A 230,686-nucleotide genomic window follows, 5' to 3' on the forward strand; every position below is an offset into this window, starting at 1 on the left:
GCGCTGGATGGACCGCACAATTTTCTTTTGTGAAAATCGCTTTAATATCATTTCTGCTACTATCGCCTTCGGTCATCTGATTGTTGGTCAAGGCTTGTGCCTGAACGGGAATTGAAAAATGACTATAACCCTTTTGGATGAATTTGGGAAGTAATGGGGCCGGCAACGGCATGTTTGGCTGACAGCCGAAGTTCTGTTAGAGTCCCTTTATGAAAATATTGCAGCTTCGCCGTAATTTATCTTTGGTCCTGCTACTAGCGATCGTTTTCACGTCGTTTGTCGGTACAAACAGCGTTTCGGCAGCGTGGACTGAGCCGGTTCGCGGGCGGCACGCAATGGTCGCATCTCAACACGAATTAGCGTCAAAGATCGGTGCGGATATTATGAGGAAAGGTGGAAACGCCGTTGATGCAGCGATCGCAGTCGGACTAGCACTTGCCGTTGTATATCCCGAAGCAGGCAATATCGGTGGCGGCGGATTTATGCTGATTCGGAGAGCTGATGGCGGAGCATTTGCCTTGGATTATCGCGAAATGGCACCGGCGGCGGCTAATCGTGATGTCTTTGTTGATAAAGAAGGCAAGGTGATTGACGGCGAAGGCTCATCCACCATCGGCTATCGGGCATCCGGCATCCCTGGAACTCTGGCCGGATTCGAATTGGCATTCAATAAGTACGGTTCCGGCAAGGTCCGTTGGCGAGACCTCGTTGAGCCTGCAAGGGCGCTTGCCCAAAACGGTTACGTTCTGTCCTATCGGCTGGCGGCCCTATTTAAGTCCTATAAGGGTAACTTGGGTAAGTATGCCGACAGCAATCGAATATTCTTGCGAAACGGTGATTTTTATAAAGAGGGCGACGTTTTCCGACAGCCCGAACTGGCAGCGACTCTGGCACGAGTTCAAACGCTGGGAGCTCGGGAGTTCTATACCGGAAAGACCGCCCAACTGATCGCTGCGGATATGAAAGCTCACAACGGCCTCATCACGCTCGAAGACCTCAAGAACTACAAGGCAATAGAGCGGAAGCCTCTAACCGGAAATTATCGCGGGTATCCGATCATCACAATGCCCCCGCCGAGTTCGGGCGGTATCGTTATGTTACAAGTCCTGAATATGCTTGAGGGCTACGATATTCGTTCTATGAAATACAATTCTGCGGCCCGATATCACCTCGTGGCGGAAGCAATGAGGCGTGCATTCGCGGATCGAGCGGAATTTATGGGTGATCCGGATTTTGCGAATGTCCCGACGGCCTCGCTGATCGACAAGGACTACGGCAAACGCAGAGCAGCCACGATCGATGCAAAGCGGGCTTCCAACAGCCAGGACATAGGCCACGGTGACGTTGTCGGCGGCGAACCGACCGAAACGACACACTTCACTGTAGTTGATCCGCAGGGAACCGTCGTCACAAATACATATACGATCAATGACCTGTACGGCTCGGCCGTCACTGCAAAGGGTACCGGCGTACTTCTAAACGATGAAATGGATGATTTTGCCGCTCGTCCGGGCAAGGCAAATATGTTTGGTCTAATTCAGGGTGAACGAAATTCAGTGCAGCCCGGAAAGCGTCCGCTTTCTTCGATGACACCAACAATTGTGCTTAAGAAGGATGGTTCGCTTTGGTTCGCTCTCGGTGCCCGCGGTGGTCCACGGATCATATCGGCAGTGTTGCAGAGCGTTATAAATGTAATCGATCACGATATGAACATACAGGCGGCGATCGACGCCCCTCGCATCCATCATCAATGGTTTCCCGACGAACTCATGTACGAGCCCTTTGGAATGTCGCCGGATACGCTTTCGATATTGACGGCATACGGTCATAAATTTTCGGCTCGGCCCGGATATATCGCCAGTGCCACGGGTATTATGATCGATTCCGAAGGAACCCGATTGGGGGCTATAGATTCGCGGAGTGACGGTATGGCCGTAGGCTATTGATCGTTATTTAAGAGTTGGGTCGTGTTTTCTGTGACGCTGACTTGATCGAGCTCGCTCGTCTCTCGCCACATACCGGTGCGCGGAGCACCGTACATATTTGCGGGTATCGATTGTTGAGCAGGTAATGAGGGCATTTGCTGATGACCGGTAAGTGGTAAATTGGCAGCCCCCGGTATTCCGGCACGGGTGTCGCCAAAATACTTCGCCGGTTTGGGCAAAAACATCGCGGCCGAAACAAGGATCAGCAGTCCACCAAATATACCGATAATGGCTGATGCACTCGCGAGCTCGTCAATATTGATGATGGACCAGAGAGGTGTCATTATCAGCAAAAAGAAGACACACCATATCAGGCTGAAGGCCATCCCATTGCGGCGAGTGAAAACTTTGCGATCCTTATACAATTCGGCAAGCTGGGGCAGAAAGCCGCCGTGGGCCAAGACCTCAGATATGACACCTAACGGAAATCCGCAGCGTGAGCAAAATTTTGTATCCAAGGAAACCTGTTGTTGGCCGCAACTGGGGCAGTGCATTGTTTGACTCCAAAAATAATGTTCGAACCAGGACTAAGAAACAAACGAATTTTGCCACGGAAAAGTTCTGAAATCAACACATTTATCGCCGCGAGGGCTTCCCGTCGTTTATAACTTGCAAGTACGCAAATGCTCGGCCCTGAAAATGCTCGGCCCTGGCGACAGTCTCCAATAGGATCGATCCGAGTGTTTTTAGTTCACTAGGTGCCGGAATTGAACGGCTAAGGTCGGAATCATCCGTAAAGAACTGAAAGCCGGAAATTCGCAAAACCTCGACTTCGCCAAGGTATTCGACTATCTTTTGGGTAGAACTCAGAGCCTCGGGCAGGGTCCATTCAAATGGGTCATCCCACAGACGTCGCGTGATGCCGCCAAAGGTCATTTCGACCATTCCCGCAGATCGGATTATATTTTCGCCGACAGTTAGGCCACCGATATTTCCGTCAGTATGCGAAATACGTCGGAACAGCATTTCTTCGGGAAGTGAAGAGACAAATCGGAGCGTCCTGTCGTGCAGCATCACAAATTGCTCTTCAAAAGCGTTGATGAGTGTTTTCATATACAGAAAATGCGGCCCACGAGGACCGCATTCAGTCTAACATTTACCGACAAAATCAATGCTAACGCCGCTTTATACGTCTATCCTTTTCATACATTCCGAGGCCGTAATTTCTGCCATTCCAACTTACGCCCGTGCCGATCTTACCCTTGACCCCGATCTGTGAGCCCTTTGTGGGTACCGAATCATTTGTGATAACCCAAATCGAACCGGTTCCGTCATCGATCTTATATGCACCACCGGCGTACTTCGTTCCGGGTATCGACAAACCGTAACTGTCACGGACGGTGCCCGCTATGACAACTTCTTTATTTTGATACCGTGACGGATTCGCCTCAATGTCGGCGATGGTGGTTCGTTCGGGACAGCCTGCAGTGTAAAGTGCGGCCGTCAATACAATAACGGCAAGTGTGATCTTTCCAAGATGTTTCATCGTCTCTCCTCGTTCAGACTCGAATTTCAGATGGGAGAAATTCTATAACTATAGATTCGGAACTGAGCCGGGAGTTTGCCACGAATCTGCAGTTAGGATGACTACGTTGGAAATGATGGCAACTTCACGGCGCTGATCAGGAGAGTTTGACTGCGGTGCCGTAAGCAAGAACCTCGGTTGAGGCTTGGCCAAATTCAGTCGCGTCGTATCTCATCCCAATTACAGCATCTGCACCTATCTCGTGGGCGTGTTTCACCATACGGTTAAATGCTTCCATTCTGGCGGCCTCACAAACCACGGACCACTCCTCGATATTGCCGCCTGCGAGTGCTTTGATCCCGCCGACAATGCCGCGGCCTAGGCCGGTGGCACGCACAACAATGCCCCGAACTACGCCGAGATATTGCGAGACCTGCTTTCCTTGAATATCAAAACCGGTTGTAACGATCATTGAGCCTCCAAATTGGCATCGAGTTTTAGCCAACGAAGGTGAGGTGACGCGTTGACGAATAGCCGCGATACGTGTTGATAAGAATGGTAGCGCCTAGGGGAATCGAACCCCTCTTTCAAGAATGAGAATCTTGCGTCCTAACCGATAGACGAAGGCGCCACAGGCGAATGAAAAGAGATTGTATAACAATATTCTCAGTTTCGGCAAAGGCCGACCCCTGAATCAGGAGGTATTTGACCTTTGTGTTTCGCTAGAGCGGGCAATGCATTTGGGAAATTGGGGTTGAGCCTTTTATAATAGACTTTTGGCCTTTGAGCCCCGAGCAACACTATGACACACGATCTCTTTAATTCGCGACAGACATTCAAAACCGGTAATGGTTCCGAGGGCACCTTCTACTCGCTTCCGCAACTCGAAAAGGAGGGGATCGGGCACATTTCCAGACTGCCGATCTCGATCCGGATCGTTTTAGAATCGGTGCTCCGCAATTTTGACGGGGGCAAACGCGTCAGCGAATCAAATATCCGAGAATTGGCCGGATGGGTGGCAAACCGCGAGAGAACGCAAGAAATACCGTTCGTGGTGGCACGTGTCATACTGCAGGATTTCACCGGTGTGCCGCTGCTCGTCGATCTGGCCGCGATGCGCTCGGCCGTCACGGCGCTCGGCAAGGATGCCGGTATGATCGAACCGCTTGTCCCGGTTGATCTGGTCATTGATCACTCCGTTCAAGTGGACTATGCCGGCAGTGAACAGGCATATCAGCAGAATATGGCGAAGGAGTTTGAGCGTAATGACCAACGATATCGATTCTTAAAGTGGGGAACACAGGCCTTTAACGGCTTTAGCGTCATCCCGCCGGGGATCGGCATCGTCCATCAGGTCAATCTGGAATATCTCGCAAAGGGCGTATTTGAGCGTGAAGGCGTTTATTTCCCGGATTCTCTTGTCGGCACCGATTCGCACACTACGATGATCAACGGCCTCGGCATTGTCGGATGGGGCGTCGGCGGAATCGAGGCCGAGGCGGGAATGTTGGGTCAACCGGTTTATTTCCTTACCCCGGACGTTGTCGGCGTAAACTTAAAGGGCGAATTGCCGCAAGGCTCTACGGCGACCGATCTTGTGCTGCGCATTACCGAAGTACTTCGAAAAATGAATGTCGTCGGAAAATTTGTCGAGTTCTTTGGCGACGGAGCGTCTGCTCTAAATGCCACTGACCGAGCCACGATCGCCAATATGGCGCCTGAATACGGTGCAACTATGGGATTTTTTGGTGTTGACGAAAAGACCCTCGAATACTTCCGCAACACTGGCCGTACAGCAGAACAGATCGATACGATCCGAAACTACTATTTGGCTCAAGGGATGTTTGGCATCCCGTCTGAAGGTGCGATCGATTATACATCGGTCGTACACCTCGACCTTGCGGAAACCGGCCCAGCGGTTGCTGGCCCGAAGCGTCCGCAAGACCGTATCGAACTCGGCGAACTCGACGAAAAGTTTTTAGAGCTTTTTACAATGCCGGTTTCAGACGGGGGTTATGGCAAATCGGATTCGGATCTGCTGAAAAGGTTTGATGTCAGTATCGGTAGTACGGAAACAAAGACCGCGATCGGTAATGGTGACGTGCTGATCGCTGCGATAACCTCGTGCACCAACACATCGAATCCGTCGGTGATGATCGCTGCGGGAATTGTCGCCAAAAAGGCTGCGGAACGTGGTATGAAGGTGCCGTCTTATGTAAAGACGTCGCTGGCGCCGGGTTCGCGCGTGGTGACGGAATATCTTGAAAAGACCGGCTTGCAGAAGTATCTTGACGAGGTCGGATTCAATCTCGTCGGCTATGGCTGTACGACCTGCATAGGTAACTCCGGCCCTCTTGACCCGTCGATCGAAAAGCAGGTTGTCGATAATGACCTGATCGCGGCATCAGTACTATCGGGCAACCGCAATTTCGAGGCTCGAGTTCATCAAAACATTAAGGCGAATTTTCTAATGTCGCCGCCACTCGTAGTTGCATTTGCACTTGCCGGAACAGTACTGAGCGACATTAACACCGAGCCGATCGGCAAGGATCGTGATGGTAACGACGTGTATTTGAGAGAGCTCTGGGCTTCGCTTGACGAGGTTAAGGAAATGCTTTCGACGGCATATGACCCCGCGGTATATAAAGCCCTGTATTCGCAGTTTGCCGAGCAAAACCCATTGTGGAACAACATCGAATCCAGCGTTGGGCAGATATATGAGTGGGACCGCGAATCAACCTATATTCAAGAGCCGCCTTTCTTTAACAATTTTTCAATGGAAACCGGCAGTTTCTCAGATATTCACGATGCGAGGGCATTGGCCATATTTGGCGACTCGGTGACGACCGACCACATTTCGCCCGCCGGTGCTATCAAGGCAAACTCGCCGGCCGGACTCTATTTGCAGGAGAGAGGCGTAGCACCGGAGGATTTTAATTCCTACGGTTCGCGTCGCGGCAACGATAAGGTTATGGTGCGCGGGACGTTTGCAAATGTTCGTATCAAAAATCTAATGGCGGCCCCGACCGAGGGCGGATTCACCCGTCATCAACCGGACGGTACCGAAATGACTATTTACGATGCAGCGATGTTGTACGAGATTGAACGCGTGCCGCTTGTCATTTTCGCAGGTAAGGAATACGGTACCGGCAGTTCACGCGACTGGGCCGCGAAGGGAACTTCGTTGATGGGCGTAAAAGCGGTTATCACCGAATCCTTCGAGCGTATTCACCGGTCGAATCTTGTTGGAATGGGCGTTTTGCCGCTACAGTTTAAGGATGGGCAAACCGCAGGCTCGCTGGGACTGGATGGGACCGAGACCTTTGCACTGATCGGCCTCGAGTCCGGCGACGTCCGGCCGCGACAGGATGTTACGCTACGAATAACCAAAGCCGATGGCAATCAGACGGATGTCACGCTAAAATTAAGGATCGACACGCCTATCGAAATTGAGTATTATAAGAACGGCGGAATTCTTCCATACGTCCTTCGCCAGCTAATTGGTTAGTCAGTATTAACGGCTCGGATCACCTTCGGACAACCTTGTTGCGTGAACGCCCGCGTTCACGGACAATATTTTCTTTGCTTTTTTTCTGGAAAGTCGTACAGTTTAACAATACTTCAGTATACGGGCGAAGCGTTTTCCGAATCCTTTTGGGATTATGTTTCGAAATGTAGATTTATGAAAAAGTTTTTTTCGGTATTTTCGATCATCGTGCTTTGCGGATATTGTTATATTCCGATCGCAGCTCAACGCGTCGGACAGTTCGGTAAAAGCCAGCCCGTCAAGGCGGAAGCCGCCAAAAGCAAAGGCATCAGGGTTCAAGTATTTACAGATGAACAGAATACGGTGATCCAATGGAAGGATGATTCTTCGGATCCAGCAGTCGGATTTGACGTGTACCGTCTATCGGCAAGTGGATTCGAACGGATCACGACCGCTTCCATACTCGGTTCAATGCCCGGCAGCCGCGCGGAGGTCGAACCGGTGATCGAAAGGTCATTCAGCATCCGAGGCGGAGCTCCGGGCGAAGTTTTCGTCGTCGAAGGCTTTGATCAAACAGGAACTCGACGGCAGAGTGAACCGTCGGCCTCGCAATTTACCGGCGACCTCGCATCGATCTCAGGAAGCGATTCTTTGACCGACCAGAGTCAAACGGGACAGAAGGTCCGGGTGCTCGAACGATCGGCCCTAGACCTACCCCGCGAACTCAAAAACGAGACGATGAAATCGGTTCAGATGCCCGATAGCGTCAATCAATTGGCAGTCGCCGCACAGGGCGGAGCCAAGATCGGGATCAAGGTCAACGGGTTTTACCGGGTCACTAAGGCCGAATTAGCAGCCGCACAATTTGACGTCAATACTGATCCTGATAAATGGCAACTCTACGCCAATGGGGTCGAGCAATCGATCCTCGTCGAACCAAATGGCGACTATATCGAGTTTTTTGGTAAAGTGGTCGAGACAAACGAGTCGGATGTTAACTCCTATTTTCTGATTGCGGCCGCAAGTGCCGGAAAGCGAATTGCGACGGCCGTCTCAAGACCCGGCGGTGTTTCGATTTCATCCACAAACTACCGGGCAGTCTATGACAAAAAGCAAAGGACCAATTACCTTTGGGATATTCTAAACGGTGACGCGGAAAACTATTGGGGCGATCTGATCAGCACGAACCCGTTAAATTTCTCATTTTCACTGACGGGTATCGACACTACTGCTTCGGACGCATCAGTTCAGATCAAATTTCAGGGGTTTTCCTTGGCGTCGCATTCGATGAGCATTTCGATCAACGGCAATAACATAGGGACTCAGACCGGCAGCGGCCAGACACCGATGACCGGAACATTCATTGTTCCCGTCAGTGCACTGATCGAGGGGACGAATACGCTTCAGATGACGTCTGCCGTGGCGGGCGATTATACGCTCTTCGACCGCATCACGGTAAGCTATTCACGTAAATTCGTCGCTGACCAAAATCGTCTGGATTTCTATACGAACAACTACAAATCTACCCTGCTCACTGGATTTACAACCGCAGATATTCGGGCATTTGATACTACGCAAGATGGAGCTCCGGTTCAGATCACAGATTTTCCGATCGTCCCCAATGGACCGACATTTGACGCAAAGCTTGCGGCCACCCGTGGCCGTGCAATGTATGCGGTTGCATCAAATGGAATTCGGCAGGCCGCGTTTGTGCGGCAGAATAAGCCATCGGAACTCGCCGCAAATTACCGAGCAGGCAAGCTTTTGATCATCACATACGGCGACTTCTATCAACAGGCGATCACTTGGGCTCAGTATCGATCCACCCGTGATTTTCCGGTTGCCGTGGTGGATGTTGACGACATTTTTGATGAATTCAACTACGGCAAATCCAGTGCAAACTCGATCACGGCATTTCTTGCGTTTGCAAAGGCTAACTGGCAGGTTGCACCTGATTATGTCTTGATCCTCGGCGACGCCTCCTACGACCCGAAAGGCTATACGGGACAGGGCTATTCGAATCTGGTGCCGGCCAAAATGGTTGACACACTGTATGAGGAAACCGGAAGTGACGAAGCACTAGCCGATATAGATCACGATGGACTCTCCGATATGGCGATCGGGCGTGTGCCGGCTAAGGTTCCCCAGGATGTCACAAATGCCCTCGCTAAAGTGATGGCCTTTGAAACACCCTTGATGCAAGATATCAACCGTGGGGTAGTCTTCGCATACGACCTTCCGGTCGGTTGGGATTTTGAAGCTAGTAGTCACGCACTGGGCGATCAATTGCCTCCATCGGTCTCGAAAGCTTTTGTGGGTCGTGGTGACGTAAATTCAGCAGCAACGCTTCTCGGTGAGATCAATCAGGGACGATATATCGTTAACTATTCCGGCCACGGCTCCACGGGCGTGTGGGCGAGTACGGGATTCTTTGGTGTAAACAGTGTGCCGCAGTTGACCAATAGTAATAGCCTTTCATTATTTACTATGTTGACGTGTCTGAACGGGTATTTTATCAATCCGACAGCTGACAGTCTTGCGGAAAAACTCTTTAACGCTCAAAATGGCGGTTCTGTAATGAGTTGGGCTTCAAACGGTAAAACGACGCCGGATATCCAGATGATAATGGCGACACGGTTTTACCAGCAACTGAGCTTAGGTAATATAAAACGGATGGGCGATCTCGTCCGTGACGCCAAGGCTCAGGTGCCGGGCGGGAGCGATGTGCGGTACTCGTGGGTTTTGATTGGTGATCCGATGTTAAAAGTCACCCAGTAGTCGTGGTAGTAACAAAGCGAAAGGGCGTGCCGTCGGCACGCCCTTTCGCTTGTTTGATTTGAATACTCGCGGCGGGATTCGAACCTGCGACTTCTTCCTTCGGAGGGAAGCACTCTATCCACTGAGCTACGCGAGCAAAAGCGCAAAAGTTATGATATCAGATGCGTTTACCGCGGAACAATAGTCACACTCTTGATAAGTACGGGCTCAATTGGCCTTTCACCCTCTTTGGGTTGGACGCCTGAGATCGTACGTACATTTTGCATGCCGTCAATGACCTTGCCAAAGATCGTATAGCGGTTATCGAAGCCCGACTCGCGTTTCAGCGTAATAAAAAATTGGGAATTGGCCGAGTCAAAATCCTGGCCGCGCGCCGCACCAACTATTCCGGTGTCGTATTTCAGATCCGAAAACTCGGCCGGAACGTTCGGTTTGGCGGATTTACCCGTTCCGTCATTGCTCGGGTCCGCGTCCTTTGAAAGCGGGTCGCCGCCTTGGATCACGGACTGATTGATGCGGTGGAATGTGGTGCCATTAAAAACACCTTCCTTCGCGAGTTCCTTAAAGCGAGCCACCATCTTCGGCGCGATGTTTGAATATAATTCGATCTTTATGGTCCCGTAGGCAGCCGAATTTTCCATCTCGATCACGGCGATCTCAGGATCAGCGATGGGTGCGACTCCTTTCGTGACATTTGGTGCAGCATTGGTTGCGGGTTTTTTGTCGCCACATCCGGCAATACCGACCACAATCACGAGGAGCAATAGTAATAGATAATTTCTCATATTGTTGTTCAAAACGATTTTTCGCTATCGAGCATTATCGTCACCGGGCCATCGTTTACCAGTTCGACGTCCATCATCGCACCAAATTGACCGGTTTCCACCAAATTTATGGTCTCACGGGCCTTGTCAACGAAATAATCGTAAAGAGCTTCGGAGGCCGCTCCCGGTGCCGCGTTTATAAACGACGGCCGCCGACCACGCCGGGTGTCGCCATAGAGTGTGAACTGCGACACTATAAGCAGGCCGCCGCCGATATCAACCAGTGAAAGATTCATCTTACCCTCGCTATCGTCGAAGACGCGAAGATTGACCACCTTGTCCACCAGATAATCGGCGTCGGACTTGCCGTCATTATGCGTTACTCCGAGCAACACGACCAATCCACGGGGAATCTGGCCTGTGACGGTTTCACCAACCGTTACCTTTGCACGAGAAACCCTCTGAACGATCGCTCGCACTACGCCGATGATTCCTCGATATAGACCTTGTTCATAACTATCGGTTCGTCCGGCTTATCGTTATGATTTCTGGAGACACCGGCGATCTCATTGACTACCTCCTGACCCTCGATGACCTTCCCGAATTTGGAATAGCTTGGCGGCAGCGGATAGTCTATGTGCATTATGAAAAACTGCGATCCGTTGGTGTTTGGGCCGGAGTTGGCCATTGCTACAGTACCCTTCTCGTAGGAACCGGCATAGAGCGGCGACGAACGATCTATCTCGTCATTGAATTTGCCGCCCCAGGCGGACTCGCCGCCATATCCCTCGCCAAGCGGATCACCGCCCTGGATCATAAAGTTGGGGATGACGCGGTGAAATATTACACCGTCATAGTAATTCTTATCGGCTAAGAGCCGAAAATTCTCGGTTGTTTTCGGCGCGTCAGATTCGAGAAGTTCAAATTTGATCGTTCCTTTGTTTGTTTCCAAAACTGCAATTCGATTATTCACTAATTATTCTCCTGATTAAAGATAAAACGTTCGATAGCCGCGGCGACGCCGCTCTCATCATTACTTAATGTTGTATAAAATTCCCCCATCGTGTGCAACTTCGGGTCGGCATTTCCCATCACCACCGGTGTCCCGGCGTAATTGAGCATATGGAGGTCGTTAAAATTGTCGCCGATCGCCATTATATTTTCGGGTAGAAATCCGTGTATCTCGGCCAAACGCGATACACCGTGTCCCTTAGACGCGTCTGGCGGCAGAATGTCGAGAAGCGTGAAATCAAGCTGCTCGTAAACGGTCGCCAAGATCATAATGCTTTCGCCAAATTCTTCATTTAGATCACGTTCGAGCAAGGACATTGCTGAGCATTCGCCGGAAAACGATATATGCACCACGTCGTGGTCGTGTATGACATCCTCGAGCAGCGGAACGTGGATGATCGACAGATCCGCCGCGTCACCGTGAAGTGATTGCGACCAGGCGATGTATTTCATCAATGGCCGATTGTGCTCGGAGACGCGGTCGTACAACATTGTGCCCATCCCGTGCGGATCCGCACTGACCATTGCGTCGCCGCCCAGACGTTTTCCGACGGATACGATCTCCACGCTTGTCGCATCAGACAGAAGCGAGTACTCGACCGTTTTTCCCGAGTCGGCATATTTGACCAATGCACCGTTGTGCGTGATCATCGGCGCATTAAGTCCGAGATCTATCCCGACCGGTTGAGCGTCTCGAAATCGACGACCGGTGGCGATCGTTACCAAGACTCCCGCGTCCTCGGCAGCGGCGATCGCCTTTCGGTTTGCCTCAGACACCTTGCCCTTTGAATTTAGTGTTGTGCCATCGAGGTCGAGGGCGAGTAACTTGATCATTGATTTTCGCCCGATCGCTTTTCCTGTCGTTCCTTTTCGAGCCATTGTTGATATTTGGCCTTGCCCTTTTCAAACTCCGCCGCCGAACTGTAGAACCAATGCGAACCGTCATTCAACTCTACATTACGTACATAGAATATATAATCGTTCGGCTTTGGCTCGAGAGCCGCCCTGATCGAGCTTTCCGTGACGGACGAGATCGGACCTGGCGGGATTCCGGTCTTTATCCGCGTGTTGTACGGCGAATCGACCTCAAGGTCGCTTTTGTGGATCGTCCCGTCCCATTTGCCGAGCATTTTGGCGATATATACATTTGTTTGGTCGATCCCGAGCGGAATGTTTTTGGCCAGGCGGTTGTTAATAATGCCCGCGACTATCGGGCGTTCAGCCTCGACGCTGGTTTCGGTCTCGATCAGCGAAGCGATCGTGACTATCTCGTGCGGCGTGCGGCCGATCCTGCGGGCCGCATCTGACCACTCTGGCTTCCAAAATTTGCGAAACTGCTCGACCATCAGCTTGATAATGTCAGCCGCCCTGGCGTCACGCGGGACGTTGTAGGTCGTTGGGTACATATAGCCTTCGAGATTGGGGGCGCTCGGCGAAATATCTCTGATCAATGAGATGTCGTCCATCAAAGCAAGTACTGCCTTGTCGTCGTATCCGAGCGAGTCCGGAGCTCCGACTGTCTGAGGTTGGGCCTTACCGAATTTCTCAGCGATCCGTTTTGCGATATCGAAACGTGTAAATCCCTCCGGGATGGTCAACTTGACGGTGCGGTCCTCGCCCTTCTCAAGCTGCTTCAGCACTTGGATCGTCGAGATCGGGGACGGGAACTGGTATTCGCCGGCTTGCAATTTGCTGCCGTCGCCCAGGAACCGAAGATAGATCATCGTCGCCGTTTCGCTCGGCACAATACCTTCTGCCGAGAGTTTTGCAATTATATCTCGCGGAGTCGAACCCTTTTCGATCTTGATGTATTGATCTGCCTTGTCGTGCGTTCGTGTTTGGCTGACCGAACTATAGACCCAATAGCTAAAACCGCAAAGCGTAATAACCGCGATCGCCAAAAGCCCGAAAACAAAACTTAAGATTTTCATATTCAAGAACAAAACGTCCACGAATCTCACCAGCGGCAAAATTCGTGGATCGCATCACAATTTCGGACCTTATCGCCCGTCATTTATCATTTATCCGCCAGATACTTTGCAACTGCGGATGTTATGGCCTCACCGTCCGGCGTGTCCTTTGAGCCAAATCGGGCGACTACTTTACCGTGCCGATCTATTAGAAACTTGTTGAAATTCCAAGATATGTCACCCGCAAATTCTGGATCCGATATTTTATTTGTCAGATAAGTATATAACGGATGCTGATCCTCACCCTTGACCGAGATCTTTGCGAACATCGGAAATGTGACCTTGTATTTCGTAGAGCAAAACTCCTTGATCTCCGCCTCGGTTCCGGGTTCCTGGCTCAAGAAGTTGTTGGCCGGAAAACCAAGTATGACGAGTCCGCTACCTTTGTTCTTTTCATACAATGCCTGCAGTCCCTCGTATTGAGGGGTGTAACCGCACTTGCTGGCGACATTGACGATCATCACGACCTTTCCCTTGTAAATACCGAGGTTGACATTTTCGCCGTCTATATCGCGCATCGTAAAGTCGTACACTGAGGATTCCGGCGGTGGTGCGGTCGGTGACGGGTTTAGGATAAACCCGTACTTGTATGCCGCACCGACGCCGGCACCGACTATTAGGATCAAAAGAACTCCAACGATCTTCAACATAGACTATTTCTCCAATTCACGTGGGCCGCGCGGTGCTTTGGGCAATTCCGGAGTCTCACCGGTCGCGGCAAATATTTCCTTAAAGGCACCGACACTCGCAAGCACGCCTGAAGTTTCCATCGGCATAAAGATCACTTTCGAGTTTTGTGTTCGAGCCATGTCGCGCATTGAATCGACATATCGCGAAGTGATCAGGTATTGAGCCGTCTGGCGTCGGTCACCGATCGCTCCTGCGATCTGTGCGATCGCCTGAGCTTCTGCGGTCGACGAAACAAGCCTTGCCTGTGCGGCGCCCTCGGCGTCCAGGATCGCGGACTGCTTGTTGCCTTCCGAGCGAGTTACCGCTGCTTGCTTTTCGCCCTCGGCACGAGTGATAGCGGCCTGCTTGTCGCCCTCGGCTTGTAGGATCAATGCACGACGATTTCTCTCGGCGGTCATCTGCTTTTCCATCGTGATCCGAACGTCTTCCGGTGGATTAATATTCTTGACGTCGACTCGCGTGACTTTGACGCCCCATTTATCTGTCGCTTCATCCAAAATCAGTCTGAGTTTGCCGTTGATCTGGTCGCGGTTTGAGAGAGTGTGGTCGAGGTCCATATCGCCCATCACTGAACGCATTCCGGTAATTGTCAGCTGGACGATCGCACCAACGAGATCAGCGACCTCGTAAACCGATTTCATCGGTTCGGTGATCTGCCAATAAACGACCGAATCCACATTGATCGTCACGTTGTCACGCGTGATGACGGGTTGCGGCGGCATATCGATAAACTGTTCGCGGAGGTCGATGAACGTCGTGCCGGGCCGTGTGCCCGACCAATAGACCGCTCGCGGTGCTTCGAAAAATGGAACTATGATATTCAGTCCACTGTTAGCGACCCGATGAAATCGGCCGAGACGCTCGATGAGCAATACACTTGACTGTGGGACGATCTTTATCGTTTTCCACGCAACTGTCAGAAGGGCAATGCCTAAAAATACAAGAAATACCGCACCTAAACCAAATAGTTCCATAATTTCCTCCGCACTTTTGTGATAGTCCAAATATACTCTATTTCAAACTTGTTTGCTATAATTCTCGACAGTTATGACGGTCAAACTAAGCGATATTGAAGCCGCCCGAGCAACGCTCAACGGCATTATTAATTCCACACCGATCCTTGCCGATGAACAACTTTCGGCAGAGATCGGTGCAACCGCATCTCTCAAGGCCGAATGTTTGCAGCGGGCAGGTTCATTCAAGATCCGCGGGGCGTATAATCGCATGTCGAGCCTTACCGATGAAGAGAAGAAGCGCGGCGTCATCGCTGCATCGGCGGGCAATCACGCTCAGGGCGTCGCGCTTGCAGCTAAGCTCCTCGGCATCTCGGCGACGATCGTCGTGCCCGAGTTTGCCCCTCTGACCAAGATTCTCGCAACGCGATCATACGGGGCCGAAGTTCTGCTGATGGGTTCGAGCTTTGACGAGGCTGTCGCAAATTCACGCCGTCTGCAGGAAGAGCACGGCTATATTTATGTCCACGCGTTCGATGATGAAAAGGTCATAGCGGGGCAGGGAACTATCGGACTCGAGATCGCCGAAGGTGCTCCGGAAACGACGGTTGTTGTAGTGCCGATCGGCGGCGGCGGCATAATTTCCGGGATCGCTATCGCAGTCAAGGCTCTTCTGCCTAATGTGCGTGTCATCGGCGTCCAGGCAGAAAATGTAGGAGCGGTTCGGCAATCGCTTCAGGCGGGCAAACCGGTCACCTTTGATGCTCGGCCCACGATAGCGGACGGAATTGCAGTTAAACGTCCGGGTGAATTGACCTTGCCGCTGATCAAGGAATACGTTGATGACGTGGTCGAAGTCACCGAAGAGGAGATCGCACGCGGCATTTATCATTGCGTGTCGAATAGTCGGCTCGTCGTCGAAGGTGCCGGCGCCGCCGGAGTCGCCGCTCTGCTCGCCGGAAAGATAAAAGTTACAGCTGACGATCACGTTTGCGCCGTTCTCTGCGGCGGAAATATCGACGGTAATCTGCTCGCGCGCATTCTGGAGCAGGTCCTTGTTCGAAAAGGCCGATATGTCATTTTCCGCGTGTTGGTCATCGACCGCCCGGGAATGCTTGCCGCCCTACTCAATAATGTTGCGGAGACCGGTGCGAATGTTGTGGAGGTCTATCATCAGAGGGCGATATGGCTCGCTCCGCTTGGTACGGTCGGTATCGAGATGATCCTCGAAGTTCGAGATGAGAGCCACGCTCGCGACGTGCAGGAATCACTTTGTAAAAAGGGCTACCAACTTGACCGCCAAGGTCAGGGAGATTGGGCCGAACAATAAGTAGCTACGAAATGAGCATTATGCGTTTATTCAATTTGATCTTGGTCGGAATATTATTTACAGCGAGCGGATTTACAGCGTGCGGCGGAAACACCGCCCCCAATGACCCGCCGAAACCAAACAGCACGACAACTGCAAATTCCGGCAATTCGTCACAGGCATCGCCTGCGGCATCTCCCGGCAGGGGAGTTCCGGACAGTTCGCTACCGGATTCCGCACCGAGCGGCGGTATTTACGACCGGCCGGAAAAGGTGGTCGAGGATATTTTTTACGCTGCGAAAGCGGGGCGTATGTCCAATCTTCCAGGTCTCTGCAATCCGGACGGTTCGGCAGATAAAGACTCAAAAACAATTTGTGGAATTGGGAGCGCGGACGACAAACAATTAGGGGAATTTCGTAAGGATTTCCGAACCGGGAAGATTGTTGGTGCACCTGAAATTAACGGCGACTTAGCAAAAGTGAAAATAAACTTTGGTGACGACGGCAAAAAGGAAGAGGAGTTTCAGTTAAAACTCGTAAAAGGCAGATGGTATCTGCAGAGTTTCTAAGAACGACCGAAATCACGGAGGCTCGTCAGTCGGATCAGCGACTGACGAGCCTTTTAATTTTGAGCCGGATATGCGTCTGGCTTAAGCATTAATTCCGTCTCACAAGGTTCTCGTCATAGAGGGCTTTATAAACGCGATAGTTTGTCATCACCTTGAAAACATAGTTCTTGGTTTCGGCAAATCCGATCTCGGAGGTGAAAACGCCGGCCTCTTTAGGGTTAGTCCGGCTTAGCCAGCGAGCAGCATTGTCCTCTCCGCCGTTGTAACTCGCGGCAATGGCCTCGTACATTCCGCCAAACATCTCATTTAATTCGACGACGTACTCGGTGCCGATCGCTATGTTTACCGATGGGCGGTAGAGATCGTCGGGCGTAATAACCGGAATGCCCGCCCGCTCATTATATTTTTTGGCAGTGTCAAATACTAGTTGGAGCAACCCTAGTGCCGCCGCAGGTGATTTTGCATTTGGGCGGAAACTGCTTTCTTGTTTCATTATCGCCAACAGAAAACGCGGATCGATACCCTTCGGCTTGGAGTACTGCATTAGCTCACTACGAAACATCACCGGAAAGTCTTTGGACGCGGTCGATGACACCTGTGATATCCGCTTGACCCGGTTTCCTGTGTTCAATTTATCTGAAGCCAGTCCGCCGAAATATGAGCCGTTAACGTCCGGTATCGACGCATATACCGTCATTGCCTCCGAGCGCTTGCCGGAGCTTTCGAGAGCGAGGGCTTTCAGATACTTGATCTCACCATCGGTTGCCATCGAACCGCTGAAAGACTTTACTTTCAATAGTTCGTCGGCGGCGACAATGGCATCCATCCAGTTTTTGCGAGAGATCTCCATTCTCACTCGTGCCTGCATTGCGTTGATAGCGGTCGGCGTATTTTCGAAGCGCATCTTTGCTTTTTCGACCCATTCGTTCGCATCCGTATATTTTCCGGCCTCGCGCAGGGCGTCTATGATGTTCAAATACGCCGAATCAATCCGTTCACCGGTCGGATACATAGACGTATATCGATCGTAGATCTTTGCTGCTTCTTCGTTTTTCCCGAGACGAACGTGGCAGGCTCCCATAAATGCGAGCGATTCGCGGCCGTCCTTCGTAGCGGGAAATTCGGCAGACACGCGGCCGAAAAACGGTATTGCACTGATATATTTACGTTCCCACATCAGAGATCTGCCCATACCGAACAATGCACGGGGTAATAGAGCATCATTCGGGTAAACGTCCAGAAAACGCTGAAAGTGAGCCTGAGCTTCAGGGAAGTGCCGATTGTCGAGGTAAACGAATCCACGTGTGATGTGTTCGGCCGCCGGCAGCGTCATCAGCTTGCCGTTTTCGTCGCGATCCTTTTCATCCAGGGCTGTAATACCCCTCAGTGATGAGTCAGTGGAAGTTTGAGTCGAAACTGAAAAGCAAAGACATATTGCAAATATGAACGCGGCAAAGAGTTTTTTCATTATTCTTTCGCGGAGAACGCTTAGATCTACCATCTCTCCGTACTCCTGTTATGACGGCCTGCCGACCAAGAAAGTTGCAACACAAACTTTTACAACATAGGGCGGTAAAGAATCGAGCCCGTGAACCTACATATTACCAAATATTCGTGATAAAATTCGTTTTAATTTGCCGAATTCGGCACCCCAGAAAGATGAAAATTGCACTTAACGGCGCGACCACGATGCACGCCGACCTGGTAACTGACATTAAAGCCGCACACGCAGCGGGATTCGATCTGATCGAATTGTGGAAATCGAAATTGCTTGATTACCTTCAGGACAATTCCGTTCACGACCTGATCCGTCTGCTTGAAGAATCCTCGCTTGAGCCGTGGTCGATCAATTCGATCGAGCACATTACATTCCGGACGCCGGAAGATTATTCAGCGATAAAGGATGAGTGCGAGAAGCTCGCCGCGATCGCCGGTGAGTTAAATTGCCCTTACATCGTCGTAGTCCCGGGCAAACTCCCGGACGGTGCCACCAAACAGGGTATAATCGACGAATCGGTGAAAGTACTCAATGAACTTGGAGACATTGCACAGCACCACGGGGTTGGCCTCGCCTTTGAGTTTCTGGGGCAAACCGATTGCAGCGTCCAGACGCTGGACCTTGCAAAGGAAATAATCGAGATCATTGACCGACCGAATATCGGCGTAGTGATCGACACCTTTCACTTCTACGTGGGGAATTCCACGTTCGAGGCGATCGACACTTTAGACCCCGAGAATCTATTTATATTCCATATAAATGACGCCGAGGATCTGCCGAAGGAGCAACTCACGGACGCTCAAAGACTCTATCCCGGGATGGGGATACTGCCGATCGCTGAGATCAAGGAGCGGTTTGATCGGATCGGGTATAACCGAATGGTCAGCATCGAGATCTTTCGGCCGGAATACTGGGCACAAGATCCGTTCGATGTCGCTCGACGAGCAAAAGCCGCGACTGAGGAAGTATTGGGACTCGGCCAGTATGCGGCCGGCGGAAGTTGGTAGTACCGGCACTGACCGTCGAATTTAATTATGGACAAGGTAAGGATCGGAATAATCGGTACGGGATTTATCGGCAACGTTCACGGGCGGATATTTGCACGGGAGGAGCAGGCTGTAATATCAGCGTTGTACGACATTGTGCCCGAACGATCAGATAAAACGGCCCGCTCGATCGGCGGTAAGGTCTGTACATCGCAAGACGAGCTTTTGGACAACTGCGATGCAGTGCTGGTGTGTACGCCTAACCGCACGCATATCGATATCGCGTCGGCCGCGGTCGCCGCCGGGAAACACGTATTTTGTGAAAAGCCCTTCTCGATCGGAATCCCGGATGCACGCAAATTGCTTGAGATCGCCGACGGCGGTCGCGGCGTATTTCAGGTTGGGCATAATCGCAGATATGCTCCGGTGTACGCCAAGCTAAAAGAATTTATCGGACAGGATAAGGCTCATTCGGCCCACATCAAAATGAACCGCGGCGAGCTCAAGAATCCGGTGTGGACCGGCGACGTTAACGTGACCGGCGGATTTTTGTACGAAACGACCATTCACCTGTTCGATATGATGAGGTTTCAGTTTGGTGAGATCGATGAACTGATCGCCTACGGGTCGCAGCACGAATACCCGGAACTCGATGAATTCTCGATCATTTTTAAGTTCAAGAGCGGATTTCACTGTACCTTCGCATCGTCATCGGATGCGAGTTGGCACTTTCCATTTGAGCGGATCGAGGTATTTTGTCATCATCGGACTATAATGACCGAGGAAATGGAACGGATACTCGATTCACGCGGAATGGATGCTAATTTTGAGACGATCACGTTTCATATGACCGAGAAAGAAGAGCGGTGGGGCTACGTCCAGGAAGATCGGGCGTTTATCGACGCTATTATTAATGGCACGCCGCCGCCGGTTACGGCGTTCGACGGGTTTAAGTCAGTCGAACTTGTCGAGTCTGTTTATGCATCCATTCGGTCCGGTGAACGTGTCCGATTTTAGCCTGTTTGGCATATTTTTATGATCAAGTGCGGAAATTGTGGAAATCTGAATAGCCCGGAAAGTTACTTTTGTCGGTTTTGCGGTTCTAAATTTGGTGTCCAACCGCCGATTCCACAGCAGAAGGCAACGCAATCCGAACCCTTCGACTACGCCGCACCCCGGCCTTACGCGTGGAAGACAGACGAGTTTAGCACCTCGAACGAAGCTCGAAAAACGATCGATAGCACCGCGCCGATCGCTCCACTTGGAGCTACAGCTCCGATGGGTGGCTATCGACCGCAGACACTTATGCATCAGGGTGGCCAGCAGTTTGGCCAACCATACCGCTGCCCGCACTGTATGAGTCAATTTGTGCCAAGGGTCGAGCGCCGCATTTCCACCGCCGGATGGATCACGTTTGCCGTCTTACTTGTATTCTTTTTTCCGCTTTTTTGGATCGGTCTGTTGATCAAGGAAGATGTCAGGATCTGTCCGGGCTGCAATATGAAGATCGGCTAATCAGCATCTATCTGTAAAAATAACCTTTCGGATGCTCGATTTTAACTTCGGGATTGGTGCTTATTATCTCAAGCTTGTGATATCCCTTTTTCATATGGGTCGAGAGGTACGTGAGGGCAAATTGGCGGCTCAAGAGCAGCGACATATCCTTAAAATAAGGTTCAAAGCTCACCGGACCGAGACTGCCCGAAAAAAAGGCACGGCCGCCCGTCTCGTCGGATAATTTACTGAGTGCGGCTTGTGCCGAGGCCACAGTGCCGGCATTGCCTGACTCTGTCAGTAACGTCGGCGAATAGATGGAGTAGATTGCAATGCCTCGACGCTGCGATCTCGTGATCGCCTGGTCGAGTTCGATCGACTGCAGCGACGCAAAAGCCGTCAAGCCTTGTGAAGCGTCCAGGCCGTCCGAAACCAGAAATATCGCCCTCCGTCCTGACGGAAGCCCATCGAAGCGACCCACAGCGTCCGAAACGCCGCCGTAGGGCCCATTACCGGAAGGCGTTGAGCCAGTCGCGATGATGCGGAGGGATCTTGCGGCTTTCTCGAGATCTTCGGTGAATTTGGTTCGAACGAGCAGAGTTCCACCGTGTATATACGCGACCATTACCCGCGAACCTCGAGGCAGGCTCCGAATAAATGTGGCAATCTCAGATAGCTGTAGATTGATGTTGCCGGAAAGGTCGTCCTGTATCAATACCTGCAGGGCAAGCGGGGTATTGGTGATGCTACGGATCGACAATATTGTTTGCTCTTCTTTGTCTTCCCTAACGATCAGACGGTCGGCCTGGATAAATTCTTCGGTCTGATCGGTTTTAAGTTCTTTCTTGGTAAAGATCGAGATCGGGACAGTGACCGTACGCACTTTCTGCTTGTCAATCGGTTTGGTTTCCTGGCCAACGATCGACGACACCATCGCCACCATTACGATCACGATCGAAATTAGATGCTTTTCCACTTGTGGTGTCATAATTCGGAGAAAGTCTAAAAGTGATGAAATGATAATACATTTTGATCGTATTAATAAACTTTGTGATGACGTAAATTTGAACTGCGTTGACAGTGTTTGTAAAGTACAACCATAAGATGAACGATATTTCGCTCAGATATGACGTAACACGCCGCGATCTGGCAAAGGGCCGCAACCTTTTGGTCGGAGCTGTCGCGGCGCCGATTGTGCTTGGCGGACTGCCGCTGATCGTCTTTTTCACGCTGATGTTTATATTCGGCGCGACGCCGCCGGCGGCAGCGGCGTTTCTGTTTTTTGGGCTTATAGCCGGAGCGATAGGTTTTTTGATCGGTTTGGGTATTTCCGGTTACCTTGGCTATCGGCGAGCGAACTGGACAACCGAAATGCGCGAAAGGATCGCTGCCGACGGCATCCGGGCAGAGGAAGTCGACTGGTTCAAAAATGAACTAAGGTCAAATGAACGGCGATCCTTGAAGGAGATCTCAGCTCGTGACGAAGTGTTGGCCGACGCATATCGCGATACGCTGGCGACAAGGCTTACCGCGAGCCGCATCATACGGTCTTCAAAGAGGGAACTTCAGTTGATGCAGCGTCGTCAGCAGAAACTCAAGCAGTTGGCCATACAAAGCTCAAAGGATTTTCAAGCGACCCTCGCCGGTGACATCACAAAGATCGATTCGATCAACAAGGAAGCAAAAGTGATGCTAGCCGAAGCGGAAACACGTATGCAGATGATCGAAGCCGCATCAGTACGCGGATCCGCCGTCGCCGATTCTGAATTAATATTAAAGAAACTATCGGCGCGGGTGTCAGATCTGCCCCTGGCGCTAGAAGAGGCGAAAATGGCACAGGAGATACGTGCCGAACTTGAATCCGAAGACGAATTATCCAAGAACTGATCAAAATCTTAATATGTTCGATCTTGGTAATCGTTCCAATCGTATTTGCCATCGCCATTTCGGTCGGCGTGGCCGCCATTTTGGCTTTGCATATACGCGATCTCCGATTGAGGGGCCCCAAGCAGTCGCAGAACGCCGAGTTGGTATCGATTTGCTTCCGTCTCGGCGACGCTTCCCGCCTCGTACTTACCGAATCGATATTGCCAGAAGTGAATTGTTTCGTGGATTATGACGCTTGCCAACCAAGTGTCCGAGGCGTCAAACGTCGGTTTTGCGATATCGATGGCTTTATCCGCAAAATTAGCACCGCTCGTCCTAGCGGCCCTTATTTTAAGTGCGTACGAATCGAACCAGACGCAATACGCACCGGCTTTGGTTTTTAATAGATTCAGACATCGCTCCACTTTCGGAACAAAATCTGCAGCTGGGATGTAGGCGGCGTTGCCTTCTATCTGTGCGATTTTCTTTTACCTCCGTAAACTCACTTACTAAATGACGGATGTCCGAACCCTTTTTGCGTAGACCGATCCACAAAAAAAACACCGATGATCTTGGTAATAGATATTAGATATTGCGGCGAGCGGAAACCACGTTGCCGTTCGGACGTATGAATTGAACCTGATTGGTCAGGTGGGTGGCCTTTTGCACTTGCGTGCATCAGAGCCGTTGGCTATGGCGTTTCCCCCTTGAGGGATCGCACTGACAGCGGCATTAGCCTCCCGGCATTCATATGTTGGCTCAATTGTATGTGCGTCCGTGGACGAACAACGCAGAAAACTTCCTTCGCCTAAGAGAACTATATCACAACGGTATTAGCGATTAGCAAGAGGCGAGCGATCATTGTTGCTGAGGCTCGAAATCTAGCGGGATCGGTTCGCGGTGTTTGAGGATACGGTCAAGCATCTCGCTGCATTCCGAGCTCCGGATACCCAACTGTGAGTCCATCTGCGACTGTGCACCGAGCAGTTGATGGTACTCGTCGGCAATATGCAATGCGGCCAGGATCGCGACCTTTAATGAGTCAACAGTCAGCGTGCCCGACGAAATATCGCGCATCTTGGTATCCACATAATCAGCTAGATTATGGATATATTGGTTGTCGCCGTCGGAGCGAATACTATAAGTCTGGTTATAGATCTCGACCCGAAGCGATTTTTCTTCGCTCATAACTAATTACCTCCCGATCGCCCTCGCCACTTCAGGGTCAATTACGGTCATAGCCTCGAGCATCGCCTCTACTTTCAACTGAATAGCGTCACGTTCTGAAAGCATTACTTGAAGCTGGGCCTCGAGTTGCTGATTTCGATCGACCGCCAGGGCAAGCTCCGCCCGCAGGTCGTCAAATTTGCCAGCCACGCCTTCCTTCTCTTCACGAAGCTTTTTGACGAATTCGATCGTCAAATAGATCTTGTCCTCTAGGTGCGAGAACTTTTCCATTCCCGTTAGGCCGTTCATTTATTGCTCTCCAAGTTTGGGTAGTAACTGTTTAGACTGTGATTATGTGGACTTTTCCTCAAAACTTCAAGTAAAAGATTAAGTTGAAGCCTAAAACCGGGGTCTTGCACCGGTTTTTCGTTCGAGTTCGGATAAAACCTGCAAATGCAGGCCGTCGATCTCGGAATCTACCAGCGTCCGGTCGTCGCTTCGATATTCGATGCGGATAGTCACCGAACGCTCGTTTTCAGCCATCCCTTTACCTTCGTAAACATCGACAAAATCTACAGACCTAATAAGCTCCGCATTCTGCCCGGCTATCGCATCTCGCATCGACGCATACTCGATATCGCGATCGGCGATCAATGAAACGTCACGCGTTATACCCGGAAATTTGGGTAGCGGACGATATATCGGATTTTTTACAGATCGATCCAAAACCATCTGCAAGTTGATCTCTGCGACATATATGGGCTGCTTGAACTTATATCCCGCCGCGATGTCATCGCTCAATCGTCCAACTGAACCGACGATCTGACCGCACACTGCAATCGACGCCGACTGTCCGCGCCGAAGATGTTTCAGATCCGCCGAGGTAAAGGTCAAGCCATTAACGCCAACAGCGTCCATTGCGGCCTCGACCGCACCTTTGGCGTCGTAAAAGTCTAGTTCGCGGATCGTCATTGCTCGGTCTTGCATAACGTCTCCGCCGGTAACAACCAACGCGAATAGTTCCTGCTCGTTGGGCGGCTCGCCATCTCTGCCCGCCGCAAACGCTTTACCGATCTCAAAAAGTCTGATGTCGCGGCGTTGGTAATTGATATTTAGGCGTACTGCATCCAAAAGGCCCGGCAAGATCGAATGCCGCATTCTGACAGAGCCCTCGATGACAGAGTCATTAAGAGTGACAAATCGCGTATCGGCATCCTGCACCATAAGTCCCGGAACGGTTTCGATCATCTCGTCAAAACGCGTATCGATAAAGCTATACGAGATCGCCTCGTCAAATCCGCGGTCGACAAGCGTTTGACGCAACCGCTTCTCACGCGGTTCGTTGCGTTGATACTCGCCGGCACCGTATGCGGGTGGCAATTCCGCACCGATATTTTCGTAACCGACGTGCCGTGCGACTTCCTCGACAAGGTCTTCTTCGATCACGACGTCGTGCCGCCACGATGGTGAAAGGTACGACTTCACGCCCTCATCGGAAACTTCGACGCTGATGCCGAGCGAGCCGAGGATCCGGTCAGATTCATCCGCGTCCACGTCCAGACCTGTTAGTCGGCGTACCTTAGCCGCAATATCCTTTGCGATCACGCGTACGGAACGGTGAACTGTCGGGTAGATGTCGATCAGGTCATCAGCGGTACCTCCGGCCAATTCACAAATAAATTGGGTAGCCCGATCGGATGCACAAATTAGATTTTCGATATCGACACCACGCTCGAACCTGTAACTTGCTTCGGTTGCCAGGTTTAGCTTACGTGACGTCGAGCGGATATTCTCGCGTTTGAAGAACGCGACCTCAAGCAAAACATTAACAGTAGCGTCGGTGATGCTCGAACCAAGTCCGCCCATAATGCCGCCGATCGCCGCCGGTTTTTCCGCGTCGCAGATCATAAGCATTGAATCGTCCAGCTTTCGCTCAACTTCATCAAGGGTCGTGATCGTCTCGCTCAATGCCGCATTGCGCACCACGATCCGTCCACCGCTCAACTTATCGAGGTCGAAGGAATGCATTGGCTGCCCCATCTCGTGCATAACATAATTGGTGATGTCAGCAACATTATTGATCGAACGCTCGTCGATCGCCTCAAGGCGGTCGACTAACCATTGCGGCGACGGGCCGATCTTTACGTTTCGGATGATTCTGGCCGTAAAGCGATGACAAAGTTCCGGGGCTTCGATTCGGACAATGTCGCCTGCAAGCACCGCGGGCATCGGAACGTCGTATCTAACATCCCCGCGGCCGATCTTGACCGGCTTTCCGGTGTAAACGGATAATTCGCGGGCAACGCCGAGATGTGAGAGGCAATCAGGGCGATTTGATGTCAGATCTATGTCTAACACAAAATCGTCACCGAAAGGATGAATGCCTTCAACGGCTAGACCAACGCGCGTCAATTGCTCCGCAACTTCCGCCGCCGGCAATTCTATATCTATAAGATCTTTTAACCAGTTATAGCTGATGTTCATCTAAATTGCTCCAAGAATCTCACATCGTTGTCGAACATCAGTCGTATGTCGTCTAGCGAGTACATCATTGAGCACATCCGCTCGAGGCCGAAACCGAATGCGAAACCCGAATACACTTCAGGGTCTACGCCGACGGCTTTGAGGACGTTCGGATGGACCATCCCGGAGCCGCCGAGTTCGATCCAGCCCGAACCTTTGCACGGACGGCAGCGGTCATTTCCAAATTTGCCGGTGCCGTGACACTTAAAACACGAAAAATCGAATTCTGCCGACGGTTCGGTGAAGGGGAAGTACGACGGCCGAAATCGTGTGACGGTATCGTCACCAAAGAGGCGTTGGAGCCATTCGGTAACGGTGCCTTTCAAATGTGCCATCGTGATGCCTTTGTCGACGCAGAGGCCTTCGATCTGATGAAACATCGGCACGTGCGTCATATCCGGCGTGTCGCGGCGAAAGACCTTACCCGGTGCAATGATGCGGATCGGTACGCCGCGGCGTTCCATTGCCCGGATCTGAACCGTCGATGTTTGCGACCGTAGAGCAAAGCCCTGCGTCGTGTAGAACGTATCCTGTGATTCCCGTGCCGGATGGCCTTCGGGTATATTCAAGGCGTCGAAATTGTAATAGTCGGTCTCGATCTCGCGATCATCTTCGATCGCATAGCCCATCGAAACAAAAATATCTTCGATCTTTTCTCTCAGGATCGTTATCAGGTGCAAATGCCCGGTGCGTGGCCGACGGCCGGGTAGCGTTACGTCCAGTCGCTCACGCTCGATCCGTGCGTTAACGATGAATTCGTTTAGTGTGGTTTCGGCCGCTTCGATCGACGAAACAATTTCCTTTTCGACCGACTGCACCATTTGACCGAACGCTCCGCGTTCTTCAGGTGCAACCTGACCGATCAATTTCATTGTGCCGGCGATCGCCGATTTCTTTCCGGTATGGCGAATCTTTAATTCCGCCAGATCGCGTGAAAGCTCCTCGCCCGAAGCCAATGACGCGCTGCTCAGATCCAGTTCGCGAAAGCGTTCAAATTCATCGAAGAAGGCATTTTTGACCTCATCGACCTTTTCTCTTACTTCAGACATATTCTATTGCTTTAACAAAAAAATGTTCCTCCTAGGCAGAAACAATAAACCTTGATTTTATCAGGCTTAGACGTTCAGGTAAAACATTATCTGTATTTGCCGCAAATAGGTTCTCAGTCGTGCCCGAACTGGTAAAGCCGGGCTTTGTGTACGCATTGCAAAGGCGGTATTATCATTGCATTAGCAATAGTCAAAAAATTCGTTTGGGAGTTTAAGATCATGAAAGCGATCGTTAAGAGTAAGGCGGAGGTCGGGCTTTGGCTGGAGGATGTTCCGGAACCAACGTTCGGCATAAATGATGTATTGATCAAGATGAAACGCACGGGCATTTGCGGCACCGATGTCCATATTTGGAATTGGGACGCGTGGGCTCAGAGCACGATCAAAGTCCCGACGATACTCGGACACGAACTTGTCGGCGAGATCGTCGAGGTTGGTTCAAATGTAAATGATTTCTACGTCGGCGACATCGTCAGCGTCGAAGGCCACCTTGTCTGCGGACGCTGCCGCAACTGTCTTGCAGGCCGTCGCTATAAGTGTGCAAATACGCTCGGATACGGTGTCAATACTGACGGCGGATTTGCTGAGTATATGGCCGTTCCGTACACCAATATCTGGAAACACAGCAAGGACATTGACCTTGATGTCGCAGCGATATTCGATCCATTTGGAAACGCGGTACATACTGCACTTGCATTTGAGGTCTTTGGCGAAGACGTACTTATTACAGGTGCGGGACCGATCGGCATTATGGCGGCGGCGGTCGCGAAGCACGCCGGTGCACGCCACGTGGTGATAACGGACGTGAATCCGAAACGCCTCGAACTCGCCAAGAAGTTTGACGTGACACTCGCTGTTGACGTCCGGGAAACTTCGATCGCTGACGTTCAGAAGGAACTCGGAATGAAAGAGGGTTTTGACGTCGGGATGGAGATGTCCGGTAATCCGCAAGCGTTTCGCGATATGCTCGCAAATATGACGCACGGCGGTAATATCGCTTTCCTCGGTATCCCATCCGAAGAGTTTTCGATCAACTGGAAGACCGTCATCTTTAATATGCTTACGGTCAAAGGCATATATGGCCGCGAGATGTACGAGACGTGGTATCAAATGAGCGTACTGCTGGAGTCAGGCCTCGATATCAAACCCGTGATCACGCATCGTTTCGACTATAGCGAATTTGAAAAGGGTTTTGAGGTAATGCGTGAGGGAAATAGCGGTAAGGTAATTCTCGACTGGAGCAAGATTTAAGTATGTACGGCAATATCAAAGAGCAACTGACCAATACACTTAATGAGATCAGGGAAGCCGGCCTTTACAAGTCGGAGCGAGTGATCGAGAGCCCACAGGACGCGAGGATCGAGGTTGGCGGCAACACCGTGTTGAATATGTGCGCGAATAACTATCTCGGACTGAGCGATCATCCTGATATCGTCGCCGCTGCACGACAAGGCCTCGATGACTGGGGTTTTGGACTCTCGTCCGTACGGTTTATCTGCGGTACGCAGACGATCCATAAAGTGCTTGAACGCAAGATAAGCGAGTTTCTCGGCACCGATGACACGATCCTATACACGTCGTGCTTTGACGCGAATGGCGGCCTTTTTGAAACCATTTTGAGCGAAGAAGACGCGATCATCTCTGACGAACTTAACCACGCAAGTGTGATCGACGGTATCAGGCTGAGCAAGGCGCAGCGCTTTCGTTACAAGAATAACGATATGGCTGACCTTGAGGCGAAACTGCAGGAAGCTTCTACGGCACGCTTTAAGATGATCGCGACCGACGGTGTTTTCTCAATGGACGGCTACATCGCCAACCTCGCCGCAGTTTGCGACCTGGCTGATAAATACAATGCATTGGTGATGGTCGATGACTCGCACGCTGTTGGGTTTATCGGCAAAACCGGCCGCGGCACTCCGGAGCATTGCGGCGTAATGGGTCGCGTTGATATCATCACCGGCACGCTTGGCAAAGCCCTCGGCGGAGCGTCGGGCGGCTATACAAGCGGAAAAAAGGAGATCATCGACCTGCTCCGGCAGCGTTCGCGTCCCTATCTTTTCTCAAACTCCGTCGCACCGCCGATAGTTACAGCCGCCATTGCGGCCATAGATATGCTGTCCGCCTCGACTGAACTTCGCGATAAGCTTGCAGACAATACTCGATATTTCCGTGAGAATATCGCCTCGATCGGTCTTAATGTTCTGCCCGGCGAACACGCGATCGTACCTGTGATGTTCGGTGAGGCTTTGCCTGCCGTTAAGATGGCCGAGTCTCTATTGGCGAAGGGCATTTACGTGATTCCGTTCTCATTCCCGGTAGTCCCGAAAGGGAAGGCTCGTATCCGGACTCAGGTCTCGGCCGCGCATTCAAAGCAGGATCTCGACCTAGCTATCGAAAAGTTTGCAGAAGCCAAGGCTGAAGTCGGAATATAAAAATGGCGTGGTGCCGACATCATCGGTTCCACGCCAGAATTTTGTTATTTCTCCGGCGATCTGCCGGAAAGCTCAATAACTAAGCTGCAACTGCCTTTTTACCCAATGCATCTTTTGCCTGTGTGGCAATCGCTGCAAAAGCTTCTGGCTGTTTGACGGCGAGATCGGCTAGAACCTTGCGATCAAGTTCAACACCGGCGAGGCTCAGGCCGTGAATAAATTGCGAATACTTGATCTCATTCAGGCGGCAGGCCGCATTGATACGAACGATCCACAGCTTGCGAAAGTCTCGCTTTTTCAGCTTTCGGCCCGTGTATGCAAAATTCAACGCACGCTCGACCGATTCCTTAGCCGAACGATAAAGTTTCGACTTTGTCCCACGATAGCCTTTGGCTAAGGCTAATATTTTTTTGCGTTTCTCTAGACGCTTATTCCCACGTTTTGCTCTTGGCATTTTTTAACTCCTTTCAGTAGTTGATAATGAATCGAATTCGACGAGCAGTGAATCCACCGCAATTCATCGTTCGCTATTCATCATTCGTAATTTCGTTAGTTGCGTCCGTAAGGCAGCATCTTCTCAACGCGCTTCTGATCACCTTCCGACACCAAAACGTCAATATCAAGATTGCGTTTACGCTTTGAAGTCTTTTTGGTCAAAATATGGCGAGCGTGCGAGTGTCCGCGTTTGAACTTGCCGCTGGCAGTAGAGCGAAAACGCTTTGCCGCGCCTTTGTGTGTTTTTAATTTAGGCATAACCTCTCTCCTTTGTATAACTTAGCTCGAGTAGCTTAATGTGCTCTCTAAAATATTTCGTCGTCGTCCTTTTCGGCCGGTGCAGGCTTGGCAACCGCCTTCTTGGGTGCTTTTTCAACCTTTTCGGCCTTTTCGGGCTTTTTATCGTCGACTGCCGTTGCCGCCTTTTTCTCGGCTACTTTCGTCTTTTTCGGAACGAAGATGGTAAACATCTGATAGCCTTCCATCTTCGGGTAAACCTCGACATCGGCAATGTCCACCAGATCTGCGGTCAATTTCTTAAGGATCTTGGCACCGAGTTCACGGTGCGTCATTTCACGACCGCGAAATGCGATCGCCGCTCGAACCTTATCGCCGTCATTAAGCCATTTCCGGGCGTTTTCTTTACGATAATCATAATCGTGATCATCGGTACCCGGGCGAAACTTGATCTCCTTGACTTGCACTGTGACCTGTTTCTTTTTCGCCTCGTGAGCCTTTTTCTTTTGCTCGTAAAGGAATTTACCGTAATCGATGATCTTGCAAACCGGCGGTTTCGCATTCGGCGCGATCTCGACCAGGTCAATACCCCGATTCCGTGCTTCCTGGATCGCGTCCCGTGCATCCATCACGCCGAGCGTTTCGCCGTCTTCGGTTACAACGCGGACTGACGGGGAGCGAATTCTTTCATTCGTGCGGTGAAGCGGTTCCCGAAACCGCGGCTTAAATCTATTTCCACCAAATCTTCTAGCGATAAGTGCCTCCTTTGTTAATGGGCGATCTTAGAGACTACGCTTTTCTTTCTGAAGCGTGATCATCTCCTTGAACTCATTTAGAGACATCGCACCGATGTCCCCCTGTTTACGTTCGCGAACCGCGACTTGCTTGTTTTCTAATTCTTGGTCGCCAAGGACTAGCATATACGGGATCTTCTGCATTTGTGCGTCCCGTATCTTGGCACCGATCTTGTCTGAACGGGTGTTTGCCTCGACGCGAAATCCCGCATCTCGAAGTTCTGCGGCGACCTGCTCGGCATAATCGTTGATCCGGTCAGTGATCGGCAATACCGTAACCTGCACCGGCGCGAGCCAGAGCGGAAAGGCTCCGGCATAATGCTCGATAAGGACACCGAAGAATCTCTCGATCGACCCGAACAATGCTCGGTGGATCATATACGGGCGATGCTTTTGGTTGTCATCGCCGGTGTATTCCAGATCGAATCGTTCCGGTAGGTTGAAATCCAGCTGGATAGTTCCGAGTTGCCAGACACGGCCGATAGCGTCCTCGATCTTAATATCGATCTTCGGGCCGTAGAATGCCGCTTCGCCTTCGATACGGTCGTATGAAATGCCGCGTTCCTTTAGGGCACTCGCGAGTTGTTCCTCAGCGGCGGCCCAATCTTCATCTGAGCCGAGATAGCCCTTATTTTCTGCTCCGCCCCGAACCGATAGTTCAAATTTGACCTTGTCGAAGCCGTAGGTTTCAAATACCTTGATCGCGAAATCGAGGCAGTCTGCCACCTCCGCGTGGACCTGGTCTGGGCGGACAAAGAGATGGGCATCATCCACCGAGAATCCGCGTACACGCATAAGACCGTGCAGCGTACCCGAAAGCTCAGCACGATATACGGTACCCATTTCAGAGTAACGCTGCGGCAAATCGCGGTACGAACGCGGGCTTGATTTGTAAATGCCGATGTGAAAAGGGCAATTCATCGGCTTAAGGCGATATTCTTCGTCTTCAATGCTCGTCGGAGCGTACATCGAGTCGGAATAGTTGCCCTCGTGGCCGCTCGTTACCCAAAGAGCGCGTTTGGCGATGTGCGGAGTGAAAACGAAACTGTAACCTCGCTTTTCTAGTTCTTCCTTGAGAAGACGTTCCATCTCCATACGAACGATGCCGCCTTTCGGGTGCCAAAGGATCAAACCCTGGCCATAATCGTCGGAGATCGAAAACAGGTCGAGTTCGCGCCCGAGCTTACGGTGATCTCGTTTTTCGGCCTCTTCACGCTGCTTGAGCCACGCGTCGAGTTCCTCTTGTTTGGCGAACGCTGTGCCGTAGATGCGCTGCATCTGTTCACGCTCAGCATCACCTTTCCAATACGCTCCCGAAAGTGCAAGCAGCTTGAAAGCGCCGAGTTTGCCGGTATGCGGAACGTGCGGCCCGAGACAGAAATCAATAAATGGCGAATTGTCGATGTAATAGATGCTCGCTGTGTCGGTGACCTTATCTGCGATCAATTCGCATTTGAGCGGTTCTTCGCGGCCCGTAAAGATATCCAAGATCTTCGCCTTTTCGACGATCTCTCGCCGGTAGGGCAGATTCTGTTTGGCCATCGACTTCATCTTCTTTTCGATGACGGGCAGATCGGCCTCGGTTAACTGTCGCGGGGCGATAATGTCGTAGTAATAGCCATAACGCGGGTCTTCCATCAACGCGGGCCCGACACCTAGCTTTGTCCCCGGAAACAGGTCGAGGATCGCTGCGGCAAGCAGATGGGCGGTTGAATGGCGGATCAATTCCAGACCGTCGGTCGAATCCGATGTGATCGGCTCGATCGATACAGTTTCACCGGTCTCCGGCAGTTGGCTGCCCAAGTCAACCTCGGAACCGTTGACCTTTGCGGCAAGCGTGCGCTTTAGTACGTCGCGGTCGAGTGCCTTAAAAGCATCTAAAACCGTCAAAGGCGCAGGGAAAGACCGCTGGTTGTCACCGTATTTTACGTTAATTTCACTCATATTCTTGTCAATCGATAAAAATCACCTGTCGATAGATCGGCATTTGGCCATAAAACCCGACATTGCGTCCGGCTTGGATCGATCGACGCTAGATAATTAGCGATCAACAACCTACTACTAAACAAGATTTGATCCGATAAAAGCGACTTTGCAAACAGTCCGACAAACTTCAGTTTGTCGAGCCTTTTCACGCTATTAGAAGCGTGTCGTAGTAGTTATAAAAACCGCAAAGTTCTTTGTAAGCATCTTATCGAAAAATATAAGTGGTAGTCTCTAGCAGACTCGAACTGCTGACCCCTACCTTGTCAAGGTAATGCTCTACCAACTGAGCTAAGAGACTACACCTCGCGTATTCCTTACGAAAAGCGAACCTTAAGGATGCCAAACACTGATAAAACTGTCAAGTTACAAAGCCTTTAGAACAAGAAAATCAAGTGTTTTGGGTTTTGCATAGTCCGGGCCGGCGGAAGATCAGGTTGTGCCAACGTATAGATGGGGTATAATCGAGTAATTAAGGAGGAAAGTATAATATATGATTTCACTATTAGTTTGGTTGATTCTGGGTTTTCTCGCCGGCTTTATCGCAAAGGCTATTTTGCCGGGACCCGATAGTGGGGGCTTCATCTTGACCACGATCCTCGGTATCGTCGGTGCAGTGGTCGGCGGGTTTATTGGCACATTTGTCGGATACCCGATGGTCAGTAATTTCGATAACATCGGCGGTTCGCTGCCGAGTTTCATCTCGTCGATCATCGGAGCGATCGTGGTGTTGGTGATTTACCGACTCGCGACCGGCAAGCGGGTTTAACTGATCTGATCGCCGGTGCGCTTAAGCCGTACCGCCTTCGACGATACTCCAAATTTGAGATTCCGGGACGAACATTGGTTTGTCCCGGATCTCGAGAGTCAGAGTTTCGGCGGCCTCATCATATTTGGCGTGCATTTTTACTCCGAAAGGCGCCTTGATCTCCACGTCGTCGCCCTCCGGCACCTCAACACCGAATTTCTTCATCTTGCCGCGAAACGCGTTTAGCTTTTCGCGAGTGATCCCGGTCAATTCTTTTGTATTTGCCATTATATTTTGTCTAGAACGTGCCCGTGCAGATCCGATGTATCCCGATCGCAACTAGACGCGTCGTGCGGTTGTCCACATCGTATTTGGGATTGACCTCAGTAAATTCGATGATACGCGTATTGGCCAGCGATGCTGCGTACTTGACCAGCGTGATAAATTCGCCGGCTCGGAGTCCGAGAGGAGATGGTGCTGAGGTCCCGGGGGCGTCCGCCGCACGCACAACGTCCATATCAAATCCGAAAAATGTATTTAGGCTCGAGCTATGTCCGATGAATTTTTCACGGATCATATCCTTCAGTTCCACATCGGCATCCGCACGCGAACGCAGAAGTTCGAGGCTGATCCGATGGATATGGCGATCGCGAATGTACTCGTAATAGACCGGTGAGCAAAAGTGAGACTGAAAGCCGACCTCGTAAAAATATGTCGGCAGCAAATGGCCTTCGTCGAGCAGTTGCCGGTATTGGGTTCCGCTGTTTCGCTGTTCGGCGAGGCGGACGTCGAGGTGCGAATCGACATTAACGCCGATCCACCATTCAGGCCCGAAGACCTCAGCCATTGCCAAACCGTCGGGATATGATATGTCGTTTCCACCCCCAAGCACGATAAGGCGCTTACCGTCTCGGAGCACTTGCTTTACGATCTCGGCGTGGTTATCGTGCGTCTCCTCGAGCGTCGATCCGATGACGGTGTTGCCAAGATCAAAGATGCGTTTTTTTATATTGAAGGTCGTCAGACGATAAAACTGGTCACGGATCGCAGCCGGAGCTTCGGAGGTGCCCTTGCGGCCGCGATTGCGTATCACGCCCTCATCCTCCGGACAACCGAGAATGACAATTTCAGACGACTGATAGTGTTCGGGATCAAAACGAACGATCTCGCCCATCCTCGGGTCATTTGTGTCGCCTTGAGAAAAGAACAGTTTCTCATCAGGACGCGTGGTAAGTTCAAAAATATTTGTCATAATCGTTAATTGAAGTATTTTCTAATCTGCGGACTAAGTCAATCTTCACCGGTGCCTTCCGGGCAATTCTTACGGGCGTGAGCGGTTACGAATTGGACGTAAACGATCTCTTTGCTTTTTTCCGTTAAGTGCTCAATTTATGGATCTACATCGAACGGGCGTTCCGAATAGGGAGATTGTCAGGCGGACGTTAACGCTGGCTTTGTTGGTGATCGTGATGCTGTTTTTTGGCGAAGCGATCCGTGCGCAAGCCGACGATATGTGCCGCGAATTTGGCGAAACTCCGTCGCGCGAATCGGGACGCGATAACCGCTTGGTGCCTTTCGTTTTTGGACGCGTGACCCAAAAGGGCACGCCAATAGTCGGCAAACAGCCGAGGATCACGGCGATCTACTCCGACAGCGTCCAACCGGCAACCAGACAGATCATTGGCCGGTCCGGCAATTATTGCTTTCAAAAGCTCGGGTCCGGCGGAACGTTGGTGATCGAGGTCGACGGGGTCGAGGTCGCCCGCAAATCCGTCTTTGACTCAACGAATACAAAGCAACGCGAGGACTTTGATATCTATCCGCCGGGCTCACCTGAGATTGTTAAACCCGGCGTTCTTAATGCGAACTTTGCTCGTCCCTCGAATCCAAAGACGGCTGAACTTTACCAAAAGGCCGGCGAGGCCGAAAAGGCCAAAGACACGCCGAAAGCGATCGAAATCGTCCGGGCGATAGTCGCGGCTGATCCTGAGGACTTTATCGCTTGGGCCAAACTTGGGTCGCTCTACATTGGCGAGCAGAACCTCGCTGATGCTGAGACGGCGTTTAAGCGTTCATTTGTGATTCGTCCGGACTACGCGCCGGCGATCTTGAATCTGGGTATCATCAGCGGCATCAAAGGCCTTGTGCCGGCTGCGATCGATTATTTTGAGAGAGCCGTTGTTGCTGATCCGGGATCCGCAAGTGCCTATCGTTTGCTAGGTGAGGCGTACCTGCAGGCTCGCCGCGGTAATGACGGCCTGGCTGCGCTTGACGAGGCTCTGCGTATCGACCCAAAGGGAATGGCAGAGTGCCATCTAATGAAAGCACGTCTGTATGATCTCGCCGGAGCCAAGAATCTCGCCGCCGCTGAATACAAGGCGTTTCTTGCAAAGGTCAAGGATCACCCGGACAGGAAAAAGTTCGAAAAATACGTCAAGGAAAACTCTGAAAAGTGATCTTTACGGCTTGGCCCCACCTTGCCTAGATCGCAGGCCGCCTTGTGACGATATCGTCGCGAACGACGTACATGTTGTTCGCCGCATCTAATGTAAACGCAGCAATGTGAGAGTCAAGCCCGAGAGAATTGATCAATTCACCGTTGCTCGTGTATATGTTGATCGTGGAACCGTTAGAAACGTAGATCCGGCTTTGATTATCAACCTCGATCCCGCACGAATCTTTACTCTGAACGAACTTATTGACGTATTTACCGTCCGCCGAAAATCGGGCGATCTGCAACTCCTCAGAGTTATAGTTGATCGAGTAGCTTCCGAGAGCACCGAGAGCGTAAACCGAGAAGATATTTCCGGCACCATCCGTTGCGACGCGGATCGACCATACGGCGGTTTGCCGCGGCGAGATCGCGGCGTCAAGGGCGTCTGTGTGAAAGCCGCGTAATCGCCTGGTCACCTTGCCGGCTTTATTAATGAAACTCAGCGTTTCGATCTGGTCATTTGTCGATACGGCCAGCATCCCGCCGTCGCTGCGCAGAGCAAAATCCTGTATGTTATCGGGAGCGAAATGGATCGTGCGTGTCGGTTCCGTAGCACCTTCTTTGTAAGCAAGTATTACACCGCCGAGCGCAACGTATAGATTGCCATCACTGCCCACGGCGATCTTATCTATGGTTCGGGCCTTTTGATAAACTTGACCGTTCGCTGGAATCTGCCAGAGCTTGAGAAATTGACCGTTTTCATCGAATTGCTGTACTCGGAGACTGTCGTCTGAGACGTAAATGCGTCCTTTCGTGTCAACGGCGATCGACCCTGCATCCTGGAATAAGCCATTGCCCGTGCCTTTTCCGCCGAATTCGAGATAGTTGGGCAGTTCCTTGGCCGGTTTGGCCGGTTCGGCCTTCGCGAGTACCGGCGACGGCGTGGCTTTTGGCGGAGTGCTAGGTGGCGTAGTCCTATTATTTTTTGATGCGAATGTAGCGAATATGATCACGCCCGCAAGCAAGCCGATACCCGCAATAATGCCGATGACCATATTTAGGTTCGGCAACTGCGTTGTGGTCGGATAATCATAGGCTGGCGGGATCGGGTCCTTTTCCTTGTTGTCTGCGATGACGAACTTCGTTGCACAGTAACTGCAAGTGGTAAACTTCGCGTCCGGCCTGTATTCGGTGATCTGTCCTCCGCATTGCGGGCAAATTAAGGCTTCCATAGTTTTCCGGTCATACTCATTGACGACCTCACGCCGCTATTTTGCGTTCATTTGCGTCTTTTCGCAACGCGGCCGATGTTTAGCACCATCCTTCGGAAATATTTGTTGGTCGTATCTAACTTGAGACTAAAAGCATAAGCCGAACTTGGTGGCGGATAGAGCACTGCGACGCACCTTATAAACACGTTTTCGATGTCGTTTGGCGTGGCGATGGCAGAATGGTTGATGATGGCAGCGATCTTGGCTCCGTCAGTGATCGAACTTTGCCATCCGTTGGCATTGTAGATCTGTCGTACGGTGGCGATATCGAGGGGGTCGGGATATTCCAGGATGGCACGTACATAGTTGATCACGTCGGCTTGTCCGGCCTCCTTGCCTCTGTTTCGCTTCGCAAGAGCGGCCGTGTCTCCGGCAAGGTCTATAAATTTATAAATATCGTATTTGATCATCACGTCACGAAAAACACGATGCTCGATAATACTTCGAAGATCATTGATGTTGCTCTGTTCCACATCGATCGCAAGGCCCTTGGCGGTGCGGACGATTGGAGACCAGATAAAGCCCGGATAGCCGTTGACGGTGAGACGTAGATGGAGCAGTTCGTGCGTGAAAACTGCTTCGAGCTTATTGCGGTCTTCCTCAAGCGCAGGATCGAGCGAGACAATGGCCTGACCGTTCTGTTCGTCGATAAAACTAACACCAAGCTGGAATTTCGGTTGCTTGTTGAATTCCGCAACGATCGGCTTTCGCGTCTTAGCCTCAATTTCCTTTACGATCGCGAGGGTCTCGGGCCGTAGTTTCAAGCCAAGCAACTCACGATCGTTCCGGGCGATAGGGTAGGGCGTCGACGAGGTAATAACGTCCTGTGCTAAACACACAGTTGCGACGTTCAAAAAGCCCACAGCGACCGCCAGAATCAAGATTTCACGAAGCATCCCGTCTTACCTCACACCTTACTTACCCATCACTCATCACTTTTTACTCGCCGCAGCCGTGATCTCATCGAACCGTGCATCGATCTCAGTCCGGATCGGCTCACGATCGTTCGAATCGAAATACTCGTTGATCGCCTCGACGATCGAGAGTTTCTCAAGATTCGGCAGATTCAGAAAACCGTGAAAGACGACGACTGCATTATCGCTTAATTTCATAGAATTATTTTAGCTCCGACACATTTGGCAATGTTATCAGGTTTTTCACCACCCCGAGAGACCGCGGAGTTTTGATCGAGTTCAAAGTGTGTATCTTCTGCGACGAATCGGTAGTGTCAGCATAGGCATCTGCCTCGATCAAGCACATCAAGGCACAGCACGGCAAAGACTCAAACTTGCTCCAATCCGTCGGCCTCAAAAAGAAAGGAGAATACAAATCAAGGGCAAGCAAAAAAACAAAGACGCCGGAACCACGGGAATAACCGCGAGCGATAGCGACCGGGTTTCCTAACCTGGAAACAACAAAAGGGACGGCCTCGTGCCGTCCTTTCTTTTTGTTGATTACTGTGATGAAGTCGGATTGATCGATTTTTGGTCGCGGACTATAACGAAAATACTCCTTTCCCCGTTTGGTCTCCCAACACCATTCGTCTCAGCTAATTCTTTTGCTTCGTCATAACCAGCATCAAACTACTTTTGAATCAACTCCCAGGCATCTAAGGGCAATCCGTACTCTTGGTTGGCAAATTTCATACAAATCTCTGAAGTGTCCTGCAAATAATCGAAAATATCTGCCCCAGCTTGGTAGCCACGAAGATAGAATCCGACGTCCGGTAAGTCTTCTTCAATTCTGTACAGCCAGTCGTCTTTTCGTGCTTCCCAAACTCTCATATCGACCTCATCGGAATCTTAACATCATTCTTATCCGCAAATTCTTTTGCTTCTTCATAACCTGCATCAACGTGCCTGATCACGCCCATTCCCGGGTCTGTAGTTAAAACTCTCTCGATGCGTTTAGCAGCTTCGGGAGTGCCGTCGGCGACGATGACTTGTCCGGCGTGAAGGGAATAGCCGATACCGACGCCGCCGCCGTGGTGGAGCGAAACCCACGTCGCACCGCCGGCGACGTTGATCATCGCGTTGAGATAAACCCAATCTGCGATGGCGTCTGAGCCGTCTTTCATTGATTCGGTCTCGCGGTTGGGCGAAGCGACGCTGCCGCAATCGAGATGATCGCGGCCGATCACGATCGGAGCTTTTAATTCACCGGATGCGACCATTTCGTTAAGTTTTAAGCCGGCCTTCGCTCGATCACCATAACCGAGCCAGCAAATTCGTGCGGGCAAGCCTTGGAACTCGACCTGCTCTTGAGCCATCGTCAGCCATTTGATGAGGTGATCGTTGTCAGGGAAGAGCTCCATCATCGCCGCGTCGGTCTTGTAGATGTCCTCTTTGTCACCCGAGAGAGCGACCCAGCGAAACGGACCTTTGCCTTCGCAAAACAAAGGACGAATATACGCAGGCACGAAACCCGGATAATCGAATGCGTTGGCGACGCCATTATCCTTTGCACGCTGTCTGAGATTATTGCCGTAATCAAACACAATTGAACCGCGTCGCTGAAATTCGAGCATTGCTTCGACGTGCGTTGCCATTGAGTCCATCGCGGCCTTCTCGTACGCCGTCTGATCACTTTTGCGAAACTCCGCCGCTTCGTCAACGCTGTAACCGACGGGAATATAACCCATCATTACGTCGTGAGCAGACGTTTGATCAGTAACAACATCAGGAATGATGCCGCGTTCGAGCAATTCCCAGTGAACCTCAGCGGCGTTGCCGCACAGAGCGATCGACGTGGCTTCTTTCGCGGCGACGGCGTTTTTCGCTAAAGCGATCGCATCGTCAAGGTCTTTCGCCGCGACATCGACTTGCTTTAACTGCAAACGCCGCTCGATCCGCCACGGATCTACATCCACTAGCAACCCAACTCCACCATTAAACGTGATCGCCTGAGCCTGTGCGCCGCCCATTTCGCCCAAGCCCGCGGTGAGCACAAGTTTTCCGGCTAGCGTTCCCCAACCTTGTTGGCGTGCAAGGGAACCGAACGTCTCGTACGTTCCTTGCAAAATTCCTTGAGTACCGATGTATATCCAACTTCCGGCGGTCATCTGTCCATACATCATCAGGCCGTCGCGCTCGTATTGGTCAAACTGTTCCTGAGTCGCCCAGTGCGGCACGATATTCGAGTTTGCGATCAATACGCGCGGAGCATCAGCGTGGCTTTTGAATACACCCACGGGCTTTCCGGATTGCACGAGCAGTGTCTCATCCTCATTCAACTCACGGAGGCTCTTGAGGATCGCGTCGTACGATGCCCAATTTCGAGCGGCCTTGCCGCGTCCGCCGTAAACGATGAGATTGTCGGGGTCAAATGCGACATCCGGATCCAGATTGTTCTGGATCATTCGGTAAGCGGCCTCGATCAGCCAATTTTTACAGGAAAGTTCCGTGCCGGTAGGTGCGTGAATAGTTCTGCTCATAGATTAGGATATCTTGACGGTTTTCGATCCGGGCATCTGTTACAATCGAACGAAGTTGTCCTCCAATTAATAAATGGTCGATATTAGGTTTGTATTGCCCCCGAATCATTGGGGGTTCAACCCCTTAAAGTTTCAATATGGATAAGGAAATTCTATTAGACCTTCGGGGAGAAAACAACGAAGCGTATGGAAAACTTTATCGCCAGTATTTTGGGTTGGTAAATAGCTTTATCACCCGAAACAGCGGGACAACCGCTGATGCCGAGGATGTCTTTCAGGACACATTGGTAGTGTTGTTTGACAAATTGAAGGGTGACAACTTTGAACTGACGGCATCATTAAAAACCTACGTCTTTGCAATTGCCAAAAATCTTTGGCTAAAACGCCTGCGGACCGCCTCGCGTGAAATTGAGCTGACGGATTTGCATTCTGAGAAGCTTGTTCAGGACGTAAATTCAGCGATCGACAGAGAGCAAAACCTAACGGAAAAATTGAGGTTCTATCTGCTCAAGATCACAAAACACTGCGGACGTCTAATACGGGCCATTTATTACGAAGAAAAGACCCTCGACGACATACAAACCGAATACGGTTACTCCACCAAACATAACGCAATAAACCAAAAACATAAGTGCATCAACCAGATTAAAAAGGTAAAAGAACTAGAGCGACTAAAATAATTTTACTGATCTGGGTGATTTTTCCGCGCCTTCGGGTATTAAGTGATAAGTTTGCGATTTTTTCTTAACGGAATGAATGCAGACCGAAACGAAAAATACGGAGGAATGGACATCTAGATGTCTCAAATTAAAATTATGGATTCAAGAAGCGTTAAATCGATTATAGCCGGCGTTGTAGGGACTTTGGTGATGACCGCGGTAATGGTTGTTGCTCCGATGATGGGAATGCCGAAAATGTCGCCGCCGGCGATGTTGTCAGGAATGATGGGAATGCCGATAATTGTCGGCTGGATGATGCACTTTATGATCGGGATCGCATTCGCATTGGCTTACGCGTTCGTTTTTGCTCCTATTGTAAAAATCGGTTCTCTAGCCCTTAAAGGTGCGATCTACGGGGTTGCCGCTTTCATCTTCGCTCAAATAATGATGGCGGTAATGGGAACGATGTTTCCCATGCCGATGATGGAAGGCTCAATGATGATGATCGCAGTCGGTAGCTTGATGGGCCACGTAATTTTTGGCGTCGTCGTCGCTTTATTAGTTGGGAAGCCGCAACTTATGGATGATTTGGTAAAATCTGAAAATTGATCTCTAGTAAACAAGATATTCGCAACGGGACGTTAGATAATATCTTTCGTCCCATTTTTTACTTACCTTTTCAATAGACATAATCCTCCCGCCAGGCTGGATTTTCAACGATCAGGTTGTCCAAACCCTTTTGTACAGAGAAAAAAGAATCAATATCAACGCCCATCGGTGAAAACGCGGCAATATTTTCTCGTATTGAGATATACCAAATATATTCAGTTTACCGCGCTATTGTGCCTGCGTACGATATCTGCTCTTCGCCCTGACGACTATCCCGGGACGATCCACTTGCACCTTGATCTTATGTTCGGTTCCCGCCGGCGAGTCGCTCAAGGGATAGAAGCCAAGTACGTATTGCCGTTTCATTTCATCGACGATCTGCTGAAATGCATCACCAAGATCGGCCTTTTGTTCTCTGAAAAATCGTCCGCCCGTCTTTTCGGATAGTTCTTCGAGGAAAGCTATCGAAAGCTGTTGTTGAATTTCGGAATTGGGGCGATTGACGCCGGCGCCGGGAAGGTTTCGACGGTTTTGTCGATTTGGGTTGCGGCCCGGAAAATTATCGCTTGGAAACCGCCTCTGGCGTCCGCCGATGCCTCCGCGACGACCGAGACGGCCCATTCCCGCTTGGTCGGGAAACGGACGCGGAAATGAATCGCGAACTCGCATCGCACTTTCGTAAAATATCGGGTAAACAACGGTGTCTGATTCTGTGAGCAGATCGAAAAGCTGAGATCTGGACACGCTACTACCAAAATCGGCGCCGTCCGTCAGCAATATCAAAGCTTTTCGGCCCTTTTCACCGCGGAGTTGGCGTTGGACTGCATCGTACACGGCGTCGCGCAGAACTGTGCCGAATTGTGCTCCGATAGTGGCGTTTTTGATCGCGGACTCGAGATCTTTCTTATTCGATGTTAATCCGCTCAGTATTTCTATATCGTTGTCGAAGGTAACGATCATACAGCGATCTTCCGGCCCTAGGTCCTTGATGAATTTTCTCGCAGCCTTTTTTATCTTGCCGAGCACGCCGGCAGTGCTTCTGCTTGTGTCGAGTGCGAGTATCACGTTCATCGGGGCGGAGTCGTTGTTAAAGATCTCAACTGACTGTTCGACGCCGTCCTGAAAAACACGGAAGTTGCTTTTCGTCAGACCGGGCACGTATCGGTTGTCCCGATCACTGACGATAACAGGGATATTTATGAGCGACGTGTTGATCCTGATGGTCTCGTTCGTGTCGACCTGAGATCGAACGGACGAGCCTGCCGCCACAAGTAGGATCAAGACAAACCAACCACAAATTTTACGCATACGTGTCTCCCGACTGCCAATAGCTTGATTGTTTGACGTTGCGGGTCGCCATTTGGTCGCAAAAACTTGAGCCGACGCCAAGTTTTCTTTATGCTTGTTCCACAGAACTACTTTCCTGGAGAAATTTATCTATGTTACTGAGAACGTTCGTGATCGCGCTTTGCATATTGGGGGCGGCCGTTTTCGCGTCGGCACAGAACACTGCGAGCCTGACCGCTGACGAAAAGCCGACGTATGACGAGACACTTGCCAAAAGGTTCGGTGGCAATGACAACGGAATGAAGAATTACGTTCTGGTGATCCTGAAAACCGGCCCGAAGGATGCGTCCATAAAGGGAACGGTTCGTGACGAGATATTCAAAGGACATATGGCAAACATCAGCCGGCTTGGCGATGAGGGCAAATTGGCCCTTGCCGGCCCGTTTGGTGACAATGACCGAACGTATCGCGGACTATATATTTTTAACGTCTCGACCGTCGCAGAAGCGTTGAAACTTGCTGAAACTGACCCTGCGATCAAGGCGGGCATCTTTATCATTGAGGCAACGCCGTGGTTTGGCTCAGCGGCACTGATGGGCGTCGGTGAGACCCATAAACGTATCATGAAGACAAAGCCGTAAATGCAAGATTGCGAGCTAATTGTTATTCACGCTGCCGAATTGGTAACGTGCCGGTCGGCAGGAAAGCCGAAACGCGGTGCTACTCTACGTGTCGTCGGAATTATCAGCGACGGCGCTGTGGCGGTGGCAGACGGCAGGATCGTGGGCATCGGCACTACGGCAGAGATCTTGCCCAACTTTGAGGCGGATACTGTCATAAACGCGGATGGCCGCGTGGTGGTGCCCGGTTTTGTCGATCCGCACACTCATATAGTTTACGCCGGCGACCGTTTGAATGAATTTGAACTGAAGATACAAGGTGCTGAGTATCTCCAGATCTTGGCAAATGGCGGCGGGATCATTTCGACGGTGCGGCAGACACGGCAAGCAACAATAGAGCAACTCATTCAAGAAAGCCGCAGGCGTCTCGACAAAATGCTGGCCTGCGGCACGACGACCTGCGAGATCAAAACCGGATACGGGCTCGACACGGAAACCGAGATGAAGATGCTCGCGGCGATCGAGGCCCTCGATAGGTCTCACGCGATCGACATCGTACCGACATTCCTCGCGGCTCACGCAGTTCCGCCCGAATTCAAAGGCAATGCAGACGCTTATGTCGATCTGATCTGCACGGAAATGCTGCCGCTTGCGTGGCAATGGTATGAGCGTTCGCATTTTGCCGCGAAAGGCACGCGATTCTTTTGCGACGTTTTTACTGAGCAAAATGCATACGATCTCGGGCAATCAGGTCGTGTACTGGAAATGGCAAAGGCGTTGGGTTTCGGGATTAAGGCGCACGTTGATCAGTTTACAAACCTCGGCGGAACGCACCTCGCGATCGATCTCGAGGCGATCTCGGTCGATCATCTAGACGCGATCTCGGACGAGGAGATCAGCCAATTGTCCGCATCAGAGACTATCGGAATCGTGATCCCGACAGAGAATTTCAATTCCGGCAAAATGAAATATGCAGACGCACGGAAAATGATCGATGCAGATTGCGCGATCGCCCTCTCGACGGATTACAATCCGGGCTCGGCCCCGTGTCCGTCGCAGCCGATGGCGATGGCGATCGCTTGCCGATATCAAAAGTTATTGCCGGCCGAAGTTTTGAATGCGGCGACGATAAATGCTGCATATTCGATTGGAATGGGTGACCGCGTCGGTTCGATCGAATTGGGAAAGCGTGCCGATCTTGCGCTATTTGACTGCAGCGATCATCGGCAGATCGCAAATGAATTTGGCGGAAATCTCGTCCGAACGGTTATCAAAGGCGGTAAGGTCGTCTATGATACACGCTCAGCCTGAAATTGTTGGGCGAAGCCGCTTTGAGAACCGGCAGTGATAAACCACATTGGAAAGTTAATGAGTGAAATATTACTTGACGGCGAAAGCCTAACATTTGAACAGGTAGTCGCGGTCGCCTACGGCAAGCCCGGCGAACCTCGGGTCGTATTGTCCGACGGTGCGAAGGCAAACGTCGCTCGGAGTGCGGCGGCAGTTCAGACGCTTCTCGATCGCGGCGAGATCGCTTACGGCATCACAACCGGCTTTGGAGCCTTTAAGGACAAACTGATCAGCCGCGAAGATGTCGAGACGCTCCAGCGAAATATTGTCGTAAGTCACGCGGTCGGCGTCGGTGACCCATTTGACGCGGCGACCACCAGAGCGATAATGCTGATCCGTGCTAATACGCTCGCCCGCGGTTTCTCCGGCATTCGCCCCGCAACGCTCGAACTAATTCTGGAATGCCTGAATTGCGGCGTTCACCCGCAGATCCCGGAAAAGGGAAGCCTCGGAGCGAGCGGCGACCTTGCTCCGCTGGCACACTTTGCTTGCGTGCTGATCGGCGAGGGCGAGGCGGAGATCGGCGGCGAAATAGTAACAGGCAAGGAAGCTTTGGAACGCGCCGGACTTTCGCCGATCGTCCTTGCAGCAAAAGAGGGATTGGCGTTGACCAATGGGACGACGGTGATGACGGCAGTCGGACTGCTTGAGACGCAAAAGGCCAAACACCTTGCCGAAATGGCGGATGTTGCCGGCAGTTTGAGTCTCGAGGCACTTAACGGTACGCTTTCTGCGTTCGACGAACGCATTCACGCCCTGCGTCCGCACCCGCGACAGATCCAGTGTGCCGCGAATCTTCGTGAGATCCTTGCGGAAAGCGAGTTTGTACGCGATTTTGACCCCGCCAATGTGCAGGACGCTTATACGCTTCGCTGTATGCCACAGGTTCACGGTGCGTGCCGCGATGCCGTCGCATATGCTGGATGGCTGATCCAGATCGAGCTCAATTCGGTCACGGACAACCCTCTGATATTCATCGACGACGAAAGCAGTAAGATCGACGTCATTAGTGGCGGGAATTTTCACGGCGAACCATTGGCGCTCGCGTTCGATTATCTTACGATCGCCCTGACCGAATTGGGCAATATTTCGGAACGGCGAATAATGCGCCTGACGGACGAGTCATCTAATGCCCATATTTTACCGGCATTTCTGACTGAGCACGGCGGGCTGAATTCCGGATTTATGATCGTTCAGTACACAGCGGCGGCATTGTGTACGGAAAACAAGGTGCTCGCTCATCCGGCGAGTGTCGACACCATCCCCAGTTCGGCAAATGTCGAGGATCACGTATCAATGGGGGCAACGTCAGCACTAAAGCTTCGCGTCGTAGCTAAGAACCTCGAGACGATACTCGGGCTCGAGGCGTTCTGTGCCGCTCAAGGGATCGATTTTCGCAAGAAGTTACTTGGTTCGGATGGTAAGCTTGGAAAGGGAACTCGGACGCTTTACGAGGAAATGCGAAAGCGGATACCCTTTATCGAGAAAGACGAATATATGAAGCGACACATAGATGCCGCTTGTGAGGTTCTGCGGTGCCATCGCACGGCTAAATAGAAAAATATGCGAGCAATTAGATATTTTGCGTTTCTAACGATCCTGGTATTTGCGGGCTGTTGGTCGATCGACTCAAAGGCCGGGAATAGCCGGGATGATACGCCGGTCGAACGGGCTTCGGCAACGCCGACTCCGCGCGTTTCGCCGACGCCAAAGGTAACCCCGACTATGTCAAAAGAAAAACCGAGCGGCGGCTTTATGGCTAACTTGCCGTCCGATTTCGAACAACCGACCGATGACGCCGGACGCCTTTTGCTAAAAGAGTATGGCTCTCTTTTTGCAACCGGCAATGGGGCCATCGCCCCCAAAAAGGTCGTGTTCAAGGACGACGCAGATGTTAAGGCATTTCAGGCATCAGCCCCGCAATCAACCGAAACCATTGGCGGAATGACCGTAACCTTGCAGACACCCGCGATGACGGCACTAAAGGCCGCAATTGCTGAAGCTCGTGCGGCAGGACTATCGATCGGCCCGCGAGGTGGTGATTCGTCCAAGCGTGGTTATCAGCAGACGGTCACGCTCTGGGCAAGCCGCGTAAATCCGGGTTTTGTTTATTGGGTCGGTAAAGGACGTGTGACACAGGCAGAGGCGTCGCGGATCAAGGCATTGACGCCATTTCAACAGGTTCCAGAGATCCTGCGGCTCGAGCAAGACGGCATCTTTTTTGCAAAGGATCTCTCCAAATCGATCATCTATTCCGTCGCACCGCCCGGAACTTCCCAACACCTTGCGATGCTCGCACTCGACGTAAAGGAAAATGAAAACCCTCGTGTTCGGCAGATACTTGCCAAAAACGGGTGGTTTCAGACTGTTAGCTCCGACTTGCCGCATTTCACATATCTTGGCGTGAGTGAAAGCGACCTGCCGGGACTAGGCCTCAAGCAGATCACTAATAGCGGTCGTACTTTCTGGGTGCCGGATATTTAAGGTTAGCGTACGGATCCCATTCCGCCGTCGACGTGTAAGATCTGACCGGTTATCCAAGCACTCTTTTCTGATAGCAGAAAAGCTGCCATTTCCGCGATGTCCGCTGCTGTTCCAACCTTCTTTAGCGGATGCCGAGCGGCTGACGCGTCTCTTTTTTCCGGCGTATTTAGAAGCTTTTCGGCAAGCGGCGTGTCGGTAAGTGACGGAGCGATACAGTTGACTCTGATCTTCGGCGCAAATTCGGCGGCGAGGGCTCGGGTCAAGCCCTCAACTGCACCTTTCGCTGCCGAGACCGAGGCGTGAAACCCCATTCCCGTCTGCACCGCCACGGTGCTAAAGAGCACAATCGATCCATTCTCCGATATTTTCAGATTTGGGAGGTAGTGTTGGATTACGCGGACGGCCCCAAGAAGGTTGATTTGCATATCGGAAACGAAATCAGTTTCCGTGAGCCGATTGAAAGGCCGAAGATTAATACTCCCCGGGCAGTACACGACACCGTCAATGATTCCCTCGATCGTCGGAAGAGGCTCGTCGGATGCCACGTCATACGTCTGAAAGTCAACACCTTCCATTCCCGCCAGTTCGCCTTCGGTGCGGCTGATCGCAATTACAGTGTTGCCATCCGCCGTCAGCATTTTTGCAAGCGAATTACCGATCCCTTTACTGGCACCAACTACCAAGTATCTTTTTTGCATAGTATTTTAGCGACCTTCCTGATCTAAGTAGATCGACTGAACATAATAATGACCCAAGCAAATCATTTCGGCGGTAGATTGGAAATGGATTCAGTTTCGATCCGTATGTAAAAACGAACTAAAAAATGGGCATCACGAGGATGCCCAAAAGTGAATAAAGTCGAAAGTATATGTCGTATCACTATTTGATGATGAATGGTTCGAGGAGACGCATCCACGCTTTGTCAGCACGTTCGTATTCGATTGTGCAGCGTCCGGCACGCTCCGCGGGCAATCCGTCAGGGCCGACTATAGATTTCATACTGACGGGGTCGCTACCGTAAACCAGGCAGAGCATATCGTAAAATCGTGTCTTGCTAAACGAGTGTTCGTCCCAAAATGCCATATCACCGGGATCGGTGTCGCGACTGGCAACATCAAACTCAAGTGCGGCGTTAATAGCACTATTCCGACCTTCGGGCGAACCGTCAAGTATCAGGATCGTTGCAAGTTGATCGACCGCGTCCTCTTCTCGGCCGGTTGCCGGCAGGTCAAGGACATCGATCAAGCAGTGGCCAAGTTCGTGGAAAAAAGCTTGCATTATCGTGTCGCCGACCATATCTTCGACCTCGTTCGGATCCTTCGAAATAGTCTTAAACTCTTCCTCGAATTGGTCAGCGAGTTCGTAGCAGATAGTAACCTCTGTACTTTCTGAATTGTAGTACGCGTTTGCCTCGCCGCACTTGTCAAAGTTCAGATAGACGTCACGCGGCAATGCAATAAGTTGATTGAGCTCGGTCGCGATTTCCTGAAGCATTGCCACCTCGTCCTTCGGCATCGCCTTTTTAGGCTGTTTGGCCTTAGTCACAGGTGAGAACCCGACCTTGAAGTCGCCCTTGTCAAGAGGGTGTTTGGCGGGCTTAACGGGTGTGGCTGCTGGTTTTGCATTCGCCGATCGGTTTACGTTTGTACTCTGGGCTTGTGACGGACCCATTAGCGTCGTGGTGCCCAAAATAACAAGCAGAAATGCCATTGAAAAAATTCCGATCGCTATGGTTTTCATATATTTTATTTCTTCTTTTTGAGTTTGAGCCCTACGGTTTTTGTATCAAATCAGATCGAGATTCTGATAGATGTCGGAGCGCACACGATTTATTAAAGTTGACGCGAAATCATAATGCAAACTTCGCAGAAAGTCTATTGTCAAAGCGTACAGAAAAAAAGCCGGACAAATGTCCGGCCTGTGTAGAGGAAACAGTAATTGTGGTACACCCGGCAAGATTCGAACTTGCGACCCTCTGATTCGAAGTCAGATACTCTATCCAGCTGAGCTACGGGTGCTCGAAGTAAAGATTTTAGATATGCGGACCGTGTTTTGCAAACCGCGTTTATAAACTACTGTTGCAGACTACGAACGTGCTTGATGATCGATCTGATCTCTGCCTCAGTCAATTTATCCTTGAATGCAGGCATTCCGTCATCGGGAAATCCCTCGGAAATGTAGCCAAATATCTTTTCGTCAGGCTTGGCTTTCTGTTTGGCGGTGGTGATATCGTCCGGGTCGATCATTTTGCCGTCGACAGTTGTTTTGCCGCCCTTTCCGCTGTCCCTGTGGCACGTCATACAGTTGGTTGTATAAAGGTTTCGTGCCAAAACTGTCTCGTCGACCGGTGTCGGCGCCGTTGCCGTTGGCGTTGCCGCGGCATTCGGCTTATTGTCGTTTGTGCCGGTTACCGAGTTCGGCGGCGGTGCCTGGCCACAGGCGGCCAAAAAGATCGCAAATGTTGTGGCTATAATGGTTATTTTCAACTTATTCATAAATTAGAGATCTATTTCGTTTGATTACGATTGTGAAAAAGTTTAACTTAAGGTGACAATTTACACCAATTCGACCTTTCAACAATATGAAAATTCGCACCCCGTGGATCATCGTCATTGCCGCAATGTCTTTCATTTCGGCCATTGCTCAACCCGCAACTCCGACCAAAGGCATCGCGGGGCTTAAGGCCGAGGTGACTATTCGGCGTGATGCCCGCAGCATTCCCTATATCTCGGCGACAAATGATAACGACCTGTATTTTGCGCAGGGTTACACCACTGCAAGTGATCGTCTATTTCAAATGGATCTGATGCGGCGTGTGGCACGGGGCGAAACGGCCGAGATATTCGGTAAGACGGTTCTCGACGAAGATAAGCGTTGGCGACGGTTTAATTTCTCGGCCATCGCCGAGCAAAACCTGACGTTTCTCAGCCCGGCACTTCAGTCCGCCCTTACGAGCTATGCGAGCGGCGTGAATGCGTATATTGCGACACTGGATGAAAAGACGTTACCGGTGGAGTTCCGATTCCTGCAGTATCGACCTCGAGAATGGCGGCCCTCTGATACGATCGTGATCGGCAAGATACTCTCGGACGCCCTTAGCACGACGTGGCGGTACGACCTGATTCGAGCGTCGATGCAGAATATTTCCAAAGACAAACTGGCGGATCTGAATGATCCGGTGACACCGTATGACGTGATCCTCTTTGGCAAAGACACGCCTGCCAAAAAGGAGGCAGTTGCGAGCAAACCCGTCGAAGTTTCCAATGGATTGCTGGCTCTTGCCGATGCTGATGATAGACTGCGCTCGAGTTCGCTTGAGCGTGTCGGGCTATACGCAGAGGACCTTGCGGCGAGCAATAATTGGGTCATTTCAGGAAAGCGGACGGCGGACGGCAAGCCGATCCTCGCCAATGACCCGCATCTTGCCGCGACCGCACCCGGCATTTGGTATCTGACACATCTTTCGACACCCACGATGCGAGTCTCGGGCGTGACCTTCCCGGGCGTTCCCGGGATCATACTTGGCCATAATGATTCGATCGCGTGGGGAGCGACAAATGTCGGCCCTGACGTTCAGGATCTGTACGTCGAGACATTCAACGACAAGGGCGAGTACAAGACGCCCACCGGATGGCAGGCAGCAACGGTGAGAAAGGAGATCATCAACGTTCGGTCAAACCCGTTAAAGCCGGAGACCGATCCGGTCGAGTTTGACGTCATCGTCACCCGCAACGGCCCGATCATCACCGAGGATGGCGGTAAGAAATATTCGCTGAAATGGACCGCATTTGATCCGCACAATTCGGAGTTTGAGGCGTTTTACGAGTGGAATCGGGCTAAGAACTGGACCGGTTTTCGCAATGCGTTGCAAAAGTATGGCGGTGCGGCACAGAATTTTATCTATGCCGACACAAAAGGGAATATCGGATGGAACGCCGCAAGCAAGATCCCGATTCGCAGAACCGGTGACGGTGCGTTGCCGTATGACGGATCGACGGGTGACGGCGATTGGGTCGGGACGATCCCGTTTGCCGAATTGCCGGTGCTATTTAATCCGCCGAGCGGACTGATCGTCACCGCCAACCAACGGATCGTCGGAACATCGTACAAGTACACTCAATTGTCCCGCGACACGGCGGCGCCCTGGCGGGCACGGCGTTTGTTCGACATACTCAACTCCAAGACTAAAGTGACCTTTGATGACGTGCGAGACGCCCAGTACGACACTTTCAACATCCCATTGGATCTGCTTGCGAAAGAGATCGTCAAAGTGGGCGGCCCTTCGCCCGAAACCCTGTCCGTGCTCAAGACTTGGGATGGGCGAATGGAACCGGATTCGCGGGGTGCAGTGCTCGCCAACGAAATGCGAAATTGTCTTGCGAATAAGGTTGCCGATGATAATCGCCCGGTGCCGTCGTTCATAATTCGCGACCGGATACTTGAGAGAGCCATTCGGGAAAAGCTCAAGCGGTGGCTGCCCAATGGGTATCAGAGGGATGCTGACCTTTATCGCGATTGCGATACATCGGCTCGAGCGTCGCTCTCAGACGCTAAACGCTTGGGGCCTGACGATAGCAAATGGGTTTGGGGAGCGACTTGGGTTTCAAGATTTCCGCATCCGCTGGCCGCGGTTCCGCTCATCGGCGGCCAATTTAAGACACCGTCCGTTCCGATCAACGGTAGCGGTCAGACGCCAAATGTCGGCTCAAGCGTATCGATGCGCCACATCACTAGCCCCGGCAACTGGGACGCAACCCGCCACGTCATCCCACTCGGCCAAAGCGGCGATCCCGCGTCAAAGTATTTCAAAGACCAATTTGAACTGTGGCGAACCGGGGAACCGGCGATATTTCCATTCTCGAAAGCGGCGGTCGAACGATCCGCGACCGTGACCTTGGTAATGACGCCAAAATAGACAAGATCAAAAAATAATTTCCGCGCCAGCTGTCTAAAATACGGTTGTGTTTGTGTGATAAAATATTCAATCAAACACAACAGGGCGTTTTAACATCCTTTGGTAGTCGCTCTCGCAATTAATCTGACAGCGGTTGCTCCGAAATCAATTGTAATAGTAACTGGCAAACGAAAATGAGTACCGACCTAACGTTTCTCACAAACGAAGCTGACCGAAAGTTTGCGGTAAGATTGCACAATCTTTTGCCGAGGTGCGACAGCTTCGATTGCTTGGTTGGATATTTTTACCTGAGCGGTTTTCACCTTATTCAGGAATCACTCGAACCGTGTGGAAAGATCCGAATTTTGATCGGCCTTGAAACCGAACAACAGGTCCACGACGCCTTATTGCAAGCCCAACAAACGCTCAATCTTCGCTCGACCTCAGATACGACCAATCACTTTAACAACGTGATGCTTCATCAACTCGAAACTGCAGAAGAGAGTCAGGCAGTCGAGTCGGGGATCGAGAAGCTAGTCCGTTGGTGTAGCGAAGGAAAAGTTGAGATTCGTGCTTACGACAAATCCAAGATACATGCGAAGCTCTATATCTTCTCCTTTGCGCAGGAGCAATTGGACAAAGGTCGCGTGATCACTGGATCAAGTAACCTTTCGCAATCCGGGCTCCAGGATAATCTAGAGTTTAACGTCGAGCTTAAGAATCGCTCCGATTATGATTTTGCTCTTCAGAAATTCGAAGAGCTATGGAAAGACTCGGTAGAGGTTTCACAGGACTTTGTTAGTGCCGTTGAAGAAAAGTCACATCTGGCTCAATTTTCACCGCGAGAACTTTATCTTAAGCTTTTATACGAATATTTCCAAAACGAACTGACTCAGATCCGCGAACTCGACGAGCTATATTACCCTGAAGAGTTCCTTCGGCTTCAATATCAGCACGACGCGGTTTTAACAGCGAAAAGAATCCTCGAAGAGCTCAACGGCGTCTTCATTGCCGATGTTGTCGGTCTGGGTAAAACCTACATGGCCGCGATGCTCGCGCGTGAGCTCGACGGAGGTATATTGGTTATTGCGCCGCCTGCCCTGATAGACGAAAAAAATCCCGGAGCATGGGGAAATGTTTTTCGCGATTTCGGAGTCAGGCGATTCAAAACATTTTCGGTTGGACGATTGGACGAGATCCTTAAACTTGACCTTCGAAAATTCCAGTATGTTTTTATAGATGAGGCACATCGGTTCCGGAACGAATTTAATGAAACCTACGCAAAGCTTCATCGGATCTGCCGGAATAAAAAGATCGTGCTCGTTACCGCGACGCCATTTAACAACCATCCGTCCGATCTGTTGAGCCAGTTGAAGCTTTTTCAAAATTCGAGGAACAGTACAATTCCTAATCTGCCGAACCTTGATAATTTTTTCCGGCGGCTCAATTCAAATATCAGCGGACTGCATCGGGTCACAAATCGCGAGGATTATCGGCGAGCGATGCGCGAAAATGCTCACGAAGTTCGTGAGCGAGTCTTGAAACACCTGATGGTTAGGCGCACCCGGACGGAGATATCTGCTTATTATGGGGATGACCTAGCAAAACAGGGATTAAAATTTCCCGAAGTCGAAACGCCGACGCCAGTTTTTTACGGCTTGTCGCCGATAGAAGACAGAATTTTTACTCAAACAATTCGCCGCGTTAGTAAAGAAATCAAATATGCCCGCTATCGCCCACTCGTCGATATCTATTTCAAAGGGCAGTTAGACGACGATACGACCACGGCTCAAAACAACCTTGCCGCCTTCATGAAGATTCTGCTCGTGAAGCGGCTTGAGAGCAGCTTTGCGGCATTTCGAAAGACGCTCGATCGATTTATCGATGTTTATGAAAGGTATATCCAGGCGTATGAATCTGGATACGTTTATGTCAGCAAGAAAAAAACAAACCTAATCTTCGAGCTGATCGACGCAGGAGATTTTGACGCGATCGAGAAACTGATCGCGGACGATGCGGCAACCCGTTACGAAGCCGAAGATTTCGAACCGGCTTTTCTCAGCGATCTGCAAGACGATCTCGCGGTGCTAAAAGAGATTCACAAAGACTGGCAGCAAATAGACCGCGACCCCAAGTGGGATGAATTTAAGGCGTTATTACAATCGGACCCGATCCTGAAAGAATCGAAGATACTACTTTTCACCGAGGCAAAAGACACGGCAGAATATCTTAGCGACCTGATCGAATCGAAACTGAATGAAAAGGTGATCTGTTATTCCGGCAGCTCTAAAAAAAGTACCCGCGAAGAAGTGATTCAAAACTTCGACGCGCGAGTTCGCAAGCCAAAAGATACTTATCGCATTCTCATCACAACCGATGCTCTTGCCGAAGGCGTTTCTCTTCATCGGTCAAATGTAGTTCTCAATTACGATATCCCATGGAACCCGACGCGGATGATGCAGCGTGTCGGGCGGGTCAATCGTGTCGATACCAAGTTTGAAAAGGTTTACACATATAATTTCTTCCCATCGACACAAGGCGAAGATGCTATTGGCCTCCAAGCTGCCGCCGAAGCGAAGATCGAGGCGTTTATCGAGATGCTAGGCAGCGATGCCGCACTTCTAACAGAAAATGAAGAGATCAAATCATTTAATCTCTTCGAACGTCTGACTTCCAAAGCAACGATCACGGGCGAGGACGAAGAGGAAACCGAGAGCGAACTTAAATACCTAACGCAAATTCGTCAGATTCAGGAAAACGATAAGGCACTCTTCGCTCATATCAAGGCTTTGCCTAAGAAAGCGCGTTCGGCGCAAAAAATCGAGGGATACAAAGACGCATTACTCACCTATTTCCGGATCGGTAAACTCGATAAGTTTTACCTTTCGTCTCGCGATAAGTCTCACTCCGCTGAGCTCAACTTTCTACAGACCGCAAAACTTCTCGAAAGCGAAAGCGATGAAAAGTGTCGTGTCGGTTCCGCCTTCTATGATCTGTTGCGCAAGAATCAAGTTGCTCTGGCGGACGCATTGAGAACGGACGAAGAGACAAAATATTCACCGGCTGCGAGCAGCGATGTTTATACAAAGCTCCGTCGCCGTCTCTTAGCGTTTAAGCCAGATCAGCGACAAGATTTTACTGATGCCGACGATGGATTGTGGCAGGATGCTCTTCTTGCGCTCGAACATGGTTCCATTGCCAAAAAAACAGTAAATCGCGTTTGGAAACTGGTCGAAAAGTCAGACGAGGCTAAGGTTGTGTTAGATATCCTTTGGAAAAGTTTTGACCGCGACACTTTGGCGGTTGATGCCGAAACCGAAGCCCGACTTCCCGCAAAACCGCGAGAGGTTATTTTGTCGGAGTATTTTCTTTAACCATTCCCGTCTGGACCTATGAATGAAGAACAAGCCCGTAGCCTTATAAAAGATGTCTTTCAAAGCAGGTTTGCGAAACCCGCTTTTGAGGAATTTCTAAGTGAGTTCTTGCCTAGCTTCGATCTAACGAAGGCCTTTGGCCCACTCAGCGGGAATGTAATTCGCGCCGCCTTTCGGGATCGAATAGCTAGTTATGAAAGGGTTGGTCAATATGCCGACCCGGATCAAAGGAAGATCGATGTTCTAATTATCAATCTCAATCGAGAGACAACACTACAGCACGGAAGAACTGGCCTTAGAAATTTTGCTGCGGACTATCTGCAGAGTGACCGAGGTCTTGGGAAGACAGCTGTCCTTCTCGCGTACGTCCCTAGCGACGGCGGCGACTGGCGGTTTTCCTTTGTAACCCTGGAAACAAGTCTAGCGGAGAACGAGAAAGGAAGATTCAAGGAGGTAGTCGATAAGATCACGCCAGCCCGCCGGAAGTCCTTTTTGGTAGGGGAATCCGAAAAGTCCCATACTGCACAATCTAGGTTTGTTAAATGGATAGGCAGCCGAAACGCTCCCACAGTTCAGGAGATCGAAGACTGCTTTGATGTCGAGGCCGTAACAAAGGAGTTTTTCAACAAATATAAAGTCCTTTTTGAACGAACGAGAGCTGCGATTCTCGATGTGTGTGAAAAAAACTCGCGGGTAAAGCAGGAGTTTCTTGATATTGGACTTTCCAAAAAAGCTGTCGATGGTTCCGACAATGAGACCCTTGTTCCTAATGCAGACGATTTTGCTAAAAAGCTACTTGGTCAGGTCGTTTTCCTTTACTTCCTCCAGAGGAAAGGTTGGTTCGGCGTACAGACGGAATGGGGCGATGGTGATAAGAAATTTTTGCGACATCTTTTCGAGAACAGGGAAGATTATTTAACCGGCGCCCGAACAGGAAAAAAGTGTAACTACTTCAATGATATTCTTGAACCTCTTTTCTATGAGGCGTTAGCTTATCCCCGCGACAGGGACTATTCGAAGCAATTTGACTGCAAGATTCCTTTTTTAAATGGCGGACTTTTTGAACCAATCTACGGTTACAATTGGCAGCAGTTCGACCTTTTACTTCCTGATGATCTTTTCTCCAACAATGAGAAAACCAAAGATGGCGACATCGGCGACGGTATTCTCGATATTTTTGACCGCTATAACTTTACAGTCAATGAATCTGAACCACTGGAAACAGAGGTTGCTGTTGATCCGGAAATGTTGGGTAAGGTCTTCGAGAATTTGCTCCCCGAACATGAGAAAAAAGGGAAGGGCGCGTATTACACCCCAAGACCGATCGTCGCGTATATGTGTCAGCAGAGCCTGATCAATTATTTGGACACACATTTCGCAAATATTGCACGGGACGACTTAGAAACATTCATTATTTATGGCGAACGTCACGCCGACTTCGAGGCAAGATCAAACAAAGCGAACGAGGATAAACTCCTGCCTGATGGTATTCGAGCAAATGCCCGAAAAATCGATAAAAGGCTTGCCAATATAAAGGTTTGTGATCCAGCAATAGGCTCAGGTGCATTTCCGGTTGGAATGATGCACGAAATTGTTCGTGCGAGGCAGACGCTGGCTTCGATCGGGTCAATGCCTGAAAAGTCCGCTTACGAATTGAAGCGCCATGCTATCGAGAATTCGCTATATGGTGTCGATATTGATTCGGGCGCTGTCGAGATCGCTAAACTCCGGCTTTGGCTTTCGCTCGTAGTAGATGAAGAGGATCGCAAAACGGTTCAACCCCTTCCAAACCTAGATTTCAAGATCATGCAGGGAGACTCATTGATAGACGAGTTTCGTGGCATCAGGCTTTTCGACGATGCCATGTTGGATCAAAAAGCCGCTCTGACTCACGATTCCGAACAGTTAATCAGTGATCTGAAAGAAAAGATCGCTAAAAAGACGCAAGAATTTTTCTTACTTCATCAAAAAGGCGATGCGGCGGCGATAAAGCTCCACGCCGTTGAGAAAGATATAGTGGCTCTTAAGGTCCAACTTGATGGGGCAACCGGTAAAGGGAAAGACCGAAAAGCTGCCGGAGAATCTCTGTACAACGGTAGCGAAGAACCAAGTAAGGTAAGTATTAGATTCGCGGAATTGCAGAAGATACACCAGGCAATCATTAAAGAGACGAACGGAGAGCGTAAACGCGACCTCAGAGCGGCGGCGGACCGTCTTGAACACGAATTCGTCAGTGAGAATCTTCGCGAGGTTGAGAAAGCCGTTAATCAGCAACTGAAAAAGCTTCGGCAGGATTTGGACGGTGAAGTGGCGAATGTTAAAGCGACCATGAAGTCTGAGATTGAGACTCCGAAAATCCAAAAGCTAAAAAAACAGATAGTCCAAAAGCAAAAAGAGCTTTCGGACCTCGGCGAAACACAAGAGCAGCTTGCCATGATGGATTTTTCGAAATTCAAACCGTTTTTCCTTTGGCATCTTCATTTTTTTGAGATCTTTCAAACGCAAGGCGGTTTTGATGTCGTTTTAGGAAATCCGCCTTACCTGAAAATTCAGAATATTAGCGACGAAATTGCGAAGATTCTAAAGTCGAAATATGTTACGGCGACTGGCAAATTTGATATTTACGTTACGTTTATAGAGAAATCATTTGCCTTGCTAAACCATTCTGGGGTTGTGTTATTTATCCATCCACACAGATTCTTAACGGCGGACTACGGCAATGGGCTAAAAAAGCTATTAGACGACATTCGGGGGCTAAGGTCAGCAATTCTTTTTGGCATTCAACAGATTTTTGAAACGGCCACAACATATACGGGAATCTTTGAGTATTCAAATAACAACGTTTCGATCCAGGTAAAGGAAGTTGGTTCTAAAGTTTTCCAGCATATTCCGTTCAGCACCAAGCAATACTCTAACGATGCAAGTCATTGGCGAACTCTAACGAGTAACGAAGAATCATCTAGTCTGGTTGGAAGACTTTCGTCCTTTCCAAATAGATTGACTGAAGTGTTTGAGGGCATATACCAGGGAATTGTGACGGTCGGAGATGAGATCTTTACTATGAGGGGTGAAATGTCAAAAAACACTACAAAGTGTTACTCGGAAGCTATTGGCGCTCAAATTGAAATTGAATCTTCGATGATGCGACATCTGTTGAAGGGCGAAGACATTCGAAGGTATGAGAAACCTGTCAGTGATCTGCTACTTTTCTACCCTCATTATATAGACTCCAGAGGCAAAACCGTGCCGCTTGAAGAATCGAAATTGAGGGCCGAATTTCCTCTTGCTTATCGGTACATTGCCCAATTTAAGAAGCAACTCATTGAGAAGAAAATCAAATATAAGACGAACCCAAAGTATTGGTATTCGCTTCACCGTTCGCGCGATCTCAAAATATTCGAGGGCGATAAAATAATCACACCTTATTTGCAGAATTCTCCAAATTTCGCGTTTGATCGCGCGGGTTGGCTTACAAATACGAAAGGCTATGTACTCGTCGTGAGCAACGAAATGGAATTCAATTATAAATACCTTCTCGGGGTTCTCAATAGCCCAGTACTCTGGTATTTCATCAAACAGACGAGCAGTCCCTTCAGCGGGGCTTTCTATGAATTTACGACCAATAACTTGGGTAGATTTACTGTGCCGAATTGCGAGATGGAAGCCCAAAAATTGATTGCGACAATAGTTGATTACGTTCTTTATCTTAAAGGCATCATGCTTGATGAAACTGACTCTGCCCGATCTTTAATGATCGCGTACTTTGAACAAGTCATCAATGGTCTCGTTTACGAGCTATATCTGGCAAAAGAAATACAGGAAGCGCAGAAATACTTTTTCAAACCTCTGAAAGACGAAAAGTTGCCGGCGGTGGATAAAATCCACGGGGATAAGCTCGCGGAGATTCGTCGAATATTCGAATGTCTTTTTGATCGCAATCACGTTATCAGGAAGAACATTTTTTTTCTCGACACACTAGAAATTGTTCGGATAATCGAGGGCAAAGCGTAATGTCTATTCGGATCATCAAGATCGAAGCGAAGAACTTCCGCGTATTCGGCAGCCGGCCGTTGAAGATCGATTTGACGGCAACAGGAAAGAATCTGCTCGTATATGGAGAAAATGGGAGCGGTAAGTCATCCGTGTTTCTCGCTCTCAAGGATTTTCTCGAATGCGCGGAACGTGATGCATCCAAACGGAACGTAACCGTATTCCCGTACAGAAATATCTTCGCGACAACAGATGACGGATTTGTAAAAATTGAACTCACCGGCTTACCGCGGCCCGCACAGCAATCAAAATCCCAAAAGAAACGTCCGATGACGCAGGCCTATGAGTGGTCAAATGCAACAGACAATACGAACGACCAACTCATTCTTGAGATTAACAAAACAAAGGGATTTATTGACTACAAAGCCCTTCTCGCGACGTATTTTCTCCATCAGGATCAGGACACAGTCAACATTTTCAAACTCCTGATGGGTAGCGTCCTTGAAAATGTTGAAAACGATATCACTAACCGAAAATTCGGCGAAGAATGGAACCGAGCCCTGTACGCCTTTGAAAACCTTAACTACCGAAGCAAAACGGCAAAAGACGGTTTAACGGGACTGCTCAAAGAATATAGTGACGGACTGATTGAAAAGCTGAAAGAACTCCAAGCTAAAGCCAAGGAAATACTCGACACTTTCGGCTATAATCTCGATCTTGAAATTGGGTGCGCGGGGATTTCGTTTGATGAAAAAGCGAAGGAGATAAGAAATCAGAAGGTCATCCTGAAAGTTAAGTCCTTCGGCCAGGACAGGGACGGACATCATCTATTCCTCAACGAGGCAAAACTCTCTGCCATTGCTATTTCCATCTTTTTTGCAGCCCTACTACTTCAGCCTGAAAGCCGATTGCGGATCTTAGCTCTGGATGACGTTCTAATCGGCTTAGACATGTCTAACAGACTTCCAGTTCTGGACATCCTGAAGCAGCACTTTAGCGAGTATCAAATCTTCTTTTTTACCTATGATCGGGCTTGGTATGAAATTGTAAAACTTCGCTTTACGGATTGGGCAACCGCAGAGTTTTTTGCAGGTAAAACTGATGAGCGTGATTTCTCGATCTATAACCACGTCAAATCGTATTTGGAGGTTTCGAAGCAGTATCTAGCCGATCATGACTATAAAGCCGCGATGGTGTATTTGAGGACGCATTTCGAGATGATCCTTAAGAAGTTCTGTGACAAGAAGAAATTGGCCGTTACGTATCACATTCTAGACCGCCGATATACTTCAGAGAACTTTTGGGAAGCTGCAAAACTTGCGAAGAAGACTGATAGTACCAACGTAATTAGTGCCCTAGTTGTCGCCGAAATTGAACTTTATCGGACGATCACGATAAACGAGCTTTGCCACGCAAGTTTCGTAGGAACGAACCAAGCTGAAGTGGCTGGAGCAATTGCGGCCGTGGAGGCGTTAGAAGTGGAATTGGTATCATTTTTATGACGAGGACTTCAGCGGGAACAATGGCGATATGAGCCAACCAACCTTCGCATTCATGGGGAACGTGGATATTGCAGATATTATTCTCGACGCCAGCGATTGAGTCATCTATGCTGCCCCGTGCTTTTCCGAGAGCATTGCCGACTTTGAATAAGAACCGCAGGCGGAAACGCTCACTGCTGAATGGGTTAGTCAAGCGTCAAAGCGTCGATATGCGGTTCTGCAAGATCGTGGCGGAACGATGAAATACAATTTAAAAAACCGTGGGACAGTGGGACAAGACGGCTAAGAGCATTATTTGGCGAGTTTAACTTGTCCCAGCTAAGGTAACGCGCGTGGAACAAATACGTAAGTTATTGACGGTGAAGACGTTATCGGTGTTTGAAAGGCTAATTCTTGTCCCAACGCGAGTAATTTGTACTACTTTGTACTAGAAATTGGCTCGTTGCTCGGCCTTGGCGGTAGTCGGTCGATCAGATCAGCGAGGATTATCGCGGCGGCGGCGGAATCGACCTTGGCGCGGGTGTCGGCGGCGGCGCCTTCGGACCAGAGGCGTGATTTGGCTTCGTATGAGGTGTTTCGTTCGTCCTGTAGCACGACCGGAATATCGAGCGAGAGGGCGAACTTGCGGGCTAAATCGCGGGCGTAGGTGCTCATTTCGCTTTCCGTGCCGTCGGATTCGAGCGGCAAACCAATTGCCAGTGCTTTAGCATCAAATTCCGCGATAATGGTTTTGACGGATAAAAGTAAACTTTTCCAATTGGTTCGCGTTATAACGTCGAGCGGCCGAGTCGTGACGCGGAGTTCGTCGCATATGGCAACTCCGATGCGTTTGGTGCCGGGATCGAGCGAGAGCAGGCGGCCGGCGGGCGGAACTTGGGAAATGTCTGCAATCGGGACGTTATTAACTGTATCTAATTCTTGCACGAATAATTTTGATGTCGGATAATTCCTAAACGACGCGGTTTTAGTTTTTGGTCAGAGGTATTATATGTCATTTCGCGGAAAGATCTGGGTTTTGGTGCTCTCGGGAGCGATCGCAATCTACGCGGTCATCGGTGGCTTGCCGCTCGTCGGCAGCCTTCTGACGACCCAGGCCCAACAACCGGTGAACGATCCCGGAGCCCAGTTACGGATCGTTGAGTCGGTGCTCCAGCATATTCAGAACGATTATGTGGACGAGCCGAATATGGAAAAGGTTCGTGTCGGAGCCCTTCGCGGGCTCGCCTCGGGACTCGATCCGTACTCGTCATATCTGACGCCAGAGCAGGTCAAGGAATATCAGGCCGGAACATTTGCCTCAAAGGCCGGGATCGGAGCCGAATTGTCTCAGGTCGCAGGTTTTGTTTATATCATCTCCGCACCAACCGGTTCGCCGGCAGAAAAAGCGGGTATTAAGTCGGGCGATGTGGTCGAGTATATCGACAGCAAGGCAACTCGCGACATATCACTATATGACGCACGGCAATTATTGTCGGGCGACGCAGGCTCAGTCGTCGGCCTCCGAGTGCTTCGCTCCGGCGAAAAGCCGCAGACGATCAAGGTCACTCGCGGAAGCTTCAAGGCTCCGACTGCCGAATCGCGTATCGAAAGCGGCAAGATCGGCATCATAAAGGTCAACAGCCTGGATACCGGCGAGGCCGCGGACATCCGCTCACAACTCGGTTCACTCACTAAGCAGGGTGCTCAAAAGATAATATTAGACCTTCGCGGCGTCGCGGGCGGCACACTTGAAGAAGGGGCGGCGGTCGCCAATCTCTTTATCAAAGACGGTGATCTGGCAAAGGTCGTTGGCCGCGAGGGCAAGGTCACACGGACAATTACCGCTGATCCGGCAAAAGCAGCGTTCGCAGGCGAAATGGCTGTTTTGACAAGTGTTGGGACTGCCGGAGCAGCGGAGGTTGTGGCCGCCGCAGTGGCCGAGCGTAAGCGCGGCGAGGTGATCGGCGAGCGTACTTTCGGGTCGGGCACCGACCAGCAGCTGTTTACGATGTCGAGCGGCGGTGGATACCTTCTGACCGTAGCAAAATGGGCATCGCCGGGCGGAACACCTTTCTTCGGTGACGATCGAAATTCGATGGGCGTTAAACCGTCGATCGAGGTCAAGCGTCCTGACACGCCGGAACCGCTGGATGTCGAAGATATGGTCGATAAGCAAAAGACTGACGGGCAGAACCCGCAAGCGACGCCGACTCCGGCCCCGAAGGTGAAACCTGCGGTGACCGAGGACATTCAACTCAAGAAGGCTCTAGAGGTATTGGGCGTTAAATCGCAGTCCGCAAAGTCGGTCGGCTAACACGAATACTGGAAAGTAATTAAGTTCCAAAAGGCCGAAATTTCGATTTCGGCCTTTTTACTTGTTGTCGTAAATTGGCATCACTGATAAAATCGTCACCAAATGAACGAAACAATGATCAGCATTCGTCCGTTTTGCGAAGAGGACCTCGGGGAGTGGTTTCGGCTGCGCCAATTGCTGTGGGACGAAACCGATCAGGAAGATCATCAGCGTGAAATGATGGATATCCTCGATCACAGGGATACGCAGTTTGTCGTCGTTGCCGATAATGGGCACGGTCAACTCGCCGGATTCCTCGAGGCGAGTATTCGTCCGTTTGTCGAAGATTGTGAGAGCGAAAACGTCGGATACCTCGAGGGATGGTACGTTGATAAAGCGTATCGCCGACTCGGTGTTGGTTCACGCCTCGTCGAACTTGCCGAAAAATGGGCTCGTCAAAGGGGCTGCACTGAAATGGCATCCGACGCCGAAATTGATAACGGCCCGAGCCTCGCTGCCCACGATCGCCTCGGCTACAAGGAAACATCGCGGCTTGTGCACCTCCGCAAAAATCTGGATTGATCTGTGAGACGTTTTTGGATTACATTGTTGCCGCTGATCGTGTTGTGGTCGTTCATCGCCGTATCGGCGGTCGCGGGCCAGTCGATCGACCAATCGTTCCCGACCGCGGTCCGCTCAAATGAGATCGTAGGCAGTATCAAAGCCAGGGACATCGGCGACGCCCGTCTGACGACTTACTATTTTGCGTTTAACGGCGATCAAGGCGATATCTTCGTCAACGTCGTTACTAAGAATTTTGACGGCGATATCGACATTTTTATCGCTGACGGTTTGCGTCCGCTGACCAAGATCGTCATATTTGCCGACGCATCGTCAAATGAGACCGGCCGTATCGTGTATCTTCGAAAATCTGAAAAGCTATTGCTCCGGATCCAGGGCCGTACGCCGAACGACGACCCCGCGGCGTTTCGAGTCAAGTTCGCCGGTAGCTTTGTGGCGATCAAGGACGCCGTTGATGACGATGTCGCAGCACCTAAGGTAACAGAGTCCGGCAGCGGTAGCGTGCGGGTTAATTCGGTAGGTACGATCATCGAAATGCCTGCGAAGCCCGTACCGCCCGTCACCAAGACGAATACCACCGCGATCGCCACGGTCGAGAAACCCGCAAAGGAAAAGACAGCCAAGGCAATAAAGCCGGAACGGTCGGCCGATGGCGAGTCAAAATCGGTATCCGGGAAGAAAAGTGCTGTACCGGACAAGCCCAAATCGTCCAAGAGGCGCAGGTAGAAAAAACGAAGTCAGCCGAAACCACGGCGGCGGGCGACCCGATGGCGGCATTTCGATTGGTTGTCGTCTTTAAGGACGGCAAAAAGATCGAGCGGCAGATGACCGACGTTATTCGCTTTACGGTTGATAACGGTACGCTGACCGTAATATTTAAGGATGGCTACATCGGCCGCTATCCGATGATCGGCGTATTGCGTGTCGATATCGAATAGTTACGCGTAACTGTGTAATCCCTTGAGCAAATAGCTCACTCCCAGATAGGTAAAGATCACTAACAAAAACCCGATTATTGCAAAATATGCTGAGCTCCGTCCTTTCCACCCTCGGGATATCCGTGTGTGTAGAAATGCAGCGTATGTGAGCCATGCGACCAAGGCTCCGGTTTCTTTCGAGTCAAATCCCCAAGGCCGTCCCCACGATTCATTTGCCCAGATCGCGCCGGTTATCAACAACATCGCGAGCCCGGCAAACGCCAGACAGGCCGTCTTGTACATCAAGTTGTCCAGCGAATCGAGACTAGGCAGACGCGTTATCAACGCTTCGGTGCGGTAGCCGAACAAGATTACAAAAATAGTACCGACCAACGCCGTCAGGAGAGCGGCGATCTCCACGGGGTTTGTGTTGAGGCTCAAAAACATCTTATCGCCGGCATTCTGAACGTAGTTTTGTGCCATCTGTTCGTACTGCATCGGCCGCATTTGGATCAGTTCCTGGGCACTCAATTGCTGGGTTTCCGCGATCGCCATACCGGCGACGAGGTATTGACCCGGTTGTGACGCGAGTTGGGCTTTTAGCTTTGGTAAGACGTCGGTCGTGGTCTTGATGCCGTTAACCAGCAACCCGATCGAAATGATCTGTGCAACGAGGGCGAGCTTTAAGAAAATATGACCAAACTTACGGGCGGATTCATTGCTCTTATAGACATACACCACAAAGGCGACAATGGCCGAAACAAGTAGTAATCCGGCGATCGCCAAAGCGGGGCCCGCAAACGGGATCTCGAGCCGAAAGGGAGCTGAGAAAGGCTTTTTCCCGGGACCATTCTCTACAAACAGGCCAGCCCGATAGACAAACTCTGAAAACACCGAAAACTTGCTAACCGAGCCGATGACAGCAACGGCGAAAATACTCGACCATATTGCCATCGCCTCGACCTTGACTCGATCTTTTAGCAAATATATGACCGCGACCGCAAAGCACACCAGTGCGATGCCGTAACTTAGCGAGGCAACTCCGACGTGTATCGGCCGCCAATACGAATCAAGTACCGGCGGTAGATCGATAAATTCGCCGCCGATAAACCGTGCAAGCACCAGGATCAGGGCCGCAAGCGGAAGCGTGAAGGCCGTCAGAACTCGGAAATTATTTCGCCGGGCAAATACCAACGTCGTGATGCCGGCACCGAACGCGAAAGCCAGACTCAGGTCGTACAAGTTGGCGAAGGGTATATAGCGAAACAGCCAAGGCGTCGCCATATTGCCGCTCTCGCGCATCATTGCGAGTTCGCGGTCATATGCCGCGACCCAACGGATCAGCCAGCTCGAAAGATTAAAAAATACGCCGAGAGCTGCACCGTAAAGGCCGATCTTTTCGGCCATCGCCGACGGAGCATATAGATTTGTTAATTGAAACAATGCCGCGAGTATGTAGCACGCAAGCGCGATCATCATCAGGGCGGAGTCCGAGATAAAGGACGTCCCGACCTGGATCCGGACCGCAAGCATCACGAATGCTCCGATAATGACCATCACGGCCGGAAGGTAACTTAGTAATCCGTTTTGTATTTCGAGTCTGTCGAGTTCTTTCATTGTTTTACTGCTCGATCGCCCTGTCGCCGATAGCGGCAGCGATCTTTTTGAATTTGTCTTCAAAACCGAACTGATTCCGATTAGCTTCGCCGGCCAGCACGACCTCATACTTGCCGTCTTCGGTCGGCGTGATCGCCGCCCAGACGCGCTTATGCGCGAAAAAGAATACGAACATCAATGCGAATATCAGCCCAAATCCGCCAAAATACCACGCGATAAATGCCCCGTGAAACGGATCGTATTTTATCGATAGAATATGGGCCAATGGAGACTTCTCATAACCGCTCATTCGCCATTTATAACCCGCTTTGGCGGCGTTGATCGGGGCATTGTCCGGCAGCTTCTCCGAGAACGCAAAGACCCTGACCGATTCCGCTCCCGGAGGTGTGACGGTCAAAACGGCTGCGGGATTGTTGTATTCGCCGCTCTTTGTGTCAGGCTTGCCGCCCGGCCCAATTGTAAAATCCGCCAAAAACTGATCGAATTTGACCGTAGTTCCGTCGGCGAGTTGCGTGGTTCCGTTGCGGTCGATTTCGATCGTCGTCGCAGCACCGCCGCCCGCCGGCGTCAGATCGACCTTGATCTTTCGGGCACTGCCGACCGGGATCGTCTGTGCCTGAAAAAATCGATAGCCGCGATAATTGAGAGGTGCGTTCAGGGCGACGTCGGCCGTCATTCTGCCATATTGCGGATCGTCGATCAGCAACTGCGTGCGCCAGTCCATCGTATTGTTGACGTCGATCGACCCTTTAGCGTCGATCAGCGTCTGTTGGATGTCGGTACATTCCATCGTGAAGGGAAGTTTGACGTTAAACTTCTCTTTTTTGTCGAGATCAAATTGGATCATTTGGATCTCGTCCGTGCGTTCGCCGGGCGTCATTCTGACATCTGCGTCAAAGCCGGTTTGAAGTGCGACAAAATGTCCTAGAAAGAGCGTGAGCAGGGCGACGTGGACGATATACGCTCCAATTCGATTCCACTTGCCACTTTCGCCGAACACCGTTGTTATTCCGCCCTTTACGGTAGTGGTAGCTTTTAGACCGTTTTCCTTAAGTATTTCGGCGATCTTTGTTGCGGCGTCGGCCTCAGACGCAGCCTCGATCTTGATCTCTTCGTGGACGTTCCGAGCCAGGAGCCACGGCTTTGTGGCAGTCGTTTTGGGCCTTACTATGTAGCTCCAAGCAGCGGGGAAGTGGTCAATAGATGCCAGAACGATATTTAGCGAAAGTACCAACAGTAGAACGTTGAAATACCAAGTGTGATAAATATCGAAAATCCCCAGAGCGCCGAAAACATTTCTCTCGGCCGGCGTAAGCGATACATAGTACGAGTCGAAACCTTGGACATTCTGTTGCAGGACTACCATACCGATGATCGACAGGACCACCATTACGCAGAGTAGAACCACGCCAAAACGTACCGAGCTCAGAAAATCGAGAATTCGGTTTACGATCGGTGCAGATTTGGGCTTAAAGGCCGGTTTGGGCTCTATGGCGTCTTCGACAACTGACATAAGTTAATAAAAAGCATAGCCGAGCGAAAAGGGTTTGTCACACGGTTATTAATTAGTTCGGCTTTTCCATGCAAAAATGGAGCTTTGTTAAGCGTAGTTTGGAGAATTATTTTGAAAACGCTATTCTTGAAGTTCACGTTGCGAGTAGATTTTATTATTGATGGATACTTTAACCGCCCAAATTGAGGATATTAGGACTTTTTCGCTGAAGGAAAAAGCGGCCGCGTACTTTGAATTGACCAAGCCGCGAATCGCGTTTTTGCTTGTACTCACGTCGGCCGCCGGATTCTACATCGGCACGCAAGGCGAGTTTCCGATCGGTCTTTTCATTCACTCGATGATAGCGATCACGATCCTTGCCTCCGGCGTCGCTACGCTTAATCAGTGGTTCGAACGCTCGCTCGACCCGAAGATGGAAAGGACCGCGAAGCGCCCTTTGCCCAGTAATCGTGTGACACCGAATGCAGCACTTACTTTTGGAGTGCTCAATTGCGCGGTAGCTGAGGCGTATCTCTTCTTTTTCGTAAACGGACTGACCGCGTTTCTGGGTCTTTTGGTGATCATCGGCTACGTGCTGCTCTACACGCCGCTCAAGACCAGAACGACCGCGTGTACTGCCATTGGGGCATTTCCGGGGGCATTGCCACCTTTAATGGGCTTTACGGCTGCGACAGGCGAGATCACAATGATCGCCTGGGCACTATTTGCCATTCAATTCTTTTGGCAATTTCCACACTTTTTTGCGATCGCCTGGATGTATCGCGTTCAATATCGCCGTGCCGGAATTAAAATGCTTCCGGCGGTCGAACCTGACGGGCGTATCACATTTCGTCAGATCGTAATGTTTACGGTGCTGCTCGTTCCCGTGAGTCTCGCCCCGTTCTTCCTCGGTATCGACGGCATCGTTTACCTCGTCGGAGCAGTTATCCTCGGCGGTTGGTTTCTGTGGGCGAGTATCCGCTCTGCACTTTCAAAGTCGAACCAATCCGCAAAGGCTCTATTACTTGTTTCGGTGATTTACCTTCCGCTACTATTCATCCTTATGGTTGCGGACAAACGATAGAGATAGAATATGAAACTCGGAACTGCAGACCTCATTGCAAGTGCCGACGAAATCGTCGGGAAACCGGTATTGACTCTTGGCGGCGGATCAACTTCGTCGGGCAACGGCCCTAGCAACAGAGGCGGCGGCGGTGGCGATGGGCCGCGTCCATCAAGTGACGACTTGGCCGAGAACGAAACTCCGGATCCGACCAATAAGTTCCGCATCCTTACGTGGTTTCTACTCCTGATCGTTTTGATGACCTTTGGCGGGTTGATCGGTGCTTACGTCGTGATCGCGACCAATAACGTCGCCGAATGGGCTCCATTCACCTTACCGATCCAGGTTTGGGTTAGTACGGCGTTGATCTTGGCCAGCAGCGGCACGTATTATATCGCCGAAAAGGCCATAAAGGCCAACATTCAGGAACGCGGAAAAAGATTTCTACTCGCAACTACGGTCTTAGGCGGTGTATTTATCGCTTCACAACTCTTGGCTTGGGTAGCACTCTCCAATCGCGGCCTGTATATGCAGGGGAATCCATATGTCGGGTTCTTTTACCTTCTGACGGCGGTACACGCTGTTCACGTGCTTGGCGGCATTACCGCCCTATCAGCGATTCTTTTGCGTTCGTGGTATCCGACCTCAAACGAGGTTGCTATCCGGCGGCGGATCGGGTTAGCTCAAGTTGTGGGATGGTATTGGCATTTTATGGGCCTGTTGTGGATCGTGCTTTTTGTTCTGCTCGGATTTTGGAAGTAGATAAATGGAATTGTTGGGAGTATTTCCGCACCTTAACGCCTCACTTAACGCACTGTCGGGAGTTTGTCTGGTATTTGGCCTGTATTTCATCCGGTCGAAACAGATCAAACAGCATCGCTTTTGTATGCTCGCAGCGTGTACAGTCTCGGCAGTATTCCTGGCCTCGTACCTGACACATCACGCTCTGCGGACTTACTATTTTGGCCTCGGCCCGACAAAATTTACCGGCGAGGGGCTGATCAGACCCATATATTTTACAATACTGACTTCCCACACGATCTTGGCAACATTGGTTACGCCGTTTGTGCTGTGGACGCTACGACGTGCTCTGCAGGGTAAATTCGACCTGCACAAGCGGATCGCACGTCTCGTGTACCCGGTTTGGCTGTACGTTTCAGTGACCGGTGTCGCGGTTTACCTGCTGCTCTATCAATTTTATCCCGATCGTTAATTTTTCGTCTGTTTTTTCTTGTCAACGGTCGGAGGTTGATGCTAATATCTAATTGTTGAAAAGTTGATCACCGAGGCCGTCTTTGGTAAGACGACGCGGGGGAACCAATGGTTGAGCGACTAGTCGCAAAACCGGGGGCGAAGCATCTCGATAAAGAGATACGGGGATACTCTTTCGTTCCTAGCCCGACAGCTAACCTCGTAGGTGTGGCAAAGAAGTAACAGCAACAGATTAAGCCGGTATGGCAAGGTTCTGATGTGCTTCGCGTCCGCTATTCAACACGGAAGCAGACATCCGGTCTTCTCAAAGGGAAAAAGTCCCGTCAAGCGATTGACGGGACTTTTTTTGTTGAAATTCGAATGACTATCTGACGATCAGAATGGGCAGGATCTTCACGTTCATTGCCAGTACTTTGCCGTCCGGATCAAACTCGATCGATTGCGGCTTTGCCCGCATCTTTACAGAAAACTTCTCGATCCGCTGATGGATATCGATCGACTTTTTCTCATAACCCGCGGTCATTTTGACCGAGACGTCGAGCGGCAATCTAAAGACCGCCGGCACGATCGCATCCGGCTTTTGTGTTTGCGTAACCGTCAACGCCAGCGTTTTGGCTTTCGTGCTGTAAACGGGGCGGACCGAAAGGCTTGGGGCTCCCGAGCTATAGACCCATTGATCGAAAAACCAAGTCAGATCTTGCCCCGACGCCTGTTCCATCGCCGCCTTTAGATCCGTCGAGATGACCGAACCGAATTTGTGCCGGTTGAGGTAATTATTTACCGCTTTCCAGAAGACCTCGGTGCCGACCTGTTCGCGAAGCATATGCAGTACAACGCCGCCCTTATTGTATGTGACGGATGCGTTGTCAAAGAGCTTTGCGGGGTCGGCGGCTCTCAAATTATAGAGTCCGTGACGCCTCTTCGTGATCGAGTCGTCAGCCAGGAAGGTTGCTGCGTCAAAGCGGACCTTGCGCATATAGTCTTCGCGGCCGTTGGTCTTCTCGCGATAGACGGCCTCCATATATGTAGCAAAACCCTCGTTTAGCCACAATTCCGCCCAACTGCGGCACGTGACAAGGTCGCCGAACCAAGAATGTGCCAATTCGTGCGAAACGAGGTCAGTGACGACGTCCTTGCCAAACTCAAAATCGCCGAAGAATATCTCGGTGTCGGCCATTGTCGTCGCCGTTATATTCTCCATTCCGCCAAATTGGAACGAGGCAACGATCGTCTGATCGTACTTGTTGTACGGAAACTTGACGCCCGTTACGCCCTCAAAGACCGGGATCATTTTCGACGTTTGCGAGAATGCACGGCGACCGGTGTCCTCCTTGCCGGGATAGACGTAATAGGCGAGCGGAACGGTTCCGGCGGTGTCGTCGATCCTTACATATTTTCCAACGACAAACGATACTAAGTACGTCGAGTGCGGGACCGGCATTTTGAAGTGCCAGGTGGATTTGCCCTCTGCCGTGTCGGTCTTGCCGAGAAATTCGCCGTTGCCGATCACTGTTTCATCGCGTTCGACCGTGATATATTCCTCGGTCGTGGCCTTATCGCTCGGAAAATCGAACGAGGGGAACCAATGCCGCGCCTCGTCGGCCTCGCCCTGAGTCCATATCTGGTCTGAATGCACGACTCTCCGCGGGTCAGTTTCGGCATTTACAAAATATATGCCCTTTTGCGGTTTCGCGGTGTATTTTAGTCGAACGCTGATCGTGTCAGCGGGGCCATAATTCCGGTCCATCGTTATCTTAATGAGGTTGTTAATGTTCGAATACTTAAGGTCGGTTCCGGACTGCTCGATCTTTACGGATTGAAAGGTCATCCCCACGGCGTCCAATTCGAACGACGTAAAGCCCTCGTTGAGCGGTTTCAGTACGACGGTCGTGTCGCCGGCGATCGACCGCGCGTCACGGTCAAAGGAAACCCGTAAAACGTAATGCTGCATGTCAAAGTTTGACTTGCGATCAAAACTTGGAAGGCCGGCAGGCTGCGAAAAAGCGGTTGCGGCCGCGATCATTGTAAAGGCGGCCGCAAGGATAAGTGAGCGAAGAGACTTCATATTTATTTCTATTCGAGGTTATTTCAAGTGCGTGTTAAACCAATCGATGACGTGGCCATACCAAAATTCGGAATTCTGGGGCTTTAAAATCCAATGTCCTTCGTCAGGAAACACGATCAATTTCGACGGTACATTCTTAAGCTGCAGCGTCGTAAATAGCTGCAGGCTCTGATCGACCGGTACCCGATAGTCGAGTTCGCCGGCGGTCACGAGCGTCGGTGTCGCAAAATTCTTAGCAAACTTATGCGGCGACCATCGGTTGTAGTTCACCGCGTTTTCCCACGGCATACCCTTAAATTCCCAATTGACGAACCACAATTCCTCGGTTGCCGTCGCCATACTTTCGAGATTGTAAACTCCCGCGTGTGAGACAAAGGTTTTGTACTTAAATCGCGGATCATTATTATGCCCAAGGAGCCAATCGACCATATATCCGCCATAGCTCGCACCAGCAGCTCCGATATTATTCTTATCGACAAATGGACGTTTGCTGATGTCCGCGACGCCGTTCTGGATATCGACGAACGCCTTTCCACCCCAGTCGCCCGAGATGTCATCAACAAACTTCTGCCCGTAGCCCGTCGAACCGCGGGGGTTCGGCATAAATACGACATATCCGGCGTTGGCAAATATCTGCGGATTCCATCTATAGCCCCAATTGTCGCTCCAGGCACCTTGCGGGCCACCGTGGATCAGCACGATCAGGGGGTACTTTTTGGATGCGTCGAACTTGGCCGGCTTGAGTAAAAATCCGTGGATGTTCTGGTTTAACGCACCCTTCCATTCAACGTCTTCCGGCTTTTGGAGGCCGAAGGCATTCATAGCCTCATCATTATCGCTCGCCATCGCCCGCAGTGCCGTGCCGTCGGTGCCGATGCTCATAATGTTGCTCGGAGCACTCATCGAACTCCACGCAAAGACGAGCGTCCTTCCGTCGGGTGAGATATTAAGTCCGCTTGCAAAACCGACGTCAGCGACCTTTTTGACGTGCGTCGCGATCCTTAAACGAAAATCCGGTTCGACCGGTACGCTAAAGATAGGTGCTCGACCGCGTTCGCCCGCAGTGAAATATACGGTTTTGCTGTCGGCAGAAACGGTGAATTCATCCACTTGTTGGCCGAATCCGCCTGTCAGTTCGACGATTTCGCCGGTTTGCGGATGAAATCGCATTATCCGCCACCGATCAGCTTCGAATGTCGGTGTCTTTTGTGAACGGAATAACAGATATTTGCCATCGGGCGTATAGGTCGGCGATGCATCGTAGCCGTTCATTCCGGCGGTGATATTTTTTGCCGTACCGTCACCGTTTATCTTGGCGATAAAAATATCGCTGTTGGTGGACATCGCTTCAACGCGGTCAGGGTTGCGTATGTAAACAATGCTCGAACCATCAGGCGAAAAGGTGTAGTCGACTCCGCTAGCGGCGGCATACGGCGGCGAATCAAAATCGCCCTTGGTCAGATCACGTGCCGATCCGCCCTTGGCTGATACGACAAATACGTGATTTCGCTTTCGGTTACGCCATTCGACCCAATGCTTAAACAAGAGCCGGTCAGTGACCTTGGCCTGAACCTTACTCTTTTCGGCCTTTTCATCCTCGGTCTTATTACAATCATCAGAACTGCACTCCGGATAGACCTCCGAGCCGAACGCGATCCACTGGCCGTCGGGCGACCATACCGGTCCACCGGCACCGGTCGATATGTTGGTCACCTTTTCCTTGTCGCCGCCATCGGCCTTCATCGTCCAGATCTGACCGCCGGTCGTGAATGCGATCCGCTTGCCGTCCGGCGACCAACGTGGGCCGCTACTCGACGCCGATCCGTTGGTCAATTGCTTTCGTCCGCTGCCATCAGCAGACATTGTATAGATCTGGCTGAGCGTGCGGTTAGCGTCCTTATTGACGACTCCGATGGTGAATGCGACGGTTTGGCCATTTGGCGAGAGCTGTGGATCTGCAACACGTTTGAGGTTGATCAGATCGTTGACCGAAAACGTCCGTTGGGCGTTCGCCGCAAGAGCGACCGCGAAAACTATAGCGACCGATAGGAATATGCGTTTCATATATTTATCCAGTTTGAAATTGTGTTGAACAACGCCATTATCGCATAGAATTTTGTAAGACTGAACACTTCGGATAATATCGTTCTATGAAAATTCTAGTTTTGCTTCTTGCGGCGATATTCCCGTCCGCCGCCGTCATCGCTCAAGTTGCCGAGGCCAAGCCAACGCCGCAGCTTTATTCTGAACAAACGGTGCGAAATATGCGTGAGATCCAGCGAGCTTCGGGCCTTAGCAGCTATGCCTACGATCAAACGAGATATCTTTCATACAATATAGGACCTAGGCTTTCCGGTTCGTCGCAGGCCGCCAAAGCGGTTGAATATGTCGCAAATGAGATGCGAAAACTTGGACTCGACGTTCGCCTACAAAAGTGCCTTGTGCCGCATTGGGTTCGGGGCGAAGAACGTGGCGAACTTGTGGAATTTTCGGGTATGGCTCCGGGGACTGTCCAAAGAGTCGTTTTGACTGCTCTCGGCGGCAGCGTGGCGACGCCGGCCGAAGGTATTACCGCCGAGGTGGTCGTGGTCAGTAGCTTTGAGGAATTGGCAGAGCTTGGCCGTGAAAAGATCCAAGGCAAGATCGTACTATTCAATTTCAAATTTGATTCCGAAATGCAGTCGTCGGGATTCGGCGGGGCAGCGTATGGCCAGGCCGTACAGTTTCGGTTTGGCGGTGCCATCGCGGCGGCACGATTCGGTGCGGTCGCTTCACTCAATCGTTCGGCGGGCGGTTCTCAAAATCGGCTCGCACACACCGGTTCGATGGGATATGTCGAAGGCGTGACTAAGATCCCGGGAGCGGCGGTTTCGTACGAGGATGCCGAGACGATCGCGAGTTTGGCGACGGCCGGCAAAGTTAAAATTCATCTTACGCTCACGCCGCAAACACTGCCTGACGTCGAGAGCTATAACGTCATCGGCGATTTGAAGGGAACTGAGCGTCCGAATGAGATCGTGATCGTTTCCGGCCATCTTGATTCGTGGGACCTCGGTCAGGGCGCGATCGATGACGCATCGGGCGTCGCCGTTTCGATGTCGGTAGCCAAAATGTTAAAGGACCTGAAAATCAAGCCCAAGCGGACGATCCGAGTTATCGCGTGGATGAATGAAGAGAACGGAGGACGCGGTTCGGCGGCATACGAGAAGGAAGAATCGGCGAATATCGCAAATCATTTCGCCGCCATCGAGGCTGATCTCGGGGCATCGCATCCACTAGGTATACTTTTTACCGGTAAGCCCGAGATACAAGCTTTTCTTGCACCGATCTCGCAGGCACTGCTGCCGCAAGGCGCGTGGCAGACTCAATTGCAGGCGGGCGGGGTGGGTGCTGATACTGCCCCATTGACGCGTGCCGGTGTGCCGACCTTTGCACCGTGGTTTAACCAGCAGACTTACTTTAATTATCACCACACTGCGGCCGACACCTTTGACAAGATCGACCCGCGTCAAATGCGTGAGCTAGGCGGCGTTGTGGCGGTACTCGCATATGGACTTGCCAATTTGGAGCAACCGTTGCCGCGATAGTGAAATGACAAGGCCGACTTCGACGGTTTTGAACTTACGGGTTGAACTGATAAGCTGATTATTCGACCTTTAATTAAGGAATTATAGAATTTTATGAATAGGCCGCCTCCGTACTTTCCGCAAAGCCAGTTGTCACCGCCTGACGAGAATCGTTATCGCAAATTCAAATTTGTGATCGTGGGCCTGGTTCTACTTTTGATCGCTCTGCTTGCGGGGATCGGCGTTGGCATCTTCTATTTGGTTCGTTGGCTGTTTTAGTAAGCCGCCTGGGTAATTTGTAAAAAGGACGATCTGACGCGAATGTCAGATCGTCCTTTTTGTTTCGGTTTTCTTACAGATTTATGGATTGGTGGGACTCTGCTGCTTGGCAGTGCTTTTCGAACTATCGACCGTCAGTTGCTTGGCTTGCGGCATTAATCCGATCGCCTTTAAGAGTTGGTCGTCGTATTCGTTAAAGACCTGACCCGATGTCTGTGAACCATAAGCAGCAGTCACTAGTTCTGTTCTAAGCGTTCGTTCGATAAACTCGCGTTCACGGTCAAGTTGTGCCGGCAAAACCTTATACTTGGTCTCCGCGAAAGATTTGAAGGTGTCGAACAATGCCGGTGTCACCGGAAAGTCGGTCTTAGTAATGTCGTAGTCAAATAGGATCGGCTTGAGAACCTTGTAGCTCTCAAAGCCTTTGACTCGGCCAACCACCAGATCCAGAGCAAACGCGAATATCGGGCTAACTAGTTTCTGCTGGGCACGAGCACGTTCGATCTCGATCGTATCAGGTTTGATCGGCACGTCCGGATTGATACCACCGCCGCTATAGACGACTCGGCCTGCGTCGGTTCGGCTTTCCACACCGGTCGGTTTGACCGGATCAGCCGTGATGTCGCGGAAACTACCGCCCTCTGTGTAATAGTCGTAAAGATTGCCGTTGGAATAATCTCGCTGGATCAACCGCCCGGCCGGTGTTTCGTACTTAGCGATCGTAAGCAACAGCATCGATCCATAATCCAATTGAAAGGGATTTTGAACCAAGCCTTTGCCAAACGTATTTTCGCCGACGATCAACGCCCGGTCGTGATCCTGCAAAGCACCGGCCAGGATCTCGGACGCCGAGGCCGTATTGCGATTGACAAGCACTACTACCGGCGATCTGTCGGGAGTAGGATTATCTGCCCGGTATTGATCAGAAACGCCCTCGATACGGCCCTTTTGAGTAAATACTGTCTGGTCACGCTTCAGAAAGCTGTTTGCCACACGGTACGCCTGACTAACGAGGCCGCCGCCATTGTCACGCAGGTCGATGACGATCTGCTGCATTCCCTTGGCACGCAATTCTCGAGTCGCGGCAACAAATTCGGCATATGTGGTCTGGTTAAATCCGCCCCGCATCGCCAGATAGCCGACACCCGGCCGGATCATATAATACTCACCGATAGAAGGTTGCGATACCGCATCGCGAACTATATCGACAGTCTCAAGTTTGCCGGTCGCAAGACGCTCAACCACAAGTTTGGCAGGAGTGCCCCGCGGGCCGCGAAGAAAATTGCGAACGTCCGCAAAGGGCTTGCCGAGCATCGAAGTGCCGTTTACCTCAACTATCTTGTCACCGTAGCGAAGCCCTGCACGATTGGCCGGGGCACCGTCAAAAGTCGCCTTGATATACGTCGCAATTACTTTGCCGTCAACGTCGCTCAGATCTCCGATCGTGGCTCCGATACCGTAGTAACGCGAACTCTGATCCGTCCGAAACTCCTCATACTCTTTAGCGTCAAAGTAATTAGAGTGGGGATCGAGGGTATGCAGCATCGAATCGATCGATGACTTCATCACGTCATTGTAATTAAGTGCTTTTGCTCCACCGTAGTTTCGTTCGATAAGGGAGAGCGCCTCGGCGATATCCTTTTCGATATCTTCGACCTTAACCACCTTTTTCGGTGTATCTGTGCTCTTTTGCTCAGCGGACCTTATGTTTCCGGAGCGAGAGGATGCCGACGGTGCCTGCCCGAATCCGGTCAGGACAAATGTAAAAATCAGCGTGAATGCGAATATGCTGTTAAATCTTTGTTGCACTAACAAATCCCCCGATCGTTGCATCGCTTTAGAGCGGTTTTTAGCTATCGATAAGAATATCATCCATTTGAGTTCAATGCGATGAGTTTCGTTGCCTGACTTTAGCTTTGAACTATTGAAACTTACGTTCTTTTTGATCGTAATGTTTTGAGTTAAACTTTCAACAGTCAAAAAGGATCCGTAAACAAAGGACATTATTATGCTGAACCGTCTTATTTTCACGCTCGTCTTATGCCTGTTTATCACTGCGGCGGTCTTTTCGCAGACAAAACTGCTTAGGTATCCCGACATACAGGGCGACAAGGTCGTATTTACATACGGCGGCGATCTGTGGACTGCGTCGACGTCCGGCGGAACGGCTATTCGGCTTACATCCCATCCCGGTGTCGAGACCTACGCTAAGTTTTCGCCGGACGGCAAGTGGATCGCCTTTACGGCCCAGTACGACGGTGACGAACAGGTTTATGTAGTGTCAGCACAGGGCGGCGAGCCAAAGCAGTTGACATTTTACCCGTCGCGCGGACCGCTTGCTCCGCGTTGGGGGTTCGACAACCAGGTTCACGGTTGGACCAAGGACGGCCGCATCGTGTTTCGAAGCCTGCGGGACTCTTGGGCGACGCCGATCGCGAGGCTTTATACCGTATCGACCGAGGGCGGTGCGGCCACCGCATTGCCGATGCCTGAGGCGGGATCCGGTGACACGTCACCCGACGGAACTAAGATGGTCTACTCGCCGAGGTTTCGCGATTTCCGTCCGGAAAAGCGTTATTCCGGCGGCCAGGCAAATACGCTTTATATCTACGACCTCTCGACCAACGATGCTAAAAAGATCTCCGACAACCCACGAGCAAGTCGCGATGCGATGTGGATCGGCGGCACGATCTATTACAACTCAGACAAAGACGGCAAGTTTAATCTTTACGCATACGACACCGCCGGCGGTAAGACGTCTCAGGTCACGCGAAATCGCGATTGGGACATTCGTTGGCCGAGCTCGGACAATCTGAGCCGGATCGTTTACGAACGCGATGGCGAACTAGAGATCTTTGACGTAAATTCGAAAAAGGCCACGCATTTGAGCATCAGCGTGCCCGATGACGGTGTGAACCGACGAAAGCGAGTCGTAAACGCCGCGAGCAATATCAGTTCGTATTCACTCAGCCCTAAAGGGGAAAGGGCACTTTTCTCGGCTCGAGGCGACATCTTTTCGACTCCGATCGAGAAGGGCGGCGTTCGAAATCTGACGAGTTCGTCCGACGCTAACGACCGCTCGCCGGCGTGGTCACCCGACGGCAGGCAGATCGCCTTTATCTCTGACAAGTCCGGCGAGGAAGAGATATGGCTCGTCGCCCAGGACGGTTCCTCCAGGCCCGTCCAGATCACCACCGGTGGCAATGCTCAGCGGTATACACCGACTTGGTCGCCCGACGGTAAGAAGATCGCGTTTAGCGACAAAGACGGCAAATTGTATGTGTTAACGCTTGCGTCGAAGCAGATCCAAATGGTCGTCGATGCACCGATCGGCCTTATACAAAGTTACGAGTGGTCGCCAAAGGGCACGTTTATCGCTTATTCGATGCAGCCGCGAAGTGGAATGTCGTCGGTGTACGTTTGGAGTTCGGACGAGAATAAGAGCTATCGCGTAACGCCCACGATGTTCAGTTCGACGAGTCCGACGTGGGACCCGTCGGGAAGCTACCTCTATTTTCTCAGTAATCGGGAATACGCCCCCCAGATCTCCAGTTCGGAGTTTAACTATGCAACAAACCGGATGACCCAGATCTACGCTCTGGCTTTGAAAAAGGATACTAAGAATCCTTTTCCGATAGAGAGTGACGAAGTTGCGGTCACCGAAGAAAAACCAGCCGTCACGCCGACGCCGATTGCTACGCCGGCGGCGGAAAAGATTGATTTCGACGGCATCGAGTCACGTGCCGCCAAGGCTCCGGTGGCGGCCGATAACTACAGCGGCCTCTCGGCGAATAAGGGCAACCTGATCTATAACGTCCAGCCGCCATTCTATTACGGCCGAGCGGCCGAAACATCACCGTCGCTGCGTATATTTTCGCTAAAAGACCGTAAGGAAAGCGTTCTGGTGAGTCCGTCGGGCGGTTTTACGCTGTCTAATGACGGCAACAAGATAATGACCGCTACATCCGGCGGATTTGCGATACTTGACGCGTCACCGGGCGGCGAGCGTTCGAGGAAGCCGGTGTCGGTGGGCGGGCTTTCGGTTGAGATCGATCCCGTCGCGGAATGGAATCAGATATTTAATGAGGTCTGGCGGCGATATCGCGATTGGTTCTACGCCGGCAATATGCACGGATTTGACTGGGTCAAGATACGCGAAGACTACAAGAAATGGTTACCCTATGTCGCTCATCGCTCTGACCTGAATTACATAATCTCCGAGATGTGTGCGGAACTTACCGTCCAACACGCCTATATCGACGGCGGCGACTATAACACGCCGCCGAGAGTGCGAGTGGCATTACCCGGAGCTAGATTTGAAGTAGATAAGGCATCGGGACGTTACAAGATAAGCAAGATATTCGGCGGGCAGAACGAAGAGGATATCTATCGTTCACCTTTGACCGAGGTCGGTAGCGACGCCAAGGTCGGCGACTATGTGATCGCGATAAATGGCGAAAATGTCACCGCGGACCGCGATATCTACTCGTATCTTCGCGGTAAGGCTGACTCGGCCGTCTCTATCACGCTTAACAGTTCGCCGACGGCCCAAGGCTCGCGTACCATTACTTTTAAGCCGGTAACCAATGAGAGCGACCTTATCTACCTCGACTGGATCGAGGCGAACCGCCGCCGCGTCGATCAGATGTCGGGCGGACGCCTCGGATATATCCACGTTCCCGATATGGGAGCACCGGGACTACGCGAGTTTATAAAGTGGTACTATCCGCAACTTAATAAAGAGGGAATGGTGATCGACGTTCGGGCAAACGGCGGCGGTAACGTGTCGCGAATGCTGATCGAACGTCTTCGCCGAAAGGTGCTCGGCGTGAATTACCGCAGAGCGGACGAAGAAGGCGGCACATATCCTGACGGTGCATTCCTCGGCCCGATGGTCGCGATCCTGAACGAAAATTCGGCGTCCGACGGTGATATATTCCCGTATATGTTCCGCGAGGCCGGGCTCGGCCCGCTTATCGGCAAACGCAGTTGGGGCGGTGTCGTTGGCATCACGAATCGGGGCAATCTGATCGACGGTGGCGTCGTCAATGTGCCTGAATCTGCCCTCGCCAACGCCCGCGGCGAATACATCATCGAAGGGTATGGCGTGGATCCCGACATCGAGGTCGAAAACGACCCGCGTTCGGTCATCGCCGGCGGCGATCCGCAACTCGAGCGGGCGGTCAACGAATTGATGAAAAAGATCGTCACACCGGTTAAGCTGCCAAAGCGACCGGCCGATCCGGTGAAGGTGCCGAAGAATTAGGAGAATCGTCGGAAGCGTCTGGAGATAGCGGGTAAGGAGGTATCCTTGATGAAAATTCGAATCGTTGCAGCGATAGCGATCCAACTGCTGCTCACTTTGACGGGAATTGGGCAGAGCGGAAAGATAGGCTCGCCCGTCAAATGGGAGAGATATGGCGTTCCACGAACGGATGTTTCGGTTCTTTTGCCGAAACTCCCGATTCGAATCGATTCGTACAACCCTTGCAATCAATTGGCGTATTCGGAATATTGGGCATACGCCGACAATGCTGCATATGGCATAAGGATCTTCGCGAAATACAAGACTGATCGTAGTTATTGCAAAACTACTGAGGACTTTGGCAAACGCAGTTTTGATGCCAGGATATCAAAATGGTCATCAGAAAAGGATACGGTAGCGTCGGAAACTGAAGTTTTGGGGAGTACCCGCAAGGCTCGGGTATTTTCGTCGAAAGTGCGTCGAGTGTTTATCGTAGACGACCTAAGTAATAATAGATGGATCGAGCTCGAGATCGTTCGGCGAAATGAGAATACTGATCTCGAAGCGAAGTTTGTATCCTCGTTGACGTTTAAGCGGCCGATCTCCGGTATCGACATCGGAGACGGTTCGGCTATTACGCTGGGTGACGAATATACTATTCCGGCCCCCTCTATACCGCCTCCGGTTACTCCGCCGTCAACGCAGATGACCCATCAAGGGAGCGGTAGCGGTTCAGTCACCGGCGACACGGCCGCGGCGTTGCCGTCGGCTAATAGCATTGGATTAATGATCGTCGCCAAACCTCGTCCGAGCTATACCGACTCGGCTCGACAGGTTAATATTCAGGGAACAGTGATCCTGAGAACGACCTTTTTGGCAAACGGCAGTATTGGAGCGGTAAGTGTCGTGAAATCACTACCTTACGGCCTGACGGAGCAGGCGATCGCGGCCGCACGTAGAATAGTCTTTTTGCCCGCGCAGCCAGATGGCGTAAACTTCGCGGTTACTAAGCAGGTGGAATACACCTTTAGCATCTATTAGAATTCATGTCCCAATTACTCGAAGTACGCGATCTTCAGACGCATTTTCCGACGAAAGGCGGCCTCGTCCGCTCGGTTGATGGCGTGAGCTTTGAGATCGGCGAGGGCGAATTGCTCGGCCTGGTCGGCGAATCTGGTTGCGGTAAATCGATCACCGCTTTGTCGATAATGCGTCTGATCTCGTCACCGGGCAAGATCGTTGGCGGCTCGATCAAATTCAAGGGCGAAGAACTGACGACAGCCAGTGAGGAACGCCTGCGAGCGATCCGCGGCAACGATATCGCGATGATCTTTCAAGATCCGATGACGTCGCTTAATCCGGTCTTTACCGTCGGTGAGCAGATCGCTGAGGCGTTGCGGTTGCATCGCAAACTCGACAAAAAAACGGCGTGGCAGGCGTCGATCGACGCGATGAAGGAGGTGGCGATACCGTCGCCGGAGCGCCGTGCAAACGACTATCCGCATCAACTGTCCGGCGGTATGCGCCAGCGTGTGATGATAGCTATGGCTCTCGCGTGTAACCCCGAGTTGCTGATCGCCGACGAACCGACGACCGCTCTCGACGTTACGATCCAGGCCCAGATTCTCGAACTGCTCGACGGCCTGCGCGTTACGCGCAAACTCGCGGTTCTCCTCATCACACACGATCTGGGTGTCGTTGCCGAGGTCGCCGATCGGGTTTGTGTGATGTACACCGGTAAGATCGTTGAGGAATCTGGCGTAGATGAGCTTTTTGCTGACCCGAAACACCCGTACACTCGAGGCCTTCTGCGTTCGGTCCCTAAATTATCTGAGGCCGGATCGGCCAAAACGGAGCGGCTCAAAACTATCGACGGAACGGTGCCTTCACCGACCGAATTGCCAAAAGGTTGCCACTTTGCTCCTCGATGCGACGATAGGTTCGATGCGTGTGTCATCGCACCCGTACCGCTGATCGATATCGCGTCCGGCCGCAAGGTGCGATGCCTTTTGTACGATGAAGCTCATAAATTCAACGCGGCCCGGCAACGCGTTTTGGCCGAATCGGCCTGATCGATAATGGAAACTGCGACACCGAAGGCAAAAGTTACACGATTGGTCGATGTTCGAAAGCTCGTCAAGCACTTTCCGGTGGAAAATAGTGACGATGTCGTACAGGCCGTAGATGACGTTTCGTTCGATATCATCGCCGGAGAGACTCTGGGGTTGGTGGGCGAGTCCGGATGCGGCAAATCGACGGTCGGGAGGTGCATTCTCCGCCTTCACGAACCGACCAGCGGTGAGGTTCGATTTGAGGGAAATAACATCATTGGCCTGCCAAATTCGGAAATGCAGGCACTGCGGCGTGAGATGCAGATCATTTTTCAGGATCCATACGCCAGCCTGAATCCACGCCTAAGCATCCGATCGATAATTTCCGAACCGCTCAAGATACACAAGATCGGTTCTCGCTCAGAGCAGAACGAGCGTGTCGCTGACCTTCTCAGAAAGGTGGGCCTCGACCCGAAGTATGCCGATCGATACCCGCACGAGTTCTCCGGCGGTCAACGCCAGCGTATCGGCATCGCTCGTGCACTTGCCTTAAATCCCAAGCTTATAATTTGTGACGAACCGGTCTCGGCACTCGACGTTTCGGTCCAGGCTCAGGTGGTCAATCTACTGCAGGATCTGCAGGACGAATTTGGACTGACATATTTGTTCATTTCGCACGGACTTGCGGTGGTCGAGCATATTTCGGATCGCGTTGCGGTAATGTACCTCGGCAAGATAGTTGAGATCTGCGAGGCGAGAGAGTTGTATGAGATGCCGCTGCACCCGTATACCAGGGCTCTACTCTCCGCGATACCGTTCCCTGATCCAAGGCATAAACGCGATCGTATCGTGTTGACAGGTGACGTGCCGACGCCGATCAACCCTCCGTCGGGCTGCCGCTTTCGCACGCGTTGCCCGCTGGCGATCGACGAATGTGCATCAGTATCACCGGAACTGAAGGAGATCACGCCGGGACATTTTGCCGCGTGTATTCGCATTGACGGCTACGACAACGCCGAGCGGACGGCTTGAAAAAACGGAACTTCGATCATCCGGTGAACGTATCTGATGGTGTCGTAACCAAAATCAACCTTTATTGAGGAAAATATGAATCGAATAGCTGGAATTATCATTGCGGCCCTTGGTCTCGTAGTCGCCGTATTGGGCGCAACCAAGATCGTGCCTGGCCTGACCTCGCCCGGCGTATTTATGATCGTGCTCGGTGGGCTAGTCATCGGACTTAGCTTCATAAACAAGCCGGCGGTCGAGGGTGATGTTGAGAGGATGTCAACGGCAAGTAGCATAGTCAATATCTTTTTTGCCCCAAGCGAAGTCTTTCGTAATCTCCGTTGGCACCCGCGATGGCTTGTGCCCATCTTGCTGATGGTCGTTATGTCGGTCGCATACAGCAATCTATTTTCGGCACGCATCGGCATCGATCGGATCACCAACTTCTCCATCGATAAAACGCTCGAGATGCCTATGATCGCCGGTAGCGAAGACGCCAGAAAGAGTGTTGAAGCCGGACGTGTGCAAGCTTTGGAGGATGCCAAAAATCCCGTGGCCCGCGTAGGCCAAGTTGCTGCGTCGTTTGCCGGTTTCACAATCCTCTACGCGATCCTTGCCCTAATATACTTTGTTTTTGCATTGGCGATGGGCGGCAAGCTTAACTTTTGGCAGGCGTTTTCGGCTGCAGTTTACGCGGCATTGCCGATCAATATTATTAAGTTTGTACTCAACACCACGCTTCTATACCTAAAGGATCCGACCGATATTCACCCCATCCTCGGTCAGCAATCGTTGATCCAGGACAATCTTAGCTTCCTTGTTACTTCAGCTGAGCATCCGGTAATTTTTACGCTGCTTGCGTCGTTAAGCGTCCTTGGTTTTTACTGGCTGTTTATGAATGCGATCGGCCTCAAGAACGCCGGCGAGAGGGTTAGCGGAACCATCGCTTGGTCGGCGTCGATCTCAGTCTTTTTGTTCGTTCTACTTTTCGGTATGGCGATGGCGGTGCTGTTCCCGAGTTTTATCAGCTAGCTTTTGGAGCTACTGCAAAATACGACCGCCCGCAGATCTATTCAAGATTGCGGGCGGTTACTTTTTGTGCGAATTGGCATCGGCCACGATCCGGAAGTTTACTATTCGTATCGTAGCGATTCGATCGGATCGAGTCGGGCCGCTTTCCAGGCCGGAAACAGTCCGAAGGCGAGTCCGATACCGACGCTTGCGACAAAGCCCGCGATCGGTGCCCAAAGCGGTACATACGAGGGCAAAAACAGACGGACAAGGAGCGTCAAAAGCCACCCAATGAGTAAGCCGACGATACCGCCGAAACCGGTAAGAGTGGCAGCCTCGACCAAAAACTGTAGCAAAATGTCATTTTGACGGGCACCGATAGCCTTGCGGATGCCGATCTCTCTGGTACGTTCGGTCACGGAGACGAGCATAATATTCATCACGCCGATACCGCCGATCATCAGGCCCACCGAAGATATGACCACCATCGCGATGAAAACACCGTTCGTAATGGCCGCAAATTGATCGATGATGCTTGCCGCGGTTTCCATTGCAAAGTTGTTCTTATCGCCAAATTTTACTTGCCGGCGAATTCTGAGCAGATCCTGCACTTGATCTTTTGCGGCGTCGAGTTGACCGTCTTTTGCGATGGCCAGAATGAAGAGATCATCGGCATTCGGCTTGAGCTTGAGTGCTGCCCCCATCGGCATATAGATGACATTTGACTGATCATTATTGCCGCCGCCGCCGCCGAAAAGTTGTTCGCGCTTCTGCAAAAGGCCGATGATCCTGAATTCGGAGCCGCCGATCTCCACCGTTTCGCCGATCGGCGATCTATTCGGGAAATAAGCATCACGGATCGAGTCGCCTACTACACATACATTGGTCTTTGAATCGTTTTCAGCCGGCGAGAACCAACGCCCGTCGATCAGCACCTCGCCCGGAGCCTTTTCAGCATCCGGAAGCGTTCCCTGCAGCTGTATGGACGATGAGGTCTTGCCATTCTTTCCGGTGACGTTGATCTTTTGGCCAAAGAAATTGTTTGTAATATTGAGATACGGAACCGCCGCCTGTAACGAACTCAGGTTGCTTAGGGCCGCCGCATCCTCCATCGTCAGCGGCTTGCGCATACGCTCTTCGCGCGACGGGGAACTGGTGCGGATGCCGATATCCATCTTGTACAGAAATATCGACGTGGTACCAAAGGATTCGACCTGTTTTTCGACGGCTACCTTGATCCCGCTGATCAGCGACGAGATCAGCATCACGGTGATAACGCCTATAACCACACCGATGATCGTCAGAAACGAGCGCAGCTTATTGCTCCGCAGCGTGTCGATCGCCATCTTAAAGTTTTCGATAAATGAGGTTGTTGCGACTACCATTGGATCAATCTGCCCTCAGAGCCTCGATGGGATCCAGACGGGCCGCTTTCCACGCCGGATAAAGCCCGGCGAGTCCCCCGACAACTCCGGAAAATGCAATGGCAAAGAAAGCCGCCAGAAGAGATATCTTAGTCGGAAAAAAGAACGCTGTAATAGCCACGCCGGCGATCTCTGCGATGATGAGCCCGATGATACCGCCCAGAGCAGAGAGCGTGGCCGATTCCAGTAAGAACTGTCTTAAAATGTCCGATTGTCTCGCCCCGAGGCTTTTTCGTATCCCGATCTCGCGGGTTCGCTCGGTCACGGCGACGAGCATAATGTTCATAATTACGATGCCGCCGACTAGAAGTGCGATCGACGGTACCGCCAAAATTACCGTCCCGATCGGCTTTGTAACGCCGCCGATGAGATTTGTGATCGCGTCCGGCGTCAGAATACCGAAGCTATCCTTTTCACCGAAAGGAATCTTTCGCTTGATACGCATAAGCATACGCACCTCTTCGACTGTGTCGGCTACATTTTTTTCATCCTTTGATGTTACAACGAAGTACGGTGCCCGCTGACGTGTCAAACCGCCAAATGCCGACCCAAAGGTCTTGATCGGCAGCGTAATAAAATTATCCTGCGGCTGCCCAAAAACTGTGCCCTTTGCCGTCTGCACGCCGATAATCCGATAGGGAATACCCTGAATGGTCAATTCCTGGCCGATGGCGGATTCACGAGGATAGAGTTTGTTGGCGACGTCCCAACCGACATAGGCGACGCGGGCGCCGTTTGCGTTTTCGGGTTCGGAAAAGAATCGTCCGTCCGCGATGTCAAGCTTGTCGATCAGCGCCGTGACCGGTTCGGCACCGCTGATCTGAACGCTGGCCAGCGTCTCACCGCCGCCCTTGACATCACGACTCATACCGCCCGCTTTGGCACCGATCAGGCCGACGAGTTGAGCTCGTTCTTTGATGAATTCCATCTCATCAAAGGTCAATTCCGTATTTCGCCGCTGCGCTGCGGCGATCGTATCGGTATCCTTGAAATCGTCGAAGCTAAAGCGTCGAACTGTGAACGAATTCGATCCGATACCGGCGAGTTTTTCGTCAACGTACGAGCTAAAACCTTGCAGTAGCGACAAAACGATCATAAACGCAGTGACGCCGATTATCATTCCCAAAAGCGTGAGAAATGACCGCAGCTTATGCGCCAATATCTGGTCGAAGGCAAGTTTGATCGTTTCAGAAAAATTCATCGATACCTTAGCTTATCTAAGTCAAGCGAATGTTACGAGTTAATGCTGTTAAAAGTTTCGATGAATAATGCTCGAAATTCAAACGTAACTGCGTCGATCGACTAATAGCTTTACGATCCCACGCGATCCGCGCGTAGTAATTTGTAAAGAGATGCCAAATGTGAAAACAGTACGATCGGCACGACTATCGTCGGCAGATAAATGTATGGAAAGTACAGAACCGCGCGGTTGGGCTCGGCAATATTCAGGAATTGTATCGACGATGGAACCGACAACGCTGCGATGACCACAACATTTGCGAGTAGCAATATCCCGATGACGTTGAATGCGATCAGCAGGCCTCGCCGTGTCTCGCCGCCGCGAAATGCAAGCCACGCGACGATCGGTGCTGCGATTCCGGATAAGATATCAAAATTTAACCCCTGAAACGTCATCATCCGGGGCACTTGGCCGGCAATACTGAGCCAAAGCAGGACGAGTTCGACCGGAATACGCACGATGTGGAGCAACGTCAGAAGTTTCAGCGGCAAGCGTTCGACGTACGTTCGGTGAAAGGCCGCGATATATCCGAGCACTAACAGCAAAGCCGGCAAGATGCCGAAAAGAAACAGTCGCGGCGGTACCGATGTGAAATCCTCGTAAAACCCTAAAACAGAAAGTGCCGCCTGAAAGAATATCCAGAGCGGCAGAATGAAAATAAGAATTTGTGAGGGTAACAGTCCCAGTCCCGCTTTACGTGTGGCTCTGAGCAGAAACCCGATCGCCGTAAAGGTCGTCAGCAAAAAGACGATCGTTACATATGCCGGAACTGTTTCCATTATTTAATGCGTTCGTCCTTTTCGATCAGTCCGTCGCGGATCGTAATGACGCGATGGGCTCGTTCGGCGATATCATGTTCGTGCGTAACTACAATGATCGTGTTGCCCTCCGCGTGAAGCTTTTCAAATAGGGCCATGATCTCGTAGCTCGTTTTTGTGTCCAGTGCACCAGTCGGTTCGTCAGCAAGCAGGATCGAGGGATGATTGACCAGAGCCCTTGCGATCGCCACACGCTGCCGCTGGCCGCCGGAGAGCTCATTAGGCCTATGCAGCATTCGGTCGCCGAGTTCGACGGCCGCAAGCGACGCCTGAGCCTTCTCTTGCCGCTCGGCCGAACCCATACCTGCGTAGATCAGAGGCAATTCGACATTATGAAGTGCGGTCGCCCTGGAAAGCAGGTTAAAGGTCTGAAAAACGAAACCGACCTCCTTGTTACGAATGCGTGCAAGTTCGTCGTCGGTCATTTCCGAGACGAGATTGCCGTTGATCCAGTATTCCCCTTTTGACGGGGAATCCAGACAACCGATGAGGTTCATCAGCGTCGATTTACCTGAGCCCGACGGGCCGATGATAGCGAGGTATTCGTTGCGCTTTACTTCAAAAGATACGCCCTGCAGAGCGTGCAATTCTTCTGTACCCATCTGGTATGTCTTCCAGATGTTTCGCATCGAGATGATCGAATCCGAAGGATGCGATTCAGGCGATACCGTTCCGTTTTCGTTTCCGTTCTTTTGGTCCATAATTCGTTCCTTGGAAACTACTTAGCGGCTGCACCTTCTTTTTTGGTCTGTCGTTTAACGACTGTACCGTCTTTCAGCGTATTTAGTATCCGGCTCGGTCCGGTTATGACCTCGTCATCGGCTTTGAGTCCGCTGGTTATCTCTCGATCCGACTCGCCGACAATGCCGGTCGTCACTTCGACAAACTTTGCCTTGTTACCTTCGAGTACGTAAACGCCGGTGATGGTCTTGGGCTTATCTGCCGGTTGCGGTGTGTCGCCCTGGATCGTCGGGGCGGGCGATGCGTCCGGTTTCTTTTCGATCACGGCCTGGAGCGGCACTGTGATCACATTAGTTACAGTTTTCGTAGTGATGGTCGCGGTAGCACTCATTCCGGGACGGAGGCCGGTTTTCAGATCTTCCGGCAATTCAGTCAGCTTGATCACGACACGAAACTCTTTGGCTTCCTGCACGTTGATGTTCGTTGAAAGTCCGCCGCTGGTTTGCGACTTGCCGACTGCGAGCGGCGTCTTCTGCAAGACCTCACCGCCGATCTCTTTGTCGCCGAATGCATCCACCTTGACCTTTGCTTTTTGACCGACCTCGACCTTATCGATCTCGGTTTCGTCCACTTTTACTTCGACGTTGATCTGCGACATATCGGCGATCGTAAGCAGTGCGGTCGTCGAAAGTCCGGCAACGGCAAACGTTCCGACTTTGGACGGGATCTCAGCGATCACACCGTTGATCGGTGCAACCTGCAGGGTTTTGTCACGCTGGCTCTTACTGCCACGCAAGGTTGCGGCCTGCTGATTTGCCCTCGACTGGCTACTCTGAACACTGATCGACGCTGTTTCGACGCCGCGCTTGGCATCACGTACTGCAACCGCCTGTTGATTTCGCCGAGCAATGGCTTCGTTAACGCTTAGTTTTGCCGACTCGAGCCTTGCCTTTGCCGTGCGGAGTCCTACTTGAGCAGTTTCGAGGGCGTCCTTCTTCTGGTCATATTCCTGCCGCGAGATCACGCCGGATTCCAGAAGCTGTGCGTTTCGATTCAGTTCGCGTTGGGCGGTGTTGACATCGACCTGCGCACGGTCGACGTCGGTCTGCGACGTTACGACGTTTTGCCGTGCGGTCGTGACCGATGCGTCGGACGCATTCAATCCTTGTTGTGCTTGCGAATATTGATTTTGAGCTGCAGTGACCTGTGTCTGTGATACGCGGACTTCATCTTGTGCAGTCTGATATGCCGCGATCTGCGCGTCCGTATTCGAATTTAATTGGTTTGGGTCGAGTTTAACCAGCGGCTGGCCTTTTGTGACCGTATCGCCCTCTTTTACATAGATCTCTTCGATACGACCCTGGACCTCGCTCGTGAGATTCATAAATTGTATCGGGCGTATTTCACCCGACGATGTCACCGTCGAACGCAATTCCTTACGTGTTTCAAGTTTGACGACCGTGACCTCGGGCGTATCTGTTCGTGTGGCCAGAACGCTGCCCACGATGATGATCGCCAATAAAACAACTGCCGATACGCCGATGATGATCTTCTTTTTGCGGCTCAATGCCATAATCTACACTTACCCTCGCAACTGGTTACTATAATATTTCCGACGGAGCGGACACAATCGAATTGTACTTTCTTTATTTCAGCAATCAGGTATTACGACCATATTTTGCGTCAAGTTTCAAAAAAGTGACACTGCTGCCGAACTAGCAAAATTGCCCTTCGGAACCGTAATTTGATTGTTGACGTAATCCCGCTGTCGATTTACGATTTACGAACATTAAATTACACGCTAATATGTCAATAGTCGAATAAGGCCGTAAGCGTAAAAATTGCGACAATGATCAAATGTCAAAAATGCGGAAAAGATAGCCTGGCGGGATCGCGATTCTGCGATGAGTGCGGAGCACTGCTCATTGAGCCCGTTCAGCCAATAGAGACTCCGCCGTCGGTGCCTCTCTACCAAGCACCGATCACGACCGACGCGCCGCCGCGTGCGGTGAGCGTGACATCAGTTGGCATTCCACCCGTGGATGCGGAAATTCTTTCGGTTGAGCCATTGCCTCCGCCGACGCCTTCAACGGTGTCGGGCACGATGAATGCAAAGCTCGTCATCGAACGCGGTGATTCGCCGGGAATTGAATTTAAGTTTTCGGGGACTGAAGCGATCATCGGGCGTTGGGATGCTGACAATGGGGTTTTCCCTGATGTTGACCTCGACGCTCACGACGGTGAGGCCAAGGTGTCGCGGCGGCACGCCCGTATCAAGTTTCAGGATGGTAAGTACCAGATCGAGGACCTTGGGTCTACGAATGGTACATATGTAAATCGCGGCCGTCGATTGCTGCCGGGTAATTCTCAGGCTCTGGTTGACGGTGACGAAGTTATTGTAGGGAAGACGTTTATGCGTTTTCATATTATTGGTTAATTCTCGTTGGTAAAATTTCCTAATGGCGAACTGTCAGGAATGCAACTCCGAAGTTGCTGACCAAGATACATTCTGTCCGTATTGCGGCATCTCACTGCAGCCTGTTGTCGTGTCCGGCGACGATAGCGTTGATATGGGAAACACGATCGTGATGCAGGCACCGGTCCCCAAAATCATTTCGGACATTGTCGCTCCGCCTCCGGATGAGACATCAGACGTTCCGGACGAAACTTCCACGACGGCGGATGAAACTTCCACGACGGTGGTTGAAACTTCCGACGCGGTGGTTGAACCTTTTGACGCGGCGGATGAACCTTCTGACGCGGCGGATGAACCTTCTGACGCGGCGGATGAACCTTCTGACGCGGCGGATGAACCTTTGGATGTTGCGGATGAGGTCGAAAACGCCGGAACCGCGGATAACGTTCCGGAATTGATGGAGCACGATGAAGCCGTCGAATCCGACGACATGTCCGAACCGGACGAATTTGCCGAGCCGACAACCGATCCGTCGGAGGTCGCGTCGACGCCTCTAGAACAAATTTCTGAAGATGTGCCGTTGCCGAACGAAGAACCTGAGGCCGTGGATTCGCCGCAAGTTGTGGACATCAAGGAACCGGAGGCTTTCGTCATCGAAGATGCCTCCGCCGAACTGTCGGTGGGAGCGTACGATCCTGTCGAGGTGTCTCCCGAAGATCAGCCCGTCCCGGAGATCGACGCCAACGACGCTGAAGCGAAGGTTGTGGAAAGAGTGGATGCGGAAGTTGCGGATTCCGGCGACGCTTCTATTTCTTCCGTCACGGAGCCCGTCGAACTGATCGAACCGGTTGAGGACGAACACAAATATCCGTTTTCACTTGTCGAGTCAGATGTCGTGATCGACACCGACGTCGTGATGTTGTCCGAGCAAGACATTGAGCCCGAACCAACGGAAATCGAAAGTGCGTCGGAGTCGCCCGAATTAGAAAGCAAGGTCGAAGCACCACCCGAAACTGCAACCGACGCGGTCCCGGTCGCAGCGTTCACGGATCCGGCGGCGATCAAAGCCGGAACATCCTCAGGCGACCTTGGGGCCGATAGCAAGCTCTCATTCACTACGCCGAATTTGGAAGCCGGCACGGACGGCAAGCGCTCCGGCCTCAAACCTCTGAGCGAGGGCATTCTCCTAAACGGCCGATACAAGATCGTGAAAAAGATCGGCGGCGGCGGTATGGGAGCCGTTTACCTCGCCGTAGATCAAAATCTGGGCGGGACACAGCGAGCGGTCAAGGAGATGGTCCAATCGCACATCGAGGAGGAGCAGCAGGCCAAAGCGATCGAGGACTTTAAGCGTGAATCGATGATCCTGTCGGCTCTTGATCATCCTTCGATCCCGACAATATACGATTATTTCTTTGATGAGGCAGAGAGCAGATTTTATCTCGTGATGAAGTACATCTCGGGCGGCGATCTGGCCGGCCGTTTACGTTCTGCCCCTGAAGGACGCATCGACGAGCGCACCGTCACAGAATGGGCCGTCCAAGTCATAGACGTTCTGCATTATCTGCACTCGCTGCCGACGACCATCGTATATCGTGATCTCAAACCGTCGAATATAATGATCGACGGCAATACAGGCCGCGTTATGCTGATAGATTTTGGCATCGCACGGTCAATTAACCAAACGCAGGAAAAGGGCGTGACCGCTGTCGGCACAATGGGTTATGCTCCGCCGGAGCTTTTCAGCGGCCAGGTCGAACCCCGTTCGGACATCTATAGTCTGGGCTCCACGATGTTTCATCTGCTGACGGGTGCGGATCCGCAAAACAATCCTCTGCTGATCTTTGATTTCCAAAAGAATCCGCGGCCGCGGCAGATCAATCCACGACTTTCCGATCAGATGGAACGGATCTTGATGCGGGCTGTCGAATACAGTGCTGATGCACGCTTTTCTAGTGCTCTGGAAATGAAACTGGCGTTGCAGCAGCATCTCGAAGACCTCGGTGCGGGCCGTGTCAGCTATGGGATCAGCGAGGCTCCCGCCGCGGTCAGCCTGGCCAATCAGAATGTTTTCTGCGGATTTTGCGGACAGCGGATAGTTGCCACGGATCTATTCTGTGCATTTTGCGGTTCTAAGCAACCGCTGGCTCAGCACGGTGTCCATTCCGAGATATACGCGGCTCGGGCCAACGCCACCGCACGGCTTGTTATCGAGGGCACCAGCCAGCTTGAAATGCCGGCATATATGCTCGACAAAAGCGAAAATCTCGTCGGCCGGCGTGATCCGACGTCGAACATTTTCCCCGAAGTTGATCTTTCTAAGTTTGACCCGCAGACCAAGATTTCTCGTCGTCACGCACGCGTTTGGCGTGACGGCAGTTCATTTCTGGTCGAAGACCTCGGCTCATCAAATGGAACGATCCTTTTAGGCTCAGCGGGCGATGCCCTCAGGCTCACTCCGCATCAGGCTCATCCGCTTGCCAACGGCGATCGGATACGCGTCGGTGATACGACATTGCACTTCATTTTAGGTTAGACAATAATCGTCCAATATGACCACACAGGCATCCGATCCGATCCAGAATATATCCGAAAGCGGTGAGACAATAGTCGCGTTCTCCGCGGAGCAACTTCAGGCTCCGTTTATGCTTCGGGTCGGCGCTTTGTTGATCGACTATATGGCTTTAATGATCCTGCCGGTATTAGGGTTATTTTCAAATAAGACGTTTGGGGATATGAATATCGTCACCGACCGCACGTTGTGGTTCCTGTCGATCGTTTTCTTTTTCTTTAACATCGTCGTCCTGCCGGCTTTCACGGGCCGCAGTCTTGGAAAAATGTTGACCGGACTTCGGGTTGTCAATCGCGACGGCAGTATCCCAAAACATAGGACGATCATTTTTAGGCAGACCATCGGACTGCTACTTACGGCACTGACGCTTGGACTAGGTTTTCTTTTAAGTGTTTTTGGCAAAAGCGGCCGAGCTCTGCACGACCTCGTTTCCGGGACCGTCGTCGTGCACGGCAAACGGCGGATCGTTTAGATATAAATTAGACCAATGGCGCAATTGTTGATCTCGAACGCTGGAGTAGGGGACCAGACGGTGCCTCTCAGTCGACTTCGTACCACGATCGGGCGATCGGCCCGTAGCGATGTATGTATTCCGGACGCATTCGCATCGCGGCTTCACGCGGAGGTCCGCAAAGAGGGCGATTCATATTGGCTGCACGACCTCGGTTCGGCCAACGGAACCCGATATAATGGAAACTTAGTCGCAACGCCGATGCCGCTCTCGGACGGCGGTGTTGTTCAGATCGGAGAAACGACGATAGTATTTTACGGCGATCGGGTCGCCACGCCGTATGTCAGTGCGACGCTGATCGGCGATTCGACATCGGCACTCGACCCATCCAAGACCATTGCTCTATCGGGCAAACGCAATCCGACCACAGAATTTCTAGACTCGACAATGTCCACCCGCACTGATCTGCTGGGTCTGATCAGTAAGGTGGGCGTTGCACTTTTGTCATCAAGCGGGCTCGACGAAACACTTAATCAGGTCGCATCGCTAGTCTTCGATGCGGTTCCGGCCGAGCGCGTAGTGATAATGCTGCGTGATGAGAAGGCGAATGACGGTATGCACATACGTGTCGCTCGCGAACGTGGTAAAGATCTCCCGACCGAGGAGATCCGCATCAGCCGCAACATTATGAATGAGGTCGTCGAGAACGGAAAATCCGTCCTGACGTGCGACGCTCAGCAAGATCCACGATTCGCCAGCCAAACATTGGTTCTGCAGGGAATTCGGTCGGTTCTGGCGGTGCCGCTGTGCGTGGATGAGCGTCACGTTTTCGGCATCATTTACGCTGATTCACCGACATACTCGGCAAATTTTAACGAGGAGCACCTCGACATCCTTACGACTTTGGCATCGGTCGCGTCGATCCGCGTCGAAAACGCGAGTCTTCTGGACGAGCGGATCAATCGCGAACGGATGGAACGCGAACTCGAACTTGCGACAGAGATCCAGCAGCGATTCCAACCCGCCGGGCCGCCGGTTGTCGCAGGATACGAGTTTCAGGGCATCTCATTTTCGTGTTATGAGATCGGCGGTGACTATTACGATTTTATCGAGCGGCACAATGGCAAGATGCTGGTCGCACTCGGTGATGTTTCGGGCAAGGGAACTGCGGCGGCGTTGCTTATGTCGAGCCTGCACGCGGCGATCCACGCCCAAGTCGCGGCAAAGACCCCGCTTGATGAGACTGTCGTCTCGATCAATAAATATCTGGCGGAAAATACACCCGCAAACCGATTTATCACGCTCTTTATCGCGGAACTCGATGCTGTGACCGGTGATCTTACGTTTATCAACGCCGGCCACAATCCGCCCTTGATCGCGCGTGCCGACGGCTCGCTTGAATTACTCCAATCAGGCGGTTTACCGCTCGGGCTTATGAGCTTTGCCGAGTACGAGACCGGCACCGCTCACCTCGATCCGGGCGACGTGCTATTTATTTATTCCGACGGTGTTTCCGAGGCAAATAATCTGAACGAGGACGAATTTGGTATGGATCGGCTCAAGCAGGTTATCAGCACCAATGTCGGGCGTTCGGCCTCGGCTATTCGTGACCGAGTTGAGAGTGCCCTGTCAGACTTTACCGGAACTGCGGAACCGAATGACGATATCACGCTAGTGATCGTCAAACGGAATTTGCAGTCTTCCGCTCCGCGTTAAAACTTGTTGACCAGTCTGCGGAAATAGATTAAAATCTTCATTGGCGTTTCCCATACGCCGTCCCCCGCAGATGCCTCGAAACGCAAAAAAACTCAGTCTCATATACTTTGTCATCGCCACGCTCTTGGTGGTCGGTATGGTGCCGCTTGTCCTAACCGGTTGGCTCTTGTCGAACAAGAGCGGTCAGGAACTGCGAGCGGCCGAAAATCGTTACCAGATACAACTCGTTCAGGAAAAGGCCCGTCAGATCGAGGCTTTCGGCAAACGCAACGGTGATCTTGTTACCGGAATTGCCGACGGAATTGAACTCTCGAACAATTCCGGTGTCTTCCTGGCTCCGGCCACCGAGACAAAACTCGGTTCTATGCTCTCTGCCAATCCGGAAGTGCTGGCGATCTACGTCAAACCGGACGGTGCCGATTCGCTTTCCGTCTTTCGGTCCAACGGTTTGACTCGTGACGATGTCGAAAAACTCGCTTTCGATGCGTCCACTTCCGCCTCCGCCGGCAAGGTCAGTATCGGCAAACTCCAGCCCATCGGTTCCTCAGGTGATCTGGTGATGACCTTTACAACGCTGGCCACTGTACCGGGCGGCAAACACGCGTGCGTTGTGGCGATAACTTCTCTGCGTGATATTGCACGGCTCACGGTGGGCTTCAGTTCATTGAAGGAGCGCGATCTATGGCGTAACGGTCTGCCGATCATTTTTGTCGTGGACGAGGACGGCCGGGCAGTATTTCACCCCGACGCAGGCCTCCAAGCGTCTCGTGAGTCACTCAATGACCTTAAGATCGTCAAGGATTGGCGGGAATCGGGTGCACAGGTCCAGTCGGCCCTTGTGCCGTTCACTGCGGAATATGAAAAGATCTCACACGAGATGATCGGTGCCTATTCGACCGCCCGGATCACCGCGGACCGTTCGCTTGGCGTCATCACGATGCAGGATGAAAAGACTGCTCTGGCGTCTGTCGGCGATATGCGTCTGCAAACCTGGTTGATAAGTTTGGCATTTGCCATATTTGCGCTGATCGCCGGACTCGTGCTGGCGAGGTTCTTGACGGCGCCGCTCCTAACACTTGCTACGGCCGCTAAGAGTATTGCCGCCGGTGACTATTCGACACGTGTTAAGAGCCGCGACATTACTGAGATCGGGACGCTCGGCGATACGTTCAATCTAATGTCGGAAAAGATCGAGGACCAGATCGCAAATCTCGCCAAGGCAGCGGCCGAGAACCGCGAACTGTTCGTCGGCACCGTCAAAGCACTTTCAGCCGCGATCGACGGCAAAGATAAATATACCCGAGGTCATTCCGAGAGAGTTGCACGTATCTCCGTCGCGATGGGCAAACGCCTAGGGATGGGCGAGCAAGAGCTTGATACGCTCCGAATGAGTGCTCTATTGCACGATATCGGCAAGATCGCGATCGACGATTCGATCCTCAAGAAGCCGGCCGCTCTGACCAACGAAGAATACGAGATAATGAAGACTCACCCGCAAAGGGGTTACAAGATAATGTCGCAGATACCGGCGATGAAGGACTTTTTGCCGGGTATGTATATGCATCACGAAATGGTCAACGGAATGGGTTACCCGCAGGGACTCTACGGCGATCAGATCCCGCTCCAGGCAAAGATCATCTCGGTCGCGGATACATTTGACGCGATGACCATCGATCGACCGTATTCCAAGGGAATGGATCTGTCGTCCGCTCTTGCGAGCATCAAGACGTTTATCGACACCCGCTATGACGGTGCAGTGGTCGAAGCTTTGGTGGACGCTTGCAGTGCGGGTGAGGTTGCCAACGGTATAGTCCGCCAGATGGCGGCTATCCGTGAAGCGGAAAAGGAAGAGGCGGCCCAGGCCAAGCTTGTCGCTTAGACTCAACCGATTCACTTTATCAGCTAATGAATACAGAACAGGCACAGGAACAATGGCAGATCGAGACCGAAGGGCAGGTCCGTGATACCAGTTTTGCAGAGCTAACGTCGTGGATCGAGGGCCGGACCCTGCAACGCGGTGACCGCGTACGCAAAGGCAATCTCCGCTGGATCGAGGCCGGTCGTGTGCCGTCGCTCGTCTCGGTATTCAATGCAGTCGAACACGGCCAACCCGTACCGCCGGTCATTTCAACTACCAAATTAGAGCCAACTCGGCTTGCTCCCCAAAATTCAGTCTCGCGGAATATCGCCGCGCCGCAGGAAGTTGCGGAACGAGTCTGCAGTGTCCACGCGGATGCACTTGCGGATTTTGTCTGCGGCACTTGTCACAGTGAGTTTTGCAGAGCGTGTCCTAATTCATACGGCGGAACGGTCAAAATTTGCCCGTTTTGCGGTGCGATGTGTTCGCCGATCGCCGCACCGTTGGTGAACGCGGCGGGACGACCAATTCCGAACGCCCCGGCTGACACCTCTTTCGGCTTCGGTGATTTCGCAAGAGCCTTAGCTCATCCGTTCAAATTCAAGGTCAGTCTGATCGTCGGTGCGTTGATGTATATGGCATTTTCGGTCGGCCAGTCGGCGGTGTCATTCGGCGGCTATGTGCTGATGGGCTCCGCCCTATTCTGCTTTCTGCTGGCAAATATGTTGACGGTTGGCATCCTTACAAACACCGTCGAAAACTTTACGCAAGGCAGATTGGACGCGAACTTTATGCCTTCGTTCGATGATTTCAATGTCTGGGACGACATCGTACACCCCTTCTTTCTCAGTATTGGGGTTTACGTCGTTTCATTTGGTCCGCTGATCGTTGTCGGGATCATCGCGATATTTATGATGATGAATTCTGCTCCGACGGCATTGAACGGTATTAAGAGTGATGCCTCAAGGATCGTCGATCCGGGTCTCCCCTACGCCGCCAACGCCGCCAAACAAAGTGAGCGTGTTCGGGAGATCCTCAAAAAAAATGCCGATGAACAGCAACGTCGTGTCGCGGCAATGAACGATGCGAATGTAGATGCGTCCAAGGTCGAGGAACGGGAAGCGATCGTCGACGCCGACAAATTGAACGCTGATAATCTTGAGGAAATGCAGCGAATGATCGGCCAGCAACGAAAGGCCCAACTCGAATCGGCTCTCGGCAAAACACCCGAGACCGTTGCCGCCGAACGAACACAGTTTCTCAAAAGCCTCGTCGGTTACGGGGCGGTGTTTCTGATCGTTGGCGGGATCGCAATCCTTTGGGGGCTTTTGTATTTCCCGGCCGCGTGTGCCGTCGCGGGATACACTCGGTCATTCACGGCGACGATGAATCCGCTCGTCGGACTCGACACCATCAAGCGTCTCGGCACGTCATATATTCTCATTCTGGTGATGGGTTTGCTCTTGGCAATTGCTGCAACGTTGGTCAGCGGCGTGCTCTCGGTCATATTTTCACCATTCGATCTGCCGTCGATGGGCAATCTGCCCGCCAAGGCAATCGGCAGTCTGTTCGGTTTCTACCTCTCGGTGGTATTTTCGTGCATTATCGGTTACGCACTTTATAAAGCTGCGGATCGCCTAAAGCTCGCCAGATAGACATCGCCCAAATACGCAAGAATTTATCGCACGTTGTTCAGCGTGCGATATTTTTTTATACTCAGTAGTTTGGCAGAGAGTTGGAAACTCGACCGTGTGTGGGTGTTTGGAGTTTTGCGATTCAGGTCGGTTAAAAAGTATATGGCGTTTTTTTGGCGTAGAAAAAAGGAAGACACGTTTTCGAGCTCAGTGCTGGGGCTGGATAAGTCCGTCGAAGAACTGCAGGCTCAGGAGCAGGCGATCGAGCGTGAGATCGGCGTTCGGTTTACCAAGGCGATAGCAAAGACGCGCGATACGATAAATGATCGGCTCGACACGATCTTTGAGGGTCGCAAGCAGATCGACGAACAACTGCTCGACGAGCTCGAGGAGATGCTGATCTCGACCGATATTGGCGTCGCAACCACGATGCAAGTGCTCGACACGATCCGAAAAGGCGTGTCGCGGCAGGAGATCGGCGACGTTGAGGCTCTCAAGCGTGCGATGAAAAATGAGCTCCTCGATACGCTCAAGAATTCGAAAGAACGAGGCGTTGCGGACGAACGTTCGATACCCGAGAATATCAAACCGTATGTGTTGATGGTCGTCGGCGTCAACGGCGTTGGTAAGACCACCACGATCGGCAAACTCGCCCAGCGTATCAAGAATGAGGGCAATGACGTCCTGATCTGTGCTGCGGATACTTTCAGAGCCGCCGCGAGTGACCAGCTTGAGATCTGGGCGGATCGAGCGGGAGTTCAGATCGTCCAGCAAAAGCAGGGAACCGACCCGGCGGCAGTATTGTTCGACGCTCTTGCGGCGGCAAAGGCCCGTGATTCGGACGTTTTGATCGTGGACACCGCGGGCAGGCTGCATAACAAAGCTCATCTGATGGCTGAGCTCGAAAAAATGAAGCGGATATCAGCCCGTGAGGTGGAAGGTGCACCGCACGAGACGCTGCTCGTCATCGACGCGGTTACCGGCCAAAACGGACTCGAGCAGGCGAGGCAGTTCACCAAGGTCGCGGACGTGACCGGCATCGTGCTAACAAAACTAGACGGGACCGCCAAGGGCGGTATCGCGATCGCCATCGCCAAGGAACTGAATTTACCGATCCGTTATGTCGGCATTGGTGAGCAGGTTGACGACCTTATGGTTTTCGACGCCGAAAGCTATGTAAACGGTCTTTTCAATTAGCATACAGCACGTTTTTTTCCCGATCGGAGTATTGTGACCGAAAGCGACGACATACAATATCTTTTGCGAGCACTGGAACTCGCGTCTGACGGCAAAGGCCTCGTCAGCCCCAATCCGCTCGTCGGTTGTGTGATCGTGTCTGCCGACGGCAAGGTGGTTGGCGAGGGAACTTACACGCTTGACGGCCTTGTTCACGCTGAGGCCATCGCGCTTGAGCAGGCCGGTCCGGACGCGATCGGCGGCACGGCGTACGTCTCGCTCGAGCCGCACGACCATCACGGTAAGACGCCGCCCTGTACCGAGGCTCTGATCAATGCCGGAATTCGGCGGGTCGTTTGCCCGATCGAGGATCCAAATCCGCTGGTCTCAGGCCGCGGTTTCGACCATCTTCGAGGGGTCGGAATCGAGGTTGTCGTTGGCCCCCTGGCGGCGGAGGCGGCAAAGATCAACGAGAAATTTATCGTCTGGCATCAGCAACAGCGGCCGTTTGTACATCTTAAAATGGCGATGTCGCTCGATGGCCGGATCTCGGTGGATTCGAGCATCTCGACCGCACTTTCGGGGGAAGATGCCCGCGGGCGCGTTCAAGAACTCCGTCACGAACACGATGCGATCCTGATCGGCGGCAATACTGCGGCGGTCGACAACCCCAGCCTGACCGACCGCAGCGGCAAACCGCGTCGGCGTCCGCTCGCTCGTGTCGTATTGGACAATCGGCTTCAGATCCCGCTTAGCTCAACGCTTGTAACGGCCACGGCCGACGCACCGACAATCATTTTCACTAACAGCCGTGACCACGCCAAGATCGAACATTTACGTGCTAACGGCGTCGAAGTCATCGAATTAGAATTGGGCGGCCGGGACCTTTTGGCGGTGCTTGCAGAATTGCGCCAACGGGATATTCAAAGCGTTTTGGTCGAAGGCGGGACTGAGATCGCCGGAGCATTCGTTGACGCACGACTCATCGACAAACTTACATTCATCGCCGCTCCGCTCATCATCGGCGGACGTGAAGCTCCAACTGCCGTCGGCGGAATGGGCGCCGATTCGATCGCTTCAGCCTTAAAGCTCCACGACGTCCGCGTTACCCAACTCGGTGACGATATCGAGATCACCGGCCACGTCAGGGCTGCATAAAGCCCAGATCCGTCTGAGCAAAATTGGTCAGGTTCGGGAAAACGTATCCCATATCTGCCTGTTCCAGTCCAAACCACTTCGCCAAGGTACCTGCGTATTGCTCGACGCCGGTCGTCGGTATCCAACGGCCACGAGCGTTCGAGCCGATATCGGCGTCATCGGGGCCGTTTAGTACGAGCGAAGGGAACGGTGAACCATTTGTTGTGTTAACGCCAAAAAAATCGCCCCCCAACACGCCATCGCCGATCACTAAAGAGTGATTTGCCCACGCGTGATCGCTACCGGCGTTGACACCCGACCCGGCCGGATTGAAGGTTCGTCCAAAATCAGAAAGTGTAAACTGCGTCACCTTATCTCCGAGTGATTGTGCCGACATTTCGTCGTAGAACGAACGGCACGCCTGACTTAACTGAAGAAAGAGCGAGGTTTGCGCCACAAGTTGGGTGCTATGGGTATCAAATCCATCGACCGTACAGAAAAATATCTGCCGATTCATATTTAGGGAAGCACGATTCTTTATCAACCGGGCGATCTGCTTCAATTGGTTGCCAATGTTCGAGTTTGGAAACGCGACAGTCACATCCGAACTGTTATTGAGCGACGCGGCAATAGCCAGAGCCTCGCGTTGGACCGCGTTCGCGGCAGCGTCCATATCATTTGTCGACGTTAGGCTATACCCGCCGCTGATCGCCGCGTAGCGAGCATTTGCCGCGGCCGTGCCGTTAAATCCGGTCATCGCCAGAATGCTCCCGAGCGGTGTCGGTGCCGGGCCGATGGCCAACGGCAGAAGCTGTTCACCGATGGTAAAGATGGGCTCACCGGCGATCGAGTTCACCGTCGGGAGCAACCGTTGTGGATTACTCGAATCCGACATACGGTCAGACATTCGCCCGCCCCAACCCGACATAGTGACATCGCCGGCACTCGCGTTCATCTGCTGATTGGATTGATCAGTGTGAGAAAATAGCTGCAGCGGACGCGGCACACTGCCTGACTGATACTCCGCACGGGTCATAGGCCTCACCAATGTCCCCACATTGGTTACCGCTGCCATTTTGCCGTTTGCCCAGAGCGGATGGATCCCGGGGTTGATCCCGCCGGTGACCGTACCCAATGACGGATGCAATCCGTACGTCAGCCCACCGATACGCGGAACGGCGATCGGTAGCAGTGACCCTTGCGGCAGTGCCAGACCTTGTGCCGACCGAGCGGCACTGTATGCCGAATAGTTGCTAATACTCGCGTCGTTATGATTCGGCACGATCAGATTATTGCCATCGTTTCCACCAACCAAAAATATGCATACGAGGGCTCGATAGTCTGACGGTACCGCATTGCTACGTCCTTTAACGCTACGCTGGGCTAGAGCGGACATACCATTGAAATAGCCCGACTGGGTCGCAAGTGCCGTCATACTCAGGGCAGTGGCCGATCTGCACAAAAAATCTCTGCGTGACTCTTTCATATATTTACTTTTGTACCTGGTATTGTGAGGAGGCCGCGATCAAATAGACGGCCGTCTTGACCCGTCTTATGCTATCTGCGGCAGAAACTGCCTGAACAGCGGACAAGATCAACGCCCGGTGTTCCGGCGTCAGCGTGCCGTGCATCATCTTGGTATTAAGTGCATCGACAAGTTGTCCGCCCGTGGAGTCTCCTTGGGCGATCGGAATCAACTCGGTATAGTCGAGCGAAGTACCGCGAAGAGCATCCGTCGCATTCGCCGTCAGCCCTTCAAACCCCAGAATATAGAGAAAATTGGTTCGCTTAACTGCTGTGCCGCTATTAAAGAGCTCAAACTCCGGTGCGTTGATCGTCGTCCCGGGGATTGTATGATCCGACTTAAAATAGTTGAATACCGTCGGCGAATTGAACGGATTCTGTCCCATTGCCGTTATAAACGAACTTACACCGCCATCCGATGGGTCGATGCCGTTATATGCCTTTGCAGGAAACAGGCGCCCAAGATTTGTAAGCAATTGGACGGGCTCACGCAATTTGCCATATCGTGGGGCTGTCTTGACGTCACCCCGAGCCTCCGGGTCGAGCAATATCGCCCTGATCACGCTCTTCATATCGCCGCGCGTCCCCGAACCATTGTCGTTGAACGCCGCGGCAACGCGAGCGACGTACGCCGGTGACGGGTCACTTGTGACCATTTGCTGGATCAGCAACTTGCCGATGAACGGGCCAAGATTCGGATGGGCAAATATATTGTCAAGAGCGTCCTTGATCGAAGATTCGGCGTACGCCCGGATCGCAGCATCGTTTGTGCAATCGGGGCACGCCGGGATCGACGTGACCGGTGCTCCAGGATACGCCATCAGTGTCTTGGCACTCAGATCGTGATTGGCCGGGATCAACACCATCGGGTCTTTGTAATTGACGATGCCGGGCGTGGCATTTGCACACGCGGCCGTGTTGCAGTAAGTCCAGCCTGTAAATACCCTTGCGAGATCGTTGATGACCGTCTGATCGAACGTCGGGATCGCCCGGTCCTGCCCGTCGAGTTTCCGTGTGCCGTCCTGATTCAATTGAAATAGTCCTATCGAAAAAAGTTGCAGGATCTCGCGCGGATAGTTTTCGTTCGGATTATTTTTGGTGCTCCGAACCATATCCAGATAATTGCCCATGGTCGGGCTCAGCGTGACATCGCCCAACAGATCGCGGTAATTGCCAAATGCACCATTGGTGAGGACTTTGTGATAAGCGATGGCGTGGCTGGATTGCTGCGTCGTCGTCCCCGAAGTGACCAGGATCTGGCTCAGAGCCCAGGCCGTCCGATGACGTAGTTGCGCATCACCGTAAAATGCCTCACGAAAAAACCACTGCTGCAGCGGGATCATCGAATATCTGTCACGAAAGCAGGTCGGATTAGTTCCGGACTGGCAATCGGTCGGCGGCGAGGTCGGCATCTGCGGAGGGTCGGGAAACGGGATGTATGGATAAGGTGTCTCAAACTGCTCAACGAGCCACGTTCTGAGTCCGATCCGCCTCAGTCTTGCATCCGTCGCCGACGTTGGCCCGAAGGTGGCCTGCTCGAGAAAGCGTGTACGGTCAGCCGACCAACGGTATCCGACAAATTCAGCTGCAGGTGCGGTGTTAGTTCCCAATTCGGGAGCCGGACCGATTTTGCCGCCTTTAGATCCGAGAGCGATCTTTAGCGGGTTGCTGGCCATTCCGCGCCAAGTAACGTATATCCAAGAGTCTCCCGAATCGACAGGCTGGCCGCGATAGCCGTTGACATCCCAAATGCGAATGCTCAACGCGATCACGTCGCGGGCAGTCGGCAGGATCTCATCAGACTGCAACTCAAAGGTGCGTCCGCTGGGTTGCTTTAGATAGACGCGGAATGCATTTGCTCCCTCACCGTCGATCAGCGGTAGCCGTTTGAGGAATAGTATTGCTCTCGCGTCGCGTCCGGCGGTAAAGACATCCTTTGGAGCCTTTGGGTTGCGTCCCGGGTATGCCGACGGATCGATTGCTGAAACACGGCCCGATCCCGCCGAACTTAGCAGAACAGGTGCGGGAGAATTTGGGTTTAGATCATCCTGTGCCGCCGCAGTTACAACTATGACGGCAAACAGAAACGCCGAGGTAAACAAACCTTTCATATTCTTGAATATCGAGCTAAATTATCGCGATTTACGCCTGTAAAGGATGCTAGTTCATCATTCTAGCCGAATTTGCCGGACAATCAAAGAAGATTTCCGGCCGAGTCCGACCGGTAATCCCAGTTGCGACGTTGAATGTCGGCCGCCGCCGCCTTAAAATCAAGTCCGATGAAACAGAAATGGGGCAATTCGGGCCACCGGGCAAAGAGATCGTTCGGGCAAAACTTTTTGGTTGATGAAAGCGTGGTGCGGAGCATCGTCGCCTCGCTGTCCCTCCGGCCTGGCGAGAGCATCGTCGAGATCGGTCCCGGCCGCGGCGCGTTGACCGCCGAATTGCTTGAAACGGGAGCAGACGTAACGGCGATCGAGATCGACCGCGACCTTCACCCGCTGTTGCTTGAGAATTTTGGCTCAAGATCAAACTTTAAGCTTATTGCCGACGACATCCTGCAGGTGGATCTCAACGAACTTTTATCAAATATCGACGCGAGCGGTAGCGTAAAGATCATCGGCAATCTCCCTTACAATATTTCGACGCCGATCCTGGAAAGGGTAAGTAAGGCTCGACATAATTTTTCGCGTGCGGTATTTATGTTTCAGCGTGAGGTGGTCGAGCGTATCACGGCCCGGCCCGGCGAGAGTGAACGCGGCTATTTCTCAGTTGTGATCGAGGCGGCGTTTGAAAGTGTGGCTCTATTCGACGTGCCGCCCGAGGCATTTTCGCCGCGACCGAAAGTCTGGAGTTCGATCGTAAGGCTCACGCCCAAACCCGCGTCCGCCGCCGACGAACCGCGGTTTCGCCGCCTGATCAGTATGGCATTCGCCCAAAAGCGGAAGACGCTGCATAACAATTTGAAGTCCGTAATGCCCGACGCCGATTCCGCACTCGAAACGGTGGGGATCGATCCCGGTCGCCGCGCCGAAACGCTGACGTTGGCCGAGTGGGTGGAACTCTACCAGGTTGTTGAAAAAAAGTCCTAAGTCTCCATAGAGATTCTACGGAAGTTGATAACCCGGCGCCGGGAGATCGCCGTCAACTCCAAATGCAGTGATCAGAATGCCCTGGGTTGAGCGGTTAACGTACCACGTTCCGGTCGACGGACGGAATACCGCCGCGTCCGCTTTGCCGTCACCGTCATAGTCGCCCGGTGCGGGCAGATCGGTCGATGTTCCGAACGGCACCGCGTAAAAGCTCAGGTCCTCGCTTCTAAGTACAAACCATTCACCGCTCGACGGTCTCCAGAAAGCGATGTCGGTCTTGCCGTCGCCGGTATAGTCCATCGCGGCGGGTATGTCGCTTGAAACCCCGAATTGCGTTGCCAAAAGCCCGGCAGATGAGCGGTCGATCCACCACTGTCCGACTGAGGGACGATAGATAGCGATATCGGTCTTGCCGTCATTGTCGTAATCACCGACCTGAGGAATGTCCCCGCTCGCCCCAAATTGCCGGATAATCGTCCCTTGCGAACTAGCCTGTATGAACCACGTCGCGGTCGATGGGCGAAATACAGCGACATCGGCCTTGCCGTCCGCGTCAAAGTCCGCCGGTGTCGGCACATCGCCCGACGAACCGAAGGGAACCGCGTAGAAACTGTTGTCTTCACTTCTTAAAATAAACCATTGGCCGACACTTGACCGCCAAACGGCAACATCTGTCTTGCCATCGCCGGTGAAATCGGCCGGGACGATCTCGTCCGTGCCATTTCCGAACTGCATTCCGACAGTTTGGTTGTCAGAGCTTCGCGTAAACCACCACTGCCCATTCGACGGCCGAAATAACGAAATATCGGTCTTGTTGTCCCCGTCAAAATCAACGTGTGCCGCCGAATTCACGGCCGTGGATTCGCCAAATATAGTGAATGAGAAAATACGGGAGACCGAAAATCCGCCCGTCGCACCGGTGTCGTCTATGTACCATCTGCCGAAAAACGTCTCGCCGACAAGTGCCGGATCATCCGGGATCGCGATGATCGCCGAACCAAACCCGCCGCCCGGGCCATTGCCTTGCAGGTTTATCGTCTGGCGAATAAACGATCCGCTTGCCGGGATCGCTACGGTTCCCGGATCGGTCGAATTGATAACGAGCGTCGCCGTTGCTCCGCCAAGTGCGTTCGCGACGGCGACGGTAAATGCCGGATTACCCACGAGCGGAGGTTCGACCGCTACCGGTTGCGGAACTTGTGCACCGCTGCCGGCGACACCGGTTCCGGTCAATTTTGGGACACGGTCGGTCTCCGAGTACAATGTCGGGCGATCAAATGGCGGGAGCTCGGACGCGGCTCGCGGATCGGTGTGTGGGCGACGCAAAAAAGCTACAATATCCGCCTGTTGCTGGGCACTTAGTCCACGTGGGCGAACATTTCCATCCTTGTTCGGTGCATTGAAATCACCGCCGCGGTTGTAGAAGGCCACAACTTCATCCAGCGTACTAAACCGCCCATTGTGAAAAAACGTTCCCCGAAGTTCCACATTTCGAAGGCTCGGCGTTCGAAAACGGCCGAGGTCAGCATTATTTCCGGTTACCTGAAATCGTCCGGTGTCGTCATTCGTGGGCCGAACGCCGATGTATCTGAAACTGTTGTCGCTGGTCAGCGATCCGGCGTGGCATACCGCACATTGATTGCCGACAAATAGGTTTCGACCGTTCTGCTCCTGCTGGGTCAAGGGCGTGATGCCCGCGTTTGCGATGTCCAAAGGCGTTTGATCTGTGTATAGCGTTCGCTCATAGGTGGCGATCGCCAAGGCGATCCCGACGGGCGTCACATCCGGTGAACCAAAAACTTCTCTGAAGAGCTCAGGGTAGCTGCGGCCATTGATCCACGCTGTCAACGGGGCGGGCACGTTACTCGCAACCGCAAGCGGTTTGGACGAGGTGATCCGTGCAGCAACCTGATTCCAGTCCCGTCCGGCGTGAGACATCTCGGTCGGATTGGTCGGCGGACCCAAGATTTGGCTTTCGAGAGCACCGCCGACCTGTAGGATCACAGCGTTGGTGATCGGATCGCGAAATTGCTGCGTCGCGCGGCCATCCCAGAACATCACCGGGGAATATCCCGCGTTCAGGTACGACATCGAACTGCGGCCCGTAACCTGTTCTTTGAGGCCGAACAGGGAGGAAAGTGCGTATGTGCCATCGGCGTTGACCGTCGGCACTCCGCGCGAAGCGACAATATCGTCGGCGTTGCCAAAGAGTTGATCGAGTCCCGGATTGGTCGATGTCGCGGGTGTATTGCGAGCTCGCAGGTCATCGCCACCGCCCGCCGGCGTGTGGCAAGTGCCGCACGAAACCGTCCGGGTTGAGGATAATTGCTCATCCCAAAAGAGAGCTTTGCCGAGATAAACTTTCGATGCCGTGATCGGGTTTGCCGGGGGAACTGGCGGTGGCTCCAGCGGCGGTACCGGCCCTTGCTGTGTTGCGTTTGCCCTCGATCCCGAGTCGCTGGAGCTCAAGACACTGACACCCGAAGCGTTCTCAGCCCTTACCCAATAGAAAAGCGTCTGTCCCGGGGCCGCGGCCATATCCAGAAAGGTGTTTGCGGGCGTAGTTCCGACCTCAGTGGCGGTCGCGGCATTATCCAACGTATTTCTAAAGATGCGGTATGAGGTCGCCCCGCGGATCGCATCCCACTCGACGCGCACCTTGTTGTTGTATTTGTTGTCCGATGCGATGATGCCGGTCGGAGCCGAAAGAGAACTGCCGCCGCCCTGGCCCGAAACGGCGCCCGAGTTGTAAAGGCTTATCCCTGCGCATCCCATAATGAACGCGCTACACACCAATATTTTAATAGCTCTCATAAATAGATCTTTGGGTTTGCACTCACCGTCCACGGAAATCCTACCCAAATAGATGTCCAAAACGTGTCTTTATCTGATTCCTGCAGCGAAACAGACGTGATTTTAAGTTGCTTGGTGAAATTCCGATCATCTCGGCCGCCTCATTCAAGCTGTAGTCTTGCGAATAGACCAACGTCATCGCGATCCTGTCTCGAGCGTCGAGCGAGGACATTACTTTTTCAGCAAGTTGATGTGCGGTCAACGTTGCCTCCACGCTAGGTTGCCGTCCATCGACCACCGTTTCGAGATATTCATTCTCGTCGTCGCTCATCTCGGTGAAGAGGCTCTCGCCTTTGCGTTGCCGGCGGCGATACTCGTCATAACATACATTTACAGCGATCCGCGATATCCACGCCGGAAACGAATTATCTTCGCCGCCGCGATAATCCTTGAGCGAAAAGTACGTTTTCGTGAACGCGATCTGGACGAATTCCTCGATCTCACTACGCTCGCGGAAATATCGCCCGATTATTCGTGCGACCGGCTTTTTATACTTTTCAAATAGCTCACCAAAAGCGCGTTCATCGCCCTCGAGAACGCGGTAGACAATGGATCCGTCCGTCACCGGCGAATCGTCGTTAAGATCAGGCGATAGGGCTTTAGGCTCTGTCTGCAAGCTGATTTTTATAACCTCTTCAAACATTAACTTCAAGTCGAGCCCGACGTTTAAGTGCCGCGGCGGATATTGTCTCTCGATCAAGAGTGCCTAGTTTTCGATCTTGTAGCCCGCCGGCACGGAAAATAGCTCAGCTGCGGGTTCCGTTCGCTTGATATTGATCAACCTGAATATATGCTCTCCGGCCAGTGGGTCAAGGTGCCTAGACATCACCACTACCTGCAACTCCGGCGAAAACCATTTCTCCGAGATCACCTGGATCGGTTTATCATTGCCGATCTGACCTGCGGGTATCTCCATCGTCGTTCGAGTGCCTTCCACGCGAACGCCTTCGATGTTTTTCGTTCCAAGCGACTCGGTTTTGCCACTGTCATCCTGCTCCGGTGCGAGTGGCCCGGGGCGGCCGTCAATGCGGTGCTTGCGAGCGATCTTGTTATTTGCATCTAAAAAGATCTGAAGTTTTAAGTTCAGGTCGTTTATAAAGACAAGCATTTGCGGTTTGTTGTCGTTTCCGACAACTTCTACACCGGCAAGCACCTCAAATGGCTGTTCGCGACGGGTCCGCCCTTCAGAATCACGATAGATCGCACCATTTCGCTTTTTGGTCACGGTCGTACCGTCGAAAAGCCGCTTTGTATCCTCGATCATCGAATCAGCCGAAAACGGCTGGCCCTTGACAAGTTTGTCGCCAAATCTAAGCTCGGCACCGAGAAATTCGGCATTTGGCGGCATTCCCGGACGACGCGGTGCAGGAGGCCGACCTTCACCACGATCGGGCGGCACCGGAGGCCGTGCTTCGTCCGACGAGAGGATCCCATCGTGATTCGAGTCCATTTCGCTATATCGGAGCCGTACTGCCTTTTCAAAATCTGACCTCGGAACATTGCCACCGGTCCTCAATAGTTCGTCAAAAAAGAATGGCGGCAGCATCGCCTTGCCCTCCCCGCCGGGACGCCGCGTGCCGTCATTCGGCGGTATCGAACCGCGTTCGCCGCGCTCGATCGTGCCGTTTACGTTTTGATCAAGGCCGGTGAATGTCCGTTCGATCGCGGCGGCAAATTCCTCGGCATCCAGACTGCCGTTCTTATTCGTGTCGTGCGGCTTGATCCATTCGCCTCTCGGCGGCCCGTCAGGCCTTACCGGTCCCATCTCGCCGGGACGTCCACCTCGACCGTCACGCGGCGCACCGATATCGCGCGGCGGGCCTTGGGGACGCGGTGGACGTTGTGCGAATGCGAATCCGCTAAGGACCAAAACTACGGCAAGTGCGAACAATTGATTCGATCTCATATCTAAACTCCTAAATCCGAACGACGTTTATCTTATAAAACGTATTGCGTGGGTCTGACCATCGTCGCCGATGACGACCTCGGCATCGACCATACTGGTCGGTTTTTCGACCGAATTTACAAGCCCGAGGGTGACCATCATCTCACTCGGCACCCTTACGCGGACCAATTGTCCGCTTTCGGGGTTGCGTGCATAGGTTAGGGCGATAAATTCGGACTTGATAGCGGCCTTTTCCACCGCAACCATTGAGCTTTTCGGTCGTGGCCCGGGGGTGCGAATGGTGCGTGCGGCGACGGTCTTGGCGGGTGTCTTTGGCAATTCGGGCTCGTCGCCATTCGTAGAAAGTGTGACGGGCAATGCCTGCTCGGGAGCGTTCGTTGGCGAGACCTTTGTCACCACCGACAAACCATTCTGCTGCAAACCCGCCGTCTCCGTCGGACTCAATGCCGGACGGAATACAAAAATCGCAGTAACGACAGCAACAGCAGCGATGGTCGGCACTCCGATCATCAGCCAACGCCGAAATGTTTTGACCGGCGGCCAGGGCATTTTTGCGGCGGCCTTTTCGTCTCGGACACTACGCTGAATATTCCACCAGAGCGTCGGCGACGCAGTGATATCGTCGATCAATGCATCGTCGGCCGAGGCTTCGGCCACTAGCGTTTTCATCATTTTGTCGAATTGCTCATCTGAAAGCTGTCGTTTCATAAGTGTGACCCCAACTTTAGTTGTCAGGTAAAAGACGCGCCAAAAAGCGGTATGGTTTCAGCTTTATAGCTGGCCATACCGCATTTTATATTGTTGGAACGCTAAACCTAGTCTACTTTCTCGCCGAAATCGGGATTTTGCGACGTTTCCCCTACCCCGACGGGCCGGGGAAATAGTAGTGAAAACACGATCGAAGCGGCGATCACGCTGATGATAAATGCAAGTGAATACGAGATCGGGAATTTGCCGTCGAAAGCATCGTTAAGCCAGACCATTTTCAATCCGACAAAGACCAGTACAACGGCCAGGCCGAATTTCAACAAATAAAATTTATCGATGACCCCGGCCAACATAAAGTACATCGAACGCAGTCCCATTATCGCGAAGATATTTGACGAAAATACGATGAAGGGCTCATTGGTAACAGCAAAAATGGCAGGGACGCTATCAACCGCAAAAATTACGTCGGTCGCTTCTAAAAATAGCAGTGCGATAAATAGTGGAGTGGCGTGCCACCTACCGTTCAGTTTCAGGAAAAAGCTTTTGCCGTCGATGGAGTGAGTCACGGGCATAAACCGCTTAAATGTGCGGATTAGAAGATTCTTTTCAGGGTCGATCTCTTCGTTGCTCGTAAAGAACATCTTGATGCCCGTCAGGATCAGAAATCCGCCAAAGAGATAGATCACCCAGTGAAACTGCATCAACGCCGAACCGGCGGCAATAAAGATCGCCCGGAATATCAATGCTCCGAGGATGCCGTAAAATAAAACCCGGTGCTTGTATTTAGCCGGTATCCCAAAATAGGCAAAGACTAGAACGAAAATAAAGATATTGTCGATCGATAGCGAATATTCGAGTACGTATCCAGTTAAAAATTCGAGCGTCGAAGCCTTGGCCGCAACGGCGCCGAATTTACCCAGAGTGTACCAATAGAATCCCCCCGCGAAGGTCATCGCCAGTATCACCCAAACGACACTCCAGGCGGCGGCCTCCTTAAATGATACGACGTGTTCTTTACGATTAAATATGCCAAGGTCGATGGCGAGCATCGCCAAAACAAATACCAGAAATGCGGCGTAGAGCCACCAATATTCAGCAAATGGGAATAGATTCATAGATCGTGATTATTCTAGTGCGGCTAAATGGAAAAAACCCATTGCGGCAAACATAAACCGCAACAGGTCTCGAAATTCTTCTTCCACACCGGAATGCTCGCTTGATCGGGCATTCGTATTGACGGCAATGAAAGTCCTTCGGATATTTCTCGAAGGCATCTACTCCCCTATTGAACTAAAAAGAGAGTACTAGAGTGTTAAGTTTCCTGTCAAATGCGATCATATCGACCGATATTGATGTCGCTGACAGTCGCCGTTGGTATGAGTCAAAATTTATAGTGATACAATTATCGCGTTAATAAGATAATTAAAGGATCGGCCAAATATTTTGCACAAAGTTGAAATTATTCCGCTCGGCGGCATCGGCGAATTCGGAATGAACTGTATGGGCATCAGGTACGGCGATGAGATGATCATCGTCGATGCCGGAATGGGCTTTCCCGAAGAAACTCCGTTCGGAGTGGATATTTGTATCCCGAACTTCGATTTTCTCGAAGAATACCGCGACGATATGACCGCGATCATACTGACGCACGGACACGAAGACCACATCGGGGCGCTCGCGTACATTCTCCGCAAGTTTAATCTGCCGGTCTATTCATCGCGGTTCACGCTGGCACTTACGGAAAAGCGTCTTGGCGAGTTTGATATGCTCAACGATGTTCTGCTCCATCGCGTTGAGGCCAACGACATCATTACGATCGGTAATTTTAAGGTCGAGTTCATTCACGCGTCCCACTCATTAGTCGAGTGTTTTTCGCTGGCGATCCACACGCCGGTCGGCACGATCATTCACACCGGCGATTACAAGATCGACGACACCCCCGTTATCGGTAAACCGTACGACCTCAAAACGCTCGGCCGTATCGGCGACGAAGGCGTGCTTGCCTTGCTGTGCGATTCCACAAACGCTACTGTGCCTGGCCGAACGCCGTCTGAAATGGCCGTAATACCTGCATTCGAAGAAATATTTGAGGAGACCGAAGGGCGTTTGATCATCTCGACCTTTTCGTCGTCTCTCCATCGTTTGCAGATCGTTTTTGATGTCGCTCATCAATTTGGCAGAAAGGTCTGCGTCATCGGTCGGTCGATGCAAACGAATGTCGAGATCGCGGGCGATATGGGACTCTTACAGATCCCGCACGGTACGATGATCGAACTCGGAATGTCGCGGGCTATGGATGATGACGAGATCTGCTATTTGGTGACGGGTTCACAGGGCGAGATGCGGGCCGCTTTGTGGAATATGGCCACATCGACGTTTAAGGGACTTGAGGTCGAAAAGGGCGATACCGTCGTGCTGTCCGCACGTATTATCCCCGGCAACGAAAAGAATATCAGTCGCCTGATCGGCCACCTCTATAAACGCGGTGCCAATATTATCGAAGAAAAGCGTCGCCTCGTTCACGTCTCAGGCCACGCCTCACAGGGCGACATCAAGATAATGGTCGAGACCGCCCGTCCGAAGTTCGTTGTCCCGATCCACGGCGAGTACCGAATGCTGTTTCGCCAAAAGGAATTCATCAAAAATCACGTTGGCAATTATGATGACGAAAATATCATCCTGATCGAAAACGGTAACGTCCTTGAGATCGACGAATACGCAGCCAAGATCATCGATAAGCACGAGTTACATAAAACCTTTATTGACGAGGAATCAATGGAAGAGATCGAGTATGACATCGTCCGCGAACGCAAAAAGCTTGCCTACGGCGGAGCCATCTCGCTGGTCGTGTCGGTCGACAAACGGCTGCATAAACTTGCCGGTGAGCCGCAGATAACCTTTCAGGGCGTTGCCGGACTCGACGCGCTCAATGGCTTTGCCAAACAAGCCCGTGACGCCGTTACCAAGGCCATCGGCGATATGAAACCGGAGCAGATCGCGGATCGCAAGGTCTTTAAGGAAAACCTGCGGATACACCTAAAGCGTTTTGTTCAAAAGGAACTGAGTTCGAAACCGGTGATCGTCACGACGGTAGTTGAGGTCTAAGCGATCAATATCGGAAATGCCGTTGGTCAATGACGGCGTTCGTAGGTGTCGGTGCCCGTTTGCAGATCGTAGGAACTGAACCAGTCAAATTTCATCTTATCGCCGGAAACCTTGATATTGACGTAGACGACATACGCTCCGGTCATCGCGGTGTAATAGCTCAGGTGGATAAGTCGGCCCTTTACGACAACGATGTCCTTGATGGTTCGCGTCACGTTGCCCTCCTCATCCACGACCGACACACAGAGTTTCCCGGCTTTCGTTCGAAACTTCAGAAAATAGCTATCATCGCCCTCCCAGACGCCATTTAACCTGTCTGTGACTTTTTGCGATGTGCAGGTCTCGCCGGCAAATATAATACTGCTCAATGCCAGGATAATAAGTAATCCGAAATGATATTTATACATTTGCCGTCTCGCTTATAGGTTGTCCGTCCAATATTTCTCCATCGTACGCCTCAGGTGTAGCGACGTATTTTCGCCCTCGCTGATGCTGTGAGTCCGCATCGGATACGACATCATTGTAAAGAGCTTATTGTTTTTAATTAGTTCGTTCACCAGCAACTCAAAGCCCTGATAGTGGACGTTGTCATCGCCGGTGCCGTGGATGATCATCAGGTTGCCCTTTAGATCCTTGGCATAGTTGATCGGCGAACCGTCGCGGTAGCCAAGTGCGTTCGTCTCCGGCAGGCCCATATATCGCTCTTGATACGTAGCGTCATATAGCTTTTGGTCCGGGACCGAGGCGACAGAGATGCCGGTTTTATAGATCTCAGGATAGCGGAACATACAATTGAGCGTCATACTGCCGCCGCCACTCCATCCCCAAACGCCGACCCGAGACGCGTCGAGAAAATTATAGGTCGAAAGCAGTTTCTTGGCCGCATTACTCTGGTCTTCGGATGCGAGGATCCCGATCCGGCCGTAGATCGACTGGCGCCACTTCAGCCCGCGGGGCGTATTGGTGCCGCGATTGTCCACGCTGACAATGACATAGCCCTTTTGAGCCAAATATTGATGCCAGAGACCTTCGCCGCCGTCCCAACTATTTTGCACCGTAGTGCCGGCCGGTTCGCCGTATACATAGAACACAAGCGGGTATTTCTTCGCCGGATCAAAGTCCTTTGGCTTGATCATATACGCATCAAGCGTAACGTCGCCGATATCTACCTTGATAAACTCCTTAGGCCGCAGCCCCAGCCTGTCATACTTTGCTTTAAGTTCGTGATTATCCTCGAGCAATCTCGTTTCGCTGTTTTCCGGCAGGTAAACGAGCGAAATTCGGTTCGGCGTCGTCGCGTTGCTAAAGCTGTGGATCGCCCATTTTGCGTCCGCCGACATTTGGTATGAGTGATGGCCCGGTTCACCGTCAGGCGTTACGCGTTCGGCCTTGCCGGTGCCGTCGAGCCTGCTTCGGTACAGATAACGTGCGGTAAAGTCATTTGGCGAGGCGATGTAGTAAACGTAACCTCCGTCGGGGTCGATGCAGTTAATGTTGACCACATCGAAGTCGCCATTTGTTATCGCTTTGATGCTTTTACCGTCCCGCGACACGCGATAAAGGTGCATCCATCCGTCACGTTCGCTCGTCCAGGTAAAGTATTTTTCGCCGTCAAGCCAACGGATATTGTCGTGAAGGTCCAGAAAACCCTCGACCGTCTCGGTCAGGATATTGCTCAGCTTCATCGAACCGGCGTCGCCGATCCAGACCTTGTTGGTATTCTGCAGACGATTAAGCTGCTGGATCATCAACTCATTCGAATTAGGAATAAAGTCCATTCGGGCTAAGTAGTTGTTGGTCGGATCGCCGGGGATGTCAAACCAATTGGTCTTACCGCCCGTCGCCGGGATCACGCCGATCTTGACCGCCGAGAGCTTGGTACCGACCTTTGGATAGGGCAGCGGGATCGGCTTTGAATAAATATCCGACACGTTATCGATGAGGTAAAACGTGCCGATATTCTTCGAGTCTGTTTGCCAGTACGCGATCGTCTTGCCGTCCGGGCTCCAGCGAAAACCATCGCGGCAATTAAGCTCTTCCTCATACACCCAATCGAATGTGCCGTTGATGATATTGGCGCCGCCGTCTGTCGTGATCTGTGTGACCTTAGACGAGGCAATATCTTCGACGTAGATATTTTGTTTGCTAACGTATGCGACGCGTGACCCGTCGGGCGAGAATTTGGCAAACATCAGTGTGCCGGCTTCGATATCCTTGCCTAGCTGTTGTAGCTTTCCCGTGCTTACATTCAGCACCCAATAGTCGCCTCGGGTATTGTATCGCCATACTTTTTTTGTGTTTGTGAAAATGAGCAAGCGGGAGTTGTCGTCCGACCAGATATAGTCGGCGATCCCGAGCGGACCCTTTGCACCCTGCGGTATAAGTTGGGCTGTCGGGACAAGAACGCTGCGCTCGCCCGTGCGTGCGTCGTATCTAATGATCTCGCGGCCGCCGGATTCTTTGTTTCCCTCGACGGTCGAGTATCCTTTGCTGTCCTTCATCCACCGCACGGGACCAAATCCTTTTTGGCTAAAGCTTCGCTTTGTATATATATTCTCGAGCGTCAGATCCGGTTCCTGGGCCGAAACTGCCGTGACGGAGGTAACCACCATTGCCGCCAGGATGCCGATCAGGCATATAGCTAAGCGGGGCCGCGGGCTGTGCATTTTATCGAAAATAAGGAATGGAGTGTCCATAATGTATCATTGACCAAGATCGCAGGTTTTGTGTTAGAAGCTTTTATAATTGTATATGCCATAGATGCCCGAAACGCAAAAGATCATCAGGTTATGAAGGAAAAAATACTCGAATTGGAAAGGGCCTCCCTTGCACTCGAACCGTCGGCCGCCGAAAGAGCGAGGGTTCGCGGTCCGGTCATCGAATATACCGAACATTTTCTGGATAACGTCGCGTCGATCAAGGCGTATGAGTTCTCCGCGGATCAAGGCAGCGGTCTGCTCGATTCGCCGATATCGGAGGATGGTGTCGGCATTGACGAGGCGATCGCACTCATCCGCGACAATGTGGACACACCCGGACTCAAATCGGCCTCCGGCGGCCACCTCGGTTACATTCCGGGCGGCGGTATCTACACTTCGGCGCTCGGCGACTATTTGGCAGATGTGTTCAATCGTTACGCCGGTGTTTTCTATGCCAGTCCGGGCGCGGTGCGGATGGAGAATATGCTCATCGCGTGGATGAATTCGGTCGTCGGCTACCCCGCAACCGCCACCGGAAATTTGGCATCGGGCGGCAGTCTGGCAAATCTTATTGCTATCGTGACCGCCCGCGACGCCCGCAAGATCAAAGCTTCGAACACTGAGCGTTCGGTCATATATCTTAGCGAGCAAACGCATCATTCTATCGAAAAGGCAGTCCGCATCGCCGGCCTGGCCGAATGTGTGGTTCGCTATCTGCCGATCGACGAAGCCTTTCGCATAGACGCCGACGCCTTCGCCCGCCAAATTGTTGCAGACAAAGCGGACGGCCTTGAGCCATTCCTCGTTATTGGTTCGGCAGGATCAACAGACGTCGGTGCGGTCGATCCGCTTGCGGCGATCGGTGCGATCGCTCAACGCGAGGGCCTTTGGTTTCACGTCGATGCGGCTTACGGCGGTTTTTTTATGCTTACAGATGAAGGGCGTAAAACCTTACGCGGCATCGAGATGAGTGACTCACTCTCGATCGATCCGCACAAGGGGCTTTTTCTCCCGTACGGGCTCGGCGTGGTTCTGGTGAAGAACGCCGCGGCACTCGCCTCATCGCACGGTTACGACGCCAATTATATGCAGGACGCGGTCGCCGCGGTCGATGAGCCTTCGCCGGCGGATCTATCGCCTGAGTTGACAAAGCATTTTCGCGGAATGCGGCTCTGGTTGCCGCTCAAACTTCACGGCGTCGCCCCATTCCGGGCGTGTCTCGAGGAAAAGCTTTTGCTAGCCAAATATTTCTACGCCGAGGTACAAAAGCTTGGCTTTGAAAGTAATATCGAACCCGAACTTTCGGTCGTCACCTATCGATATTTGCCCCAAACGGGCGATGCCGATATCTTTAACAAGAAAATAATGGAGGCGATCGTCGCCGATGGACGCGTTTTTATTTCGTCCACGATGCTCAATGGCGATTTCATTTTGCGCTTTGCGTGCCTTTCCTTCAGGACGCATTTGAGCACGGTCGATCTGCTTTTGGAAGTGCTCGCTGATGCGGTCAGCGAGCTTACCAATGAGAATTCAGCCTGATAACCCAAGCTTTCGCGTGAAATGACCTTATGGTCTGAGGGTACGTGTCTATATGAATTGGAATGGCCAAACTGTTTTCCTGACCGGTGCGTCGAGCGGCATCGGCGAGGGCATCGCTCTCGCTCTTGCCGAAAAGGGTGCAGTGCTCGGACTCCTCGCACGCCGTAAGGAATTGCTCGAAAAGATCCGGACCCAGTGCGAAGAGGTCGGCGGCACCGCCAGTATTTATGTATGCGATGTGACCGACGCAGATGCGGTCGCGGCATCGGTCGACGATTTTCTGCACGAATTCGAGCACATCGACTTTCTCATCGCGAACGCCGGTATCGGCGGAAACAACGCCGAAACGCGGGCTATGCAACCTCTCGCTGTCAAAAAGGTGATCGACATAAACTTGATGGGAGCGGTCAATTCCGTTCACGCCGTGCTGCCTTCAATGCTCAGCCGCGGTTCCGGACATATCGTCGCCGTTTCGAGCCTCGCCGGTTTTCGCGGGTTGCCGCGTTCGGCGGCGTATTCTGCGAGCAAGGCGGGAATGACCGCATTTTTCGAAAGCGTCCGTCTCGACGTTAAACATCAGGGTGTCGATGTCACCATCATTCAACCGGGATTCATCAAAACGCCGCTGACCTCCGGACGCGAAGCCAAAATGCCGTTCATTATGGAACTCGTCGATGCCATCCCGCTATTTATCCGCGCGATCGAACGGAAAAAGCGCTTCGCTGCTTTCCCCTGGCAACTCGCGACATTGGTGCGTGCCGCCAAAGTTATGCCCGGCTGGCTTTATGACCGCATCGCCGGCAAAGCACGTTATCGGGAATAGCGGATCGCAGGTACTCTCCGCCGGTTCGCAACATTTGCGTCCGGTATGGTAAATTGGCTAATCGGCAGATTAGACACACTGATTTGTACTCGCATTTCAGACCTTTGTCAGGCACATTGCAATTCTAATGGACTTAATTCAAGCGATCATCCTTGGTATTGTTCAGGGTTTAACCGAATTTATACCCATCAGTTCGACTGCCCATCTCGTATTTGCGAGCCGTTGGACCGGCATTTACGGGGGCGACCCCGAAATGGTCACCGCTACGATGGCGGTAATTCAATTAGGTACATTGGCTGCCGTATTGGTCTATTTTGCCGGTGATATTTTGAGCATATCGATGGCATTCATTCGTGACCATTGGGCCGTTGTCAGCGGAAAACGTGGGATGCGTTTCTCGGGGACCGACGGCGTGCGCCCGATCTGGCTCTCAGAAGAGGCGTGGCTCGGGTGGCTGATCATCCTCGGTTCGATCCCGATCGGTACTATCGGCCTTCTCTTTAAGGACTTTATCGAGGGGCCGGGAACCAAGAATCTGTGGGTGATCGCAATTATGCTGATCGCCATCGCGCTCCTCCTGACTTTGGCTGAGATCGTCGGAAAGCAGCGTAAAGACCTGCGCCATCTCGGTCTAGGAGACGCGATACTGCAGGGGTTTTGTCAGGTACTGGCATTGATGCCCGGAGCAAGCCGTTCCGGCTCGACAATTATGGGCGGCCTGTTCATTGGCGAAAAGCGTGAAACCGCCGCCAGATTCTCGTTTCTGCTCTCGATCCCCGCCATCACTGCCAGCGGCCTGCTCGAGCTCCGCAAAGCCCTGAAAATACTTCCGCCGGACAGCCTTGTGCCTTTGCTCGTTGGTACCATCGTTTCCGCAGTCGTCGGCTATGTCGCGATCTGGGGCCTGCTCGCATTTCTGCGAAAGAACACGACCGCGGTCTTTGTCGTCTATCGGCTGATCCTCGGCACAGTCCTGCTCGTGCTGCTCTGGCAAGGCGTACTGAGTCCCGTGATCCAATAGAAGCTAAAGCAAAACCGTCTCACGCAAAGCCGCCAAGAACGCAAAGGAAGATGAGGCGTGGGTTCGCTCGAAATTGTGTCCCGGATGGCTTTAACGTCTTAACTTTTCTTATCTTTGCGATCTTAGCGACTCTGCGTGATATTCTTTTGCTATTAGACGCGCCTTCAACGGCTTTGAACCTTTATGCACAAGAGATGGACAATTCGTAAGCACGACGCGGATGCTGTCAACAGACTTTCGAATGAACTCAGTGTTCGCCCGCTTATTGCCGCACTTTTGATCGCACGTGGGCACGACACGGCCGAAAAGGCTCTGCAGTTCCTCAACCCGTCGCCTGAGGATCTGCACGAACCGTTTCTGCTCAAAGGGATGCGGGAGGCGGTCGAACGTATCCGAAGGGCGGTCGAGGCGAAGGAAAAGATCTTTATTTGGGGCGATCTAGACGTCGATGGCACTACCGGAACGGTTTTGTTGCGGCGAACTTTCGCACTGCTTGGGCTTGAGACAGATTTTCACATCACAAACCGATTCACCGAATCGCGTGGACTAAATATCGAACCGCTCCAGGCCGCTCGTGATGCGGGTTATACCGTGGTGGTCAGCGTTGATACCGGCACCTCCAGTTGTGATGAGGTCGCGTTTGCCAACTCGATCGGGCTAGACGCGATCATTTGTGACCATCACGAGGTCGGAAGCGACGCGGTTTTGCCGGCAGCGGCGGCATTGATCAACCCATTTCAAGCAGGTTGCGAATATCCCGACAACAATCTTGCCGGCGTCGGCGTGGCCTTCAAACTCGCACACGCGTTGCTCCGCGAATACGGCCTCGAACACGAAATACCGCCGTTGCTAAAGATCGCGGCCCTTGGCACCGTGGCCGATGTGGTCGATCTGACCGGCGAGAATCGTGCTATCGTGGCCCTCGGCCTAAAAGACCTTCGCCGAACGGATAATTGGGGTCTCAAGGCTCTAATGGAGGTCGCCGACTGCAACGCGGAGATGACGAGCTATGATATCGGCTTTCGCATCGGGCCGCGGATCAATGCCGCCGGGCGGATCGATGTCGGTACGCACGTTGTCGAACTGCTCGAGTCCGATGATTTTACAAAAGCCCGCGGCCTCGCCGGTTTGCTCGATACGCGTAATCGCGAACGGCAAAAATTGCAGCGTGAGGTCACCGAAAGTGCGATCCTCGAGGCATCTTCATTTCCGGATCCCAATTTTGTCGTCGTGGCTGCCAACGGTTGGCACAAGGGCGTTGTCGGGCTTGCGGCGTCGCGTGTAGCCGAAAAATTTCACCGGCCTGCGATAGTATTTTCGATCGAAGACGGCATCGCTACCGGCAGTGCCCGAAGCATTGCTGGATTTGACCTGTTTGAGGCTCTCGGCTCCGCCGCCGATCTGCTTGAGACATTCGGCGGCCACGTCGCAGCGGCCGGGATGAAGGCCAAGGAGGCTAATATTGACGCCATTCGCGATCGCCTTGACGCCTACGCCGCCGGCCTCATCTCCGGCGATGCACGCACTCCCGAGCTAAAGATCGACGCTGTCGTCACACCGCAAACTCTCAACCTCAAGCTCGTCGAGGAACTCGCGATGTTTGAGCCATTCGGTGCGGGCAATCCAAAACCTGTATTTGTCACCCGCGGACTATATCTGAGCGGCGAGCCATTTGTGATGAAGGACAAACATCTCAAGCTAAAGCTGACCTCTGATGCAGGCTACAAGTTTGAGGCCGTCTGGTGGGACGGTGTTGAGCGTTCAAAGGGGCAAACTCTTACGGCCGGAACCGGCATCGAACTAGCTTACGTTGCCGATGCCAATTCGTGGCAGGGAAACACGCGGCTGCAACTTGTCGTACAGGACCTGAGAGCGGATAATTGACGGAAGTGCCGGAGAAAAAGATCCACGATCTACGAGAGTTTCAACTGCGTGCAAAGCTGCCGCTGTTGATCCGCTATGCGGCATTGGCAGTGATCGTGATCACGGTCGTCGCGGTGCTCGTCGGATTTTACAGAGAACGCAATAAGACCGGTTTTCGACTTAAAAGCGAGCACGCTCAGCTCTCACCCGATGTGATCGCCGAGGTCAATGGCTACGAAAGGCTCGAGACCGACGGTAATCTTTCTAAATATTACATCAAGGCCGCATTTGCCCGCACTTTTGCAGATAATCACCAGGAACTCCGCGACGTTTACCTCGAAACCTTTGATGAAAAGGGCGAAAAGGCCGACACGATGACCGCCCAAGAGGTACTCTACGTACCGGAAGCGGACAAGAATTTTACGGCGTATATGAAGGGCGACGTCAAGATCGAGAGCCGCGACCGCCTCAAGGTCAACACGCCGAATATCGTATATACCAAGTCGAACGAGACTGCAGAAGCGGACCAGTTGATCGAGTTTGAACGCGACAACGTCCGCGGAAAGTCGTTTGGCGCGACTGTAAAGTTGGGCGAAAAGCGTATAGATCTGTTGCGAGACGTCGAGATCGAGACATTTGAATCCGCCGAGTTGGCGGCGTCCGGCGTTCGCTATGCCAAGATCAATTCGGTTTCGGCTAGCTTTGATCAGCTTAACGGTCAGATCACACTAAACGACAACGTCAAGATCCATATCGATTCCAGATCGAAAACGACCGGAAAGGATGTCCGAACGGACGTTGCCGCACAAAAGGCGGTGGTGTATTTTGCCGCCGATGACAAGGCCGCCGCGGTGACGCCCGAGCGACCCGCCGGATTTGCCCCGGAATCAGCTCAGCTAAAGAAATTCGAACTATTTGAAAGTGTACATATTACTTCGATCGACGGCGGTGCATCGCCGACCAATATTGACGCGGGCTACGCACTTTTTGACAAAGCCGCGGACCGATACGAGCTTAAGAACGCAGTTCACATAGTTACGTCGGCCGCCGACAAGCCTACCGATATTCGCGGAGATTCGGCCGTCTATGAGCAGTCAGCTCTCAAGGTCTCGATCGACGGTTCCGGCGAGATCACACAGGGAAGCGACTACCTTAAGGGCAATAGCATTAACGCGGACCTGTTTCCCGACAAAAAGCTCAAATACGCGGTTTTGCGCGGCGATGCGCTTATCAGGCAATCGGCGGATGCACGCACAACGAGCGTCAGCGGGCCCGAACTTAATGCTTTATTCGGTGACACGCGGCAATTGCAGGCCGCAAACGCCGTCGGCGCAAGCACGGCCGAGATGATACCTAATAGCGATCCGCAATACTCACGCGTCACAATGACCGCACCTCGGGCAATGCACCTGACATTTGCGGGCCCAGGGCTTCTTCGCCAATTGACGACCGAAGGGCGGACGACTATCCAACTCAATGCCGTCAATAGCTCGACCGACTCTGCAAACAAGCGTGTGACCGCCGATGCTGTCAAAACCGTTTTTGACGACAACGGCAAGGATATCAAACGGGCCGAGGCTGTCGGAAACGCCGAACTGTTCGTCGATCCGCTTCGTGCCGCCGCCGAAAATTACCGTACGACCGTGACGGCACCTCGTTTCGATTGTGAGTTTTACGCAGGCAATAATGCAAAGTTGTGCGTTGGCGGCAAAAAGGCCAAGGCCGTTCGCGTGCCGACGGTCGCTACCGACGGCCGTGGGGAACAGACACTGACGGCGGATTCACTTAACGCAGCATTTAGCGAAACGAGTAAGGATATCGAACGCTTTGACGCAGTCGGCAGTACCAAGTTTGTCGAACTTGACCGCACTGCGATCGCTTCACAGATGTCATATACGACCGCCGATACCACCGTCCGACTTCGCGGCGGTGATCCGACGGCTTGGGACTCACGTTCGCGGGTCAAGGCACGCGAGATCGATTGGAATACGTCGGCAAAACGAACGAATATGCGCGGTGCCGTCAGCACGACCTATTACACACGCCGCACGATGGGTGACGCACTACCTTTCGGGTCGTCGGACAAACCGGTTTTTGTGACGTCCGACAGTGCCGAATTTGACCACGCCGCCGAGACCGCTGCTTTCGCAGGCAATGCCCGAGGTTGGCAGGACGACAATTACGTTCGGGCTGATCGCCTGTTCATCCGACAGTCTCAGGGCAATTTCCAGGCGGACGGCAACGTACAGAGCGTGATGTTTGACGTCAAACAAAAGCAGAAGGGACGCGAATCAAGCCAACCGGTTTACGCTGCGTCAAATAAGCTAAATTACGACAAACAAACGCGGCTTGTGCAGTACCGCGAAAACGTCGATATCCGGCAGGGTACCGACCGCATTACCGCAGCATCGGCCGATATATTTCTTAACGAACAGAACGAATTATCTCGAACCGTTGCCGAGACAGGTGTCGTTATTACTCAACCCGGACGCAAGGCGACCGGTAATTGGGTACAATATTCAACGGCGGACGAGATCGCGGTCTTGCGCGGTGCTCCGGCGACGATCAATGACTCGGCAAATGGTTCATCGCAGGCGGCCGAATTGACCTTTATGATGCGCGAAAATCGTGTCATCAGCGAGGGCAAGTCGAAACCGTCGGGAACGGGCCGTATTCGCTCGGTCTACAACGTAAAGCCCAATTAATATAGATGTCAGAAGCATCAGATTCAAACGGTTCCGGTCACCTCGAGGCCGGTATGCTTGCGGGATTTAATCTGCAAAAGTCTTATGGCGGCCGCCGCGTCGTCGATGACGTGTCGATCAACGTCCACAAGGGCGAGGTCGTCGGCCTGCTCGGCGCCAACGGTGCCGGCAAGACTACGACGTTTTATATGATCGTCGGACTCGAACGCCCCGAAAAGGGCGACGTCTCGCTAAATGGCCGTGATGTGACGGGCTTGCCGATGTACCTGAGGGCACGACTCGGCCTCGGTTATCTGCCGCAGGAAGCGTCGATCTTTCGCAAATTGACTGCCGAGCAAAACATCCTGGCCGTGCTTGAGACGATGAAACTGTCACGCGAAGCGAGATTTGCCAGACTCGAGGAACTGCTCGAGGAGTTCGGCGTCACGCACGTTCGCCGGGTACGCGGCGACGCACTTTCGGGTGGTGAACGCCGCCGCGTCGAGATCGCCCGTTGTCTTGCGACCGAACCGGAGTTCATCCTGCTCGACGAACCCTTCGCCGGTATCGACCCGCTTGCTATCGACGATATTCGCGAGATCATTCTCTATCTTAAAAGGCAGGGGATCGGCATTTTGATCACCGACCATAACGTCCGCGAAACGCTCGGTATCACCGATCGTGCATACATTCTGGCCGACGGTAAGATACTTCGCTCTGGTGCTCCGGACGAACTTGTCAATGATCCAGACGTCCGGCGCCTTTATTTAGGCGAAAGATTCACTTTGTAACCTTAACCGTTTCTTTTCTTAGCAAAAATCGCTATAATTCGAGTTAGGAACAGTAATTGCTTATTAACTTGCGATATCGTTGTACCGTCCGATCTAATCGACTATGTCGTCGCTAAGACTCACACATCAACTCCAGCAAAAAATGATCTTGACGCCGCAATTGCGGCAGCGGATCGAAATGCTCCAGATGACGTCGCTTGAATTAGCGGACCTCATCGAGCAGGAGATGGTGACCAATCCGATCCTGGAGGAAGTCCAACCCGGCGACGAGGTTCAGGAGATCTCAGACAGCATTCTTGATCAAAATTCGGACGGTCACGACGCTGAGTTTCAGACCGGTAACGATCCGGGCTCTGACGCGGTCCAGGACGCCCTTGTGGATTACGCCGACGCCGAACCGTATATGCCCGACACGCCGTCGCTCAATGGTGACGAGCCGGTAAATCTGGATGCCGCAGCGGATGATGACTTTCACACGGAATCCGAGGATTCCTTTGACGAGATCGATTACGGCCGCGAATTTCAAGACTACCTTGACCCGGGATACCGCACGCAGGAAATCGAGTACAAGGATGACGCACCGAGCTTTGAGCAGTTTCTGACGCACTCGCCCAATCTGAGCGAGCATCTCGAATGGCAGCTTAATATGCTTTCGCTCGACGAAGACCGCGATTATGCTGCATCGCTGATCATCGGCAACCTTGACGAAGACGGCCGACTGACGGCGACCAATGAGGAGATCGCGGATATGGCTCGTTTGACCGAGGCCGTGATCGAGAGTGCTCGTCAATCCGTGATGCAACTTGACCCGGTCGGGTGCGGTGCACGCGACGTCAACGAATGTCTGATCGCACAGCTTATCGCCCGCGGCGATGGCGATAGCCTTTCTGTAAGGCTCGTCCGCGATCATCTCGAAGATCTACAGCCACACCGTTTGCAGCATTTGGCTAAGAAAACGGGTGTCGAGATCCATCGACTGGACGAAGAGATCCAGCGGATACGCACGCTCGATCCATATCCGGGACGGCGATACTCATCCGAGGAAGCGATCTATGTCGCTCCTGAGGTCTATATCGAAAAGGTGGACGACGAATTTGTGGTCTATTTTGCGGATGACGGCAGTCCGCGTTTGCGGATCAGCCCGACTTATCACAAACTGGCCGACCAGAGCGACACTACCAAGGAAACTCGCGACTTTATTAAGGAAAAAGTGCGTTCGGCCGTAGATCTGCTCCGAAATATCGAGCATCGCCGCCAGACCATCTATCGCGTTGTCGAGTGTATCGTCGACCGCCAACGCGACTTTCTTGAGTATGGCGTCGAGCACATTAAACCGATGATGCTCAAGGACATCGCCGAGGACATTGGGATGCACCTTTCGACGATCTCTCGTGTGGTCAACCGCAAATACGCCCATACGCCGCAGGGCGTGATCGAATTGCGTAGGTTTTTCAGCGAGGGAATGATGAATGAGGAGGGCGAAGAGGTCTCGACTCGCATCCTCAAACTACGGATCAAGAAGTTGATCGAAGAAGAAGACTCTAAAAAACCGCTCACGGACGAAGATATAGCAAAGATCCTGAGCAAAGAGGGCGTTAAGCTTTCGCGCCGAACGGTGGCCAAATATCGTGATCAGATGCAGATTGCCGGCTCACGCGAACGCAAGACAATTATCTAATACACCACCTTAGGGTAAAGGACTTAAACCATTATGAAATTTGATATTACCGGCAGGCACATTGACGTTACACCCGCGATCAAGGCGCACGTTGAGTCACATTTGGCAAAGATCGACAGCCTTTTCGAAGGGAAACCGGCCCACGCACACGTCATCATTGATGTCGAACGCGGCCGCCATAATTCTGAGATCGTCGTCAACTATCGTAACGACGTCCTCACCGCGGCCACAACTGATGCAGATATGTACAATTCGATCTCGTTGACCGTTGATAAGATCGAAAAGCAAGCAAGAAAACTCAAGGATAAGATCGTAGAAAAGTCGCGCAAGGCCGAAAAGATCGGCAAAGTGCCGACTATCGACCAAGAATAGACCGCATATGGGCAACACCCCGAAGGCAGACCTTGGTCTGCCTTCGCTCATCATCATCACAGGACTTAGCGGCTCCGGAATGTCGTCGGCGACGAATGCATTCGAAGATCTTGGGTATTTCTGTGTCGATAATCTGCCGTTGACGATGCTCTCGACATTTGGGCGGCTGCTGGTGCCCACGGACGGACGCCCGGCGGCGATCGAAAAGGCGGTGCTGGTGATCAATATCCGCGAACGCCATTTCCTTTCGGAGTTTTCGGTTGAATTGAAAAAGCTTGCTCGTAAAAAGCTTGTGCCTTTCGTGGTGTTTTTTGAGGCGTCGGACGAGGTTTTGCAGCGGCGATTCTCTGAAACGCGGCGGCCACATCCGGCAGATAACGGCAAAGGCCTGATCGCTGCCATCCGTACCGAAAGGCGTGCGATGACCGACGTTCGGCGACTGGCTGATCTGATCATCGACACAACTGACCACACTGTCCACACGCTCAGGCATCTCCTGGTGCAAAAGTTTAGCCCGCACACGGACGGCAAGACACTTAATGTCGAGATCCTGAGTTTTGGGCACAAATACGGCAACCCGCGAACGCTCGACCTGCTTTTTGACGTGCGGCATTTGCCAAATCCTTATTTTCAAAAGGATCTCAAGGAATTGCCCGGCGACACGCCGCAAGTGCTTGCATTTTTTGCAAAGCACCCTGAGGCGGACGAGACCGTGCAGCGTCTGACCGACCTTTTGACATACCTTTTGCCCAAGTATAAGCGTGAGGGCAAATCGTATTTGACGATCGGCGTGGGTTGTACCGGCGGACGGCATCGCTCGGTGATGGTTGCCAATGCCATCGGCAAGGCACTGAAGAAGATCGGGGATTTCGAAGTTGCGGTTTCGCACCGTGATATACAAAAATAGCGTTTTCTCCCTAAAAGGCCGGAATGTGATATATGGAAAATGATGCAAAGATCGGCGGCGTTATCGTCTCGCACGGCCAGATGGCCAATGAATTGCTTGCCGCGGCGGAGGAGGTCGTCGGTGACCTGACCAACATCGCTGCCGTGTCTATAGGCTGGCACGATGATGTCGAAACGGCCCGCGATGAGATCGAACGTGCGATCTCAAATATGTCATTCGGATCCGGTGTATTGATCCTGACCGATATGTTTGGCGGCACTCCGACCAATATTTCTGCGATGTTCCTTAAGGAAGATGAGGTCGAGATCGTCACCGGCGTTAATCTGCCGATGGTCATCAAACTCGCGACCGACACACGCCCGATCGGCCTCAAACAGATGGCCGCCGACGTCGAAGAAGAAGGGAAATCCGCGATCTGCCGGGCCGGGGAACTGCTCTCGCCGGCTAAGCCGAAATAGGATGCTTGAGCGGGAATTACGCATCACCAATCCGCTCGGGCTTCACGCAAGGGCCGCCGCCAAAGTCGTCCGATGCTCCGTGCGGTTTGAGAGCAGCATTTTGCTCCATCGCGGCGAGGCATCCGCCGACGCCAAATCGATGCTCAGCATACTCGGCCTGTCGGCGGGCTTCGGCTCGGTTTTAAGAATTATCGCGGACGGATGGGATGAGGACGCGGCGATCAGCGAGCTATCAGAGTTGTTTCTATCTGGCTTTGGTGAGCTCTAAAAAATATATGGCGATCGATAAAGTAGGTATTCTCGGTGTCCCACTCGGTTTTGGAGCCGGAAAAACCGGCAGCGAACTTGGCGTAAACGCGATGCGCTTGTCCAAGACCCGCGGCAGCAGCCTTGCGGAACATATTCGGCACCTCGGTATTGCGGTACGCGACCACGGCGATGCTGTAATTGCTCGGCCCCCGGACGATGCTGCACCTGCAAATCCCAAGCATTTGGCCGAGATGGTCGAGTCCAGCCTAAACATTATTGCGGATATCGACGCTATCCTCGCAGCCGACGAACTGCCGGTCATTCTCGGCGGCGATCACGCCATCGCGATCCCGACATTTTCGGCGATCGCATCGCATTATCATCGCCTCGGCACCGATATCGGGCTACTCTGGTTCGACGCGCACGCTGACATCAACACACCTGAAACGTCGCCATCGGGCAATATTCACGGTATGCCGCTCGCGGCCCTCTTGGGCCACGGCGACCCGCAGTTGACCGGCCTTTGCGGCTATTCGCCCAAGCTCGACCCGACATACTTTGCTCATATCGGCGCCCGCGACATCGATCCCGGTGAGCGTTCGCAGATCGAAAAGCTCGGGCTTCGCGACCATTTTTTTACAATGAGCGATATCGATAAGCGCGGAATGGCAGCGTGCGTCGAGGACGCCCTCGCTATCGTTTCACGGGCACCCGGCGGTTATGGCGTGACGTTTGACGTCGATATGATCGATCCGCGGTTCGCTCCCGGCAGCGGCACGCTGGTCCGCGGCGGTGCGACCTACCGCGAATCACACCTGGCACTCGAGATGATCGCTGCCGCCGGGGGAATGCGTTCATTTGAGATCGTCGAGGTCAATCCGCTGCTCGATCAATCAAATATTACGGTCGAACTCGCGTGTGAACTGATACTTTCGGCTCTCGGCAAGACGATACTCTAGCCTTTGCGTCGGTTGTTTTCGGGTAATACAATTTCTTTTTGTTCTCGTTTATATGAAAAAGACAATTGGTGTAATTTTCGGCGGCCGTTCCGGTGAGCACGATGTTTCGATCAGATCGGCCAAGACGGTGATTGAGCAGATCGACAGTTCACGTTATCACGTCGTCCCCGTAGCGATCACTAACGACGGTCGATGGCTCAGCGGCACCGAGTCGCTCGCACTCTTTCCTGCGATCACGCAGGCCAAGTATCGTGAAAGGTTTGGCGAACCGTCAAAGCTGCCGATATCGCTCACGGGCGACACCAAACAACACGGCCTGACGACGATGGAGATCCCCGGCGGCACTATACCGCTGGATGTCATCTTTCCGGTGCTGCACGGTACGTATGGCGAGGACGGCACCATCCAGGGACTTTTCGAAATGGCGGATATTCCGTATGTAGGATGCGGCGTATTGGCTAGTTCCACCGGTATGGACAAGGTGTTTATGAAAACGCTCTTTCGCGATGCCGGACTACCGATGTGCAATTACGTCTGGTTTCTGCGTCGCGAATGGGAAACGGCGGCGGAAGCGGTCGTCACCCAGGTCGAATCCAAGATCGGTTATCCGTGTTTTGTAAAACCTGCCAATCTCGGTTCGTCCGTCGGGGTTTCGATGGCTGTCGACTCCGAAAGTCTGCGCACCGCGATCTCGCTCGCCGCCGAATACGACCGCAAGATAATTGTCGAAGAAGGCCTAGATATGCGTGAGATCGAATGCGCCGTGCTCGGCAATGACAAGCCCGAGGCCAGCCTGCCCGGTGAATACATCATTCGCGACGCGTCCAAAAAATTTCTGGATTACACCGAGAAGTACGCCGGGACCGGAAACAACGAGTTTATCGTTCCATCGCCGGTTTCGGACGAGTTGGTCGCCAAGATCCGGCATTATGCGGTCGCGGCTTTCAAGTCGATCGACGGTTCGGGCCTCGCCCGTGTTGATTTTTTCCTACGCAATGACACCGGTGCTCTGCTCGTCAACGAGATCAATACTTTGCCCGGGCTGACCGACGCCTCGGGCTACCCCAAGATGTGGGCCGGCACGGGAATCGACTTTGCGGCAGTGATCGACCGCCTCATTGTCCTCGCGATCGAGCGGCACGCCGACCGAAGCCGTAGCAAGACCACGGTCAATTAGTTCAGACTACAAAAGATAGATAATTTTCGCAGTTGACGTGCTTTCCGGATGAGGTGTATTCGGTTTCCGATCGATGCTATTTGCCCTTCGGAGCGTTATAGCCCTTGCGGGTGCGGATGGTCACGCCGGACTTTTTGATGCGGACCTCGATCGAGCGAAACTTGCCGTCTTTTTTAAGGTTGGTCGGTTCGTAGGTTACGGTGTATTGGCTGCTGAGTTCTTCGACGATCGACTTAAAGGAGTTACGCATTGCGGGCCCGCCCGGCGTTGCGACAAAAGTCCCGCCTGATTTGCCGGCAAGACTCTTGAGCACGCCCTGATTCTGCACCCTTTCGATGCCGTGTTCATCCGGCGACGACATATCGATCGTGTAGATCGTTGCGTTTGCGGAAATTGCCGCCTTCAGGGCAGCATCCGACGACTTGCCGCTGCTGTTATCGGCACCGTCTGAGAGTACGATGATCGCCCGACGCTTTTCCGTTCGAGAACTCAGGACGGCCGCAGCCTTGTAGATCGCGTCATTAAGCGACGTCATACCGTCGGCCTTAAGGTCAAAGATCGATTCAACGATGTCGCGGCTATTTGAGAAATTCTGGACCAGACTCACCTTCGAATCAAATCGGTAGATCGCCGCATTATCGTCACGGCGGAGCCCGTATAAAAACTCGATTGCCGCTGAGCGTGCGATACTCAAGCGTTGTTCCATACTGCCGGATGTGTCCAGCAGTATGACTGCGGCGAAAGGGGTCGATTCGTTTTCGAATGAGAGAATATTTTGCTCGACACCGTCCTCAAACACCGTAAACTGAGACCGCGAAAGCCCTGTGACCGACGTGCCGGCACTATTGGTAACGGTCGCGTTTAAGAGCACGATGGTCGAATTGACCGTGATCACGTCATCATCTCTGTCCTGAGCCCACAGGCCAGATCCCGCGCCGAGAGCGGCGAGGATGACCAGCGTTAAAACTGACCTTCGGTAGAGATGTGAGCGTTTTATTTCCAGAACTTTAAGAATCGAGTCATTTTGAGCAGAGCATTACTGGTTTGGATCGCCGAGGCCGAGATGCTGAATCGTGTCGTCTTTTTAAGCTCTTCGACGAGTTTAGCCGCCGTTCCCTTGAGTGCCTTAAATCCATCCATCAATGAGGACGGCTTTTCGATCGCTTCGGTCTCGTCAGACTTTTCGTCAGCACCGCCAAGATCGCTTCGTATCTTTTTAACGATTTTTTCGAGCGATGCGAGTTTCGTGCGGTCGGCGTCCGTAAGATTCCGGCTTATTTCCAGCGACGATTCCAGTTCGTCCGACAGCTTTAAGGCAGTCTCGCCCCGATCGAGCATTTCCTGATACTCTTTTTTTTCCTGATCGATCCGGAGTTTAGCCATCACCTCGCGAACCCCCTTGGGCGGTTCTTCCTTTGGCGGGTCGAATGGGGATGCCGATGGATCGGTAGTCTGGGCAATGGCCATCAGAGATCCAAAAGCCACGACCGTTGTGATGATTATTAACCTGAACGCTTTTAGGTACATAGCGTTAACTCCGCTTAAGCAAAACTAATTCTGCGGCTGATCTTGGGTCGGGTCTGGCGACGTTCCCGTCACCGCCTCGACCAATTTAGCCAAAAATTCGTCCTCGGCCAATCCGGAACTCGGCACGGTCCGCCATTCGCTGGTCAGTCCGTTGCCGGCACGGCCCTCGACCTTGGCCACCACCGAAACCTTGTTTTGAATACCGTCGATCGACTGGACCTCGATCGTCAGGCTATATTGGGCACGCGACCACGCAGCATCGTCGTAGCCCAAGACACCGTAGCGTCCGAGTTCGCTCGCGGTCGTCACCGGGCCCTTTACGAATACAAACGGCTGGGTGACGATAATGCCGTCCTTGATCCTCGATGCGGCTTCGTCGATGACGATTCGCTTTTCGCGTAGCACGTCCGAGATCGTTTCGATCAGCACATCGCGCCTCGAATTAAGTTTGTAGGGATTGTCGAGGCGTTCGCGGACGCGGGTCTTGCCTTTGCCCCAATCGAACGATCGTGAGGCATCAGATGACCGCGTGGTCACCTTATTGCCTTCGTCTTTAATCTTTTGAGTTTGGCTATCGATGCCTTTTTGTCCGTAGGCAACGGTCATTGCAAGCAAGATCAGCAGAATTTGTCCGATTGTAGATCGCATACGTGTGGCGCCGAGAGAAAAACGTGTCCTAACTAATAAATATAGTCCAATTGACCGCTATTTGAAACATATGATGTGAGGATCACGCTTTTGGTTGTCAGTCCGCGGCGGATTCGTCCGCGTGCTGCATTTCGTAGAGCATCATATGCTTGAGAACCGCGTGATAAGCCGAAAACAACGCGATGAAAAGCCCCGGAACGCCGTCCATAAATCCCGCTTTCAGAATGTAGTCCTGAACGAATGCTGACGGCCCCGCAACTGCGATCTTCAGCGGCGAAGTGCGGCGGCCTAGATTGTAAGACGCTTTGGCTCCGAGCGGGGCGTATCTCCGGACGATCATTTCGGCGTGGTGGCCGACGCTGTCGACGCTTCGGTGAATAATGTCGTGCTTTAGAGCGCCCGTCGATGCGCCGGGCTGCATCTCGACCGATTCGTGGATCACAACTTGCTTCCAACCGGCCTTTCGACGGTCGAATAGGCGTAACTGGCGGTCAGGATACCAACTGCCGTGGCGGATCTCACGGCTCATATAGATCGACGCACGCGGAACGGTAAATCCGTCAAAGGGAAGTTTGTCGCCGGCCTTTAATGCGATTATCTCGGCCTTCAGCTCTGCAGATACGGTCTCATCAGCGTCCAAGCTAAATATAATTTCGCTCGCCGCCCGATCAACGGCCAACTGCTTTTGCACGGCAAATCCGGGCCATTCATTGACGATCACCTTGGCTCCGAGTTCGCCGGCGATATCGAGCGTCCGATCCGTGCTACCCGAATCCACCATCAGCACCTCATCGGCCCAATCAAGCGAACGGATCGCGTCCGCGATCTTCGCCTCCTCATTGAATGCAATTATAACTGCCGAGATCTTCACGCTTTGGATTTTCGCAGGTTTGTCCGCAAACTAAAAGTGCCGCATCGCTGCGGCACTTGTTTAGACGGTATTTTCAATCAAATTATTTGATCTCGACAGGTGAGGTGAGCGTGATGTTATTGGCTCTGAATGACGTCGCTGTCACTCTCTGAAGGTCGCTGAGTGCCTTGTTATAGTCAGTTTCAGAACGGATTTCCGCGTTGCGGGCGTTGGCCAGAGAGTTTTCACGCTGAAACAGTAGAAACGTGGTCGAGCGTCCCGCGTCATACAGTTTGCGTTCGCCGTCAAGCAGAGTTTCGGCACTCTCACGTGCCCTTCGTGCGGTCAATACGCGTTGCCGCGCGGTTTCGACCGCCTGGACCGCATTTCGCACTTCGACGATCACCGCCTGCTCCTGTGCGCGCGTCTGGGCGGCGATCTGCTCGCCTTCTATCTTGGCGCCCTCGAGATTGGCCTTGGCGGTACGATTGCGGAACGGGAACGAGATCGTCACGCCGACCGAGAAATTCGGTGCGTCGGTGCGAAAGATGTTTGATAACGAGCGGTTAAATCCGCCAAAGAGATACGACGGCGATGCCGGAATCGCGATAGTGTCGTTCAATATCAAAGGCAGATTCACTAGCGGCAGTCCGCGGATCTGATTGATCGCGTTAAATAGCCGGAGATCGCCGAACGATGTGTAGAGATTGGTGGACGATGCGGCATTATTAGCACCGCGTGCCAGTCCGTCCAGCGAAAATGTCGTATTCAGATCGACCTGCGGACGTGTCTGGTTGCGAAAATATTTGATATCGACTTCGTTTATCTCATTCTGTAGCTTGAGACGCTTGAGCTCAAAGCGATTCTCCATCGCGTCCTTCATCGCCGCATCGAGATTTGCGGGATCAACGCTGAAAACGGGTTTGTCGGTCGGGACAATAGTCTGCGACCACTCCGGAGCGGTGGTATCACGCAGCATTAGCTGTTTAAGCGCGTTTTCGGCTACCGAGACCTGTTGAGTCGCAGAGAGCAGGTCGCCTTCGCGATTGGCAAGCTCGGTTTCGACTGACGCCTTTTCGAGCGGCGCGGCCGCACCGGCGTCGATCTTGGCCTCGATCTGCCGCAGATTTTCCTTTGCAAGATTTAGATTAGCGACTACATTCTGCTGATTGCGGAGTGCGAAGACCAGGTCCCAATATGTCTGCTGGACTGATGAAATAGTCCTGATCGCCTGCAGGCGAAAGTCGGAATCGTTCTGTTCAAGCCGCTTTTTTGCGATCTTGATCTGTTGACGCTTGCTGTCGATATTAAAATTTCGCAGTAACGGCTGTGTGTACGTCATCCCGAGATTTGACGAATATATCGCACTGCTGCTCGACCCCGAGACGCTGCCCGAACTGACCTGCGCCTGAGCGAAAGCATTCTCCGTGCGTTGGTTATTGAAAAAAACCTGGTAACTACCGCCGCCCGGACGAATGAATTTGTTCATATTCGCATTTACGCGAAAATCATTGGTCGCTGCTGATCCGGTCGTCGAATTACGCGAATAATTAGGGTTGACCGTAAAAACGGGGTCATATATACCAAGCTGCGCCCTGATCCCGGTTTCCTGTATGCGGACCGTCGTTCGCGATACCTCGATGTCGTTATTGCTCTCGAGAGCCCGTTTGATCGCTTCGTCGAGCGACAAGGTCAACGGCTGCGACGTCTGCACACCGATCCTCGACATCGAGGTCAGAAACGGGTTAGTCGCCGGCGGCGGCGTTGACGTGGTTCGCTTGGCTGTCGTCGCGGCGGCAGTATTCTGGGCTATCTGCTGCTGATCCTGCGGCACTGTTTGGGCAACCGCGGTCATCGCCGACGACAACATCAGCGTAAGGAATATCGATTTTGATCGCGTAAAGGTCATTATGAGAACGCTCCGGTCTTTCACGGTTTAGTTTGTATTATTGCTTATAAACTCAATCGCTTACTACGTCACCGCAAACGCCATTGTTTCAACTATCTTAATTATCGACGATCGGTGAATCTTTGAATTTTTACTGATTTTGAGTTATCGTCAAACTTTATAATATACGCATTTTTCACGGAGGAATCTAAACATAATGGCTATTAAAATTGGTATCAACGGTTTCGGACGCATCGGGCGTGCGGTTATGCGCACGTGTCTAGGCAATCCGGAATTTGATTTCGTTGCGGTCAATGATCTGACCGATACTAAAACACTCGCTCATCTGCTCAAGTATGATTCGATAATGGGCAATCTCGATCACGCGATCTCTGCCGGCGACGGCGTGATAAATGTCGAGGGCGACAAGTTTCGCGTATTTTCAGAACGCGATCCGGCGGCGATCGACTGGAATTCGGTCGGTGCTGAGATCGTTATCGAATCGACCGGACACTTTACCAAGGCCGAGGACGCGTCCAAGCATCTCGGCGGCAGTGTCAAGAAGGTCGTCATTTCGGCTCCGGCAAAGGGCGAAGATGTCACGATCGTGCTCGGCGTAAATGAGGGAATGTATGATGCGGCCAACCACCACATCATTTCCAACGCATCTTGCACGACCAACTGCCTCGCACCGGTCGCCAAGGTGATCCACGAGACATTCGGCATCAAGAATGCTTTGATGAATACCATCCACAGCTATACCAACGATCAGCAGTTGCTCGATCTGCCGCACAAGGACCTTCGCCGTGCCCGTGCTGCCGCTTTGTCGATGATCCCGACCTCGACCGGTGCCGCCAAGGCCGTCGCTCTGGTCATCCCGGAACTCAAGGGCAAATTTGACGGCATTTCCGTCCGCGTCCCGACGCCCAACGTCTCGCTCGTAGATGTCGTTATGAACGTCGAAAAGTCGACCTCGACCGAAGAAGTCAATGCCGTTCTCAAGGCGGCCGCAAATGGGCCGCTGAAGGGAATTCTGGCATTTTCTGAGGAGCCGCTCGTCTCGATCGACTTTAAGGGCAACTCGAACTCATCTATCGTAGATGCTGAGAACACAAAGGTTATCGACGGCACGTGCATCAAGGTACTGTCGTGGTATGACAACGAATGGGGTTACTCTTGCCGCGTTCGTGACCTGGTTAAATTCATTGCCGAAAAGGGCATATAACCCCTTTATCTTGCGGCGGGTACACGGCCATTGACGGTTTCGTGTGCCCGCCGATTTTTATATATGAACAAGCAACGGTTTTTTGGGTTTTTCCTCGCCCTGTTGGTATTTGGCACGTACCCTGTCGCCATCCACTCCCAACGAAAGCCGCCGCGAAAAACGCAACCCGAACTCATTCAGACAATTCGGGTAACGAAGATCGGGAGCGTCGATGTCTTCGGCGGTGATACGCCGCCAAATATGTCGCCCGCCCAGAAGTTACGCTGGGATTCGTTCATCAAGGTCTGGCAAACACTTCGCGACAATTACTTTGATCAGACCTTTAACGGCCTCGACTGGGACGCGGTCAAGGCCGAATTCAGGCCCCGCGTCATTGCCGCCAAAACGGACCTCGAGTTTCACTCTCAAATGCAGGAGATGATCGGCCGACTGCAAAAGTCACACTTTGCGATCGTTCCGCCCGAGGTTTACCGCGAGATCGAGACCGCTAAGGCTGAGGCAAAAAAGCGTGAAAAGGAACGCTCCGCGGCCCGCAGTGACGCCTCCGATGATCCCGGAAAGGAAGACGAACCACTGATCGACGAATCTGAGACGCAGTTCGGCATCGGTATCGAACTTCGCTTGATAGACGGCAAATTCGTCATTGTCCGCACCGATCGTGATTCGGCGGCGGAATATGCAGGCGTGAAACCCGGCTTTATTCTCGACAAGATAAACGGCGTCTCGCTATCCGAAATGGTCTCCCGGATCAAGCTATATTACTCATCGAACGGGACCGAGAAATTTCTCAAATACCTACCGCTCCAGATCGGGCCCTGGTTTCTGAATGGCGAAAAGGATTCGTACGTGACGATCACCTGTATCGACGGTAGCGACAAGCCCGTCGATTTCCGAATTCGCCGCGAACCTCTGCTTGGGCAAACTGTCACGCTCGGCCAGAATCTGCCGGAGCAATACCTAAAGTTCGTCAAACGAGATATCGACGGTGATGTCGGCTACATTCGGTTCAACGTCTTTGCGATGCCGATCGTCGATCGATTTTGCGACGCCGTCCGCGAGTTCAATGGCAAAAAGGCCATCATCGTGGACCTTCGGGGCAATACCGGCGGCCTTCTCGGCCCGCTTTACGCCCTTTCCGGGATGCTGACCGACGACCGTATCGATATCGGCACGATGATCTACAAGGTTGGCCGCGAACCGATGATAGCTCTGTCCAAAAGGAATAATTTTACTGGAAAGCTGGTATTTTTGGTTGATCGCTACACCATCTCTGCGGGTGAGATATTTGCGGGTGCCGTACAGGACAATAAACGGGCCTTGATCGTCGGCGAAAAGACCGCAGGCGAGGCTTTGCCGGCTATTTCGGTCGTATTGCCGACCGGAGGCGTGTTTCTCTATCCGATCGCCAATTTTAAGACCAAGACAGGACGTCTGCTTGAGGGCGTCGGCGTAGTTCCGGACGTAACGGTCGAGGTTGACCGCAAAACGCTGCTCGAAGGTAGCGACCCGCAACTATCCCGTGCAATGGCCGAGATCGCCAGTGCAAAGCTCTTTCCGCAAGCTGCGACAACCGTAAACACCGACAGTGAATTGCCGCCGCCGCCTGCACCGAAACCCGCCCCGAGGGTTGTTGTCGCAACCGGTAGCGGGTCAGGTAATGGGACAGGTAATGGGACAGGCAGTGGACTAAGTAGTTCAGGCCCCCCGCCACCACCAAGGGCATTGACGGTGCTCGGTGCCGCAGACGCCCCAGCCGCCGACCTCAAGGACCCCAAAGCTCTCGGCGTCATCGGAGCGTTCGCAGATGCGGTCGGCGGACTCGGCAAATGGCGAGCTATCAAGTCGTACTCCATTACGGGAAGTCAATCCGTCGATTATCGCGGCTCGATCACCAATTTTGCCGTCCGCTCATACAAACGTTATCCGTCGGATTACTTGATCGTTCTGTCTTCACCTGCAGTCGGCGAGATCCGGTCGATCTTTGCCGGACGTGAGGCGATCACGCAGTCTGATTACGGTATCGACACCGCCGTGACATTGCCGACCGCAGCATCGAACGTTGACCTTTTTGACACGATATTCTTGGCACTTGACGTCGAGGCGATGCGCTCGCTCAGTTACCTGGGCATATTTGACCGTGACGGGCGAAAATGTCACATTATTGAGGCAACATTCAAGAATGGAAAGTCGGCGAGCCTGGCATTTGACGTCGAGACCAAAATGCTCGTCAGTATGGCAGACCGCTACTCGGTTTCGGGTTACGGAGACTATCGTAAGGTCAATGGACTGATGATGCCGTTCAGGGTTGACGTAGGTACGGGCAGATCCTTGTTGTTCGACAAGATAACACTAGACGAAAACCTGAGTGACGATCTATTTAAGCGTAAAGAAAACTGCTATGACCGCCCTGCACAATAGCAACCGGAGATACTATGAATAACAATTTTTTCAGCCGCAACACTACAAATTTGGGCTTTGCCGTTCTCTTACTCGTAGTTCTGGGCTGTTCGTGCCCTCAGAAGCTCAGCGAATTTACGAAAAAGAGTGAGCCTTCGACGCCTTCACCGTCAAACACGGCAACTGTACCTGACAAACCGACGACTCCAACGCCAACTACCCCGACCACGCCCAAGGGCGATTATGATCTGACAATGGCAAAATACAGTCAATTGTCGATCGGTATGCCGCGTTCAAAGGTGGAGTCGATCCTCGGCGGTCCGGGAACTGAGATCAGTTCGTCAAAGGGAGGCGGCGTAAGTTTTTCGGTCAATAAGTGGCAAGGTGCTAATTATAAGGCGGTGATCTTGTCGTTTAAGGCGGATAAAATAATGTCGAAGTCGCAGGTCGGCCTCGATAAATAGCCGTTCGACGGCGAATGCCGTCTTATTTGAAACGAAAGCCCTCTAACTCTTCGGGCCGCGACCGGTTTATCGGTACGGTCCACTTTCCCAACGCTCTATGCTCAAACGAACTATTAAAGACATCGATATTCACGGCAAACGTGTATTTATCCGCGTAGATTTCAATGTACCCATTAAAAACGGCGAGATAACCGATGACACACGAATTCTCGGAGCCCTACCGACGATCAAATATGCCGTCGAACAAGGTGCTCGCGTCATTCTCGCATCGCACCTCGGCCGTCCACTTAAAGACAAAAAGAAAGCCGAAGAAAAAGGCCTGCCGTATGATGCGGCAAAATACAGTCTCAAACCGGTGTTCGAGTATCTGTCTAAGATAGATGGGTTAAATGTTGCATTTGCAGATGATTGCATCGGCGACTCGGTCGCTGCTGACGTTGCGGGAATGAATGCGGGCGACGTACTTTTACTGGAAAATCTCCGCCTTCACGCCGAAGAGGAAAAGAATGACGCCGATTTTGCCGGACAGCTCGCTTCGCTCTGTGACGTTTACGTCAACGATGCTTTCGGCACCGCTCACCGTGCCCACGCCTCGACCGAGGGCATCACGCACTTTGTGGACGATTGTGTCGCGGGCCTCTTGATGGAAAAAGAACTCAACTATCTCGGCAAGGCTCTTCACTCGCCCGAGCGCCCGTTTGTCGCGATCCTCGGCGGAGCCAAGGTGTCGGACAAGATACCCGTGATCGAATCGCTCATCAAACGCAAGGTGGACAAACTCCTAATCGGCGGTGCGATGGCTTACACGTTCTTTAAGGCGGCCGGCTATACGGTCGGAAAATCGCTGGTCGAGGACGATATGATGCCCAAGGCCAAAGAAATCGAACAAATGGCTGCCGACGCCGGCGTCGAACTCCTTTTGCCGACAGATCATCAGGTCGTCGACAGCTACGACCCGCTACATTCGCGCCGGACGATCCCGATCGCCTTCACCAATACGGGCCTGGTCGGCCTCGATATCGGCGTTGACACCGCCGCCCTGTTCACCAAAGCCCTCGAGGGAGCCAAGACCATCGTCTGGAACGGCCCGATGGGCATGTTTGAGGAAAAGCCATTTGACGAAGGGACGCTTGCCGTCGCTAACGCGGTGGCTGACGCTACCGATCAGGGTGCGATCTCGATCGTGGGCGGCGGTGATTCGGTCGCGGCGATCAATCAGGCCGGGCTCGATTCACGCATCAGCCACATCTCGACCGGAGGCGGAGCGACGTTAGAATTCCTTGCCGGAGATATCCTGCCGGGCGTCGCTGCGTTGGATGATAAATAGGATCGACGCTGATTTCGTCGTCGATTCAGCATCTTTCCATAAATCTCATAAATTCCATAAATCTCATAAATCTTGTAAACATCGTAAATCTCATAAATCCCGTAAATATCGTAAAGCGCGTTTGTTGAGATCGGGGGTAGGCTATATATATGGCCGCAAAAGTCCCTCAGCAGAAGATCGCGGATTGTCGGGAGTTGTACTTAAGGTACGGCGGCGAGGCACACGAGCGGATCGCGTCGGAGATGCGTGGGCGTGGTTGGCGAGGGTTTACGAAACGCAATCTTTACGCCCGCACCCGCGGCGGCATTGTCACACAGGGCTGGCCGGAACGCTTCGGCTGGGACGGTGATCTGCCCTTGAAAGGTGCGAAAGGCACTAAAAAGGGAAGATGCGGCACGGCATACGCAAGCCGCCGCACTTTTGCACGGGAGCACACGCCGCTCAGGCCTTCCGCATTCGAAGTTTCCAAGCCAAAGTTCAACCGCCAAAAAGCCAAACGCCTGCGCCGAATGGCCGAACGGCGTTCAAAACAGCTGAAAGGGAAAACACGGATGCAAGGGATACAAGAACGGCCCGGTTCTATACATATCCCCGACTCAACCGACTCGCCAGACTCAACCGACTCGTTCCACGCGTGGCTTAAGTCTATGCCGTCGGCCTGGGACTGGGACCTTCGGCATCAGTTGTATCTGTACGAGCACTTGCAAAAAGTAACGGACGGCGAGTGTAAGCGTCTGATGATCTTTATGCCGCCGCGTCACGGCAAATCAGAGCTCGTCACGGTCCGCTACGCTGCCTGGCGGCTTAAACAGAGGCCTTCGATGCGTGTCATTCTCAGCAGTTACAATCAGAAGCTCGCCGATCTATTCTCCCGCAAGATCCGGACAGTGCTTGCGGATTCTTTTGCCGCAGAGGCGCAGAGACGCGGACAAGCAGAAGAGGGAGAAGAGATGATGGGGAGTGGGGGAGATGGGGAGAAGCGGAGTAGGGAAGACGGCCGTACGAAAACTAGAGCGGCCTCCCACACTCCTCCACTCCCCAACTCCTCCACTGCTTCGCCCTTCCCGTTCACGCGGCCGAGGCCCGCAAACCGCGTCTCGGAGTGGGAGACGACCGTCGGCGGCGGCCTCAAGGCAGTCGGCGTAGGGGCGGGCGTGACGGGCTACGGAGCCGATCTGATCATCATCGATGATCCGGTCAAGGAGCCGCAGCGAAGCCGGCAGCCCTGTGCTTCGCGAAAGGCTCTGGAACTGGTTCAGGGACGATCTCTCGACCCGCCTCGAACCCGAAGGCTCGATCATCCTCATACAGACCCGCTGGCACGAAGACGACCTCGCCGGGCGTCTGCTGAGGGAGCAGGCCGACGGCGGTGACCAATGGACCGTCATCCGCCTGCCCGCCCTCGCTGAGACGTGGGAAGAACGGGTAACCGCGGAGGCGCAGAGACGCGGAGGGGAGAATGACAGTGAGGAGGGTGAGACTTCAGATATCGACGGTTGCTCATCTCATCTAATACTTCCCGCTGCTTCTCCGTCTTCCTCTTCTTCTCTGGCCTCAGCGTCTCCGCGGTAGAAACACCTCCCGACGCTCTCGGACGAAGCCCCGGCGAGGCTCTCTGGCCGGAGCGTTTCTCCGCGGAGTACTTTGAGCGTCTGCGCGAACGGGTCGGCGAACTCTCATTTGCCTCGCTCTATCAGCAAAGGCCTGTACCGGCCGAGGGCGACGTCTTCAAACGCGAGTGGTTTCGGAACATTGTCGATCAGGCACCGGCCGGCCTCAAATGGAAACGCGGCTACGATCTGGCCATTTCCACCAAACGCACTGCCGACTACACGGCATCGTTCCGCATCGCCTTTGACGCAGAGGGCTATCTCTACATCGACGGCGGATACCGACGACGCATAGGCTTTCCGGAGCAAACGCGTTATATCTCCGAATGTATACGCAAGGAGCAAAACACCGAACACGGCATCGAAAGTGCCCTCCACGGCCGTGCCTTTATGCAGGTGCTCCGCCGCGACGCACGCCTCAACGGACGCTCATTTCGCGGCGTCGATGCCCGCGGCGATAAACTCGAAAGGGCCGGCTCCTGGATCAGCCTCGCCGACCAAGGACGCATCCGCCTCGTCCGCGGCCACTGGATCCGTGCCTTTGTCGAAGAACTCTGTGCCTTTCCGCACGGCAAGCACGACGACCAGGTCGATGCCGTCTCAATAGCGATGTCGCTCCACGAAAACCCCTCGGGTAAACTCTTCTTCTATTCACCAAACAATCCAAACGGTGAAATAAGACGGGCTTAACCCCGGGAATTGCGTCGGCGGCGATGGATGCGTTTGCGTGTTAAGATGACTGTGACCACTATGAAGAACTTCCTACTCGAAGCCAAAAATTTTGTGCTTATCATCCTGGGCATCTTCTCAGCGGCCCTTGGTCTAAAGGGATTCCTGCTCTCAAGCCGCTTTATCGACGGCGGAGTGACCGGTATTTCGATGCTTATGTCCGACGTGACCGGTTTTCAGCTCGCACCGCTCCTGTTGGTCATTAATCTCCCGTTCATTGCGATCGGGTATCGGCAGATCGGCCGAAAGTTTGCCATCAAAAGCTCGTTGGCGATCTTTGGCCTCGCGATCGTGTTGCTGTTTGTAAACTTTCCCGATATAACGCAGGACAAATTGCTGACCGCTGTCTTTGGCGGACTATTCATCGGTGCCGGAATCGGCCTTGCGATCCGCGGCGGAGCCGTACTCGACGGCACCGAGATAGCGGCGTTACTCGTCAGTCGCAAGAGCCATCTGCTCAATGTCGGCGACGTTATCCTTATATTAAATGTTTTTATCTTTACGGCGGCCGCGTTCATTCTGAGCGTCGAGTCGGCGATGTATTCGATCCTGACCTACGTCGCAGCATCGAAAACGATCGATTTCCTCATTCACGGCGTCGAGGAATATACGGCGATCACGATCGTCTCCTCACGGACACACGACATCAAGCACGCGATAATGAGTCGGCTAAATCGCGGCGTGACCGTATTCATCGGTCGCGGCGGAATGGGCAGTACCGGGTTTACTGATAGCGATCAGGAAATACTCTATTGTGTTGTGACACGGCTTGAGATCGGCAGCGTCAAGAATCTGGTCGACGACCTCGACCCTGCCGCATTTATGACCACACACGGACTGTCGGACGTCCACGGAGGCTTGATCAAGCGCCCGGTTTTGCATTGAAGATATCTTTGTGAAATTGTATTAATTCGTTGACGAAGCCACATTCAAAAGGAGCCAATCTATGATAAGAACACTAATTGTATTTTTTATGATCGCCTCGATCCTGCTAACGGCCCAAATCCCGCTACTCGCTCAGTCGTCGACGGCTAAGCTTGAAAAGAAGGCAGCAAAGATCAAGGCCAAGATCGCGAAACTCGGAACCGGTGAAAAGGTTAAGATAAAGGTCAAACTGTACAGCGGAACCGCTCATCGGGGATATTTGAGTCAGACGACTGATGACAGCTTTGTAGTCGTTGATAAAATGGGAAACCCGAATACGGTTAAATTCACGGATGTCGATTCGGTCGGCGGCAACAACCTTTCGACCGGAGCAAAGATTTGGATCGGCGTCGGGATCGGCGCCGGAGCGGCGGTCCTGTTTCTTTGGATCTTTTTTGAAAACTACGGTTGACGATCGAGACTCGGCAATCTGGGCGACTTAGGCACCTGATCGAGTCGCCCTTGCTAACCCTTGTGTCATCTTTGAACTAAAGCTAAGGGCCGCGATCAACGATTCGGCCAAAAACGGCAAAAATGCGGCGTGTCGCAATATCGAACATATACGTAGCCGGGTATTAAATGCGGCAGCGTACGCTGAGCGATAGTCCGCCTCAAGTACTGATAGATCGAGATCTTTGACAATATAATTTGATATTACCCCGGCGGCGATCCTGGCACTCTCCATCGCAAGGAGCATACCGCTACCGGTAAATGGATCAATGAATGCGGCCGCGTCGCCAACGGAGATCAATCCGGATGCGGGGACTAGTTCGCCGCGTCCAAATCGCTCGATCGGCACCGCGTGCCAGGGCTTGACCACCTTAGCGTGCGACAATGCGATCGCCGCCCGTTTGTTGGAACACACAACCTCACGCATAACGCGTTCAGGGTCGCTGCCAAGCCGGCGGGCATCTGCCGCCGATGCGATGAAGCAAAGATTATAGAGATCGTTCTCAACACGGTTACAACCGCCGTAGCCGCCGCGATAGACGTAGATCTCGCAGGTCGCTGGCAACAATCGTGCATCGCTCAGATGTGTTTTGAATGCAACTAGCTCAGCGGCCGTTTTTGTGACGTTTCGCTGGTCTAGTCTGCGTGCGAGACTTCGCGTGCGTCCGGTAGCGTCGATCGTCAAATTGGCCTTGATGTCGGATTCAATACCGCTTTTGTCGCGAAGCGTGACGCCAACGACACGCCCATCCTCGACATCAAGTCCAGAGACCGATGTTTCGCCTCGTACGTCCACACCGACTGCCTTAGCACGGCTAAACAAAATGAGATCCATTTCCGCTCGGCTCAGGCCCAGGGCGAGGGAATCGGGCACACCGAACCAAGCACTTTCGACCGCGACGCCCTTGCCGCTTTGTGCGAAAAAGACGGTTTCCTTCAATTCCGTCCCGCCGGCGGCTTTGATGTCGGGCAAAACGCCGAGCTCGTTAAAATGGATCTGGCATTCGGGCGAGATAAATTCGCCGCAGAGCTTTTCACGCGGAAACGCTTTTTGCTCGGTCAAGATCACACTCAATCCGGCGTTTGCCAGACGGATCGCCAAACTCGATCCCGCCGGCCCGGCACCGGCGATAGCGACATCATATTGTTTTCTGTCGGTTGTCATTGAGCTATTTACCGGAAAGCACCAGACGGTAAGCCGCCGAACGCTTGACGCCAATATCGGTCAACCCGGCATTCTCGGCCAACTGCCGTAATTCTGTCGGCTTAAAACTCCGCAAGATGGAAAGGGCACCATCCTCACGAGTAAATTGCTGGAGCGTAAGGCGACTCGTCGCACGGTAGAAATAATATGCGATCGGGCTTCGGTGCAGGTCGATGATAAAGATCCGTTTTGCGGCAACACGGCTCATTTCTCGCAAGAGTTTGACAGCGTCGTTGTCGGTCAAATGGTGCAGAAATAGCGAGCAAATAACGTAGTCAAACGCGCCATCATCGAACGGCAGATGCAGAGCATTGCATTGGAGGGCATCGATCTCGCCCCTTTGGGAACCGCGATAGATCGCCCTCGCGGCCTTGGCATTGAGTTCGGCACCGACCAGATACGACGGCCTCGACCTGAGCCATTTATGTACGGCTCGAAGCAGTTCGCCCGAACCGGCACCGACGTCGAGCACAGACACGCGTTCGCCGCCGCCGGAGCGAATGTCACGCATCAAAGATCGGCGAATCGCCCGCATTTCGCCGAACGCACGATGAATGTACTTCATCTCAACGTGCCATCTGGCGTATTCCTCGGGCGTGTAGTCGCCGGTGTCGAGGCGTTCGAGCTCATAGCTTCGATGTTTGAATCGGCTGAACATTCTATTCGGCGTACCTCTGGAGCACGATCGCACTGTTCTTTGAACCAAAGCCGATGCAATTGCACAATGCGGTATTCACCTCGGCCGTGCGGGCAGTATTTGGCACGTAGTCGAGATCGCAATCTGGGTCAGGCTCGTCAAGATTGATCGTCGGCGGTATAACGCCCGTCGTCATAGCACACAATGCGGCAGCGATACCGGCAGCACCGCTCGCACCTTGCGGATGGCCGATCTGGGATTTGGTGGCCGACATCGGCGTTCGATAAGCGTGTTCGCCAAGAGCGATCTTGACGGCGACTGTCTCGATCTTGTCGTTCAAAATGGTCGATGTGCCGTGCAGATTCACATAATCGACCTGATCAGGGGCGATACCGGCGTCACCGAGAGCCATCGTCATCGCCCTTGCGGGTTCGATGCCCGAATCGTCGAGGCGAACGCGGTGATACGCATCGCACGTCGCACCGTAACCCGTAATTTCGGCATATATTTGGGCGTTACGTTTTAAGGCAGTTTCCAGATCCTCGAGGACAAAAAGATATGAGCCTTCGGCGGCGACGATGCCCGAACGGCCGACCGAAAAGGGTCTCGATGCACGATGCGGTTCGTCGTTCCAGTCGCGGGTGACGACCGTCATCAGGTTAAAACCGGCCATTATCCCGGGCGCGATGGGAGCGTCAACTCCGCCCGCGATCATTACATCCTGACGCCCGAGGGCGATATGTTGAGCAGCGTAAAAGATAGCATCAGTGGAACTGGTACAGCCCGTCGATACGACGTGCGACAATCCCCGCAGGCCGAATGCCATCGATATCTCCGACGACAGTCCGCCGTGCGTCGACGATGGTATCGTGTAAACACTCGCCTGAGTCTGCGGCCCGTTGAACCAATAGGAATATTGCTTTTCGGTAAACGCAAGCCCGCCGCCGCCGGTCCCGATCTCGACGCCGATAGCACGCCGTTCGTCGAGCGCCATATCGGTTGTGTCAATGCCCGCGTCAGCCATCGCTTCGCATGCGGCGGCGAGAGCAAGCGGAACGGTGCGGGCAACGTGCTTGCGGTCTTTCCGATTAAGTTGGGCTTCCCAATCAAAATCCTGGACCTCGCCGGCGATCTGAACTGCCGATCCCGATGCGTCAAACGCCGAAATCCGCCGCACACCACTGACGCCGCCTTTGAGCGAAGCCCAAAACGCCTCGCGTCCGATGCCGATCGGCGTAAGACAACCGATTCCCGTGACGACAACACGGCGTGGGCGAAGAAAGTTGTTGAGCATTTAGAAGAATCCCCTTGTACTGTTGTATGAGAATAGCACGCAGCCACTATTTCGACTCGGTTTCGCTAATGACGTGAGATTTTGTTAACTTATTTGTATGAGAAAGCCCGTAATCGCCGGAAATTGGAAAATGTATAAGACGCTGAGCGAGGCCGTAACAACGGCGGTCGACTTAAAACCGCTCGTCGCTAACGCAAATCACTGCGAGGTCGTCATCGCACCCGTATTTACTGCGATCAAGACCGTCGCCGATCGCCTCGAAGGTTCGAACGTCAAGGTTGCCGGCCAAAACTGTGCTACACAGAATGAGTTTGGTGCCCACACGGGCGAGATCGCACCCGCGATGCTCAAGGATGTCGGTTGCTCACACGTGATCATTGGCCATTCCGAAAGGCGGCAGTTTTACGGCGAGACCGATAGCTCGGTCAATAAGAAAGCCAAAGCGACCATCGCCTCAGGAATGACCGCGATCGTCTGCGTCGGCGAAATGCTTGCCGACAGGGAATCGGGTAACGCCGAAAACGTGGTCAAAGGGCAATTGGAATCGAGCCTCGACGGTTTGACAGTTGCCGATATGGAACGTATTATTATCGCTTACGAGCCTGTCTGGGCCATTGGTACGGGTAAAACCGCCACGCCCGAACAGGCTCAAGAAATGCACGGTCACATTCGCCAAACCGTTGAGAACACTCACGGAAAGGCCGTCGCAGAGGCGGTTCGAATACTCTACGGCGGTTCGGTAAAGCCGGACAATATCGCGACACTGATGTCGCAGGCAGACGTTGACGGTGCGTTGGTCGGCGGGGCAAGCCTCGAAGCGGTTAGCTTTTCGCAGATCGTGAATTACAAATAGGTGGGTTAATAAGTTGGAATACGTTCTCTACTTTATATTTTTTCTCTCGTGCATCGTGCTGATCGCCGCTGTGCTTCTGCAGCCTGGTAAGACCGATGCCGGAGCATTGTTTACGAGCAACGTTTCGAGTTCGGCCTTTAGCCCGCGAGGTACTGCGACAGTTTTGTCGAAGGTCACCATTGCGGCGGCGGTCTTGTTTATGTTGTCTGCTCTATTGCTTTCGATGCCCGCTCTGACCGGTAACGTGTCAGTTCTGTCGAGCAATCCGGACGCACCTGCAGCAAACGCAAATCCATCGGTCGAGCCTGCTGCGAACGCTGCAGTTCCGGTCGCCGTTGACGCTAACACTGCTGCCCCGGCAACGAACACCGGAGCACCAATCGACGTCGCTCCGGCACCCGCACCGGCTAATAAGTAGGTTTTTGAAAAGTTGGCTCAGGTGGCGTAATTGGTAGCCGCGCACGTTTGAGGGGCGTGTGGAGTAATCCGTGGGGGTTCGAGTCCCCCCCTGAGCACCATTAAATTTGCAAAAAGACGGGAATCGACCCCGTCTTTTCTTGGAAAAAGATGTTGCACAGTCGCAACACTGTGCTATACTGAGAATGGATACTGAGGGTTAGTCCTTTACGACCATCGTTCCTGTTCCGGAATCGGTAAAGACCTCTGCCAATATGGCATTTCGGACCGTACCGCTAACGATATGAGCGGAGTGAACGCCGCGTCCGACGAGATCGATCAGACTTTCGATCTTTGGAACCATTCCACCGGTCGCACGCCCGGATTCGATCAGATGCTTGGCATCCGATGTAGTGATCTTTGACAACTTAGTATTTGGGTCTGATTCTTCGAGATATATACCGTTGACATCGGTGAGCAATATTAATTTCTCGGCACCGAGTTTGATCGCGATCTCTGATGCGATGGTGTCGGCATTGATATTAAAGACGCGGCCATCATCGTCGGCGCCCAGCGACGAAATGATCGGTAGGTAACCGCTGTCGAGGAGCGTGTTTATCAAGGAGGCATCAACCTCGACCACGTCGCCTACGTGCCCGTAATCGATCGATTCGGTCGCACCGGTTTCGCGATTGAGGACATCCCTTGGCGGACGTTTGACTGCCTTGACCACACCGCCATCGACTCCTGATAATCCCACTGCGTGGACACCTCGTCGCCTGAACTGAGCGAGGATCTCGGTATTTATCTTCCCGCGAAAGATCATTTTTGCCAGGTCGAGTGTGTCGTCATCGGTGACGCGGCGTCCCTCGATAACGGTTTGGACAACGCCTAGCTTAAGCGCAAGTTCCGTCAACTGCTTGCCGCCGCCGTGGATTACGCAGACGCGGATGCCGACCTGATGAAGCAATGCCAACTCCTCCGCCAGTGAGGCAAGATTCTCCTTGTCCTCGGTCACCTTTCCGGAGAATTTCACGACAAAGGTCTTGCCCTGAAATTTTTGTATGTAGGGAAGCGATTCACGCAGCAGGTCTAGTGTTTCTTGGTTCATATTACTGTATGAGTTTGGCCATTATCGCCTTTTGAATATGTAGGCGGTTTTCGGCTTGATCAATTACTACGGAATTTGCCGACTCAATAACGCTGTCAGTCACGATGACATTTCGTCTGACCGGCAGGCAATGCATGAAGATTCCGTTATTCGTTTTTGCCATTTTTGCTTCGTCAACGATCCAGTCTGAACGATAGGCGGCACGCTTTTCGATTTCGATATTGGGGTTTCCGTAAAAATACTTACTGCCCCAGCTTTTGGCATAAACGACATCAACTCCGTCATACGCCGACCGTGGATCATTTGAATAATGGACGCTTCCGCCGTTTGCCGCGGCCTGAGACTCGATCTCGGCCAGGAGATCGCTGTCGAGTTCGTAGCCGTCGGGGTGGGCGATGGTCAGGTCGTGGCCAAATTGGGCTGCGGCAAGAGCAAAACTGTTAGGCACGGCCATCGGTAGCGGTTTTGGGTGCCACGCCCAAGTCATAAGGACCTTTCTCTTTGTGGCACCGAATTTCTCGCGCATCGTCATCATATCCGCCATCGACTGACACGGATGATGCATTGCGGATTCGAGATTGATCACCGGCACGCTGGAATAGCGGGCAAACGCTTTGAGGACAGGGTCGGTTCGCTCCGTCTCCCAGTCCTTCAGCTCAGCAAATGTGCGAACACCGATCGCTGACACATAGCGTCCCAGTACTCGGACAAACTCTGCCAGATGTTCGGTCTTGTTGCCGTCCATCACGACGCCGTCACGGTGTTCAAGCGTCCACGAAGTGCCGCCGGGTTCGAGTATAACGGCGTTACCGCCGAGTTCGTAAATGCAGACCTGCATCGACGCACGGGTCCGAAGGCTCGGGTTAAAAAAAACAAGAGCGATCGATTTTCCGACGAGAGGTTTTTCGGGCGAACCGACGGATTTGATGCCGATAGCGTGGTCGATCAAGTTATCGAGAACTGAGCGGTCAAGATCAGATGTTTTTAGAAAGTGTGTCATTTTTTCAGTTCGTTGACCAACAGGTCGATCTCGTCGGTGCTGGCCATTAGTGGCGGCAAGAGTCGGAGTACTTTGGGGTCGCTCGAGGTACCGGTAATTATGTTCTTTGACAACAAATATTTGTGCTTATCCGAACAAGGCTCGTAAAACTCGATCCCTAGCAGGCAACCCTTACCGCGGATCGCTCGTATATCTGCAACATCTGAAAGTGAGGCCCTAAGATGTTGTTCGACCCGTGCAGCGTTTCGGATCATATCGTCGCTCTCGATCGCATCGAGTGTAGCCAGAACGGCGGCCATTGCGAGCATACCGCCGCCAAACGTAGTTCCGAGGTCGTTAGTCTTGATCGTTGCGGCAACACGATCGCTCACAAGGCAAGCACCGACCGGAACGCCGCTGCCGAGCGATTTAGCCAGTGTCACAATATCGGGCACAACACCGCCGGCATTGTCGCTGCCGGCAAAGAACCAATTGCCGGTTCGGCCAATACCGGTTTGAACCTCGTCAAATATCAGAACGATCCCGAGATCGTCGCATACTTGGCGAAGACCGACAAAGAATTCCGGCTCGGCCTCGCGGACGCCGGACATCGACTGGATGGGTTCGATCATTATCGCGGCGGTATCGCGGTCGGCCAACCTCGCAACACTAGCGAGGTCGCCGAATTCGGCGCATTCGTGAAAGGGAACGTTTGGCCGGCCGATCTCACGATATTTGCCCAAAAAGGTCGCCGAGATGGCATCGGCGGTGCGGCCGTGAAATCCGCCGGAAAAAGTTATGACCTTTTGACGGCCTGTCACCATCCTGGCCATGCGCATTGCATTTTCGTTAGCTTCGGTGCCCGAGTTGCAAAAGAAGACCTTTTCCAGCGGCGGCGGAGCGATACTGACCAGCTTTTCGGCTGCTCTGGCCCGGATTTCGGAAAAGACGAGGTTTGAATAAAATATGACCTTTTCGGCCTGTTCTGCGATTGCCTTTACGACCCTCGGATGGGAATGGCCGGTCGCACACACCGCGTGGCCGCCGTAGAGGTCGAGATATTTATCGCCTTCGCTGGTCCAGATCCAGGCTCCGCGGCCGCGTTCGACGGCGATGTCCATTTTGGCGTAAGTCGCTACCTGATCGGAGGATTCTATCGTACGGATCTTTTCAAAGTTCATTTTCTTTTGTGCGAACTAAATATCGTCTGGACGCCGTTTGAGGCTATTTCTAATTTGGGGCGAGATCATTTTCGCAAGTTCTTTGACATCGCTATCGTTCATTTCAGATGATCGCCGCAATTTAGGGATTTGTCCCGACCAGGTTAAGAGCGGTTGTTTCTTCGAGCCCGAACATCAGGTTCATATTTTGCACCGCCTGACCCGCCGCACCTTTGACCAGATTGTCAATCGCGGCGAATATCACCACGTCTCGGCCGCTTGTATGCACGGAGATGTCACAATAATTCGTTGTCTTTACCCAATTGATGTCCGGTGACCCCTGAACAAGACGTATAAAGAAGGAATCTTTGTAAAAATCACGGTATATCTTTTGAATAGCCTTGGCGGAAATTGGCTCAGTCAATTCCAGGTAACAAGAAACAAATATTCCGCGGGCGACCGGCAAACTATGAGTCATAAATACAAACTCGGAAGTAAGTGCACCAACGGTTGTTAAACATTGCTTGATCTCAGGCAAATGTTGATGAACAAACGGTTTGTAGGCATAAAATGATGTCGTCCGTTGCGGGTGATGAGTGTTGGCAGCCGCCTTTGCTCCTGAACCGGACGATCCCGTCTTGGCGTCGACGATGATCTTGCCCGTTAGGCCACCGTTTTTCACAAGTGGTGCTAAAGCGAGCAGTGTAGCGGTAGCAAAGCAACCGGGATTCGCGATGTATTGTGCGTTTGAGATCTCGTTGCGATTGACCTCGGTCAAACCGTATACAAATTTGGACTGAAGGGCGGACGCGGTGTGCTCGATCTTGTAAAACTCGGTAAAGATCGCCTTGTCGTCGATCCGAAAGTCGCCCGATAGATCGATCGCTTTTACCTGTGCAGGTAATTGGGGGATCAAGGAAAGTGCGTGCCCGTGCGGAAGGGCGAAAAAGGCGACATCGATGTCGGTTAAAGCGGAAAGGTTTTCGGGCAAACGCTCAAAGATATGTTCCGAAATCCCGAAAAGGTTTTTGTGGACCTCGCCGATCGGCTTTCCGGCGTGTTCATTCGCAGTAATGAGTACTATTTCGACATTTGGGTGAAATAGCAGAATGCGCAATAGTTCGCTTCCGCCGTAACCCGATCCGCCGAAGATCGCCACTCTGGTCTTTTGTTTCGGTTTATTTGTCATGCCGCTATCTTTAGCTTATGGACGGGTGCGTAGGCGATTTCGAACAGTCTTGACCCGTCGCGTCGGGCATTACCGGCAGTGTATCCAAATTGAGAAGTGAGGTAGTCCTCGCCCATTTGGGAATCGGTAACCGAACCGGCCACAACATCAATATTTAGGCCAAAGCGGGCAAGTACGGTAGATCCGCCGATGACACCTACGTAATCGGATGCACAAAATACGAATGTGGTAAATGCCGTCTGGAATTCAATGTCCTTAAGTACAGAGTCGACAGAATATCCTCCGACAATGCCGTCGCCAAGTTCGACAACGATCAGGTTGGGGGAAAGGGAGTTTAGGTGGTTAAGGATCGATTTGGCGGTCGGAACCAAATCATCAACATTTGCGGTCGAGGGCAGTCCACAGTCCATAAAGCTTGCGGTAACAAAAGCTCCGTGGTCCTGCATATTTAGCGTATCACGCAGGGCGGCAACACCGGTCAATTTAGCTCCGGCGACCCGAAGACCGCGATGGCTTGCTTGTTTGATGATCTCCGTGGCGGCGACCGTCTTACCTGAATTCATACAGGTGCCGGCAATAACGATAATAGGGGCCGACGGGTCCAGCGTATTTGCCGGAGCCAGTGCTCCGTCACCAATGTTAATAGTTTTACCACTTGGTGAGCAGGCGGAACCCAGTACTTCGACCGGAATCGCGTCGGAAAGGGAAGAATGGTGCCCGCTGCATATTCCGATGACGCCGCCCATATTTAGAAGGTTCAGGTGGTCGCCAGCCGAAATGCTTTTTGGCACGTCACCGACAAACCCCTTTAGGGCTCGTCTAGCTCCTAGTACTCCGACAAGTATGTCGCCCGTTGTTATTCGGGCAAGTCGTCCATTAGCGAGCTCGATATTACCGTACGTTGCGGATTCACCGAGTGCTCGGACGACCACGACGTCACCTGAACGCGGCTCCGTATTAGCTTTATTAACCAGAATATCGTGTGGCAAATTCAATCGGGCCGCCGCCGACCCGATCTTATCGACCCTTATTATGTTTGACTGTAGATCGTTTGCCATTCTATTTCGAGAGCACGTCCCAAAGCCGCTTTATTGCGAGTCGCTGTTTGGGGCCGTTTTCGACCGCGATCATTATCGTGTCGTCACCCGCTATCGTTCCGACAATTTCCTTGATCTTGGCGGCATCGATCTTGACGGCGATCGCCGAAGCGAGACCGGACTGGCAACGAGCGACGATCAAATTTTCGCCAGCGATCGCGAGATCAATAATCCCGAATCCGGACATTGTGGATTTCCGGGGCGAAGCGTAATTCCCCTTGACTTTGACGATTCCCAGTTCTACAAGATCCCGGGAAACGCTCGCTTGCGTGACGGCAAAGCCGCGATCTGCGAGTAATAAGACTATCTGATCCTGACGGCTGACTCGATCGCTTTCGATCAGACCCAAGATCATCTCTTGTCTTGCTGGCTTTTGCATAACGTTTGGGAATATACCCTTACACTGGTCATTATACGTATATTCTGTAAATTAAGCGTAGTTTATACAGACCGACCGCAAACGTCAATCATAGTCGCTCAATTTCTTGTACGCCAGATTCGAGATATCTAGAATATTGCGAGTTTTATTCGGAGAAACTTTTTTGGATTTTGTCTGAAGTCGTAGAGGAACTTGGTGCCTTCACTCGAAAATTGATTAATGTTCGATGCAGTTTGGTTCAGGTTATTAAATAGTGTCTCGTCCGTAACAAATCGTCCGAGCGTGCCTTTTCCGGCCTGAGCATCGGACAGGATGGATTCGATCCGTGCGGTGGTAGAGTTAAAGCGACTGATGGCCTCGCGAGCATCATCATACAACTTTTCATCTTTGAGAAACTTTCCGGCAGTGCCCTTGCCATCTTTTAGGTCGGCGGTTACGAGTTTGATGTCCGCGGCAATATCGTTGATACTGCCCACGGATTTACGAAGGTCGGCGATTGCGGCTCTTGTTTCATTGTAGAGAGCGTCGTCGTTTACGAATTTGCCGGCACTTCCGCGACCGGCCTTTATGTCTGCAGAGATCGATTCTAATTGTGCGACGGTTTTATTTAAGCCGTCGTAGAGGGCAGGATCATTGACAAGCTTTCCGGCAGAACCCTTGCCCTCGTTGATCTTTTCGATCGTTGTTTGCAAGCGGGTCATTGTCGCCCGGGTCTCCGTCACGGCTCCGTCAAGGCTGCGGTAAAGCGATTCGTCATTGACGATTCGGCCGAGTGTTCCCTCGCCTTGATTCGCTTTGTTCAAGATCTCGTTTGCCGGTATCGCCAGCATATTGATCTGTTTGAGGAGATCGTTGCCGGTGGAGGTCAGTTGGTTCATCGATATTGCGGAATTTGACTTGAGGATCGTGTCATTCTCGACTGGAGCACCCTTCTCGGTCCCGGTCGTAATGTTGATCATTTTATCGTTGCCAAGTACTGACGTCGCAACAAGAGTAGCCGTTGAATCGGTTCGGATGAGTTCGCCGATGGGCTTTTTATCGAGGACCTGAACGATGCCGAGAGTCGCCTCTATACGCTCGCCCTCAGGACTGTCCGCCGGCAAAAATTTAACGTCCTCGACCTTTCCGACACTTATGCCGGCAAGCTGCACTTCGGCATTCTTGCGAAGTCCGTCCGCACTGGGAAAGCGGACGCGAAGCTTCATCTTCTTCTCGAACGGATTAAAGTCGCCGCTTGAGTTGATAATGAGGAAGCCGAATACAAGCAGAGCTGCGAGCATAAATATGCCGACACGCAATTCACTGATACTTAATTTTTTACTTGTTCTCGGCACTATTGTTAGTTACTTTCCACGAATAAAACGATGTATATACGGGTCATCGGCATCCTTGAGTTGTTCGTCCTTACCACTGAAAATGATTTTCCCGTTTCTGAGCATCAAAACCTCGGTATTTATCAAACAAAGAAAGTCACCTTCAGTCTGAAAACTGACCTCGCCTTTTCCGTCAACGATAGCATATTCCGAACTGAGATACTCAAGATTATTCATTTCGTGAGTCACAAAGATCGACGAAACGTCTTCGAGATCGCGGAGTTTGATCGCAAGTTCGCAAATTGTTCGGGCAGTGGGAGGATCAAGCCCGGCCGTTGGTTCGTCAAAAAGGACAATGCTAGGATTACCCACCAGAGCTCTCGCGATACCGACTCGGCGCCGCATTCCTCCGGATAACTCACTCGGCATTTTGTCGATCGCGTCATCGAGGTCGACAAAATGGAGCATTCGCGTGACTTCGTGTTCGATCTCGTCATCGTCCACGCCTTCTTCGATCAGTCTATATGCAACATTGTCGTACACCGAAAGCGAATCAAAAAGAGCTCCTTCCTGGAACACCATCCCGATCTTTTTCCGAACAGCCATCAGATCTTGGTCATCGAAGTCGGTTATGTCTTCACCGTCCACCAGGATTTGGCCACGGTCGGGTTTAAGAAGTCCGAGAATAAGATTAATAATCGTCGACTTTCCGCTGCCGGAGCCACCGAGTACGATCTTAGTTTCACCGCGACGGACTGCAAAGTCGACGCCGTCAAGTATCACCTGGTCGTCAAAGGCAAGATGCACATCCCGAAACTCGATAGCGGGTATGACACGCGATTCAGCGTCCGCCACTCGATAGGTAGACATCTCCGGTTCCAATTTAAGAGAATTGTCGGTTGATAAAATCGACATTACCGAGCCACCTGTTAAAACAGCGTGCTGCTAAAAAGTCCCTGCAGCAACTTCGAAAGAAAAAAGTCGGCGACGATCACATTGATCGAGGCAGAAACAACGGCATTGGTCGTTGACCGGCCCACGCCGACGGTTCCACCGGTAGTATTTAGCCCCTTGTAACACGATATGATCCCGATAATAAACCCGAAGGTTAGGGGCTTAATGATCCCGCCGATCAGATCCTCAATATCGACACCCGCTCTCACAGATGAAATATAAGTATGTGTATCCAAACCGTAGATCTGTTGAGCGATAATGCCGCCGCCAAATAAACCGAACATATCGCAGGCAACCGTCAACAGCGGCAGTGCGATTACCAAAGCGATAATCCTTGGGGTGACCAACTTACGGACCGGCGACGTGCCGAGAGCACGCATTGCATCGATCTGTTGCGAAACTACCATCGAACCGAGTTCAGCTGAGATGGAAGAACCAACGCGGCCTGCGACCATCAGTGCCGTCAAAACGGGCCCTAGCTCCCTTATCAGTGTCGTTGCTACGCCCTGTCCGGCATTGCTCTGAGCTCCGTAATATTCGAGCGTCGGATACGCCTGTAGTATCAGCACGCCGCCCGTAAAAAAGCCTGTAAGAATCACGATCCCGAGCGATCCAACGCCGATATGATCAAGTTGATTAATTATTTCTGCAAAATATCTGGGTTGCTTCCTGAGCCCCTTGAGCATTCTAAAGATCAGATTCCCGATCCCCTGAAACTCGAAAAGTATTTTGGTTAGTGGGTTCATTTCCTGGACGTTCGACCGTATATTGCTCTCGAATAAGATTACAACGAACGGGGAAGAACGCAAAACGGAAATGTTGTACATCTAGCCAATAGATTTTTGTTATTCGGTGGCTAAATACTTTGTAAACGAAAGTACGAATTATATACCGATATGTTAGATCGGACGCGTTTGCCGTTTAAGCTGACGCTTTACGAAATTCTTTTTCCGACGCACTTGGCTATCTTCGCGATTTCCTGAAAATCGTTGTCGAAGTTCCCGAAAGCGCGCCAGTTGCTCCGGCGTCAGTATTTGTCTGATGGCAAATTCGTTCATAAACCTAAGCTTGATCACCTCGGATTGTGCGAGTTGAGCCTGACGCAGTCGGTCCTTCACGAGTTGTTCGTCCACGGTGTCGGAATAAATTGCATCGTCGAGGGATCTGTTAGCTTCACGCACCTTGGCTTGGGCCTCAATCAATAACGGCCGGCGTTCCATATTCGTCTTGCGGATCTGACGTATTTGGTCTTGCGTAAGGCCCAATTGTTGAAGAACATCCATACGGAGATCCGGAGATCTCTCGCTATTTTGCGGGCGAATAGCTTCCCGTGATGGGGGAGTAACAGTTACGTCTTGTGCTAAGGCAGACGCAACGAACGCTGTCATTACGATCGATGAGCAGCAAATGAGCTTATTGAATATACTGTTCATAACGTCACACTGGGCGAACTATTCGATCGAATCGACCTCGGAAAACAGATCCGAAAGCCTAAGTGAATCATCAGCATCATCGTCATTACCGCTAAGAGTTGGTCGCGATTCCGGACGATAGCTTCGGACAAGTTTTGCTTGCACCGTAACAGTCGGATTATTCGTTACGCGGGTTACGTGAGCAGATTGCCTGGATATTTGTGAGCCGGAAACCTTGACCGCCGTCTCGGCACTAACCGCTCTTTTCGCCGGCACGACTGCGATGTCCTTGGCGGCGGAAGGTGTTTCATCCGGTGCCGGTGATCTAGCCGATACTGCTGCATCTGGTGAAACGATCCGCTTTGTATTGGCAGCAATCTCCGAGTTGCCGTTGTTCAATCCAGAGAACGCGAATACTCCAATGCCTATCAATACTGCAATGGTACCAAATGCTGCTGCTGCCGTTTGCCAGACCGGAAAACGGGGTACAGAAAAGGTCTTTTTCAATCGTGCGATTAGACCCTCTGACGCAATTACCGGGTTGTCATATGGAATAACAAAATTTGGTGTCGGAATTGATGCAAACTCCACTTGATTCCATTCGTAAACCGAAAAACGAGCTTCCGCGATCGCCGCCAGTTCATCCGTACATATACCGCAGTCGACGATGTGAAGTTCAAATCTCTCACGCTCGACCGCCGCCGATTCGCCGTAAATGTAGGGAACGATCTCGGCGACCCGTTCACAATTAATAACTTGAATTGTGCTATCTAACATATATTTACCTCGAGCGATCACGATACTTCCAACGGCGTCCTCTCCAACTTCATCTTTAACTGCTTGAGTGCGGTGTAAAGCCGGCTTTTAACCGTACTGAGCGGCACCTCAAGCGTTTCAGAAATTTCCTGGAAGGTCATCTCCTCAAATTCCTTCATAACAACGATCTGGCGAAGATCGCCCGGCAGTGCTCCGACGGCGGCCCGGACTAATGTTAGGCGTTCGACCTTTTCTGCCTCGTTTGCCGGAGAATACTTTGCCGCTGCGACAAATACTCGATCCTCAGAACCGTCTTCGTCGTCTAAAAATTCCTCACTTCGCGAACGCGCCTTTCGTTTCGTGGTCAAGCACTGGTTCACTGCAATTCGATGCAACCACGAGGAAACCTTGGCGTCGCCGCGAAAGTTCTTAAGATTTCGGTACGCCGCTATGAATGCCTCTTGGGCGGCATCGTGGGCCTCGTCCTCGCGACCGAGCATACCGAAACAGAGAGCGAATATCTTACGCTCCCAACGTCTCACGATCTCACCGAAGGCTTCGGGATTCTCCGAAACTGCCAGATCCACCAATTGCTCGTCCGATAGGTTAATCAACATCCGTCAGCTTAAACGTCTAGCCCTATACGAAAATATAACAGTACATTAAGCCCGTCACCCAACAAGGGCTCAAGTGTTTAGATGAATACAATCCCGGGAAAGTCGGAAAATATTGAGTAGCGGAGCGGAATCCTATCCCTTCAACCGCCCCGCGGCATTTTAGTCACCCTCTCTTCACCGTTCGCACCGAACGATGCTATCATCTACCTCAGCCCATCATTTTAGGGAGATTTACGCTATGGGAATTCTTGTAGGTATCGACGGAACGGGAAGTGCAATGATGCACGGAGCTAGTCGCAACGCGGCTTACGACGTGGCATTTGCCGATAGTTTTGTCCGGCGGCTATGTAATGGCGGCGGCCCGCACGCCAAGTATTTTCGCGGCCCGGTCGCTCTCGGCGGTGGACTGCTTGACGCGATCAACGGAGGCTTTAACCACATACTAAGTATGAAAGCCGCAGGCGTCAAGGCTCCGGTCCTGTTGACCGGTTACAGTCGCGGTGCCGCGGGCGTCACAGCACTTGCGAAAAAGTTAAAGGGCGTGGATATTTCCGTCAGAGCTCTACTGCTGTTCGACTGCGTCGACCGGCATCTCTTTATTGACTCTGAGGTCATCCCGAACAACGTCGAGTATGTCTTTCACGTTGTACGCGACCCCGACGCCAGTTCCCGCGAGAGTTTCGGCAACGATGCTATGCGTTACCGACCGCCGACAGTGTTTCCGACTGCCTACAAATTTATGTGTACGCACGGCGGAATGGGCGGTTGTCCGTGGACGCCGGGCGAAGATGAAACAATGACTTCCTTCATCGACGAGGGCGGCTACGACGGTATGACAAAGGTGACGTATAAGCAGGACGCATACGTTTCGGGTCAGATATGGCGATTCGTGCAGCCTTTTGTCCAAGTTCACGGTTTTGTGTGATCACCGGTGTGCCGAAAATTACCCAGTTTTCAAAGATCTAAAGTAGCTAACACTATTTTTGCACGGACCAGGAACGACGTTCCGGTCCGTTTTTCTTGTGTACGGCGGCGGATTTCGCCTCTCACCCGCGACCTTGTCCCACAAATAGTTAAAGTGGGACAAAAGGCGGGACAAGTTAAACTATTGAAATAACGCACGATATCGGTTTTGTCCCACTGTCCCACGCATTTTTATTGGCTGTCCTATCTGTGCAACACCTTGCATTGAGTGCAACATTTAGTATATACTTTTTCACAGACGTGTCAATAGATTTTTCCGGGAGCCCACAATGACGATATCCGCAACTTTAGCCGCAAACCCAACAACCGAACACTCCGGCGTATTCGTGATCAAGAACGCCAACGTATGGAAAGACGATCCGGCCGCGAGACCCAAACCCGTGCAATTGTTTGAGGATTTCTGGTTTGAGGGTGAAATGGCTCTTTTATTTGGGGTGTCGGGCAAAACAACGCTCGCGGTGCAGATCGCCGAATCGATAGCTAGCGGTCGTATCATAGAGACTGCGGTGATGACAGCGGAGGCTCAACCCGTTCTTTACCTGGACTTATGTCTAAGCGAAAAGCAGTTCGGGCTTCGCTATACGGCGGATCTCGAAATGGAAACGGACGTTGCACCGTCTGATGACTATGAATTTTCGCCTAACTTCAAACGGGTCGAGATGACTGCGGACACCACGATCCGCACTGCCGACGATTGCGACAAATTTGGACAGGGAATAGAGTGGTTGGTCGAGAAGACCGGGGCAAAGGTGCTGATCATAGACAATATCACCGCATTTCGCTATTCAAGCGGTGGTACGATCGGCGAACTAATGCTTCTGCGTGAGCTGAATCGTCTAAAACGTGATCTGGGGCTGTCGATACTGGTGATCGTTAACAACGAGATCGGGAATGCGGGCCGCGCTCTGAATGTTTCAGACCTAGGGCCGTCGAGGATACTTGCGAATTTCGTCGATTCCGTTTTTGCCATCGGCAACAGTGGCAATGATGGGCCGTTCCGGTACCTCAAGCATTTGCGTGCTCGTGGAACCGAGGTGACGTTTGGCGGCGATCACACGCCGACATTCCGTTTGTGTAAGCTCGACGGCAATTTTCTCGGGTTCGAATTTATTGACTTTTTTGACGAATACACGCAGTTAAACGGATTTGGGAACGGTATTTCCAAACAAAATCTGAGGGAGGTTTTTGCCTTGAGGGACGAGAACTACACGATCCGGGCGATCGCCGAGGACCTCGAGATCTCGAAGTCAAAAGTCCATCGTCTGCTGCAAATGAAGCGACCCGCCGAGCCAAAACCGCCGCCGCCGCCCGTCGAACCCGAGCCGGTGTGGAGGTCGACGCCCGAAGCGTATCCCGGCGAACGTACCGACGCGTATCTAAAGAGCATCGGCCTCAAACCAACCTGGAAGATCGAGCACGAGGCAAAGCTTGCAGCTGAGGCAGCTGCCCGCGAGCCGACTTTTGACGAGTTCGAAAATGATATCGGAACAAAACCCGAGTCCGGTTCGGACCCGTTGCCGCCCGTTGGCACTGCGGGCGATATTGCGGCTATTACGTCCGCCGATCCGAGATTCGGCTTAAAGACCGCTATCGACGGCTACGGTGAAAAGATTTACGTCGAAAAGGAAGACGAACGCGGCAAACCGGTCATCTGGTACAAAACCGAACGGAACCGGACATACAGACGAGAGCGAACGCCGACCGGAATCCTCGCCGAAACGGTCGATACTTCGTGATCGATGTGAACAAGTCCGCGACTTCGTTACAAATCGTTTCTTCGAGATATTGACGGCTCGGACGGGCGGGGCTCAAACCTCACCTTTTATCCGTTTTAATACGCTCTTGCAAATACCACGCGTTTGGACGACGGATTGCCGGAAAAGACGCATTCTCCCGACTCCTCGGCGGCATCCAGAGGGATGCAGCGGATGGTTGCCTTGGTTTCGTCTTTGATCTTTTCTTCGGTTTCCGCGGTTCCGTCCCAATGGGCGAGAATGAATCCGCCCTTTTCGATCTGGTCTTTGAATTGGCCCCAAGTATCGACGGAGTGCGTGTTTTCCTCGCGGAAGGCAAGGGCTTTTTGAAAGATGTTGGCCTGGATCTCGTCGAGGAGATCGGTGATATATTTGACAAATTCGGCGTGCGAAGTGTCCGACAAACTTAAGTTTGTCGAGCTCTTGGCCAGAGTATCGCGTCGGGCAACCTCGACAGTGCCGGCCTCGATATCGCGCATACCGATCGCGAGACGGACGGGAACGCCCTTGAGTTCGTACTCGGCGAACTTCCAGCCGGAACGCTGGTTGTCGTTGTCGTCAAATTTGACCGACACGCCGGCGGCACGGAGTTGATCCAGCAATGGCTCGATCTTTTCGGTGATCGTCGCGAGATCCTCCGGATTGCGGTAGATCGGGATAATTACGACCTGGATCGGTGCGAGTTTGGGCGGCAGGACGAGTCCCTGATCGTCCGAATGGGCCATTATCAGTGCTCCCATCAGACGGGTCGAAACGCCCCAGCTCGTCGCCCAAGCGAATTCCTGCTGATTCTCTTTGTTGACGAACTTTACGTCAAAAGCCTTGGCAAAATTCTGCCCGAGGAAATGCGATGTGCCGGATTGCAAAGCCTTGCCGTCCTGCATCAGTGCCTCGATACAATATGTCTCGATCGCACCGGCAAATCGCTCATTTGGCGATTTGAGGCCTTTGAGCACGGGTACGCCGATCCATTCTTCGGCAAATGTCGCGTAAACGCCGAGCATCCGTTCGGTTTCCTCGATGGCCTCGGCCTCGGTCGCGTGCGCCGTGTGGCCCTCTTGCCATAAAAACTCGGTCGTGCGTAAAAACAAACGCGTACGCATCTCCCAACGCACGATATTGCACCACTGATTGATAAGCAGCGGCAGATCGCGCCACGACTGTATCCAATTTTTATAGGTATTCCAGATGACCGCCTCCGACGTGGGGCGAATGATCAGTTCCTCTTCGAGTTTGGCGTTCGGGTCAACCATTAGGCCGCCGTTCGGATCGGCTTTCAGGCGATAATGGGTGACGACCGCACATTCCTTTGCAAATCCCTCAGCGTGTTCCTCTTCTTTTTCGAGAAACGATTTAGGCACAAAAAGAGGGAAATATGCATTCTGGTGGCCGGTCGCCTTGAACATATCGTCCAGAGCCCGCTGCATCTTTTCCCAGATCGCGTAACCGTAAGGTTTGATCACCATACAACCGCGAACAGCGGAGTTTTCGGCCAGGTCGGCGCGCTTTACGATCTCGTTGTACCATTCCGAATAATTTTCGGATCTCTTAGGAAGTGCTTTGGACATATCTTTTGGTGCCGCCGAGAGCCATTGTGCTCCGGGCGTGAATTCCAAATGATACGAGAAAAATCATTGATAGACAATGTGATTAGTTTGGCAAAGAGGTCGCCGCGGCGTTTGTTCTTTTCTGCAGTGTGATAAAATGCCGTTTTTATGAGCGACTTTAAGTTAGATTTTCACGACACAGAGACAGCCTTCGCTGACAAGTCGAATGCTGAACTGAAGGAAAAGCATCGGCTGTTTCGAATGCTCAATTCGCCGTTCCTTAACTCGATCGGCACCGGCATCACCAAGTTTGCTTTGGCGATCGGCCTGCCGGTCGAGGGCTTGATCAAAAACACCATTTTTGAACAATTTTGCGGCGGTGAAACTATCGAAGAGTGCGATACAGCGATAAAACGCCTTGGGAGCGCCGGGATCGGAACAATTCTGGACTATTCCGTGGAAGGCAAGGCAACGGAAGAGGATTTTGATCGAACGAAGGACGAGATCATCAAGACCATCGACCGTGCCAAAAACGACCCTACGATCCCGTTTTCGGTTTTTAAGGTAACCGGCATCGCTCCGCTAGGTACGCTTGAACGTATGAGCAGTAAGAAGAAGCTCGACGCAAAAAGCCAGGCTAAATGCGAGCGGATACATAATCGTGTACTTGAGATCTGCGAGCACGCATACGACTCAGGCAAGCCCATATTCATCGATGCCGAAGACTCGTGGATCCAGGATGCCATCGACCGTCTGGCGACCGAGATGATGGAGCGCTTCAATCAGGAGCGGGCGATCGTATTTAATACGTTGCAGCTTTACCGAAAGGATCGGTTGGAGTTTCTAAAAGAATCTCGGCGTGCGGCAAGTGCGAACGGTTATTTTTTGGGCGTCAAACTTGTTCGAGGCGCCTATATGGAAAAGGAACGTGCCCGGGCTGAGGAGATGGGCTATCCCTCACCCATTCACGAAACCAAAGCGGGAACTGACGCAGATTTTGACGAGGCTATCGAATATTGTCTGAAGCATCACGAAACAGTAGCGTTTGTTGCCGGCACGCATAACGAGGAGAGTACACAGAAGTTGGCTCGTCGGATGCACGAGCTCGGCATACCGCCGGATCATCCGAATGTATATTTTTCGCAGCTTTACGGTATGGGCGACTCGCTCTCCTACGTTTTGGCTAAAAATAAATACAATGTCTCGAAATACGTGCCGTACGGCCCGGTCACGGATGCAGTGCCCTATCTGATCCGCCGTGCAGAGGAGAATTCATCTGTTGCAGGCCACGTCAACCGCGAGGTCGAGTCCATCGAAAAAGAACTAAAACGTCGAAAATTGGGCTAAAGGTTTGTTTAGACCGAATACTTTCTCTACGAATGGCATCTATGTTTTGTCCGAAATGCGGCACCGCCGACCAAACGCCGGAAACATTCTGCCGCCAATGTGGTGGATTCCTGCCTGACTTTACAAAACCGGTCAAAAAGTCCCAAACCCCGCAAGATCACGTTAGGGCCAATCTATTCCTAAATGCGCTCACCATTGCCGTCAGTTTTACGCTGGCGATCCTTCTCTTTACTATTTTGGCGTTTAAGCCGGACACCCACCCGTTGATCCACTTGACGGTCGGATTATTGATCGCGATGGGTTTCTGGCACACGCAGACGCTCTGGCGTTCGATACTTTTGAGGCGGCATTTCAAGCGGGAAGTCAGAGCGACGGATATCCCCCGCGAATTGGATACAAACTCCTCCGCCGACGCTCATCAATTAAGCGAACCTGATTTTGAAAACTTCGTCCCCGCGAGTGTGACCGATCGCACGACCCGATCACTGGATAAGGTCGAAATCAAATCACCGCAATCCCAAGACCAGTCTGACTGACCGGTCCAAAACGCTTCGGCTGTCATCACTTTCCCACTGTAGAAAGGGAGATCTTTCGTCAAAAGTTAGTGGCGTATTTGATATGCGTGCCACCTGCGTGCTTTCGAACGCTCGGGTAGTAAGAGCGATGTGCGAATTGCTAACGGTAAGTCCGAGTGGGTTTGCGCAGGCCACCTCTGCCGATTCGACATCCGGAAACATTTCGTTATAGGCGGAAATATGCCACGTTTTATCCAAGCCCTCGCCGTGGACGGCAAGCACCCTCAGCACAGCGAAACCGGACTCAAGCTGAAAAACCAAAAAGTCACCGGGTTGAAAATTCTGTCCCATAATAAAGCAGATTAGCATATCGCCCCGATTCTCGATAAAATTCAGGTATGGGGATTTCGCCGGACTTTAATAAAATGCTCAACGTTGCCATAGAGGAAGCTCGCGAAGGTTTGGCAGAGGGCGGGGTTCCGATCGGTGCGGCTCTGTTTGACGCAGACGGCAATTTGCTTGGGCGCGGCCGAAACCGCCGCGTACAAGAAGGTGATCCGTCGGTCCACGCTGAAACGGACGCATTCAGAAAGGCCGGGAGACAGCGTAATTACCACGATAAAATAATGGTTACGACACTGGCACCGTGCTGGTATTGTTCGGGGTTGGTCCGCCAGTTTAATATCGGCACCGTCATCATCGGCGAATCGCGGACATTTACGGGCGGCATCGAATGGCTGCGCGAAAATGGCGTCAATGTCATCGACCTTGATTCGGCTGAGTGCAAAGAGCTGCTCGGCCGTTTTATTGCCGCTCAGCCCGATATTTGGAATGAGGATATAGGCCTGTGACGCCATAAATGATCCAGGCCACTACAAATCGTATGATAAATAAAAGTTCTGCGGCTGATGCCGTAAGTTGTATAAAATCCGGTGATCGAGTCTTCATTCACGGAGTCGCTGCCGCTCCGTTGCAGTTGATCACGGCAATGACGGCACGGGCTGACGAGCTCCGTGACGTCGAGATCGTCCATCTGCACACAGAGGGAACCGCACCGTATGCGGAACCGCAATACGAAGATAGTTTTCGAGTAAATGCGTTTTTTGTCGGGGCCAACGTCCGCAAGGCAGTCCAAGAAGGCCGCGGCGATTATGTGCCCGTGTTCCTCTCGGAGATACCCGCATTGTTTCGCCGGGGAATTTTGCCGATCGATGTCGCTCTGATACATGTTTCACCGCCGGACAAGCACGGATTTTGCTCACTGGGCGTATCGGTCGACATCGCAAAAGCTGCGGTCGAAACCGCAAAGATCGTGGTCGCACAGATCAACCCCAAAATGCCGCGAACCATTGGCGATGCACTCGTCGATATTCGAAGTATTGACCATTTTGTGGAGGTGGACGACGACCTGCCGGAGGCAACTCCGCCGGCGATCACAGAAGTTGACCGTGCGATCGGCGAGCACATCGCCGGAATGATCGAGAACGGGGCGACGCTGCAAATGGGTATCGGGTCGATCCCGAACGCCGTGCTTGCTTCGCTTAGAAACCACAAGCACCTCGGCATCCATACCGAAATGTTTTCAGACGGTCTGATCGACCTCGTGGAGTCCGGAGTGGTTACCGGAGAACATAAGATAAAGCATCCGGGCAAAATCGTTGCCGGGTTTGTGATGGGCACCAAGCGGCTTTACGATTTTGTCGATGATAATCCACAGGTATTAATGCTGGATATCGCATACGTCAATGACACTTCCGTCATCCGCCGCAACCCGAAGGTGACCGCGATTAACAGTGCTATCGAGGTGGACCTGACCGGTCAGGTTTGTGCCGATTCGATCGGAACGCGGCAATATTCCGGCGTTGGCGGCCAAATGGATTTCATTCGGGGAGCATCATTATCGGAGGGAGGTTTGCCGATCATCGCCCTTCCGTCCACGACCAACCGGGGACAGAGCAAGATCGTACCGTTCTTAAAGGAAGGTGCGGGAGTCGTGACCACGCGTGCACACGCTCATTACATCGTGACGGAATACGGGATCGCGAATCTTTATGGTAAAAACTTGCGGCAGCGCGCGGCTGAGTTGGTCAAGATCTCACACCCGGATCACCGCGAGGTTCTGGATCGAGCGGTTTTTGAGCGTTTTCATTCGATAGCATCAGATCATTTGCATTTAACACAAGGTTAATTTTAAGAGGAATATACGGAAATGAGTAATTTAAGACAAGCAGTCATCATCAGCGCCGTTCGCACGCCGACCGGTAAGTTTCAGGGAGCATTGAAGGGAATGACCGCACCGGACCTCGGAGCTGTCGCTATCAAAGCAGCGGTGGAACGTGCGGGAATCGCGCCGACCGACGTTAACGAAGTAATAATGGGATGCGTAGTGCAGGCCGGCATCGGACAGGCTCCCGCCCGTCAGGCCGCTCTGAAGGCCGGTCTTCCGCCGGAAACGTCGGCACTCACGATCAATATGGTTTGCGGTTCCGGCCTGAGGGCGGTCGCTCTAGCGTCGCAGTCGGTGCAGCTTGGCGATGCCGAATACGTTGTCGCCGGCGGTATGGAATCGATGTCCAACATCCCATACGCGATGCCGGGAGCACGCGAAGGTTATCGAATGGGTAATCAGACTGTAACGGATCTGATGGTGATGGACGGGCTATGGTGTCCGTTTGAGAATTGGCATATGGGCAACACCGGTGAGGTCGTCGCGGAAAAGTACGATATCACGCGCGGCGAACAGGACGATTACGCCTACAATTCACACCGCAAAGCCGCTGAGGCTCAAGCAGCAGGGAAATTTAAGGACGAGATCGTGCCGGTCGAAATACCCCAGAAAAAAGGCGATCCGGTCATATTGGACTTTGACGAACCGGTAAGGCCCGAGACCACCGCGGAAAGTCTCGGCAAGTTGCGACCCGCATTTAAGAAGGACGGCGGTACCGTCACCGCCGGCAACGCTCCGGGCGTCAATGACGGTGCGTCGGCCGTAGTGGTCACATCAGCCGAAAACGCCGCTAAACTCGGCATCGAACCGCTCGGTCGAGTGGTGGCGTGGGCATCGTCAGGGATCGAGCCTAAGCTGATAATGATGGCTCCGGTCCAGGGCGTTCTAAACGTACTCAAAAAGGCCAGTTGGGAGATGGGCGACGTCGATCTTTTTGAATTGAATGAAGCATTCTCCGTTCAGGCACTGGGTGTAATGAAGGAACTCGGACTCGACTTGAACAAGGTGAATGTCAACGGCGGCGCAGTTGCGCTCGGTCACGCGATCGGCAATTCCGGTTCGCGGATACTGACAACGTTGCTATATGAAATGAAGCGTAGCGGTGCAAAACGAGGTGTCGCGGCACTCTGCCTGGGCGGCGGCAACTCGGTCGCTATGGCCGTCGAACGCGACTAAATTATCTTGCAACCAATTGCGGGTCACCGGCGTAAATGGTGGTGTCGGAACGATATTTACGAGGTGTACTAATGACGTCCAGAGAACACAACAGACTTATCGGCATTCTCCTAATGGCCCACGGCGGTCTTCAGGCGTTATCGATCGTGATGATATGCATCATTTACGCCGTGATCGGCTCAGCGATAATGGTCGGCGGCCGAGGCAATGATAGGATAGTCGGTGTATTCTTTATTGCAATGGTATTCGCAGTCGTAGTGGTTTCGTTGCTGTTTATTTTACCCCAATTGATAGGTGGTTATAAGATCTGGAAGGAAAAGCCCGGTGCGCGGAATTGGGGACTCGCCGGCAGCATTACATCGCTGCTTTCGTTTCCGTTCGGTACCGCGGTCGGTGTTTACGGACTCTGGTTTCTATTCGGCGAAGTGGGCAAGCATTTCTACCTTGGCGGCACGCCGCAGCAAATGATCACTGCCGATCCGGAACCGCCTCCGCCTAATAGTTGGCAGTAAGGGACTTCGATCGATCAACATAACGGGCGTTGCGGACATCTTAGTCCCGCCGCCCGTTTGTTTTGCCCTGTATCGGTGGTTTATTCTTATCAATGCAACGGCAATAATTTAGAAAACAAATATTTTTATTATTATGAATGAATTAATTGGAGTTATCGGAGCCGGCACAATGGGCAACGGCATCGCACAAACTGCGGCAAGTGCCGGATTCGACGTTATTATATGCGACGTTTCAGCGGACTTTGTCGCCCGCGGCGTCGTGAATATCGGAAAGAGTCTCGATCGATTTGTTAAAAAAGAGACGATGACCGAGCAACAGAAGAATGAGGTCCTCGGGCGTATCAGTTCGACCATCGAGATGGAAGACCTCACGAAATGCACTCTAATAATCGAGGCGGCAACGGAGAATTTCGATATTAAGCGGCAGATCTTTCAACGACTTGACTCAATCTGTCCACCTGAGACTATCCTGGCGTCAAACACGTCGTCGATCTCGATCACGAAGATCGCCGGAGTTATGTCGCGGCCGGAAAAGGTGATCGGAATGCACTTTTTCAATCCGGTTCCGCTTATGAAGCTAGTCGAGGTTATCCGTGGTATCGCGACAAGTGACGACACATACGCAAAAGTTAAGGAAATCTCCGAAAAGCTCGGCAAGGTGCCGGTCGAGTGTAATGATTCGCCGGGTTTTATATCTAACCGCGTGCTGATGCCGATGATCAACGAAGCTATCTTTGCACTATACGAGGGCGTCGCAACTGCCGAGTCGATCGACGAGATAATGAAACTAGGGATGAATCACCCAATGGGACCGCTGACGCTGGCGGATTTTATCGGGCTGGACGTCTGTCTCGCAATTCTAAACGTGTTGCACGAGGGTCTTGGCGATCCGAAATACCGTCCGTGCCCACTGCTGAAAAAGTACGTCGATGCCGGCTGGCACGGCCGAAAGAGCGGAAAGGGCTTCTTCGATTACGCAAAGTAGTTCGAAGCCCATTTGGTGTCAAAACATCTCATTTTAAGCCTTGGCAACGGTTGCACCTAGGTCTCAGCGGCGGATTGTAACATTTGGTCCGTTGATATCGTAATATACGGTTGGCCTCATCGAGGAAATGCTTATGAAACGGTTAAATACTCTATTCTTGCTTTCGGCGATCGTGTTGACGTTGGCAATTGCCGGTTTGGCACAGGTCAAGGTTGCCCCGCTGAATATCAAGGAGCGGACATTGGCAAACGGGCTAAAGGTCGTTTACCTGCAAGATAACACATCGCCCACTGTCGCCATTCACGTCTGGTATAACGTGGGTGGAAAGAATGATCCTCAAGGCAAATCGGGATTTGCACATATGTTCGAGCATATGATGTTCAAATCGACCAAGAATATGCCGAATGAGAAGATGGATCGCCTGACCGAAGATGTTGGCGGATTTAACAATGCATCGACCTGGGACGATTTCACAAATTTCTATGAGGTCGTGCCGTCGAACTATCTAGAAACACTGCTTTGGGCCGAAAGCGACCGGATGGTCAATCTCAACGTTGATGACGCGAATTTTAATTCCGAGCGCGACGTCGTCAAAGAGGAATACCGTCAGAGTGTGCTTGCCCAACCCTACGGGCAATTCTACGAGTATATCTCGAGCCTTTCATACACCACGCACCCTTACAAACGTGGCGTCATCGGCGATCTGGCACAACTAAATGCAGCGACACCCGCCGACGCTAAAGTCTTTTATGACACCTATTACCGCCCCGACAATGCATTTCTCATCGTCGTTGGTGATTTCGAACAGGCCCAATTCGACGCGTGGACTGATAAATACTTTGGTCGTATAAGACGTCCTGATGCGTCGATCCCGAGAGTTACGGTCACCGAACCTGCTCGTGAAAAAGAAGTTCGTTATCAGAAGACTGCACCGAATGTGCCATTTCCGGCAGTAGCGATCACATATCTCGGGCCATCGTCCGACAGCAGTGATCTTCCGGCACTCGAGGTGGCCGAAAAGATACTATCTCAGGGAGAGAGTTCGCGATTGTACGACAACTTGGTTTACAAACAACAGATAGCTCAAGAAGCGTCCTTCACTATCGACAATAAGGTCGATGGCGGGCTTCTATACTTTTCGGCGATCGCATCGGAGGGCAATACTGCCAAAGCACTCGAAACGTCGTTGCTGGCACAGTTGACGTTAATACAGACACGCGGTGTTACTGCCAATGAACTGGCAAAGGCCAAGAATCAACTCGTCGCCGGGGCCATTCGCGGTCGCGAGGACAACGACAGCAAAGCCATCGCAATAGAACGAGCCATTGCGTACCGTCACGACCCAATGGCCGTAAATTCCGCTGTTCAGGAACTGCAGGCCGTGACCGCGGCGGACGTCCAGCGTGTAATGAGAAAATACTTCAAAGCGAATAACCGCGTGGTGATCTATTACACGAACGACGGAGGTGCAAAATAATGAAAATGACTCTTCTCATAACACTGTGTGTGCTCTGTGCCTCCGTGGTGAACGTCCCGGCCCAGGACACGCCACCGCCGCCTTCTGCACCGCGTTCCGCCGTGATCCCAAAGATCCACGAGAAACGCCTGGCGAACGGCCTGACGGTAGCGGTCGTCGAACGAAAGGGAGTTTCGCTCGTCTCCGTCGAGTTAATGGTCGATACCGGCATCACCTATGAAACCATTGCGACGTCGGGGCTTACGCGGATGTCAATGAATCTCCTCACCCGCGGCACCAAGTCCCGAACGGCGTCGCAGATCTCGAATGAGATCGAATTTATCGGGGGAGAGATCAACACGGGAGTTGGGCTCGATTGGGCGAACCTCAGTATCGAGGTCACCTCCGACAAGATATCAAAGGGACTTACGTTAATGTCGGACGTCGCCCTCAACCCGACGTTTCCGGTCAAGGAACTTGATCTCATCAAAAAGCAGTCGATCGACGAACTGACATTCAATCTCAAACAGCCAAGCTTTTTGTCCAACTACGTCGCGACAGCTTTTTCTTTCAATGGCTTTCCCGCGAGCGGCACTTTGTCGAGCATCGGATCAATTAAGCGAGCTCAAATACTAGAGTTTTACCATCACGCATTTCAGCCGGACAGAGCGACCCTGGTCTTTGTTGGCGACATCGACGCCGAGACGGCATTTGCACAAGCGAATGCGATGTTCGGCAAATGGGCCAACCGACCGGCAAAAGCGACGGGTCCGATTACAACAATTACCGAGTCCATAGCGTCCGGAAATGAGAGAGCCCGCAGTGACCGTGAGCAACCGCTATTGAAACGCATCCTCGTGATCGATCTGCCGAAGTCGGGCCAGGCATCCGTATCGTTTGCCAAAGCCATCGAAAGGGCCGGCCGTATCGTTTGGGATGAAAATCGTAATCAAGGCATAACCGGCAAATACTATTTCCCCGGGATCGTGCTCAACAGCGTGCTTGGCGGTGGGTATTCATCTCGATTGAATATGGAGATCCGTATTAAACGCGGGCTGAGTTACGGTGCCGGCAGTTCATTTACGTGGCGGGCGTACGACGCAAGATTTTCGACCAATGCTCAGACGAAGAACGAGTCCGTGCCCGAAGTTGCGAGCCTGACGCTGGATGCGATTCGGGACCTTTCCGAAAATAAGATCGCGGAAAGTGAGCTAGAGCCGCGCAAGGCCGTGTTGATAGGTAGTTTTGGCCGAATGCTGGAAACTAATGGCGGACTGATGGGGGCGGTGCTCGACCTATATTCAAATTCGCTGCCGGCCAGCTCGCTTAACGCGTATCTTGGAAACGTTCAGGCGGTTGACGCCGCGAAGGTAATGGATTTCGCCAGCCAAAAACTCAGTGGCGGCGATATCATAATCGTCGGCGACTATTCGATCTTCAAGGATGATCTTGCAAAGCGATTTCCGGGTATCACGGTACAAGTCGTCAAGGCAGCCGATCTAGATCTGACCAAAAGGAACCTGCATAAGTAGGACAATTTATTTGAACTGCGAAAGACACACAGAGGACGAATTGCTCATAGGACGGTTGTTCGCCTAACGTGTTTTTCGCAGGCTTTTGTTTCCAATGCACAAGAATTTGCGTTCATTCATCGAACTGCTGCGGCGTGAAAACGAGATCATCGAAGTTTCGGCAGAGGTAGACCCGTATCTTGAAATTGCCGAGATCCATCGTCGTGTGATCGACGAACACGGGAAAGCCTTGCTTTTCACCAATGTTAAAGGTTCGAAGTTTCCGGTCGTTACGAATCTATTTGGCACAAAACGGCGTATCGACCTGGCGTTTGGCCCAAAGCCTCTCGATTTTGTAAAACGAGCGGTTCACGCAGCGGAAACGCTGATCCCGCCAAAACTTGGTAAGCTCTGGGAGTTTCGCGACCTGGCCGTAAGGGCGGCAAAGCTTGGAACAAAGTCTGTTCGTAACGCTCCGGTTCTTGACGCACGGCAACCGGCGGTCGATCTCGAACAACTTCCGCTCTTGCAGCTCTGGCACGAAGACGGCGGTCATTTCGTCACCCTCCCGCTTGTTTATACCGAGAGTCCCGTCGATAAAAAGCCAAATCTCGGTATGTATCGCATCCAGCGTTACGACAAATCCACCACAGGAATGCACTGGCAGATCGGCAAAGGCGGCGGCTTTCATTATTATGAGGCCGAGCAGAGGAACGAATCGCTGCCTGTCACGATTTTCGTCGGTGGTCCGCCTGCACTGATATTGTCGGCGATCGCACCTTTGCCCGAGGGTCTGCCCGAGCTAATGCTCGCATCGCTGCTGGCGGACGGCAAGATAGCGACTGCCGCCAATCCGCTCGGCGCCGACCGGCACCGTCTGATCGCCGAGGCCGAATTTGCGATCTGCGGAGCGGTGGCACCGCACGAGCGGCGGCCCGAAGGGCCATTTGGTGACCATTACGGCTATTACTCGTTAGTGCACGATTATCCGGTGTTTCGTGCTGACGCCGTTTTTCACCGAAAGGACGCGATCTATCCGGCTACCGTCGTGGGCAAACCTCGGCAGGAAGATTTCTTTATCGGCGATTATCTGCAGGAATTGCTATCACCGCTATTCCCGCTTGTGATGCCGGCCGTTCGTGATCTGTGGAGCTATGGCGAGACCGGATTTCACTCTCTGGCGGCGGCGGTCGTGCGTGAGCGGTATGGCCGTGAGGCTCTATCGGCAGGATTTCGGATCCTCGGCGAAGGGCAACTAACGCTGACCAAGTTTCTGCTTTTGACGGACAAACCTCAGGATCTACGAGATTTCCGAACTCTGTTTGAGTACATCCTCGCGCGTGCTGATTGGCACCGCGATCTGTTTGTTTTCAGTCAGACGGCGTTTGACACCCTCGATTATGCAAGCGGGAAGGTCAATTTCGGTAGCAAAGCAATGCTGATCGGTACGGGTGAAGCAAAAAGGGAACTGATCCGTGAATTTCGCGGTGATCTGCCCGACGGCATTTCCGCGGCCGAACCCTTCTGCGGCGGATGTCTGGTTGTCGAGGGTTGCTCATACGAAAGTGATAAAACTCTTGCGGAACGTGTCGCGAAATGCGGCAAATTTGACGAATGGCAGATGGTGATCTTACACGACGATGTCGCTTTTGCCCGCTCAACTGAAAAGTTTCTCTGGGCCACGTGGACGCGGTTTGACCCCGCATCGGATATTTACGCCCGCGAGGTAACGCTGCAGAATAATCACATCGGCTACGGCGGCCCGATCGTGATCGACGCCCGAATGAAACCGTGGTATCCGGACGTCGTCGAACCGCGTGAGGACATCGTAGAACTCGTCGATCGCCGCTGGGGCGAATATTTCTCCTGATAACATCGGTTCGTGGTCGCTCGATATGAAAAGTCAGGCCCGAAAATGGTCATACCTCGTCCTTGCGGCATTCGTCGTTTCCCTTGGTATGCTCGGATATGCATATTTCATCGAACCGCGTAGGCTGGTCGTCAATCAATTTGAGGTGAAGGTCAAAGACTGGAACTCAGGGTTTGAAGGCTTTCGAGTGGTTGCGATATCGGACATTCACAGCGGTTCAAACGGGGTTGACGAGGCAAAGATCCGGCGAGTGGTCGAGGCGGCAAACGCCCAAGACCCCGATATTATAGTTCTCCTCGGCGACTACATCTCCGAGTCCGGCGGCCAAGACGAACTCGGCCGGCCTAATCTGCGGATGCCGCTCGACACGATTGCCGACAACCTAGCCGGGATGAAGGCGAAATACGGCGTGTATGTCGTGATGGGCAATCACGATGACAATTACGGATCGCAACCCATCAAGGCCGCCCTTGCTCGGACCGGATACAAGATCCTTGACGGGGAAGTCGCCGTGATCGAAAAGAACGGCAAAAAGCTAAGAATTCTGGGCTTGCGTGACCATTTGAGCATCGGTATCTGGAAAGTTTACTCGGCAAATGCAAAAGCCCTGCTCGCCCCGACCGAAGATCAGGGTGACGTACTTGTCTTACAGCACAGTCCGGACATCGCTCCGATCATAAACGGCGAAGATCCTATCTCAAAGAACCTTAAGCTTATGCTCGCGGGGCACACACACGGCGGTCAGATCCGTTTGCCGATACTCGGGCGTCCGATCGTACCATCGAGCTACGGTCAGAGCCTTGCTGCGGGACACGTGAAGCACAGCGGCCTCGATATCTTTGTCACGACAGGCGTTGGCGAGAGCATCTTGCCATTCAGATTTATGGTACCGCCGGAGATCGCAGTGCTGACGATCGGTGCGGAATGATCCCTCGGCCGACCGGCGAAAACGAAAATAGGCAGATGATACGTCTCATCTGCCTATTCGCTCGTTCCGCGTCAGCGAACCGTAGAAACTCTTATCCCCCGACCGCCGAGTGATAGCCGACCTTCGGGCCGGTCTCGATACTCCGAACTATTTAAGCATATTTTTTACGTGGTTTAAGTCACCGTCATTTGGGGCGGGCTTTAGTCCGAGGATCTTGCACATTATGTTGTAAACCTCAACATTTGAGAATGGCTCGACCACCTTGTGTTTCTTAAAGGCTTTACCGTGAGCGATAAATGTTGCCTGCATTTCCTGATATTTATTGTCATATCCGTGAGCCCCACGCGGTCCCAGGAAATCACTCTGCTTTTTGGTGCGTTCGTAGCGATCGCGACTGGTCATCATCCAACCGAGATCGGACGAACAGACGATCGGAGCGACGCGCGGCCCGTCGCTATAATGGAGTCTTTCCGGAATATCACTCTTTGCCCAACAAGTAGTATGAATGCCCGGCTTTTTCAACGCTGCCAATATTTCAATCTCCTTTCCGGCTTTGGGAAAGATCTGCACGATCTCGCCCGTCCACAAGATCCTGTCTGTGTCGGCAAAATCGAAATAGTCATCCAAAACAACGGCATTTCTCTGGTCAACGGTGGCCATCCCGTGATCGGAGACGACGATAATGTTTACCTTCTTTCCGATCTTTCGGGCATTTAGCCCATCGACCAACCGCTTTAGGTCGCCGTCGACCTTGGCAACGGCCGCCTTATTCTCCTCGGATTCGGGCGAATATCGATGCCCGGCGTCGTCCGTGTCGCTGAAATAAAGTGTGTACACCGTAGGCCGTTCGGCCTGCGGCAGATCCAACCAACCGAGAATCGTGTCGACGCGTTTGTCATTAGGGATCGCACCGTCGTAATTGTTCCAAAATGTCGGCCTTTTGCCGCCTATCACGGCTTCAGTCCCGGGGAAAAAGAACGCTCCCGCACGCTGGCCCTGCTTTTCGGCCGTGACCCAGATCGGTTCGCCGAGCCACCACCGCCCATTTTGCACCTCTTCTCGTTTTCCCATCGAAAAGATGACACCAAAATCCCAAATGTTATTTTCAACAATGCCGTGATGTGCCGGGTACAATCCCGTAGCGACAGTGTAATGATTGGGAAATGTCTTAGTCGGAAACGATGGGATCATCCACTTTGCTCGTACGCCCTCTTTTGCGAGCTTTTGCAGTGTCGGCGGAGCGTATTTATCGAGGTAATCGTATCGAAAACCATCTAGCGAGACCAGGATAACGGTCGGCTTGAGATCCTTGATCGGGGCTTGGCCGACAGCGTTGACCGAAAATGAGGTAACAAGCAGTACCAGGACAAGAAAATATCGTTTCATATAGAGCAAATTTACAAGAAAAGCCGCGATTACGGAAATGCCTAACATCAATGCCGTGATCTTGATCGGCGTAAGTGTCATCAATGACAGGCGCATCAGCACGCCGGTGATCACCAACTTTGTAGAACCAATAAAAAACTTTAGCTCGAGAATTGGCAACGTGTGCCTAAATCCAAGATTTTCTTTATAATTAGAAGGCAAATGATCTACCTATATCAAAGCTACCGCATAATGTTTGCGATATTGGCTGTTCTGTCATTTTCGTTGCTTTTGGCCTGCGAAACCGGGCCTGACCTATCGAACGCAAACAATACACCAAATCCTGATCCGAAGGCCGCACCGGCCGAGCAAGAATTGTCGGGCGTCTATGACATTGAGGGAGCCAACGAGAATAGCGGAGCTCCCTTTACGGGAGTATTGACGGTCGAAAACTCCGGTGCGGCATATCGTTTTAAGTGGCAAACCTCTAAGGGCAATTTCACGGGCACCGGTGTCCAGATGGGCGACGCCGTTGCGGTCGCGTACACGAAGGGTTCCGAAGGCAAAGACTGCGGCGTGGCACTCTACCGTATCGCATCGGACGGAGTGCTCGACGGTAAGATCGCGATGTGGGGCGAGAATACCTTTGGCAGTGAGCGTGCGACGCGTCTGGAGGGCAGCAATTTTGACGGTAAGTACAACGTCACCGGCACGCGCAATTATGGTAAGCAATACGAAGGTACGATCGACGTCGAAAGGAACGGGAGCGGATATCAGTTTATATGGCGGACCGGAGCGGACCTTGCCGGATTTGGGATTTGGCGTGGCGATCGTGCGGCGATCGGATTTGGCGGCTTGCCCTGCTCGTTTATGCTATACAAGGTCGACGCAGGCGGTAAGTTGGAAGGGCGTTGGGGAAGCCAACGAACCGTTTCGTTTGGAACGGAAACTGCCAGGCCGAAGCGATAACGGCCCATAAACCTTCTATCGCCCACTTCGATTCAATTCAGCGGCGGGCTATTCACGAATATTTCTGGTGATCACGAACGGCTGACCTTTGAATAGTCGGCTTGTGTTTATGGTCGAGTTGGGTAATTCCAACTCGTGATCCCGCCACGTCTCGTGCTCGGCGGGCATCGACACCTCAAGCACCTCGGCAGTTCCTTCGGCAAATAGCACACGGTGGCGGATCTCGGGCGGCTGAACGACGCAGTCGCCCGCTTCGAGCCAAAATGGCGGCCCTTGATCCTCGTAAACTACCTCGATGCGGCCTTTGAGGCAGTAGATCATCTGGAATTCGATCTTGTGATAATGGACGTAATCCGCAACGGGCCCATCCTCGAGCAAACGAATGTGCGAAGCGATCACCTTTCCGTTCAACCTGCCCGGGATCAGATCACGATACATCATCCCGGCCCTGCCACTGATCCATTCTTGACTCTCCTCCTTACCAAGAAGGGGTGGCAGCGGCTCTGATCTGACGGGGTGGTTCTCTAGTACGAGCCGAAATACCTCACCATCCATCGACAACAAGGCCTCACGCGGAGAATCGGCCGGAAAGATCATATCGAGGCGATAACCGCGTTCGCCCGTATAACGCTCGATGGCCTCATCCAGGTCGTCACATTCGATCACGGTAGATTCCGACATCCTATTTCCAGTTCTTCCTCCAGACCGATCGAGTTTCACTGTCTAGCAGAGAGCGGCGGAAAGCAATATTCGTGAGGATCTTGTTCTTAAGAAAGTCCCAATCACGGTACGGAAATGCTTTGATACTGTCAAATCTGATCATCCCGAACTCAGTTTCGTCATCATTACGAAAATAAACTTCGCGCGGCTCGTCTTGTCCATCGGCGACATAGAAATAACGCGTCACAAAATGCCAACGCATCCTGCTTTTGTCGTATTTCTTGGTTCGGTGATAGGTCCACTCTTCAGTTATCATTTTCCTATTGTGCCCCACGGACGCCGCCAAAACCACTAGTCTTTGACTACAACCTCGGACTTGATCGAATTAGCAATATAGCAAACTTCGTGCGCCTCGTGATGAAGTGTCGCAAGTTCGTCTGCAGTCGGAGCGTCGCCGATCCAGACGATCTGCGGATCGAGCGTAATTTTTGATATCCACTGCCTTCCAGTATCGGTCGTCGCCATCTCGCCGACGGCGTAGTCTTCGTAAGACTCAACATTAAATCCCGCCTTCGCCGCTACATAAAGAAATGACAACATATGACACGACGAAGCCGACGCCACCAAAGCCTCCTCCGGATCCACCGCCGCCTCGACCGAAAACGGAACCCGCACCACATGCGGCGAACTAGACGCCGGAACCGTCACCCCGCCGTCAAACTCCCAACTATGCCCGCGAGTATACTGATTCCCCGCAAACATCTCCGGTGCATCATTTTTCCAAACTACTTTTGCTGTGTATGTTGACATAACACCGTAATTACGCGGTTGCAAACTTGGTAAGAAGTTCGACCTTATCAGGTGATTCAAGCAGTTTCTTGGCGACTTGAAGATGATAAATAAGATTTCTCCCACTATCTGACCTATCGAAATCTTGATACATCATCGGAGCTTCCCCAAAATATTCGTCGGTTATATTTAACATCCTGGCAAAGTCTGAAACTATGCTTTGGAGCTCGCTTTTCTGGAGTGTTGGCAACTTCTTTGCTGTTCGGTTCGTCCTGATATCAAGATTTGAGTGCGATACACGCATGTTTCTAAGCTGTCTCACTTTATCCAATTGTGCGTTTGCTTTTATTAGTCTTGCATTAAGCTGTCTTGGAAGCATTTTTAGTCCAGTCTGCTCAATTACGTAAATCAATTGCTTGAAGCCAAGCGTATCCTTGCCGGCAATCGTCTTATTATCCGTTAACCGGGCGATTGCTGAGATCAAATCGCTGAGCATTGCGTCGTAAATGTATGTAAAGAAATTCGGCGCCGCGTAGTTCATGCAGTCGATCGCCTTGGAGTCGGCATAAAGTTCCCCGAAGGCTCGCCACCGATAATGTAGATCAAGAACATCCTTTTGAATCTCGTCAAATATTTTTTTGACGTCCGCAGGCATTACTCTTACTTTTTTCATTACTCTATAAAGCATCCTGAGAAATATTAGATGCCACAATTAGTCTACCTTCATTTCATTTGGCTGAATGTGAACATTCTTTCCATCCCACGAGACTACCATTGGAGCCCCAGCCTTTTTGTGCTTTCGTTTAGCCGCGTTGATACCTTCCTCAAAGGCAAGCCGAATCCTTTCGGACATCTCAGGGCTACAAAGGTTAAAGCTTTCGCCCAAATCTCCGTTGCCCAGGTCATAGACCGCACCGATATCAAAGTCCTCGTCTGCGAGAATTTCTTCGATTTCTTCGTCAGTCAACATAATTCTATGGCCGCAGCCTATTCAACATTCTCGGAAATGGAATTGTCTCACGGACGTGTTCGATGCCGGCCATCCAGGCGGTGCAGCGTTCGATGCCCATACCGAAACCGGCGTGAGGGACGCTGCCGTAGCGACGGAGGTCGAGGTACCATTCGAAGGTTGCTTGATCTAGTCCGTGATGTTTTAGCTGCTCGATCAGGTAATCGAGATTCGCGGCACGTTCGCCGCCGCCGATTATTTCGCCGTAGCCTTCAGGGGCGAGCAGGTCGATGCCGAGAGCACATTCCGGGCGTTCCGGATCAACTTCGAAGTAAAACCCTTTGATCGCAGCGGGGAAGTGATGGACGAAAACCGGTTTACCGTGCTGTGTGGAGAGATATGTTTCGTCCGGAGCACCGAAGTCGCCGCCCCATTCGAAATTATTTTCAAGCTCGCCCTTGGCAAAGCCCTCTTGCAGCATTTTGACGGCATCGTCGTAATGCAGTCGCGGGAACGGAGCGTTGATGGCTTCGAGAACGGTCGTGTCGCGTTCGAGCGTTTTTAGCTCTTCCTGACGGTCGGTCAGAACGCATTCGACTATCGACAATATCATCGATTCGCCGAGGTCCATCATATCTTCGTAGCTTGCGTAAGCAACCTCCGGCTCGACCATCCAGAATTCGGTCAAGTGACGCCGTGTCTTAGACTTTTCAGCACGAAACGTCGGCCCAAAGGCGTATGATTTGCCAAATGCGGCGGCTGTCGCTTCGTTATAAAGCTGGCCGGATTGCGTTAAATACGCTTTATCGTCGCCAAAATAATCAACTTCGAACAGAGTCGTCGTGCCTTCGCACGCGGCAGGCGTGAATATCGGCGTGTCGGCGAGCGTAAAACCATTGTCGTCAAAGAAATCACGGACTGCTTTGATGACGGTATGACGGATCTTTAGCACCGCGTGTTGCTTTTTCGAACGGATCCACAGATGGCGGTTGTCCATCAGGAATTCGGTCCCGTGCTCTTTCGGCGTAATCGGGTAATCGTGGACGTTTTGCAGAACTTCGAGTGCGGTCACATCGAGTTCGACGCCGATCGACGAACGCGTGTCCTCTTTGACAGTGCCGGTGACGATGATCGAGCTTTCCTGCCCTATCGAGTCCGCCAGATCGTACAATGCCTCGTCATTAGGCTTAAAAACAACGCACTGCACAATGCCCGTGCCGTCACGCATTTGCATAAACACGAGCTTGCCGCTCGAACGTTTGTTATAAAGCCAGCCCTTAAGCGTGACCGACTCGCCGACGTGATCTTTTAGTTGGTTGATGTAAGTTTGCGACATAAAATACAATTCTAACGATAAATCACCAACTAAAAAAGGCCGAAGAAGACAAAATTGACCTTGCCGTCGCCGTCCTTTAGATAGGCTGTTCATTCGCGGAATGAATGGTCAACTCATGGCATTTATTTTTTTGATGAAACGTAATTGAAAGCCTTTGTCAGAGCAACGCCCAGAAGATATAGTATGCAAGCATTTATTATGGCACCAAAAACAGCATAAAACGTGAACAATGATTCACTGTGCAGTGCTTCGCCTGTTACTATGCCGGACTCAAAAACTATCCAAGCAAGCAGGATCCACCAAGGAGCAGTTAGTACCATCAAGATGAAAACCACGATCACATTACCGCCATCGATCAGGGAGACATAAAGCAGGCAAGTAGTGACCAACAATAAATGAATACCTGCCAACAACCAACCCGCTCTGGACTTAAAAAAATCAGCCATTAGTTAGCTCCTCATTGTTCGAGATATTCTCGCCACTTCACGGCCCAAACCGGCGAAGTTCGAGGTTAGACTTCAACAGTTTTAGAAAAAACTCCTAAATCCAAATATTTTGATAGAACATTACCACAATTCCACAACACCGCAAATCTCCTTTTGGCGAGCGGGAGAATGCTTTCAGTCCGCGTTTTCGTTAAAGTAAACCAATGGCTGACGAAAAGAAGAAAAAGAAGATCAATTACTCAAGCGCGTGGGCTGAGGCTCGCAAGATAATGTGGAATGCTCGTTGGCGGCTGTTTCTAGGCAGTGTGCTAATGCTGATCTCTAGATTCGCGAGTATGGTTTTGCCGGCGTCGACCAAGTATATAGGCGACGAGGTTTTTACCAAACAGCGTTACGACTTGCTCAAATGGATAGCCCTCGCCGTCGGCATATCGACGATCATCCAGAGTGCGACCGGATTTGCCTTGTCGCAGATACTTGGCGTCGCGGCGCAGCGGGCGATCACGGAGATGCGGAAAACCGTGATGCGCCATATCGAGCGGCTGCCGATCTCGTATTTTGACTCAACGCAGAGCGGCCAGCTGATCTCACGGATAATGAACGACGCCGAAGGAATTCGAAATTTAGTCGGAACCGGACTCGGGCAGATCCTCGGCAGTCTCGTGACGTCGGTGATCGCGATCGGCGTTCTTTTTTACATCAATTGGCGTCTGACAACGGCAACGATGATCGTGCTGGTGATATTCGGATCCGTACTGATGTATGCATTTAAGGTGTTGCGGCCCATCTTTAAGGAAAGGAATGTCATCAACGCCGATGTGACCGGTCGATTGGGCGAATCGCTTGGCGGCATCCGTATTGTAAAGGCTTACACTGCCGAGAAACGCGAAGAACTCTCATTTGCTCGCGGAGCTCATAAATTATTTCGCAATGTCGCCAAAACGGTGACGGGAGTTTCGGCAATTGCGTCGTTCTCGTCGTTGGTGATCGGTGCCGTCGCGGTCGTGATGATGATCCTCGGCGGCAGTGCCGTTTCGGCGAATACGATGACGCTGGGCGATTTTCTGATGTATATATCGTTCACATTTCTGCTCGCAATGCCGGTTTTTGAATTAACGGCCATCGGCACGCAGATCACCGAAGCGCTCGCGGGGCTCGACCGCATTCGCGAGGTTATGGCGATGACGACCGAGGACGAGGCGGACGCCGGCAAGGCACCTTTGCCGCACGTGGACGGAACGATCGATTTTGAGAACGTCTTTTTCGAATACGATCCGGGTGTGCCGGTTTTGAAAGGTGTCAGCTTTCATTCGGAGGCCGGCACTACGACGGCACTTGTCGGCTCCTCGGGTTCGGGCAAATCAACGATCCTGAGCCTTGTACTGAATTTTATCCAGCCGACCACGGGTGACATCAAGATCGACGGCAAAAATCTAAAGGAAGTGAAACTACGTGATTACAGACGGCATCTGGGGGTAGTGTTGCAAGATAATTTCCTATTTGACGGCACCATTCTCGAAAATATCCGTTTCTCAAACCCGGAGGCTAATCTGGAAACGATAAAAGAGACGTGCCGGGTCGCAAACGCCGACGAATTCATAGAGAAATTTCCGAACGGATACGACACCATCGTCGGTGAACGCGGCGTTAAACTCTCGGGCGGCCAACGGCAGCGGATCGCGATCGCTCGAGCGCTGCTCGCTGACCCGAAAATACTGATCCTCGACGAAGCCACATCCAGCCTCGACAGCGAATCAGAAGCGCTTATTCAAGAAGGCCTCAACAACCTGCGTAAAGGCCGCACGACGTTTGTTATCGCACATCGACTTTCGACGATCCGAAGCGCCCATCAGATCTTCGTTGTCGAAGCCGGTGAGATACTCGAACGCGGCAGCCACGAGGAACTGGTCGCCCTCGACGGTAGGTACAAACAGTTATATGATAAGCAGTACCGATTTGAACAAAATCTCTTTGTAAATCCCGGCGAGGATTTTACCGGCTCCGCAGCCGAAAACCTTGCACAAACGAAACTGTAATTGGAGAATATTGATGGCCGACCAACAAAACTATAAAAACCACACTCGCTGGCATCCGCTCTTCCACTTTGTGGTGATGCCGTTACTCGTACTCAACTTCCTTTCGCACATCGTTCGGCTATTTATGGCCGCTCCCGAGAGCGGACGAAAGGCACTTGCGTGGTGGACGCTTTTGAGTCTTACGCTGATCCTGCTTGGGATCGCCGGACGCTTGCAGGCACTAAAGTCTCAGGACCGGGTTATAAGGTTAGAAGAAAGGCTTCGTTATAAAGAGGTTTTGGACGCCGACCTTGCGAAACGTGCTTCGGAATTGCCTGCGTCCCAGATCATCTCGTTGAGATTTGCACCTGACGAAGAACTCGCCGGGCTTGTCTCGCAAGTGCTAGACGGAAAGCTGAATAGCTCGAAAGAGATCAAGATGGCGATCAAGAATTGGCGTGCCGACGATCACAGGGTGTGACTCTCAGCGATCGTGCCTGCTGACTTCGTCCGACTCTAATTCGCTCTCGATAAGAGACCTTAGGCGTGGGAATCTATCGACGTTTCCGATCGCGCGATCGACTATGCGAAACATCGGCTGGATAAATGGAATGAAGTAGGTCTTGCCGCGCACCGCCGACTGGTACGAGAATGTGCCGACCGCCTTGAGACAGCGTTGGATGGTTTGCAATCGAAACTCGCAGGCAAAATCGTCCTCGTCGATCTTGGGCATTCCTAAAGTCCGCCTGACGTCCAGGAAGTAACGCCTGCGATCGGCGAGCCACTCAGGCGGCGGCGGTACCGTGATCCGGTCGAGCAGAAGCGATACAAGATCGTACGCGGGCGACCCGATACGCGCATCCTGATGATCGATGATCCGCATTTGGCCCTTGGAGTCAAGCATCAGATTTGCCGCGTGGAAATCACGATGACACAACACAACTGCACATTTCTCCAGATCAGCTGCGAGTTCGTCAAATTCGGCTGAGATCGCCGCGTCTTCGGCAGTGTCGAGTGGTCTGGACAGATACGTCTCAAAATAATGGGTTTTGAAAAAATTAAGTTCCCATAGCAACTTTTCTCTATCAAACTTCAGTCTGGACGCTATTGAGTCCATCTCAAACGCGATCGGTGTCGCGGTTTGGATCCGGGCGATCAGTGAAATCGCTTCATTGAGAAGTCGTCCGCTTCGTTCCTTAGGAGCCTCAAGCAAGACGTCCCTCAGGACAGTGTCGCCAAGGTCTTCCTGGATTATCACGCCCAGGCCTCCGTCAAAATCGTAGATCTCGGCAACCGGGAGATGGGATGCCAGAAATAACTTCGTTGCATCAATATAATTCTGTTCTTCCGGGATAAAAGATTCTGGATACACACACCCGATCGCCGATGCCCCTTTCCATTGTATTCGGTAATATTCGCGCGTCGAAGCATCCGCAGTCAGAGCCGTAAATTCGGTCGACTGGCCGCGAGCCTCCAGAAACTGTTTAAGTCGGTTTACGTATTCAGACATCGCAAATATTTACGAACGGTCAATTCAACGGAACTATATAGTTTTCACCCTGGACGTATCCCTTCATTGCCTTTTCGGGTATTTCAGTACAATTTCGCACCATATCGGCTCGGACAATGGCGGCATTCTCGAAGTGTTCGCCCGGCTCGATCGTAACTCCATCGGCGACGATGGTCCGGTAGAGCGTTGCACCGTCGCCGATCGTCACGTCGTCCCACAGGACCGAATCTTTGAGGCTCGCCGCACCCGCCATCACACAATTGCGGCCAAAATGAACATCGCCGCTGCCCATCATTGATAGTGAAATATCGAGATATCTAGGAATTGTCGACAATTCGAACCAGTTGGCGTCGGTGACATACGTAGCGATTTTTTCGCCCGCCGCGAGTGCCGGATTATAAAATGTCGGAACAATATCTGAGTACACACCGCGCGGAATGTAATCGAACACGCGAGGCTCAAGAATATGGATGCCGGTAAACATCAGCGGCGTTACAATTTCGTGTTCGACGTCCTTTATCTCTTGTCCGGAAACGGGCGTTGCATAATCGCCAAACCCCGTAACCCAACCATCAGCAGTGCCCACGATCGTAAATCTCTCGCGCTTCGAATTAGGCTTAAGTATCATCGTCGCGATCGCCCCTGATCGCTTATGCGCCTCGATCGCGGCGGCAATATCGATGTCCGTGATGATCTTTCCGTTGACAATTATAAAGGTGCTGTCCTCCAGAAATTGGCGGGCATTATCGAGTGCACCGGCCGTCCCAAGTATCTTCGGCACTTCGCGGGTATATTCGATATGGACACCGAATTGGTCACCGTCGCCGAGAGCGTCGATCACTGAATCGGGTTGGTGATGCAGATTGACGACAAAATCCTTGATACCGAATTTGGCGACGTATTCAGCAACGTAACCGACCAGCGGCTTGCCTAGGAAGGGTATCGCCGGCTTAGTACGATCTATTGTTAATGGAAATAGCCGCGTGCCGAACCCGGCCGCGAGGATCATCGCCTTCATAATTATGCTTTAGAGGTCAATGCTATATTTTAGCGGATCGGCCGGATATGTCGAATCAGTTCGAAGAAAACAAAAATGACCGGCGAGTGAACACCGGCCATCTTTGAGTTGTGACGCTATCAACGATTAATGCGAGTTGAAGTTTGCGGTCGGATAGTCGCCGGTTGCTCCCCACTCAAATCGTCCAAGTCCTGCAGTGCTTCCCAAAGTGTAGAAGAAGTTCTGCGTCGAATCGACATTAGGTCGCCAAATGGCAACGTCGGTTTTGCCGTCGCCGTCATAGTCGCCCTGGACCACATAGTCGGTCGACGATGTGCCAAATACCGCGTACGGAGCGGCACTGATGACGCCAGTCGAACTCGGCACGACAAACCAGGAGATATTCCCCCCTACACCACGGGCAACCGCGACATCTGTCTTGCCGTCACCGTCATAGTCGCCGGGGACGATCAGATCGGTGGGTGTACCGAAGTTGATGGTATCGGTGCCGCCGGTGGCAAATTGCCGCCAGAATCGGGCCTGGCCGCCGCCGTCATTGCGCTGGATGACAAAGTCGTTTTTGCCGTCACCATCGTAATCACCCGGAGCAGGGAAGTCACCCGTCGAACCCCACGGCACGAAACTCACAGGACCGGATTGGCTCGTACGGTAATACCAAACGCTCTGGTCGCCCGGATTTATGCCGTTGCGGAATACAGCAACGTCGGCCTTGTTATCGCCGTCATAGTCGCCCACAACGGAAGGATCGTCGCCGGACTGGCCAAAGTATTCTATTCTAAGCGTACTTGTCTGGCTCTGGAATATATAGAATGCAGCAACCGTTGCCGCACCGGGACGCCAAACAGCGATGTCCGTCTTATTGTCGCCGTCATAATCCTCGGGAACAAAGAAGTCCGATGCGAGGCCCCAGACAAAGAAGTTCCAACAAGCGGGTTCCGCTTGTCCGTTAGTACACGCGTACCAGGTTACCTCGCCGCTCGGGCCGCCGCCGGTGTTTCTAACAACTGAATAGTCGGTCTTGCCGTCACCGTTGAAGTCCACGGGTGCGCTCGCAGTTGCCGGTCCGGCAGCCGTCAGAGTCAAATTGGCGGCGGAAACAGCTCCGGTATCGCCCTGTCCGTGATCGGTTAAGCGCAGCGTCCAAGTGCCATTTGACGTCGGGATTGCCGCAAATGCTGTATTAATGGTCGTTGCCGGTGCAGGGCTAGTAGCTCCGGCACCGCCAACCGCAGTTGAACGATATAATCCGGATGGCACAGCCGAACCTGCAGCCGTTGCAATCGCCGCTTGCCACCATCCGCCTGACGGCGGAGACGAGGCAGCGTCACTAAACTCATACGGCCCCGCGAGGGTCGAACTGTCTCCGCAACCAGTTGCAGTGGTTGCACCGGTGCGGCCAAAGATAACGTGATTTGCACCGTTCGGAGCGATCAAAACTGCTTTAATGTCTGCCATCCACGTGTGGATCGGAGAGCCAAATGTCATATCAACACCTACCGCCGATGGACTTCCGGGAATTCCCGTTACAGTAAAAGTTACGTCCCTCGATGTTGGTGGGTTGGCATCATTACATCCAGACAGCACCGCATCAGGGATCGCCCCGAGAGTCGGTGCGTTTGCCGCAAACACGGCTGTTGGGGAAGTCGGTCGAGCAACCGACCTTTCATCCTTAGATTTTGCGACCACCTGGTTTAGGCCAACACCATAGATCAAGCCACCGATTGCCAATGCCAAGACTACCATCGAGTAGATCGCGGCCTTGCCCCTCTCATCCAACTTCTTAAAGTTATTCATAATTGATTTCCCTAGGTCTAAAATTATCAACGCCTGACCATAGCTCGAACCGATCACAATGGTTGGTCGATACTTGAATTGCCTCTTAAGACTGAAAATGTACGTAACTGATGTTAAGAAAAGTACTTCGAATCGTCTTGATTGTCAAGGATTGTGTAAGTGTCGTTTGGACTCTTGGCTGAACGTTCACGGACGGGATAAGAACGAACGATCAAGGACCGCAGACATCGGCTCAAATTGGTTCGCCGCGGTCGGACACACTTAATGTAACCGTGCGATCTATTTGACCGAACTTCCGTATCTGTTCTAATGTTTACCGCAGTACAACGGATCCAATAATTCTAAAAACCAATGAATCAAATCACGCTCGAAAAGAATGACCGGAGAGAGATCTTCGGCTGGCTCACATATGATTGGGCAAATTCGGCCTTTTTCACGACCGTCGTAACCGTTTTGGCGGGGCCGTACATCACGTCACTCGCTCAGAACGATGTCGGCACGAGCGGTGTTGTTCTGAGACTCGGGCCGATAGGTTCGATCACCGCTGATAACTTGTTTACATCGACCCTCGGCGTATCAATATTTTTACAGATATTCCTACTGCCCCTTTTGGGCTCCATCGCCGATTTTACGCCGCTCAAGAAAAAGATGATGGCGGCATTCTGCTACGTCGGAGTGCTCTCGAGTTCGCTTCTGTTCTTTATTAACGGCGACTCTTACCTGTGGGGATGCCTCTTTCTACTGATAGCAAACATCTGCTTTGCTGCCTCAAACGTATTTTATAATTCGTTCTTAGTCGATATCACGACCGAGGATCGTCGCGACAGCACATCCAGTTACGGTTATGCGGCGGGCTATCTCGGCGGCCTGATAATGCTCGTGCTCAATCTGGCACTCATTAATTTTGGTTCGTCGTACGGTATCGATCAGGGGCTGGCGGTCAGGATCTCGATGCTTGCGGCGTCGCTCTGGTGGGGTCTATTTGCTGCCGTCACATTTTACCTTGTCCGCTCCAGGACACCCGAGCGGATCGAAACGGGTAAACGATTGATCTCGGTCGGATTTATTGAGATATGGCGGACGATGAAAGAACTGGCGGGGCTCAAATACACTCTATTGTTCCTAATAGGCTACCTGCTCTACAATGACGGCATTCAGACCGTGATCCTGAACTCATCCATCTTTCTATCTCAAGAGCTATTTGTCTCGAAGGGACTCCAGTCGAGCCCGTCGTTTCTGCTGGGCATATTCTTTGTCGCTCAGGTATTTGCTCTTATAGGGGCGTTGGTATTTGAACGCATCGCACGCGTCATTGGTGCTAAGCGCACGATCATCGTGTGTCTGACTATCTGGTCCGCGATCGTGATCTACGCCTATGGTTTCCTGCAGACGGCACTTCACGCGTGGATAATGGCAGTATTCATCGGGCTTGTGCTGGGCAGTACACAGGCACTGTCGCGTTCACTGTTTTCACAGATGATCCCTAAGTCTAGGGAATCATCGTTTTTTGGGCTTTACGAGATATCAGAAAAGGGAACGTCGTGGATCGGGAATGCCGTGTTTGCCGTGGTGGTCGGGACGACAGGTTCATACAGGCAAGCGATTTTGGCTTTGATCGTATTCTTTGTCGCCGGCAGTCTGATACTGCTCTTTACTAATACCGCCAAGGCGATACACGCGGCCGGCAATCTGACCTCGGAGGAGGCGGCACAGCTCATCGAACAGCGATAGCCTGCTTCGGCGGACGCCAATTCGTAGAGATATTAGTGGGTAGAAATGGAAGAGGCCAGGGCAAATTCGCCCCGGCCTCTTTTGATCTGACAATGTCGGATCAAATTAGTGTGAGTTGGAGTTGGCAACCGGATAGTCACCGTTTGCACCGAACGCAAATGTAGTAACGGCGTTCGAAGTCGTTCCGAGCGACCAGAAAGCATTTGCTCCAGCCGTCGGACGCCATATAGCGACATCGGTCTTGCCGTCACCGTCATAATCACCCTGTACGGGAGAGTCGGTCGCGGACGCTCCAAATGTGCGATAGTTGATCGCGCCATTCGAACTGTTTCGCCATTGCCACTGAATAGCACCGGATACGCCTCGGGCAGTAGCAATGTCGGTCTTGCCGTCGCCGTCGTAGTCGCCGGGAACAATAACGTCAGTCGGTGTTCCAAAGATCACGGTCGGCTGTGCGACATTGGCATCCGAGAGGATCCAGTATCCGGCTTGGCCGCCACCGGCGTTACGCTGAATGCCGAAATCAGCCTTTCCATTTCCGTCATAGTCGCCGGGTGCCGGGTAATCGCCATTCATACCCCAGGGCACAAATGAAACAGCTCCGTTTGCGACTGTGCGGAAATACCAGGTGCTCTGGGCACCGGCAGTAGCTCCCGCACGGTACACAGCCAGATCATCCTTGCCGTCGCCGTTGTAGTCACCAACGACCGTCGGATCGTCACCGGTTTGGCCAAACGCCTCCTGACGAAGCGTCGAGGTCGCGCTGTTCAGGATGTAGTAGGTTGCAACGGTCGCAGCACCGGGACGCCAGACAACGATGTCATCTTTGCCGTCACCGTCGTAGTCGCCGGAGATAAAGAAATCGGTCGCAAGTCCCCAATCCGCTGCTGCGGTCGGTGCTGCCGATCCGTTAATGTTCCAGTACCATCGAACCTGGCCGCTGGGTCCGCCGCCTACGTTACGAACTACAGAGTAGTCGGTCTTGCCGTCGCCGTTGAAATCGACCGGAGCATCGCCTGCCGGAGCAGCCGCCGGGATGTATTCAAAGGTGTCGATTCCGATATAGTCCGAGTTATCACCCGTCGGGCCGCCAAGTTCGACGAAGTAACGAAATCCAACGCGTCCGCTGGTCGGGCCTGAAAGGCCTGAAAGCGTCAAAGTAAACTGCGTCCACGTTTCGGGATATGCACCGCCCGTATCGTAGGTCGGATTTATATCAAGCAAGAGTGTAGTAAAGTCACCCAACGAAGAATCACTAGTGCCAACATTTGTGCTCGCACCTGCCGTAGACAAACGGATCTGCATACGATCCGGATACGGATTTGCGTCGACTGTACGCGTGTAAAACTTGATCTGGTCGCCGTTGTTGAAAGTACGATTTGGCGTTAGCAGCCAGTTGCTGATCGTATTAGCTCCGGTCGTGTTGTTAAAATTGGCGCCGATGTACGAGTTTGTCGCACCCGTGTGTGACGGAAACACCGTAGGGTTGCCCTGAAACCAAGTGGTCGAACCTGCCGTCGTGCTGTTGTTTTTTCCCCACCAATCAGGGATGGGCGCGGAACCGGTGGCTCCGGTCGGCGAAACGATGGTGTCAAACCCTTCGGTAAATGCCTGAGCGTTAGCCACTATGGCCCCCGCACCTAAAACTATCGCTAAAACCAACATCGTCGAAATCGTTCTTAAGAACGATCCGGTTGATTTAGAATCATTGATCTTTTTCATAATTCGTATGAGTCTCCCCTTAGTTTGATCAAGACGGTATGTCGTCTAGTTCTCTCGAGCCTTGTAATTGAAATGGTATTGTAAACACTGAAACTTTACGTCACATTCGCGGCACTGTCAAGACAATCGGAATATTCCGGCGACTACTAAACTAGACTGTCTACGAAGGCGGGAATTTGTACCACGGTCGATCCGGCGGCAGATCAGAATTATCGATCCGGAATACCGAGAAAAACCACGATTCCACGACGTTAAATTTGAAAATCAATGCCAATACGGCTAGATTTGTAATGAGGACGATGAAAAATGAATAGTACAAACGATAAGATCATCACGATCTTCGGTGGATCAAAGTGTACTGAGGATTCGCACGAGTATCAGGAGGCGATGGCCTTGGGGTCAAAACTTGCTGATGCCGGCTATACCATCTGTACCGGTGGCTATCTTGGCATAATGGAGGCTGCTTCACGCGGAGCCCGCGAAAAGGGCGGACGCGTGCTCGGTATCGTTATGAATCAGTTCAAATCCGAGCCGAATCGGTTTTTGACCGACAAGGTTGCAACCGACCATTTCTACGATCGCCTACAGAATCTTATACTGCGATCCTCGGGCTTTGTTGCATTTCGCGGCGGAATGGGGACGGTGACCGAGGTGTCGCTGGTGTGGAACAAGTTGCAGACGCGCATCCTCGGGTCGCGGCCGCTAGTCCTGATCGGGGACTGTTGGCCGCCCGTGGTCAAGGCCTGGCAGACTTCGCTCGTCGTGAGCGACGCAGATGTCGGGATCCTAAATTTTGCGGACGACGCCGAGCAGGCGTTTAAGATCATTGATACCAAGTCGAATGGAGTTTTGCTATGAATTGCCCAAAATGCACAATGGCACTGTTACCGGATGCTAAATTTTGCGGTTCGTGCGGGTTTACGCTCGCCCAACAACCGCAAGCTCCGACACCTGCGGCCCCGCCCGTCCAATCACAACAGCAGACGACGATGCCACCACCGCAAGGCGGTGCTTTCCACTTTGACACTGACGGGCGCGGTCAGGGACGCGGTTACACGTGGGCGATCGATCATCAGGGTGCATTCGCTCTGGCTGTTGTAAATCTGCAAGCAGAGCAATCCATCTCGGCCGAGGCCGGAGCGATGGTCTCGATGTCGGGAAATATCGATCTGATGTCGGAAATGAAGGGCGGCGTTTTTGGCGCTCTAAAACGTGCAGTCGGCGGCGAATCAGCCTTTGTATCTACATTTACAGCGAAGGACGGACCCGGCGAAGTAACGCTCGCTCCGGGAGCACCGGGCGATGTTGCCGGACTTGAAATGCGTGGGCAGACTTTTTGGGTGCAATCAAGCTCGTATCTTGCCGGCGATGTTTCACTCCAAGTAGATACCAAAATGGGCGGGGCCAAATCATTCTTTGGCGGCGAAGGCCTGTTCCTGCTTCAGGTTTCCGGAACCGGATTGTTGCTGCTGTCGTCATTCGGTGCGATCCATCGCAAGACGCTGGCGCCCGGTGAGCGATATGTCGTCGATACCGGACATCTCGTCGCTTGGGAAGGCCATATGCAATACAGCCTCAGAAAGGCCGCAAAGAGTGGACTTCTCCGTAGCTTTCTAAGCGGTGAGGGTATGGTCGCCGAATTCAACGGCCCGGGCGAGATCTTGATACAGACACGTAATCTCGCCGCATTTGCCGGACTCCTCAAGCCATTCTTCCCGACGCAGGGCGGTAGCGGCGGCGGTTTCAGCATCGGTAGTTGATTATAAATTTCGCAATAACCGGAATCTAACTTTGGACACCAACGCCATAAATTCCGATCGGCATAACGACCAACACGAAACCGTGATCCAGGCGACCGCGGTTTCACGCGGTGTGGCCGCAGGGCGGGCCGTATGCCTCTTCGGCACAAAACGGCAATACTTTCTCACTCATATAGAAAATAGTGCGATCGACCACGAGATCGGGCGATTTCGAACGGCGGTTACGACGGCGTCAAAGCAACTCAACGATCTGATCAAGTCCCCAGATATTAAGGCCAAAAGCTCCGGCGACATCTTTGACGCGCATCTGATGATGCTCGAACACTCGACCTTGGCGGCGGACGTCGAGGCATTTATCAGGTCAGCTCTCGTCACAGCGGAATGGGCTCTGAGGCGGGTCGCCGAAAACTTTTCAAATAAGCAGGCAGCGGTTTCCGACGCGAACCTGCGCGACCGTATAGCGGACTTCGAGGACCTTTGCGATCGTGTGCTAAACGCCCTCGACGGTAAGGCCGTCACGCTACCCGTGATCACTTCGGACTCAGTGATCGTGGCCTCGATCATCCGTCCGTCAACGCTTATCGAACTGGGACGGCAAAAACCCTCGGCGATCGTCACAGAACACGGCGGTTGGACGTCACATTCCTTCATATTAGCTCGCGAATTAAAGATACCGGCGGTGACGGGCGTTAAGTCAGCCCTAAAGCTGATCCGCGACGGCACATCACTTTCGGTCGATGGCTTTACGGGCGCACTGACGATCGATCCGTCAAGCGAAACGCTCGAACAGATCAAATCACATACTTTCGTTGCCGAACCGATTAAGTTCGACGCTGCGAGCACTCGATCGACAACGATCGACGGGCGCGAGATCATTCTGCGAGCCAATATCGACCTCGTCGACCCCGCACCGCTTTTAGCACAAACCGCCGCTAAGGGCGTCGGACTTCTACGGTCCGAGTACCTCTTTCAGGATGTCAGCGTCGGTTACCCGAGTGAGGATGCCCAGTTTGAAGCGTATAAGCTTTCCGCATCGAATTGCGGCCCTGAAGGCGTTCGGATCAGGACATTTGACCTACAGGTCGACCAAGTAAATCACCCTGCTGAGATCCGTGAGATGAATCCCGCACTTGGGCTCCGTGGTCTGCGGCTGAGTCTAGCCGACAGGCCGCATTTTCGTGAGCAGATCAGAGCCATCCTGAGGGCTGGAGCATACGGAAATGTCAGTATGGTCTTGCCGATGGTCTCGGGTGTGGCGGACTTATCTACTGTGCGTGAAATGATCGCTGACGAAACCGCCGCACTCGCTGCCCAAGGCACGCCCGTGCCGCCGATGCCGTTGGGTGCGATGATCGAGATGCCATCGGCCGTTCTGACCGTGGACGATATCGCAAAACACGCAGATTTTCTGTGTCTTGGGACAAACGACCTGGTCCAATATCTGTTGTCCGCCGACCGAGATAATGAATCGGTTGCACATAATTATCAGACACTACATCCATCGGTTGTACGATCGATCTCGATGGTGTTCAGGGCCGCCGATCTGCAAGGCAAAAGCACTGTCGTCTGCGGGGAGATGGCCGGGTCGCCGTTTTACCTCCCGTTGCTGATCGGACTCGGGGCAAGGGAATTCAGTATGAACCCGGATTCGCTTGGGGCGATCAGGCAAGTCATCGGCAGGATCTCGTTTGATGAGTGCCGGGAACTCGCCCGAAAGGCATCCGTCCTCGAAACCGCCGACGCTATCGAGGCATATATGAACGATTTCTATCGCCGCAACTGGCCGCACGTTTTCCCCGGCGGGATCAGTTCGTCAACTTGATCACTACTTTGGCCGCCACAAGAAAAAAATAGAATTAAACATTGTTTGATCATTTATTTGAGCAGACGCCGGGACGAGCCCCTTCCGGCACTCTAATTTCAGATGAATGTTCGCTGCCAAAACGTCATAAACATCGCCTTTGCATTGACCGCAATGGCATTTACGACCGTGCCCGCGTTTTCGCAAGTAAGTTTGGTCAATATGGCTGACCGCTACGTCGCGAGCGGGGGGATAGCCACGGGTGATGGTGAAATAGCTAATTCAAAGTTACCCAAAGTTAAAGCTGAGAGCTCATCATCCGCTCACCCGTCGACCCTTCACCGCATCGGCGCTCACGACCTTTTGAAGATCGAAATTGTGAACGCCAACGTCCGTCCCCGTATTCTGCGGGTCGGGGGCGATGGCTGTATCGTCTTTCCGCTGGCAGGCGAGGACGTTTGTATTGCCGGAAAGACCGCGGGCGAGGCTGAGGCCCAGATCGCCTCGGCGATTAAGCTTTTTGAAAGGACGGCGATAAAGATCGAGGTTCTTGACCGAACAAGCCACGTCGTCAACATCGCCGGCCTTGTCGATCAACCCGGCGAACAGCAGATAATGCGTGACGCCGTGCCATTTTTCGTCGTCCGTGCGGGATTGACACTGAACCGTGCGGCAAAAGGTGTCCGCATTGTAAGGAACGCCTCCGAGGTAACCGAAGATTTCGCGTTGAGCGACGCTCGATTGAACGAAGTGTTTGTATATCCGGGTGACACGGTCGAGTTTTTCTAGTTAATTTGCGGACAACATTGAATTCTTGTTAAAAGAATGTAAATGTTCAACAATTTTTGTTATACTTTGACAGCCTTAGATTCGAAGTACGCTGGGCAATCGCGGTTGCGAAAGCAAACGAGGAAAGTCCGAACACCAAAGGGCAGCGAGCCGGATAACGTCCGGGCGTCCGCTTATGGCGGATGACGACAAGTGCAACAGAGAATATTCCAGCCTCGCAAGGGGTAATGGGTGAAACGGTGAGGTAAGAGCTCACCGGCGTCGGTGGTAACATCGGCGGCCAGGTAAACTCCTCGTGGTGCAAGATCAAATAGGGAAACGCAGAATGTAAGCGGCCCGCTTACTGTCCAAACCGAAAGGTGAGGCGGCGTTTCCGGGTAGATCGCTTGAGCCTGTCGGTAACGGCAAGCCTAGATGAATGATTGCCATTCGCCGAAAGGTGAATACAAAATTCGGCTTACAGGCGTACTTCGAATTATCAGGCACTCTCAATTTTAATGTTCCCAACGGAGGAATTTTGCTTATATGGCAAATCGGAAAGGTGTTTTTATAGGGGCTTATGTGCCCAATGAATTAAAGGAATCGCTTCGGCGTCGGGCGGCCGCAGAACATCGTACACTCTCACAGGAGATCACTCGCATACTCGTCGAGGCCGTTCACGGCAAGGGACTGCCGGCAGGAAGCGTCGATCGGCGGGATACTAACGCAATACCGCGGCGACGTGCCACCGATCCGCAGATCAGACGGCGTGCCGAGGATCTGCCGTACATCCCCGAAGAGGGCAAAAAGTAGGTTCCGCAGAAACTTAATACGGCACAGCATCGCGCTCCGAAACGGGGTGCGGTGCTTTTCTATTTGATAGTGCGGTTTGCTAAGATTATTACCGATGGATAAAAAGGTCGTCACTGCTGCTATTGTCGGGCTGATCGTGGGTGCGATAGGCGGATTTATGATTACAAATTCGCTTAATCGATCTGAAATGAATTCGGCAATGTCCAATGTTGCCAATGTCGCTGCCAGCACTCCCGGTGCAAATCGCCCGGACGATCAGATGAATATCAGCCTCGACGAGATCAAGGCAAAGATCGCCGAGGCCGACGCAAATCCGACCAATTTGGGATTCCAAAAGGGACTCGGGGTCGCATTGTACCGTTACGGCACCTTAAAGCGCGACGCCGATATCGTCACCGAAGCAATTAGGCTGCTCGAGCGGGCTCAAAGCATTGACGCCAAAGATTACGACGTGATCGTCGCTCTAGGCAATTCGTACTTCGATCTAGGTTATTTCAAAAAGGAATCAGCGAACTTAAAAAGGTCGCGCGACTTTTACAAACTGGCGCTTTTGCAAAGGCCGAAGGATGCCGATGTGATGACCGATCTTGCGTTGTCATACTTTCTGGATGAACCATCTGACCTTCCGCGGTCGCTGGAGGAATTTCAGAAAGCACTCACCGCAAACCCAAAACACGAGCGTGCCCTAACTTACCTGACGCAGACTTATATGCTACAAGGGAAATTTGACGAGGCCGGAAGATCACTTGAGAAACTGAAGGCGGCTAATCCGAAAAATGAGTCGATCGAAGAGTTGGCACGCTTGATCGCGGCAAAAGGGGCTCCGGCTGTCAAATGAGGGAATTTGTCGTAGTTTTGCTCGTTATCCTGATATTACTCGGAATAACGGCTTTCAAATATCGACGACAGATCGCGATGGTGATCGGATTTGGCAAAATGCTCCGCGATGCACGCTCAAATATCAAACAGGCGTCGTCGCCGAGGCAGGTAAACGCCGAACCGTCGGAACTCGTCAACTGCACGCGATGCGGTACCTGGGTGCCAAAGGATAGAGCGATCCGCTTTGACGCGAAAACTTATTATTGTTCGAAGGATTGTGTCCGTACTTCAATGACGTCCGTTTAACGATCACGGCACAAAGGTCGTGAGGTACCATCGGATCAGTTGTTCGCCAAAAAGTATAGCGATGATCGAACCGATACCGAGGAAGATTCCAAATGGGATCTGCGTTTGCAGATCCTTTTCTTTTTGACGTGATACGAGGGCGACGCCGGCGACCGCACCGGTAAATGCTCCGATAAAGATCGTCAAAAGCGTCAATCGCCAACCGAGCAGAGCCCCGATACCGAATAGCAGCTTTACATCGCCGAGGCCCATCGCGTCGACGCCGCGAAGAGCTTTCCAAATTGCCCCGACCGCCCACAGAAGCCCGCCGCCGACCAATGTCCCCAAAACCGCACCGGCCAGTGAAACTGCCCAAGCAGGATATCCGGCGAGCCACGAGACCGGACCATATAGCGTGTCCGAAAAATAATTACCCGCAAACGCGATCGGAAACACCACACGAACGATCAACGCGATGATAAACATCGGGTAGGTGATCACGTTCGGCAGGATCATATGCTCGGCGTCTATGAATACCAGTGCAGTCATCGTCGCGGCAAATGCCAGAGCGACCGGCAAGTATGGCGTTAGACCGACCTGCCAATACACAAGGCAAAAGAGCAGGGCAGTCAGCAGTTCGACGGCCGGATAACGCCCCGCGATAGGTTCTTTGCAACTTGCACATTTACCGCCAAGCATCAGCCATCCGAGTATGGGGACGTTATGCCACGGTTTAATGCCGGTGCCGCATTTTGGGCACTTTGAGGACGGCAGCAGCGAGAGTTCGTTCGGGACGCGATAGATCACGACATTGAGAAAACTGCCGATAGATGCTCCGATGACGAAAACAAAAAGGTAGCCAAAGTATTCGGGTATGCCAAGTAGTGCCTCAAGCGAAGCTAGGAAAAATGTTTGCATCAGGGTAATTGTCGAGAAGTTGTTCGAAAAGAAACGCCGAGATAATAGTAATGATTTCCAGCGGAAAAGAAAAGACGATCTTTATACCACAATTCTCAAATTATCTCTGCGAGAATGTCCAGTATTCCTAGCAAACCGCCTCAACATCAATTATTATTCTCTTATCAAAGTCCGATTTTGAAACAACTATATCTAAAGGAACAAACGTCTTGAAACCAACAGATACCAAAGATCCCGAATATTTTCACAAGGTTATAGACTGCCAGTACGCGTGCCCGGCCCATACGCCGGTGCCGGAATACATCCGCCTTATCGCCGAGGGCAGATATACAGAGGCGTATATGATCAACTGGGATTCGAACGTGTTTCCCGGCGTGCTCGGCCGTACGTGTGACCGCCCGTGCGAACCAGCGTGTCGTCGCGGCCGTCTCGAACAGGAACCCGTCGCCATCTGCCGTCTCAAACGCGTTGCGGCGGATAATCGCGATGACGTTATCCCGTATATGCCGCAGGGGCCTTTTAAGCCGAACGGCAAAAAGGTTGCCCTGATCGGTGGTGGCCCGGCTTCGCTTACGGTTGCGAGAGATCTTGCACCGCTTGGATACGAAATACATCTTTTCGACGAACAAAAGCTCGGCGGCGGGTTTATGCGGTCGCAGATCCCGGCGTTCCGTTTGCCGGAACACGTTTTGAATGACGAGGTCAATTACATCTTACGACTCGGCATCCATACGCAGTTTGAGCATTATGTCGATTCGCTCAAAGGTGTACTTGAGAAAGACTACGACGCTGTGTTTGTCGGTACCGGAGCACCGCGTGGACGCGATCTGCCTGATCTGCCGGGACGCCAAGAAGGCGATGCGAACATTCACATTGGAATTAACTGGCTTGGTAGCGTTGCCTTTGAGCATACCGAGAAGATCGGCAGACGAGTGATCGTTCTCGGCGGTGGTAATACAGCAATGGACTGCTGCCGCACGGCGCGGCGTCTCGGCGGCGACGATGTAAAGGTGATCGTCCGTTCGCCATTCGCCACAATGAAAGCCAGCCCGTGGGAAAAAGAGGACGCCCAGCACGAAGACATCCCGATCATCGATAATCACGTGCCTAAGAGCTTTGTGATTGAGGACGGCAGGCTCGTCGGGATGATGTTTGAAAAGGTCGAAGCCAAATACGACGAGAATGGCAAGCGTTCGCTCGTGCCGACCGGCGAAGACGATGTTTTCTATCCGGCTGATGACGTGCTGATCGCGGTTGGTCAGGAGAATAGCTTCCCTTGGATCGAGCGTGACCTTGGGGTCGAGTTCGACAAATGGGAAATGCCGATAGTGGACCGTGTCACATTCCAATCTACACTTCCGAAAGTCTTCTTCGGAGGCGATGCTGCATTTGGCCCCGAAAATGTCATTACCGCCGTTGCCCACGGTCACCAAGCGGCTGTTTCGATCGATCTGCATTGCAGCGGTAAAAATATCCACACCGAACGCCTCGATCCGTTCGTCAATCTCATCTCGCAGAAGATGGGCATCCACGAATGGGCGTACGACAGCGAAGTCGATCCGTACGAACGCCTTATCGTTCCTCAAACCGACAAATCGATCACGCTCAAAGACCGCAAGCAGGAGGTCGAGCTCGGTTTCGACCCGCTCGCCGGTTACGAGGAAGCCAAACGTTGTCTCAACTGCGACGTGCAGACGGTCTTTAACGCTCCGAAATGCATCGAGTGCGACGCGTGCGTCGACATCTGCCCGACGAGCTGCATCACGTTCACGGCCAACGAGCCCGAAGCCGAGCTTCGCCAGCACACCAAGGTTCCTGCCCTCAACCTCACGCAGGACCTCTACGTCTCCGAACCCGTCCCGCAGACGCTCCGCATCATGGCCAAAGACGAAGACGTCTGCCTCCACTGCGGCCTCTGCGCCGAACGCTGCCCCACCGCCGCCTGGGACATGCAGAAATTCTTCTACAACGTCACCAAAGCCGGCGAGCACAAATACGCCAACCTCGTCCAGATCCAAAGGAATTGAAATAATGCGGTCTAGCTTAATGTTGAATGAAGTGTGGTGCTACGGTCCTGTGAGTTTAATTATATTCTCAATGGCGGTACATAACGATAGATGAAGATACGCGTCCTATTGATTATCTTGATTGTTGGTCTTTCTATTTCGTTCGTAACGGAGTTTTGGCTGAATATGGATGAAGTTCGACGCATCTGGGAGGCGTGCGACAGTTCACCCGGATTTTCGTGTGATGCCGTTCCACAACATCCGGTCGCACTTCTTCACGTGCTTTCTTTTGTTTTGCTGGTGGCGGTGGCACTTGCAAGGAAGTACTACTGGGCGTTGGCCGTGGCAGTCGGATACTTCGCCCTAGACATTTTTGGTACATACGGGCGACTCGGCACCGGTTTTTTCGGCGGAAATATGTGCCCCGAAGGCCACCCCTGCTGGGCAGCTATCCGTCGAGCTACGTGGTTTGACTTGACCGCTCTTGTTATTCTCGCCGTGTCGACGATACTGATCACTTGGGAGGTCTTGCACAGAAGAAATGAGGTTAAGCGTTAATCCAGTTCATTCTGAATTACAACCGATCGCTTACGAAACTCTAAAATTGCCTCACGAAGGCCACAGAGTTCGAATCGAAGCGGTGCAAACAGGTTACGAAGCTGGGAAGTCTTCGTCGCGTAGCGATGGTTTGAATGTAGCCGTGGGTTTGAACCCACGGAAAGGATGAAAACAGATCCTCGTCGCGTAGCGACGACTGACCATTGCGACGCGGATCCAATTGTCGCTGACGCGACAAGAATATTTGGTCTGACGCACCGTTACCAGTGTCAATAAAGCTGCGAAGTCGAATACTTGCGAACAGCGACGAAAATTAAATGGATAATAAAGCGGACATCCTTGAGTTGGTAAGAATCGCGGCGGGGAACCGCATTCTTTTCCTATCGCATGCGATTAGACAGATGTCGCGGCCCGATCGGATGATAACGACGGCGGATATTCGTCGTATAATTAACGAAGGTGAGGTAATTGAAAATTATCCTGAGGATGCACGCGGACACAGTTGTCTTATTCTTGGCGTTGACGACGGACAGCGACCGATCCACGTCGTTTGTTCTCCAAAAGATGAGTATCTCGCGATAATTACTTGCTATCTTCCAGACGAAGACGAATGGTCGGACGATCTTAGTGTGAGGTTATAAACTATGAAATGTATGTACTGCAAAGGGAATCTGGAACGCGGCACCGCTCCGTTCCACGTTGACCGCAAAGGTTATCACTTAGTTTTGGACAAAGTCCCGGCCTTAGTCTGCCAACAATGCGGCGAAGTGTATTTTGGCGAAGCAGAAGTCGATTCGATCCAGGCCGCGACCCTCGCGATTGACGCTCAGGTCGATAAGATAGCGGTTCCGGCTTAATCAACGTCACCAAAGCCGGCGGGCACAAATACGCCAACCTCGTCCAGATCGAACGTAACGGGAATGGTGTTAAAGTTTAATTGAGGTAAATAATGACTACAGCAACAATGGACATAATGGAAAGGGTTGAATCGCTCCCTATCGATATGAAGATAGAATTGGTCGATAAGATTCTCGAAAGCTTGACGCCGAACCAGAAAGAGATCGATGAACTCTGGAAGATCGAAGTCGAACGACGTATCGATGATCTGGAAAGCGGCAAAGCTAAGACAATTCCCGGCGAGCAGGTCTTTGCAAACATTCGCGAGAGATACGGAAAGTGAATTATCGCTTTCTAGATGAGGCCGAAGCTGAGTTTTACGACGCCGTTGCGTATTATGAAGATTGCGAAGGCGGTTTGGGGATTGAACTGTCTCGCGAAGTCTTTAAGGCAATAGATCGAATCATTGCGTTACCCGCAGCATGGTCGCCTTACTCAAACCGAACCCGACGATGCCTGTTGAATCGTTTCCCGTATGGAATCATTTACCGACATCTCGAAGATACGATCACAATATTTGCCGTAATGCAGCTCAATCGCGAGCCGGGATACTGGAAAGATAGATTGAAGTAGTGACGAACTGCCCCACCGCCGGCTGGGATCACGTCAAAACCGCGAGCGTTAGCGACCGGGCAGACGATCCACGTCACCAAAGCCGGCGAGCACAAATACGCCAACCTCGTCCAGATCGAAAGGAATTGAACTAGTGATAAAATGATATTGAGGTAAATACAATGACCGTAAAAGAAGCAGTACTAGAAGACCTTGAAACCTTGCCCGCAGTAAAACAGCAGGAAGTTCTCGATTTTGTTCAATTTCTCAAATCAAAAGAAGTGAAGCGTAAACCACGCCGGTCATTGCAGGGCAGTCTGGCACATTTGAATATAAAATGGACCGAGGAAGATATGCGCCAAGCTCGAAATGAGATGTGGCGTGGCTACACGAAGGATACCGAAGACGAGAAATAGCCGATGGATCATATCGTTGTCGACACAAACGTTGTTATCTGGTACTTCACTGGCCCTAAGCTGTCATCCGCTTCGGGTCAGGCCGCCATTGTAGCCGCACAGCAAAGCGGCGGTTCGATATACGTTTCGTCGATCACGATAGTAGAGTTGATCTATTTGATCGAGAAGAAACGGGTCGCCCCTGATGTCCTCAACAAGCTTCGCGAAGCCCTTTATGACGACTCGACCGCCTTCGAGCTTGTCGAACTCACGCAAAAGTTGGCTGACGAAGTTCAAAATATCGACCGCTCGACCGTCGCCGACATGCCCGACCGGATAATCGCGGCCACTGCCTTGCATCTCAACCTTCCCCTGGTAACGAGCGACGGCAATATCCGCAAGCTGAAGAATGTGGAGACGTTATGGTAACGCTGCCCCACCGCCGCCTGGGACATGCAGAAATTCTTCTACAACGTCACCAAAGCCGGCGAGCACAAATACGCCAACCTCGTCCAGATCGAAAGGAATTGAAATGATGCGGTCTAGTTCAAAGTTGATTGAAGTGTGTGTGCTGGCGGCGTTATCGTTCCTAGCTGCGGCAACCTTTTGCGGGTGCGGCTCTTTTGGGAGAGATTCCATTACTCATACGGCTTCGCCGCTCAAGACACCAGATCTGCCGACGATGGTGAACGCACGAAACGCACCGCGTCCTACTCCGACCATCGAGCTGGAAGACTCGAAGAATCTTAAGTGCGGCAATAACGATTATCAGTTGAGAGTAGTTCGGCCGTACCCAGATGAATATCTAAATTTGGAGCTCTCATCGGGGGGACAGGTTTCGACAATCAGAACGCCCGGCTGGAATGAGTATCAGAACGTCTGGGCGACGACCGCCGTCACCAAAGACGGGTTTGATATCTCAGTCGAACGGGGGACGCGATACGGGCGGGAACTCCACCTTAGATTCAAATGTAACGATGAGAGATTTGTACTTGTCGAGGTCGAGAGTGAAATGTTCGATAAGTATGACCGAAGCGAGAAAGTTGAGAGCAAGAGAAAAAAAGTGATTCCGATTCCGAGTATCCCTTTCGCTGAAGTGTCGATTGAAGAGTATACGAGCATTGAGCCGTAACTCGCTCCCGAAGCACTAAAACTGCCTCACGCAGGCCATAGAGTTCGAGGCGAAGCAGTACAAATAGGTCACGACACTGGGAACTCTTCATCGCGTAGCGATGGTTTGGATGTAGCCGTGGGTCTGAACCCACGGAAAGATGAAAACGGATCCTCGTCGCGTAGCGACGACTGACCATTGCGACGCGGATCCAATTGTCGCTGACGCGACAAGGTTTCGATATATAATTTGAATTATGAACGATAGAGAACTATTAAATAGAATCACGTTAAACCCAAAAGTGATGACCGGGAAACCGGTTATTAGAGGTACGCGCTTGACCGTCGAGTTCATCCTGAACCTCTTGGCTCACGGAGCGACGACGAATGAGATTCTGGCTGAGTATGAAGGGATAGAGCCGGAAGACATACAGGCGTGTCTGCTATTTGCCGGAGAATCATTAAGCCGGACGGAATTTATGCCGCTTGTGATGGAGACTCCATAATATGCGGTTTCTCGTTGATGAATGTACCGGCCCAATGGTTGCGGAATGGCTGCGGGCAGGCGGCCACGAGGTCTTTTCGGTTTTCGATGATGCTCGTGGAATTTCCGATCGCCAAGTTTTTGCCAGGGCATTCGACGAACATTGGATACTGATAACTAACGATAAAGACTTTGGCGAAATGGTTTTTCGTGAGCAGCGTGAACATCACGGAATCATATTTCTTCGGTTGGATGATGAGCGAGCTGCAAATAAGATCAACGTACTTAGGCAATTGATCGCGAATTACTCCGCGAAGCTGCCCGGACACTTTGTTACGGTCTCAGAAACTAAAGTGAGGTTCGCATAACGTTGCCCCACCGCCGCATGGGATCATGTCAGAACCGCGAGCGGTAGCGACCGGGTTTCTTACAACGTCACTAAAGCCGGCGAGGTCAAATACGCCAACCTCGTCCAGATCGAAAGGAATTGAAATGGAGACGCATGATGGAAAAAGAAGTAAGGGATCAAGCACTTGAGGTTCAGGAACGAATACGAGATGTCCTGTTCAACGAATGGGATCCAATCGGTGTCAACGATTACGCTCCGAGGGATGAATACGACGCCTATATCGGAGGAATCTACAGGCTCTTAACGAATGACGTAGATGCTGAAACTCTCGCGACACACCTTCGTAACCTCGAAATTGAGCAAATGGAGTGTCCAACGACGCACGAGCATCGAACTAAGATTGCAGAGAGTCTTCTGCAACTCGATATTTCGCTTACAAAGAACTAACATTGCCTCACGAAGGCTGAATTGCTGGCGAGGTCAAATACGCCAACCTCGTCCAGATCGAAAGGAATTGAAATGGTGCGGTCTAGTTTTGATGGTGAGTGAAGTGTGGGTGCAACGAGTTGATCAAGATGGTTGAGTCTGATTGGAAGTTTAAGATTTTGGAAGGTTTGCCAGCGACTGGGGATCTACCGATTCAGTTCAGCGCGACTGGTATGGGTATGCATAGCGAAGGACTTGTATCCAAGTTCTGGTCGGAATCATCAAATGAGTCATGGATTGGTAATTTCCAACGGGGACTTAACCTCTTTGACCATGCTGTCCAACATCCCAATTTAGTTGACATAATCATAGTTGCAGGCGGCGACGTATATATTGTCAATCCTGAACGCCGAACGCTACAAGATAATTTTGGCGGAGACTTTGAAACAATCACTGCTGTACCCGATCAAAGTTTATACATATTTGGCACGTCTATAGCCTTTGAAGCCGTAGGCCCCAAAGGCCGGACATGGCGTAGTGCCCGAATCGCCCTCGATGGTATCAGATCGCTAAATCTGGAAGGCTCGGATCTTACGGGTGAAGCGTACAATCAGGATGACCAATGGATACCATTCTCGTTAGATGTTGTCTCTGGTGAATTTACAGGCGGAGCGGATATATGGTGGTAAGCAAATCAAAGCAAGAAAGCACTGAATTCGCAGTCGAAGAGCTTAAGTTAACTCTGGAAGGCGATAAAGTTTGAGGCAAAGCGGTTCAAATAGGTTACGAAGCAGGAAGTCTTCATCGCGTAGCGATGGTTTGAATGTAGCCGTGGGTTTCTGGCACAAAGGACGTGCCAGTGTTGCGGTAGACCCGCAACCGTAACCCACGGAAAGGATAAAAACATATCCTCGTCGCGTAGCGACGACTGACCATTGCGACGCGGAGCCAATTGTCTCTGACGTTACTGGGCCGTTGCATACAGTGATAAAATATTTTTGAGGTGAAAATATGTCTGAAGTACTATTAACGTTGCCGGATGACCTAGCTAGCGAGGCTAAAGAGTTGGGACTATTTAAGCCCTTACTTGTCGCATCTTTGTTCAAGGAAGAGATTCGCCGTCGAAAGTCGAATCGTCTTTTCGCCACAGCGGAACGTCTTGCCCTGGCTGGCGAGCCGATGTCCGAAGAAGAAGTCATGGCCGAAGTCCGCGCGGTTCGCGAAGAGCGCCGTTCCAGGCTTAAATAGCGATGCGAATTGTAGTCGATACAAATGTAGTCGTATCGGGACTGTTATTTGGCGGAGCTCCGCTCAAAGTGCTTCGAGCCGCTTCGTTGGGCATCGTGGATCTATTCACAAGTAATGCTCTCGTTGCAGAGTTTTCTGAGGTAATCGAGAGGCCGCATCTTGATCGTAAGTTTTCCGAGGCAAATGCAACGAGACGCCGATTGGTAAGCGACTATCAAGCGATCGTCACAGTAGTGAATGTCGCACCGCTAGCGGAGAGAGTTTCTCGCGATTTTGACGATGACGAAGTCCTGGCCTGTGCACTCGCTGCAGACTGCGAATTCATCGTAACCGGCGACAAAGACCTCTTGGTCCTTAGTGAATACAGAGGAATCCGTATCTTAAATCCCACTGACTTCTTAGCCGAGATCGAACTTTAAGCTATGGCTAATCAAACCGCCGCCTGGGACATGCAGAAATTCTTCTACAACGTCACCAAAGCCGGCGAGCACAAATACGCCAACCTCGTCCAGATCCAAAGGAATTGAACTGATGCAGTCTAATTCGAGATTGAGAGAAGTCCGTGGTTAAGCGTTCTGGCTACTAATTTATGCGTGAGATAGTTCTCAAAAAATTCTTTGAAGGCGAGGCAGATAGTGAAACTCTTGCGAGCGATCTGGCAGGCACCATCGAAACAAGCGGCACGTCATCGCATTACCGTATTGAGGACATGGACGGTGAGTTCGAGATAACCGGCAAACATCTTGTCAGTCTTTGCGATGCCGTGATTGAAGGAAAACTAGATCCAAGCCAACTCGAAACTATTGGCTTCTGTTTGGTTGCGTCGGATGCGTTTCATTGGGATACCGACGTCGGCGACGGAGAAATCATCGCTCAGACTTGTTTCGACTGGTCAGAACCGCGAATCAATTTTGCATTAACCCTCGATAACGTCAAGAAGTTTCGCGAACGGCTGATTATCGGCAAGAATGTTTTTGTCACACCCTGAATAATCATGGTGAATTGGTCACGAAGCTGGGAAGTCTTCATCGCGTAGCGATGGTTTGAATGTAGCCGTGGGTTTTAACCCACGGGATGGATGAAAACAGATCCTCGTCGCGTAGCGACGACTGACCATTGCGACGCGGATCCAATTGTCGCTGACGCGACGAGGTTATTTGGTTTGACGCACCGTGGGTTTTAACCCACGGCTACATTCACGGAAGACGAAACCGACGGAATAGCGAACGAGATGTGCCTGAAAGGCACGGATTTAATAGCGTCGGGAGAATCCCGACGATTACGACGGAACGATGATTGTGTCCCTGTAAGGGACAAATTGAAAGGACTGGGAATTCGTCCCTTACAGGGACGGAACGTATTGTTGATCCATAACGTCGGGTTTCACCCGACGCTATTAAATACGTCCCCTTCGGGGACAACTAATGCATAAATGGCTCAGACACTGTTTCAATCCTATTTTCACATCGTCTTCTCGACAAAAAATCGGTTTCGGTTCATCGAACCCGATATCGAAGATGAATTGTACGCCTACAACGGCGGTATTGTGCGAAACTACGACGGCAAGCTACTCAGTGCGGGCGGCGACTCTAATCATGGTCACTTACTTGTTTCGATGAGCAAAAATCACTTGGTTCCCACTTTAATCGGAGCCGTAAAACGAGATTCATCGAAATGGATCAAAACAAAAGGCGGTTTGCTTACGAAGTTCGGATGGCAAGACGGTTATTCGGCATTTTCAGTTGGGTACAGGGAAATACCCGCGGTAGAGAAATATATTGCAAATCAAAAGGAACATCATAAGAAGCAACTATTTGAAGACGAAATGCGAGGATTCTATCTGCGATATAAAATCGATTTCGACGAAAATTATGTTTGGGACTAATTCGTCCCTTTCAGGGACGGCAAATCAATAACGACCCGATCGTCGGGTTTCACCCGACGCTATTAACTGCGTCCCTTTCAGGGAATTCGTACCGAATCTCTAATGAGAACCGAAAGAGTATATGCACTGATCTTTGCGAGCGTCTATCCGCATTATGTGGAGAAGGCTTCGCGACACGGGCGGACCAGGGCGGAGCTTGACGAGGTTATTCGTTGGCTGACGGGTTATGCTACAGCGTCGGGGATCAGGCGTATGGATGATATGGTCGATGCAATGGCTTAAGAAAAAGAGGGAGAGAAATATGATGTTAAGAAAACTGCCTTTAGCGGTGATGTTGGGTGTAATGGTCGCGGTCGTGGCGGACGCTCAATTGGTGAATGGTACGAATATCAACAGCACGGACATGCTAATGAGTCGCGTGATCTTGTGCGCGAGTTTCAGAAAGTCGGGGAAGCCGCTTCCATCGACTTGTAAGACCGGATCGTCGAGCAAGCCGACCGGCACTTCGACGGCGAGCGGAGCAAAGTCTTCGACATCTGCAACTAAGTTAACAAAGACAGATTCGGGAAAATTTAAGGCGGTTGCGAGTGATGCTACATTCCAATCGTACGCGAACAGCAATGGCAGCACCGCCGCCGAGAAACAGCTTCTCTTGCAGATCGCAGCTAGCACGAAGACGCTTTTCGAAGAGCGCTATGCGGCCAAAGGTTGGAAGAACAATGTCGCCGGGGCGTTCGCCTTTTTCATTATCTCTAATATGACCGTCTATACAGGCACCGAACCTTCTGCCGCCTCGCAAGACGCACTTTTCGAGAGTCTGAATGCGATCATTGATCAGTCGCCCGGCTTCGCGTCGGCCCCGGATAAGGAAAAGCAAGCGTTGTATAACACTCTGATCGCATACAGCGGCCTCCCGCTGACGGTCTTTGCCGAGGGTGCTCAGCAACGTAACGCATCTCAGGTAGAAAAGGCCAGAACGCTCGCCGCCGGATACATTAAAATGCTATTGAAGGCCGATCCAGAGACCTTGCGGCCTTTGGTCAGCTAACCTATAAGCGGAGAGTTTTGATGAAAACCGAAAGAGTATATGCACTGATCTTTGGGAGCGTTTATCCGCACTATTTGAAGAAGGCGGAGACGAAGGGGCGGACGCGGGAAGAGCTTGATGAGGTCATTCGTTGGCTGACGGGTTATACGCAGGAGGGGTTGGAAAAGGTGATCGCTACCAAGGTCGATCTGCGTGACTTCTTCGGCAATGCCCCGAAGTTGAACCCGAACGCCGCCCTCATCAAAGGCACCGTCTGCGGCATCCGTGTCGAGGACATCGAAGACCCGCTAATGCAAAAGATCCGCTGGATGGATAAACTCATCGACGAACTCGCCAAGGGCAAAACGATGGAAAAGATATTACGAAGTTAGAAGGAGCAGTTAATGTATGGAGGAATCATTATGAACAACTTTGCGACATCGACCAGGAGTCTATTCACGGCCACGTTGCTGGCTGTGATTGCTATTGTGGGTTTAGCGTCAACGATCCGGGCCCAGCCCGGAAACGATTCGATCGTCGCCGGCGAAGGTGTTGGCCCGCTTGCGGTCGGAGCAAAAAAAGCCGTCATCTTACGCGAGTTTGGAGTTCCCGATGAGTCACGAAAGATCAAGTCAGCTAAGCCGGACACATACGCTGCATACTTTGCCAAAGGATTCGCCGTTGAGTATGTGAATGGGATCGTAACGGTTATCCACTTTATTGGAGATGCGTCGCTCTACGAGGATGGTAAGACCAAGTTTGCGGCATTCTTTGGACTGCCGGATAAAGGGCTTCGCTGGCGATCGAGCACTGCGGACGTGATGAAGGTCTATGGAACTCCGGTCAAGAGGAAGGATTTCAATGAATCCAAGACCGACGCGCCTCTCACCGATCTGACGTACTCCGATGCGATCTTCCGTTTCAAGATGGACCAACTGTTTCAAATCGACGTGATAAAGGCATCGAAGACCCCATAATGCAGAAGATTCGCGACATGGACAAACGCATCGACGAACTCGCCAAAGGCAAAAAGATGGAAAAGATCCTGCGGACAGCAGAGTAGATGAAGATGGTGGAAGAGAACCGACGATCATATCGACATATCATTTACGCCGTGATCTCCGTAGCGTGTCCATTTATCGCTTTCGGCTTGATCTCGCTTTATCAGGAATATGCCCATGAGTGGTTCTGGGAAGTGCAGAAGAAGCCTTGGCCGCTGGACGACGCGGATAAAAACGCAGTTGTGATGGGGGCAATTGCGATGGCTGTCGAGGCCGCACTGGCGGTTGTAGTCGGTCTGATTGTTGGGACAATGTTCGCTGCCTTAAGTCTGAAACGAAAGCTACGATTTATCAGCTTCGGCACGGCGGCCCTGCTCTTTAATCTCATTCCGCTTATTCCCGCTATTGCTCTCTTCCTATGGTCGAGAAACGGAATTTAGATTATGAGAAAGCTAATTGCCGCGATGAATATGACGGTTGATGGGTTTTGCGACCATACGGTGGGGATCGCGGATGATGAGATACATGAGCATTACACCGAGCTGTTGCGGAGTGCGGACATCGCTATTTACGGGCGGAAGACGTTTCAGCTGATGGAGTTTTGGCCGACTCTGCTTGCGAACCCGTCGGGGAATCGGGCGATGGATGACTTCGCGGTGGCGATGGACGATATTCACAAGATCGTCTATTCGCGAACGCTTGAGAGCACCGATTGGAAGACCGCAGAGCTGAAACGCGAGATCGTTCGAGACGAGATCGTCGAACTCAAGCAGCAAGCAGGCAAAGACATCTTAGTCGGCAGCCCGAGTATGATCATCCAGTTAGGGAATCTCGGTCTCGTCGATGAATACCAGCTTGGGATTCACCCAATAATTGTCGGCGACGGCTTACCGCTATTTAAGAGTGTTAATGATAGAATCGACATTAGGCTGTTGAAGACAAAAATATTCGGCTGTGGGGTGGTAATACACTATTATGAAACGTCGAAAGTAGCACTTTCTTAGTTTCGGCGAGATGATATAATTTTCTTGATGTGAAATAAATGTCAGTGATAACGGAAGTAGAAGAACTTGCACTTACACTCCCGGCATCGTATCGCGGGAAGCTTGCCGAGAAACTACTTCGTTCGCTGCCGTCTCCGGGTTGGGACGACGAAGATGATGCTATCGAGGAAGCACTTCGGCGTAGTCGGGAGATGGATGAAAATCCTGAAATGGCTATCTCGATAGAACAATTGGACGAGATGATAAAGAAGCGATTTCCTCAATGCGTGTCAGATTAGTCAGTAGAGTCTATTCCGACATTGAATCTGCAATGGGATATAACCTGCTCGAGGCGGGTGCGAAGTTCGCGACGGAATTTTCGAAGAGTTTAAGCGTTGCCGAGGAATAGTTGTGGAGCGTCCGCAATCTTACCCAATCGTCCGCGATGACATTCGCCGTATCAACTTTCGTCGGTTTGCGTTTCACATTTTGTATCAAATCGTCGACGACGGTTACGTAAAACTTCTTGTAGTTAAACACGACAGTCGCGATCCTGACTTTGGTCTTGATCGGTAAATACATTAAATGAAAGTTAATGATTTTGTAGTTAGATTCGCTAACGTTAACGGCACCGGTTCGGCGTCGGCTAATGCTCTGTTTACCAAGTCGGTGTTTCGGATGGGAATTCCGGTGACGCCGAAGAATATTTTTCCGTCGAATATCCAGGGACTGCCGACTTGGTACGAGGTGCGAGTTTCGGAAAAGGGATATCTCGGGCGTCGGGCGGGCATCGATATGATGATCGCGGTTAATCCGCAGTCGATGAAGAGGGACTACGCTGACGTGCATCCCGGCGGTTATTTTCTCTACGATAGTTCGAAACCGTTGCCGCCCGGATACGACCGCGAGGATATAACTCACCTCGGAATTCCGCTGATGGCTCTCTGCAACGCCGAGTATACCGATGCCCGACAACGGCAACTATTCAAGAATATCGTCTATATCGGAGCATTGTCAGCACTACTCGATATCGAATTTGCGGTACTCGAGGGAATGATCGGTGAGCAGTTCAAGGGCAAGGAAAAGCTGATCGAGCCAAATATCAGAGCACTCAACATCGGCGTCAATTACGTTCGCGAGCATTTTGACTGTCCGCTGGACATTCGTGTGGAGCGCCGTGATCTGCTTGGCGACAAGATCCTTTTCAGCGGTAATTCCGCGTGCGGCCTCGGGGCTGTATATGGAGGTGCGACGGTTGCCGGATGGTACCCTATCACACCGTCAACATCGGTTGTAGACGCATTCGGCAAATACGCGTCCAAGTACCGCGTTGACGCTGAGACCGGCAAACACAATTATGCCATTGTCCAGGCCGAGGACGAGCTGGCAGCGATCGGGATGGTCATCGGTGCGAGTTGGAACGGAGCTCGCTCGTTTACAGCGACTAGCGGGCCGGGCCTTTCGTTAATGAATGAGTTTTTGGGCCTCGCGTACTTCGCCGAGATACCGGCAGTACTGATCGACGTTCAGCGGACGGGCCCTTCGACCGGAATGCCGACGCGGACACAGCAATCTGACCTTTTGCTAGCGGCGTACGCTTCGCACGGCGATACAAAGCATCCATTGCTGTTGCCGGCGACACCAAAAGAGTGTTTCGAAATGACGGTGGACGCGTTTGACCTGACCGAACAACTTCAATCGCCCGTCATCGTTATGACAGACCTCGATCTTGGGATGAATGATTACATTACGGATCCGCTCGTCTGGGACGACTCGAGAAAGTATAAGCGCGGCAAGGTACTTGATGCCGCAGCTCTCGATGAGATCGAACGATACGGGCGATACCTCGATACCGAGGGCGATGGGGTGCCGTACCGGACCATTCCCGGAACGCATCCCACCAAAGGAGCATTTGTGGCGCGCGGTTCGTCGAGAGACGAATATGCGGTTTACACAGAGGACGGCGATGCCTATCGCCGCAATATGGATAGACTGAACGCGAAGTGGAACACCGCGAAAGAGATGGTTCCGCAGCCGGAATTCTTTCAGGATGCCAACTCATCTGAGTACGGCGTGATATTTTTCGGAACGTCGACCTACGCAGCGGAGGAGGCTATCGAACTCCTAAATAATGACGGAATCCACCTTGACTCTATGCGTGTCCGGGCTTTTCCATTCGGCAAAGCGTTCTGCGAGTTTGTCGAGGCACACGACGAGCTATTTGTGATCGAACAAAACCGCGATGCTCAATTTAAGAGCCTGATGATGATCGAACTCGGAGTTGACGCGTCTAAACTAATTTCCGTACTTAATTATGACGGAACGCCGATCACAGCCGAAGACATCTTGGAACAGATAAAGGGAAATTTGAAATAGCTAGAAATGACATACGTTAAACCATCATTCCGACATCCCGCATTGCCTAAGAACGATCTTGGGTACACCGTTAATTATTACGAGGGTTCGCTTTCGACGCTTTGCGCCGGGTGTGGACACGACGGTATCAGTGCCGCGATCGCTCAGGCCTGTTTTGAGACAAATGTAGAGCCGCACAAGGTGGCAAAGCTCTCAGGTATTGGCTGCTCGTCCAAGACACCCGCCTATTTTCTCTCCAATTCGCACGGGTTTAACTCGGTTCACGGACGTATGCCATCGGTCGCGACGGGTGCGAATCTCGCGAACCGCGATCTGATGTACTTTGGTGTTTCGGGCGATGGCGATACTGCGTCGATCGGAATGGGCCAATTCGTGCACGTGATCAGGCGAAACCTGAATATGGTCTATTTGGTGATGAACAACGGTTGCTACGGCCTGACCAAGGGCCAGGACAGTGCGACTGCTGACGCCGGGTCAAAGAGCAAAGCCGGAAGCGTAAACCTCTTTGAAGCGATCGATCTCGCCGGCCTCGCGATCGAGTTGGGGGCGACGTTCGTCGCACAGAGCTTTTCGGGTGACAAAACGCAATTGATTCCGTTGATCAAGGCGGCGATGAGCCATCCCGGATTCGCGTTCATTAATGTGATCAGCCCGTGCGTGACCTTTAATAACAACGCCGGATCGACGAAGTCGTACGATTACGTACGCGAACATATGGAGGCAACCGCTACCGTAGATTACGTCCAGCACCGGACGGTAATTACTGCGGATTACGACGAGGGAAGCGTCGAAGCAGTGCAGATGCACGACGGTTCGATGATCAGCCTGCACAAGCTTGACGAAAATTGGGACCCGTTGGACCGACTATCGGCGATCAACGCCGTACAGAACGCACGTGCGAAGGGCGAGATCCTGACCGGTCTTCTGTACGTCAACCCGGAAACGACCGACCTTCACGAAATGATACAAACCAATAAAAGTCCGCTTAATAAGCTGACCCAGAGTGATTTGTGCCCCGGGTCGAAAACTCTCGAGGCGATCAACGCGAGTCTGCGTTGACCTGTCGCGGATCGTAGTGATTTTCAGTTATTTAGCGAACCGTTGGACCATAGAGTTTGTCTTTCAAAACCTGGCAAACGGTTCGTTTTTAGGTTATTTTCGGAGAAAGGCGATGTACTCACTCTGATCTCGGGTCAAACCCGCAAACGTCGCAACCACCTCATCACCGGGCGTTACGATCGCGTATAAAGGCAAAGCTACGGTGCCGAAACGCTGTTCCTGCATCCGTTGAAATCCTTGATACGGTTCGCCATCACCGTCTGTATAGAGCCGGACACGAACGAATTTCTCGAGTTCCTTCCTGACTTCAGGCTTGGTGAACATATTCGCTTCCATCCAGCGGCAATTGGTACAAGTGTAACCGGTGTAGTCAACAAAAATTCTCTTGTTTTCGGACTTGGCTCGTTCTAATGCAGCCTGATAATCGTTGGTGATCCAGGTCAGTTCGCCGTTCTTGGAGGTTTCGCCCGACGACGATGTCACACTCTCCTTTGCGGGCGGCAAGAAGGACTCGATCTCGCCCAGACGCGCCCCAAAGAGACCGGTAAGCAGATAAAACGACATCGTGGTAAAGAGCAAAGCATTTAAGGCGCCTACGAGGCCGATATGCTTACTTTCGGAATCGTGTGCAAAGCGGAACACACCCAAAAGATAAAGCACTATCAGCACCGAGCATCCGATCCATCCAGCGATCACCACCTCGCGGGTAAAGATATTCCATCCCCACACCAAATCGACATTCGACAGAAACTTAAGTGCCGCACCGATCTCCAAAAAGCCCATTACGACCTTGACCGAGTTCATCCAACTACCGGAACGCGGCAGGCGGTGCATAAGGCGAGGAGCGACGGCCAAAACAAAGAAAGGCAATGCAAAAACCGTCGAAAACGCGAGCATTCCGGCGATCGGGTAAAACAGTTGTCCATTTGCCGCCGCAACCAGGATGGTGCCAACCAGCGGTGCGGTGCAAGTAAATGACGTAAGGGAAAACGTCAATCCCATCAGCAACAGACCGATGTATTTGCCGGACTCGTTCGAGCGGGTGATGCGGTCAAGCTTGGTCAACAATCCCGAAGGAATGCCGATGCTGTAGGCACCCAAAAGGCTGAAGGCAAACGCCAGGAATATGCCCGTGATCAGTAGATTGATGTACGGATTTGAGGCAAAACGATTAAGTCCTGCGGCACCAAAGATCAACGCCAATGCAACGCCCAGTCCAGTAAACGTAAGGATAATGCCGAGTGCGTAGATCAGGGCATCACGGATCGATCCGTAATGCGTGTCCGAACCGTGCTTTGTGAAATACGAGACCGTTATCGGTATCATTGGAAACACACACGGCGTCAATAGAGACAACGCTCCGAAGGTGATCGCCAGCCATATAAATCCCCAAAATGAACCATTTGTGATGTCTTGCTCCGCCGGCCTATTGGCACGGCCCGGCGAGGGTTCGGACACTTTCGTCTCCGGCACCATGGGCGCTCCGGTTGGTGCGACGGCACCCGGCTTTCCGCCCGTAACCGTAATCGGTGACGCGAGCTTTACAGTTTTTGGCGGGAGACAGAGCGTATCATTGCAGACCTGATATTTTACGGTGACGATCAGATCTTGCGGACCATCCTGAGCATTCTCGGTCACAGTAAACGGAATGGTAAACACGGCTTCGCCGCTATATGACTCAGTGTCAATGCCAAAATTCTGGTCAAACGTGGTCTTGGGCTTTGGTGCGGTGATCTTACCGATTTGAAAATATGCGTCGTCGAGCGTGATCTTGGTCGGTATCGGCCCGCCGCTGGCTTGGGTTACCGAGTACATCTTCCACGGCGACGCTATCACGGCCTTCAACTCAGCATCGCCTTTACCGCCGACCTTTATGCTCGCAGGTTCAACCTTTATGGTGATAGTGACCGGATCTTGTGCGAACACGGACGCCGTTAGTGTAAGAAACACAAATACATAAACGATCAGCTTGGCTGCGCCCCGAATGACCGATCGAATTGTGAGTACATCTCGTGTTTTGCTCATTCGAATATAATTTTACCGCGAAACGCGTAAAACTTCTGCTTTGATAACCCGAATTTATCGGCCATACACAGGATGATTATCTATTTCGAGCGTGGTTGATCGTGAATTTTGCGTTAAACTACCCGATGTATCTCAACAATAAAGGTGAACTAAATGACAGATAACGGTGGAATCTCACGGCGTGAAATGTTGCGAAACGCGGCATTAGGCAGTATCGGTCTGGGACTTTTGGGCGGAGCCAATGTATCTGCGGCGTCGAGCGACTCGTTACTCCAACGTTTGATCGAGGGAACTAAAGCGTTGAACAAGACAATGGTCGGCGTGCCTTTTGAAAAGCGTGACGTGGTCCGCGTCGCCATTGTCGGCACGGGACTGCGCGGCACAAGTATTTTGTCCGAATTCCTGCATTTGCCAAACGTTCGGATCACAGCTCTCTGTGACGTTGTGCAAACTAAGGTCGACCGAGCCAGGGTGATGGTCGAAAAGGCAGGACAGCCGACACCGGCGACCTTTGTCACAGGCGAACGCGGATATGAGGATCTGGTCAAACGGGACGACGTCGATTTTGTCTACATCGCGACACCCTGGGAGTGGCACACGCCGCAGGCTCTGGCCGCTATGAATGCCGGCAAACACACCGGCACCGAGGTTCCGTCTGCCTACACCCTCGAAGATTGCTGGAAGCTGGTCGATACATCCGAGAGAACTCGCCGACACTGTATGCTGATGGAAAATTGCTGCTACGACTATGATGAGTTGCTGGTGCTCAATATGGTCCGAGCCGGATTGCTCGGCGAGATCGTCCACGGCGAAGGCGCCTACAATCACGATCTGCGGGAAATACTATTTGAAACGCGAGACGAGGGACTTTGGCGTAGGCGTCATCACACACTTCGCGATAGCAATCTGTACCCGACGCACGGCCTCGGACCGGTCGCCAATTATATGGACATCAATCGGGGTGACAAGTTTGAGTATATGGTAGCGATGAATTCGGCCAGTCTGGGGCTGCAGCAATACCGCAAAGACCATTTGAAACCGGACGACCCGCGGCAGAAAGAGGTCTACAAGACGGGCGACTATAGCACTAACCTGATCAAGACGAACAAGGGCCGCACGATCCTCGTCCAACACAATGTTTCGTCACCTCGGCCATACGACCGCATCAACCTGATCCAGGGGACCAAGGGGATCTTTCGCGATTATCCGTCAAGGGTTTTTATAGACGGTCAGGAAGGCGGACACAAATGGCAGGACACAACGGCCTTCAAGGATAAATTTGAACACGACCTGTGGCGAAAGGAGGGTGAGGCGGCCAGAAAGCTCGGCGGACACGGAGGAATGGACTATATAATGTGCTACCGCCTGGCCGAATGTATGACAAAGGGCATCGCTCCTGACATCGACGTGTACGACGCTGCCGCGTGGTCGGCTCCTGGACCGTTGAGCGAGATCTCAAACGCCAAAGGGTCGATGCCGATCAAGTTTCCCGATTTTACACGCGGCCAGTGGCAAAAGAACCGTCTGTCGATACCATAAGTCTATTGTGGGTAGAGTTTCGCGTATCAGAACTGTGATGATTAGGGCTTTAGAGTGCCTTGGATTATTCATTAAACTTAGATAGATTGGAAACGGATTATCCGAGCTACCCAGATCTGACGTGTCGGTTACAAATATTAAAATGACCGCCCGATAACTTGGTTATCAGACGGTCTTTTTTTTATAACGACGTTAAAGTCGATACTTAGTTGTTAATTGGTGTGCCACTGGCCATCGTCATCACAGTTCCATCATCCGAAAGCATATCGTGGGCCAAACTGCTTGCCGGGTTATAATTAATGACACCGTTAGTCACGACCATAAAGTTACGCGTCCCTGTCTGGGTAACTCCCGAAGTTGTCGTCGGTCGTGCGGCTCCGTGGAATGTTGCCTGGTTTGTCGGCGAACTCGGACGACCTGCACCGGTAAACTCGTAACCGCTTTTTTTGGACCAGTCACCGGCGGTTGCCGGAGCTAGAGTGCTGTCAACAAGCGAGACTTGTGCGAGGGAATAGAACGCATTGGTCACGCCGGGATCGCCCGAGTAACTTCCGTTTCCGTAGGTCGATTGATAGGCTGCTTGGGCTCCGCTATAAGTTCTCAGCGTCGAGATCGCCGAGGATTCGTTCGCCGCACGCCTGGACGCTAGAAGGTTAGGGATAGCGATGGCCGCGATGATTCCGATAATGACTACCACGATGAGTAGTTCGATAAGAGAAAATCCTCTTTGATCTTTCATTTTTAGTTGCGTCTCCCGAAAATAACTATTCTTGGGCTGATGTGCCTTGTCGGGCAGAAGCTTTGCAATGTTTATGCCACAATGTGAGGGCGAACCCAAACAATCACTACGCTGTTTGTTTACAGTCACTTACAGGCAATAGAGGTGAGTAGCTCGTGACCGGCCGAGGTTGGCGATATAGACAATTTTTGGTCGTGACGGGAATGGGAGTTCCACCTTTTGTCACTTCCGGTCAACTGATTAAAAGAATTGTTAAAAGATGGAGGCGGCGATCGGAATCGAACCGATGAATAAAGGTTTTGCAGACCTCTGCCTTACCACTTGGCTACGCCGCCTTATAGAAAAGGATGAGGGCGGAAGAATATCGGATGAATAAGAAAAGTCTTACCTTCATCCTTCATCCTTCCGCCCTCATCCTTCAAAGAACTGGAGCGGGAGACGAGATTTGAACTCGCGACTTCGACCTTGGCAAGGTCGCGCTCTACCACTGAGCTACTCCCGCGTGGCAAATGATAATTTTAGCGAAACGACAAAAATTGTCAAGCTAACCGGCCACATTCGAGTTAATTTGTGACCGTAATGTTCTTAAGAAAGCTCCAATCGCCGCTCGGGCTTATCTTAACGTCGCCGATACGCTTTGTCGTTACGACTATATTAGCCGGATACCATAGCGGAAGAAGCGGCAATTCCGCACTGACATTGGCCCACGTCTTTCCGTATAGTTCCTTTGCTTTTGCTCGATCGATCGAATTTATGGCGTCCTCGACGTCCTTATCGACCTGAGCATTTACATATCGACTGCGGTTACAACACGCAACTGAGCCACCCGGGATCTTAGTCGAACTGAAAAGATCACGTAAGAAGATCGGATCCTGATTGCCGCCGACCCAGATCCCGGTGTACATCTGGAATTGGCCTTGGGCCAGTTGCTGGCGGATCGTACCGACCTCGAGAGTCTCGATCTGTACATTGAGGCCAATATCCGTCAATGAGCTTTGGATAACCTGAGCGTACTGATTGACCGCAAGATTGCCGGATCCATACTTGAAGACGATCGGTTCATTCTTGTATCCCGCGTCCTGCAAGAGTTGCTTGGCTTTGGCGATGTCATACTTGTATTCCGTGCCCGACGTATAGGCCCAAGACTGGGTCGGAAGTATCGAGTTTGCGACCTTTGCTTGGTCGAACAATAACTCGCTAACGATCTTCTGCCGGTCGATGGCATAGCCGATGGCTTGCCGGATCTTCGGGTTATTGAGCGGTGGTGTCTGAGTGTTGAACACCAGATACTGGATATTAGATCCGTCTGTCTGCTCGACCTTGAGATTCGGGCTATTTCCGAGCGATCTGAGCGTATCAGGCGGCAGATTGGACGGATTTGCGGCAATGTCTACACCGCCTGTCTGCAGTTCCGCCTGGAGCGAGTTAGCGTCGGTTACGGTTTTGACTCGTAGTTTCTGGATCTTTGGGGCACCTTCCCAATATTCAGGGTTCGCCGCAAGTTCTACAATGTTTTGTGATGCGTCAAAACTGACAAATTTGAACGGACCCGATCCGATCGGCGTGTCTTTTAACTGGGCCACCGTGCCGGTTGGAACGATGGGGATCGCCACCAGATTCGCCAGCAATTGATTGCGCAACGCCGGACGCGTCACCTTAAACACTACGGTAAACGGGTCAGGAGTTTCGATCGATGAAATGTGAGCGACGCGCTTGGTTTTAGGTTCCTCTTTGGGTGTTGGGGCACTTTTTGTATCCGTGTTGCCGTTGGGAGTGGGCGTTGCGGCCACTTTGGACGCGTCTAACGGGTCGGCCGGAACAGTATCAAAAAAGGCCCCGGACTTGAAACTCTCACTTCGAAATAGCTCGTCAAACGTATATTTAACATCTGCCGATGTAAACGCTTGGCCATTATGAAATTTAACTCCGTCGTGGAGCTTAAATGTAATGGTCATTCCGTCGGGCGACGTGATTATTTCCTTTGCAAGTTCGCCAACGTAGTCAAAATTTGCGTCTTTCTTAACCAGTGAGTTAAAGATCAGATTCCTGATCCGGTCTGCCGACGCGTCAGGAGGGGTTACTGTCGTAAGCGTATCAAACGACGAAAACTTCTCAGGCAATGCGACAGTCACATACTCAGCATCGCGCTTGCGGCACGAAAGAGACATCGACAGCACGATCGTCACAACGGTCAAAAACAAAATAGTTCTTCGCAAATTAATATCTCCTTGATTCAGGCCGATATCCGCTCATTGAAGGCAGCGATATCGGCTGAAATTTCATCTATACGGTCAATGTCGAATTCGGATGCGGGAACCAGTTGCGCCTTAAGTCCCTCAATACGTTCGATCGCTGAGTCAATACGCTCTTCGGCTATCTCACCGGTTTCGACCGCATTCAAGACCGCCTCAAATCCTTCTAAGATCGCATTTTCGCCGGCGCAGATCGCGAGCATATCGGCACCCGCCCGGATGGCCAATTTACAGGCCTCACCGACCCCGTAATTTTTAACTATCGCCCCCATCTCAAGATCGTCCGTTATCGTAAGCCCACTAAATTTGAGCTCGCCGCGAAGCAATGTTGTAAGGAAGTTAAAACTCAATGAGGACGGTAAAAGTTTGCCATCTTGGCCGGTTTCCTGCAAGTCAACCTCAGGAAAGCACGCGTGCGCGGCCATAACCGCGTGAACTTGACCGCCGGCGAAAAGCTCGCGGTACGGATAAAGGTCAATGCCGAACAGTTCGTCTCGGCTGATATCGACCACCGGCAGTTCTTCGTGCGAATCTACGGTCGCTGCTCCAAGTCCGGGGAAATGCTTGAGACACCCGATGATGCCTTTGTCTTGCATTTGATTCAAAAACCCTCCGGCAAGCTCGACAACATCCTCTTTCGAGCGGCCGAACGGCCTTGTAAATAGGCCGTTTGATGACCCCGAACGGCGTTCGTCAACAACATCAACGACCGGGGCAAAATTCATATTGAAACCAAGGATCGAGATCAACTCTGCGATCAGCGAAGCCATTTGGGCCGCTTCTACGGCGGAGCGGATCCGTCCGGCCGCCGACATTGGCGTAACGATCCGTCGAAGTCGATCGACCGTTCCGCCTTCCTGGTCAAGGCTGATGAAAGGCGCGATCGGCGAGACGTGGCGAATTGCGTCATTGAGCGTGCGAGTTTGTTGAGCGTCGCGAATATTGCGGGCGAAAAGACAAATACCGCCCGGTGCGACACTGGCAAGAAAGTCCCGTGTCGCATCGTCCATCTCAGGTCCCGCGATACCGATAAAGAATAATTGTCCGACCTTTTGCCGTATCGGCAGATCGCTAAGTTGATTGATCATCGATATTCCAACAAAGCCTCAAAACCTTGAGTTTATCAATTAGGAACCGCATAATAAAGCGGCTAAAGTTCAACGATATGACCGAAGACTTTTATTGCGATAGTGTACTGAGCGGCAAAACCGACGTTCGACGCATACGTGAGACAGAGAATGTGTTGGCGTTTCACCACACGCGGCCGTTTTGGGAAACGCATATTGTCGTTATTCCGAAACGTCATATTTCGTCATTCCTCAGTTTGGAAGAAAGTGATAACGCGATCGTGATCGAGATGCTCGCAGTGATCCGCGAAGTTGCGGCAGAGGTCGTGGAACAACTCGGTGCTGCTCGCGTCCTGACCAATATGGGCAATTATCAGGATTCAAAACATCTCCATTTTCACGTCTATTCCGGCGAACGCCTGCGTCCGGACCAGACTATTTGAAATAACTCGCGGCTTCGAGTGTCTTGTTGACTTTTGAATTGGTGACAGAATACGTAAAGCCCTTCTGGATAGAATACGCTCCAACCTCGCCCTTGCTTGTGATCGCAATGAAACCCACCTGAAACTTCTCGGCTTTCTTGCGGTCGCGATCGACGATACGGCGGACCGCCTCAGCACAAGCTTTCTCAGGTGTGTACCCGAATCGCATTAATTCGACGATCAGGTGAGTACCGCAGATCCGCACGACCTCTTCGCCGACGCCCGAACTTGTTGCCGCTCCGACCTTATTGTCGACAAAAAGTCCGGCCCCGATCACCGGCGAATCGCCGACGCGGCCGTGCATCTTAAATGCCATACCGCTCGTCGTACAAGCTCCCGAAAGATTTCCGTCAGCGTCGAGAGCGATCGTCCCCATCGTATCGTGGTTTACCGAGCCATCGTCAAACATTAATGGTGTTGATGGTCCCTTCGTACGATTTGGAGTGTTTTCGATATTAACGACCGGACTGTATTCTGATTTTTTCAGCCATTCTTTCCACGCTTTGTCCGCGTCCGGAGATAGCCGATACGGCATTTTTTCAAATCCGTTTTCGACTGCAAACTGCAGTGCCCCGTCACCGGCGAGAATTACGTGTTCGGTCTTTTCCATTATACGGCGAGCGACCGAAATGGGATTTTTGATCTGCTGCAGATACAGGACGCTGCCGCAATTGGATCGGTGATCCATTATTGAAGCATCGAGCGTTACAAAACCGTCGCGGTCGGGAAACGCATCAAGCCCGACGCAGCAACTCACCTCGTCCTCCGCCGATCGAGCGGCCTGTTCGACTGCGTCAAGTGCCGTGCCCTTTTTCTCAAGCACCTTCCACGCGGCTGCATTAGCACGGATCCCACTATCCCAGGTCGAGACGACAACGGGCTTAGCGTATAGCTTTCGTTTAGAGGTCTGGGCTGATGACTGCGATGCAGCCAACAGCGGTAAACCGATCGCTGCAGCCTTGAGAAAATCACGTCGATTTGGAGAATTCATACGCGAATAATAGTAGGTTTCCATTCGGATTCAAAGTTGTGCGAACTTGTATATCTGTAGAAGTTGGATTAGATTTTTCAAACACAACACCATTGGGAATATCCCGCGATGCAGGAGATCAGGCTGACCGATATGTATAGGCGTTCCATCAAACTCGCCTTTGGTGGCATAATGATCCTGATCGCATCACAATTTGCACTATCGCAGCCGGCGTGTAGCGGAAAGGCTATGTTTACCGAACCCGTTTGTATCGGCAACACCCTTTCCAAAGACGAAAACGCACTATTCGACCTGGTCAATAAGTATCGTGTTGCTAACGGCCAACCGGCCGTAAAACTCTCAAGCCGTCTGAGTGTTGTGGCAAATAGACGAATGCTCGACGTCAAACAAAATATGCGGGTCCTGACGCACAGTTGGAGCAATTGTCCTTATGATAAAAGGGACAACAAGACCTGGCCGTGCGTGACGGCAGCACCGCAGCGTCTGAATTCGGGCTACATCGGCGAAGGCTACCAAACTCTCTATCGGACTACGACCGGAGCGGCCTTACCTGGGGCGGCACTTGAAACCTGGCGAAAGAGTTCGTTACACAACTCGATCATCCTTAACCTTTCGCCGTTCAAGGATTATCCGTGGGATGAGCTTGGGGTGGCGATCGACGGGCAGTTCGCCGCATTGTGGTTTGGAACGATGACCGGCGGCGGCATTATGGCGAGTGAGGGTGAGGGACTCGGAGTTGATCTTGACAAGACCATCAGCGGAATCTCGAAACTGCTGCCCGTTGGTTCGGTATCTTCAAGTCTGGCGGGCGGTAAATGGCAGGGAACCACCGCTGATAAGTCGCTGAAAGTCGAAATCTTCGGCGTCCCCAAAGAGGTGTCGGAGATCAATGTCCGGCTGTCGATCAAACTCGCCGCCAACGGCAAACTAAGTCCGGCAAATCGCAAAATAATGCTAATGCTTCTCGGAAACGTTTTTCCACGTTGGACCGAGCGTGAAATATGGCTTGACCGCACTTTGGCAGTGATCGCCGCGGATCGCAAAGCAACGCGAACTCAGATCATTGAGAAAAATGCCATCGAGGTTCAAGGTTCGGCAGGAAATAGTCTTAATTTCGCGATCAGGCCGTTAAGCAAACCGGCGGCGATCGAGATTTTCTAGATGGTTTTAGATGATCCGGGCTTTCACCTTCGCAAGAATTGATTTTGCCTCTAAGGGATCTAGTCCATCGACGTCCAAGGACCGCAATTCATCGATCGCACTCTCATTGGACACGGCGAACAGGGAAGCTTGAGCTACGGCGTGGCCGGCAGCGGCTTTCGCAAGTCCGGTTTTGCTTTCGTCGGCAAATACGGCGAGTTCGTACTGCTCGAGTTTCGTCAAAACGACCTTTGCACGTTCGATGACCGTTCCCGGCAAGCCCGCAAGTCGTGCGACGGCGATCCCATACGATTTCGAAGCCTTACCCGGCTGCAATTTGTGAAAGAATAC

219 protein-coding genes, 7 tRNA genes, 2 other RNA genes and 1 pseudogene (2 of these 229 cut by a window edge) are annotated in these 230,686 nt (G+C 52.2%); 126 read left to right on the forward strand and 103 right to left on the reverse strand.

All coding sequences use genetic code 11. The annotated features are described in order from the left end of the window. Positions 1 to 51: the 5' portion of an Nramp family divalent metal transporter gene (locus tag IPQ00_00835; protein ID MBL0239114.1), read on the reverse strand. Its footprint begins 1,257 nt before the window's first position; only the first 51 of its 1,308 coding nucleotides appear in the window; it begins with the start codon at positions 49 to 51; its stop codon lies off the left edge, out of view. A 158-nt stretch (positions 52 to 209) separates the two neighbouring features. Here IPQ00_00835 and ggt point away from each other — a divergent pair, with 158 nt between their 5' ends. After that, positions 210 to 1,946 (forward strand): gamma-glutamyltransferase, encoded by a 1,737-nt coding sequence (gene ggt / locus IPQ00_00840; protein MBL0239115.1) that lies wholly within the window; start codon positions 210 to 212, stop codon positions 1,944 to 1,946. Here ggt and IPQ00_00845 read toward each other — a convergent pair. From IPQ00_00845 to IPQ00_00865, 5 genes are all read right to left on the reverse strand, one after another. Next, on the reverse strand, positions 1,940 to 2,443 hold the full coding sequence (locus IPQ00_00845) for a hypothetical protein (protein MBL0239116.1): 504 nt from the start codon (positions 2,441 to 2,443) through the stop codon (positions 1,940 to 1,942). The two genes, ggt and IPQ00_00845, sit on opposite strands and share 7 nt — an antisense overlap. A gap of 118 nt (positions 2,444 to 2,561) precedes the next feature. After that, the gene (locus tag IPQ00_00850) at positions 2,562 to 3,038 is read right to left on the reverse strand and encodes a hypothetical protein (GenBank protein ID MBL0239117.1); all 477 of its coding nucleotides are present in this window, start codon (positions 3,036 to 3,038) and stop codon (positions 2,562 to 2,564) included. Between the two features lie 61 nt (positions 3,039 to 3,099). Further along, the gene (locus IPQ00_00855; GenBank protein MBL0239118.1) at positions 3,100 to 3,471 is read right to left on the reverse strand and encodes a hypothetical protein; all 372 of its coding nucleotides are present in this window, start codon (positions 3,469 to 3,471) and stop codon (positions 3,100 to 3,102) included. A gap of 136 nt (positions 3,472 to 3,607) precedes the next feature. After that, entirely contained in the window at positions 3,608 to 3,922 is a 315-nt protein-coding gene (locus IPQ00_00860; GenBank protein MBL0239119.1) for a YbjQ family protein, read from the reverse strand. 84 nt (positions 3,923 to 4,006) lie between these two features. After that, positions 4,007 to 4,081: transfer RNA gene (locus IPQ00_00865), tRNA-Glu, on the reverse strand. A 171-nt stretch (positions 4,082 to 4,252) separates the two neighbouring features. Here IPQ00_00865 and acnA point away from each other — a divergent pair. Together acnA and IPQ00_00875 are read left to right on the forward strand one after the other, a co-directional pair. Beyond that, entirely contained in the window at positions 4,253 to 6,958 is a 2,706-nt protein-coding gene (gene acnA, locus IPQ00_00870) for an aconitate hydratase AcnA (protein MBL0239120.1), read from the forward strand. A gap of 174 nt (positions 6,959 to 7,132) precedes the next feature. Further along, on the forward strand, positions 7,133 to 9,715 hold the full coding sequence (locus tag IPQ00_00875) for a hypothetical protein (protein ID MBL0239121.1): 2,583 nt from the start codon (positions 7,133 to 7,135) through the stop codon (positions 9,713 to 9,715). Between the two features lie 63 nt (positions 9,716 to 9,778). Here IPQ00_00875 and IPQ00_00880 read toward each other — a convergent pair. The 8 genes from IPQ00_00880 to IPQ00_00915 form a co-directional block, all read right to left on the reverse strand. Further along, a tRNA-Arg gene (locus IPQ00_00880) sits at positions 9,779 to 9,851 on the reverse strand. 31 nt (positions 9,852 to 9,882) lie between these two features. Continuing rightward, complete coding sequence (locus IPQ00_00885) at positions 9,883 to 10,500, reverse strand: peptidylprolyl isomerase (protein ID MBL0239122.1); 618 nt, start codon at positions 10,498 to 10,500, stop codon at positions 9,883 to 9,885. Positions 10,501 to 10,508: 8 nt separating this feature from the next. After that, positions 10,509 to 10,958, reverse strand: coding sequence for a D-tyrosyl-tRNA(Tyr) deacylase (locus IPQ00_00890; protein MBL0239123.1), 450 nt, complete (start codon positions 10,956 to 10,958; stop codon positions 10,509 to 10,511). Beyond that, the gene (locus IPQ00_00895; GenBank protein MBL0239124.1) at positions 10,958 to 11,452 is read right to left on the reverse strand and encodes a peptidylprolyl isomerase; all 495 of its coding nucleotides are present in this window, start codon (positions 11,450 to 11,452) and stop codon (positions 10,958 to 10,960) included. Before IPQ00_00895 ends, IPQ00_00890 begins: the two co-directional genes overlap by 1 nt. Beyond that, a complete protein-coding gene (locus tag IPQ00_00900; GenBank protein MBL0239125.1) occupies positions 11,452 to 12,324 on the reverse strand; it encodes an HAD family phosphatase in 873 nt (290 codons plus the stop codon). Before IPQ00_00900 ends, IPQ00_00895 begins: the two co-directional genes overlap by 1 nt. After that, entirely contained in the window at positions 12,321 to 13,421 is a 1,101-nt protein-coding gene (mltG, locus tag IPQ00_00905) for an endolytic transglycosylase MltG (protein ID MBL0239126.1), read from the reverse strand. The genes IPQ00_00900 and mltG overlap by 4 nt, the downstream gene beginning before the upstream one ends. 86 nt (positions 13,422 to 13,507) lie before the next feature. After that, positions 13,508 to 14,110, reverse strand: coding sequence for a glutathione peroxidase (locus IPQ00_00910; protein ID MBL0239127.1), 603 nt, complete (start codon positions 14,108 to 14,110; stop codon positions 13,508 to 13,510). Between the two features lie 3 nt (positions 14,111 to 14,113). After that, positions 14,114 to 15,124, reverse strand: coding sequence for an SPFH/Band 7/PHB domain protein (locus IPQ00_00915; GenBank protein ID MBL0239128.1), 1,011 nt, complete (start codon positions 15,122 to 15,124; stop codon positions 14,114 to 14,116). Between the two features lie 73 nt (positions 15,125 to 15,197). Here IPQ00_00915 and IPQ00_00920 point away from each other — a divergent pair, with 73 nt between their 5' ends. Continuing rightward, positions 15,198 to 16,433: a threonine ammonia-lyase gene (locus tag IPQ00_00920; GenBank protein MBL0239129.1), complete on the forward strand. Its 1,236-nt coding sequence runs from the start codon at positions 15,198 to 15,200 to the stop codon at positions 16,431 to 16,433. Between the two features lie 20 nt (positions 16,434 to 16,453). Next, the gene (locus IPQ00_00925) at positions 16,454 to 16,981 is read left to right on the forward strand and encodes a hypothetical protein (GenBank protein MBL0239130.1); all 528 of its coding nucleotides are present in this window, start codon (positions 16,454 to 16,456) and stop codon (positions 16,979 to 16,981) included. 88 nt (positions 16,982 to 17,069) lie between these two features. Here IPQ00_00925 and IPQ00_00930 read toward each other — a convergent pair whose 3' ends face one another. Continuing rightward, complete coding sequence (locus IPQ00_00930; protein ID MBL0239131.1) at positions 17,070 to 18,449, reverse strand: transglycosylase SLT domain-containing protein; 1,380 nt, start codon at positions 18,447 to 18,449, stop codon at positions 17,070 to 17,072. Positions 18,450 to 18,640: 191 nt separating this feature from the next. Here IPQ00_00930 and IPQ00_00935 point away from each other — a divergent pair, with 191 nt between their 5' ends. The 3 genes from IPQ00_00935 to IPQ00_00945 are packed head-to-tail and all read left to right on the forward strand — an operon-like array spanning position 18,641 to position 20,980. Next, a complete protein-coding gene (locus IPQ00_00935; protein ID MBL0239132.1) occupies positions 18,641 to 19,486 on the forward strand; it encodes a sugar phosphate isomerase/epimerase in 846 nt (281 codons plus the stop codon). Positions 19,487 to 19,513: 27 nt separating this feature from the next. After that, positions 19,514 to 20,482 (forward strand): Gfo/Idh/MocA family oxidoreductase, encoded by a 969-nt coding sequence (locus IPQ00_00940; protein MBL0239133.1) that lies wholly within the window; start codon positions 19,514 to 19,516, stop codon positions 20,480 to 20,482. An 18-nt stretch (positions 20,483 to 20,500) separates the two neighbouring features. Further along, a complete protein-coding gene (locus IPQ00_00945) occupies positions 20,501 to 20,980 on the forward strand; it encodes an LITAF-like zinc ribbon domain-containing protein (protein ID MBL0239134.1) in 480 nt (159 codons plus the stop codon). A 7-nt stretch (positions 20,981 to 20,987) separates the two neighbouring features. Here IPQ00_00945 and IPQ00_00950 read toward each other — a convergent pair whose 3' ends face one another. Next, on the reverse strand, positions 20,988 to 21,947 hold the full coding sequence (locus IPQ00_00950) for a hypothetical protein (protein MBL0239135.1): 960 nt from the start codon (positions 21,945 to 21,947) through the stop codon (positions 20,988 to 20,990). An 86-nt stretch (positions 21,948 to 22,033) separates the two neighbouring features. Between IPQ00_00950 and IPQ00_00955 the strand changes: the two genes are divergently transcribed. Then, the gene (locus tag IPQ00_00955) at positions 22,034 to 22,846 is read left to right on the forward strand and encodes a hypothetical protein (protein MBL0239136.1); all 813 of its coding nucleotides are present in this window, start codon (positions 22,034 to 22,036) and stop codon (positions 22,844 to 22,846) included. A gap of 8 nt (positions 22,847 to 22,854) precedes the next feature. On the opposite strand, the gene IPQ00_00960 is transcribed toward IPQ00_00955, so the two are convergent. The 6 genes from IPQ00_00960 to pheS all read right to left on the reverse strand — a co-directional run bounded on the left by IPQ00_00960 (position 22,855) and on the right by pheS (position 27,564). Then, on the reverse strand, positions 22,855 to 23,250 hold the full coding sequence (locus IPQ00_00960; protein MBL0239137.1) for a hypothetical protein: 396 nt from the start codon (positions 23,248 to 23,250) through the stop codon (positions 22,855 to 22,857). A 176-nt stretch (positions 23,251 to 23,426) separates the two neighbouring features. Further along, a non-coding RNA gene (gene ssrS, locus IPQ00_00965) (6S RNA) lies at positions 23,427 to 23,625 on the reverse strand. A 58-nt stretch (positions 23,626 to 23,683) separates the two neighbouring features. Continuing rightward, the gene (locus IPQ00_00970) at positions 23,684 to 24,013 is read right to left on the reverse strand and encodes a cell division protein ZapA (protein MBL0239138.1); all 330 of its coding nucleotides are present in this window, start codon (positions 24,011 to 24,013) and stop codon (positions 23,684 to 23,686) included. Positions 24,014 to 24,019: 6 nt separating this feature from the next. Next, positions 24,020 to 24,301, reverse strand: a complete 282-nt coding sequence (locus tag IPQ00_00975; GenBank protein ID MBL0239139.1) for a hypothetical protein — start codon at positions 24,299 to 24,301, stop codon at positions 24,020 to 24,022. Positions 24,302 to 24,391: 90 nt separating this feature from the next. Further along, a complete protein-coding gene (locus IPQ00_00980; GenBank protein ID MBL0239140.1) occupies positions 24,392 to 26,476 on the reverse strand; it encodes a phenylalanine--tRNA ligase subunit beta in 2,085 nt (694 codons plus the stop codon). Next, complete coding sequence (pheS, locus tag IPQ00_00985) at positions 26,473 to 27,564, reverse strand: phenylalanine--tRNA ligase subunit alpha (GenBank protein ID MBL0239141.1); 1,092 nt, start codon at positions 27,562 to 27,564, stop codon at positions 26,473 to 26,475. The genes IPQ00_00980 and pheS overlap by 4 nt, the downstream gene beginning before the upstream one ends. Before the next feature lie 219 nt (positions 27,565 to 27,783). On the opposite strand from pheS, the gene tdh reads away from it, so the two are divergent. Continuing rightward, complete coding sequence (tdh, locus tag IPQ00_00990) at positions 27,784 to 28,815, forward strand: L-threonine 3-dehydrogenase (protein MBL0239142.1); 1,032 nt, start codon at positions 27,784 to 27,786, stop codon at positions 28,813 to 28,815. A 2-nt stretch (positions 28,816 to 28,817) separates the two neighbouring features. Next, positions 28,818 to 29,999 (forward strand): glycine C-acetyltransferase, encoded by a 1,182-nt coding sequence (locus IPQ00_00995; GenBank protein ID MBL0239143.1) that lies wholly within the window; start codon positions 28,818 to 28,820, stop codon positions 29,997 to 29,999. Positions 30,000 to 30,078: 79 nt separating this feature from the next. On the opposite strand, the gene rplT is transcribed toward IPQ00_00995, so the two are convergent. From rplT to IPQ00_01020, 5 genes are all read right to left on the reverse strand, one after another. Further along, positions 30,079 to 30,453 carry a 50S ribosomal protein L20 gene (gene rplT, locus IPQ00_01000; GenBank protein MBL0239144.1) on the reverse strand — a complete coding sequence of 125 codons (375 nt, stop codon included), beginning with the start codon at positions 30,451 to 30,453 and terminating at the stop codon, positions 30,079 to 30,081. Between the two features lie 95 nt (positions 30,454 to 30,548). After that, on the reverse strand, positions 30,549 to 30,752 hold the full coding sequence (gene rpmI / locus IPQ00_01005; protein ID MBL0239145.1) for a 50S ribosomal protein L35: 204 nt from the start codon (positions 30,750 to 30,752) through the stop codon (positions 30,549 to 30,551). 47 nt (positions 30,753 to 30,799) lie between these two features. Beyond that, a complete protein-coding gene (locus IPQ00_01010; protein MBL0239146.1) occupies positions 30,800 to 31,486 on the reverse strand; it encodes a translation initiation factor IF-3 in 687 nt (228 codons plus the stop codon). A 27-nt stretch (positions 31,487 to 31,513) separates the two neighbouring features. Beyond that, on the reverse strand, positions 31,514 to 33,469 hold the full coding sequence (gene thrS, locus IPQ00_01015) for a threonine--tRNA ligase (GenBank protein MBL0239147.1): 1,956 nt from the start codon (positions 33,467 to 33,469) through the stop codon (positions 31,514 to 31,516). A 264-nt stretch (positions 33,470 to 33,733) separates the two neighbouring features. After that, positions 33,734 to 33,809, reverse strand: a tRNA-Val gene (locus IPQ00_01020). Positions 33,810 to 34,004: 195 nt separating this feature from the next. Between IPQ00_01020 and IPQ00_01025 the strand changes: the two genes are divergently transcribed. After that, positions 34,005 to 34,277, forward strand: coding sequence for a GlsB/YeaQ/YmgE family stress response membrane protein (locus tag IPQ00_01025; GenBank protein MBL0239148.1), 273 nt, complete (start codon positions 34,005 to 34,007; stop codon positions 34,275 to 34,277). Positions 34,278 to 34,298: 21 nt separating this feature from the next. On the opposite strand, the gene IPQ00_01030 is transcribed toward IPQ00_01025, so the two are convergent. Beyond that, positions 34,299 to 34,544, reverse strand: coding sequence for a hypothetical protein (locus IPQ00_01030; protein ID MBL0239149.1), 246 nt, complete (start codon positions 34,542 to 34,544; stop codon positions 34,299 to 34,301). A gap of 10 nt (positions 34,545 to 34,554) precedes the next feature. After that, complete coding sequence (locus tag IPQ00_01035; protein ID MBL0239150.1) at positions 34,555 to 35,508, reverse strand: formimidoylglutamase; 954 nt, start codon at positions 35,506 to 35,508, stop codon at positions 34,555 to 34,557. 139 nt (positions 35,509 to 35,647) lie between these two features. Between IPQ00_01035 and IPQ00_01040 the strand changes: the two genes are divergently transcribed. Beyond that, complete coding sequence (locus IPQ00_01040; protein ID MBL0239151.1) at positions 35,648 to 36,712, forward strand: tetratricopeptide repeat protein; 1,065 nt, start codon at positions 35,648 to 35,650, stop codon at positions 36,710 to 36,712. A 25-nt stretch (positions 36,713 to 36,737) separates the two neighbouring features. Here IPQ00_01040 and IPQ00_01045 read toward each other — a convergent pair whose 3' ends face one another. The 5 genes from IPQ00_01045 to hutU all read right to left on the reverse strand — a co-directional run bounded on the left by IPQ00_01045 (position 36,738) and on the right by hutU (position 41,394). Beyond that, entirely contained in the window at positions 36,738 to 37,922 is a 1,185-nt protein-coding gene (locus IPQ00_01045) for a hypothetical protein (protein ID MBL0239152.1), read from the reverse strand. Between the two features lie 47 nt (positions 37,923 to 37,969). Further along, the gene (locus IPQ00_01050; GenBank protein ID MBL0239153.1) at positions 37,970 to 38,857 is read right to left on the reverse strand and encodes a hypothetical protein; all 888 of its coding nucleotides are present in this window, start codon (positions 38,855 to 38,857) and stop codon (positions 37,970 to 37,972) included. A 36-nt stretch (positions 38,858 to 38,893) separates the two neighbouring features. After that, complete coding sequence (locus IPQ00_01055; protein MBL0239154.1) at positions 38,894 to 39,073, reverse strand: hypothetical protein; 180 nt, start codon at positions 39,071 to 39,073, stop codon at positions 38,894 to 38,896. A gap of 471 nt (positions 39,074 to 39,544) precedes the next feature. After that, positions 39,545 to 39,745: a hypothetical protein gene (locus IPQ00_01060; protein MBL0239155.1), complete on the reverse strand. Its 201-nt coding sequence runs from the start codon at positions 39,743 to 39,745 to the stop codon at positions 39,545 to 39,547. Then, the gene (gene hutU / locus IPQ00_01065) at positions 39,742 to 41,394 is read right to left on the reverse strand and encodes a urocanate hydratase (protein ID MBL0239156.1); all 1,653 of its coding nucleotides are present in this window, start codon (positions 41,392 to 41,394) and stop codon (positions 39,742 to 39,744) included. Before hutU ends, IPQ00_01060 begins: the two co-directional genes overlap by 4 nt. A 137-nt stretch (positions 41,395 to 41,531) precedes the next feature. On the opposite strand from hutU, the gene IPQ00_01070 reads away from it, so the two are divergent. Together IPQ00_01070 and IPQ00_01075 are read left to right on the forward strand one after the other, a co-directional pair. Then, positions 41,532 to 42,074 carry a sigma-70 family RNA polymerase sigma factor gene (locus IPQ00_01070; GenBank protein ID MBL0239157.1) on the forward strand — a complete coding sequence of 181 codons (543 nt, stop codon included), beginning with the start codon at positions 41,532 to 41,534 and terminating at the stop codon, positions 42,072 to 42,074. A 135-nt stretch (positions 42,075 to 42,209) separates the two neighbouring features. Further along, positions 42,210 to 42,662 carry a hypothetical protein gene (locus tag IPQ00_01075; GenBank protein MBL0239158.1) on the forward strand — a complete coding sequence of 151 codons (453 nt, stop codon included), beginning with the start codon at positions 42,210 to 42,212 and terminating at the stop codon, positions 42,660 to 42,662. Between the two features lie 228 nt (positions 42,663 to 42,890). Here the strand turns inward: IPQ00_01075 and IPQ00_01080 are convergent, their stop codons facing one another. Further along, complete coding sequence (locus IPQ00_01080) at positions 42,891 to 43,970, reverse strand: VWA domain-containing protein (GenBank protein MBL0239159.1); 1,080 nt, start codon at positions 43,968 to 43,970, stop codon at positions 42,891 to 42,893. Positions 43,971 to 44,101: 131 nt separating this feature from the next. On the opposite strand from IPQ00_01080, the gene IPQ00_01085 reads away from it, so the two are divergent. The 4 genes from IPQ00_01085 to IPQ00_01100 are packed head-to-tail and all read left to right on the forward strand — an operon-like array spanning position 44,102 to position 48,403. Then, positions 44,102 to 44,590, forward strand: a complete 489-nt coding sequence (locus IPQ00_01085; protein ID MBL0239160.1) for a hypothetical protein — start codon at positions 44,102 to 44,104, stop codon at positions 44,588 to 44,590. Then, on the forward strand, positions 44,591 to 45,880 hold the full coding sequence (locus IPQ00_01090) for an imidazolonepropionase (protein MBL0239161.1): 1,290 nt from the start codon (positions 44,591 to 44,593) through the stop codon (positions 45,878 to 45,880). Between the two features lie 57 nt (positions 45,881 to 45,937). After that, complete coding sequence (gene hutH / locus IPQ00_01095; GenBank protein MBL0239162.1) at positions 45,938 to 47,476, forward strand: histidine ammonia-lyase; 1,539 nt, start codon at positions 45,938 to 45,940, stop codon at positions 47,474 to 47,476. Between the two features lie 6 nt (positions 47,477 to 47,482). Further along, the gene (locus IPQ00_01100; protein ID MBL0239163.1) at positions 47,483 to 48,403 is read left to right on the forward strand and encodes a hypothetical protein; all 921 of its coding nucleotides are present in this window, start codon (positions 47,483 to 47,485) and stop codon (positions 48,401 to 48,403) included. Positions 48,404 to 48,405: 2 nt separating this feature from the next. On the opposite strand, the gene IPQ00_01105 is transcribed toward IPQ00_01100, so the two are convergent. From IPQ00_01105 to IPQ00_01120, 4 genes are all read right to left on the reverse strand, one after another. Continuing rightward, a complete protein-coding gene (locus tag IPQ00_01105) occupies positions 48,406 to 49,101 on the reverse strand; it encodes an SDR family oxidoreductase (protein ID MBL0239164.1) in 696 nt (231 codons plus the stop codon). A 181-nt stretch (positions 49,102 to 49,282) separates the two neighbouring features. Then, positions 49,283 to 50,143 (reverse strand): hypothetical protein, encoded by an 861-nt coding sequence (locus tag IPQ00_01110; protein MBL0239165.1) that lies wholly within the window; start codon positions 50,141 to 50,143, stop codon positions 49,283 to 49,285. A 201-nt stretch (positions 50,144 to 50,344) separates the two neighbouring features. Beyond that, a tRNA-Arg gene (locus IPQ00_01115) sits at positions 50,345 to 50,421 on the reverse strand. A gap of 54 nt (positions 50,422 to 50,475) precedes the next feature. Then, positions 50,476 to 50,898 carry a c-type cytochrome gene (locus IPQ00_01120; protein MBL0239166.1) on the reverse strand — a complete coding sequence of 141 codons (423 nt, stop codon included), beginning with the start codon at positions 50,896 to 50,898 and terminating at the stop codon, positions 50,476 to 50,478. Positions 50,899 to 50,984: 86 nt separating this feature from the next. Between IPQ00_01120 and IPQ00_01125 the strand changes: the two genes are divergently transcribed. From IPQ00_01125 to IPQ00_01140, 4 genes are all read left to right on the forward strand, one after another. Further along, positions 50,985 to 53,318 (forward strand): penicillin acylase family protein, encoded by a 2,334-nt coding sequence (locus tag IPQ00_01125; protein MBL0239167.1) that lies wholly within the window; start codon positions 50,985 to 50,987, stop codon positions 53,316 to 53,318. Between the two features lie 173 nt (positions 53,319 to 53,491). Further along, positions 53,492 to 56,671: a helicase gene (locus IPQ00_01130; protein ID MBL0239168.1), complete on the forward strand. Its 3,180-nt coding sequence runs from the start codon at positions 53,492 to 53,494 to the stop codon at positions 56,669 to 56,671. Positions 56,672 to 56,689: 18 nt separating this feature from the next. Then, positions 56,690 to 60,682: an Eco57I restriction-modification methylase domain-containing protein gene (locus tag IPQ00_01135; protein ID MBL0239169.1), complete on the forward strand. Its 3,993-nt coding sequence runs from the start codon at positions 56,690 to 56,692 to the stop codon at positions 60,680 to 60,682. Then, complete coding sequence (locus IPQ00_01140; protein ID MBL0239170.1) at positions 60,682 to 62,163, forward strand: AAA family ATPase; 1,482 nt, start codon at positions 60,682 to 60,684, stop codon at positions 62,161 to 62,163. Before IPQ00_01135 ends, IPQ00_01140 begins: the two co-directional genes overlap by 1 nt. 417 nt (positions 62,164 to 62,580) lie before the next feature. Here IPQ00_01140 and ruvX read toward each other — a convergent pair whose 3' ends face one another. Further along, the gene (gene ruvX / locus IPQ00_01145; GenBank protein MBL0239171.1) at positions 62,581 to 63,087 is read right to left on the reverse strand and encodes a Holliday junction resolvase RuvX; all 507 of its coding nucleotides are present in this window, start codon (positions 63,085 to 63,087) and stop codon (positions 62,581 to 62,583) included. Between the two features lie 64 nt (positions 63,088 to 63,151). Between ruvX and IPQ00_01150 the strand changes: the two genes are divergently transcribed. The 4 genes from IPQ00_01150 to IPQ00_01165 all read left to right on the forward strand — a co-directional run bounded on the left by IPQ00_01150 (position 63,152) and on the right by IPQ00_01165 (position 65,955). Then, entirely contained in the window at positions 63,152 to 64,456 is a 1,305-nt protein-coding gene (locus IPQ00_01150) for a PDZ domain-containing protein (GenBank protein ID MBL0239172.1), read from the forward strand. 102 nt (positions 64,457 to 64,558) lie between these two features. Beyond that, a complete protein-coding gene (locus tag IPQ00_01155) occupies positions 64,559 to 65,017 on the forward strand; it encodes a GNAT family N-acetyltransferase (protein ID MBL0239173.1) in 459 nt (152 codons plus the stop codon). 3 nt (positions 65,018 to 65,020) lie between these two features. Continuing rightward, positions 65,021 to 65,743 carry a hypothetical protein gene (locus IPQ00_01160; protein MBL0239174.1) on the forward strand — a complete coding sequence of 241 codons (723 nt, stop codon included), beginning with the start codon at positions 65,021 to 65,023 and terminating at the stop codon, positions 65,741 to 65,743. Positions 65,744 to 65,784: 41 nt separating this feature from the next. Beyond that, positions 65,785 to 65,955, forward strand: coding sequence for a hypothetical protein (locus IPQ00_01165; GenBank protein MBL0239175.1), 171 nt, complete (start codon positions 65,785 to 65,787; stop codon positions 65,953 to 65,955). Here IPQ00_01165 and ccsA read toward each other — a convergent pair whose 3' ends face one another. Together ccsA and IPQ00_01175 are read right to left on the reverse strand one after the other, a co-directional pair. Beyond that, the gene (gene ccsA / locus IPQ00_01170; GenBank protein MBL0239176.1) at positions 65,956 to 67,551 is read right to left on the reverse strand and encodes a cytochrome c biogenesis protein CcsA; all 1,596 of its coding nucleotides are present in this window, start codon (positions 67,549 to 67,551) and stop codon (positions 65,956 to 65,958) included. A 4-nt stretch (positions 67,552 to 67,555) separates the two neighbouring features. Further along, complete coding sequence (locus tag IPQ00_01175; GenBank protein ID MBL0239177.1) at positions 67,556 to 69,064, reverse strand: cytochrome c biogenesis protein ResB; 1,509 nt, start codon at positions 69,062 to 69,064, stop codon at positions 67,556 to 67,558. A gap of 160 nt (positions 69,065 to 69,224) precedes the next feature. Between IPQ00_01175 and cyoE the strand changes: the two genes are divergently transcribed. Genes cyoE through IPQ00_01190 form a run of 3 tightly spaced genes read left to right on the forward strand, consistent with a single transcriptional unit; the run spans position 69,225 to position 71,319 of the window. Next, on the forward strand, positions 69,225 to 70,127 hold the full coding sequence (gene cyoE / locus IPQ00_01180) for a protoheme IX farnesyltransferase (protein ID MBL0239178.1): 903 nt from the start codon (positions 69,225 to 69,227) through the stop codon (positions 70,125 to 70,127). A 9-nt stretch (positions 70,128 to 70,136) separates the two neighbouring features. Continuing rightward, positions 70,137 to 70,868, forward strand: a complete 732-nt coding sequence (locus IPQ00_01185; GenBank protein MBL0239179.1) for a cytochrome c oxidase subunit 3 — start codon at positions 70,137 to 70,139, stop codon at positions 70,866 to 70,868. 4 nt (positions 70,869 to 70,872) lie between these two features. Continuing rightward, a complete protein-coding gene (locus IPQ00_01190; protein ID MBL0239180.1) occupies positions 70,873 to 71,319 on the forward strand; it encodes a DUF420 domain-containing protein in 447 nt (148 codons plus the stop codon). A gap of 363 nt (positions 71,320 to 71,682) precedes the next feature. Here the strand turns inward: IPQ00_01190 and IPQ00_01195 are convergent, their stop codons facing one another. Continuing rightward, positions 71,683 to 73,383 (reverse strand): M1 family metallopeptidase, encoded by a 1,701-nt coding sequence (locus IPQ00_01195; protein ID MBL0239181.1) that lies wholly within the window; start codon positions 73,381 to 73,383, stop codon positions 71,683 to 71,685. 18 nt (positions 73,384 to 73,401) lie between these two features. Continuing rightward, positions 73,402 to 75,447, reverse strand: coding sequence for a S9 family peptidase (locus IPQ00_01200; protein MBL0239182.1), 2,046 nt, complete (start codon positions 75,445 to 75,447; stop codon positions 73,402 to 73,404). A gap of 86 nt (positions 75,448 to 75,533) precedes the next feature. Here IPQ00_01200 and IPQ00_01205 point away from each other — a divergent pair, with 86 nt between their 5' ends. Both IPQ00_01205 and IPQ00_01210 read left to right on the forward strand, forming a co-directional pair. After that, positions 75,534 to 76,970, forward strand: a complete 1,437-nt coding sequence (locus IPQ00_01205; GenBank protein MBL0239183.1) for a M20/M25/M40 family metallo-hydrolase — start codon at positions 75,534 to 75,536, stop codon at positions 76,968 to 76,970. Between the two features lie 93 nt (positions 76,971 to 77,063). Further along, complete coding sequence (locus IPQ00_01210) at positions 77,064 to 77,228, forward strand: hypothetical protein (GenBank protein ID MBL0239184.1); 165 nt, start codon at positions 77,064 to 77,066, stop codon at positions 77,226 to 77,228. An 81-nt stretch (positions 77,229 to 77,309) separates the two neighbouring features. On the opposite strand, the gene IPQ00_01215 is transcribed toward IPQ00_01210, so the two are convergent. Beyond that, the gene (locus tag IPQ00_01215; protein MBL0239185.1) at positions 77,310 to 79,037 is read right to left on the reverse strand and encodes a S41 family peptidase; all 1,728 of its coding nucleotides are present in this window, start codon (positions 79,035 to 79,037) and stop codon (positions 77,310 to 77,312) included. A 199-nt stretch (positions 79,038 to 79,236) separates the two neighbouring features. Between IPQ00_01215 and IPQ00_01220 the strand changes: the two genes are divergently transcribed. From IPQ00_01220 to IPQ00_01240, 5 genes are all read left to right on the forward strand, one after another. Then, positions 79,237 to 82,494 carry a PD40 domain-containing protein gene (locus IPQ00_01220; protein MBL0239186.1) on the forward strand — a complete coding sequence of 1,086 codons (3,258 nt, stop codon included), beginning with the start codon at positions 79,237 to 79,239 and terminating at the stop codon, positions 82,492 to 82,494. A 48-nt stretch (positions 82,495 to 82,542) separates the two neighbouring features. Continuing rightward, positions 82,543 to 83,514 (forward strand): energy transducer TonB, encoded by a 972-nt coding sequence (locus IPQ00_01225; GenBank protein MBL0239187.1) that lies wholly within the window; start codon positions 82,543 to 82,545, stop codon positions 83,512 to 83,514. Positions 83,515 to 83,519: 5 nt separating this feature from the next. After that, complete coding sequence (locus tag IPQ00_01230; GenBank protein ID MBL0239188.1) at positions 83,520 to 84,545, forward strand: ABC transporter ATP-binding protein; 1,026 nt, start codon at positions 83,520 to 83,522, stop codon at positions 84,543 to 84,545. 6 nt (positions 84,546 to 84,551) lie between these two features. Beyond that, on the forward strand, positions 84,552 to 85,556 hold the full coding sequence (locus IPQ00_01235; GenBank protein ID MBL0239189.1) for a dipeptide ABC transporter ATP-binding protein: 1,005 nt from the start codon (positions 84,552 to 84,554) through the stop codon (positions 85,554 to 85,556). 75 nt (positions 85,557 to 85,631) lie between these two features. Further along, positions 85,632 to 86,564, forward strand: a complete 933-nt coding sequence (locus IPQ00_01240; GenBank protein MBL0239190.1) for a YIP1 family protein — start codon at positions 85,632 to 85,634, stop codon at positions 86,562 to 86,564. A 101-nt stretch (positions 86,565 to 86,665) separates the two neighbouring features. Here the strand turns inward: IPQ00_01240 and IPQ00_01245 are convergent, their stop codons facing one another. The 5 genes from IPQ00_01245 to IPQ00_01265 form a co-directional block, all read right to left on the reverse strand. Further along, positions 86,666 to 87,928 (reverse strand): ABC transporter permease, encoded by a 1,263-nt coding sequence (locus IPQ00_01245; GenBank protein ID MBL0239191.1) that lies wholly within the window; start codon positions 87,926 to 87,928, stop codon positions 86,666 to 86,668. A 4-nt stretch (positions 87,929 to 87,932) separates the two neighbouring features. Next, the gene (locus tag IPQ00_01250) at positions 87,933 to 89,168 is read right to left on the reverse strand and encodes an ABC transporter permease (GenBank protein MBL0239192.1); all 1,236 of its coding nucleotides are present in this window, start codon (positions 89,166 to 89,168) and stop codon (positions 87,933 to 87,935) included. 110 nt (positions 89,169 to 89,278) lie between these two features. Next, positions 89,279 to 89,986: a hypothetical protein gene (locus IPQ00_01255; protein MBL0239193.1), complete on the reverse strand. Its 708-nt coding sequence runs from the start codon at positions 89,984 to 89,986 to the stop codon at positions 89,279 to 89,281. Next, positions 89,986 to 90,663, reverse strand: coding sequence for an ABC transporter ATP-binding protein (locus IPQ00_01260; GenBank protein ID MBL0239194.1), 678 nt, complete (start codon positions 90,661 to 90,663; stop codon positions 89,986 to 89,988). Before IPQ00_01260 ends, IPQ00_01255 begins: the two co-directional genes overlap by 1 nt. 80 nt (positions 90,664 to 90,743) lie before the next feature. Beyond that, positions 90,744 to 92,279 carry an efflux RND transporter periplasmic adaptor subunit gene (locus IPQ00_01265; GenBank protein ID MBL0239195.1) on the reverse strand — a complete coding sequence of 512 codons (1,536 nt, stop codon included), beginning with the start codon at positions 92,277 to 92,279 and terminating at the stop codon, positions 90,744 to 90,746. 531 nt (positions 92,280 to 92,810) lie between these two features. On the opposite strand from IPQ00_01265, the gene IPQ00_01270 reads away from it, so the two are divergent. The 8 genes from IPQ00_01270 (at position 92,811) to ribD (ending at position 103,687) form a co-directional block, all read left to right on the forward strand. Beyond that, positions 92,811 to 93,143, forward strand: a complete 333-nt coding sequence (locus tag IPQ00_01270; GenBank protein ID MBL0239196.1) for an FHA domain-containing protein — start codon at positions 92,811 to 92,813, stop codon at positions 93,141 to 93,143. A gap of 22 nt (positions 93,144 to 93,165) precedes the next feature. Next, on the forward strand, positions 93,166 to 95,658 hold the full coding sequence (locus tag IPQ00_01275; protein ID MBL0239197.1) for a protein kinase: 2,493 nt from the start codon (positions 93,166 to 93,168) through the stop codon (positions 95,656 to 95,658). A gap of 16 nt (positions 95,659 to 95,674) precedes the next feature. Next, on the forward strand, positions 95,675 to 96,166 hold the full coding sequence (locus IPQ00_01280; protein ID MBL0239198.1) for an RDD family protein: 492 nt from the start codon (positions 95,675 to 95,677) through the stop codon (positions 96,164 to 96,166). Between the two features lie 60 nt (positions 96,167 to 96,226). Next, positions 96,227 to 97,861, forward strand: a complete 1,635-nt coding sequence (locus tag IPQ00_01285; protein MBL0239199.1) for a SpoIIE family protein phosphatase — start codon at positions 96,227 to 96,229, stop codon at positions 97,859 to 97,861. Between the two features lie 70 nt (positions 97,862 to 97,931). Then, positions 97,932 to 99,740 carry an HD domain-containing protein gene (locus tag IPQ00_01290; protein ID MBL0239200.1) on the forward strand — a complete coding sequence of 603 codons (1,809 nt, stop codon included), beginning with the start codon at positions 97,932 to 97,934 and terminating at the stop codon, positions 99,738 to 99,740. A 26-nt stretch (positions 99,741 to 99,766) separates the two neighbouring features. Continuing rightward, on the forward strand, positions 99,767 to 101,374 hold the full coding sequence (locus IPQ00_01295) for a DUF4013 domain-containing protein (protein MBL0239201.1): 1,608 nt from the start codon (positions 99,767 to 99,769) through the stop codon (positions 101,372 to 101,374). A 141-nt stretch (positions 101,375 to 101,515) separates the two neighbouring features. Continuing rightward, positions 101,516 to 102,550: a signal recognition particle-docking protein FtsY gene (ftsY, locus tag IPQ00_01300; protein MBL0239202.1), complete on the forward strand. Its 1,035-nt coding sequence runs from the start codon at positions 101,516 to 101,518 to the stop codon at positions 102,548 to 102,550. 33 nt (positions 102,551 to 102,583) lie between these two features. Further along, a complete protein-coding gene (gene ribD, locus IPQ00_01305) occupies positions 102,584 to 103,687 on the forward strand; it encodes a bifunctional diaminohydroxyphosphoribosylaminopyrimidine deaminase/5-amino-6-(5-phosphoribosylamino)uracil reductase RibD (protein ID MBL0239203.1) in 1,104 nt (367 codons plus the stop codon). Here ribD and IPQ00_01310 read toward each other — a convergent pair. Together IPQ00_01310 and IPQ00_01315 are read right to left on the reverse strand one after the other, a co-directional pair. Continuing rightward, complete coding sequence (locus tag IPQ00_01310; protein ID MBL0239204.1) at positions 103,674 to 105,152, reverse strand: DUF1501 domain-containing protein; 1,479 nt, start codon at positions 105,150 to 105,152, stop codon at positions 103,674 to 103,676. The two genes, ribD and IPQ00_01310, sit on opposite strands and share 14 nt — an antisense overlap. Positions 105,153 to 105,156: 4 nt before the next feature. Next, positions 105,157 to 107,301 carry a DUF1800 domain-containing protein gene (locus IPQ00_01315; protein MBL0239205.1) on the reverse strand — a complete coding sequence of 715 codons (2,145 nt, stop codon included), beginning with the start codon at positions 107,299 to 107,301 and terminating at the stop codon, positions 105,157 to 105,159. 168 nt (positions 107,302 to 107,469) lie between these two features. Here IPQ00_01315 and rsmA point away from each other — a divergent pair, with 168 nt between their 5' ends. Continuing rightward, complete coding sequence (rsmA, locus tag IPQ00_01320; protein MBL0239206.1) at positions 107,470 to 108,282, forward strand: 16S rRNA (adenine(1518)-N(6)/adenine(1519)-N(6))-dimethyltransferase RsmA; 813 nt, start codon at positions 107,470 to 107,472, stop codon at positions 108,280 to 108,282. 15 nt (positions 108,283 to 108,297) lie between these two features. On the opposite strand, the gene IPQ00_01325 is transcribed toward rsmA, so the two are convergent. The 5 genes from IPQ00_01325 to IPQ00_01345 form a co-directional block, all read right to left on the reverse strand. After that, positions 108,298 to 111,096, reverse strand: a complete 2,799-nt coding sequence (locus tag IPQ00_01325) for a VCBS repeat-containing protein (protein MBL0239207.1) — start codon at positions 111,094 to 111,096, stop codon at positions 108,298 to 108,300. Positions 111,097 to 111,136: 40 nt separating this feature from the next. Beyond that, entirely contained in the window at positions 111,137 to 111,778 is a 642-nt protein-coding gene (locus tag IPQ00_01330; protein MBL0239208.1) for a sigma-70 family RNA polymerase sigma factor, read from the reverse strand. A 63-nt stretch (positions 111,779 to 111,841) separates the two neighbouring features. After that, positions 111,842 to 113,041 carry a hypothetical protein gene (locus tag IPQ00_01335; protein MBL0239209.1) on the reverse strand — a complete coding sequence of 400 codons (1,200 nt, stop codon included), beginning with the start codon at positions 113,039 to 113,041 and terminating at the stop codon, positions 111,842 to 111,844. Between the two features lie 27 nt (positions 113,042 to 113,068). Then, positions 113,069 to 113,749 (reverse strand): hypothetical protein, encoded by a 681-nt coding sequence (locus IPQ00_01340; protein ID MBL0239210.1) that lies wholly within the window; start codon positions 113,747 to 113,749, stop codon positions 113,069 to 113,071. Positions 113,750 to 113,856: 107 nt separating this feature from the next. Further along, positions 113,857 to 114,864 carry a TerC family protein gene (locus IPQ00_01345; GenBank protein ID MBL0239211.1) on the reverse strand — a complete coding sequence of 336 codons (1,008 nt, stop codon included), beginning with the start codon at positions 114,862 to 114,864 and terminating at the stop codon, positions 113,857 to 113,859. Between the two features lie 328 nt (positions 114,865 to 115,192). On the opposite strand from IPQ00_01345, the gene IPQ00_01350 reads away from it, so the two are divergent. Continuing rightward, complete coding sequence (locus tag IPQ00_01350; GenBank protein MBL0239212.1) at positions 115,193 to 116,854, forward strand: ribonuclease J; 1,662 nt, start codon at positions 115,193 to 115,195, stop codon at positions 116,852 to 116,854. A gap of 26 nt (positions 116,855 to 116,880) precedes the next feature. Here the strand turns inward: IPQ00_01350 and IPQ00_01355 are convergent, their stop codons facing one another. Continuing rightward, a complete protein-coding gene (locus IPQ00_01355; protein ID MBL0239213.1) occupies positions 116,881 to 117,261 on the reverse strand; it encodes a hypothetical protein in 381 nt (126 codons plus the stop codon). 12 nt (positions 117,262 to 117,273) lie between these two features. Beyond that, on the reverse strand, positions 117,274 to 119,466 hold the full coding sequence (locus IPQ00_01360; protein MBL0239214.1) for a S9 family peptidase: 2,193 nt from the start codon (positions 119,464 to 119,466) through the stop codon (positions 117,274 to 117,276). 177 nt (positions 119,467 to 119,643) lie between these two features. Between IPQ00_01360 and IPQ00_01365 the strand changes: the two genes are divergently transcribed. From IPQ00_01365 to IPQ00_01425, 13 genes are all read left to right on the forward strand, one after another. Beyond that, positions 119,644 to 121,092, forward strand: coding sequence for an aminotransferase class V-fold PLP-dependent enzyme (locus tag IPQ00_01365; GenBank protein ID MBL0239215.1), 1,449 nt, complete (start codon positions 119,644 to 119,646; stop codon positions 121,090 to 121,092). A 52-nt stretch (positions 121,093 to 121,144) separates the two neighbouring features. Continuing rightward, positions 121,145 to 121,915, forward strand: coding sequence for an SDR family NAD(P)-dependent oxidoreductase (locus IPQ00_01370; GenBank protein ID MBL0239216.1), 771 nt, complete (start codon positions 121,145 to 121,147; stop codon positions 121,913 to 121,915). A 127-nt stretch (positions 121,916 to 122,042) separates the two neighbouring features. Next, the gene (locus tag IPQ00_01375) at positions 122,043 to 122,936 is read left to right on the forward strand and encodes an undecaprenyl-diphosphate phosphatase (protein MBL0239217.1); all 894 of its coding nucleotides are present in this window, start codon (positions 122,043 to 122,045) and stop codon (positions 122,934 to 122,936) included. Positions 122,937 to 123,119: 183 nt separating this feature from the next. Then, positions 123,120 to 124,820 carry a single-stranded-DNA-specific exonuclease RecJ gene (recJ, locus tag IPQ00_01380; GenBank protein MBL0239218.1) on the forward strand — a complete coding sequence of 567 codons (1,701 nt, stop codon included), beginning with the start codon at positions 123,120 to 123,122 and terminating at the stop codon, positions 124,818 to 124,820. A 5-nt stretch (positions 124,821 to 124,825) separates the two neighbouring features. Further along, entirely contained in the window at positions 124,826 to 127,504 is a 2,679-nt protein-coding gene (gene lptC, locus IPQ00_01385) for an LPS export ABC transporter periplasmic protein LptC (GenBank protein MBL0239219.1), read from the forward strand. A gap of 5 nt (positions 127,505 to 127,509) precedes the next feature. Beyond that, a complete protein-coding gene (lptB, locus tag IPQ00_01390) occupies positions 127,510 to 128,274 on the forward strand; it encodes an LPS export ABC transporter ATP-binding protein (GenBank protein ID MBL0239220.1) in 765 nt (254 codons plus the stop codon). 103 nt (positions 128,275 to 128,377) lie between these two features. Further along, on the forward strand, positions 128,378 to 129,952 hold the full coding sequence (gene rpoN / locus IPQ00_01395; protein MBL0239221.1) for an RNA polymerase factor sigma-54: 1,575 nt from the start codon (positions 128,378 to 128,380) through the stop codon (positions 129,950 to 129,952). 33 nt (positions 129,953 to 129,985) lie between these two features. Beyond that, positions 129,986 to 130,324 carry a ribosome-associated translation inhibitor RaiA gene (gene raiA / locus IPQ00_01400; protein ID MBL0239222.1) on the forward strand — a complete coding sequence of 113 codons (339 nt, stop codon included), beginning with the start codon at positions 129,986 to 129,988 and terminating at the stop codon, positions 130,322 to 130,324. Between the two features lie 7 nt (positions 130,325 to 130,331). Then, a complete protein-coding gene (gene rapZ, locus IPQ00_01405) occupies positions 130,332 to 131,231 on the forward strand; it encodes an RNase adapter RapZ (GenBank protein ID MBL0239223.1) in 900 nt (299 codons plus the stop codon). A gap of 32 nt (positions 131,232 to 131,263) precedes the next feature. Continuing rightward, complete coding sequence (locus IPQ00_01410; protein ID MBL0239224.1) at positions 131,264 to 131,689, forward strand: PTS sugar transporter subunit IIA; 426 nt, start codon at positions 131,264 to 131,266, stop codon at positions 131,687 to 131,689. Position 131,690: 1 nt separating this feature from the next. Further along, the gene (locus IPQ00_01415) at positions 131,691 to 131,957 is read left to right on the forward strand and encodes an HPr family phosphocarrier protein (protein MBL0239225.1); all 267 of its coding nucleotides are present in this window, start codon (positions 131,691 to 131,693) and stop codon (positions 131,955 to 131,957) included. Between the two features lie 7 nt (positions 131,958 to 131,964). Further along, positions 131,965 to 132,897 carry an arginase gene (gene rocF, locus IPQ00_01420; GenBank protein MBL0239226.1) on the forward strand — a complete coding sequence of 311 codons (933 nt, stop codon included), beginning with the start codon at positions 131,965 to 131,967 and terminating at the stop codon, positions 132,895 to 132,897. 52 nt (positions 132,898 to 132,949) lie between these two features. Beyond that, positions 132,950 to 134,074: a D-alanine--D-alanine ligase gene (locus IPQ00_01425; protein MBL0239227.1), complete on the forward strand. Its 1,125-nt coding sequence runs from the start codon at positions 132,950 to 132,952 to the stop codon at positions 134,072 to 134,074. 76 nt (positions 134,075 to 134,150) lie between these two features. Here the strand turns inward: IPQ00_01425 and IPQ00_01430 are convergent, their stop codons facing one another. From IPQ00_01430 to IPQ00_01450, 5 genes are all read right to left on the reverse strand, one after another. Beyond that, complete coding sequence (locus IPQ00_01430; protein MBL0239228.1) at positions 134,151 to 134,969, reverse strand: VWA domain-containing protein; 819 nt, start codon at positions 134,967 to 134,969, stop codon at positions 134,151 to 134,153. 98 nt (positions 134,970 to 135,067) lie between these two features. Continuing rightward, complete coding sequence (locus IPQ00_01435) at positions 135,068 to 135,601, reverse strand: hypothetical protein (GenBank protein ID MBL0239229.1); 534 nt, start codon at positions 135,599 to 135,601, stop codon at positions 135,068 to 135,070. 24 nt (positions 135,602 to 135,625) lie between these two features. Continuing rightward, on the reverse strand, positions 135,626 to 136,249 hold the full coding sequence (locus IPQ00_01440) for a hypothetical protein (protein ID MBL0239230.1): 624 nt from the start codon (positions 136,247 to 136,249) through the stop codon (positions 135,626 to 135,628). Positions 136,250 to 136,346: 97 nt separating this feature from the next. Then, the gene (locus IPQ00_01445) at positions 136,347 to 137,120 is read right to left on the reverse strand and encodes a glycosyltransferase family 2 protein (GenBank protein ID MBL0239231.1); all 774 of its coding nucleotides are present in this window, start codon (positions 137,118 to 137,120) and stop codon (positions 136,347 to 136,349) included. An 82-nt stretch (positions 137,121 to 137,202) separates the two neighbouring features. Then, entirely contained in the window at positions 137,203 to 139,008 is a 1,806-nt protein-coding gene (locus IPQ00_01450) for a TolC family protein (protein MBL0239232.1), read from the reverse strand. 196 nt (positions 139,009 to 139,204) lie between these two features. Here IPQ00_01450 and gap point away from each other — a divergent pair, with 196 nt between their 5' ends. The 8 genes from gap to IPQ00_01490 all read left to right on the forward strand — a co-directional run bounded on the left by gap (position 139,205) and on the right by IPQ00_01490 (position 148,075). Further along, on the forward strand, positions 139,205 to 140,212 hold the full coding sequence (gene gap, locus IPQ00_01455; protein MBL0239233.1) for a type I glyceraldehyde-3-phosphate dehydrogenase: 1,008 nt from the start codon (positions 139,205 to 139,207) through the stop codon (positions 140,210 to 140,212). Positions 140,213 to 140,275: 63 nt separating this feature from the next. Further along, a complete protein-coding gene (locus IPQ00_01460; protein ID MBL0239234.1) occupies positions 140,276 to 142,630 on the forward strand; it encodes a hypothetical protein in 2,355 nt (784 codons plus the stop codon). Positions 142,631 to 142,644: 14 nt separating this feature from the next. Next, positions 142,645 to 143,073 carry a hypothetical protein gene (locus tag IPQ00_01465; GenBank protein MBL0239235.1) on the forward strand — a complete coding sequence of 143 codons (429 nt, stop codon included), beginning with the start codon at positions 142,645 to 142,647 and terminating at the stop codon, positions 143,071 to 143,073. Between the two features lie 97 nt (positions 143,074 to 143,170). Then, positions 143,171 to 144,400 (forward strand): phosphoglycerate kinase, encoded by a 1,230-nt coding sequence (locus IPQ00_01470; GenBank protein MBL0239236.1) that lies wholly within the window; start codon positions 143,171 to 143,173, stop codon positions 144,398 to 144,400. A 149-nt stretch (positions 144,401 to 144,549) separates the two neighbouring features. Beyond that, positions 144,550 to 145,773, forward strand: a complete 1,224-nt coding sequence (locus IPQ00_01475) for a hypothetical protein (protein ID MBL0239237.1) — start codon at positions 144,550 to 144,552, stop codon at positions 145,771 to 145,773. 123 nt (positions 145,774 to 145,896) lie between these two features. Beyond that, positions 145,897 to 146,700, forward strand: a complete 804-nt coding sequence (gene terL / locus IPQ00_01480) for a phage terminase large subunit (protein ID MBL0239238.1) — start codon at positions 145,897 to 145,899, stop codon at positions 146,698 to 146,700. A 60-nt stretch (positions 146,701 to 146,760) separates the two neighbouring features. Then, positions 146,761 to 147,624, forward strand: coding sequence for a YitT family protein (locus tag IPQ00_01485; GenBank protein ID MBL0239239.1), 864 nt, complete (start codon positions 146,761 to 146,763; stop codon positions 147,622 to 147,624). A gap of 61 nt (positions 147,625 to 147,685) precedes the next feature. Next, positions 147,686 to 148,075, forward strand: coding sequence for a hypothetical protein (locus IPQ00_01490; GenBank protein ID MBL0239240.1), 390 nt, complete (start codon positions 147,686 to 147,688; stop codon positions 148,073 to 148,075). A 27-nt stretch (positions 148,076 to 148,102) separates the two neighbouring features. On the opposite strand, the gene IPQ00_01495 is transcribed toward IPQ00_01490, so the two are convergent. From IPQ00_01495 to IPQ00_01505, 3 genes are read right to left on the reverse strand one after another with little or no spacing between them, the layout of a single operon-like run. After that, positions 148,103 to 149,278 carry an NAD(P)/FAD-dependent oxidoreductase gene (locus IPQ00_01495; protein ID MBL0239241.1) on the reverse strand — a complete coding sequence of 392 codons (1,176 nt, stop codon included), beginning with the start codon at positions 149,276 to 149,278 and terminating at the stop codon, positions 148,103 to 148,105. A 4-nt stretch (positions 149,279 to 149,282) separates the two neighbouring features. After that, complete coding sequence (locus tag IPQ00_01500; GenBank protein ID MBL0239242.1) at positions 149,283 to 149,975, reverse strand: methyltransferase domain-containing protein; 693 nt, start codon at positions 149,973 to 149,975, stop codon at positions 149,283 to 149,285. Between the two features lies 1 nt (position 149,976). Beyond that, on the reverse strand, positions 149,977 to 151,248 hold the full coding sequence (locus IPQ00_01505) for a beta-ketoacyl-[acyl-carrier-protein] synthase family protein (GenBank protein ID MBL0239243.1): 1,272 nt from the start codon (positions 151,246 to 151,248) through the stop codon (positions 149,977 to 149,979). Positions 151,249 to 151,345: 97 nt separating this feature from the next. Between IPQ00_01505 and IPQ00_01510 the strand changes: the two genes are divergently transcribed. From IPQ00_01510 to IPQ00_01520, 3 genes are all read left to right on the forward strand, one after another. Beyond that, positions 151,346 to 152,101, forward strand: a complete 756-nt coding sequence (locus IPQ00_01510; GenBank protein MBL0239244.1) for a triose-phosphate isomerase — start codon at positions 151,346 to 151,348, stop codon at positions 152,099 to 152,101. A gap of 13 nt (positions 152,102 to 152,114) precedes the next feature. Then, positions 152,115 to 152,519, forward strand: a complete 405-nt coding sequence (secG, locus tag IPQ00_01515; GenBank protein MBL0239245.1) for a preprotein translocase subunit SecG — start codon at positions 152,115 to 152,117, stop codon at positions 152,517 to 152,519. Positions 152,520 to 152,534: 15 nt separating this feature from the next. Further along, a tRNA-Leu gene (locus IPQ00_01520) sits at positions 152,535 to 152,619 on the forward strand. A 98-nt stretch (positions 152,620 to 152,717) separates the two neighbouring features. On the opposite strand, the gene argB is transcribed toward IPQ00_01520, so the two are convergent. The 12 genes from argB to IPQ00_01580 all read right to left on the reverse strand — a co-directional run bounded on the left by argB (position 152,718) and on the right by IPQ00_01580 (position 163,464). Then, the gene (gene argB / locus IPQ00_01525; GenBank protein MBL0239246.1) at positions 152,718 to 153,608 is read right to left on the reverse strand and encodes an acetylglutamate kinase; all 891 of its coding nucleotides are present in this window, start codon (positions 153,606 to 153,608) and stop codon (positions 152,718 to 152,720) included. A 1-nt stretch (position 153,609) separates the two neighbouring features. Further along, complete coding sequence (locus tag IPQ00_01530) at positions 153,610 to 154,608, reverse strand: N-acetylornithine carbamoyltransferase (protein ID MBL0239247.1); 999 nt, start codon at positions 154,606 to 154,608, stop codon at positions 153,610 to 153,612. Further along, complete coding sequence (locus tag IPQ00_01535) at positions 154,605 to 155,768, reverse strand: aminotransferase class III-fold pyridoxal phosphate-dependent enzyme (GenBank protein ID MBL0239248.1); 1,164 nt, start codon at positions 155,766 to 155,768, stop codon at positions 154,605 to 154,607. Before IPQ00_01535 ends, IPQ00_01530 begins: the two co-directional genes overlap by 4 nt. Positions 155,769 to 155,889: 121 nt before the next feature. Then, a complete protein-coding gene (argC, locus tag IPQ00_01540; protein MBL0239249.1) occupies positions 155,890 to 156,936 on the reverse strand; it encodes an N-acetyl-gamma-glutamyl-phosphate reductase in 1,047 nt (348 codons plus the stop codon). Beyond that, positions 156,933 to 157,994 (reverse strand): hypothetical protein, encoded by a 1,062-nt coding sequence (locus IPQ00_01545; protein MBL0239250.1) that lies wholly within the window; start codon positions 157,992 to 157,994, stop codon positions 156,933 to 156,935. The genes argC and IPQ00_01545 overlap by 4 nt, the downstream gene beginning before the upstream one ends. 1 nt (position 157,995) lies before the next feature. After that, on the reverse strand, positions 157,996 to 158,412 hold the full coding sequence (locus IPQ00_01550; GenBank protein ID MBL0239251.1) for an ArgR family transcriptional regulator: 417 nt from the start codon (positions 158,410 to 158,412) through the stop codon (positions 157,996 to 157,998). Positions 158,413 to 158,540: 128 nt separating this feature from the next. After that, positions 158,541 to 159,746, reverse strand: a complete 1,206-nt coding sequence (locus IPQ00_01555; protein ID MBL0239252.1) for an MCE family protein — start codon at positions 159,744 to 159,746, stop codon at positions 158,541 to 158,543. 9 nt (positions 159,747 to 159,755) lie between these two features. Continuing rightward, on the reverse strand, positions 159,756 to 160,595 hold the full coding sequence (locus IPQ00_01560; GenBank protein ID MBL0239253.1) for an ATP-binding cassette domain-containing protein: 840 nt from the start codon (positions 160,593 to 160,595) through the stop codon (positions 159,756 to 159,758). 59 nt (positions 160,596 to 160,654) lie between these two features. Continuing rightward, entirely contained in the window at positions 160,655 to 161,425 is a 771-nt protein-coding gene (locus IPQ00_01565; protein ID MBL0239254.1) for an ABC transporter permease, read from the reverse strand. Positions 161,426 to 161,578: 153 nt separating this feature from the next. Next, positions 161,579 to 161,962: a hypothetical protein gene (locus IPQ00_01570; GenBank protein ID MBL0239255.1), complete on the reverse strand. Its 384-nt coding sequence runs from the start codon at positions 161,960 to 161,962 to the stop codon at positions 161,579 to 161,581. A 168-nt stretch (positions 161,963 to 162,130) separates the two neighbouring features. Continuing rightward, on the reverse strand, positions 162,131 to 162,868 hold the full coding sequence (locus IPQ00_01575) for a hypothetical protein (protein MBL0239256.1): 738 nt from the start codon (positions 162,866 to 162,868) through the stop codon (positions 162,131 to 162,133). A 17-nt stretch (positions 162,869 to 162,885) separates the two neighbouring features. Next, positions 162,886 to 163,464: an RNA polymerase sigma factor gene (locus IPQ00_01580; protein ID MBL0239257.1), complete on the reverse strand. Its 579-nt coding sequence runs from the start codon at positions 163,462 to 163,464 to the stop codon at positions 162,886 to 162,888. A 238-nt stretch (positions 163,465 to 163,702) separates the two neighbouring features. Here IPQ00_01580 and IPQ00_01585 point away from each other — a divergent pair, with 238 nt between their 5' ends. Continuing rightward, positions 163,703 to 164,389 carry a hypothetical protein gene (locus IPQ00_01585; GenBank protein MBL0239258.1) on the forward strand — a complete coding sequence of 229 codons (687 nt, stop codon included), beginning with the start codon at positions 163,703 to 163,705 and terminating at the stop codon, positions 164,387 to 164,389. 328 nt (positions 164,390 to 164,717) lie between these two features. Then, positions 164,718 to 166,184: an AAA family ATPase gene (locus IPQ00_01590; protein MBL0239259.1), complete on the forward strand. Its 1,467-nt coding sequence runs from the start codon at positions 164,718 to 164,720 to the stop codon at positions 166,182 to 166,184. A 95-nt stretch (positions 166,185 to 166,279) separates the two neighbouring features. On the opposite strand, the gene IPQ00_01595 is transcribed toward IPQ00_01590, so the two are convergent. Next, positions 166,280 to 167,770 carry a proline--tRNA ligase gene (locus IPQ00_01595; GenBank protein MBL0239260.1) on the reverse strand — a complete coding sequence of 497 codons (1,491 nt, stop codon included), beginning with the start codon at positions 167,768 to 167,770 and terminating at the stop codon, positions 166,280 to 166,282. Between the two features lie 147 nt (positions 167,771 to 167,917). On the opposite strand from IPQ00_01595, the gene IPQ00_01600 reads away from it, so the two are divergent. Together IPQ00_01600 and IPQ00_01605 are read left to right on the forward strand one after the other, a co-directional pair. After that, positions 167,918 to 169,096 (forward strand): proline dehydrogenase family protein, encoded by a 1,179-nt coding sequence (locus IPQ00_01600; protein MBL0239261.1) that lies wholly within the window; start codon positions 167,918 to 167,920, stop codon positions 169,094 to 169,096. Positions 169,097 to 169,137: 41 nt separating this feature from the next. Further along, on the forward strand, positions 169,138 to 169,632 hold the full coding sequence (locus IPQ00_01605; GenBank protein MBL0239262.1) for a hypothetical protein: 495 nt from the start codon (positions 169,138 to 169,140) through the stop codon (positions 169,630 to 169,632). Here IPQ00_01605 and IPQ00_01610 read toward each other — a convergent pair. Then, the gene (locus tag IPQ00_01610; protein ID MBL0239263.1) at positions 169,603 to 169,980 is read right to left on the reverse strand and encodes a hypothetical protein; all 378 of its coding nucleotides are present in this window, start codon (positions 169,978 to 169,980) and stop codon (positions 169,603 to 169,605) included. The genes IPQ00_01605 and IPQ00_01610 overlap by 30 nt on opposite strands. A gap of 29 nt (positions 169,981 to 170,009) precedes the next feature. Here IPQ00_01610 and IPQ00_01615 point away from each other — a divergent pair, with 29 nt between their 5' ends. From IPQ00_01615 to IPQ00_01655, 9 genes are all read left to right on the forward strand, one after another. Continuing rightward, complete coding sequence (locus IPQ00_01615) at positions 170,010 to 170,462, forward strand: nucleoside deaminase (protein ID MBL0239264.1); 453 nt, start codon at positions 170,010 to 170,012, stop codon at positions 170,460 to 170,462. Positions 170,463 to 170,494: 32 nt separating this feature from the next. Continuing rightward, positions 170,495 to 171,799 carry an acetyl-CoA hydrolase/transferase family protein gene (locus tag IPQ00_01620; GenBank protein MBL0239265.1) on the forward strand — a complete coding sequence of 435 codons (1,305 nt, stop codon included), beginning with the start codon at positions 170,495 to 170,497 and terminating at the stop codon, positions 171,797 to 171,799. 21 nt (positions 171,800 to 171,820) lie between these two features. Continuing rightward, positions 171,821 to 173,014, forward strand: coding sequence for an acetyl-CoA C-acetyltransferase (locus IPQ00_01625; protein MBL0239266.1), 1,194 nt, complete (start codon positions 171,821 to 171,823; stop codon positions 173,012 to 173,014). A 71-nt stretch (positions 173,015 to 173,085) separates the two neighbouring features. Continuing rightward, positions 173,086 to 173,526 carry a hypothetical protein gene (locus tag IPQ00_01630; GenBank protein ID MBL0239267.1) on the forward strand — a complete coding sequence of 147 codons (441 nt, stop codon included), beginning with the start codon at positions 173,086 to 173,088 and terminating at the stop codon, positions 173,524 to 173,526. A 133-nt stretch (positions 173,527 to 173,659) separates the two neighbouring features. Beyond that, positions 173,660 to 174,511, forward strand: a complete 852-nt coding sequence (locus IPQ00_01635) for a 3-hydroxybutyryl-CoA dehydrogenase (GenBank protein MBL0239268.1) — start codon at positions 173,660 to 173,662, stop codon at positions 174,509 to 174,511. 127 nt (positions 174,512 to 174,638) lie between these two features. After that, a complete protein-coding gene (locus tag IPQ00_01640; GenBank protein MBL0239269.1) occupies positions 174,639 to 175,988 on the forward strand; it encodes an insulinase family protein in 1,350 nt (449 codons plus the stop codon). 5 nt (positions 175,989 to 175,993) lie between these two features. Further along, positions 175,994 to 177,499 carry an insulinase family protein gene (locus IPQ00_01645; GenBank protein MBL0239270.1) on the forward strand — a complete coding sequence of 502 codons (1,506 nt, stop codon included), beginning with the start codon at positions 175,994 to 175,996 and terminating at the stop codon, positions 177,497 to 177,499. Between the two features lie 94 nt (positions 177,500 to 177,593). Then, the gene (locus IPQ00_01650; GenBank protein ID MBL0239271.1) at positions 177,594 to 179,348 is read left to right on the forward strand and encodes a UbiD family decarboxylase; all 1,755 of its coding nucleotides are present in this window, start codon (positions 177,594 to 177,596) and stop codon (positions 179,346 to 179,348) included. Positions 179,349 to 179,373: 25 nt separating this feature from the next. Then, positions 179,374 to 180,276 (forward strand): metallophosphoesterase, encoded by a 903-nt coding sequence (locus IPQ00_01655; protein ID MBL0239272.1) that lies wholly within the window; start codon positions 179,374 to 179,376, stop codon positions 180,274 to 180,276. Between the two features lie 147 nt (positions 180,277 to 180,423). Here the strand turns inward: IPQ00_01655 and IPQ00_01660 are convergent, their stop codons facing one another. Further along, positions 180,424 to 181,821, reverse strand: a complete 1,398-nt coding sequence (locus IPQ00_01660; GenBank protein MBL0239273.1) for an alkaline phosphatase family protein — start codon at positions 181,819 to 181,821, stop codon at positions 180,424 to 180,426. A gap of 42 nt (positions 181,822 to 181,863) precedes the next feature. Here IPQ00_01660 and IPQ00_01665 point away from each other — a divergent pair, with 42 nt between their 5' ends. After that, positions 181,864 to 182,610 (forward strand): hypothetical protein, encoded by a 747-nt coding sequence (locus IPQ00_01665; protein ID MBL0239274.1) that lies wholly within the window; start codon positions 181,864 to 181,866, stop codon positions 182,608 to 182,610. 48 nt (positions 182,611 to 182,658) lie between these two features. Here the strand turns inward: IPQ00_01665 and IPQ00_01670 are convergent, their stop codons facing one another. The 7 genes from IPQ00_01670 to IPQ00_01700 form a co-directional block, all read right to left on the reverse strand. Next, positions 182,659 to 183,291 (reverse strand): cupin domain-containing protein, encoded by a 633-nt coding sequence (locus IPQ00_01670; GenBank protein MBL0239275.1) that lies wholly within the window; start codon positions 183,289 to 183,291, stop codon positions 182,659 to 182,661. Between the two features lies 1 nt (position 183,292). Next, positions 183,293 to 183,586 (reverse strand): hypothetical protein, encoded by a 294-nt coding sequence (locus tag IPQ00_01675; GenBank protein ID MBL0239276.1) that lies wholly within the window; start codon positions 183,584 to 183,586, stop codon positions 183,293 to 183,295. A gap of 35 nt (positions 183,587 to 183,621) precedes the next feature. Further along, positions 183,622 to 184,080: an OsmC family protein gene (locus IPQ00_01680; protein MBL0239277.1), complete on the reverse strand. Its 459-nt coding sequence runs from the start codon at positions 184,078 to 184,080 to the stop codon at positions 183,622 to 183,624. A gap of 10 nt (positions 184,081 to 184,090) precedes the next feature. Then, entirely contained in the window at positions 184,091 to 184,732 is a 642-nt protein-coding gene (locus tag IPQ00_01685) for a hypothetical protein (GenBank protein MBL0239278.1), read from the reverse strand. Positions 184,733 to 184,771: 39 nt separating this feature from the next. Further along, on the reverse strand, positions 184,772 to 185,029 hold the full coding sequence (locus IPQ00_01690) for a hypothetical protein (protein MBL0239279.1): 258 nt from the start codon (positions 185,027 to 185,029) through the stop codon (positions 184,772 to 184,774). A gap of 4 nt (positions 185,030 to 185,033) precedes the next feature. Continuing rightward, the gene (gene asnS, locus IPQ00_01695) at positions 185,034 to 186,344 is read right to left on the reverse strand and encodes an asparagine--tRNA ligase (protein ID MBL0239280.1); all 1,311 of its coding nucleotides are present in this window, start codon (positions 186,342 to 186,344) and stop codon (positions 185,034 to 185,036) included. Between the two features lie 122 nt (positions 186,345 to 186,466). Next, positions 186,467 to 186,790 carry a hypothetical protein gene (locus tag IPQ00_01700; GenBank protein MBL0239281.1) on the reverse strand — a complete coding sequence of 108 codons (324 nt, stop codon included), beginning with the start codon at positions 186,788 to 186,790 and terminating at the stop codon, positions 186,467 to 186,469. 203 nt (positions 186,791 to 186,993) lie between these two features. On the opposite strand from IPQ00_01700, the gene IPQ00_01705 reads away from it, so the two are divergent. Both IPQ00_01705 and IPQ00_01710 read left to right on the forward strand, forming a co-directional pair. Then, positions 186,994 to 188,826 carry an ABC transporter ATP-binding protein gene (locus tag IPQ00_01705; protein ID MBL0239282.1) on the forward strand — a complete coding sequence of 611 codons (1,833 nt, stop codon included), beginning with the start codon at positions 186,994 to 186,996 and terminating at the stop codon, positions 188,824 to 188,826. Positions 188,827 to 188,839: 13 nt separating this feature from the next. Next, positions 188,840 to 189,286 carry a hypothetical protein gene (locus IPQ00_01710; protein ID MBL0239283.1) on the forward strand — a complete coding sequence of 149 codons (447 nt, stop codon included), beginning with the start codon at positions 188,840 to 188,842 and terminating at the stop codon, positions 189,284 to 189,286. Positions 189,287 to 189,289: 3 nt separating this feature from the next. On the opposite strand, the gene IPQ00_01715 is transcribed toward IPQ00_01710, so the two are convergent. The 3 genes from IPQ00_01715 to IPQ00_01725 form a co-directional block, all read right to left on the reverse strand. Continuing rightward, the gene (locus IPQ00_01715) at positions 189,290 to 190,315 is read right to left on the reverse strand and encodes a phosphotransferase (GenBank protein MBL0239284.1); all 1,026 of its coding nucleotides are present in this window, start codon (positions 190,313 to 190,315) and stop codon (positions 189,290 to 189,292) included. A 19-nt stretch (positions 190,316 to 190,334) separates the two neighbouring features. Then, positions 190,335 to 191,333 carry an NDP-sugar synthase gene (locus IPQ00_01720; protein ID MBL0239285.1) on the reverse strand — a complete coding sequence of 333 codons (999 nt, stop codon included), beginning with the start codon at positions 191,331 to 191,333 and terminating at the stop codon, positions 190,335 to 190,337. Positions 191,334 to 191,459: 126 nt separating this feature from the next. Continuing rightward, a complete protein-coding gene (locus IPQ00_01725) occupies positions 191,460 to 193,127 on the reverse strand; it encodes a VCBS repeat-containing protein (GenBank protein MBL0239286.1) in 1,668 nt (555 codons plus the stop codon). 351 nt (positions 193,128 to 193,478) lie between these two features. Here IPQ00_01725 and IPQ00_01730 point away from each other — a divergent pair, with 351 nt between their 5' ends. Further along, positions 193,479 to 194,858, forward strand: a complete 1,380-nt coding sequence (locus IPQ00_01730; GenBank protein MBL0239287.1) for an MFS transporter — start codon at positions 193,479 to 193,481, stop codon at positions 194,856 to 194,858. Between the two features lie 105 nt (positions 194,859 to 194,963). Here the strand turns inward: IPQ00_01730 and IPQ00_01735 are convergent, their stop codons facing one another. After that, on the reverse strand, positions 194,964 to 196,580 hold the full coding sequence (locus tag IPQ00_01735) for a VCBS repeat-containing protein (protein MBL0239288.1): 1,617 nt from the start codon (positions 196,578 to 196,580) through the stop codon (positions 194,964 to 194,966). Positions 196,581 to 196,886: 306 nt separating this feature from the next. On the opposite strand from IPQ00_01735, the gene IPQ00_01740 reads away from it, so the two are divergent. The 8 genes from IPQ00_01740 (at position 196,887) to IPQ00_01775 (ending at position 202,847) form a co-directional block, all read left to right on the forward strand. Beyond that, on the forward strand, positions 196,887 to 197,438 hold the full coding sequence (locus IPQ00_01740) for an LOG family protein (GenBank protein MBL0239289.1): 552 nt from the start codon (positions 196,887 to 196,889) through the stop codon (positions 197,436 to 197,438). Positions 197,439 to 197,569: 131 nt separating this feature from the next. Continuing rightward, positions 197,570 to 198,340, forward strand: coding sequence for a TIGR00266 family protein (locus IPQ00_01745; protein MBL0239290.1), 771 nt, complete (start codon positions 197,570 to 197,572; stop codon positions 198,338 to 198,340). A 31-nt stretch (positions 198,341 to 198,371) separates the two neighbouring features. Further along, positions 198,372 to 200,162, forward strand: a complete 1,791-nt coding sequence (gene ptsP / locus IPQ00_01750) for a phosphoenolpyruvate--protein phosphotransferase (GenBank protein ID MBL0239291.1) — start codon at positions 198,372 to 198,374, stop codon at positions 200,160 to 200,162. A gap of 102 nt (positions 200,163 to 200,264) precedes the next feature. Further along, positions 200,265 to 200,930 (forward strand): polysaccharide biosynthesis/export family protein, encoded by a 666-nt coding sequence (locus IPQ00_01755; GenBank protein ID MBL0239292.1) that lies wholly within the window; start codon positions 200,265 to 200,267, stop codon positions 200,928 to 200,930. An 83-nt stretch (positions 200,931 to 201,013) separates the two neighbouring features. Continuing rightward, positions 201,014 to 201,406, forward strand: an RNA gene (gene rnpB / locus IPQ00_01760) — RNase P RNA component class A. 49 nt (positions 201,407 to 201,455) lie between these two features. Beyond that, entirely contained in the window at positions 201,456 to 201,722 is a 267-nt protein-coding gene (locus IPQ00_01765; protein ID MBL0239293.1) for a hypothetical protein, read from the forward strand. A 94-nt stretch (positions 201,723 to 201,816) separates the two neighbouring features. After that, on the forward strand, positions 201,817 to 202,560 hold the full coding sequence (locus tag IPQ00_01770; GenBank protein ID MBL0239294.1) for a tetratricopeptide repeat protein: 744 nt from the start codon (positions 201,817 to 201,819) through the stop codon (positions 202,558 to 202,560). After that, complete coding sequence (locus IPQ00_01775; GenBank protein MBL0239295.1) at positions 202,557 to 202,847, forward strand: hypothetical protein; 291 nt, start codon at positions 202,557 to 202,559, stop codon at positions 202,845 to 202,847. The genes IPQ00_01770 and IPQ00_01775 overlap by 4 nt, the downstream gene beginning before the upstream one ends. A gap of 3 nt (positions 202,848 to 202,850) precedes the next feature. Here IPQ00_01775 and IPQ00_01780 read toward each other — a convergent pair whose 3' ends face one another. Next, positions 202,851 to 203,744: a prepilin peptidase gene (locus IPQ00_01780; GenBank protein ID MBL0239296.1), complete on the reverse strand. Its 894-nt coding sequence runs from the start codon at positions 203,742 to 203,744 to the stop codon at positions 202,851 to 202,853. Between the two features lie 209 nt (positions 203,745 to 203,953). Here IPQ00_01780 and IPQ00_01785 point away from each other — a divergent pair, with 209 nt between their 5' ends. From IPQ00_01785 to IPQ00_01820, 8 genes are all read left to right on the forward strand, one after another. Next, the gene (locus IPQ00_01785) at positions 203,954 to 205,771 is read left to right on the forward strand and encodes an FAD-dependent oxidoreductase (protein MBL0239297.1); all 1,818 of its coding nucleotides are present in this window, start codon (positions 203,954 to 203,956) and stop codon (positions 205,769 to 205,771) included. Positions 205,772 to 205,936: 165 nt separating this feature from the next. Then, a complete protein-coding gene (locus IPQ00_01790; GenBank protein MBL0239298.1) occupies positions 205,937 to 206,308 on the forward strand; it encodes a hypothetical protein in 372 nt (123 codons plus the stop codon). A gap of 317 nt (positions 206,309 to 206,625) precedes the next feature. Continuing rightward, positions 206,626 to 206,949 carry a DUF4258 domain-containing protein gene (locus IPQ00_01795; protein ID MBL0239299.1) on the forward strand — a complete coding sequence of 108 codons (324 nt, stop codon included), beginning with the start codon at positions 206,626 to 206,628 and terminating at the stop codon, positions 206,947 to 206,949. Positions 206,950 to 206,952: 3 nt separating this feature from the next. Next, complete coding sequence (locus IPQ00_01800; protein ID MBL0239300.1) at positions 206,953 to 207,165, forward strand: type II toxin-antitoxin system MqsA family antitoxin; 213 nt, start codon at positions 206,953 to 206,955, stop codon at positions 207,163 to 207,165. 92 nt (positions 207,166 to 207,257) lie between these two features. Continuing rightward, the gene (locus IPQ00_01805) at positions 207,258 to 207,488 is read left to right on the forward strand and encodes an addiction module protein (protein ID MBL0239301.1); all 231 of its coding nucleotides are present in this window, start codon (positions 207,258 to 207,260) and stop codon (positions 207,486 to 207,488) included. After that, on the forward strand, positions 207,485 to 207,778 hold the full coding sequence (locus IPQ00_01810; protein MBL0239302.1) for a type II toxin-antitoxin system RelE/ParE family toxin: 294 nt from the start codon (positions 207,485 to 207,487) through the stop codon (positions 207,776 to 207,778). Before IPQ00_01805 ends, IPQ00_01810 begins: the two co-directional genes overlap by 4 nt. A gap of 161 nt (positions 207,779 to 207,939) precedes the next feature. Beyond that, a complete protein-coding gene (locus IPQ00_01815; GenBank protein ID MBL0239303.1) occupies positions 207,940 to 208,173 on the forward strand; it encodes a DUF2281 domain-containing protein in 234 nt (77 codons plus the stop codon). A 3-nt stretch (positions 208,174 to 208,176) separates the two neighbouring features. After that, on the forward strand, positions 208,177 to 208,581 hold the full coding sequence (locus tag IPQ00_01820; GenBank protein ID MBL0239304.1) for a PIN domain-containing protein: 405 nt from the start codon (positions 208,177 to 208,179) through the stop codon (positions 208,579 to 208,581). On the opposite strand, the gene IPQ00_01825 is transcribed toward IPQ00_01820, so the two are convergent. After that, entirely contained in the window at positions 208,573 to 208,791 is a 219-nt protein-coding gene (locus tag IPQ00_01825) for a hypothetical protein (GenBank protein ID MBL0239305.1), read from the reverse strand. The two genes, IPQ00_01820 and IPQ00_01825, sit on opposite strands and share 9 nt — an antisense overlap. 43 nt (positions 208,792 to 208,834) lie before the next feature. Here IPQ00_01825 and IPQ00_01830 point away from each other — a divergent pair, with 43 nt between their 5' ends. The 19 genes and pseudogenes from IPQ00_01830 to IPQ00_01920 all read left to right on the forward strand — a co-directional run bounded on the left by IPQ00_01830 (position 208,835) and on the right by IPQ00_01920 (position 220,100). After that, the gene (locus tag IPQ00_01830) at positions 208,835 to 209,284 is read left to right on the forward strand and encodes a hypothetical protein (GenBank protein ID MBL0239306.1); all 450 of its coding nucleotides are present in this window, start codon (positions 208,835 to 208,837) and stop codon (positions 209,282 to 209,284) included. Between the two features lie 235 nt (positions 209,285 to 209,519). Then, complete coding sequence (locus tag IPQ00_01835; GenBank protein ID MBL0239307.1) at positions 209,520 to 209,768, forward strand: DUF433 domain-containing protein; 249 nt, start codon at positions 209,520 to 209,522, stop codon at positions 209,766 to 209,768. Position 209,769: 1 nt separating this feature from the next. After that, positions 209,770 to 210,114, forward strand: a complete 345-nt coding sequence (locus IPQ00_01840; protein MBL0239308.1) for a DUF5615 family PIN-like protein — start codon at positions 209,770 to 209,772, stop codon at positions 210,112 to 210,114. A 137-nt stretch (positions 210,115 to 210,251) separates the two neighbouring features. Continuing rightward, positions 210,252 to 210,542, forward strand: a complete 291-nt coding sequence (locus IPQ00_01845; GenBank protein MBL0239309.1) for a hypothetical protein — start codon at positions 210,252 to 210,254, stop codon at positions 210,540 to 210,542. A 128-nt stretch (positions 210,543 to 210,670) separates the two neighbouring features. Further along, positions 210,671 to 211,210, forward strand: a complete 540-nt coding sequence (locus IPQ00_01850) for a hypothetical protein (protein MBL0239310.1) — start codon at positions 210,671 to 210,673, stop codon at positions 211,208 to 211,210. Between the two features lie 322 nt (positions 211,211 to 211,532). Continuing rightward, positions 211,533 to 211,769 carry a hypothetical protein gene (locus IPQ00_01855; protein ID MBL0239311.1) on the forward strand — a complete coding sequence of 79 codons (237 nt, stop codon included), beginning with the start codon at positions 211,533 to 211,535 and terminating at the stop codon, positions 211,767 to 211,769. A gap of 2 nt (positions 211,770 to 211,771) precedes the next feature. Further along, positions 211,772 to 212,188 (forward strand): putative toxin-antitoxin system toxin component, PIN family, encoded by a 417-nt coding sequence (locus IPQ00_01860; protein MBL0239312.1) that lies wholly within the window; start codon positions 211,772 to 211,774, stop codon positions 212,186 to 212,188. A gap of 170 nt (positions 212,189 to 212,358) precedes the next feature. After that, positions 212,359 to 212,757, forward strand: a complete 399-nt coding sequence (locus IPQ00_01865) for a hypothetical protein (GenBank protein MBL0239313.1) — start codon at positions 212,359 to 212,361, stop codon at positions 212,755 to 212,757. Between the two features lie 444 nt (positions 212,758 to 213,201). Continuing rightward, entirely contained in the window at positions 213,202 to 213,654 is a 453-nt protein-coding gene (gene tnpA / locus IPQ00_01870) for an IS200/IS605 family transposase (GenBank protein ID MBL0239314.1), read from the forward strand. A 102-nt stretch (positions 213,655 to 213,756) separates the two neighbouring features. Further along, positions 213,757 to 213,936 (forward strand): DUF2200 family protein, encoded by a 180-nt coding sequence (locus IPQ00_01875; protein ID MBL0239315.1) that lies wholly within the window; start codon positions 213,757 to 213,759, stop codon positions 213,934 to 213,936. Positions 213,937 to 213,955: 19 nt separating this feature from the next. Next, the gene (locus tag IPQ00_01880) at positions 213,956 to 214,702 is read left to right on the forward strand and encodes a hypothetical protein (GenBank protein MBL0239316.1); all 747 of its coding nucleotides are present in this window, start codon (positions 213,956 to 213,958) and stop codon (positions 214,700 to 214,702) included. Positions 214,703 to 214,722: 20 nt separating this feature from the next. Then, a complete protein-coding gene (locus IPQ00_01885) occupies positions 214,723 to 215,073 on the forward strand; it encodes a DUF2200 domain-containing protein (GenBank protein ID MBL0239317.1) in 351 nt (116 codons plus the stop codon). A 30-nt stretch (positions 215,074 to 215,103) separates the two neighbouring features. Next, the gene (locus IPQ00_01890) at positions 215,104 to 215,658 is read left to right on the forward strand and encodes a hypothetical protein (GenBank protein ID MBL0239318.1); all 555 of its coding nucleotides are present in this window, start codon (positions 215,104 to 215,106) and stop codon (positions 215,656 to 215,658) included. Beyond that, positions 215,631 to 215,744, forward strand: a pseudogene (locus IPQ00_01895) (DUF2200 family protein). Before IPQ00_01890 ends, IPQ00_01895 begins: the two are co-directional and overlap by 28 nt. Then, positions 215,745 to 216,122, forward strand: coding sequence for a hypothetical protein (locus IPQ00_01900; GenBank protein ID MBL0239319.1), 378 nt, complete (start codon positions 215,745 to 215,747; stop codon positions 216,120 to 216,122). A gap of 3 nt (positions 216,123 to 216,125) precedes the next feature. Next, entirely contained in the window at positions 216,126 to 216,686 is a 561-nt protein-coding gene (locus tag IPQ00_01905; GenBank protein MBL0239320.1) for a dihydrofolate reductase family protein, read from the forward strand. 38 nt (positions 216,687 to 216,724) lie between these two features. After that, the gene (locus tag IPQ00_01910; GenBank protein MBL0239321.1) at positions 216,725 to 216,964 is read left to right on the forward strand and encodes an addiction module protein; all 240 of its coding nucleotides are present in this window, start codon (positions 216,725 to 216,727) and stop codon (positions 216,962 to 216,964) included. A 286-nt stretch (positions 216,965 to 217,250) separates the two neighbouring features. Then, entirely contained in the window at positions 217,251 to 219,041 is a 1,791-nt protein-coding gene (locus tag IPQ00_01915; protein MBL0239322.1) for a 2-oxoacid:acceptor oxidoreductase subunit alpha, read from the forward strand. Positions 219,042 to 219,047: 6 nt separating this feature from the next. Next, positions 219,048 to 220,100 carry a 2-oxoacid:ferredoxin oxidoreductase subunit beta gene (locus tag IPQ00_01920; GenBank protein MBL0239323.1) on the forward strand — a complete coding sequence of 351 codons (1,053 nt, stop codon included), beginning with the start codon at positions 219,048 to 219,050 and terminating at the stop codon, positions 220,098 to 220,100. 93 nt (positions 220,101 to 220,193) lie between these two features. Here the strand turns inward: IPQ00_01920 and IPQ00_01925 are convergent, their stop codons facing one another. After that, positions 220,194 to 222,125: a thioredoxin family protein gene (locus tag IPQ00_01925; protein ID MBL0239324.1), complete on the reverse strand. Its 1,932-nt coding sequence runs from the start codon at positions 222,123 to 222,125 to the stop codon at positions 220,194 to 220,196. A 153-nt stretch (positions 222,126 to 222,278) separates the two neighbouring features. Between IPQ00_01925 and IPQ00_01930 the strand changes: the two genes are divergently transcribed. Next, positions 222,279 to 223,664 (forward strand): Gfo/Idh/MocA family oxidoreductase, encoded by a 1,386-nt coding sequence (locus IPQ00_01930; protein ID MBL0239325.1) that lies wholly within the window; start codon positions 222,279 to 222,281, stop codon positions 223,662 to 223,664. A gap of 205 nt (positions 223,665 to 223,869) precedes the next feature. On the opposite strand, the gene IPQ00_01935 is transcribed toward IPQ00_01930, so the two are convergent. From IPQ00_01935 to IPQ00_01955, 5 genes are all read right to left on the reverse strand, one after another. After that, positions 223,870 to 224,403, reverse strand: a complete 534-nt coding sequence (locus tag IPQ00_01935; GenBank protein MBL0239326.1) for a prepilin-type N-terminal cleavage/methylation domain-containing protein — start codon at positions 224,401 to 224,403, stop codon at positions 223,870 to 223,872. A 260-nt stretch (positions 224,404 to 224,663) separates the two neighbouring features. Then, positions 224,664 to 224,738, reverse strand: a tRNA-Cys gene (locus IPQ00_01940). A 92-nt stretch (positions 224,739 to 224,830) separates the two neighbouring features. Further along, positions 224,831 to 224,905: transfer RNA gene (locus IPQ00_01945), tRNA-Gly, on the reverse strand. Between the two features lie 61 nt (positions 224,906 to 224,966). Beyond that, positions 224,967 to 226,619 carry an ABC transporter substrate-binding protein gene (locus IPQ00_01950; GenBank protein ID MBL0239327.1) on the reverse strand — a complete coding sequence of 551 codons (1,653 nt, stop codon included), beginning with the start codon at positions 226,617 to 226,619 and terminating at the stop codon, positions 224,967 to 224,969. Between the two features lie 17 nt (positions 226,620 to 226,636). Then, on the reverse strand, positions 226,637 to 227,743 hold the full coding sequence (locus IPQ00_01955) for a hypothetical protein (GenBank protein MBL0239328.1): 1,107 nt from the start codon (positions 227,741 to 227,743) through the stop codon (positions 226,637 to 226,639). Between the two features lie 77 nt (positions 227,744 to 227,820). Between IPQ00_01955 and IPQ00_01960 the strand changes: the two genes are divergently transcribed. Beyond that, complete coding sequence (locus tag IPQ00_01960) at positions 227,821 to 228,165, forward strand: HIT domain-containing protein (protein MBL0239329.1); 345 nt, start codon at positions 227,821 to 227,823, stop codon at positions 228,163 to 228,165. On the opposite strand, the gene IPQ00_01965 is transcribed toward IPQ00_01960, so the two are convergent. Continuing rightward, complete coding sequence (locus tag IPQ00_01965) at positions 228,158 to 229,195, reverse strand: N(4)-(beta-N-acetylglucosaminyl)-L-asparaginase (GenBank protein MBL0239330.1); 1,038 nt, start codon at positions 229,193 to 229,195, stop codon at positions 228,158 to 228,160. The two genes, IPQ00_01960 and IPQ00_01965, sit on opposite strands and share 8 nt — an antisense overlap. A gap of 108 nt (positions 229,196 to 229,303) precedes the next feature. Between IPQ00_01965 and IPQ00_01970 the strand changes: the two genes are divergently transcribed. Then, a complete protein-coding gene (locus IPQ00_01970; protein ID MBL0239331.1) occupies positions 229,304 to 230,356 on the forward strand; it encodes a hypothetical protein in 1,053 nt (350 codons plus the stop codon). A 6-nt stretch (positions 230,357 to 230,362) separates the two neighbouring features. Here the strand turns inward: IPQ00_01970 and mutS are convergent, their stop codons facing one another. Next, positions 230,363 to 230,686 carry the 3' end of a DNA mismatch repair protein MutS gene (gene mutS, locus IPQ00_01975; protein ID MBL0239332.1) on the reverse strand. It continues 2,334 nt past the right edge of the window, so 324 of the gene's 2,658 nt are visible here — the last part of the coding sequence; the start codon falls outside the window, past its right edge — the gene reads right to left on this strand; the stop codon is at positions 230,363 to 230,365.

This window comes from Chloracidobacterium sp., assembly GCA_016720705.1.
In the GTDB taxonomy this organism is placed as follows: domain Bacteria; phylum Acidobacteriota; class Blastocatellia; order Pyrinomonadales; family Pyrinomonadaceae; genus OLB17.

Bases quoted from the DNA above. Each gene is read 5' to 3' on its own strand.
- IPQ00_01640 (MBL0239269.1), top strand. From the start codon at position 174,639: ATGCTTATGAAACGGTTAAATACTCTATTCTTGCTTTCGGCGATCGTG.
- IPQ00_00925 (MBL0239130.1), top strand. From the start codon at position 16,454: ATGCGTTTATTCAATTTGATCTTGGTCGGAATATTATTTACAGCGAGC.
- IPQ00_01330 (MBL0239208.1), bottom strand. From the start codon at position 111,778: ATGTTTGAAGAGGTTATAAAAATCAGCTTGCAGACAGAGCCTAAAGCC.
- hutU (MBL0239156.1), bottom strand. From the start codon at position 41,394: ATGAGCAGAACTATTCACGCACCTACCGGCACGGAACTTTCCTGTAAA.
- IPQ00_01195 (MBL0239181.1), bottom strand. From the start codon at position 73,383: ATGAAGTCTCTTCGCTCACTTATCCTTGCGGCCGCCTTTACAATGATC.
- IPQ00_01685 (MBL0239278.1), bottom strand. From the start codon at position 184,732: ATGAAAAAAGTAAGAGTAATGCCTGCGGACGTCAAAAAAATATTTGAC.
- pheS (MBL0239141.1), bottom strand. From the start codon at position 27,564: ATGTCTGAAGTAAGAGAAAAGGTCGATGAGGTCAAAAATGCCTTCTTC.
- IPQ00_01315 (MBL0239205.1), bottom strand. From the start codon at position 107,301: ATGAAAGGTTTGTTTACCTCGGCGTTTCTGTTTGCCGTCATAGTTGTA.
- tnpA (MBL0239314.1), top strand. From the start codon at position 213,202: ATGGCTCAGACACTGTTTCAATCCTATTTTCACATCGTCTTCTCGACA.
- IPQ00_01965 (MBL0239330.1), bottom strand. From the start codon at position 229,195: ATGAATTCTCCAAATCGACGTGATTTTCTCAAGGCTGCAGCGATCGGT.
- IPQ00_01855 (MBL0239311.1), top strand. From the start codon at position 211,533: ATGTCTGAAGTACTATTAACGTTGCCGGATGACCTAGCTAGCGAGGCT.
- IPQ00_01035 (MBL0239150.1), bottom strand. From the start codon at position 35,508: ATGACAAATATTTTTGAACTTACCACGCGTCCTGATGAGAAACTGTTC.
- argB (MBL0239246.1), bottom strand. From the start codon at position 153,608: ATGAACCAAGAAACACTAGACCTGCTGCGTGAATCGCTTCCCTACATA.
- IPQ00_01665 (MBL0239274.1), top strand. From the start codon at position 181,864: ATGATCTACCTATATCAAAGCTACCGCATAATGTTTGCGATATTGGCT.
- IPQ00_01250 (MBL0239192.1), bottom strand. From the start codon at position 89,168: ATGAATTTTTCTGAAACGATCAAACTTGCCTTCGACCAGATATTGGCG.
- tdh (MBL0239142.1), top strand. From the start codon at position 27,784: ATGAAAGCGATCGTTAAGAGTAAGGCGGAGGTCGGGCTTTGGCTGGAG.
- IPQ00_01240 (MBL0239190.1), top strand. From the start codon at position 85,632: ATGAATCGAATAGCTGGAATTATCATTGCGGCCCTTGGTCTCGTAGTC.
- IPQ00_01100 (MBL0239163.1), top strand. From the start codon at position 47,483: ATGCGAGCAATTAGATATTTTGCGTTTCTAACGATCCTGGTATTTGCG.
- IPQ00_01335 (MBL0239209.1), bottom strand. From the start codon at position 113,041: ATGAGATCGAATCAATTGTTCGCACTTGCCGTAGTTTTGGTCCTTAGC.
- IPQ00_01770 (MBL0239294.1), top strand. From the start codon at position 201,817: ATGGATAAAAAGGTCGTCACTGCTGCTATTGTCGGGCTGATCGTGGGT.
- IPQ00_01905 (MBL0239320.1), top strand. From the start codon at position 216,126: ATGAGAAAGCTAATTGCCGCGATGAATATGACGGTTGATGGGTTTTGC.
- IPQ00_01075 (MBL0239158.1), top strand. From the start codon at position 42,210: ATGGATTCAAGAAGCGTTAAATCGATTATAGCCGGCGTTGTAGGGACT.
- IPQ00_01080 (MBL0239159.1), bottom strand. From the start codon at position 43,970: ATGCGTAAAATTTGTGGTTGGTTTGTCTTGATCCTACTTGTGGCGGCA.
- IPQ00_01880 (MBL0239316.1), top strand. From the start codon at position 213,956: ATGATGTTAAGAAAACTGCCTTTAGCGGTGATGTTGGGTGTAATGGTC.
- IPQ00_01935 (MBL0239326.1), bottom strand. From the start codon at position 224,403: ATGAAAGATCAAAGAGGATTTTCTCTTATCGAACTACTCATCGTGGTA.
- IPQ00_01740 (MBL0239289.1), top strand. From the start codon at position 196,887: ATGAATAGTACAAACGATAAGATCATCACGATCTTCGGTGGATCAAAG.
- IPQ00_01615 (MBL0239264.1), top strand. From the start codon at position 170,010: ATGGGGATTTCGCCGGACTTTAATAAAATGCTCAACGTTGCCATAGAG.
- IPQ00_01960 (MBL0239329.1), top strand. From the start codon at position 227,821: ATGACCGAAGACTTTTATTGCGATAGTGTACTGAGCGGCAAAACCGAC.
- IPQ00_01090 (MBL0239161.1), top strand. From the start codon at position 44,591: ATGCAAGATTGCGAGCTAATTGTTATTCACGCTGCCGAATTGGTAACG.
- IPQ00_01345 (MBL0239211.1), bottom strand. From the start codon at position 114,864: ATGAATCTATTCCCATTTGCTGAATATTGGTGGCTCTACGCCGCATTT.
- lptB (MBL0239220.1), top strand. From the start codon at position 127,510: ATGTCAGAAGCATCAGATTCAAACGGTTCCGGTCACCTCGAGGCCGGT.
- IPQ00_01450 (MBL0239232.1), bottom strand. From the start codon at position 139,008: ATGACCTTTACGCGATCAAAATCGATATTCCTTACGCTGATGTTGTCG.
- IPQ00_01210 (MBL0239184.1), top strand. From the start codon at position 77,064: ATGAATAGGCCGCCTCCGTACTTTCCGCAAAGCCAGTTGTCACCGCCT.
- IPQ00_01845 (MBL0239309.1), top strand. From the start codon at position 210,252: ATGGAAAAAGAAGTAAGGGATCAAGCACTTGAGGTTCAGGAACGAATA.
- IPQ00_01175 (MBL0239177.1), bottom strand. From the start codon at position 69,064: ATGTCAGTTGTCGAAGACGCCATAGAGCCCAAACCGGCCTTTAAGCCC.
- IPQ00_01070 (MBL0239157.1), top strand. From the start codon at position 41,532: ATGGATAAGGAAATTCTATTAGACCTTCGGGGAGAAAACAACGAAGCG.
- IPQ00_01700 (MBL0239281.1), bottom strand. From the start codon at position 186,790: ATGGCTGATTTTTTTAAGTCCAGAGCGGGTTGGTTGTTGGCAGGTATT.
- IPQ00_01475 (MBL0239237.1), top strand. From the start codon at position 144,550: ATGGCCGCAAAAGTCCCTCAGCAGAAGATCGCGGATTGTCGGGAGTTG.
- IPQ00_01270 (MBL0239196.1), top strand. From the start codon at position 92,811: ATGAATGCAAAGCTCGTCATCGAACGCGGTGATTCGCCGGGAATTGAA.
- IPQ00_00945 (MBL0239134.1), top strand. From the start codon at position 20,501: ATGATCAAGTGCGGAAATTGTGGAAATCTGAATAGCCCGGAAAGTTAC.
- IPQ00_01375 (MBL0239217.1), top strand. From the start codon at position 122,043: ATGGACTTAATTCAAGCGATCATCCTTGGTATTGTTCAGGGTTTAACC.
- IPQ00_01360 (MBL0239214.1), bottom strand. From the start codon at position 119,466: ATGGTGGTTACCTCCGTCACGGCAGTTTCGGCCCAGGAACCGGATCTG.
- rapZ (MBL0239223.1), top strand. From the start codon at position 130,332: ATGGGCAACACCCCGAAGGCAGACCTTGGTCTGCCTTCGCTCATCATC.
- IPQ00_01865 (MBL0239313.1), top strand. From the start codon at position 212,359: ATGCGTGAGATAGTTCTCAAAAAATTCTTTGAAGGCGAGGCAGATAGT.
- IPQ00_00920 (MBL0239129.1), top strand. From the start codon at position 15,198: ATGACGGTCAAACTAAGCGATATTGAAGCCGCCCGAGCAACGCTCAAC.
- IPQ00_01830 (MBL0239306.1), top strand. From the start codon at position 208,835: ATGGTGAACGCACGAAACGCACCGCGTCCTACTCCGACCATCGAGCTG.
- IPQ00_01630 (MBL0239267.1), top strand. From the start codon at position 173,086: ATGACGTCCAGAGAACACAACAGACTTATCGGCATTCTCCTAATGGCC.
- IPQ00_00940 (MBL0239133.1), top strand. From the start codon at position 19,514: ATGGACAAGGTAAGGATCGGAATAATCGGTACGGGATTTATCGGCAAC.
- IPQ00_01265 (MBL0239195.1), bottom strand. From the start codon at position 92,279: ATGGCATTGAGCCGCAAAAAGAAGATCATCATCGGCGTATCGGCAGTT.
- IPQ00_01575 (MBL0239256.1), bottom strand. From the start codon at position 162,868: ATGTTAGATAGCACAATTCAAGTTATTAATTGTGAACGGGTCGCCGAG.
- IPQ00_01650 (MBL0239271.1), top strand. From the start codon at position 177,594: ATGCACAAGAATTTGCGTTCATTCATCGAACTGCTGCGGCGTGAAAAC.
- IPQ00_01415 (MBL0239225.1), top strand. From the start codon at position 131,691: ATGCTTGAGCGGGAATTACGCATCACCAATCCGCTCGGGCTTCACGCA.
- IPQ00_00970 (MBL0239138.1), bottom strand. From the start codon at position 24,013: ATGAGCGAAGAAAAATCGCTTCGGGTCGAGATCTATAACCAGACTTAT.
- IPQ00_01325 (MBL0239207.1), bottom strand. From the start codon at position 111,096: ATGAGAGCTATTAAAATATTGGTGTGTAGCGCGTTCATTATGGGATGC.
- gap (MBL0239233.1), top strand. From the start codon at position 139,205: ATGGCTATTAAAATTGGTATCAACGGTTTCGGACGCATCGGGCGTGCG.
- IPQ00_01110 (MBL0239165.1), bottom strand. From the start codon at position 50,143: ATGAAAACCATAGCGATCGGAATTTTTTCAATGGCATTTCTGCTTGTT.
- IPQ00_01205 (MBL0239183.1), top strand. From the start codon at position 75,534: ATGAAAATTCTAGTTTTGCTTCTTGCGGCGATATTCCCGTCCGCCGCC.
- IPQ00_01425 (MBL0239227.1), top strand. From the start codon at position 132,950: ATGAAAAAGACAATTGGTGTAATTTTCGGCGGCCGTTCCGGTGAGCAC.
- IPQ00_01105 (MBL0239164.1), bottom strand. From the start codon at position 49,101: ATGCAAAAAAGATACTTGGTAGTTGGTGCCAGTAAAGGGATCGGTAAT.
- IPQ00_01550 (MBL0239251.1), bottom strand. From the start codon at position 158,412: ATGCAAAAGCCAGCAAGACAAGAGATGATCTTGGGTCTGATCGAAAGC.
- IPQ00_01585 (MBL0239258.1), top strand. From the start codon at position 163,703: ATGGGAATTCTTGTAGGTATCGACGGAACGGGAAGTGCAATGATGCAC.
- IPQ00_00875 (MBL0239121.1), top strand. From the start codon at position 7,133: ATGAAAAAGTTTTTTTCGGTATTTTCGATCATCGTGCTTTGCGGATAT.
- IPQ00_01255 (MBL0239193.1), bottom strand. From the start codon at position 89,986: ATGGAAACAGTTCCGGCATATGTAACGATCGTCTTTTTGCTGACGACC.
- IPQ00_01235 (MBL0239189.1), top strand. From the start codon at position 84,552: ATGGAAACTGCGACACCGAAGGCAAAAGTTACACGATTGGTCGATGTT.
- IPQ00_01040 (MBL0239151.1), top strand. From the start codon at position 35,648: ATGGATCTACATCGAACGGGCGTTCCGAATAGGGAGATTGTCAGGCGG.
- IPQ00_00930 (MBL0239131.1), bottom strand. From the start codon at position 18,449: ATGAAAAAACTCTTTGCCGCGTTCATATTTGCAATATGTCTTTGCTTT.
- IPQ00_01690 (MBL0239279.1), bottom strand. From the start codon at position 185,029: ATGTTGACTGACGAAGAAATCGAAGAAATTCTCGCAGACGAGGACTTT.
- IPQ00_01150 (MBL0239172.1), top strand. From the start codon at position 63,152: ATGTCATTTCGCGGAAAGATCTGGGTTTTGGTGCTCTCGGGAGCGATC.
- IPQ00_01290 (MBL0239200.1), top strand. From the start codon at position 97,932: ATGCCTCGAAACGCAAAAAAACTCAGTCTCATATACTTTGTCATCGCC.
- IPQ00_01340 (MBL0239210.1), bottom strand. From the start codon at position 113,749: ATGAAACGACAGCTTTCAGATGAGCAATTCGACAAAATGATGAAAACG.
- IPQ00_01190 (MBL0239180.1), top strand. From the start codon at position 70,873: ATGGAATTGTTGGGAGTATTTCCGCACCTTAACGCCTCACTTAACGCA.
- rpoN (MBL0239221.1), top strand. From the start codon at position 128,378: ATGTCGTCGCTAAGACTCACACATCAACTCCAGCAAAAAATGATCTTG.
- IPQ00_01030 (MBL0239149.1), bottom strand. From the start codon at position 34,544: ATGGCAAATACAAAAGAATTGACCGGGATCACTCGCGAAAAGCTAAAC.
- IPQ00_01470 (MBL0239236.1), top strand. From the start codon at position 143,171: ATGCTCAAACGAACTATTAAAGACATCGATATTCACGGCAAACGTGTA.
- IPQ00_01705 (MBL0239282.1), top strand. From the start codon at position 186,994: ATGGCTGACGAAAAGAAGAAAAAGAAGATCAATTACTCAAGCGCGTGG.
- IPQ00_01835 (MBL0239307.1), top strand. From the start codon at position 209,520: ATGAACGATAGAGAACTATTAAATAGAATCACGTTAAACCCAAAAGTG.
- hutH (MBL0239162.1), top strand. From the start codon at position 45,938: ATGAGTGAAATATTACTTGACGGCGAAAGCCTAACATTTGAACAGGTA.
- IPQ00_01780 (MBL0239296.1), bottom strand. From the start codon at position 203,744: ATGCAAACATTTTTCCTAGCTTCGCTTGAGGCACTACTTGGCATACCC.
- IPQ00_00855 (MBL0239118.1), bottom strand. From the start codon at position 3,471: ATGAAACATCTTGGAAAGATCACACTTGCCGTTATTGTATTGACGGCC.
- IPQ00_00850 (MBL0239117.1), bottom strand. From the start codon at position 3,038: ATGAAAACACTCATCAACGCTTTTGAAGAGCAATTTGTGATGCTGCAC.
- IPQ00_01565 (MBL0239254.1), bottom strand. From the start codon at position 161,425: ATGAACCCACTAACCAAAATACTTTTCGAGTTTCAGGGGATCGGGAAT.
- IPQ00_01605 (MBL0239262.1), top strand. From the start codon at position 169,138: ATGTTTTGTCCGAAATGCGGCACCGCCGACCAAACGCCGGAAACATTC.
- IPQ00_01055 (MBL0239154.1), bottom strand. From the start codon at position 39,073: ATGAAATTAAGCGATAATGCAGTCGTCGTCTTTCACGGTTTTCTGAAT.
- IPQ00_00975 (MBL0239139.1), bottom strand. From the start codon at position 24,301: ATGAACGGCCTAACGGGAATGGAAAAGTTCTCGCACCTAGAGGACAAG.
- rocF (MBL0239226.1), top strand. From the start codon at position 131,965: ATGGCGATCGATAAAGTAGGTATTCTCGGTGTCCCACTCGGTTTTGGA.
- IPQ00_01675 (MBL0239276.1), bottom strand. From the start codon at position 183,586: ATGATAACTGAAGAGTGGACCTATCACCGAACCAAGAAATACGACAAA.
- cyoE (MBL0239178.1), top strand. From the start codon at position 69,225: ATGGATACTTTAACCGCCCAAATTGAGGATATTAGGACTTTTTCGCTG.
- IPQ00_01050 (MBL0239153.1), bottom strand. From the start codon at position 38,857: ATGCTTCGTGAAATCTTGATTCTGGCGGTCGCTGTGGGCTTTTTGAAC.
- IPQ00_01875 (MBL0239315.1), top strand. From the start codon at position 213,757: ATGAGAACCGAAAGAGTATATGCACTGATCTTTGCGAGCGTCTATCCG.
- IPQ00_00995 (MBL0239143.1), top strand. From the start codon at position 28,818: ATGTACGGCAATATCAAAGAGCAACTGACCAATACACTTAATGAGATC.
- IPQ00_01910 (MBL0239321.1), top strand. From the start codon at position 216,725: ATGTCAGTGATAACGGAAGTAGAAGAACTTGCACTTACACTCCCGGCA.
- IPQ00_01765 (MBL0239293.1), top strand. From the start codon at position 201,456: ATGGCAAATCGGAAAGGTGTTTTTATAGGGGCTTATGTGCCCAATGAA.
- IPQ00_01620 (MBL0239265.1), top strand. From the start codon at position 170,495: ATGATAAATAAAAGTTCTGCGGCTGATGCCGTAAGTTGTATAAAATCC.
- IPQ00_01920 (MBL0239323.1), top strand. From the start codon at position 219,048: ATGACATACGTTAAACCATCATTCCGACATCCCGCATTGCCTAAGAAC.
- IPQ00_01795 (MBL0239299.1), top strand. From the start codon at position 206,626: ATGGATAATAAAGCGGACATCCTTGAGTTGGTAAGAATCGCGGCGGGG.
- IPQ00_01410 (MBL0239224.1), top strand. From the start codon at position 131,264: ATGGAAAATGATGCAAAGATCGGCGGCGTTATCGTCTCGCACGGCCAG.
- rpmI (MBL0239145.1), bottom strand. From the start codon at position 30,752: ATGCCTAAATTAAAAACACACAAAGGCGCGGCAAAGCGTTTTCGCTCT.
- IPQ00_00950 (MBL0239135.1), bottom strand. From the start codon at position 21,947: ATGACACCACAAGTGGAAAAGCATCTAATTTCGATCGTGATCGTAATG.
- IPQ00_00885 (MBL0239122.1), bottom strand. From the start codon at position 10,500: ATGAGAAATTATCTATTACTATTGCTCCTCGTGATTGTGGTCGGTATT.
- IPQ00_01505 (MBL0239243.1), bottom strand. From the start codon at position 151,248: ATGCTCAACAACTTTCTTCGCCCACGCCGTGTTGTCGTCACGGGAATC.
- IPQ00_01775 (MBL0239295.1), top strand. From the start codon at position 202,557: ATGAGGGAATTTGTCGTAGTTTTGCTCGTTATCCTGATATTACTCGGA.
- IPQ00_01850 (MBL0239310.1), top strand. From the start codon at position 210,671: ATGGTTGAGTCTGATTGGAAGTTTAAGATTTTGGAAGGTTTGCCAGCG.
- IPQ00_01955 (MBL0239328.1), bottom strand. From the start codon at position 227,743: ATGATCAATCAACTTAGCGATCTGCCGATACGGCAAAAGGTCGGACAA.
- IPQ00_01710 (MBL0239283.1), top strand. From the start codon at position 188,840: ATGGCCGACCAACAAAACTATAAAAACCACACTCGCTGGCATCCGCTC.
- IPQ00_01545 (MBL0239250.1), bottom strand. From the start codon at position 157,994: ATGGCAAACGATCTACAGTCAAACATAATAAGGGTCGATAAGATCGGG.
- IPQ00_01970 (MBL0239331.1), top strand. From the start codon at position 229,304: ATGCAGGAGATCAGGCTGACCGATATGTATAGGCGTTCCATCAAACTC.
- recJ (MBL0239218.1), top strand. From the start codon at position 123,120: ATGCACAAGAGATGGACAATTCGTAAGCACGACGCGGATGCTGTCAAC.
- IPQ00_01220 (MBL0239186.1), top strand. From the start codon at position 79,237: ATGCTGAACCGTCTTATTTTCACGCTCGTCTTATGCCTGTTTATCACT.
- IPQ00_01825 (MBL0239305.1), bottom strand. From the start codon at position 208,791: ATGGAATCTCTCCCAAAAGAGCCGCACCCGCAAAAGGTTGCCGCAGCT.
- IPQ00_01930 (MBL0239325.1), top strand. From the start codon at position 222,279: ATGACAGATAACGGTGGAATCTCACGGCGTGAAATGTTGCGAAACGCG.
- ggt (MBL0239115.1), top strand. From the start codon at position 210: ATGAAAATATTGCAGCTTCGCCGTAATTTATCTTTGGTCCTGCTACTA.
- ftsY (MBL0239202.1), top strand. From the start codon at position 101,516: ATGGCGTTTTTTTGGCGTAGAAAAAAGGAAGACACGTTTTCGAGCTCA.
- IPQ00_01635 (MBL0239268.1), top strand. From the start codon at position 173,660: ATGAATGAATTAATTGGAGTTATCGGAGCCGGCACAATGGGCAACGGC.
- IPQ00_01860 (MBL0239312.1), top strand. From the start codon at position 211,772: ATGCGAATTGTAGTCGATACAAATGTAGTCGTATCGGGACTGTTATTT.
- IPQ00_01440 (MBL0239230.1), bottom strand. From the start codon at position 136,249: ATGCGATCTACAATCGGACAAATTCTGCTGATCTTGCTTGCAATGACC.
- IPQ00_01560 (MBL0239253.1), bottom strand. From the start codon at position 160,595: ATGTCTACCTATCGAGTGGCGGACGCTGAATCGCGTGTCATACCCGCT.
- IPQ00_01120 (MBL0239166.1), bottom strand. From the start codon at position 50,898: ATGAATAAGTTGAAAATAACCATTATAGCCACAACATTTGCGATCTTT.
- IPQ00_00980 (MBL0239140.1), bottom strand. From the start codon at position 26,476: ATGAACATCAGCTATAACTGGTTAAAAGATCTTATAGATATAGAATTG.
- IPQ00_01730 (MBL0239287.1), top strand. From the start codon at position 193,479: ATGAATCAAATCACGCTCGAAAAGAATGACCGGAGAGAGATCTTCGGC.
- IPQ00_01720 (MBL0239285.1), bottom strand. From the start codon at position 191,333: ATGAAGGCGATGATCCTCGCGGCCGGGTTCGGCACGCGGCTATTTCCA.
- IPQ00_01295 (MBL0239201.1), top strand. From the start codon at position 99,767: ATGAATACAGAACAGGCACAGGAACAATGGCAGATCGAGACCGAAGGG.
- thrS (MBL0239147.1), bottom strand. From the start codon at position 33,469: ATGAGTGAAATTAACGTAAAATACGGTGACAACCAGCGGTCTTTCCCT.
- IPQ00_01495 (MBL0239241.1), bottom strand. From the start codon at position 149,278: ATGACAACCGACAGAAAACAATATGATGTCGCTATCGCCGGTGCCGGG.
- acnA (MBL0239120.1), top strand. From the start codon at position 4,253: ATGACACACGATCTCTTTAATTCGCGACAGACATTCAAAACCGGTAAT.
- IPQ00_01085 (MBL0239160.1), top strand. From the start codon at position 44,102: ATGTTACTGAGAACGTTCGTGATCGCGCTTTGCATATTGGGGGCGGCC.
- IPQ00_01590 (MBL0239259.1), top strand. From the start codon at position 164,718: ATGACGATATCCGCAACTTTAGCCGCAAACCCAACAACCGAACACTCC.
- IPQ00_01595 (MBL0239260.1), bottom strand. From the start codon at position 167,770: ATGTCCAAAGCACTTCCTAAGAGATCCGAAAATTATTCGGAATGGTAC.
- IPQ00_01900 (MBL0239319.1), top strand. From the start codon at position 215,745: ATGAAGATGGTGGAAGAGAACCGACGATCATATCGACATATCATTTAC.
- IPQ00_01465 (MBL0239235.1), top strand. From the start codon at position 142,645: ATGAATAACAATTTTTTCAGCCGCAACACTACAAATTTGGGCTTTGCC.
- IPQ00_01310 (MBL0239204.1), bottom strand. From the start codon at position 105,152: ATGAAAGAGTCACGCAGAGATTTTTTGTGCAGATCGGCCACTGCCCTG.
- IPQ00_01140 (MBL0239170.1), top strand. From the start codon at position 60,682: ATGTCTATTCGGATCATCAAGATCGAAGCGAAGAACTTCCGCGTATTC.
- IPQ00_01365 (MBL0239215.1), top strand. From the start codon at position 119,644: ATGAAGGAAAAAATACTCGAATTGGAAAGGGCCTCCCTTGCACTCGAA.
- IPQ00_01680 (MBL0239277.1), bottom strand. From the start codon at position 184,080: ATGTCAACATACACAGCAAAAGTAGTTTGGAAAAATGATGCACCGGAG.
- IPQ00_01435 (MBL0239229.1), bottom strand. From the start codon at position 135,601: ATGTACCTAAAAGCGTTCAGGTTAATAATCATCACAACGGTCGTGGCT.
- IPQ00_01165 (MBL0239175.1), top strand. From the start codon at position 65,785: ATGGCGGCATTTCGATTGGTTGTCGTCTTTAAGGACGGCAAAAAGATC.
- ccsA (MBL0239176.1), bottom strand. From the start codon at position 67,551: ATGAAAGAACTCGACAGACTCGAAATACAAAACGGATTACTAAGTTAC.
- IPQ00_00935 (MBL0239132.1), top strand. From the start codon at position 18,641: ATGAAAATTGCACTTAACGGCGCGACCACGATGCACGCCGACCTGGTA.
- raiA (MBL0239222.1), top strand. From the start codon at position 129,986: ATGAAATTTGATATTACCGGCAGGCACATTGACGTTACACCCGCGATC.
- IPQ00_01745 (MBL0239290.1), top strand. From the start codon at position 197,570: ATGCCACCACCGCAAGGCGGTGCTTTCCACTTTGACACTGACGGGCGC.
- argC (MBL0239249.1), bottom strand. From the start codon at position 156,936: ATGACAAATAAACCGAAACAAAAGACCAGAGTGGCGATCTTCGGCGGA.
- IPQ00_01280 (MBL0239198.1), top strand. From the start codon at position 95,675: ATGACCACACAGGCATCCGATCCGATCCAGAATATATCCGAAAGCGGT.
- rplT (MBL0239144.1), bottom strand. From the start codon at position 30,453: ATGCCAAGAGCAAAACGTGGGAATAAGCGTCTAGAGAAACGCAAAAAA.
- IPQ00_01485 (MBL0239239.1), top strand. From the start codon at position 146,761: ATGAAGAACTTCCTACTCGAAGCCAAAAATTTTGTGCTTATCATCCTG.
- IPQ00_01370 (MBL0239216.1), top strand. From the start codon at position 121,145: ATGAATTGGAATGGCCAAACTGTTTTCCTGACCGGTGCGTCGAGCGGC.
- IPQ00_01790 (MBL0239298.1), top strand. From the start codon at position 205,937: ATGGATGAAGTTCGACGCATCTGGGAGGCGTGCGACAGTTCACCCGGA.
- IPQ00_01715 (MBL0239284.1), bottom strand. From the start codon at position 190,315: ATGTCTGAATACGTAAACCGACTTAAACAGTTTCTGGAGGCTCGCGGC.
- IPQ00_01225 (MBL0239187.1), top strand. From the start codon at position 82,543: ATGAAAATTCGAATCGTTGCAGCGATAGCGATCCAACTGCTGCTCACT.
- IPQ00_01580 (MBL0239257.1), bottom strand. From the start codon at position 163,464: ATGTTGATTAACCTATCGGACGAGCAATTGGTGGATCTGGCAGTTTCG.
- IPQ00_01645 (MBL0239270.1), top strand. From the start codon at position 175,994: ATGACTCTTCTCATAACACTGTGTGTGCTCTGTGCCTCCGTGGTGAAC.
- IPQ00_01800 (MBL0239300.1), top strand. From the start codon at position 206,953: ATGAAATGTATGTACTGCAAAGGGAATCTGGAACGCGGCACCGCTCCG.
- IPQ00_01815 (MBL0239303.1), top strand. From the start codon at position 207,940: ATGACCGTAAAAGAAGCAGTACTAGAAGACCTTGAAACCTTGCCCGCA.
- IPQ00_00910 (MBL0239127.1), bottom strand. From the start codon at position 14,110: ATGTTGAAGATCGTTGGAGTTCTTTTGATCCTAATAGTCGGTGCCGGC.
- IPQ00_01130 (MBL0239168.1), top strand. From the start codon at position 53,492: ATGAGTACCGACCTAACGTTTCTCACAAACGAAGCTGACCGAAAGTTT.
- IPQ00_00860 (MBL0239119.1), bottom strand. From the start codon at position 3,922: ATGATCGTTACAACCGGTTTTGATATTCAAGGAAAGCAGGTCTCGCAA.
- rsmA (MBL0239206.1), top strand. From the start codon at position 107,470: ATGAAACAGAAATGGGGCAATTCGGGCCACCGGGCAAAGAGATCGTTC.
- IPQ00_01530 (MBL0239247.1), bottom strand. From the start codon at position 154,608: ATGACACACTTTCTAAAAACATCTGATCTTGACCGCTCAGTTCTCGAT.
- IPQ00_01510 (MBL0239244.1), top strand. From the start codon at position 151,346: ATGAGAAAGCCCGTAATCGCCGGAAATTGGAAAATGTATAAGACGCTG.
- IPQ00_01840 (MBL0239308.1), top strand. From the start codon at position 209,770: ATGCGGTTTCTCGTTGATGAATGTACCGGCCCAATGGTTGCGGAATGG.
- IPQ00_01185 (MBL0239179.1), top strand. From the start codon at position 70,137: ATGAAACTCGGAACTGCAGACCTCATTGCAAGTGCCGACGAAATCGTC.
- IPQ00_01460 (MBL0239234.1), top strand. From the start codon at position 140,276: ATGAACAAGCAACGGTTTTTTGGGTTTTTCCTCGCCCTGTTGGTATTT.
- IPQ00_01245 (MBL0239191.1), bottom strand. From the start codon at position 87,928: ATGGTAGTCGCAACAACCTCATTTATCGAAAACTTTAAGATGGCGATC.
- IPQ00_01535 (MBL0239248.1), bottom strand. From the start codon at position 155,768: ATGAACTTTGAAAAGATCCGTACGATAGAATCCTCCGATCAGGTAGCG.
- IPQ00_00900 (MBL0239125.1), bottom strand. From the start codon at position 12,324: ATGATCAAGTTACTCGCCCTCGACCTCGATGGCACAACACTAAATTCA.
- IPQ00_01670 (MBL0239275.1), bottom strand. From the start codon at position 183,291: ATGTCGGAATCTACCGTGATCGAATGTGACGACCTGGATGAGGCCATC.
- IPQ00_01500 (MBL0239242.1), bottom strand. From the start codon at position 149,975: ATGTTCAGCCGATTCAAACATCGAAGCTATGAGCTCGAACGCCTCGAC.
- IPQ00_01045 (MBL0239152.1), bottom strand. From the start codon at position 37,922: ATGGAAGCCTTAATTTGCCCGCAATGCGGAGGACAGATCACCGAATAC.
- IPQ00_01570 (MBL0239255.1), bottom strand. From the start codon at position 161,962: ATGGATGTTCTTCAACAATTGGGCCTTACGCAAGACCAAATACGTCAG.
- IPQ00_01915 (MBL0239322.1), top strand. From the start codon at position 217,251: ATGAAAGTTAATGATTTTGTAGTTAGATTCGCTAACGTTAACGGCACC.
- IPQ00_01625 (MBL0239266.1), top strand. From the start codon at position 171,821: ATGAGTAATTTAAGACAAGCAGTCATCATCAGCGCCGTTCGCACGCCG.
- IPQ00_01275 (MBL0239197.1), top strand. From the start codon at position 93,166: ATGGCGAACTGTCAGGAATGCAACTCCGAAGTTGCTGACCAAGATACA.
- IPQ00_01755 (MBL0239292.1), top strand. From the start codon at position 200,265: ATGAATGTTCGCTGCCAAAACGTCATAAACATCGCCTTTGCATTGACC.
- IPQ00_01725 (MBL0239286.1), bottom strand. From the start codon at position 193,127: ATGAATAACTTTAAGAAGTTGGATGAGAGGGGCAAGGCCGCGATCTAC.
- IPQ00_01820 (MBL0239304.1), top strand. From the start codon at position 208,177: ATGGATCATATCGTTGTCGACACAAACGTTGTTATCTGGTACTTCACT.
- IPQ00_01490 (MBL0239240.1), top strand. From the start codon at position 147,686: ATGATAAGAACACTAATTGTATTTTTTATGATCGCCTCGATCCTGCTA.
- IPQ00_01885 (MBL0239317.1), top strand. From the start codon at position 214,723: ATGAAAACCGAAAGAGTATATGCACTGATCTTTGGGAGCGTTTATCCG.
- IPQ00_01805 (MBL0239301.1), top strand. From the start codon at position 207,258: ATGACTACAGCAACAATGGACATAATGGAAAGGGTTGAATCGCTCCCT.
- IPQ00_01230 (MBL0239188.1), top strand. From the start codon at position 83,520: ATGTCCCAATTACTCGAAGTACGCGATCTTCAGACGCATTTTCCGACG.
- IPQ00_01155 (MBL0239173.1), top strand. From the start codon at position 64,559: ATGAACGAAACAATGATCAGCATTCGTCCGTTTTGCGAAGAGGACCTC.
- IPQ00_01925 (MBL0239324.1), bottom strand. From the start codon at position 222,125: ATGAGCAAAACACGAGATGTACTCACAATTCGATCGGTCATTCGGGGC.
- IPQ00_00915 (MBL0239128.1), bottom strand. From the start codon at position 15,124: ATGGAACTATTTGGTTTAGGTGCGGTATTTCTTGTATTTTTAGGCATT.
- IPQ00_01355 (MBL0239213.1), bottom strand. From the start codon at position 117,261: ATGTATAAATATCATTTCGGATTACTTATTATCCTGGCATTGAGCAGT.
- IPQ00_01200 (MBL0239182.1), bottom strand. From the start codon at position 75,447: ATGAAACGCATATTCCTATCGGTCGCTATAGTTTTCGCGGTCGCTCTT.
- mltG (MBL0239126.1), bottom strand. From the start codon at position 13,421: ATGAAAATCTTAAGTTTTGTTTTCGGGCTTTTGGCGATCGCGGTTATT.
- IPQ00_01735 (MBL0239288.1), bottom strand. From the start codon at position 196,580: ATGAAAAAGATCAATGATTCTAAATCAACCGGATCGTTCTTAAGAACG.
- IPQ00_01610 (MBL0239263.1), bottom strand. From the start codon at position 169,980: ATGCTAATCTGCTTTATTATGGGACAGAATTTTCAACCCGGTGACTTT.
- IPQ00_01600 (MBL0239261.1), top strand. From the start codon at position 167,918: ATGAGCGACTTTAAGTTAGATTTTCACGACACAGAGACAGCCTTCGCT.
- IPQ00_01135 (MBL0239169.1), top strand. From the start codon at position 56,690: ATGAATGAAGAACAAGCCCGTAGCCTTATAAAAGATGTCTTTCAAAGC.
- IPQ00_01890 (MBL0239318.1), top strand. From the start codon at position 215,104: ATGAACAACTTTGCGACATCGACCAGGAGTCTATTCACGGCCACGTTG.
- IPQ00_01060 (MBL0239155.1), bottom strand. From the start codon at position 39,745: ATGAGAGTTTGGGAAGCACGAAAAGACGACTGGCTGTACAGAATTGAA.
- IPQ00_01655 (MBL0239272.1), top strand. From the start codon at position 179,374: ATGAAAAGTCAGGCCCGAAAATGGTCATACCTCGTCCTTGCGGCATTC.
- IPQ00_01125 (MBL0239167.1), top strand. From the start codon at position 50,985: ATGAAAATTCGCACCCCGTGGATCATCGTCATTGCCGCAATGTCTTTC.
- asnS (MBL0239280.1), bottom strand. From the start codon at position 186,344: ATGTCGCAAACTTACATCAACCAACTAAAAGATCACGTCGGCGAGTCG.